This is a genomic window from Agromyces sp. NPDC057679 (assembly GCF_042799635.1).
Taxonomy (GTDB): Bacteria; Actinomycetota; Actinomycetes; order Actinomycetales; family Microbacteriaceae; genus Agromyces.
Window position 1 is genome coordinate 373,085 of record NZ_JBHVIK010000002.1, and the last position, 224,946, is coordinate 598,030.

Here is a 224,946-nt window from a genome sequence, read left to right on the forward strand (position 1 = left end):
GTCAGCTGAAGATTTCGAGACGGTCGCTGCGCTCCCTCCTCAACCGGCCCAGGCTGATGGCCCGCTCGCCGGCATCCGCGTCGTCGAACTCGGCCAGTACATCTCGGGGCCGTACGCCGCGAAGCTGCTCGCCGACCTCGGGGCCGACGTCGTCAAGGTCGAGTCACCGGGCGGCGACCCGATGCGCCGCTGGGAGGGGCACGGCACGATGAGCCCGCAGTTCGCGGCGTACAACCGCGGCAAGCGCGCCGTCGTGCTCGACCTCAAGAGCGAGCGCGGCCTCGGCGAGCTGCTGCGTCTCGCCGACGACGCCGACGTGCTCATCGAGAACTTCCGCCCGGGCGTCGCGCAGCGCCTCGGCTTCGGGCCCGAGGTGCTGCGCGAGCGCAACCCGCGTCTCGTGAGCTGCGCGATCACCGGCTTCGGCGCCGACGGGCCCTACGCCGCGCGGCCCGCTTACGACACCGTCATCTCGGCGGTCGGCGGCATGTACAGCCAGGTCGTGCCCGAGCACATTCTGCGGCCGCTCGGCCCGGCGTTCTCCGACCTGCTCTCGGGCATGCAGGCCGCGCAGGCCGTGCTCGCGGCGCTGCACGCGCGCAACGCGACGGGCCTCGGCGAGCACGTCGAGGTGTCGATGGTGGGCTCGCTCATCGACTTCCTCACCGAGGCCGCCTCCACCTACCTCGAGACCGGGCAGGTCGCCGGCCCGGACTCCCGGCCGCGCCGGGCGCAGGCCTACGCCTGCCGCGGCTCCGACGGGCGCGCCTTCGTCATTCACATGTCGGTGCCCGAGAAGTTCTGGACGGGGCTGCTCGACGTGCTCGAGCACCCCGAGCTCGCCGAAGACCCGCGCTTCGCGAGCCGCGAGGCGAGGGTCGCCAACTACGACGCGCTCGACGTCGAGCTGAAGGCGATCACGGCGCGGATGCCGCGGCAGTACTGGCTCGACCGGCTCGCCGCCCACGACATCCCCCACGGCCCTCTCAACACGGTCGCCGAGCTCTTCGACGACCCGCAGATCGCCGCCATGGAGCTCGTCGAGGAGATCACCGGTCCGGGCGGGGAGCCGCTGCGGGTGCCCGTGCCGAGCACGCGGTTCAGCCGCAGCGGGCGGCCGGCCCTGCGTGCCGCGCCCGGGCTCGGCGAGCACGACGGAGAACTGCTCGGCGAAGCATCCGACGCCCAGGAGAGGACCCTCGCATGACCCGCCCCGACGAGCTCGTCGCGATCGACGTGCACACCCACCCGCAGACCGAGGAGTTCCTCGCCGCGATGGGCAAGCGCCATCAGCAGATGGCGAAGCACTTCGGGCGTGAGCGCCCGGCCGTCTCGTTCGCCGAGCAGGCCGATCAGTACCGCGAGCGCCGGATGATGGCGGTCATCGTGAACTCCGACTCGGAGACGACCTCGGGCATCAAGGGCGCGCCGAACGACCTGCTCGGTCGTGCCCAGGTCGACCACCCCGACGTCTTCCTCTCGTTCGCCGGCATCGACCCGTGGAAGGGCGAGGCTGCGATCGCCGAGATCCGCCGCATGCACGGCGAGTACGGCATCAAGGGCGTCGGCGAGCTCAACGCCTCGCGGCAGAAGTTCCTGCCGAACGACCGCCGGTTCTTCCCGATCTGGGAGGCGTGCGCCGAGCTCGGCCTCGTCGTGATGTTCCATTCGGGCTTCCCCGGGGCGGGCGCGGGCACGCCCGGCGGCGGCGGGTACCGGCTCGAGAACGCGCGGCCGATCCCGTACCTCGACGACGTCGCGGCCGAGTTCCCCGAGCTCAAGATCATCAGCGCCCATCCCGCCTGGCCGTGGCACCTCGAGAACCTCGCGATGGTGTGGCACAAGTCGAACGTCTACCTCGACCTCTCGGGCTGGGCGCCGAAGTACCTGCCGCCCGAGGTCGTGCGCTACGCCGACTCGCTCATCACCGACCGCGTGCTGTTCGGCTCGGACTGGCCCGTGATGACCGTCGACCGGTGGATGGACGAGTTCGCCGAGCTGCCGTTCAAGCCCGAGTCGCGGCAGAAGATCCTGCTCGACAACGCCCGCAAACTGTTCGGAATCTGAGAAGGAGCGACATGGCCGAACTCGTGCTCGCGGCCGCCACGCCGCACAACCCGCTGCTCTGGCGCTCGATGCGCGACCCCATGCCCGACGACCTCGCCGGCGTCGCCGCGGGCTTCGCCCGCATCCGGCAGGCCTTCGCCGAGCACGAGCTCGACGCGGTCGTCGTGATCGGCACCGACCACCTGCGGCAGTTCTTCTACGACAACTCGCCGGCCTTCGTCGTCGGCAAGGCCGAGTCGTACCACGGCACCTGGGAGAACGAGGTGCGCACCTTCGGCATGGAGCATGTCGAGGTCACCGGGCACCGCGAGCTCGCCGACGAGATCACGGGCCGCACGGTGCTGCCCGAGACGATCGACCTCTCGGTGAGCCTCGAGTGGCGGCTCGACCACAGCTTCGTCATCCCGCTGCAGTACGTCAGGCCCGAGCTCGACCTGCCGGTCGTCCCGATCCACACGAACGCGTCGATGCCGCCCGTGCCTTCGGTGCGGCGTTTCATCGCTCTCGGCGAGCACGTCCGTTCGGCGATCGACGCGTGGAACTCGGACGCCCGCGTCGCGCTGCTGACCTCGGGGCACATGGCGAACGACGTCGGCGGGCCGCGCACCTTCGCCGGCTCGCCCGACCCTGAGTTCGACCGCGCCGCCGCGGCGTGGATGCGCGACGGCGACCTCGACGGCGCCATCAGCGTGTGCAGCGACTTCGAGCGCCTGCTCGACGCCGGCTGCATGACCTACCAGTACCTCAACGCGGTCGCCGCGCTCGCCGCGATGGGGGGCCGGCCCGCCGACTTCGTCGACGTGGCCGAGTCGCGGTTCGCGTCGAGCCCGTTCTTCCTGTGGGAGGGCAAGCGATGACGAAGTACATGGTCGACAAGTTCATGCGGTGGGTCGAGCTGAGCGACGAGCGGGTCGCCGCTTACGTCGGCGACCCCGCCGGCTACGTCGAGGGATGGCTCGGGGCCGGCGCCGGGGCGGAGGCCGCGAGTGACGACCGCGAGCTCACCGCCGAGGAGCAGGCGGCCTTCGCCGCGCGCGACTCTGCGGCGCTGTACGCGCTCGGTGCACATCCGTACCTGCTCTGGCACTTCACCGAGGCGGTGCACGCGCACGAGTTCACGCCCGAGGCGGGATGGCGGGAGCTCGTCGAGCGGTACCGCGCGGCGGTCGCTCCGCAGGGGCTCATCGACTACATCCCGTAGGCGAGGCCGGCCGGCTCATCCTCGATGCCGACCACCGCGCTCCTCGACGCCGGGGAACTCACTCCTCGACGCCGGGGTCGCCGCCCGAGAGCCCGCCGTCGGTCGAGTCGGTCATCGGCTCGTCGTTGCCGGGAGCGCCGGGGACGCTGCCTCCGCTCGACTCGCCCGCGGCCCGCTCAGGGTCGGCGTCGCGTTCGCGTTCGCGCTCCTCGACGTCGCGGGCCAGTCGCTCGGCCTCCTCGTCGCCGGCGCGACGGGCCTCGGTGCGGGCGGTCGTCTCGGGGTCGTTCATCGAGGTCATGGCGGTCTCCTGCTCGTCGTTGCGTACCGGCAACGCTCGCAGGCGCCCGGCGGCGCGGCAACGGGTTGACAGCGCCTCAGGCGACGCCGAGCAGCACCGAGGCGGTGAGCGCGAGCAGGGCGCCGAGCAGCTGCATCCGCGAGAGGCGCTCGCGCAGCACTATCCACGCGAGCACCATCGTCGCCAGCGGGTACAGGTTCGTGAGCACGGCGACGACGGCGACCGACCCGGCGTGGAGGCCCAGCATGAGCAGCACGTTCGCCACGCCGGTGAGGAGCCCTGCGGTCGCGGCGAGGAGGAACGCCGGAGTCACCATTCCCATCCCGGGGGCGGCGGCTGTCGGCGCGCCCGCAGGCGGCGTGGCGGTGGGGGAGGGCGGCGCCGTCGGCTCCGGCGCGGCCATCACCGGCGTCGGCGGGTCGAGCAGCGCAAGCAGCCGCCGCAGCGGGCCGCTGAACGGCCGCAGTGCGGCCAGAGCGAGCAGTATCACCGCGCCGAGCCCCGAGTCGAGGAGCACCGGGATCAGTCCCGCGTCGGCGGGGACCCGGTCGAGCGCGACCGTCGCGAAGCCGAACCCGAGGCCCGCGCTCACCGTGAAGAACACGGTGCGGGTGCTGAGGCCCGTGATGCTCAGCCGGTGCTCCATGCCGATGAGCACCCCGCCGACCACGGCGATCGCGATGGCGACCCAGGCGATCGGGCTCAGCTTGTCGCCGAGCACGAGCGCGGCCGCGACCGGCACCGCCGAGCTCAGCAGCCCGATGACGGGCGTCACGAGCGAGATCGGCCCGGCGGCGAGGGCCGCGAAGAAGGCGAGGAAGCCGATGAGGGCGAGCACTCCGCCGACGAGTCCGCCCGTGACCGCCTGCGCCGACCACACCCCGCCCGTCAGCGCGACGGCCACCACGAGGAGCACTGCGGCGACGACGTAGTTCACGGTCGTCGAGGCGAAGACGGTGGCGCGCCGGGCGGCGACTCCGCCGAGGAAGTCGGCGATGCCGTACGCCAGGGCCGCACCGAGTGCGAGCGCCACGATCGCGATCACGGGGTCAATGCTGCCCTGAACCGGGGACATCGGGCGGCTTCCACGCACGGAGACCACCGGGCGGGAACGGCTCCGGAAAACTACTTGGACAAATGACCCACTTCCCCTAGGCTCGCTCGCAACCCCTGGTCGCAAGGACGCGCAAAGGAGCGCCGATGCCTTCATTCCTGCCCCGTGCCGCCGCCGGTCTCGCCCTCGCGGCGGCCGCGGCGCTCGCCATTCCGACGGCCGCCGTGGCGGCCCCGCCGACGGCCCCGCCGCCCGCGGCGAAGTCGGTGAAGTCCGACCGCATCACCACACCCGACGGCCGCACCTTCATCACCGATCAGCAGGGTCGCGCGCTGCAGCTGCGCGGGTTCAACGCGGCCAAGTACGTGCACGACCGCCTGACGCCCGCCGAGGTCGCGGCGATGGCCGATCAGGGCTCCACCTTCCTCAGGCTCGTCGTGCAGTGGCAGTACTTCGAGCCCGAGCAGGGCGAGTACGACGAGGCCTACTTCGACTACGTCGAGTCGGTGCTCGACGCGGCCGACCGCGAGGGCATCCACGTCATGCTCGACATGCACCAGGACGTGTACGGGCCCGTGTTCGGCGCCTCCGGCGCACCCGAGTGGGCGACCCGCACCGACGGGCTGCCGTTCGTCGACGACCCCGACAACTGGTTCAACAACTACTTCCAGCCCGCGGTCATGCGCGCCTTCACGCACCTGTACGACGACGCCGACCTGCGCGCGGCGCAGCAGCAGCTCTGGGTCGAGATCGCCGACCGCTTCGGCGGCCACGACAGCCTCATCGGCTACGACCTCTTCAACGAGCCCTTCGGCGAGTTCGCCGAGGGTGAAGACTGGGTGACCGCCTCGGCCCGCATGGAGTCGACGAAGATCAGCGACATGTACGAACGGCTCATCGGCGCGATCCGCTCGGTCGACGACGAGTCGTGGATCTTCCTCGAGCCGACCGTGCTCGTCGGCTACGGCGTGCCCACGCAGCTGCGCAGCTTCGACGACCCGAAGCTCGGCTACGCCCCGCACTTCTACAACACGGGTGTCGAAGAGGGCGGCGACTGGCCCGGCGACGACTTCGTGGTGAACTACGAGGCCGCGATCTCGGCGTATCCGTCGGCGAACCGCATGCCGCTCATCGTCGGCGAGTGGGGCGTGCCGAACTCTCGCACGCCCGGCAACGCGGCGCTCGTCGCCGCCCAGGTCGCGTCGATGGAACGCTTCGCGAGCGGCTGGGCCATGTGGTACTGGTGCCGCGCCGACGGCGGCGGCTACTGCGCGATGGATGCCTCGGGCAAGGCCGCTCCCGGCAACGAACCCGCGTTCGGCCCCTACGCCAACGCGATCGCGGGCGTGCCCGGCGCCGAGCACTTCGACGCCACGACCCGCGCCTACTCGCTGAGCTACACCGCGGCGGGCGGACCGACCGAGGTCTGGGTGCCGTCGTCGGTGTACGCGAGCTCGCCGAAGGTGACGATCACCGGCGGCAAGGCCCACTACGACCGCAAGAAGCAGACGCTGCGCATCACGGCGAAGCCGGGGGCGGCGGTGTCGCTGACGCTCGGGCGCTGAGCGGTCGCCCGCTGAGGAAGTGCGGCGCCGGGCTCGGGTGACCACCCGGGCCCGGCGCCGTTCGGCTACGCGGTCGGTGGCGCGTCGCGGAGACCTTCGAGCTCGGCCAGCCCCGCGAGCACCCGGGCGAGGCCGAACTCCCAGGCGCGTTCGGCGTCGTACGGACCGCCCATGCTCTCGCCTGCGGCGCGGCCGACGCGCTGCGCGAGAACGAAGTCGTCGCCGAGATACCCCGCCAGCCCGGCCACGGACTGCTCCCAGAGTTCAGCGAATACGCCCGTCGCCGGCCGCACCACGATGCGCTCGGCGGTCGAGCGCGTGAAGTCGAGCACGAAGGTCAGCGCGGCGTCGCGCGCGACGTCGTCGAGCGAGGTGCCGTCGAAGGCGTGCAGCTCGCGGTCGTACTTCGCGATGGTGCCCGGCCCGAGGGCGGTGCGCGGGTCGTCGAGGTCGAGCAGCCACGGATGCTCCCGCAGGAGCGCGAGGTTGTCGTCGGCGACGCGGCGCACCCGGGTGCGCCACGCCGCGCGCCCGAGCGGCGTCGACGCCATGCGGGCGTGCGCCTGGTCGGCCATCAGCACGAGGAGGTCGTCGCGGGTGTTCACGTGCGTGTAGACCGACATGGGCGTCAGTTCGAGCTTCTGCGCCAGCGCGCGGATGGTGACTGCGCCGAGCCCGCCCTCGTCGGCGATCTCGATGGCGAGCGTGACGACGTCGGTGGTGGAGTGGCGCGCCTTGGGGCCACGGCGGCGGCCGACGGGAGCGGCGGCGCGGTCGCGCCAGAGGAGGTCGAGCAGCGGTTCGGGCATTGCGGACCTCCTCGGAATATCTGCGCTAAAACTGTACGTTGTACATTGAACTGTACAACGTACAGAGATTGATCGACGGGAGACTCCATGAACATCACCCAGACCGCCGTCTCGCTGAACGTGCCCGACGTCGAGGCCTCGGCGAGCTTCGCCAAGACGCACTTCGGCTACGAGGAGACGATGGCGGCCGACGGTTTCGTCTCGCTCACCCACCCCGCGTCGAGCACGAACCTCATCTTCCTCGCGACGGGGCTGGCGACGTTCAAGCCCGCCGAGATCGCCGGCAGCGCGGGCCAGGGGCTGCTGCTCGCGTTCGTCGTCGAGCACCTCGACGAGGAGTTCGCGCGGATCGAGGCCGCCGGCGCCCGCGTCGTGACCGCGCCCGAGACCGAGCCGTGGGGCGAGCGCTACTGCCAGTTCGCCGACCCGAACGGACTCATCTGGCAGCTCGTCGAGTGGGTCGCCTGACGCGCTCGGCTCAGCCGCCGTTCGCTGCACCGTGACGAGTCGCAGGACGAGCCGGGCGGCGCGCCGACGTGGCGGGCCGCCCGAGTCGATTCCTCCTGCGACTCGCCCGGCGAGGTTCCCTCCAGCGAGCCCGACCACATGGCCACATCGCCACACCGAGCCCGACCACATGGCCACATCGCCACACCGTGCGCGAAGGCGAACCCCGCCCGGGTGTCGACGCGCGCGGCGACTACGCGACCGAGGCGGCCAGGTCGAGCGCGGCGCCGGCGAGGTCGGCCGAGGTGTCGAGGTCGCGCATCCACAACGGGGCGGCCGCCGCGACGAGGCGCTGTTCGGCGAGCGGGGCGAGCGCCGAGGCATCCGTCTCGTCGACGAGCCAGGCGTCGAGGAGGCCGCCGGTCGCACGCGAGCCGTAGTGCCGCCCGACCCCCTCGGCGCTCGTCTCGACGCCGATGACCGGCAGGCAGGCGTCGGCCATGCCGCGCACGACCTTGCCGCCGATGATCGGCGAGACGCCGACGACGGGGGCCGCGGTCGCCGCGAGCGCCTCGCGGATGCCCGGGATCGAGAGGATCGTGCCGATCGAGACGACCGGGTTCGAGGGTGCGACGAGCACGACGTCGGCGTCGGCGATCGCCTCGACGACACCCGGCGCCGGCCGCGCCGCGTCGAGGTTGCGCTGCGTGAACGCGAGCGCCGGCAGGGCGGCGCGGTGGCGGGTCCACCACTCCTGGAAGTGCATCTCGCGCTCGCCGCCGGGCGTCTCGGGATCGGCGACCCGCACCCACGTGTCGACCTCGGTGTCGGTCGCCGGGATGAGCCGGGCCCCGAGCGGCCAGCGCCGCTGCAGCCGTTCGCCGATCTGCGACGGCGTGAGGCCGTCGCGCAACCACGACGTGCGGGCGAGATGAGTGCCGAGGTCGAGGTCGCCGAGGGTGAACCAGGGCCAGCCGACGCCCCACTCGCGGAGCTCGGCCGCGACCCGCTCGGTCTCGCCGGCGCGACCCCAGCCGCGCTCGGTGTCGTTGACGCCCGCGAGCGCGTAGAGCAGCGAATCGAAGTCGGGCATGAGCCGCACGCCCGCGAGCCAGACGTCGTCGCCCGTGTTCACGATCACGGTGATCTCGGCGCTGGATGCCTCCGTGCCGCCGTCGTCACTCGGCCACCGCCGCGCGCATTCCTCGCGGACGCCCCGCACGAACTTCGAACCGCCGACTCCGCCGGCGAGCACCGTGATCTTCACGGTTCCCACGCTAGCCGTGCGCTCAGCGGGTGAGCGACGCCCCCATCCGCACGAGCTCGGCCATCGAGGCATCCGGCAGGTAGGCGCGCGCGAGCGCGAGGCCGATGCGCGCGAGGTCGCCCTCGTCGGCGAAGAGCAGGTACAGCGGTTCGGCACGCGGCCGGAACTTCTGCTTGAAGCGGTGCAGCGAGCGGAAGCCGTAGGCGGGTTCGAGCATCGCGCCGAGCCGGTCGAGCCAGCCGTCGATCGGGCTCAGCTCCTCGGGCGATGCCGGCGTCGAGCGTGCGAGCGGCGCCCCCGAGAGCGAGAGGAACGCCGCGCCCTCGTCGCGGAACGCGAGCGCCGACGAGGCGATCAGGTACTCCATGACCGCGGGGAAGGTGCCGTTCGCACGTCGGCGCATGAGGTCGAGCGTCCATCCGGCGACCGCGCCGTCGCTGCCGTACACGGGCAGCCAGCTGAGGAAGCCCTCGAGCTGCCCGTCGTGTTCGGCGAACGCCATTCGCACCTCAGGGTCGAGGGCCTCGTCGACCGTGCCGAGCGTGAAGCGCATCTCGGGCAGCTCCTTCTCGCCGACCCACTGCGACGAGATCTCGTCGACCTGCGCCCGCACCCGCCGCGACTCGGAGGCGAGGGCGCCCATTCGGAAGGTCACGCCTTCGCGCTCGGCGCGGTTGAGCGCCTGCCGTGCGGGCGACCACGCCTTGCCGGTGAACTCGAGGCCAGGGAGGTCGACGATCGTGTCCTCGGCGATCTGCACGGCCCGCCAGCCCTCGGGGATGACGGCCCGCGTGCGCTCGGTCGCGCCGAAGACGCACGGCGTGAAGCCCGCGCGCACGACGGTGTCGAGGAACTCGACGAGCGTCTCGCCGACGCGATCGTCGGGTGCGATCGGATCGGAGAGGGCGATCGCCACCCCCTGGTGGGTCTGGTACGCCACCGCCGTCTCGGGGGAGGAACCGAGGAAGATGCGGTTGTCGGGCCACGTCGCCATCCACGACAGCGGGCCGCCGCCGGTCTCGCGGATCAGTTCGCGGGCGGTCTCGGCGAGTGCGCCCGGGCTCTGCGCGTCGCGGGCTCCCGGCAGGCGACGGCGAAGGCGGGCCCGGTACGCACGTCGGGTGAGCACGAGCCAGACGAGCATGCCGAGCCACAGCACCGAGGTCGTGATCGCGAGTGTGAGCGCATCGCGCGTCGCGGCGACCTCCGCCGCGGTGAAGTCGGGCTCGAGGGCGTCGAGCAACGTGAGCAGGAGGAAGGCGAGGATGCCACCCGCCACGTTCAGGGCGCCCAGCACGACGGCGCCGATCCAGGCGAGGCGGAGGCCCCGGCGGAGCCCGTCGGCGAGGAGCAGCACGATCACCGCGTCGATCGCGACGTCGAGGAACTGCACACCGCCCGGCTCGCTTGCGCCGAAGGGCCCGAACGTCGGAACGAGCACCAGGATGAGCTGCGCCGCCCCGATCGCGAGGAGCACGGTCCACGTGATGAAGCGCTGTTCGCGCAGTGAGGGGCGGCTGAACGCGCGTGCCTGCACGAGCATCACCGCGACGACGGCGACGGCGTGCTCGATGTCGGCGAGCGTGCCGAGGAAGAGCACCCCGATCGCGACCACCGCGAACACGATCAGCAGTGCGCGACCCGCCCACGGGGAACGCAACGAGAACGCCGCCATCGTGATGGCGGCGAACACCCCGCCCGAGGGGCCGACGTCGACCTGCTTCGCCAGCTCCTCGGCCCACGGCGACCCGAAGGTCGCGAACCCGGCGACGATGAAGGCGGTGCCGATGACCGCGACCGCCTGCCCGATCAGGAAGGTCGCCGCGGTGAGCCCCGAGCCGCGCCGCAGCTCGAGCCAGCCGAGCCCCGCGGCGGCGACCGGCAGGATCAGCAGGTATCCGAGCGGCACCGCCACGAGCACGGTGCCCGTGGCGACCGTGTACCAGCGGCCGTCGGCGAACGAGGGCACGCCGTAGGCGAAGGTCTCGTACCAGGGGGCGTGGTCGCTCGCGCTCGTGAATCCGCCGCTCACGAAGCCGACCACGACGAGCACGACGAGCACTGAGAGCGTGACGGGGAGGCGCCCGAGCAGTCGGAGCACTCGTCGTGCGTTTCCGGCCCGGTCGCGCGGGATGGCGTCGGGGGTGGTCTCGCGATCGCGTTCCGTCGTGTCGCGCGTCATGCCGCGAGTCTGGCACGCGAGGGCGCTCACCAACCGCTGCGCGTGGGCGTGTGCCCGTCGCGCGCCTCGTCGGGCATGCGCATCTCGGCGCGCAGGCCGAGCAGCCGCACCGGTCGTCCGGGTTCGATCCGGCCCGCGAGGTCGAGCATGCATGCGAGCACGACCTCGTGGTCGGCCGTCTCGGGGATCTTCTTGGTGAACGTCTTCGTGATGAACGGCGCGTACCGCACCTTGAGCCCGAGGCCGACGACCGGGCGGCCCTCGGCTGCGACATCCGCGAGCACCTGCGCCGCCAGTTCGCGGATCGCGTCCTCGATCTGCGGCGGCTCGGTGAGGTCGTGCTGATAGGTGGTCTCCCGGCTGTGGCCGCGCGCCACCCAGGGGGTGTCGTCGACGACGCGGGCGCCCTCGCCGCGGCCGAGCTGGGCGTACCAGGGCCCCATGCGCGGGCCGAACTCGGCGACGAGGCCGCCGGTCTCGGGATCGGCGGCGGCGAGCTCGCCGATCGTCGTGATGCCGAGCACGGCCAGCCGCCGCGAGATCTTCGTGCCGATGCCCCACATCTCGATCGTCGGCCGATCGCCCATCACCTCGAGCCAGTTCGCCGCCGTCAGCCGGAACACGCCCTGCGGCTTGCCGAACCCGGTCGCGACCTTCGCCCGCACGAGCGTGTCGCCGATGCCCACGCTGCAGTGCAGCCGCGTGCGTTCGAGCACCGCGCCCTGCACGGCACGCGCGTAGGCCTCGGGGTCGGCGGTCTCGACGCCGACGAACGCCTCGTCCCAGCCGAGCACCTGTACGGTGGCGCCCGGCTGCGCGCGCAGCGTCGCCATCACGGCGTCGGATGCCTCGGTGTACGCCTCGTGATCGACGGGAAGGATGATCGCCTCGGGCGCCTTGCGGGCTGCGATGCGCAACGGCATGCCCGAGCCGACGCCGAACTCGCGGGCCTCGTACGAGGCCGTCGACACCACGGCCCGCTCGTTCGGATCGCCCCGCCCGCCGACGATGACGGGCTTGCCCGCGAGCTCGGGGCGCCGCAGCACCTCGACCGCCGCGATGAACTGGTCGAGATCGACGTGCAGCACCCACCCGTGGCTGCGTTGGCTCACGGGGCCAGTCTGCCGCGCCCGGGCGGCGAATGCCGCATGGATTCGTGGAGCGGCGGACCTACGCGTCGTCGCCGAAGATCTCGCGCCGCAGGTACTTCGGCGCCTGCACCCGCCATGCCTCGGTCACGAGCTCCTCGAGGTGGTCGTCGGCGATGCCGGCCATGCGGAAGGCGATCTTCGGCTCGCCCCACCTCGTCGTCGCGCGCAGAAAGACCTCGGGCTGCATCTCGCGCAGGGCGCGCGCGTCAATGGAGTCGGCGACCTTCACCCCGACGACGAGCTCGGCCGCGATGACCTCGCGCATGTCTTCTGGGATGCTCGGCCACGGGTGGCACTCCCACGCGAAGAGCTTGCCGCGCACGAACCACGCGGCGCCGCCCGTCATGGCGCGCTCCTCGCTGCCGGGCAACCCGGCGGCGATGCGGCGAACGTCGTCGAGTTCGGGCATGGTGCGAGCCTAGGCCGCGACACCGACAGAGCCCCGTCAGTAGCCCCCGGCCACGAGGTGGGTCGCCGCGGATGCGAGCGCGTCGGCCACCTCGTCGGTGCCCTCGCGCACCATGCCGACGGTGACGCGCACGAACTCGCCCGGGCGTCGCGTGCGGCCGGCGCCCGTGGCATCCGTGCCGTTCGCGGCGGCGAGGAACGGCGACCCGGCCGAGACCCTGATGCCGGCGACGGCGAGCTGCACGAGGGCTGAGCGCTCGCCGAGCACCGGCATCCAGAGGTTGATGCCGTCGGCCTCCTGCACGGCGACGCCGCGCTCGCGGAGCGCGTCGCCGAGCATGCGCTGGCGCGTGTAGTACTGGCGGCGCGCCTCGGTGACCGCGTCGATCGAGGCGCCGTCGGTGAGCAGGTCGAGCAGGATCGTCTGCACCATGCGCGAGGTCCACCCGGGACCGAGCATCCGTCGCCCGGCGATGTGCTCGATGAGCTCGCGCGGTCCGCCGAGGGCGGCGATGCGCAGGTCGGGGCCGTGCGACTTCGAGAAGCTGCGCACGTGCACCACGCGCCCCGGCAGCCAGGTGCCGAGGGTGACGTCGCCCTCGATCGAGATGAGGCCCGAGTGGTCGTCCTCGATGACGACGAGGTCGTCGACGCGTTCGGCGGCGGCGATGACCCGGGCGAGCGCTTCGGCGCGCTCGGGCGTCATGGATGCCCCGGTCGGGTTCTGTGCGCGCGGCTGCAGCAGCACGGCCACGGGCCGCTTTCGCAGGGCGACGGCGAGCGCCTCGGGCACCATGCCGTGCTCGTCGAGCCGCACCGGCACCGCGACCGCGCCGAGCACCTCGAGCAGGTCGAGGAACGGCGGGAACCCGGGGCTCTCGACGACGACGCGGTCGCCGAAGCGCACGAGCTCCTCGAGCGTGCGCGAGATCGCGTCGAGGGCGCCGTCGACGACCATGATCGACTCGGCGTCGCTCGGCCACGAGTCGCGCAGCGCGCGTGCGAGCGCGGGGATCACGGGCTCGGCCTGGTAGCTGCCGGTCTCGGCCTTCGCCGAGACGCGCGAGAGGGCGGGGCCGAGCGCGGGCAGCAGCAACGGGTCGGGGGTGCCGCGCGAGAGGTCGAGCCGCACGGGGTCGTCGGGGGCGGCCATGCCGCGCATGCGCGGGGCGAGCCGCAGCGCCTCGGCGCCGCGCACGAAGCTGCCGGCGCGGCCGCGGCTCTCGATGACACCGGCGCGGGCGAGGGCCTGCCAGGCCTGGCTGATCGTCGCCGGGCTCACGCCCAGGGCGGCGGCGAGTTCGCGCACGGTCGGCAGGCGATCGCCGGCGGCGAGCTCTCCGCCGTTCACGAGCCGGGCCACGTCACCGGCGATCGTGCGCGGCGAGGCATCGGCGAACTCGGCGAGTTCGATCAATCGCGAGGCATCCACTCGAATACCTGACACCACCATTGCCTCCGAACCGCGCAAGGGACAAGATATGTAACCACAGCGTCACAGAGTGAAACAGAAGAGAAATGTTCAAGCCGAACAATAACAGAACGGGCCACAAGCCCCTGGTTCGGCAGTTCCACCGGCAGTTCAATCGGTACATCTCGGCGTCGCAGCAGCACCCGGCGAGCACCTGACACGAGCACCACGCCAGGCGATCCTCGAGTGAACGGCAATGGCGCCGCCCGACTCAGGAGACATTCATGACGATCGTCAGAGCGGCCATCACGCAGACCACCTGGACCGGCGACAAGGCCTCGATGCTCGACAAGCACGAGCAGTTCGCCCGCGATGCGAAGGCGCAGGGCGCCGAGGTCGTCTGCTTCCAAGAGCTGTTCTACGGGCCGTACTTCGGCATCACCCAGGACCAGAAGTACTACCGCTTCGCCGAGTCCGCCGAAGGTCCCATCGTGCAGCGCTTCGCCGAGGTGGCGAAGGAGCTCGGCACGGTCATGGTGCTGCCGATCTACGAAGAGGCCGAGACGGGCGTCTACTACAACACGTCCGTGCTCGTCGACGCCGACGGCACGATCCTCGGCAAGTACCGCAAGCACCACCTGCCGCATCTCGACCGCTTCTGGGAGAAGTTCTACTTCCGCCCCGGCAACCTCGGCTACCCCGTCTTCGAGACCGCCGTCGGCCGCGTGGGCATGTACATCTGCTACGACCGGCACTTCCCCGAGGGCTGGCGCGAACTCGGCCTGAACGACGCCCACATGGTCTTCAACCCGAACGCCACGAAGCCGGGGCTCTCGAACCGCCTGTGGGAGGTCGAGGGGCCGTGCGCCGCCGTCGCGAACGGCTACTTCGTGCTGCAGCCCAATCGCGTCGGCCGCGAGGACAACGAGTACGGCGACCTCGCCGTCGACTTCTACGGCACGAGCCAGGTCATCGACCCGCGCGGCAACTTCGTCGGCGAGCGCGGCTCGAGCGAGCACGAGGAGCTGCTCGTGCGCGACCTCGACCTCGACATGGTGCAGCAGATGCGCGACGACTGGCAGTTCTACCGCGACCGCCGGCCCGACTCGTACGCGAAGATCGCGAAGCCGTAAGGGAGACGACGCCATGACCACCACCCTCATCACCGGCGGCACCGTCGTCGGCGCCACCGGCCGCGCCGCGGCCGACGTGCTCATCGACGGCGAGCGCATCGTCGCCGTCATCGAACCAGGCAGCGAACTGCTCGGCACGGATGTCTCGGCCGCCGTCGACCGCGTCATCGACGCGACCGGCAAGTACGTGATCCCGGGGGGCATCGACGCACATACCCACATGCAGCTGCCGTTCGGCGGCACCGAGGCCTCCGACACCTTCGAGACCGGCACCCGCGCCGCCGCGCACGGCGGCACGACCTCGATCATCGACTTCGCGGTGCAGACCTACGGCCAGCGCATCGAGGACGGACTGGCCGCCTGGCACGAGAAGGCCACGGGCAACTGCGCGATCGACTACGGGTTCCACCAGATCGTGGGCGACGTCAACGCCGACTCGCTCGCCGCGATGAAGCGGCTGCCCGACGAGGGCATCACGAGCTTCAAACTCTTCATGGCCTACCCGGGCGTCTTCTACTCGGATGACGCGCAGATCCTCAAGGCCATGCAGGTGTCGCGCGAGACCGGCCTGCTCACGATGATGCACGCCGAGAACGGCCCCGCCATCGACGTGCTCGCCCAGCAGCTCGTCGACTCGGGCAACACCGACCCGTACTACCACGGCATCGCCCGCGCCTGGGAGATGGAGGAGGAGGCGACGCACCGCGCGATCATGCTCGCGAAGCTCACCGGCGCCCCGCTCTACGTCGTGCACGTCTCGGCGAAGCAGGCCGTCGAGCAGCTCGCCTGGGCGCGCGACAAGGGCCAGAACGTGTTCGGCGAGACCTGTCCGCAGTACCTCTACCTCTCGCTCGAGGACCAGCTCGGGGCATCCAGCGAGCAATGGGGCGCCTTCGAAGGCGCCAAGTGGGTGTGCTCGACGCCGCTGCGCTCGCGCGCCGAGGGTCACCAGCACTCGATGTGGCAGGCGCTGCGCACGAACGACCTCCAGATGGTCTCGACCGACCACTGCCCCTTCTGCATGAAGGACCAGAAGGAGCTCGGACTCGGCGACTTCCGCAAGATCCCGAACGGCATCGGGTCGATCGAGCACCGCATGGACCTCATGTACCAGGGCGTCGTCACCGGCGAGATCAGCCTCGAGCGCTGGGTCGAGCTCACGAGCACCACGCCCGCGCGCATGTTCGGGCTGTACGGCCGCAAGGGCGTCATCCAGCCCGGGGCCGACGCCGACATCGTCGTCTACGACCCGAACGGGCACACCTCGATCGGGTTCGGCGAGGGGCGCACCCACCATATGAACATGGACTACTCCGCGTGGGAGGGGTACGAGATCGATGGGCACGTCGACACGGTGCTCTCGCGCGGCAAGGTCATCGTCGACGGCGACGAGTACCTCGGCGCCAAGGGCGACGGGAAGTACCTCAAGCGGGGGCTCAGCCAGTACCTCATCTGAGCAGAGCCACCCCGATCGCCCGCCACTGAACGGAGCCCCCATGGATTTCGGCGTCGTCCTCCAGACCAACCCGCCCGCCTCACGCACCGTGCACCTCGCCAAGCTCGCCGAGCAGTACGGCTTCAGCACCGCGTGGACGTTCGACTCCCACCTGCTCTGGCAGGAGCCGTACGTCATCTACAGCAAGATCCTCGCCGAGACCCACCGCATCAAGGTGGGCCCCTTCGTCACGAACCCGGCCACCCGCGACTGGACGGTCACGGCCTCGATCTTCGCCACCCTCAACGAGATGTACGGCAACCGCACGATCTGCGGCATCGGCCGCGGCGACTCGGCCGTGCGCGTCACGAACGGCAAGCCCGTGAGCATGAGCGAGCTGCGCGAGTCGATCCACGTCATCCGCGAGCTCGCGAACTCGCGCAGCGTCGAGTACAAGGGCTCGCAGCTGCAGTTCCCGTGGTCGAAGGGCTCCGAGCTCGAGATCTGGGTCGCGGCCTACGGGCCGATGGCGCTGAAGCTCACGGGCGAGGTCGGCGACGGCTTCATCCTGCAGCTCGCCGACCCCGACATCGCCGCCTGGATGATCACGACCGTCCGCAATGCGGCCGAGGCCGCGGGTCGCGATCCCATGTCGATCAAGTTCTGCGTCGCCGCCCCGATGTACATCGGCGACGACTGGACCCACATGCGCGACCAGACCCGGTGGTTCGGCGGCATGGTCGGCAACCATGTGGCCGACATCGTCGCGAAGTACGGCATGCACGGCACGGTGCCCGACGCCCTCACCGACTACATCCGCGGTCGCGAGGGCTACGACTACAACACCCACGGCAAGGCCGACAACGACCATGTCGACTTCGTGCCCGACGAGATCGTCGAGCGGTTCTGCGTGCTCGGCTCGGCCGACCAGCACATCCAGAAGCTGAAGCAGCTCGCCGACCTCGGCGTCGACCAGTTCGCCGGGTACCTCCAGCACGACAACAAGGAGGAGACGCTGCGGGTCTACGGCGAGACCGTGATCCCGGCGCTCACCGAGCACATCACGGCGAAGGCATGACCAGCACCGCGGCTCGTCGAACGGCCGTCGTCGGATGGGGCGTCGCCGGCCTGCTGCTGCTCGTCGCCCTGTGGGAGGGGTACAAGCTGCTCGCGCCCGCCGACGGCGTGCTCATCGGCGAGACCCGGGTGCTGCCGCGCACCACCGACCTCGCCATGCCCCACGTCTGGGACATGTTCAGCCGACTGGCCGAGCCCGTGACGCGCTCGCCCTCGGCGCAGGCGCTGTGGGTCGTCATCCTGCTCGGCGCGCTCACGACGCTCGGCATCGCCGCCGCGGGCTGGCTCGTCGGCGTCGTGGTGGGCGTCGGTCTCGCCCTCGTGATGCAGCGCTGGCGGATCGCCGAGTGGGGCCTGCTGCCGTGGATCGTGCTCAGCCAGACGGTGCCCCTCATTGCGTTCGCGCCCATCGTCAAGAGCTGGGGCTCCCGGGTCGAGATCGGCTCGTTCGAGTGGCAGGACTGGATGTCGGTCGCGCTGATCGCGAGCTACCTCGCCTTCTTCCCGATCGCGATCGGCGCCCTGAAGGGGCTCCAGTCGCCCGACCGCATCCACGAGGAGCTCATGCAGAGCTACGCCGCCGGGTACTGGGCGACGCTCGTGAAGCTGCGGTTCCCCGCCGCGGTTCCGTACCTGCTGCCCGCGCTGCGGCTCGGCGCGGCGAACGCCGTCATCGGCGCGGTCGTCGCCGAGGTGTCGACCGGCCTCCAGGGCGGCATCGGCCGCCTCCTCATCCAGTTCGCCGGGCAGGCCTCGGGCGACCCGGCCAAGGCATGGGGGCCGATCTTCGGCGCCGTGGTGCTCGGGCTCGTCGCCGCCGGCTCGGTGGCGCTGCTCGGCGTGATCCTGAAGAACTACCGACGAACGGAGGAAGCCGCATGAGCGCTCCCGAGACCACCGCCGCACCCGGCGCGACCGCATCGCCCGCGACGGCCGTGCAGGTGACCGCCGTCGACAAGGTGTTCGAGACGCAGGGCGGCCGCGTGCACGCGCTCGAGGGCATCGACCTCACCGTCGCGGCCGGCGAGTTCGTCTCGCTCATCGGCCCGAGCGGGTGCGGCAAGTCGACGCTCATGCGGCTCATCGCCGACCTCGACGCACCGACGTCCGGCTCGATCGCCGTGTTCGGCAAGACGCCGTCGCGGGCGCGCCTCGACCAGGAGTACGGCATCGCGTTCCAGCAGGCGGGCCTGCTGCCCTGGCGCACCGTCGCCGCGAACGTCGCGCTGCCGCTCGAGCTGCACGGCGTGGCCCAGGCCGCGCGGCGGGCGAAGGTCGACGAGCTGCTCGACATGGTCGGCCTCACCGACTTCGCCGAGCGCTACCCCGACCAGCTCTCGGGCGGCATGCAGCAGCGCGTCGCGATCGCCCGCTCGCTCGCCGAGCAGCCCCGGCTGCTGCTCATGGACGAGCCGTTCGGCGCCCTCGACGAGATGACGCGCGAGAAGATGCAGGCCGACCTCGTGCGCATCGCCGGCGAGACGGGCGCGGCCGTCGTGTTCGTCACCCACTCGATCCCCGAGGCGGTGTTCCTCTCCGACCGGGTCGTCGTCATGTCGCCGCGACCGGGCCGCATCCGCGAGATCGTGCCCATGCGGCTCGCCGGGGCGGTCCCCGCGAGCGGGGCGGGCGAGGCGCGGGAGGCGGGCGAGGGGGTCGCTACCCGGGCCGCACGCACCGAGGGTCTCCGCGAGGACCGCTCGTTCTTCGAGATGGTGACCGCCGTCCGCGAGGCGCTGCACGGCGCCCCCGTCGCGACGGGCGCCCGCGGCGTGGAGACGCGATGATGAGCCCCCGCACCGAGACGACGCTGCGCATCGTCGCACCGGTGGCGGTGGGGCTGATCGTGCTCGGCATCTGGCAGTTCCTCGTCAGCGTCGTCGGCGTCTCGGACTACCTGCTGCCGAGCCCCGCCTCGATCATCGAAGCCCTCATCGCCTCATGGGACTCGATCGTGCAGGCCACGATCATCACCGGCACGAACGCGCTCATCGGCCTCGTCGTCGGCTCGGTGCTCGGCATCGGCCTCGCCGCGCTCGCGGCGAGGTGGCGTGCCGTCGACCGCATGAGCGCCCCGGTCGTCGCCGCGCTCGCCGTCGTGCCGATCGTCGCCCTCGCGCCCGTGCTGAACTCGATGTTCGGCGCCGACAGCCAGTTCGGGCGCCAGGCGATCGCCGCGATCGCCTCGTTCGTGCCCGTGTTCCTCAACACGCTGCGCGGGTTCCGGCAGACGACGCCGGTGCACCGCGAACTGATGCGCGCCTACGCGGCGACCCCCGGCCAGGTGCTGCGCTCGCTCACGCTCCCGACCGCGCGGCCGTTCATCCTCACCGGCATCCGCATCGCCTCCTCGCTCGCGGTGATCTCGGCTCTCGTCGCCGAGTACTTCGGCGGGCCGCGCGGCGGCCTCGGCAGCCTGATCTCGACCTCGGCCGCGTCGAGCGCGTACGCCCGCGCCTGGGCGTACGTCGTGGCATCCATCGCCCTCGGCCTGCTCTTCTACCTCGCGACCCTCGCGCTCGAACGGCTCGTGCTGCGGGGCCGCAGGCCCGCCGCACGCGCTCCCGGAACCCGCACCACCAGCACCAGCACCGTCAGCACGACCAGCACCACCGTTTCGCACTGAGAACAGGGAAGGACTGACATGAAGCACAGCACACGCCGCGGACTCGCGGCCGGAGCGTTCGCCGTCACGGCCGCGCTCATCCTCGCCGCCTGCTCGTCCGGAGACTCGGGCGGGGACGGCGGCTCCGGCGACGGCGAGCTCACCCCCGTGAAGCTCCAGCTCCAGTGGCTCCCGCAGGGGCAGTTCGCCGGATACTTCGCCGCCGCCGACCAGGGCTACTTCGAGGAGGAGGGCCTGGACGTCGAGATCATCCCGTCGGGCGGCGACATCGTGCCGCAGGACGCGCTCGCCAACGGCGACGTCGACTACGCCATCGCGTGGGTGCCGAAGGTGCTCGGCTCGATCGAGCGGGGTGCGAACCTCACCGACATCGCCCAGATCTTCCAGCGCTCGGGCACCCTGCAGGTCTCGTGGGCCGACTCGGGCATCGAATCGGTCGCCGACTTCGAGGGCAAGAAGATCGGCTCGTGGGGCTTCGGCAACGAGTGGGAGATCTTCGCGGCGATGGCCGCGGAGGGGCTCGACTCCACCACCGTCCAGATCATCACGCAGGACTTCAACATGAACGCGTTCCTGCAGGGCGACATCGACGCGGCCCAGGCGATGACCTACAACGAGTACGCGCAGCTGCTCGAGACCCCGAACCCCGACACCGGTGAGCTCTACCAGCCCGAGGACTTCAACGTGATCTCGTACGAGGACACCGAGGGGGCCATGCTGCAGGACGCGATCTGGGCCGACACCGAACGCCTCGAGAGCGACACCGACTACCAGGAGACGACGGTCAAGTTCCTGAAGGCCGTCATCAAGGGCTGGGCGTTCGCCGCGGCGAACCCCGAGGATGCCGCCGACATCACGATCGCCGCCGGTTCGGGTTGGGGCCCGAGCCACGAGCTCTGGATGGTGAACGAGACCAACAAGCTCATCTGGCCCTCCGACGACGGCATCGGCATGATCGACGAGGCCGCGTGGGACAAGACCGTCGCCGGCGCGCTCGCCGCGGTGAACGAGGCGGGAGACCACCTCATCACCGAGGAGCCGCCCGCGACCGCCTGGTCGAATGAGTGGATCGAGAAGGCGCTCTCGGAGCTCGAGGGCGAGGACCTCGACCTCACGGGCGCCGACTGGTCGCCCATCGACGTCACCCTCGAAGAGGGCGGCAACTAGCAATGCGGATGCTGCGCCGCCGGACGACGGCGGCGCAGCATCCCCGGAACCTCCAGCGAAAGGCAGTGAAGCCATGAGCGAGAACCTCGAAGACCTCGACGACATCGCGCGGCGGCTCGACCGCGAGCACGTCTTCCACTCCTGGTCGGCGCAGTCCCAGGCCTCCGGGCTCGTCGTCGCCAGCGGACGCGGCGCCCGCGTCTGGGATCACGCCGGCCGCGAGTACCTCGACTTCTCGAGCCAGCTCGTCAACGTCAACATCGGGCATCAGCACCCCTCCGTCGTCGCCGCGATCCGCGAGCAGGCCGAACTGCTCACGACGATCGCCCCGTCGACCGTGAACCTCGCCCGAGGCGAGGCGGCGAAGCGCATCGTCGCGCGCGCGCCGTCGGGCTTCACGAAGGTGTTCTTCACCAACGGCGGCGCGGATGCCAACGAGAACGCCGTGCGCATGGCGCGACTGCACACGGGGCGCGACAAGGTGCTCTCGACCTATCGCTCGTACCACGGCAACACGGGCGCGGCGATCGTCGCGACCGGCGACTGGCGTCGCGTGCCGAACGAGTTCGCCCGCGGGCACGTGCACTTCTTCGGCCCCTACCTCTACCGTTCGGAGTTCTGGGCGGCGACCCCCGAGGAGGAGTCGGAGCGGGCGCTGCGCCACCTCGCGCGGGTGATCGAATCCGAGGGGCCTGCCTCGATCGCCGCGGTGCTGCTCGAGACGATCCCCGGCACGGCCGGCATCCTGGTGCCGCCGCCCGGGTACCTCGCGGGCGTGCGTGCGCTCTGCGACAAGCACGGCATCCTGCTCATCCTCGACGAGGTGATGGCGGGCTTCGGCCGCACCGGGCGCTGGTTCGCCTTCGACGGCTACGACGTGCGGCCCGACCTCATCACCTTCGCGAAGGGCGTGAACTCGGGCTACGTGCCCGCGGGCGGCGTCGTCATCTCCGACGAGATCGCCGCGACCTTCGACGAGCGGGTCTTCCCCGGCGGGCTGACCTACTCGGGGCATCCGCTCGCGATGGCGTCGATCGTCGCGACGCTCGACGCCATGGCCGCCGAGGGGATCGTCGACCACGCGCGCGAGGTCGGCGCCGAGTCGATCGCGCCCGCCCTCGAGGACCTCGCCGAACGCCATGCGGTCATCGGCGAGGTGCGCGGCGAGGGCGTCTTCTGGGCGCTCGAGCTCGTCGCGGATCGCAAGACCCGTGAGCCGCTGCCGGCCGCGGCGATGGGCCGCATCAAGTCGGCGCTCGTCGAGCGCGGGCTGCTGCCGTTCATCCAGGACAACCGCATCCACGTGGTGCCGCCGTGCGTGGTGACGGCGGACGAGGTCGCCGACGCGATGGCGATCTACGACGACGTGCTGGCGACCGCCGTCTCCGGCGACTGAACGTCCGACGAGGAAAGAGGAGATCATGACCGACTTCATCGAGCACTGGATCGACGGGGCATCCGTCGCAGGCGACCCCGCTCGCAGCGGACCCGTCTACAACCCCGCACTCGGCGTCGAGCAGCGCCGCGTGCACTTCGCGTCGACCGACGACGTCGACGCCGCGGTCGACGCCGCGGCGCGCGCGTTCCCCGGGTGGCGCGACACCTCGATCGCACGACGGCAGCAGGTGATGTTCAAGTTCCGCGAACTGCTCACCGGTCGCACCGACGAGCTCGCCGCGATCCTCACCAGCGAGCACGGCAAGGTGCTCGGCGACGCGGCGGGGGAGATCGCGCGCGGCATCGAGGTCGTCGAGCTCGCGTGCGCGATGCCCGGCTACACCAAGGGCGAGTACAGCGAGAACGTGTCGACCGGCATCGACGTCTACACGCTGCGGCAGCCGGTCGGCGTCGTCGGCATCATCTCGCCGTTCAACTTCCCGGCGATGGTGCCGCTGTGGTTCTTCCCGCTCGCGATCGCGACGGGCAACACGGTCGTGCTGAAGCCGTCCGAGAAGGACCCGTCGGCCGCCGTCTGGCTTGCGAAGCTCATGCAGGAGGCGGGGCTGCCCGACGGCGTGCTCAACGTCGTGCACGGCGACAAGGTCGCCGTCGATGCGCTGCTGCACCACCCGACCGTGCGCTCGATCTCGTTCGTCGGCTCGACGCCGATCGCGCAGTACATCTACGCGACCGCGACCGCGAACGGCAAGCGCGTGCAGGCCCTCGGCGGTGCGAAGAACCACATGCTCGTGCTGCCCGACGCCGACCTCGACCTCGCGGCCGACGCCGCCGTCAACGCGGGCTTCGGCTCGGCGGGCGAGCGCTGCATGGCGATCTCGGCGGTGCTCGCGGTCGATTCGATCGCCGACGAGTTCGTCGCGAAGGTGGCCGACCGGATGTCGCGGCTGAAGATCGGCGACGGGACGCGCGGGTGCGACATGGGCCCCCTGATCACGCGCGAGCACCGCGACAAGGTCGCCGGGTACCTCGACGTGGCAGCCGTCGACGGCGCGAGCGTCGTGGTCGACGGTCGCGACACGGTCGTCGACGGCGACGCGGCCGGGTTCTGGCTCGGGCCGACCCTCGTCGACCGCGTGCCGACGTCGTCGTCGGTGTACCGCGACGAGATCTTCGGACCGGTGCTCTCGGTCGTGCGCGTCGACGGCTACGAGGACGGACTCGAGATCATCAACGGCTCGCCATACGGCAACGGCACGGCGATCTTCACGAACGACGGCGGGGCCGCGCGGCGGTTCCAGCGCGAGGTGACGGTCGGCATGGTCGGCATCAACGTGCCGATCCCGGTGCCGGTCGCCTACCACTCGTTCGGCGGTTGGAAGGACTCGCTGTTCGGCAACGCCAAGGCGTACGGCGCCCGCGGCTTCGACTTCTACACGCAGGAGAAGGCGATCACGTCGCGGTGGCTCGACCCGAGCCACGGTGGACTGAACCTGGGCTTCCCGCAGCACGACTGAGCGGTCACGTCGGTCGAGTCGGCGCGCAGCACCGTATCGAGACCACCCGGGCGTGGTCTCGATACGCTCCGCTCCTCGACCGGCGGGGCCGGCGTCAGCGCCGCGCGAAGGCGGCGATGCGTGCCTGAGCGTCGGGGGTCTTGAAAGCCGCGCCGATCGTGCGGGCCTCGTCATCGAGGGCGTCCTGGAACGGGCGCTCGAGCCCCGAACGTACGAGCCGCTTGGCCTGGCCGAAGGCGCCGGTCGCGCCGTCGAGCCACGACTGCGCGATGGCGCGCGCCCGGCCGGCGACCTCCTCGGGCGGCACGACCTCGGTCACGAGGCCCCATTCGAGCGCCTCGGCGGCGGTCAGTCGGCGCGAGGTGAGGGTGAGCTCGAGGGCGCGACGCGTGCCGATCGCCTCGGGGAGGAGCGTGCTCACCCCGCAGTCGGGCGTCAGCGCGACATCCGCGTAGCGACTGGCGAAGCTCGCCTGCTCGCTCGCGACGACGAGGTCGGCGACGAGCATGAAGCCGAGGCCGCCGCCGGCGACGGGGCCCTGGACGGCGGCGACGATCGGCTTCGCGCTCTCGCGGAGCATCCGATGCCCGTCGTGGATGCGGTCGGCGAGCCCGGTGATCACCGCGCCCGCGTCGCTCGACGCCGCGGCCAGTTCGGACATGGCGACGACGTCGCCGCCGGCGCAGAACGCCCGGCCCTCGGCGTCGAAGAGCACCGCGCCGATGTCGTCGCGGCGGGAGATCTCGTGCGCGATCGACTGCCAGAGGCCGATCGCCTCGGGATCGACCGCGTTGAGGCGGGCGGGGCGGTTGAGCGTGACGCGGGCGAGCCCGTCGGTCACGTCGAACAGGATCGCGTCATCGGCCATGGTGCCGGAGCCTACCGGGCCGGGCTCGTCGTCGCGCGTGGATTGGCGGCGGCCTCACGCGGTGCTCCCGACACGGGCATCTTCGCAGTGGGCCATCGCCAACCGGGTCGCGGACCGCTGTGGTCGCCTGGTCAGCCGATGGCCGTGTGGGCGGTGGTCGGCACGGTGCCGGCGAGGACGGACGGGGTCCATCCCGAGTACCGGCGGACCTCGCGCACCAGGTGGCTCTGGTCGGCGAAGCCGAAGCGCGCCGCCACCTCCGCGGCGGGCAGGCGTCGGAGGGCGATCGCGGCGCGCTCGAAGCGCACGAGGCCGGCGGCCGCCTTCGGCCCGATCCCGACCTGTTCCGCGAAGCGCGTGCTGGCGTACCGCGAGCTCCAGCCGGTCTCCTCGACGAGCTCGGCGATCCGCACGCGGCCTCCGGAGGAGTCGATCTGCCGCCACATCCAGCCGACGAAGGGCTCGGGAGGCCGGCCGCGATCGAGCAGGCCGAGCAGCACCCGATCGATCAGCTCGAAGCGGCGTGGCCAGGTGCCGGCCGACCACAGCTCGTCGAGCAAGCGGCCGTCGAAGACGGGGAGCGCGTCGGCGAGCTCGACCACGCGCGCGGCGAGCTCCCGTCCGGGCAGGCCGAGGAGGCGGGTGACGCCGAGCGGGGTGAGGTAGATCTGCAGGCAGTGCTGCTCGGACTCGAACGAGGTCGTCGCGTGGCCGGGCATGATGCCCGCGACGAACGAGGTGTGGCGCCCGACGCCCTCGCCGACGGAGAGGTCGACGACGTCGAGCGGCGGCCCGATCGACAGCACGACGGGGATCAGGCTGCCGGCCACCTGACGGCGGACGACCTGCCCGACCGCGTGTTCGTCGTGGCCGACGATGCCCGCGACGAGCCCGGCGAGCTCGGGGCGCACTCGATGCCGCACCAGGATCGGCCCCGGTGCGGTGCCTTCGTGCCTCGTGTCATCGGTCACGGACGATCGATTTCCTTCAAGACGGGGTCGGCCCGCAGGAGTGAGCATGAGACGAGGAAGGAGTACCTGATGCGCAGAGTGATCGCGATCGAGTTCCTCTCGGTCGATGGAGTCATGCAAGGACTGGGGTCGCCCGACGAGGACCGCGAGGGCGGCTTCGAGCACGGCGGATGGGGAGCACCCTACGCCGATGCGATCCACGCCTCCAGCGGTACCGACGGCCTGGGCGGCACCACCGCCTACCTCTTCGGAAGGAAGACCTACGAGAAGATGGCCGCCTACTGGCCGTCCGTCTCGGACGACGACCCGATCGCCGCCCATTTGAACGCCACCGAGAAGCACGTGGTGACCGGCACGCTGACCGAGTTCGGATGGCGGAACACCCACGCGCTGGTCGGCGACCTCCGCGACGGCGTCCGCGCCCTGAAGCAGGCGGGGGACGGCGATATCGCGATCCTCGGCAGCGGAGTGCTCGTGCGCGCCCTGCTGCGGGAGGACCTCGTCGACGGGCTGCGGCTCTTCGTCCACCCGCTGCTCATCGGCTCGGGCAAGCGCCTCTTCGGCGAGCTGGAGCGCCCGCGCCCGCTCAGGCTGACGGCGTTCGGCACCACCCCGCTCGGAAGCCTCGTGCTCGCCTACGACCTCGAGCGCGGAACGGGGGACTGACGGCCCCGGTGCGCGCACAGCGCGCGGCGGTGGGCGTCAGGGCGCCGTCTCGGTGTGCTGCCGCTCGAGCCGCGCCGCCTGGGACACGAGCACGTCGAGCACGGTGCGCACGGCGAGGCGCTCGGCGACGTCGGGGCGCACGAGGGCGACGATCTGGCGAGCGGATGCCACGCCGCGGAGCGGCTTCAGCACGATGGATTCGGGGACGGCGCCGCTCGTGAACCGCGGCACGAACGCGATGCCGAGCCCCGCCTCGATGAAGGCCTCGATGATGCGCATGTCGCTGAAGCGCTGGCTCACCCGCACCCGGCGGCCGGTCTGCTGCTCGATCGCGTGCAGAATGCGCTCGAAGGGGAAGCCGGGCGGCACGCCGAGCCAGGTCTCGTCGACGAGGTCGCCCGGCGTGAGGTGCGAGCGGCCCGCCAGCCGGTGGTCGGCGGGCAGGCCGATGTCGAGCGGCTCGGTGAGCAGCGGCACGGCCCTGAGTCCGCGGCCGCCCCACGGCAGCACGCCCGGCATGGTGTGGGCGAGCACGATGTCGTAGTCGCTCGTGAGGTCGGCGAACTCGGCGAGCTCGGGGTCGAGGTCGGTGGCGTGCACGACGAGGCCCGCGATCTGCGAGAGCTCGGCCAGCACCGCGGGCAGCACCGTCGCCCCGATGGTCGGAAAGGTCATGAGCGTGACCTCGCCGCTCGGGTGGTTGCGGAACTCGTCCCACAGGGAGGTCGCGCGTTCGAGGGCGATCGCGACGTCGGTCGCGCTGCGGGCCAGCGCGTGCCCCGCGCTCGTCAGCACGACGCCTCGCCCGCTGCGTTCGGTGAGCGGCATGCCGGCTTCGCGTTCGAGCACCTTGAGCTGCTGCGAGACGGCCGACGGCGTGCGCCCCGTGGCCTCGGCGACCGCGGTCACCGAGCCGCGCTCGGCGAGTTCGCGGAGGAGATCGAGGCGGCGCACATCCATGTAGCGATTCTACATCGTGCTTGTAGAACCGTGAGCTTGTGCTGAATGTTTCGACGCGGAAGAATAGTGCATGTCGAACACGTGCAACGGCGCAAAGTCGCTCGACCAGCCTGCACCGTCTTCGTCGAAAGGATCCATCGTGATCAGCATCATCGTGCTTCTCGGCACTGTTTCCGTCGCCGCTGTCGCCGGCGCGATCGTCGTCACCGCTCGTGACGGCTACCGCCGCCAGCCGCGAGAGACGTTCGCGCGCACCGTCTGAGTGCCGCGAATCCCCGGAGGTCCGTTCTCCGGGACTGCAGGGCCGCCGCGCGGGGGAGGGACACCCCGCGGGGCGGCCCTTCCTCTGTGCCGTCGCGACCGGTCGCCGTGCGCATCGAGATGAGCTGGGGGGATCGCGATGCCGCGCGACCGGCGCGCCTGCACGGCGCGACGCCGTCCGGCCGCTGCGCCCGTCGGCGCCGCCCCGCTCGATGACGCCCGCGACACGGCCGATGAGCCTCTCGACACCGTTCCTCACCGACCGATAGCGTGACGCGAGGGGTACATCGGACGAGGGGGGCGCGATGGCGCACGTGGTGGCGACCGGGGCCGGCAAGGCCATGATGGAGCGGCGTGCCGATCCGACGCACGACTACATCCTGGGCCTGACGGGCAAGGAGCGGCCGCGGGTGCTCTTCGTCGGCACGGCGACGGGCGATGAGGCCGCGTACACGCTGAGCTTCTACAAGACCTACGACTCCGACCGGTGCGCGCCGCACCACCTCACGCTCTTCCACCGCGATCTCGACGACCTCGCAGGCTACGTGAAGGGCTTCGACGTGATCCACGTCGGCGGCGGCAACACCGCCAACATGCTCGACGTCTGGAAGCGGCAGGGCCTCGACGAGATCATGCGCGAGATGTGGGAGGACCCGGCCTCGAACGTCGTCTTCACCGGCGGCTCGGCCGGTGGCATCTGCTGGTTCGAGGGCGGCACGACCGACAGCTACGGCCCGACCCTCCAGGTGCTGCCCGAGGGGCTCGGCTTCCTGCACGGCAGCTTCTGCCCCCACTACGACGCGGAGGACCAGCGGCAGCCGTTGTTCCACGAGGCCCTCCGGAGCGGCGAGCTCGCAACGGGGTACGCCGTCGGCAACCTGCAGTCGCTGCACTTCGAGAACCAGGAGTTCGTCACGGCGATCAGCCCGGTCGATCCCGCCCTCGCTCTCCGGGTCGAGGCGATCGACGGCGAGATCGTCGAGACGCCGCTGCCCGTGCAGGTGCTCGAGGCCACCGGCCCGATCGTGAAGGGGCCGAGCGCGTGAACGACAACGTCTGGATCCTCGTCGCGCAGCTGATCGTCGTCGTCCTGGCGATCTTCATGGGCACCCGTACGAGCGGGATCGGCCTGGGCGTCTGGGGCCTCGTCGGCGTCGCGGTGCTCGTGTTCGGCTTCCAGACCGCCCCCGGCAACGCGCCGGTCGATGCGGTCTTCATCGTGCTCACGGTCATCACCGCGGCCTCGGTCATGCAGGCCGCCGGCGGAATCGACTGGATGGTGTCGGTCGCGGCCAAGGCCATCAAGTCCAGGCCGAAGAGCGTCGTCTTCCTCGCGCCGGCGATGTCGTTCCTCTTCACCGTCGGCGCCGGCACGGGCAACATCTTCTACCCCTTGCTCCCCGTCATCTACGACGTCTCGTACGACCAGAAGATCCGGCCCGAGCGAGCCCTGTCGGTCTCCGCGGTCGCCTCGCAGGTCGGCATCCTCTGCAGCCCGGTCTCGGCGGCGACGGCGTCGCTCGTCGTGCTCCTCGCCCCGAGCGGCGTCGACCTCGGGCAGGTGCTGCTCATCATGTGGCCGGCCTCGATCGTCGGCCTCTTCCTCGCCGCGCTCGTCATGGTGCGGCACGGCAAGAACCTCGAGGACGACCCCGAGTACCAGCGGCGACTCGCCGAGCACCTCGTGAAGCCGCCGGCCGAGGACACGACCGAACGCAAGCTGCCGAAGACCGCGGTGCTGTCGGCGTCGATCTTCCTCGCCGGCGTCGCGTTCATCGTGATCATGGGCCTGTTCGAGGGACTGCGCCCCATCATCGGCACCGACGACAACGGCGACCCGGTGCGGGTCTCGGTGACGATCATCATCGAGGTGACGATGGGTGTCATCGCCGCGCTCATCTTCGTGTTCTGCAAGGTCAAGTCGGCCGACGTGCCCAAGCAGTCGACGTTCCCCGCCGGCATGGTCGGAGCCTTCGCGCTCTTCGGCATCGCCTGGCTGGCGAACACCTTCGTCGCGAACAACAACCAGCTCATCGTCGACGGGCTCGGGTCGCTCGTCTCGGGGTCGACCGCGTTCGTCGGAGCCCTGCTCTTCGCCCTCGCGCTGTTCCTCGTCGCCATGCTCACGACCAGCCAGTCGAGCGCGACGAACGCCATCGTGCCAATCGGTCTCGCGATCGGGCTGCCCGCGTCGCTCATCGTGGGCCTCTGGCCCTCGGCGATGGGCATGTACACGCTGCCGGCGAACGGGTCGCAGGTGGCGACGGCCGCCTTCGACCAGACGGGCACGACCAAGCTCGGCAAGTTCGTGTTCGACCACTCGTTCCAGCTGCCCAACCTCGTGTACGTCGTGTCGGCGATGATCGTCGGCGTACTGCTGTCCTTCGTGGTGGTCTGATCCGGGCGCCCTGATGGCCGAGATCGCCGATCGCGCACTGCTCCGCCAGTTCCTCCTGGGGCTCGCGGAGGGCATGAACGCGGCCGCCGAATCCGTCGACCGCATCAGGGACACGCTCGTCACGGTGTCACGGGCGTACGGCCGCGACGACACCGACTTCATCGTGCTGCCGACGGTGATCATCGTCGAGACCGGCGAGGGCGAGGAGGGGCGGGTCGAGATCCGCTCGGCGGTGAACGCCTCGTTCCGCTTCGACCAGATCGCCGCGCTCTACAACCTGATCGGCGAGGCCGAGCGCGCCGAGCTCGAACCGATCGAGGGCCTCAGGCGCCTCAACGAGATCGGCGCGATGAAGGCCGGGCACGGGTGGATCGTGCGCACCTTCGGGCACGCCGTGCTCGTCACCGGCCTCTCGCTGCTGCTCGCCCCCACCTGGCAGGGCGCGCTCATCGCGTTCGGGCTCGGCGCCTTCGTCGGTCTGGCGAAGCTCGTCCGCTCGCCCACGCTGCAGCTCATCTTCCCCGTGTTCGCGGCATTCGCCTGCGCGATCGTCGTCTTCCTGATCGCGCCCCACATCGAGATCGGCGACCCGATCCGCCTGCTGATCGCGCCGCTCGCGACCTTCCTCCCCGGTGGCGTGCTCACCACCGGCGTGGGTGAGCTCGCGGCCGGGCAGATGCTCGCAGGAGCGTCGCGCCTCGTGTTCGGCCTCGTGCAGCTCGCACTGCTCGCGTTCGGCATCCTCGCGGCGGGCACCGTCGTCGGCGTCGAGGATTCGAGCTACGAGGCGCTCGAGGCATCCACGTCACTGCCCTGGTGGATCCCGGTGCTCGGCGTGCTCCTCTTCGCCATCGGCAACTACCTGCACTTCTCGGCGCCGCGGCGCACCTTCGGGTGGGTGCTCCTGGTGCTCATCGTGGCGTACGTGGGGCAGTACGCCGGCACCGTGCTCATCGGCTCGACGGTCGGCGGGTTCATCGGCGCCGTCGCGATGACGCCGGTGGTGCTCTGGATCGCGACGCTGCGGCACGGAGCGCCCTCGCAGCTGACCTTCCTCCCGGCGTTCTGGCTCCTCGTCCCCGGCGCGGCCGGGCTGCTCGGACTCACCGAGGCGGTCGGCACCACGCGAGGCCTCGAGGACTTCGCGGAGGCGATCACCTCGATCATGTCGATCGCGCTCGGCGTGCTCATCGGCACCGCCCTCTACCGCGTCGTGCATCACGGGGCCGAGGAGCTCGCGGACTTCCACGTCGACGTGCCCGCTGCGCTCACCGAGGAGGAGGAGCCGCCCTTCTGGGCGCGCCTCGTTCCCGGAACCCCGCAGTCGTTCTGGGGCGGCCGGCGCGAGCGCCGCGCCCGGTCGGGCAAGACCCCCAAGGATGCCCCGGAGGAGTCGCCGGCCGATGAATCCTCCCCTTCTTCTCAGGCAGGCGGGTCGTAGAGTATTCGGGTGACTGATCGCCAGCCCCTCGACTCCGCCGACGCGCGCCGCCGGCTCATCGACTTCATCTCCGCCGACGCCGTGTTCCACGGCGACTTCACGCTGACGAGCGGCAAGAAGGCGACGTACTACGTCGACCTCCGCAAGGTCAGCCTCGACCACCGCGTCGCCCCGCTGATCGGCCAGGTCATGCTCGACGTGATCGGCGACATCCCCGACGTCGCCGCCGTGGGCGGTCTGACGATGGGCGCAGACCCGATCGCCTCCGCGATCCTGCACCAGGGTGCCGCGCGCGGCCTCGCCTACGACGCCTTCGTCGTGCGCAAGGAGCCGAAGGACCATGGCCGCGGCAAGCAGGTCGAAGGCCCCGATCTCGCCGGCAAGCGCGTGATCGTGCTCGAGGACACCTCGACCACCGGCGGTTCGCCGATCAAGGCCATCGAGGCGCTCCGCAAGGTCGGCGCCGAGGTCGTCGCGGTCGCGGTCGTCGTCGACCGGGCCACCGGGGCCCGCGAGATCATCGAGGCCGAGGGCGTGCCGTACCTCTACGCCATCGGACTGGAAGACCTGGGCCTGGCCTGATGAGCGGGCGGCAGGGATTCGACGACGGCGCCGACTGGCTGCTCGCGCAGCTCGCGGGCGGCGGAGCTTCCGGCTCCGCGCCGCAGGCGTCCCCGCCGCAGACCCCGCCGCAGGTTCCTTCGGCGTTCGCGGCCCCCGTCGCGCCGGCCGCTCCCGCCCCCGTCCCTCCGCACCTCGCCGCGACGCCGCAGCCGCCCGCCGCGCCCACGACCCCGCCGCGCTCGTCGCACCACGAGGAGGTGCTCGACTGGTTCTCGCTGGCCGAGCCGCCCTCGCGTGACGATTCGGCCACCCGGGCGCTGCCCGTCATCGGCGACCCCGGGCACACGCCTGCACCCGCGCACCCGTCGGCACCGCTCGAGTCGGCTCAGCCGGCGCCGTGGCGCGATGCCGGCTTCGTGGCCGGTGCGGCCGGTGCGGCCGGAATCGCCGGCGCCGAGGGCGCTGCCGGTGCCGCCGGAGTCGCGAACGGCGCGGGCGCCGGCGCCGCCGGCCTCGGTGCGGCCGCGTTGCCGCCCGTCCAGTCGGGGCTGCCGAGCTGGACCCCGCCCTTCACCGTCGCGCCGCCGGCGCCGACCGTCCGCCTCACCGAGGTCGAGCCGCCCGTCGGAACGGCTCCGGCCGCCCCCGCGGCGGCTCCTGCTCTCGCACCCGCGCCGATTCCGCAGTTCGGTGATCCGAACCCGATGTCCTCGGCCCAGCCGCCCGCGACGCCCTGGCAGTCGCCCCAGGCGAGCCCCGTGCCGCCCGACACATCGACGGCGCCGCTCGCGCCGGCGCCCTCCCCGACACCGGCGCCGCCGCCCGGGCCCGTGACGCCGCCCGCATCCTTCGCGCTCACCTGGGGCGACCAAGAGCTCGAGTCCGAGGCCGCGCTCCGGGCGGCGTTCCAGCAGCTCTCCGACAGCACGGCGTCGCTCGGCGTGCCGTCGAGCGACCCTGCCCCGACGAGCGTCCCTGCCCCGACGAGCGGCCCGGCCCAGTCGGTCGCCCCGCAGGCGCCGGTCGCCGAGCCCGTCGTGCCCGAGTCGGCCCCGGCCGAGCCGAGGGCGCCGATCGAGGACGGCCCGTTCGCCGGCTTCTCCGCGCCCGCGGTGGCGCGCAGCTCGTTCACGCCGGTGGGCGGCATCCCGGTCCAGCAGCCGCACCCGACCGCGCCGCCCGAGGCGCCGGCCGGGTGGGGCGAGGCCCCCGCGCCGCGTGCGGCGAGCTACGACGACGAGCTGTGGGCGGCGCTCAACGAGCCCGAGCCGACGAGCCCGACCGCGCCGGCCACGTCATTCGCGCCGTCGGCGCCGGTGACGCCCGCGCCCACTCCGGCGCCGACGTACGAGGCCGATCCGATCGCTCCCGGTGCCCCTCAGCCCGACGCGACGGCCGCCGCAGCGGCGCCGTCATGGACGCCGGGTCGTGCGTGGACCGATTTCGCCTCCGCGAGGCCCGAGACGCATGTCGAGCCTCGACCGGTCGCGGAGCCCGATGAGTTCTCGCAGGCGCCTGCCCTGCCGTTCGAGTACGGCGCTCCGGCGCCGGCGATGGAGCATCCCGCGCCCGCATACCCGGCGGCCGAGTTCGCCGCACCCGAGTACCCCGCACCCGCGTCGACGCCCGTCGAGACGGTGTCGGAGGACTTCGGTCGCACCGAGCCGGCAGCGCCGGAGCTCTCCGACGACGCCGAACCCGCTCCCCGCCGCGCAGGCCGTTTCGACGCGTTCGCCGAGGAGCTCGAGTGGACGCCTCGTGCCGAACGGCGCGCCGCCCTCGACCAGGTCGAGGCGCCGCAGGTGTTCGACGGCCGGGGTGCCGAGGCATCCGACCCGCGGACCGTCGCCCTGCCCGCGCTGCACGAGCAGGATCGCCCGGCCGAGGGCATGCTCTCGGCACCGCGAGCGCCGTTCCCCGCCTTCGCCGCAGCGGAATCCCGCCCCGCGCCGGCCTCCTTGGGCGCCGTCCCGCCGGTCGACGACCTGCTCGCCGCACTCGGCGGGGGAGCCGCGGCTGCCGAGACCCCCGTGGCATCCACGGCCGCAGCGGCGGGCGCCGCGTTCACGGGCGTCGAGGCCGGGGCGGCAGCGCAGTCCGCGCTCACCGGCACCGATGCCTTCGACCGACTCGGCCTCGCTTTCGGAGCCGACGATGACGACGCCGACGACGACCGGGGTCACGAAGAGGAGGTCGTCGAGGAGCCGCGGCGCCGGGGCCTGCCGTTCTCGTCCGACCCGCGACTCGACGAGGTCGTCGACCGCGCCCGGTCCGCCGACGACGAGTTCGACGACGAGTTCGACGACGCCTCCGAGGAGGCGGGATTCCTCTGGAACCTCCAGCCCGACCCGACCGCCGAGGACCCGCGTGCAGCGTCACCGGGTTCGGTGTCCGCGATCCTCGCGGGCGGTGCCCCGGCGAGCGGTGCGACCGCGGTCGTCGACGAGCCGCCGATGAGCAGCGGTCTCGGATCGCTCGTGCGGATCCCCCGGCTCGAGCCCGAGCCCGAGCCCGAGCCCGCCCCCGATCTCGTCGCAGAGTCCGCGGCGGAGTTCGCGCCCGAGGACCGGTTCTTCGACGCCTTCACTCCGCGCACCGCCGCATTCGAGACGTTCGACGAGGAGCCGCAGCAGTTCGGCACCGAGCCGTTCCCGGCCGAGAACGACCCCTGGTCGGCGAAAGACACGGCCGACGATCCCTTCGGCGCGGGGCCCGACTCGGCCGATCAGGCCGACGACGGGCTCGCGGCGCTGTTCGGCAGCGTCACGGCGACGGGTCCGCTCCGACTGGTCGACCCTTCGGCCGGCCGCCAGGTCGAGGCCTTTCCGGCCACGGCGCTCCTCCAGACGGATGCGACCGCGCAACTGTTCGCCGCAGGTGCAGGTGCAGGTGCAGGCGCCACGGGCGGCTTCGCGGCCGGTGGGAGCGGTGCGAGCGGCGGCTTCGCAGGCGGCGGCCAGGGCGCTCGCGGGTCGTCGGGTCCGGGCGCAGGATCCGGTGCAGGCGGCTTCGGAGGCGGCGCCTCCGGCAGCGGCGGCACCGGCAAGGACGGCGGCGGCAAGGGCGGCATCCGACCGCTCGTCTGGATCGCGGGCGGGCTCGTCGCCCTGCTCGTGCTCGCCGGGCTGTTCTTCCTCGGCACGATGCTCACGAAGGGCGCCGGCGCCGACACGCCGAGCAACTCCCCGTCGGCCAGCGCGAGCGAGACGCCGGCACCGGTGCCGACCGCTCCGCAGCCCGCGGGCGTCCATGCCTGGAACACCCTCTTCGGCGGCGAGTGCCTCGAGCCATTCACCGACGCCTGGCAGGAGGAGTACACGGTCGTCGACTGCGCGACGCCGCATGCCGCGCAGCTCGTCTACCGCGGCACGCTGCCGGGCGACGCCGCCGCGCCCTACCCGGGCGAGGCCGAACTCGCCACGCAGATGAACCTCCTGTGCACGGCGTCGGGCGTCATCAACGTGGCCGCGGTGTCGGGCATGGAAGACCTGCAGGTCCAGGCGTCGTACCCGGCCGAGGCCGCCCAGTGGGAGGCCGGAGCTCGCGACTACTACTGCTTCGCCAACCGTTCGGGCGGCGAGCCGCTGACGGCGAGCATCGCGGGCCCGGGGCCGGCGGCCTGAGTTGGCACGCGGCGCCCGGGTCGTCGTCGTCGGCTCCCTGAACGTCGACGCCACGAGCTACGTCGAGCGGTTCCCCGAACCCGGCGAGACGGTCACGTCTCGCACGTTCCGCACGGCGCTCGGCGGCAAGGGCGCGAACCAGGCGGTCGCCGCCCACCTGGCCGGCGCCGAGGTCGAGCTCGTCGCGCGGGTCGGCGACGACGCGAACGCCGCGCTCGCGTTCGGCGTGCTGGATCGTCTGGGTCTCGCGACCGCGGGCGTCGAGCGTGTCAGGGATGCCCCGACCGGTGTCGCGCAGATCACGGTCGCCGATTCGGGCGAGAACACGGTCATCGTCACGGGCGGCGCGAACCTCGCACTCGACCCGGCCGCGCTCGACGCCGAACGTGCACGCCTCGCCTCCGGTGCGCTCGTGCTGAGTCAGGGCGAACTCCCGATCGCGACGATCGAGCGGCTCGCCGAGCACTGCGCGGCGCTCGACGTGCGCCTCGTCGTGAACCTCGCGCCGCCCGTCGCGGTCTCCGCCACGGCGCTCGCGGTGTGCGACCCGCTCGTCGTCAACGAGCACGAGGCACGGGCGATCGGCATCGGCGAGGATGTCGCGGTCGACGCGCCGCTGGAGGAGTGGCGCTCGCACGCGGCCGCCGCGGTCGGCCGGGTCGCGCGCTCTGTGGTCGTGACGCTCGGTGCGGTGGGTGCGGTCGGGGCGTCGCCCGAGGGCGACTGGGCGGAGCCGGCGCCCGAGGTCGTCGCCGTCGACACGACGGGGGCGGGCGACTGCTTCACGGGCACCCTCGCGGCGTTCCTCGCCGAGGGGCGCAGCCTCGCCGAGTCGATGCGCATCGCCGTCGCCGCCGGCGCCCTCGCCGTGCAGGCGCGCGGCACGGTCGATTCGTACGCCCCACGCGCGGCGGTGCTCGCCGCCGCGCAGCTCGACGACGAAGGAGCCTCGCCCGCATGACCCTGCCCGTGATCGTCGACTGCGACCCCGGACACGACGACGTCTTCGCCCTCTGGCTCGCCGCGGGGCATCCGGCCCTCGACCTTCGCGCGGTGACCACCGTCGGCGGCAACGTCGCCCTCGAGCACACGAGCCGCAACGCCCGCGTCGCGCTGAGCGTCGCCGGGGTCACCGGGGTGCCGGTCGCGGCTGGCGCCGCCGCCCCGCTCGTGCGCGAGCTCGAGACGGCCGAGTGGATCCACGGGGAGAACGGGCTCGGCGGGCCCGAGCTGCCCGAGGCGACGGTGCCGCTCGAGGCGCGCGGGGCGACCGAGCTCATCGCCGACACCCTGCTGGCTGCGGAAGAGCCCGTCGCGATCATCGCGACGGGTCCGCTCACGAACGTGGCGATCCTGCTGCGCGATCGTCCCGAGCTGGCCCCGCGCATCGCCCGGATCGTCTGGATGGGCGGCTCGACGGAGCGCGGCAACGCCACCCCGTACGCCGAGTTCAACGCCTGGGTCGACCCCGACGCGCTCGACCTCGTCGTGCGCAGCGGCGTCGACTTCACGATGGTCGGGCTCAACGTCACCCACCGGGCGCTCGTGACGCAGGCCGTGCGCGACCGCCTCTCGGCGACGGGCACCCGCACGGCCGCGTTCGGCGATGAGCTGCTCGAGTTCTTCTGCCGAACGAACGACGAGGTCTTCGGCATGCCCGAGGGCCCCCTGCACGACCCGGTGGCGGTCGCGGTGCTCGTCGCCCCCGACGTCGTCACGTTGCGGCGCACGCGCCTCGACATCGAGCTCACGGGCACCGAGACGCTCGGCGCGACGAGCGTCGATTTCGACGGGATGCTCCGCCGCGAGCCCAATGCGAGCGTCGCCGTCGATCTCGACGTCGAGCGGTTCTGGGGCCTCGTCGAGACCGCCGTCGCGCGCCTCGCCTGAGCGGCCGGTGCGTCGACGGGCGACGCTTCGAGGTCGTCGACCAGTTCGCCCATCGTCTGCGGCGCGCCGCGGGGTAGCCTCTGGAGGGTGACTGCACTCGATGGCGTCGGAGCCGCCCGCGACGAGCTGGCGGCGCTCGCGCACGACGCTGGGCTCTTCGCCGACTGGCCGAGCGATGAACGGTTCGGCGACGTCGAGTTGCGCGACGCCGCCGTGCTGATCCTCTTCGGAGTGCTCGACGACCTTCCGAGCGATCACGCCGCGCAGGACCGTGCGGTGTCCCGTGACCTCGACGTGCTGCTGCTCGCGCGCGCGGAGACCCTGCGATCGCACGCCGGGCAGGTCGCCTTCCCCGGCGGGCGGGTCGACCCCGAGGACCGCGGGCCGGTCGACGCGGCGCTCCGCGAGGCACGCGAGGAGACCGGGCTCGACACCGCCGGGGTCGAGGTGCTCGGTGCGCTGCCGTCCATCCCGGTGCCGTACTCGGGACACCTCGTGACACCGGTGCTCGGCTGGTGGCGGGCGCCGTCGCCCGTCGGGGTCGTCGACGTCGCCGAGTCGTCGGCGGTGTTCCGCACGCCGGTCGCCGACCTCGTCGATCCGCGCAACCGGGTCACGACGGTCGCCCGTCGGGCCGGGCAGGAGTGGCGCGGACCCGGGTTCCTGCCGACGGTCGACGGGCAGCGGCACCTCGTGTGGGGTTTCACCGCGCTCGTGCTCGACCGCATGCTCGACCGGCTCGGCTGGGCCGAGCCGTGGGACCCGGCCCACGAGTTCGAGCTCACGCCCTGAGTTCGAGGGCACTGTCCAGGGACTTCGGCGACTGATCCGAAGCCTCGTATACATGAGCAATCCTCATTGCCGACTCGGGGCGGCCGGAGTAGCTTCGGTGCGAGGGGTGGTCGAGATGGACTGGACATTCTGGGTCGGGCTCGGCGTGATCGTCGTGGTCTGGGTGGTCGTCAAGTGGGCGTTCTCAGCGCGTCGCACCTCGGAGAAGGCGCGAGGGCGCAACCCCGAAGCGGCCGACGGCGTTCTCGATGCCGAGCGCGCGAGGGAACAGGCGAAGGATCAGTCGAAGCACGGGCCGACCGGCTTCTGAGCGGGCATGCGACAGGTGGTCCTCGCGTTCGGCCGCCGCGCGCAGTTCAGGCGAGCGATCGGATGACCCGCGCGAGACGCGCGACCGCCTCGTCGACGAGCGCGTCCGAGAGGTTGCCGTAGCCGAGGACGAGGGCCTCGGGCGACGCCTGCGCCCCGGTCGCGCGGTAGCGTGCGAGGTCCGAGACCGCGATGCCGTGCTCGGCCGCGGCAGCCGAGACCTCGGCGGCCCGCACCCCCGGCGGCAGCGCGAGCACCGCGTGCATCCCGGCGGCGATGCCGGTCACCTCGAGCTCGGGCAGCTCCCGGCCGAGTGCGGCGAGCAGTGCGGTGCGGCGGCGCTTGAACCGGCCGCGCGCAGCTCGCAGGTGCCGCTCGAGGTCGCCCGATTCGATGAACCGCGCGAGCGCCGCCTGCTCGAGCGTCGAGGGGCGCGGGCGCTCCGCGAGCCGCACCCGCTCGCGGAGCGTCGCGGGCAGGAGCGCCCAGCCGAGCCCGTACGCCTGCGCCATCGACTTCGAGAGCGAGCCGACGAGCACGACGCGCTCGGGAGCGAGGCTCTGCAGCGCGGCGATCGGGCGCCGGTCGTAGCGGAACTCGGCGTCGTAGTCGTCTTCGATGAGCACGCCGTCGACCTCGCGCACCCAGCGCACGATCGCGTCGCGTCGCGCCGGCGACAGCGCCGCGCCGAGCGGGAACTGGTGCGCGGGAGTGATGAGCGCGGCGCGGGCGCCCGTTCTGGCCGCGACTGCGACGAGCCGGCCGACGTCGATCCCGTCGCCGTCGACCGGCACCGGCACGGGGGTGAGCCCGGCCGCGGCGGCGACTTCGCGGAGGCGCGACCAGCTCGGATCCTCGACGATGATCGACCGGTGCCCGGCGGCGCGGAGCCCGGCCACCACCGCGGTCATGCCGTCGGTCGCGCTGTGCGTGATCACGACGTCGTCGGGTGCGGCGACGGCGCGGCGCGAGCGTGCGAGGTAGTCGGCGACCGCGGTGCGCGCGGTCGGATGCCCCAGCCGATCGACGACCGCGAACTCGGCGTCGGGCAGCACCTCGAGGGCGTGCCGCACGGCCGCCGCCCACCGCGCGCGCGGCGCATGCCGCAGGTCGGCGACGCCCGGCCCGAGGTCGTACGGCGGCCGCCGGTACTCGGGGCGCAGCCCGGAGGCCTTCGCTGCTTCTGCAGGAGGATGGGCTCCATGGTCTGCTGAGAGCGTGCCTCGCGTCAGATCTCCTGCAGCAGCAAAGGTGGTGGTGGGCACCCGCGTGCCCGAGCCGACCGTTGCTTCGAGGAAGCCCTCGGCGACGAGCTGCCCGTAGGCCTCGGTGACGACCCAGCGCGAGACGCCGAGGGTCTCTGCGAGGCCGCGACTCGGCGGGAGTGCCGCCCCCGCGGGGGCGCGTCCGCTCGTGACGGCGTCGCGGATGGCGCGCTCGAGGCGATCGCGCAGCGGCTCGGGCCCCGGGCCGAGGTCGATGAGGGTCTCCCAGGCGAGGGAGGGACCCGGCGCGGGGCGGGAGCGAGGCATCCGGTCGTCTCTCGATTGGTCTGGTGAACGCTGTCGTAATTGGAGTGTATGCCCGAACCGATCGATTCCTACGCTGGACGACGTCACCCACACCAACGGAGGAACATCCCATGCGATACCGCACGATCGGCAACGGCCGCACGAGCTTCGACGTCTCGACGATCTGCCTCGGCACCATGCAGATGGGCACGAAGATCGACGAGGCGACCTCGTTCGCGATCCTCGACCGCTTCGTCGAGGCCGGCGGCACCTTCATCGACACCGCCAACAACTACAGCTTCTGGGACGGCGGCTACGGCCGCGACAGCGAAGACCTCCTCGGCCGCTGGCTGACGTCGCGCGGCGTGCGCGACCGGCTGCGCATCGCCACGAAGCTCGGCGCCGCCAAGGCCGACCCGGCGCTGCCGCTCTCGAACACGCCGCCGACGAACTTCCAGGGGCTCGGGGCGACGACGATCGACTGGGAGGCCCGCGAGAGCGCGAAGCACCTCGGGGTCGACCACCTCGACGTCGTCTACGGGCACGTCGACGACCTCGAGACTCCACTCGCCGAGACCGTCGGTGCTTTCGGTGCACTGCAGGAGGAGGGGCTCGTCGGCGTCGCCGGCATCTCGAACGTCGCCCTCTGGCGCATCGTCGAGGCGCGCGAGGAGGCGATCCGCCAGGGCATCGCCCCCTACGGCCTCGTGCAGCAGCAGTACAGCTACGTCTACCCCGCGCCGAAGCTCGGCCGGCAGAACTTCGTGACGCCCGAACTGCTCTCGTATGCGGCATCCACCGGGGTCGACGGCCGCCCGCCGCTCGCCGTGACCGCTTACTCGCCGCTGCACCAGGGCGCGTTCACCCGGAGCGACAAGACGCTCTGGGGTGGCGTGAACCACCCCACCACGCACGCGCGGATCGCGCTGCTGCGCGAGGTCGCCCGCGACGTCGGCGCCACGCCGAACCAGGTCGCGCTCGCATGGCTGCTCGGCCGCGAGGTGCCCGTGATCCCCGTGGCCGGTCCGTCGAGCGTCGCGCAGCTCGAGGAGGTGCTCGGCGCCGCCGAGCTCGATCTCGACCCCGAGGTGCGGGCGCGGCTCGACGCGGAGCCCGAGGAGGCGCCGCTGGCGGCGTAGCCCGGCACGGCAGCTCGCGTCGCGAGCCGGCGAGTCGAGCGGGGCGGCGTCAGTCGCCCTGCTCGACCTCTTCCTCCGCGTCGGCCGCGTCGTCGGCGTCGTCGAGCTCGTCCTCGTCGGTCGCGGCGACGCTCAGCACCTCGATCTCGAGGTCCTCGTCGAGCTGTGCGTAGATCACGAGGCCCGTGTACTGGGTCGGCGCCTCGTAGACGAGCACGAGGGTCGCGTCGCTCGACACGATCGCGCCCTGCAGCTCGAGCTCGTCGGCGAGCTCGGTGTAGTCGTCGTCGGTCGCCTCCTGCTCGCCGCCCTCGAACTCCGAGTCGACGAGCTCGCGCACGATCTCCTGCTCGAGGCGGTCGAGCTGCTCGGCCGTCAACGGGGTGAGCGCGCGCTGCGCGGTGGCGAGCATCACCGCGGACTCGAGCTCCTCACCCTCGTCGAGGGCGAAGAGGACGGCGACCTGGCGGTCGCCGGGGAGGCTGACGACGGCGCTGAGCTCGCCGTCCTCGTCGAGGTCGATGTCGGTGAGTTCGATCATGGTGCTGCCCTTCGGGTGAAGCGGTTCGGGGTTGCTACGGTCAGAGTTCGGTCTCGGCGGGGTCGCCGACGAGCTCGGAGACGCCCGCCAGGATCTCGTCGGGCCGGAACGGGTACTTCTCGATCTCGGCCTGATCGCTGATGCCCGTCAGCACGAGCACGGTGTGCAGGCCGGCCTCGATGCCCGCGACGATGTCGGTGTCCATGCGGTCGCCGATCATGGCGGTGTTCTCGGAGTGCGCGCCGATCTTGTTCAGCGCCGAGCGGAACATCATCGGGTTCGGCTTGCCGACCACGTACGGCTCCTTGCCCGTCGCCTTCGTGATGAGCGCGGCGATCGCGCCGGTGGCCGGCAGCGGGCCGTCGGCGCTGGGCCCGGTGGCATCGGGGTTCGTGACGATGAAGCGCGCGCCGGCATCGATCAGCCTGATGGCCTTCGTGATCGCCTCGAACGAGTAGTTGCGCGTCTCGCCGACGACGACGAAGTCGGGACTCGTCTCGGTCATGATGTAGCCCGCGTCGTGCAAGGCCGTCAGGATACCGGCCTCGCCGATCACGAACGCCGAGCCGCCCGGCAGCTGCTGCTTGAGGAAGTCGGCCGTCGCGAGCGCCGAGGTCCAGATGCGGTCTTCGGGAACGTTGAGCCCGCTCGACCGCAGCCGCGCCGAGAGGTCGCGGGCGGTGAAGATGGAGTTGTTCGTGAGCACGAGGTACGGAGTGCCCGCGTCCTCCCACTGCTGCAGCAGCTCGGCGGCGCCCGGCAGGGCGTGGTTCTCGTGCACGAGCACGCCGTCCATGTCGGTCAGCCAGCACTCGACTTCGTCACGTCGTCCCATGGGTCAAGCCTAGGCCGCACACGTGACCGGGCCGCGTCGCGGCGGTTACCGGTGCGAGTCGCCCGCTCTGGCCGCGCCGGGGCCGGAGGACTATCGTGACGCCTATCGAGGAGGGAGCGTGCCATGGACGGAACGTTCTGGGTGGGTCTCGCCGGCATCGTCGGGATCGCCGTCGTCTCGGTCGTCGTACTTCTGATCGTGCGGGCGCGCGGGAAGCGACTCCCGGCGGAGCCCTGGCGCGACCAGGCGAGGGCGGAGGCGGAGCAGCTCAGGGAGCAGGGCCGCCGCGACGGCTACATCGGGTGAGACTGCGGCGAGCCCGCGCCTATCCCGCTGTGTCCGCGCCCAGCGCCGCGATCACGTCGGCGACGAGCTGCACCTCGCTCGGCTCGTCGTCGACCTCGGGCGTGAAGCCCATGCGCACGACGACGAGGTCCTCCGACGGCACGACGATGACCTTCTGGCCGTCGTGGCCCGACGCGTAGTACGTGTCCTCGGGAAGCTCGGGCCAGCGCAGGCTGCCGTCGGCGAGCACGTTGACTCGCCAGCCCATGCCGTAGCCGGGGTCGTCGGTCGCGTCGACCGGCAGCACCTCGAGGCTCTTCGCCATCCAGTCGGCGGGCAGCAGCTGCTCGCCGTTCCACTCGCCGTTCTGCAGCGCGAACTGGCCGATCGCGGCCCAGTCGCGCGGCGTCGCCCAGAGGTACGACGAGCAGACGGGCGTGCCGGCCGCGTCGGGCTCGAACGTCGCCGACGAGAGGCCGAGCGCGCCGAGCAGCGTCTGCCGCGGCAGGTCGGCGCCCAGGCCGGTGCGTTCGGCGAGGATCGAGCAGAGCAGCGTCGTCGACCCGCTCGAGTACTCCTGCACCGTGCCGGGCGTGCTCTCGAGGGGGAGGCCCGCGACGTAGCCGGCCATGTCGCCCTCGTTGTAGAGCATCTGCGTGATCGGGGTGCCGAGGTCGTACGTCTCGTCCCACTCGAGCCCGCTCGTCATGCGCAGCAGCTGCTCGACGGTGATGTCGGCGCGCTCGTCGCTCCACTCGGGGCGGAGGCCCGCGTCGTCGAGGGCGATCTCGCCCTGCTGCGCGAGCATGCCCGTGATGAGGCTCGTCGCGCTCTTCGACATCGACCAGCCGAGCTGCGGGGTCTCGGCGTCGAAGCCGTGGGCGTAGCGCTCGGCGACGAGCTCGCCCCCCTTCGCGACGACGACGCCGCGGGTGCCGAGGGCTGCGGCGTCGGCCTCGGAGAGCTCGTCGCCGAAGGCGGCGGCGAGTGCGGCGTCGAGCTCTGCGGACGGCGCCGGCGTCGAGGCATCCGTGAACGGGTTGCCTTCGCCGGTCACGGTCGACGCCTCGCCGAGCTCGGGGGCCTCGCTCGCGAGCGTGCAGCCGAAGCCGGGCGTGAACCAGGCCTTCTGGGCGGAGAGGAGGCCGAGCAGCGAACCGGTCGTGACGGCCTCGTCGCGGTCGACGTCGACCTGGAGGTAGGGCACGAGCGGGTTCGACGGCAGGTCGCTCGCGGGGTCGTCGCGACCCGCGACCTCGGTCACGGCGCAGGCGTTGTGCGCCGCGTACCCGGTGCCGGTGCGCAGCATCGGACGCTGCCACCAGTAGACGGCGACGGCACCCGCCACGAGAACGAGCACGATGACGAGGAGGACGACCAGTGTCCTGCGGAGAATGCGCACCGCGGGATGCTAACAGCGCCGCAACCGTTTCCACTCATCAACTGGGGAAATCCACGGCGGATGGGGGCGATCGATGTGCGCGTTCGACGATCGCCGACGAGGTGACCCGCGGGGGATGAGGCCTCAGTCGCGAACGGCAGCGACGGCCTCGACCTCGACGAGTTGGCCCTCGTAACCGAGCACGGTGACGCCCAGCAGCGTGCTCGGGGCGTCGTGCTCGCCGAAGGCGGTGCGCACGACCTCCCATGCGGTGCCGAGGTCCGCTCGATCGCTCGACGCGACGAGCACCCGGGTGCTGACGACGTCCTCGATGCGCGCACCGGCGTCGGCCAGTGCCGTGCGAAGGTTCTCGATGCACTTCGCCGCCTGGGCGGCGATGTCGCCGCGTCCGGCGGTCGAGCCGTCCTCGTTCAGCGGGCATGCCCCGGCGAGGAACACGAGCCGCGCATCGGCCGGTGCCGTCGCGGCGTAGGCGTACGGGGCGCCGGCATACAGGGAATGGGAGCGGATCAGGGTGACGGCGGTCATTCGGACTCCTGGTTCGAGGGCGGGCGGGTGTCGGTCTCGGCTGGTCTCGAGGTCGACACGCCGATCGGGATGCCCCTGGCTCGGCGTGCCGGCACGGAGACCAGCCCGGAGCGACGCATCGGGCGGGCTGCCCTCAGCCCGTGACCCAGATCTCGGCGGCCGCCGCGGTCGTGAGTTCGACCGGGGATGCCTCGGCCGGCACCGCCTTCGCACCGCGGGCGCCGTTCGGCGCGAGCCTGATGCGCACGCGCTCGCCGGAGGCATCCGCCGATTCGACGACGACGCCGACGCCGGGCGCGACGCCCGCGGCGGCGAGCGACCGCAGCACCTCGGGGTCGCGGTCGCTGATGCGCAGCACGCGACCGGTGTGGCCGGCGGCCGCCTCGTCGAGGCGCACGAACGGCTCGGCGGCGAGGGCGCCGTCGGCGGCGGGGATCGCGTCGCCGTGCGGGTCCCGGGTGGGGCGGCCGAGCCGCACGTCGATCGCCTCGAGGAGGCGGTCGCTGAGGGCGTGCTCGAGCACCTCGGCCTCGTCGTGCACCTCGTCCCAGGCGTAGCCCATCTCGTGCACGAGCCAGGTCTCGATCAGGCGGTGGCGCCGCACCACCGCGAGCGCGCGCACGCGACCCTCGTCGGTGAGCCGCAGCGGGCCGTAGGGCACGTGCGAGACCAGTCCGGCCGCGGCCATCTTCTTCACCATCTCGGTCACGCTCGACGGGGCGACACCGAGCTTTCCGGCGAGCGCCGAGGGCGTGATCGGCTCGGGCTGCCACTCGGTGTGCGCGTACACCGTCTTCAGGTAGTCCTCGATCGCGGGGTTCTTGCTGGCTGGCATCGGCCCAAGCCTAGCCGCGAGGGCCCGGCGCGACCGGGTGCGCGCGCGGTCAGACGCGGGCGAGCCGGTCGATGTCCTCGAGGAACGCCGTGGCGGTCTCGGGCGAGACCGTCGTGCGGGTGCCGGCGATGGCCTCGAGGTAGTCGGCGGTGCTCGGGCCCGCCGGGTCGGATGTCACGCCCGACCCGTCGCCCGAGGCATCCGAACCCGCCGCGCCGTTGCGCACGGCGACCTCGAACGCCCGCTGGGAGGCGCTGCGCGCCGCGAACTCGATGTCGGCCGGCGAGAACCCGGCGGTGCGTTCGACGAGCAGGGCGAGGTCGACGGCGTCGGCCACCTGCTCGGGCACGTAGCGCTGCCAGATCGCGTGCCTGGCCGCCTCGTCGGGCAGCCCGATCGGGATCACGTAGTCGAACCGGCCGTGCCGGAGGAAGGCGCTGTCGAGCGCGCGGATGAAGTTCGTCGCGCACACCAGCAGGCGCCCGGGCTGCTCGCGGAACGCGGGGATGATCTTCAGCAGCTCGTTCGTGACGCCCTGCAGCGGCGACGGCGGCTCGCCCGAGCGCTGCGCCGCGATCTCCTCGACCTCGTCGATGAACACGACCGCGTGCTCGAGCTCGGAGATCTTCGTGAACGTGTCGCGCAGTGCGCCCGCGAGGCCGCCCGGCTCGGCCGCGAGCCGCGACGGGAACACCTCGACGAACGACCACTCGAGCCGCGAGGCGATCGCCTTCGCGAACGTCGTCTTGCCCGTGCCGGGCGGACCGAACAGCACGACCGCCCGCGGAGGCACCACGCCGTAGCGCTCGGCGAGGTCGGGTTCGGCGAGCGGCAGCACGAGGCGCTGCTCGAGGATCTCCTTCTCGCGGCGCATGCCCGCGACCGACTCCCAGAGGGTGCGGGGCAGCAGGCGGCCGCCGAGCTCGGCGAGGGAGCTCAACTCCTGCCGCTGCACGGGGATGCGACGTTCGAAGTAGCGGAGCTGGTGCTTGAGCTCGAAGCCCTGGTTGGCGAACGCGTCGACCCGGCTCTCGTTCTCGGGGATGAGGGCCGAGAGCTTCGTGAGGCCGTGCGGCGCCATGCGCTTCTCGAGGGCGGCGAGCATCGCCGAGCCGATGCCGCGGTGCCGCCAGTCGTCGGCGATCGCGAAGAACACGACCCAGCCCTGGTCGTGCGCGGCCCGGCCGACGGCGGCGCCGACGACCTCGTCGGCGTGCACCGCGACGACGGCGTGGTCCATCTGGCAGGACGCGATGACCTCGCTGAGGTCGTAGACGGGCTCGTGCGACGACTGCCGCTGCTCCTCCCAGAGGTGCAGGATGCCGTCGAGGTCGTCGTTGTGGAACTCGCGCAGCCGCCAGCCGGTCATGATGTCCTCCATCCGTGGGTTCCAGCAGCGTAGGTGACGACCCGAGGGCGGATGCCTGTGTGACGTCCTCCGCAGCGGAAACTCTTGCGAGAGTTGTCGCGATGGAAAGTTCTGCGGCAGTTCTGCCGGAGGCGCGCGGAGCGAGCGGCTCGCGCCCCCCACCGCAGGCTCGTCGCCGGCTACGCCCCGGTGAACACCAGCCAGAGCAGCACGCCGTTCAGCGTGATGAGGAAGACCGAGGCGGCGACCCCCGCCGCGGTCGTCGCCCAGTGGTTGCGCCAGCGGCCGAGCACCCCGGCCTTGGCGGTGAGCGAGACGAGGGGGATGAGCGCGAACGGGATGCCGAACGAGAGCACCACCTGGCTGAGCACGAGCGAGAGCGTCGGGTCGAAGCCGAGCCACAGGATCGCGAGGGCCGGTACGAGCGTCACGAGCCGGCGGAGGATGAGCGGCACGCGCACGTGCAGCAGGCCGTACATGATCTCGGCGCCGGCGTACGCGCCGACCGAGGTCGAGGCGAGCCCTGAGGCGAGGAGGCCGACCGCGAAGAGCGTCGCGATGGCGGGGCCGAGTGCCGCACCGAGCGCGGCGTACGCGCCTTCGAGGCTGTCGGTGCCCTCGACCCCCGAGAGGTTCACGGCGGCGAGCAGCAGGATGCAGAGGTTCACCGTGCCGGCGATCGCCATCGCGATCGAGACGTCCCAGCGAGTGGCGCGCACCAGCACGTCGGTCGGCACGTGGGTCGCGGTGCCGGGCGCGAGCTCGGGTGCGGCGTCGGTGCCGCGGCGGATGCCGAAGCCGTGCCAGGCGGTCGCTCGGGCCGAGGCTGCAGTGCCGGGTTCCTGCTCCACGGCCTTCGCCTGCTCGCCGCGCCGCGTCGCGAAGCGGTCGCGCGAGAGCGCCGAGTGCGCGTAGATCGCGTGCGGCATGATGGTCGCGCCGAGAATGGATGCCGCGAGCAGCACCGAGTTCGCATCGGCGAAGCGCGGCACGAGCCCCCCGAGGAGCCCGGCGGGGTCGGGGGGTGCGACGAAGACGCCGACGGTGAAGCCGATCGCGATGATCGCCAGGAGGCCGATGATGACGAACTCGAAGGTGCGGGGCCCCCGCCGCGACTGCAGCACGAGCAGCCCGATCGAGACGGCGCCGGTGATGAGCCCGCCCCAGATCAGCGGCACGCCGAACAGCAGGTTGAGGGCCACGGCGCCGCCGATGACCTCGGCGAGGTCGGTCGCTATGGCGACGAGCTCGGCCTGCAGCCAGTAGGCGCGGCGGCCCCAGCGGTTGCGGATGCGCCCGCCGAGCACCTCGGGGAGGCTGCGGCCGGTGACGATGCCGAGCTTCGCCGACAGGTACTGGATGAGCCACGCCATCACGTTGCCGAGCACGACGACCCAGACGAGGAGGTAGCCGTACTGGGCGCCCGCGGTCATGTTGCTCGCGACGTTGCCGGGGTCGAGGTAGGCGACGCCCGCGACGAGGGCGGGGCCGATCAACCACGCGACGCGGGGCACGGATGCATCGCGCGATCGCCGCGCGCCGGTGACTGCCGCTTTCGGAGCGGCGGCGGTGGCGTCGGGGGTGTCGGTCTCGTCGTCGAGCGTTTTCGGCATACCGAAAACCTATCAAGATTTCGGCGCACCGAAAAGTGCTCGACGCCGTATCGTTGAACACGGGAGTGCATGATGCTGCGTCGATTGATCGGGCGAACCCGCTCGCGGTCCGAAGAGACGTCGCCCGGAGCGGACGACGACCCGTACGCGCTCTACCTGCGCTGGGTCGAGGCCGGCCGCCCGCCGCTCGAGGAGGCTGAGCCGGCCGGGCGACCCGGCTTCGCGGGCGACCCCGACGACCTCGCAATGGACGACGAGGCGGTCGACGACCCGGCCACGGCCGCGCCGCGTCGAGCCGCCACGACGCCGACCGCCACCGCGACGCCGAGTGCGGGGCACGTCAACGCCACCGGCGCCGCTGCCGCGATCACGCCGCCCCGGCGCGCCTTCTGGCCGTTCCGTCGGCGCTGACCCCGCCGCTCACTGCTGTCGCCCGGGCCCTCGCTGACGCCCGACCCCACGCCCGCGACGTGCACGGGTAGCGTTGCGGGTGTGAGTGACGAGGTCGGCCCCGAGGCATCCGAACCCGAGGCGACCCTGCCGCAGCACGGCGTCGGGCCGTGGCCCGGCGGCGAGGCCGAGTGGCCCGACGACCCGCGCTACGACCCCGAGCTGCTCAACGCGGGCGACACCCGCAACGTCATCGACCGCTACCGGTACTGGCGCATGGAGGCGATCGTCGCCGACCTCGACGAGCGCAGGCACGGCTTCCACGTCGCGATCGAGAACTGGCAGCACGACATGAACATCGGCTCGATCGTGCGCACCGCCAACGCGTTCGCCGCCGACACCGTGCACATCATCGGCCGCCGCCGCTGGAACAAGCGCGGCGCCATGGTCACCGACCGCTACCAGCACGTCGAGTACCACCCGGATGTCGCGGGGTTCGTCGAGTGGGCCAGGGCCGAGCAGCTCCCCGTGATCGCCGTCGACAACGTCGAGGGAGCGGTGCCGATCGACGCGTTCGCCTGGCCCGAGCGCTGCGTGCTGCTGTTCGGCCAGGAGGGCCCTGGGCTCTCGGCCGAGGCTCAGGCGGCCGGCGACATCGTGGTCGAGATCACCCAGTACGGGTCGACCCGCTCACTCAACGCCGCCGCCGCTGCCGCGATCACGATGCACTCGTGGGTGCTCGCCCACGCCCGGCCGGCAGCCCCAGGCGACGGAACTGCTCCGCCTGCAGCACGCTCCACGGGCTGAGCAGGAACGGCGCCTGCTCGGCCGTCTCGAGGAACGCCGCGGGCTCCACCCAGGCCCACGAGAGCACCTCGTCGGGATCGGGTCGCGGGTCGCCCGACAGCTCGGCGAAGTACACCGGGCAATGCTCGTGCTCGACCATGCCGCCCGGATCGACGGCGCGGTAGCGGAAGTCGGGCAGGACCGGGCGGATGTCACGGGCCTCGACGCCGAGCTCCGAACGGACCCGCCGGGCGACCGCCGCGACCGGATCCTCGCCGGGGCGCGGGTGCCCGCAGCACGCGTTCGTCCAGACCCCGGGCCACGTCGCCTTCGAGAGGGCGCGTCGGGTCAGGAGCATCCGGCCGTCTTCGTCGAACAGGTAGCAGGAGAACGCGAGGTGCAGCGGTGTGTCGGGGCCGTGGACGAGCGCCTTGTCGAAGGTGCCGATGGGGGTGCCGTCGTCGTCGAGGAGCACGACCTCGTCGGCCGCGGTGACGATCGGGCCGGTCACGGTGCGGCCGCCGGTTCGGGCACTCCGGCCGCTTCGAGCACGAGGTCGCGCACCCGTGCCGCCGGCACGAGCTCGGGGGCGTCGCCCCAGAACGGCAGCGCGGCATCGGAGCAGACGATGAGCGGGGTGTCGTCGGCCGAGGTCGGGAGCCGGCCGTGCGTGCCCCGCACGTGCGACGGGTCGAGCGGCACGACGTTCATCGCGTAGCGCAGCCCGAGCTTCTTGCGCACGAGCCCCATCGCCGCGCGGACCTTCGCGGAGGGATCGGCCGGGTCGAAGAACAGCTCGGCGGGGTCGTAGCCGGGCTTGCGGTGGATCTCGACCCCGCGGGCGAAGTCGGGGGCGCGCCGGTCGTCGAGCCAGTAGTAGTACGTGAACCAGGCGCCGGGCTCGGCGACGAGCACGAGCTCGCCCGACCGCGGGTGGTCGAGGCCGAACCGGGCCTGCTCGGCGCGTCCGAGCACCTCGTCGACCCCCTCGAGCCCGCTGAGCACATCGCGCACCCGCGGCACGTCGGCGGCGTCGCGGACGTAGACGTGCGCGACCTGGTGGTCGGCGACGGCGAAGGCGCGCGAGGTCATCGGGTCGAGCAGTTCGCGGCCCTGCTGCTCGTGCACCTCGAGCAGGCCGGCCCGCCGCAGTGCCCGGTTCACGTCGACCGGACGGTCGGCCGGGGCGATGCCGTACTCGGCCACGGCCACGACGGTCGCGCCGGCGGCGATCGCGTCGTCGAGGAGCGGCGCGAGCACCGCGTCGAGCTCCGCCGCGGCGCGATCGGCCTCGGGGGAGTCGGGGCCGAAGCGCTGCAGGTCGTAGTCGAGGTGCGGCAGATAGGCCATCACGAGGTCCGACGACTCCGTGCGCAGCACCGAGCGGGTGGCCTCGACGATCCACCGCGTCGAGGCGATCGACGCCGTCGGCCCCCAGTAGGTGAAGAGCGGGAACCCGCCGAGCTCCCCGGTCAGGCGGTCGTGCAGCGCGGGGGGCCGCGTGTAGCAGTCGGGCGACTTCCGTCCATCGGCGTGGTAGATCGGGCGAGGAGTGACGGTGAGGTCGGTGGTCGCGCCCATCGCGTACCACCAGCAGACGTTCGCGGTCGTGAAGCCCGGCTCGCGGAGGCGGGCCGTCTCCCACACCTTCTCGCCCTCGACGAGCGCGTTGTGCTGGCGCCACAGGTTCACCTCGCCGATGTCGCGGTGGTACCAGCCGTTGCCGACGATGCCGTGCTGCGCCGGAGCGAGGCCGGTGAGCATCGTCGACTGCACGCTGCAGGTGACGGCCGGCAGCACCGTGCCGAGCGAGGCCGACGCCCCGCCGGCGGCGAGCGCGCGCAGTCTCGGCATCTGCGCGAGCGCACGCGAGGTGAGGCCGACGACGTCGAGCAGCAGCACCCGGGTCATGACGCCACCCGCTCGGCGGCGACGCCGGAGAGCTCCGCGACCGCCCAGCGCAGCTCCGCGGCGATGCCGGCGACGAGGTCGCCCGCCCCGCCCGGCAGCACGGTCCAGGTGTACGTCTCGACGTCGAGGTGCGTTTCGTCGCCGTCGGGCAGCTCGCGGACCGCCTCGACCGCCCGGCGCAGCACCTCGGTGGTCGAGCCGAGCGGCGCGGCGGGCGCGAGGTGCAGCGGCACGTGGAAGTGCACCCGCCAGGGGCCGTCGGTGCGCAGGCGGTCGAGCGCGTCGGGCAGGTCGTCGACACGCAGCACCGCGCCGTCGGCGGCGAGGGCGCGGGTCTGGTGCAGGTAGCGCGGCTCGGCGAACGCCTCGAGCGCCGCCCGCGCGGCCGCGTCGGCCGGATCCTCGACGTGCAGGGCTGCCGAAGCCTGCACTTTCGGGATGCGCAGGCCGGCGCGCCGGATGCGGCGCACGGCCTCGACGGGGTCGGCGAAGGAGGCGGCCAGATGGCACGTGTCGAGGCAGATGCCGACGAACTCGGGGTCGATGCGCGGCGGCGCGGCGAGGTCGCCGTCGACAGGATCGAGGTCGATGGGCGCGCCGATGCGGGGCGCCAGCCAGTCGACGACGTCGTCGACGGTGTCGAGCACGCAGCCGGGCTCGGGCTCGATCGCCAGGCGCACCGTGCGGCCGGTGCGCTCCCGCAGCTCGAGGAGGCCGGCCGCGACGCGTGCGAGGGCGGCCGTCGCCAGGTCGTCGTCGTCGGCCGTCCACGGCGAGCGCCACCCGAGGGGGAGCGTCGAGATGCTGCCGACGGCGCCCTCGGGCAGGAGCTCGGCGAGCACCTCGGCGCAGTCGAGCGTGTAGTCGGCGCGCCGAGTGTCGGTCCAGTCGGGCCGGTAGACGTCGCGCTTCACGACCTCGGCGTGGAACGCCGTGTACGGGAAGGCGTTCACCGTGCGCACCTCGAGCCCCTCGGCCGCGAGGGCCGCGGCGAGCCGGGCGCGGGCCTCCGGGTCGCGTGCGAGCCGGCCCGCGAGGGGCGCCGGCAGCCACAGCCCGACGCCGAGGCGGTCGAGCCCCGCAGCGCGCCGAGCCGGCCCGGCGTAGCGGGCGAGCTGCTCGATCACCCCGTCGAGGTCCTCGGCCGGGTGGACGTTCGTGCAGTACGAGAGCTCCATCAGGCCGGCACCCCCCGGAGCACGGAGTTGCCCTCGAACAACGGCGACGCGGGTGCGGCGGGCGCCGTGGCATCCGCCTCGCCCTCGAAACCGGGCACCGGCTCGAGGTTGAGCCGGCCGCTCTGCCCGTAGAACGCGACCGGATTGCGCCAGAGCACCAGGTCGACGTCGTCGTCGTCGAACCCGGCGTCGAGCATCGCGTGCGCCGTCGCGAGCGTCTTCAACGGATCGGAGTGCCCCCAGTCGGCTGCGCTGTTGGCGAGCATGCGCTCGGTGCCGTACTCGCGCAGGATCGCGACGAAGCGATGCTCGTCCATCTTCGTGTCGGGGTAGATCGAGAAGCCCATCCAGCAGCCGCTGTCGGCGACGTCGGCCACCGTCGTCTCGTTCAGGTGGTCGACCAGCACCAGCTCGGGCGCGAGGCCCGACTCGCGCACGACGTCGAGCGTGCGCCGTGTGCCCGACGCCTTGTCGCGGTGCGGGGTGTGCACGAGCGCCGGCAGGCGGTGCTGCAGCGCGAGCTCGAGGTGCCGGGCGAAGACCTCGTCCTCCTCGGGCGTCATCGAGTCGTAGCCCGTCTCGCCGACGGCGACCACGCCGTCCTTCGCGAGGTAGCGGGGCAGCACGTCGAGCACCTCGCGGCAGCGCGGGTCGTTCGCCTCCTTCGGGTTCAGCGCGATCGTGGCGTGGTGACGGATCCCGTACTGCGCCGCGCGGAATCGCTCCCAGCCGATGAGCGAGTCGAAGTAGTCGGTGTAGCTGCCCACGTTCGTGCGCGGCTGCCCGAGCCAGAACGAGGGTTCGACGAGTGCGCGCACGCCGGCGTCGTACATCGCGCGGTAGTCGGTCGTGGTGCGCGAGCTCATGTGGATGTGCGGGTCGAAGATGCGCATGTCAGTCCTCCTGGGGGCCCGCCGCCGCAGCGAGCCGGGTCATGTCGTCGGTCACGGCCCGCCCCGCCGCGCGACGCTCGGCGACGAGGCCCGCGGCCATGCGGGCGAGTTCGGCGTCGGCGCGCCGGTCGAGGGCGGCGACGACGTCGAGCGGGATGCCCATGAACAGGGCCTTGAGCACGCCGTGACGCCACGTGTGCTGGTCGAGGTGCTCGGCTGCGAACGGGCCGAGCGCGGCGGCGACGAGCCGCGGGTCGTTCGTGCGCAGGGCCTCGGCGACGAGGCGCAGGCCGGTCTCGACCAGCGGGGCGGGCGCACCGGCGGTTGCGGGCGCCGGTCCGGCCGCGACGAGTCCGGCGAGCCCGGCGAGCTCGGCCGCACCGAGCCCGCGGAGCACGCCGCGCTGCTCGGCGTCGTCGCCGTAGCGGGACAGCTCGGCGAGCTCGGCGGCCGCGGCGGCGGCGGGCAGCGTTCGCGCGAGCGCGACCACGAAGCGCTCGCGTGCGAGGTCGTCGACCGTGCCGTGCCGGTACCCGTGCGGGTCGGCGTCGGGGTCGATCGGCCCGCGACCGGCCTCGCGGCCGGCGGCGGGGAACAGTTCGGCGATGCGCGCGGGGTCGGCAGTGATCGCCGCCTCGCCGGCTCGGACCCAGGTGTCGTTCATCGTGCCTCCCAGGCGTCGTGGAGTGCGGACATGGAGCGTGCGGCGACCCCCGGCGCGTCGTGCGAGTGCCGGGGGAGCTCGAGGGCGGCGAGCCCGCGGTACTCGAGCTCGTCGAGCGTGCGCAGGGCCGCCGCCAGGTCGAGGACGCCGTGCCCGAGTTCGAGGTGCTCGTGCGCGGCGGGGAGCATGTCGTCGACCTGCACGTTGCGCAGCAGCGGGCCGGCGGCGCGCAGGGCGCCGACGACGCCGTCGGGCTCGACGACGACGCAGTGGCCGAGGTCGACGGTGAGGCCGAGCGCCTCGGGCTCGCCGAGGTCGGCGTGCAGTGCGAGCGCGTCGGCGACGGTCTCGACGAGCATGCCGGGCTCGGGCTCGAAGGCGAGCGGAACGCCTGCGGCGGCGGCGTCGGCGACGATCGGGGCGAGGCGCTCGCGCAGCCGATCGCCGGCCCGGTCGGCGGCGACGCCGTCGGGCAGCACCCCGGACCAGAGCGAGACGCAGTCGGCATCGAGCACCGCGCCGAGCTCGATCGCGCGGCGCAGGAACGCCTCGCGCGGCGCGGCGTCGTCGTCGAGGAGGTTCGGCCGGTGCTTGCGGGACGGGTCGAGCAGGTAGCGGGTGCCCGTCTCGACGACGACCCGCCAGCCGAGGCCGTCGAGGCGCTCGCGGAGGCGCGAGGCCGCCGCGAGGGCGTCGGGGGCGAACGGGTCGAGGTGGGGGTGGCCGAGCGTGAGCGCGAGGCCGCGGTAGCCGAGCCCGTCGAGCACCGTCACGGCGTCGTCGAGCGGGTGGTCGGCGAACCCGTTGGTGCCGTACCCGACCGCGAACCGGGCACCGGGCAGCGCGCCGCTCACGTGACGTCCCCGCGGACGCGGCGGCACGCCCGCCCACGGAGGCGGATCACGGCGTGCACGGCCATCAGCCCGAGGGCGACGACGGGCGCGCCGCTACGGGCGACGAGCGCGGCCTGGAGCGGCACCACCGCGCCGATGCCGCGGCGGGTCGCGTCGCGCACCCGCTCGGGCGTCGGATCCTCGGCTGCGGCGAGCTGGCCCGGCACCGCGGCGGCGAGGTAGGCGGCCGATCCCACTGCGCCCGCGGCGCGCGCGAGCGTGCTGCGGACCTCGGGGGCCGTCGCGTCGACCGCGGCGGCGGCGGCACCGGTCGCCGCGAGCGCGAGCCCCGTGTCGGCACCGTTGCCGCCGTGCACCTCGCCCCGGGACAGGGCGGTCACCCCGGCCGTGTGGGCGGCGATCGCGAGCGCGGCGGGCAGTGCGCGAGGCGAACCGCCGGCACCCATGAGCACGTCGAGCCCGCGGCACGTCGCCATCGCGAGAGGGCCGGCGGCGGTCGGCTTCGCGACCACGTCGTAGGCGATGACGGATGCCACGAGCGGCACCGCGACCGCGAGCGAGCGCCGACCGCCGCCGGCTGCGGCGAGCGCCAGGCCCACCGCGCCGAGGCCGGCCGCGATCGCGAGGGCCCGGCGCGGGCTGACGCGCCCCGACGGGATCGGCCGCTCGGGCCGTTCGACCCCGTCGAGATCGCGGTCGGCCCAGTCGTTGAGCGCCATCCCGCCGCTGTAGATCGCCGCCGAGGCGAGCGGGAGCAGCCAGCCACGCCGGGTGAACCCCCCTGCGGCGGCGTGCGCGCCGACCGCCGAGTCGCCGAGCACGGTGAGCGCCGCCGGCGCCCGCACCAGCTCGAGGACGTCGCGGACGGTCGTCACGGCCGCGCGCCTGCCGGGACGGGCGCGGCGACCGGGCCGGCGGGCGCGGGCGCCATCGCCCCCAGCTGGGTCGTGGCGTCGTCGACCCACGACCGCAGGGCGGCCGCCTGGTCGGCGAACGCGTGCACCTCGCTGCCCCACGGATCCTTGAAGAAGCCGCCGAGGGCGGGCACCACGCCGCGGATGCCGGCGGCGCCGGCGAGCGACAGCAGCCGTGCGAGGTCGATGACGAGCGGCGCGGCGAGCATCGAGTCGTACGCCGTCCACGTGGTCTGGAGCGTGATGCGCGACGAGAGGAAGCCCTCGGCGTGCACGTGGTCCCACGCGGTCTTGACGTCGCCGAGGTCGGGGACGTTGTCGATGTGCAGCGGGGCGACGACGTGCTCGCCGACGAGGCTGCGCAGCCCCCGGGACTTCGACGCGAGCTTGCTGCGCACCGCCTCGGGGTCGGCGAGGGTCTGTCCGTCGCCGCCGCCGAGCAGGTTCGTGCCCGCCCAGGACAGCACGCGCATGCCGCGTTCGGTGAACATCGGGCCGAGCACGGTGCGGAGCAGCGTCTCGCCGGTCTTGCCGTCCTGCCCGGCGAACGGGATGCGCGGCTCGGCGATCGACCGCAGGGCGGGCAGGGCGAGCCCGGCCGAGGGGGTGAAGCAGGCGTACGCGGCACCGGCCTCGACCGCCGCGAGTGCGGCGATCGAGCTGGGCGGCAGCACCGCGAGGCCGGGGTCGGCGAGTGCGGCGGCGAGTGCCTCGGTGTCGTGGAACTCGGGCCGGTCGTCGGGCAGCGCCTCGGTGGAGGAGACATCCACGACCGTGACGTGCGCGAGGCCGTGCCGCTCGCGAAAGGCGACGATGTCGCTCGCGAGCCGGTGCACCGCGTCGCCCTGGGCGCCCGGCCGGGCGACCGGGTCGTACCCGGGGCGGATCTCGGCGTCGGTGCCGGCCAGCGCCTCCCGCACCGCGGCGACGATGGCCGGCGGCAGCATGCCCGACGCGGCGAGGGCCTCGGCGCGATCGACGAGCGGCGTCGTGCTCACATCGTGCCCGCCGAGCACGATCTCGTCGAACCCGGGCAGCGGCGCGCCGGCGAGGGCGGGGCCGGCGGTGGTGCAGCCGGTCGCCGGGGCGACGCCGGCGGCGATGGCGTGCACGCCGACCGCGACCGTGGTCGCGACCGAGCCGCGTGCTCCGATGAGCCAGAGGCCCACACGGCCTCGGTTCCACGTCGGTGTCGCGGCGTTCTGCTGCTCTGCGGGAGTCGGCTCCATGTCGGTCTCCTTCGGTCGGGGTCTCGGCGGGCGGGTGCCCGCGGTCGGCGGTCGGTCAGCGGGTGCGGTGTCGGAGTGCGAGCGCGAGCTCGTCGAGGTGATCGGCGAGCTCCGCGGGCAGCCCGGTGCGCGCGGCGTCGAGGCCGCGCTCGAGGTGGGCCTCGATGAGCTCGTGCACCGCGGCGCGCGCGCCCGTCGCGGTGACGATCTCGCGTACGCGCCGCGCATCGGCGTCGGTGGCGTCGGGGGAGCCGAGCGTCTGCGCGATGCGGGCGCGGTCGGCGCCGTCGGCCCGCTCGAGCGCGAGCCGGATGTGCTCGGTGCGCTTGCCGTCGCGCAGGTCGGACAGCGCCGACTTGCCGGTCGTCGCCGGATCGCCGAACAGGCCGAGGTCGTCGTCGCCGAGCTGGTAGGCGATGCCGAGGGCGGTGCCGACCTCGTCGATCGCTCCGGCGGTCGCCTCGTCGTATGCACCGGCGGCGATCGCGCCGAGCTGGAGCGGGAGGGTGACGCTGTACGAGGCGGTCTTGAGGGCGGCGACGCGGACGGGGGTGCTGTGCTCGGGGGGAACGGTCTCGCCGCGCACGTCGAGGAGCTCGCCGGCGATCGCGCGCTCGATCGCGGCCAGCGCGGCTGCGGCGAGGCGGACGCGGACGGCGTCGGGGGCGGGGGCCGTGACGAGCGCCGTCAGTGCCGCGCTGAGGGCGAGGTCGCCGGCGAGCAGACCGGATGCCGCGGCGAGCCGCGCGGCCTCGTCGCGGCCGAGGCCCGCGGCACGCGCCGAGGCCGTGGTGCGGCCGACCACGTTGGGCCGGCCGTGCCGCACGACGTCGCCGTCGATGAGGTCGTCGTGGATGCAGAGCGCGAGGTGCACGAGCTGCTGGGCTCCGGCCACCCGACGCAGCAGCGCGGGTTCGTCGCCGCCGTGGGCGAGGTAGGACGCCGCCACGATCCGCGGGCGCAGGTGCTTGCCGCCGTCGGCGGCGCCGGCGGCGGCGATGAGTTCGGCCGCCTCGGGGCCGGCCGCGCCGAGCCGCGCGCCCACTTCGGCCCAGACGCCCGAGGTGAGCGTCGACGGATCGCCGAGCAGGTGCTCGACCCGCGCGCCGAGCGGCACCAGGGCAGCGGCGGTCGGCGCAGTGAACATGCTGACCTCCGTCGTCGTCGACCTGGTTGCGGGCGCCGACGCACGTCGGAGCAGGTCGGATCATCGCGGATCCGAACTGCGAAAGCGGCCCGGATTCGTCGAAGGCGACCGTGGAATGCACGCTACTTCGTCGAAAGTCGCGGTGTCAATGGGCGACATTTGCGCGTATAACATACAAAAGCTGCAACGCGAGACACGGGCGCATCGAACGTCGGCCGGGTAGCGTGGCGACATGACCGATCCTGCCCGCGGCATCCCCGTCACCTCCGCAGCCGAGCTCGAGTCGATCGTCGGCGCGCCCCTGCCGACCGCCGCGAACAAGACGCGCGACCGCCTGCACGAGGTCGACGTCGCGTGGCTCGCCGCCGCGCCCCTCGCCTTCGTCGCGACGAGCGACGCGGAGGGCAACCTCGACGTCTCGCCCAAGGGCGACCCGGCCGGCTTCGCCGTCGTGCTCGACGAGCGCACGATCGCGATCCCCGAGCGGGCGGGCAACCGGCGGGTCGACGGGTTCCACAACCTGCTGGGCAACCCGCACGTCGGGCTGCTCTTCACGATCCCGGGACGCGGCGACACCCTGCGCATCAACGGACGCGCGACGATCGTGCGCGACGCGCCGTTCTTCGACGACCGGATCGTGCGCGGCAACCGGCCCCTGCTCGCGATCGTGGTCGACATCGACGAGGTCTTCTTCCACTGCTCGAAGGCGTTCCTTCGGGCGCAGGCCTGGCGGCCCGAGACGTGGGCCCCCGACGCCGCGCCGCGCCGCGCCGTCATCTCGAAGGCCGTCGAACGGCAGGGCGACTCGCTCGAGGCGCTCGATGCGCACTACGGGCCGAGCTACGCCGAGAACATCTACGGTTGAGCCCGTGACGGTCATCGACAACGCGATCTACGTCGGCGGCAGGCGGGCCGCCTCGCCCGCCGTGCTCGCCGACACCTTCGAGGCGCTCGGGCAGCATGCCGGCGGATTCGCCTGGATCGGACTGTATCGGCCCGACCCGGCCGAGCTCGGCGTCGTCGCCGAGGAGTTCGGCCTGCACGAGCTCGCCGTCGAGGACGCGCTCAGCGGGCATCAGCGTGCGAAGCTCGAGCGCTACGGCGACACCCGCTTCGTGGTGCTGCGCCCCGCCCGCTACCTCGACGCCGACGAGCGGGTCGAGTTCGGCGAGGTGCACCTGTTCGTCGGCGGCGACTTCGTGGTCGCGATCCGACATGCCGAGAAGCCCGATCTCGGGCGGGTCCGCGCCCGGCTGGAGGCGGAGCCCGAACTGCTCGCCCGCGGCCCGGTCGGCGTGCTCTACGCCGTCGTCGACCAGATCGTCGACGAGTACGCGCCCGTCGTCGCCGGCCTCGAGAACGACATCGACGAGATCGAGGAGCAGCTCTTCAGCGGCGACGCCGCGGTCGCGAAGCGCATCTACGACCTCTCGGGCGAGGTGATGGAGTTCCAGCGCGCCGTGAAGCCGCTGCGCGAGATGGTCGAGACGATCCGCGACGAGCTGCACGACGACGCGGGCGACCCCGAGCTCGAACTCCGGCGCGGATTCCGCGACGTGCTCGACCACGTCATCCGCATCACCGAGCGCGCCGAGGAGTACCGGCAGACCCTGCAGAACGCGCTCAGCGTGCACGCGACGCTCGTCGCGCAGCGTCAGAACGAGGCGAGCATCGCGCAGAGCGAGCAGACGAAGAAGATCTCGAGCTGGGCGGCGATCTTCTTCGCCCCGTCGCTCGTCGCCGGCATCTACGGCATGAACTTCCGGCACATGCCCGAGCTCGGCTGGAGCGCCGGCTACCCGTTCGCCATCCTGCTCATGTTCGTCTCCGGCTTCATCCTGTACCTCATCTTCAAGTCGAAGCACTGGCTGTGATCGCGCGGATGTCACGGGCTCGTCCCCGGGTCGGGGAAGACGGTTCGCACGCGGCCCTTCCCGAGGCATCCGATCGCGGTTAGCGTTGGGACATGACCGAGATCACCGACGATCTGCCCGCCCGTCTGCTGCACGAGGAGCACGCCGGATGGCGTGCGATCGTCGAGGGGCGCGGAGGCGAGCACTACCAGCGTGCGATGACGCGCGACGCGCTCATGGTCGTCGAGGGTGCGGTGCTCGGCCGCGACGAGATCCTCGCGGCGTTCCGCAGCGCACCCCCGTGGGACGGGTACGAGCTGCACGAGCCGGCCGTCATCCGCCTCGGCGACCGCGCGGGCGTCGTCGTCTACCGGGCGGTCGCCCGCCGCGGCGACGACACGGTGAACCTCCGCATGTCGACCACCTACCTCTACGACGACGGCGCCTGGCACGTCGCAGCCCACCAGCAGACGCCCGCCTGACTCGTCCCCCGTTCCAGGGTCGGTGTGTGAGGCACCGACCTGGCGAATCGCGGATGCCACGGGGTCGGTGTACCCCGTTCTCGGGATTGCCGCGCGGGTCGGGCCGGTGTTGGCTGGGTGCCGAATCGAGTCCGAGGGGGGAGACTCATCATGTCCACTGCATTGTCGCGCCGGCTGGTCGCCGGCGCTGCCGCACTACCGTTCCTCGCCGTGAGCGTGCTCGGGGCCGGCGTCGCGGCGAACGCGAGCGCACCGGTCGGGGGCGACCATCGCGTGCCGTACTGCCACGCCACGCACAGCGCGAAGAATCCGTACGTCTACATCGAGACCGACAAGCTCGCGGTCGTGAAGGCGCACGCCAAGCACCAGGACCGGGAGGACGTGTACCCGGGCTTCTGGTACGACGACCACGGCACGCCCACCTGGTTCGAGGGTCGGGGCGACCCGGACTTCGCCGAGAACGGCTGCGTCGAGGACGAGCGCCCGCCGCAGTGACGACGACGGCCGGCCGGGATGACCCGGCCGGCCGTCGTGCGGTCCGCGGTGCTGCTCAGTCGGTGCCGAGGTCGAACGCCGAGGCCTCGTTCGCGGCGTCGGTCGCCGCTTCGAGCTCGGTCTCGGCCGGACCCGCGAGGATCTCGGCCGCACCGCCGCCCGCCGCGAGGTCGCCGACGAGCGCCGCCGTCGCGCCTCCGACCAGGTTGAGGTGGGCGTACTGCTCGAGGCGGGCGCGCGAGTCGGCGATGTCGAGGTTGCGCATCGTGAGCTGCCCGATGCGGTCCTCGGGGCCGAACGCCTGGTCGCCGACCCGCTCCATCGAGAGCTTCTCGGGCTGGTAGCTGAGCGCCGGTCCGGTCGTGTTCATGATCGTGTAGTCGTCGCCGCGGCGCAGGCGCAGCGTGACCTCGCCCGTGACGGCCGAGGCGACCCAGCGCACGATCGACTCGCGCAGCATGAGCGACTGCGGGTCGAGCCAGCGGCCCTCGTACATGAGCCGGCCGAGGCGGCGGCCCTCGTTGTGGTAGTTCGCGATGGTGTCTTCGTTGTGGATCGCGTTGACGAGACGCTCGTACGCGATGTGCAGCAGCGCCATGCCCGGTGCCTCGTAGATGCCGCGCGACTTCGCCTCGATGATGCGGTTCTCGATCTGGTCGCTCATGCCGAGGCCGTGGCGGCCGCCGATGGCGTTCGCCTCGAGCACGAGCGCGACGGCGTCGTCGAAGCGCACGCCGTTGAGGGCGACGGGGCGGCCCTGCTCGAACGCGACGGTGACGTCTTCGGTCGGGATCTCGACCGACTCGTCCCAGAACTTGACGCCCATGATGGGTTCGACGGTGGTGATGCCGGCGTCGAGCTCCTCGAGCACCTTGGCCTCGTGCGTCGCGCCCCAGATGTTCGCGTCGGTCGAGTAGGCCTTCTCGGCGGAGGCGCGATAGGGGAGGTCGCGCTGCTGCAGCCACTCGCTCATCTCGGCGCGGCCGCCGAGCTCGGTGACGAACTCGGCGTCGAGCCACGGCTTGTAGATGCGCAGGCGCGGGTTGGCCATGAGGCCGTAGCGGTAGAACCGCTCGATGTCGTTGCCCTTGTAGGTCGAGCCGTCGCCCCAGATGTCGACGCCGTCTTCGAGCATCGCGCGCACGAGCAGCGTGCCGGTGACGGCCCGGCCGAGCGGCGTCGTGTTGAAGTAGGCCTTGCCGCCCGAGCGGATGTGGAAGGCGCCGCACTGCAGCGCGACGAGCCCCTCTTCGACGAGCGCGGCCCGGCAGTCGACGAGTCGCGAGAGCTCGGCGCCGTACTCGAGGGCGCGCCCGGGCACCGCCTCGACGTCGGGCTCGTCGGGCTGGCCGAGGTCGGCCGTGTAGGTGCAGGGCACCGCGCCCTTCTCGCGCATCCACGCGACCGCGACGGAGGTGTCGAGGCCGCCGGAGAAGGCGATGCCGACGCGTTCGCCGACGGGCAGGCTGGAGAGGACTTTCGACATGCACTCCAGCCTACCGGCGCTCACCGCGGTGCGCGTCGGCCGCCCTTCGCCCGCCGTTGCCGCTGTCCCGCCCGGCGAGAAGCCCGCTTCACCGGCCCGAAACACGCCCCGCGATAAGGTGGAGTGTGACTCCAGAAGAATCAGCCTCCGGGCCCGAGGCGTCGCTGGCCGACGAACCCGAGGTTCGCCAGGCGCTGGCCGAGGCCGATCGCGCCTCCGTCGCGGCGGTCGTCACGGAGCATCCGTCGTCGCCCCTCGCCTGGACCGAACTCGCCGACCTCGCCGACTCCGAGGGGCGCGCCATCGAGGCGTACGCCTACGCCGCCGTCGCCGCCGAGCTCGCCCGCGAGCAGCTGACCGCCTCCGGCTGGGAGCCGGGCACCGCCGTGCCCTGGGCCGACGAGCCCAACCGCGCGTACCTCCGCGCCCTCGACACGCAGCGCCGTGCCGCCGGCGGCCTCGGCCTCGACGAGCGCGCCGACCGCCTCGCCGAAGAGCTGGCGAGTGCCGACGCCGAGGCGCCCGCCCGCATCGCGAGCGAGTTCACGCCGACACAGCTGATGCCCGTCGTCCCGGCGGCCGCACTGTTCGCGCCGACGGCCGAGGCCGCCGCGCCCACCGCAGACCCGATCGAAGAACCCGTCGCGCAGGGCGCGACAGGAGAGGACTGACATGCCCGCGGCCGTACTCATCGGTGCACAGTGGGGCGACGAGGGCAAGGGCAAGGCGACCGACCTGCTCGGCTCGCGCCTCGACTACGTCGTCAAGTTCAACGGCGGCAACAACGCGGGTCACACCGTGGTCGTCGGCGACGAGAAGTACGCGCTGCACCTGCTGCCGTCCGGCATCCTGACGCCCGGGGTCACGCCGGTGATCGCGAACGGCGTCGTCGTCGACATCGAGGTGCTCTTCGAGGAGCTCGAGGGCCTCGAGGCCCGCGGCGTCGACGTCTCGAAGCTCAAGGTCTCGGCGAACGCCCACCTCATCACGCAGTACCACCGCACCCTCGACAAGGTGACCGAGCGCTTCCTCGGCAAGCGCCAGATCGGCACCACCGGGCGCGGCATCGGCCCGTCCTACGCCGACAAGATCAACCGCGTCGGCATCCGCATGCAGGACCTCTTCGACGAGAACATCCTGCGCCAGAAGGTCGAGGGCGCCCTCGACCAGAAGAACCACCTGCTCGTGAAGGTCTACAACCGTCGCGCGATCGGCGTCGACGAGGTCGTCGACGAACTGCTCGGCTACGTCGAGCGGCTGCGGCCCATGGTGACCGACACCTCGCTGCTGCTGCACCAGGCGATCGAACGCGGCGAGACCGTGCTCTTCGAGGGCGGGCAGGCCACGATGCTCGACGTCGACCACGGCACCTACCCCTTCGTGACCTCGTCGAACGCGACGAGCGGCGGGGCCGTGACCGGCTCGGGCATCGCGCCCAACAAGATCGACCGGGTCATCGCCGTCGTCAAGGCGTACACGACGCGCGTCGGCGCGGGCCCGTTCCCGACCGAGCTGTTCGACGAGTGGGGCGACTTCCTCACCGAGCAGGGCCACGAGTTCGGCACCACCACCGGCCGCAAGCGCCGCACCGGCTGGTACGACGCCCCGATCGCCCGCTACGCGGCGCGCATCAACGGCGTCACCGACTTCGTGCTCACGAAGCTCGACGTGCTCACCGGCATCGAGAAGATCCCCGTCGCGGTCGCCTACGACGTCGACGGCGAGCGCTTCGACGAGATCCCCGTGTCGCAGTCCGACTTCCACCACGCGAAGCCGATCTACGAGGAGTTCCCCGGCTGGACCGAGGACATCTCGGGCGCTCGCGAGTTCGCCGACCTGCCCGCCAACGCGCAGGCCTACGTGCGCGAGCTCGAGGCGATGAGCGGTTCGCGCATCTCGGCGATCGGCGTCGGCCCGGGCCGCGACGAGATCGTGCAGCTCCACGACCTCCTCGGCTGATCCGGGCGGCTCACCTCCTTCACCACGCGCCCTCCGCGCCGCCCCGCCTCTACCGACGCGGCGGCCTCCGCGGATAGTGTCGAAGTCGGGTGCGTGCTCCGGTACGCACCCGAGGCGACTGGGGTGGTCGTCGGGGTAGGGGGAGTTTGATGCCGTTCGTTCGCCGGATCTTCGCAGGAATCGTCGCCGCAGTGCTCGCGATCGGGGTCTCCGCGCCCCTCGCCGGGCCTGCGTTCGCCGCTCCAGACGACGCCGAGTTCATCCTCACGAAGACGGTCGACCCGAACAACTCGCCATACGCCCCGGGCGACCAGTTCAGCTACACGATCGAGCTGACCTGCAACAGCAACCTCGTCGACACCTGCGTGAACGCCGAGCTCACCGATGCCCTGCCGGCGCCGCTCGTCTTCGACCCGACGGTGAACCCGCCGGTCGTCGTGATCGGCGGCGGAACCAGCTCGGTGGCCGTCGACGGCACGGACTTCACCGTCGACTTCACGAGCACGGGTTCTGCGGGTACGGGCCAGCCGGCGGGGTCGAAGGCCACCGTCACCGTGTTCGTCACGGTTCCGCAGGACATCAGCGCCGACGTCAACGACCAGGACATCGTCAACACGGTCAACGCCACCGGCGACAACGCGCTGCCGAAGGATGCCTCGTCGACGATCACGATCGACGTGCCCGAGATCCTCGACTCCACCGTGTCGAAGTCGGTCGACGACCACCAGGACGACACCGCCCCCGGTGTTCCCGCGCTGCCGGGCCAGCCCGTCGACTACACGATCGGCGGCGGCAACGCCTCGAACCGCTCGGTCGACGAGATCGTCGTGCAGGACCCGGCCGACGGCGTCGCGAGCCCCTTCGACGGCTACTTCGACTACACCGGCATCACCTCGATCACGCCGCCCGCGGGCGCCGACCAGGTCCAGATCGAGTGGCTCGACGAGAACGGCGTCTGGCACGTCGCGTACGGACCCGGGCCGATTCCGGCGGATCCGTCGACGATCCCCGACGGTGTGCCGTTCGAGGACGTGAAGGGCATGCGGTTCACCTTCTCGTCGTCGACCGGCGACCAGCTGCCGCCGTCGGGCGACCAGCCCGCCGAGATCGGCATCGGTGCCGTGACGAACGACACCGTGAACACGATCGCGCCCGAGCAGTCGGTCGAGGTGCCGAACACCGCGTCGTCGAACGTCGTCGTGAACGACACCCCGAGCACGCCGAAGACGGCTCCCGGCGACGTCGTGATCTCGAACACCGGCCCCTTCGTCGACGTGACGAAGAGCTTCGCGAAGCCGAACCTGCTCGCCGGCGAGCAGACGACCGCGACCATCACCGCTGCCAACGGCTTCCGGCCCGTGACCGAGATGGTGATCCAGGAACCGACGCCCGGTGCACCGAACCTCGCTGAGCAGGGCCTCGAGTTCGCCGGATTCACCGACGGGGTCGTCTGGCCCCCGAACGCCACCGGTGCGAGCGTCACGTACACCTACGCCGACGGCACCACCGAGACGATCTCGACCACGACGCCGAACACGCTGCCCGACCCGACCCAGCACGACCCGAGCGAGGTCGTCGGGTTCACCGTGACCTTCACCGGGCCGATCATCTCGAACGCCCGTGCCGAGGTGCCGTTCACCGTCACCGCACTGCCGGTCGACGAGGCCGACGTCACGAGCACGAACGAGACCACCTCGACGGTCACCGACCAGACCGGCAAGTCGGGCGACGACGAGGACTCGGCCGACATCACCCGTCAGCCGGGCAGGGTCTCCACCGTGGTCTCGAAGAACATCGCTCGCGACGAGGTGTGGGCCGTGCCGGGCACGACGACCGACGTGAGCTTCGACGCGAAGGTGAACGACGAGGGGGCGAACGCCTCCACCATCGGGGCCGACGAGCTCATCGTGAGCGACCCCGCCGACCCGCAGCCGGGCGACCCGGTCGAACCCTTCTGGAACACCTTCGACCTCAGCCAGATCGTCGTCGGCGTGCCTGCCAACGCCGACCTGCAGATCGAGTACTGGGACGGCCAGACCTGGCAGACCCTGCCCGGCGGCCAGCTCGACGGCGAGGGCACCCTCGTGCTCGCGGTCGATTCGGGAACGGCGCCGGTCACCAGGGAGATGATCGAGGGCATCCGCTTCGTCTACACGCCGAAGCCCGGCGAGCAGCTGCCGCCCGGGTTCCACGTCGTGCCCACGATCACGGTCGAGACGCGCGACCAGTTCCGCGACGGCTCGGGCTCGGTGGCCGACGCCGCCGCAGCCGACGACCCGCTCAACGTCGCGAACACGGCGAGCTCGACCGTCGTGAACCCCGACGACCAGAGCCCCGAGGACAACACCGCGACCGACGGCGATGACATCGACCTGCGCCCGATCGACGGCGGCGACGGGCCCGACCTGTTCGAGAAGAACTGGATCGTCGACCCGGCCGACCCGCTCTTCGCGTTCAGCGAGGACCAGCGCACCGCGCGGCTCTCGTGGTCGACCGAGGGGCTGCCGTTCGACACGGTCGCGCTCAGCGACGACCCGACGGCCGGCGCCGGCTTCGACGACGCCGCCATCGCGCAGTCGGCGTTCGACGCCTGGGACCTCGTCGAGATCGCGCCGATCGACTCGAGCCTCGACCCGTCGATGCAGTACGACCGGGTCTCCAAGGTCGAGCTGTTCGAGTTCGACGAGGCCACAGGCACCGGCCAGTGGGTGGATGTCACGGCCGCAGCGTGCGCCGACGCCGCCGCCTGCGACGGGACGTTCCCCGGCTACACGCTCTCGGCCGACGAGCGTGAGACGACCCGCGCGGTTCGCCTGACCTATGCCGAGGGTTCGAACCGCGGCGACGGCACGGGGCCCGCAGCCGGCAGCGGCGTCGCGGCCTCCTACGACCACTCCCGCAACCTCGACCTCGTCTTCGAGCTGCGCGACTTCAAGCGCAGCGACGGCGGCCCCGTCACCGGCACGCTGCACGACGAGACGTTCAACTCCGGCCAGGCCGGCGTCGTGAACAACACCGCCGAGATCGTCGGCGACGGTCCGGAGCCGGTCGACCAGACCGACAGCGACCTCATCACGATCATCGACACGACGGTCAACACCTCGGTGTCGAAGACCTTCGACCAGGACTCGCTCCCGATCCCGCCGGCGGGCACACCCGCAAGCAGTTACCCGCTCGTGAACGCGACGATCACCGCGAAGAACGAGACGGAGGCCTCGGTCCAGACCCTCCAGATCACCGACCCGGCGCCGGGCTCGGCGACCGACGCCTACGAGTACCTGAACCTCGTCGCCATCGACTCGATCTCGGTCCCGGCCGACGCGACGGAGTCGACGGTGACGCTGACCCGCGACGGCGGCGCGGTCGATCCGCCGATCTCCATCGACGCGGCGCTCGCGCTCACCCCGGCCGACCTCGACGACGTGATCGGCATCTCGGTGCTGCACACCGATCCCGACGATGTCGCGATCCGCACCACCGCGACGAGCTCGGTCGTGCTCACGTACCAGCTGCGGGCGACCGAACGCACCTCGGGCGCCGCGGTGACGACCACCGACTTCGCCACGAACGTCGCCGGCTCCGAGGTCACACGCCCCGGCGATGATCCCGAGCTCGACCACGCCGGCGCCACGGCGAGCGACGTCGTCACGTTCGTCGAAGCGGACTACGGTGTGCAGGCGCAGAAGAGCATCGAGAGCCCGGCCGGCTCAGCGAACTCCGACTCGCGCGTCGAGGACGAGAACCCCGACGGCTACACGATCACCCTGCAGGGCCAGCCGACGGGCAACGTGCGCACGACCGTGCTCACGATGACCGACGCCTCGGCGACGTTCTGGAACGCGTTCGAGTTCGCCGGGTTCCCGGTGACCACGCTGCCGCAGAACCTGCACCAGCTGCGGGTCTCGGCGCTCACCGGCGTCGAGTTCGTCGAAGATGCCGGCACGGGCGCGCTCTCGTACACGTGCAACGGCTCGGCGACCCTCGACGGTTGCTGGACGACGGGCGACTGGCAGCAGGCCACCGGCACCGACGTGCAGCCCGAGCTGCCCGCGGGCGTCTCCGCGGCCGATGTGCGCGGCCTCCGCTTCGAGGTGCGGGTCGACGACGAGGCATCCAACTGGGAGAACCCGATCAACCCGGTCGTGATCGTGAAGTTCACGGCGAACCAGCTCGAGAACCTGCACTTCGGGCCCGACGGCGAGGTCGACGCGGTGCCGGTGCCCTCGACGCGGCCCGGCCAGCCGCTCGCCCCGGGGGAGACGGTCGCAGGCACGACCACCGACACGGTCGACGTGCACGGCGACGGCTCGTGGGAGGGTCAGGGCGGCACGCCGTGGCAGGCTGACGACGACGCCACCGACACGACGCAGCTGCTGCACCTGCAGAACAGCATCAAGGTCGTGAAGACCCCCGGCAACGGGCAGGGCGGCGCCGCCTCGCAGCAGTTCCCGCCCTCGGCGGGCATTCCGTACAAGATGACGATCACGAACACCGGGCAGTGGCCGATGACCGGCCTCGAGCTCACCGACCAGGTCGCGACCGACGCGAACGGCTCGCTGCTCATCGCCCGGCCGAACGTCGACCCGACGTTCTCGTTCGCCCTGACGGCGGCCGACGGCACCGTGCTCGACGCGAGCGGATTCTCGGGCGAACTCGACGAGCAGACGGGCGTCGTCACCATCACCGTTCCCGACGGCTTCGTCTTCAACCCGGGTGACGTGCTCGTCATCTCGGCCGCACTGCAGTTCAGGCCGGGCCTCGCACCGGGCACCCCGGTCGGCAACACGATCAGCGCGACGAGCGATCGCACCTTCGACAGCTGCGAGTCGACGTCGTTCGGCACGGTGACGAACCCGACCACGACCGTCGTCGACGATTGCGCCTCGAACACGACCGTGAACCCGACCGCGGCCGCCCCGGTCGCGATCGTCAAGGCGGTCAAGGGGGCCGGCGCCGGGGTGCCCGGTGCACAGCCCGGTGACGCGAACTACGACGACCTCGGCGTGCTGAACAACACCGGCACGGCCGACGGCTGCGCCGAGCCGAACGGCCCGGTGGCCGGCTTCTACCGCAACAACTGCGTGCCGATCACGCGCCCTGGCGGACTCGAGACCTGGCTCGTCGGGTTCGAGAACCTCGGCAACATCCCGATCGAGTCGATCGCCGGGATCGACGTGCTGCCGGCCGTCGGCGACACCGGCGTGACCGTCGGCACCGCCCGTGGGTCGGAGTGGTCGCCGATCTTCGTCGGCAACGTGGTCTTCCCGGGCGACCCCGGTGGTGCGGTCATGACCACCTCCTACATGACGACGGTGCCCGACCGCGCCTGCAACGCGAAGGACATCGAGTGGAGCGCGAAGACCACGCCGATGCCGACCACCGACCCGTGCTTCACCGATGTGAGCACGCGCGCCTGGATCGAGTTCGACGCCGGCACGCCGCTCACCGAGATCGCCCAGGCGAAGGCGATCAAGGTCGTCGTGACCTGGCCGGGCGAGGCGTCGTTCGCCCCGGGCCAGAGCGGTGCGCTCACCTTCCAGACTCGAACGCCGCTCTCGAATCCGGCCGCCGTCGACGGCGGCCTGCCGATCGCCTGGAACGCGGTCGCCGGTGGTTCCCGCGCCGACTACAACGGCTCCGAGGTCTATCAGGGCCCGGTCGAGCCGGTGCGCTCGGGCGTGGCGGTGCCGACCGGCGAGATCGCGCTGCAGAAAGAGGTCGACGTCCCGGCCGACTGGCCCGACACCTACCCGCTGCCCGACTCGTACGACTTCGACGTGCAGTGCACCTCGGGCGGCGAGTCGGTGAACCTCGTGGACGGCAGCGGCCAGCCCGCCCCGCCGGCGACCGTGCCGGCTGACGGCACCGTCGTCGACTACGGCACCGGGACGGACCTGCCGATCTACTCCGACTGCACCGTGCAGGAGGTGCCGTCGCAGGGCTCGACGGTCACGTACGACCCCGCTGACGCGGGAGACCCGACGAAGTCGGGCTCGATCCGGGCGAAGCGCGACCTCTCGGGGCTCGAGAACGTGCACCACGGCGCCCCCGCCGACGGCGAACTCGCGCAGGTCACGGCCACGAACACCTACGAGCTCGGCGGCTTCTACCTCCTGAAGGAGGTCACCGGCGGTGGAGCGGTGGACCAGGACGGCGAGCCGATCGAATTCGACCCCGTGTTCGAGTTCACGGCGAGCTGCATCTTCCTCGGCGAGGAGGTGATCCGAGACGCCGATCGGACGTTCACGCTCAAGGACGGCGACCTGAAGACCTTCAACAGGCTGCCGGTCGGCGCCGAGTGCACGGTCGTCGAGACCGACGCGGGCGGCGCCACCGACACGACGATGATCGTCGACGAGACCCCCGGCGAGCCTCAGCCCGTCGAGGGCGACACCGCCGAGTTCGAGATCAAGCCCGATGTCGACAACGAGCACGTGACGACCGTCGCCGCGGTCAACAACTACACCGTGGGCTCGATCTCGGTCACGAAGGACGTGACCGGCTCGGGCGCCGCGGGCGCTGCCGACACGTTCGAGGTGCGGCTCGTCTGCACCTGGGCGGAGGCGACCACGAACCCGGTCTACGACGCCACGCACACCATCGCCGACGGCGAGACCTGGGCGGTCGACAACCTGCCCACCGGCGCCGAGTGCACCGTGAGCGAGCCAGACGACGGCGGCGCCACCCAGGCGATCGTCTCGCCGGACCAACCGGTGACGATCGGCGTCGCCGGCGAGGAGGGCGACCCGATCGAGGTCACCGTGACGAACGACTACCGCCTCGGCGGCTTCGACATCGCGAAGACGGTGTCGGGCGCCGGTGCCGGCTTCAGCGAGGGCGTCGATTTCGAGTTCACCTACGTGTGCAGCTACGCCGACGAGATCGTCGGGCAGGGCACGCTCACGATCACGGGCGACGGCACCGCCGGCCCGCTCACGAGCGCGACGGTCACCGGGCTGCCGGTCGGCACCCAGTGCATCGTCACCGAGACCGACGGCGGCGGCGTCGACGCACTGCCCGACCCGGTCGTCGTGACGATCCCCGACGAGGCCGACGGCATCGCCCAGGTGGTGACGGCCGAGGTCGACAACCACTTCTCAGCGGGGACCGTCTCGGTCACGAAGGAGCTCGCCGGCGAGGCATCCGAGGACCCCGACTTCGTCGACGCGAGCTACACGGTGCACGTCACCTGCTCGCTCACCGACGGCGGCGCCCCGCTCTTCGACGGCGACGTCGTGGTCACCGGCGGCCAGACGGTCACGGTCACCGACCCCGCGACGGGCGACCCGCTGCTGCTGCCGCTCGGCACGCACTGCTGGGGCGACGAGACCGACGACGCGGGGGCGACCTCGTCGAGCGTCGACTTCGACTCGTTCGACAACGCGGTCGTCGTGGTCGCCGACGACGGTGACGAGCCGCAGCAGTTGGCGATCACCGCGACGAACATCTTCGACCTCGCCGACCTCGTGATCGAGAAGGCGCTCGACGGCGATGCGGCGTCGTACGCCGAGGACAAGACGTTCGAGATCCTCGTGACCTGCACGCTCGACCGCGGCCCGGGGAACGACCCTGTCGTGAGCTACGACCAGGAACCCGTCGAGCTGCAGGGCGGCGAGCAGGCGACGCTCACCGACATCCCGATCGGGTCCGACTGCTACGCGGAGGAGCCCGACGGACAGGGCGCTTGGGAGATCCGGATCAGCGCGACCGCCGACGACCCGGTGACGGTCGACGGCGGTGAGACGCCCATCACGATCACCGTCACGAACGTCTTCCCCGACGCGGGCTTCTCGGTCACGAAGGACGTCGACGACGGCGGTGCAGTGAACCAGGACGGCGAGCCGATCGAGACGCTCGTGCCCTATCGGTTCGCAGCGAGCTGCGTCTTCGAGGGCGAGACCGTGCTCGACGAGGAGTTCCAGCTCCGCGACGGCGAGGTGAAGACGTTCACGGGCCTGCCGGCCGGCGCGGTCTGCACGGTCGAGGAGACCGAGACCCGCGGGTCGGCGTCGACCTCGATCGTCGTCACGCAGAACGGCGTCGACGACGACCTCGGCGAGGTGACGAGCGCGGAGTTCACGCTGGAGCCCGACGTCGACGACCAGCAGGTCACCGTCGTCGCCGTCACGAACCACTACACCGTCGGTTCGGTCGAGATCGTGAAGTCGGTCACCGGAACCGGCGCAGATGCATGGGGCGGCACCTTCGGCGACTTCGACGTGCGGCTGCTCTGCGTTCTGCCCGGCACCACCCAGTTCGTCGTCTACGACGACACCCATACCCTCACGAAGGACGCCCCCGGCGATGTGTGGCTCGTGCCGAACCTCCCGACGAACGCCACCTGCATGGTGACCGAGGTCGACGACGGAGGGGCGACGGAGTCGACGGTGACGCCGCGGTTCCTGGTCGTCGGCGACGACGAGACGGACGAACCCGTCGAGGTCGACATCGTGAACGACTTCCGCACCGGTGCGCTCAACGTGCTGAAGCACGTCGCCGGCCCCGGCGCCCCTGCGTTCTCGGAGGGCGAGTTCACCTTCCAGGTCGTCTGCACCTACGAGGGCGAGACGGTCGTCGACCAGGAACTCGTCATCGAGAGCGACGGCAGCGATGGGCCGTTCACGAGCGAGACCATCACCGGGATCCCGGTCGACGCCGAGTGCGTCGTCACCGAGACCGACCCGGGCGACGCCGACGAGCCGGCCGCGCCCGTGACGGTCACGATCCCCGACCAGGCCGAGGAGGGCGTCGAGACCGTCGTGACGGCGGGCTTCGTGAACGAGTTCTCGCTCGGCACGGTCGAGCTCACGAAGGAGGTCGACGGCGATGCCGCCGACGCCGAGTGGGTCGTCGACGAGGTGTTCACGGTGCAGGTCACCTGCCAGCTCGAGGTCGACGGTGCGATCGTGACGCTCTACGACGCACCGGTCGAGATCACGGGCGGGGAGACGGTCGAGATCGTCGATGCGGAGGGCAACCCGGTGCAGCTGCCGCTCGGCACCCACTGCTTCGGCGTCGAGACCGACGACGGCGGCGCGACCGCCTCGAGCGTCGACTTCGGCTCGTACGACGACGCGGCGATCGTCGTCGAGTCGAGCACCGCCCAGCGGCTCACGCTGACCGCGACCAACACCTTCGACTCGGGCTCGCTCGAGCTCGAGAAGACGGTGTCGGGTGCGGTCGACCAGGCCGACGGGAAGACCTTCGAGATCGAGCTCATGTGCGTGTTCGACCGCGGCGGGAACGAGCCGTTCATCGCGCTCGACGAGACCGTCGCGATCACCGCGGGCGAGACGAAGGCCTTCGACGACCTGCCGATCGGCGCGGAGTGCTGGGCCGAGGAGACCGACACGGGCGGCGCCGTCGCGGTAACGGTGAGCGCGACCGAGGCGAACCCGGTGGTCGTCGGCGGCGACGCCGTCGTGACGATCACCGTCGACAACCGCTTCGACCCGCCGATCGCCTCGACGGGCGTCGACGGCGAGCGGGTGGCGCTGTGGATCGGCGGCGCGCTGCTGCTGGTGGGCGCCGGTGCGGCCGTGCTCCTGATCGCCCGTCGCCGACGTTGCGGCGCATGATCGAACCCGCGCGCTGAGGCGGGCGCGACGAGGGGGATGCCGTGAGGCATCCCCCTCGTCGCGTGGCGGCACCGTTGCACCGCAGCACGGAGCGAGCGCCCTGCGGGCCCGGCCTCCGTCGAGTGCCGAACGTCCCGTGAAAGGATCGGTGGATGACGCAGAACGATGCCACCGCAACGATCATCGCCCAGCAACGCGCACTGCTCGACGCGCTGCCGTTCGGGGACGCGCGCGACCTCGAGGCGGTCGAACGCGGCTTCCTCGGCACCCTCGCCGAGCCGGCGATCCGCAACGAGGCGGGCGAGGTCGTGTGGGACGCGAGCACCTACGACTTCCTGACGGGGGACGCGCCCGACACCGTGAACCCGAGCCTCTGGCGCCAGTCGAAGCTCGTCGCCAAGCACGGCCTGTTCGAGGTCGTGCCGGGCCTCTACCAGGTGCGCGGCCTGGATCTCTCGGTCATGTCGCTCGTCGAGGGCGACACGGGTGTCGTCGTCATCGACCCGCTCATCTCGAAGGAGACGGCGGCGGCCGCGGTCGCCCTCTACCGCGAGCACCGCGGCGACCGGCCGATCACGGCCGTGATCTACACGCACTCGCACATCGACCACTTCGGCGGGGTGCAGGGCATCGTCGACCAGGCTCAGGTCGACGCCGGCGAGGTGCAGGTCATCGCCCCCGAAGGGCTCGTCGACCACGCCGTCGCCGAGAACGTCTACGCCGGGACGGCGATGGGTCGCCGGGCGGGCTACATGTACGGCGCGGCTCTCCAGCGCGGTCCGAGGGGTGCCGTCGGCGCCGGTCTCGGCCAGACCACCTCGGTCGGCGAGGCGACGCTCATCGCCCCGACGCTCGAGATCACCACGACCGGTGAGACGCACACGGTCGACGGGCTCGAGATCGTGTTCCAGATGGCGCCGGGCACCGAGGCGCCGAGCGAGATGCACTTCTACTTCCCGAAGTACCGGGCGCTCAGCATGGCGGAGAACGCCACCCACACGCTGCACAACCTCCTGACCCTGCGCGGCGCCGTGGTGCGGGATCCCCATGTCTGGTCGCAGTACCTGACCGAGGCGATCGAGCGCTTCGGCGGCGACGTCGAGGTCGTGTTCACCTCGCACCACTGGCCGACCTGGGGCAACGCCGAGATCCACGACTTCCTCGGGATGCAGCGCGACCTCTACGGGTACCTGCACGACCAGACGCTGCGGATGCTCAACCAGGGCATGCAGGGTGCCGAGATCGCCGAGGCGATCCAGCTGCCGCCCGCCCTCGAGAACGCGTGGCACGCGCGCGGCTACTACGGCTCGGTCAGCCACAACGTGAAGGCGATCTACCAGCGATACATGGGCTGGTTCGACGGCAACCCCGCGCGCCTCTGGCCCCACCCGCCGGCCGAGCAGGCGACGCGCTACGTGGACGCGCTCGGCGGCATCGACCGCGTGCTCGAGCTCGCGCAGCGGGCGTACGACGACGGCGACTTCCGGTGGGCGGCGACGCTGCTCGACCACGCGGTCTTCGTCGACCAGGACGACCGGCGCGTGACCGCCCTCTACGCCGACACGCTCGAGCAGCTCGGGTACGGGTCGGAGAACGGCACCTGGCGCAACTTCTTCCTCTCGGGGGCGACCGAACTGCGCGAGGGCAACTTCGGCACCCCGACGGTGACGAACGCGCCGGCCATCCGGGCGCAGCTCTCGCCCGAGCAGCTCTTCGACGCGGTCGCCATCACGGTCGACGGGCCGCGCGCGTGGGATCTCTCGCTCGCCTTCGAGATCACGCTCACGGACCTCGACCGCAGCTTCCGCCTCACGCTCCGCAACGGCGTGCTCGTCTACGTCGAGAAGGCCCCGAGCGGCACCGCGCCGCTGCACCTCTCGCTGACGAAGCCGCGGCTGATCGCACTCGCGGCCGGCGACCTCGACTCCGACGGGCTCGACGTCGAGGGCGACCTCGGCGTGCTGCAGCAGCTGCTCGCGGTGCTCAGCCCCGGGGACTCGGCCTTCGAGATCGTGCTTCCCTGACCGGCTTCGCGACCGTGCCGCGCCCGAGCCCAGCGCTCCGGGCATGACGAAGGGGGCGGATGCCGATGCATCCGCCCCCTTCGTCTTCGCGCTACTTCTCGGTGCCGACGGCACCGTCGATGTTGCCGCGAACGTCGTCGATCTTGTCGTGGTGCTCTTCACCGACGACCTTCTTCGCCGCATCGCTGACGCCGTCGAGGATCTTGTCGCTGATGTCCTCGGCCTGCTCGCTGTTCAGCGCCTCGTCGATCTTGTCCTTGTTCTCCTCGATGAAGTCCTGTGCCTTCTTCGTGATGTCGTCCAGAGCGCCCATCGCCCCCCGCCTTTCGTGTCTGTTCGGTCGTGCTCTCGTCATCGTATGGGGCGGATGTCCCCTGCGGAAGGGGGACGGATCGAGCTCGCCACGTCCCGTCATCCGATCGTCGTTCGCGGGCCACCCGCACATGGCAGACTCGACGCGTGCCCGCGATCATTCCCGCCGAGACCGAACTCCGGGGGCGCTTCGTGCGCCTCACTTCGCTCGCCGTCGACGACTTCCCCGAGCTGCACGAGGCGCTCGCCAGGCCCGAGGTGTTCGCCGGCGGATTCGGCGGCGGCCCCGCCGGGCGGCCCGACGGGCGGTCGGCGTTCGACGACTGGGCGCAGGCGTACTACTTCGGCCGCGGCGGCGACGCCGCCCTGCCGTTCGCGGTGCGCCTCGAGGGCGGCCCCGACGCCGGGCGCATCGTCGGCGCGACGAAGCTCGCCGACTTCGACACCGCGAACGAGTCGACCCACATCGGCTGGACGGGCTACCACCCCGAGGTCTGGGGCACTGCGGTGAACCCCGAGACGAAGCTGCTGCTGCTCGACCTCGCCTTCTCGCACGGCTTCGGCCGGGTGAAGATCCAGGCGGACGCCGTGAACGCCCGTTCGCGCGCGGCCATCGAGAAGCTCGGTGCGAAGCTCGACGGCGTCATGCGCCGCGACAAGCGCCGCGCCGACGGCAGCTGGCGCGACAGCGCCGTCTACTCGGTGATCGTCGACGAGTGGCCCGAGGTGCGGGCCGGGCTCGAGGCTCGGCTCGCCCGTTTCGCGGCCGACGCGCGCGCGTAGCCCTGCGGGTTCGCGTGCGAGCCCAGTTTCGCGTCCGAGTCCCGTTTCGGTGTGCGAACCCCGTACGGGTCGGGTTCGGTCGCGGGGTCGGGTTCAGCGCGGGCGGGAGGTCACGACAGCAGGTCGATCGCGCCGTCGACGAGGGCGGCCGCGCCGCCGAGGTAGGCGATGACGATGACCGCGGCGCGTGCGGCACGATGGCCGACGCGCGGGGCGAGCCACTCGCCGGCGACGAGCCCGACGAGCAGCGCGCCGACGATGAACGGCCAGGCCCCGGCGTCGAGCGCCGGCCACGCCCAGCCCGTCGCCGCGAGCTTGCCCGTGAGCGCGGCCGCACCGATCGCCACGAAGTACGCCTGCGCCGTCGCCGCGAAGGCCGTCTGCGGCCAGCGGGTCGCGACGGCGTACACGCTGAGCGCGGGCCCGCCGACGCCGGCGGAGGCGTTCATGAAGCCCGAGGCGGTGCCCGCGATGATCGCCGGGGCGGGGCCGCTCGCCGTGTGCTCGGTCCGGGTCACGAGCAGCGTCACCGTGAGGGCGACGATCGCGAGCACGCCGACCCCGAGCTGCAGCACCGGGCCGGGCACGAGGGTCGCGACGAGGGCGCCGGCTGCGGTGCCGACGAACGCGGGGAGCACGAGCCACGTGAAACGGCGCCACTCGACGTCGCGCCACACCCGCGGCAGGATCAGCAGCGACGAGAGCACCGCGCAGAGGTTCACGACGATGACGCCGTCGAAGGGCCCCAGCAGGATCACGAGGGCGGGGGAGGCGATGAGCGCGAAGCCCATGCCGGTCACCCGCTGGGCCGCCGCGCCCACGAGCACGGAGACGGCGATGGCGAGGAGCACCGGGACAGCCTAGTTCAGCGCCGCCGTCACGCCGCCGTCGTGCCGTCCGATTCACGGCCGCTCGGGCACGTGCAGCCGACGGAGGTAGGCCTCGGTGCCGGTCGGGGCGCCGCGTCGGTCGAGCCGTGAGACGACGATCGTGACGAGCACGGCGATCGGCACCGTCCACGCGGCCGGCTGCTCGAGGAACGGGCGCAGTGCCGGCACCGCCGCACCGAGCGCCCCGCCCCCGAGGATCGCGGCGCCCGAGAGCGCCGCCCCGGTGAGCATGCCCGAGATCGCGCCGCGCGCGGTGAGTCCGCGCCACCAGATTCCGAGCACGAGCATCGGGCAGAGGGTCGACGCGGTGAAGGCGAAGACGAGGCCGACGCTGCCGGCGAGCCCGGCCGACTCCGTCGCGAGGGCGACGGCGAGGGGCACGACGGTCGAGACGACCGCGGCGATCCGGAAGCCGCGCACGCTGCCGCCCAGCAGGTCCTGGCTGATGACGCCCGCGAGCGAGACGACGAGCCCCGACGACGTCGAGAGGAACGCGGCGAACGCGCCCGCGATGACGAGCGCCGTCAGCAGCTCGCCGGCGAGGCCCGGCACGAGCCGATCGGGCAGCAGCAGGATGAGCGCGTCGGCGTCGCCCGGCGCCGCGAGGTCGGGGGCGAACGCCCGCCCGAGGAACCCGAAGGCGGTCGGGAACAGGTAGAAGACGCTGAGCAGCACGAGCACGATGACGGTCGTGCGGCGCGCGGCGACGCCGTCGGGGTTCGTGTAGAAGCGCACCAGCACGTGGGGGAGTCCGAGGGTGCCGAAGAGCAGCGCGACCATGAGCGACACGGTGCGGTACACCTCGAGGTCGCCGGGGCCCGCCTCGGGCGGGAACGCGGCGACCGGCGGCAGCTCGGCCGCGACATCCCCGCCGCCGACGACGAGGAGCAGGGCGATCACCGGCACCGCGAGCGCCGTGAGCTTCAGCCAGAACTGGAACGCCTGCACGAAGGTGATCGAGCGCATGCCGCCCGCCGCAACCACGACCGCGACGATCACCGCGACCGCGACCGACCCCGCCCACGCGGGCAGCCCCGTCGTGATGCGCACCGTGAGGGCCGCGCCCTGCAGCTGCGGCACGATGTAGAACCAGCCGACCACGATGACGAGGAGGCTCGTCACCCGCCGGGCCGCGAGCGACTCGAGGCGCGCCTCGGTGAAGTCGGGGATCGTGTACGCGCCGCTGCGCCGCAGGGGAGCGGCGACGAAGAGCAGCAGCATGAGGTATCCCGCCGTGTACCCGATGGGGAACCACAGCGCCGACGCACCCGTCAGCAGGATGAGCCCCGCGATGCCGAGGAACGACGCCGCCGACAGGTACTCGCCGCCGATCGCCGAGGCGTTCCACCACGGGCGCACCGTGCGGCTCGCGACGTAGAAGTCGCTCGTCGTGCGCGAGACCCGCAGGCCGTAGAAGCCGATGACCGCCGAGGCGAGCGCGACGGCGACGATCGCGGTGTAGCCGACGGCGGGGTTCACGAGTCCTCGTCCTCCGCCAGGGCGCGGTAGCGGGCCTCGTTGCGCGCGGCGGCCCGCACGTAGAGCACGCCGACGGTGATCGCGAGCGGGTAGACGCCGAAGCCGAGCAGCAGCCACGAGGCCGGCACCCCGAGCACGAAGGTGCGGTCGAGGTCGGGCACGAGGGCGATCGCGACGACGTACAGCACGGTGGCGACCACGAAGCCGGCCGCGACGGTGAGCGCCAACCGCAGCTGCGAGCGGATGAGCGAGCGCACGTAGACGCCCTGCACGTCGCTCGGCTCGCGCCGCCCGGGCCGGCCGGCCGGCCGGGCGGATGCCTCGCCCGCGCCCCGGCGCGGCGCGGTCACCCGCACCCGCTGCGGCCGCTCCTCGCTCATGGCCGCGCCCGCAGCGTCGCCTGCTCGAGCCGGTCGCGCAGCCCGGGCAGCAGCCGCCGGCTCACGGGCAGCTCGGCCTGGCCGACCACGACGCTCGGATGGTCGGCGCCGAGCCGCACCCGCGAGACGTGCGCGAGCGACACGAGGTACGAGCGGTGCACCCTGACGAAGCCCGCCTCGGCCCACTGCCGCTCGAGGTCGGCCATCGGCACGCGCACGAGGTAGCTCGCCTCCTCGGTGTGCAGGCGCGCGTAGTCGCCCTGCGCCTGCACGTAGCGCACGTCGTCGCGGCGGATCATGCGGGTCGTGCCGCCGAGCGTCACCGCGATCATCTCGGGCGGTGCGGATGCCTCGGGCGCGCCCCGGCCCGCGGCGCTCGCGCTCGCCGCAGCGATCGCCTCGACCACCCGCCCGATCGAGCGGTGCAGCCGCTCGGTGCGCACGGGCTTCAGGAGGTAGTCGACGGCGGCGAGGTCGAAGGCCTCGAGCGCCCCCTCTTCGTCGGCGGTGACGAAGACGAGCACCGGGCGGTGCTCGAACCGGCCGAGGGCGCGCGCGAGGTCGAAGCCCGTGAGCCCGGGCATGTGGATGTCGAGGAACGCCGCGTCGACCGGCTCGCGGGTGAGCAGGCGGATCGCCTCGGCGCCGGACGACGCCTGGTGGATGACGCCGATGCGCGGGTCCTGGCGGAGCAGGAACGCCAGCTCGTCGATGGCCGGCTGCTCGTCATCGGCGATGAGCACGGAGATCATGGGGTGATCCTCCCATCTCGGCGGGGGCCCGCCTTCGGCACGCGCATCCGCACGAGCGTGCCGGCGCCGAGGTTCGTCTCGACCACGAGCCCGTGCTCCTCGCCGTACACCTGGCGGAGTCGCGCATCGACGTTGCGGAGGCCGACGTGCTCGCCGCTCGCGGTGCCGCCCGCGAGCGCGAGGGCCAGCGTCTCGGGGTCGATGCCCACGCCGTCGTCCTCGACGCTGAGCTCGGCGAAGGCGCCCGAGTCGGACGCCTCGATCGTGATGCGCCCGCCGCCCTCCTTCGACTCGAGCCCGTGCCGCACCGCGTTCTCGACGAGCGGCTGGATCGAGAGGAACGGCACCACCGTCGAGAGCACCTCGGGGGCGATCTGCAGGGTCACCTTCAGCCGGTCGCCGAAGCGGGCGCGTTCGAGCTTCAGGTAGCTGTCGATCGAGCGCAGCTCCTCCGCGACGGTCGTGAAGTCGCCGTGGCGCCGGAACGAGTAGCGGGTGAAGTCGGCGAACTCGAGCACGAGCTCTCGGGCCTTCTGCGGGTCGGTGTTGATGAACGAGGCGATGGCGTTGAGCGAGTTGTAGATGAAGTGCGGGCTGATCTGGGCCCGGAGCGCACGCACCTCGGCCTCGGCGAGGGCGGCGCGCGAGGCATCCAGCTCGCCCAGCTCGACCTGCGCGGCCACCCAGTCGGCGACCTCCCCGGTGGCGCGCACGAGCCCGGCCCGAACCGGCGAGGCGAAGGCGACGATCGCGCCGACCGGCCCCGTGCCGCCGACGATGGGCGCGGCGACGGCGTCGGTCTCCCACGCGCCGACGGGGATGCGGCGCTGCACCTGGGCCCGGCCGCCGGCCAGCACCTCGGCGACGAGCCGCTCGGCGACCTGCCGCACGGCGTCGTCGCCGTCGATCGCGATGGTGCCCGCACGGTCGGCGATCGCGAGGCTGTCGGCGCCGAGGAGGGCGCGCAGGTGCTTGCCCGCGCGCTGCGCATCGGGGCCGTCGATGCCGCCGCGCAGGTGCTTCGCCGCCCTCGAGGCGAGGTGCAGCGTCTGGTACGTGGCCTGTTCGGCGTCGGTGCCGAGCTCCTTCGACGCGAGCACCAGCCGGCGGAGGAAGAGCACGAGCCCGACCGCGAGCGCCCCGCCGACCGCGCCGAGGACGGCGGCGAGCAGCATCGACTCGGGCATGGAGGCCAGCGTAATCGCTCGGCCGCCGGGCCACCCGTCGCTCGTCGAACCCGCTCCGCCGTTCGTCGCACGGTCGATGCCGTTCGGCGACGACGAACGGCGACCGCCCCACGCGGCGGGCGGGGCGTACGAGAGTGGGCGCACGCAACGCAGCGAAGGCGACTCCCGCCGACGCCCGGTGCAGATCACCCCCGAAGGAAGATCACCCCGATGAAGGAGACGCCATGGGCAACGACGCCCTGAGCGCGGAGAACGAGACGGCCAGGCCCGTCGACTACCGCGCGGTGCAACAATCCCCCGAGTTCCAGCAGCTGCGTTCGAGGCACCGGAGGTTCGTCTTCCCGGTGCTCGGTGCGTGCCTCGCCTGGTATCTCGCCTACGTGCTGCTCGCGAGCTACGCGCACGACTTCATGTCCACGCCCGTCTGGGGCAACGTGAACGTCGCGATGCTGCTCGGCCTGGCGCAGGTCGTCACGACCTTCGCCGTCACCACCTGGTACGTCAGCTACGCCAACCGCCGCCTCGACCCGCTCGCCGGTGAGATCCGCGACGAGATCGAGACCGCCCAGTTCGCTCCCGAGGGGGTGGCCCGATGAGCCTCGACACCATCGTGCGCGCGGCGGACGCCGCCCCGGCCGCCGCCCCCGGCGAGCCCTGGCTCAACATCGCGATCTTCGGCGCCTTCGTCGCGATCACGATGATCATCGTGTTCCGCGCGAGCCGCAACAACAAGACCGCCGCCGACTACTACGCCGCCGGCCGCTCGTTCACCGGCGGCCAGAACGGCTCGGCGATCGCGGGCGACTACCTCTCCGCGGCGTCGTTCCTCGGCATCGTCGGCGCGATCGCGATCACCGGGTACGACGGGTTCCTCTACTCGATCGGGTTCCTCGTGGCGTGGCTCGTCGCGCTGCTGCTCGTCGCCGAGCTGCTGCGCAACACCGGCAAGTTCACGATGGCCGACGTGCTCTCGTTCCGGTTGAAGCAGAAGCCGGTGCGCATCGCCGCCGCGACGACGACGCTCGTCGTCTGCTTCTTCTACCTGCTCGCCCAGATGGCCGGCGCCGGCGGGCTCGTCTCGCTGCTGCTCGGCATCGGCGACCAGGTCGGCCAGGCGGTCGTCATCACCGTCGTCGGCGCGCTCATGATCCTCTACGTGCTCATCGGCGGCATGAAGGGCACCACCTGGGTGCAGATCATCAAGGCGATCCTGCTCATCGCGGGCGCCGGCGTGATGACGGTCTGGGTGCTCGCGCTCAACGGGTTCAACTTCTCGACCCTGCTCGAGAACGCGGTCGCGACCGCAGGCAACCCCGAGATCCTGAACCCGGGCCTGAAGTACGGCGTCTCCGACATCGCGAAGGTCGACTTCCTCTCGCTGGGTCTCGCGCTGGTGCTCGGCACCGCGGCGCTGCCGCACGTGCTCATGCGGTTCTACACGGTGCCCACCGCGAAGGAGGCCCGCAAGTCGGTCGTCTGGGCGATCTGGCTCATCGGCATCTTCTACGTGTTCACGCTCGTCCTCGGCTACGGCGCCGCCGCCCTCGTGGGCGCCGACGTCATCGCCGCGGCCCCCGGCGGCCCGAACTCGGCGGCCCCGCTGCTCGCGTTCGAGCTCGGCGGCCCGCTGCTGCTCGGCCTGATCTCGGCGATCGCGTTCGCGACGATCCTCGCGGTCGTCGCCGGCCTCACGATCACGGCGGCGGCCTCCTTCGCGCACGACATCTACGCGTCGGTCGTGAAGAAGGGCAAGCCCGAGGCCGGCGCCGAGGTGAAGGTCGCGCGCCGCACGGTCGTGATCATCGGCATCGTGGCGATCATCGGCGGCATCGGGGCGAACGGACAGAACGTCGCGTTCCTCGTGGCGCTCGCCTTCGCGGTCGCGGCCTCGGCCAACCTGCCGACGATCGTGTACTCGCTCTTCTGGAAGCGCTTCACCACGAAGGGCGCCCTCTGGAGCATGTACGGCGGCCTCGCCTCGGCGATCCTGCTGATCATCTTCTCGCCGGTCGTCTCGGGCTCCGAGACGTCGATGCTGAAGACCGAGGCGATCGACTTCGCGTTCTTCCCGCTGTCGAACCCCGGCATCGTCTCGATCCCGCTCGCCTTCTTCCTCGGCTGGCTCGGCACGGTGCTCGACAAGGGCAAGGAGGACCCCCTCAAGCAGTCCGAGATGGAGGTTCGCTCGCTCACCGGCGTCGGCGCCGAGAAGGCGTCGCAGCACTAGGGTTCCGGCGGCGGGTGGGGGCCCGCCGCCGGGCAGCACTCGACACGGCGGCACCGCCTGTCCCAACCGTGTCGAAACCGATCGGGCGGATGCCCCGGGGTCAGCCCCGAGGCATCCGCCCGCTTCGGTTCACGAAGGCGAGCCGCGGCGGCGCAGGCGGGCGATCGCCCAGCCGATGAGGCCGAGCCCCACGGCGGCGACGAGCGCGCCGATGATCAACCAGAGCGTCGAGCCGGACATCACGGAGCCCGGCAGCAGTCCGAGGCCCTGAAACAGCCAGACGCCGCCGATGACGGTCAGCAGCGCGCCGACGATGACGATGAGCCAGTTCATGGGTTCCGCCTTTCACTCGTGCAGTGCGCCGGTCTCGATACGACGCTTCGCGCCGACTCGACCGACCGCACTACATGTTGATCATGTGCCCCGCGAGGCCGTGGAAGGCCTCCTGCAGCGCCTCCGACAGGGTGGGGTGGGTGTGCACGTTGCGGGCCAGCTCGAGCGCGCCGAGGTCCCACTTCTGGGCGAGCGTGAGCTCGGGCAGCAGCTCCGAGACGTCGGGTCCGATGAGGTGGCCGCCGAGGAGTTCGAGGTGCTTCGCATCGGCGACGAGCTTCACGAAGCCGACCGGGTCGCCGAGGCCGTTCGCCTTGCCGTTCGCGGTGAACGGGAACTTGGCGACGACCACGTCGTAGCCCTCGTCACGGGCCTGCTGCTCGGTGAGTCCGAAGCTCGCGACCTGCGGCGAGCAGAACGTCGCGCGCGGCATCATCCGGTAGTCGCCGAGCTCCATGGTCTCGGCGTCGCCGATGGTCTCAGCCGCGACGACGCCCTGCGCCTCGGCCACGTGCGCGAGCATGAGCTTCGCGGTCACGTCGCCGATGGCGTAGATGTGCGGCACGTTCGTGCGCATCCGCTCGTCGATGGCGATCGCGCCGCGCTCGGTGAGCTCGACGCCCGCGTTCTCGAGCCCGAAGCCCTCGACATTCGGGGCGAAGCCGACCGAGATGAGCGCCTTGTCGGCGACGAGCGAGCCCGGCTGCCCGTCGGCGCCGGTGTATGACACGGTGACCGAGGTGCCGTCGTCGACGACCTGCTCGACCTTCGTCGACGACAGGATCGGGACGCCGAGGTTGCGGTACTGCCGGGTGATCTCCTTCGAGACCTCCACGTCTTCGTTGGGCAGCGCCCGGTCGAGGAACTCGATGACGGTGACCTCGACGCCGTAGTTGCGCAGCACGTAGGCGAACTCCATGCCGATGGCGCCGGCGCCGACGATCGCGATCGAACGGGGCAGGTCGCGGGTGAGGATCTGCGTCTCATAGGTGACGACGTTCTGCGAGAGCTGCACGCCGGGCAGGAGCCGCACGCGGGAGCCGGTCGCGATGATCGCATTTCGGAACGTCACCGTCTCGACCGAGCCGTCGGCCTTCGCCACGTCGATCGTGTTCGCGTCGCGGAACGACCCGCGCCCGTCGAACTCGGTGATGCCGTTCTTCTTCATCAGGAAGTGCACGCCCTTGACGTGCTTCTCCGAGACCTGGCGGCTGCGGTCGAACGCGGCGCCGAAGTCGAAGTGCACGTCGCCCGAGATGCCGAAGGTCGCGGCCTGGTCGTGGAAGATGTGCGCGAGCTCGGCGTTGCGCAGCAGCGCCTTCGAGGGGATGCAGCCGACGTTGAGGCACACGCCGCCCCAGTACCGCTCCTCGATGACCGCGACCTTCAGGCCGAGTTGTGCGGCGCGGATCGCGGCGACGTAGCCGCCGGGGCCCGCGCCGAGGACGACGACGTCGAATTCGCTCATGGGCGTCAGCATATGCCTGTGCGCGGCCGGTTTCGAGGGCGGCGGGATGTCGCGCCCTGCCGTTCTTCGGCGGATTCCGGACACCGAGTTCCCAGACGGTTCCGGGCGGGGGAGCGCCGCCGTAGCCTCGGTGGGTGAGCAGCACCGAGCAGATCGAAGCCCCCGCCGCGGCATCCGGGGCATCCGCGTCGCCGACCCCGAAGCGGCTGTCGACGTGGCTGCAGTTCCTCGCGATGGGGCTCGTGTGGGGTGCCAGCTTCCTCTTCATGAAGGTCGCGCTCGACGGGGTGTCGTTCGGGCAGGTCGCGTGGTCGCGCACCCTGCTCGGCGCGCTCGCGCTCGGGGCCATCGTGCTCGTGACGCGGCCGCGCGTGACGGCTCCCGACGGCACGCCGGGGCCGGTGCTGCCCCGCGAACCCGCGGTGTGGGGGCACTTCCTCGTGGTGTCGCTCACGACCTGCGTGATCCCGTACCTGTGCTTCGCGTGGGCAGAGCAGTACGTGTCGTCGAGCCTCGCCTCGATCTACAACGCGACGACCCCGATCATGACGGCGCTCATGGCGACGCTCGTGTTCCGGGTCGAGCGGCTCGGGCTCAGCCGTTGGGCGGGCGTCGGCGTCGGCATCCTCGGGGTGCTCGTCGTGATCGGCCCGTGGCAGATCACGGCGCTCACCGGCAGTGTCGCGGGCCAGCTCGCCTGCCTCGTCGCGACCGCCTGCTACGGCTTCACCTTCGGGTACCAGCGGCGGTTCCTGAGCGGCCGCCCGATCGCGCCGGCGACGTTCGCCTTCCTCTCGATCGGGGTGTCGGCCGTCGTCATGCTCGCGCTGACGCCCGTGGTCGCGATCGGCCCGGTCGAGCTCGACTGGCCCATCGCGCTGTCGCTCGTCGCGCTCGGCGTGCTCGGCACCGGACTCGCCTACATCTGGAACATCAACGTGCTGCGCGCGTGGGGACCGACCGGCACCTCGACGGTGACCTACGTGACGCCGGTCGTCGGGGTCGCACTCGGGGTGGTGCTCCTCGGCGAGCGCTTCTCGTGGCACGAGCCGCTCGGCGCGGCGCTCGTGCTCGTCGGCATCCTGCTGACGCAGGGGCGGCTGCGGTTCGGTCGGCGCCGCCGGGCGGGCGCGTAGCGCGTTCAGGCCTACTCGACCGACTGGGGGTTGACATCTGCGCGCAAGGGTGGTTGGTTAGTTGGTGAAGTAACTAACCAACTTGCGAAGCACTCGCATCGTCGCACCAGAGATAGGCGGGCATGGACGACTCGCGGCCGATCTTCATCCAGATCGCGGAACAGCTCGAGAACGACATCATCGACGGGGCGCTGCCCGAGGGGTCGCAGATCCCGTCGATCAACGAGTTCGCCGCGTTCCTCAGGGTGAACCCGGCAACAGCACTGAAGGGGGTGGGTCGTCTTGTCGACGACGGATTCGTGGAGAAGCGACGGGGGATCGGCATGTTCGTGACCGTCGGCGCCCGCGATCGCCTCATCGAACGGCGGCGGGCCGAGTTCAGCGCCCAGTACCTCAGACCACTCCTCGTCGAGGCCGACAAGCTCGGCATCGACGTCGCCGACCTGGCGGGCATGCTCGCCGCACTCAGATCCGAGAGGACCGCATCATGACCACCACCGTGGCCCGGGTATCCGGACTCACGAAGCGCTACGGCGACTTCACCGCCATCGACGGCATCGACTTCGCGCTCGAGGAGAACCGCATCTACGGGCTCCTCGGCCGCAACGGCGCCGGCAAGACCACGATCATGCAGCTGCTCACCGGGCAGCTCTTCCCGAACGGCGGCGAGATCGAGGTCTTCGGGCGAACCCCGGCCGAGCACGCCGACGTGCTGCGACGCCTCTGCTTCATCGCCGAGTCGCAGCGCTACCCCGAGGACTTCGGCCCCAGGCACGTCTTCAAGGCCGCGCCGTGGTTCTTCGAGAACTGGGACCAGGAGTTCGCCGACCGGCTCGTCGCCGACTTCCGGCTCCCGCTCAAGCGCCCCATCAAGAAGCTCAGCCGAGGGCAGCTCTCGGCGGTCGGCGTCATCGTCGGTCTCGCCTCCCGGGCGCCGCTCACCTTCTTCGACGAGCCGTACCTGGGTCTCGACGCGGTCGCGCGCCACATCTTCTACGACCGGCTGCTCGAGGACTACGTCGCGCACCCCCGCACGATCGTGCTCTCGACGCACCTGATCGACGAGGTCGCGAACCTGCTCGAGCACGTCATCCTGATCGACCAGGGCCGGATCCTCCTCGACCGCGATGCCGACGAGGTGCGCGGCTCGGCGACGACGATCGCGGGCGCACGTGCGGCCGTCGAGCAGTTCGTCGCCGATCGCCCGGTGATCGGGCGCGAGGGGCTCGGCGGGCTCGCCTCCGTCACCATCGACGGGCGGCTCGACCAGGCCGAGCGCGTGCGTGCGGCCGAGCTCGGGCTTGAGCTCGCACCCGTGTCGCTCCAGCAGCTCATCGTCCATCTCACCGGCACCGACCTCGCCGGTTCGACCGAACAGGAGGCCGCAGCATGACCACCGTCACCACCACCGCCGGCACCGCCGAACGCGAGGCCGCCGTGCCGAGCCGGGTCCGAGTCGGCGAGATCTGGCGCATCGTGCGTTTGCTCGCGGTGAATCCCTCGATCTTCTTCGGCATCCCCTGGCTCATCCTCGGCGCAGCCTGGGCCGTCACGATGGTCATCGCGCTCATCATCCAGGGCGCGGGCGCTTCCGCCGCCGACATGCAGGAGGGGTTCCGCTACAGCTGGGCGGTGCTCTCGCCGCAGTGGTACCTCGTGGCCGTCGGCGTGCAGGCCGTCGCCTTCACCTTCTCGTTCGCACTCGGCTTCGGTTCGACGCGTCGCGACTACTGGCTCGGCCTGAGTGCGATGTTCGTGTTCGTCGCCGCCGAGATGGCCGTCGCGATCGCGACCCTCGTGCAGCTCGAGAAGGCGACCGGCGGCTGGTGGATCGGCGCCGGCATGTTCGACACGCTCTGGTACGGGCAGTCGGGGTGGGCGTTCGACTTCTTCACCACCTTCTCGCTGCAGCTGTTCGTGCTGTTCGTCGGCGCCGGTGCGACGACGGTGTACATGCGCTGGCGGGTGCGCGGCATGATGATCCTCTTCTTCAGCTTCGTCGCCCTGGTGCTCGCCCTCATCGCCGGGTTCACCTTCACGAACTCGTGGCCGGCGGTGATGAGCTGGTTCGCCGCCATCGGCCTGCTCGGCGTGTTCACCCTGACGCTCGTCGCCGCGCTCGTCGCCGCCGTCGCGGGGTTCCTGGTCATCCGGCGGGCCACGCCCCGGTGATGATCACGGGTCATTCGGGGGGATGACCCCGTCGGGCGGGAGATACCTCTCCCGCCCGACGCGTGCGCGGTACCTGCCCCGGCAGGCTCGAAGCATGAGTTCCTTCGTGCTCGAGGCATCCGGCCTCGTCAAGTCCTTCGGCCAGACGCACGCGCTCGCGGGCGTCGACCTCCGCGTCCGCACCGGCGAGTCGCTCGCCATCATGGGAGCCTCGGGCTCGGGTAAGACGACGCTGCTGCACTGCCTCGCCGGCATCGTTCGTCCTGACGCCGGCACCGTGTCGTTCCAGTCGGGCGCGGGTCGCGTCGAGGTCACGGGCCTCGGCGAGCGCGAGCGCTCGCGCCTCCGTCGTGAGGCCTTCGGTTTCGTGTTCCAGCAGGGGCTGCTGATCCCCGAGCTCACCGCGGTCGAGAACGTCGCGCTCGCGCTGATGCTGAACGGGATGCCTCGCGCCCGGGCCGAGGAGTACGGCCGCGGCTGGCTCGCCGCCCTGGGGCTCGCGGGCATGGAGGACCGCCGCATCGGGCAGCTCTCGGGCGGTCAGGCGCAGCGCGTCGCCATCGCGCGGGCGCAGGTCACCGGTGCAGCCGTGGTGTTCGCCGACGAGCCCACCGGCGCGCTCGACTCGACCACCTCGGCCGAGGTGATGCGGGCGCTGCTCGACTCGACCACCGGCCAGGGCCGCACGCTCGTCGTCGTCACGCACGATGCGGACGTCGCCGGGCTCTGCTCCCGCATCGTCGACATGCGCGACGGGCGCATCGTCGGCGAGCGGGTGCCCGCGGGCGCCGGCGCGGTCGCGACCGCGGCGGCGACTGCGCCCGAGCCCGCGGAGGCCGGCGCGTGATCGCCCGCGTCGCCTGGCTGCTCGCCCGACCGGGGACCGGAGGCCTCGCACCGCTCGCGCTGCCGGTGACGGCCTTCGCCATCGTCACGGCGCTGCTGCTCACCGTGCTCGGCGGCGCCCAGTCGTTCTGGAGCTGGACCGACGACATGGGTGTGACCTACCAGGCGCTCGCGGTGATCGCGCTCGTGCTGCTCGTCGTGCCCCTCGCCTCGCTCGGCGGCGCCGCAGCACGGCTCTCGGCCCGTCGCCGCGATGACCGGCTCGCGACCCTGCGACTGCTCGGTGCGACGCCCGCCGCAGTGTCCGCCCTCGCGGTGCTCGAATCGGTCGTGCTGGCGGTCGTCGGCGCCCTCGCGGGGGTCGTGCTCTACTTCCTGCTCGTGCCGCTCATCGCGCTCATCCCGTTCCGCGGCGAGCCGCTCGGCGGCGACGGCGTGCTGCTCGGGGTGCCGGCGCTCGCCGGGGTGGTCGCCGGCGTCGCACTGCTCGCCGCCGCGAGCGCGGTGCTCGGGCTCCGACAGGTCGTCATCTCGCCGCTCGGCGTACGGACGAAGCAGGATGCACCGAAGCTGCACTGGGTGCGCATCGTCGCGGGTCTCGCGGTCATCGCGGTCGCGTTCCTCATGATGAGCGCACTGCAGGTCGCCGGCTCGATGATGGCCATCTTCGCGATGCTCGGCGCGGCGTTCGGCGGCACGCTCGCCGTGCTGAACCTCATCGGGCCGTGGGTGATCCGCCTCGTCGCGCAGTCGCAGGCCCGTCGCGCGAAGACGCCCCAGCGACTGCTGGCCGCCCGCACCGTGCTCGAGTCGCCGAAGGCGGCCTGGCGGCAGGTCTCGGGCGTCGCGATGACGAGCTTCATGGCCGTCTTCGCGGGCACCGGCATCGCGCTGCTCGGCTCCTTCGGCGAGGCCGCCGACACCGAGTCGATGCTGCTGTTCGCCGACATCCGCACTGGCATCCTCATCACCGTCGTCGGCTCGTTCCTCATGGTCGCCTGCTCGGTCGGCGTGAACCAGGCGGCGGGCATCCTCGACCGGGCGGAGATCTCCCGGTCGCTCGGGATGCTCGGCATGCCGACCCCGACGATGGAGGCCGCGCGGCGCCGAGCGGTCATGTCGCCCCTGCGCATCACCGCGATCGGCTCGGCGGTGACGGCGGCCGTCGTGATGCTGCCGCTCACCGGGATCACGATCATCGTCGCCCCGCTCTCGCTCGCGGTCATCGCGGCCGTGCTCGCCGGCGGGATCGGCGTGGTCTGGCTCGGCCTCCTCGCGACGAAGCCGATGCTCGACCGGGCCGCGGCCGTGACATCCTGACCCCCGCTGCTTCTGCAGAGAACGGACGCGAGACGCGGTGTCGGCCGACCATGGCGACCGATCTCCTGCAGAAGCAGCAGGCCGGGCGCGCGGGTACGCTCGAAGCATGACCAACCCGCCCGCCTTCGACGACCGCGACGCTGCGATGAGCGAACTGCTCGGCATCCGCTCGAGCATCGACAACATCGACGCGGCGCTCATCCACCTGCTCGCCGAACGCTTCAAGTTCACGCAGCAGGTGGGCCGGCTGAAGGCGAAGCACGGACTGCCGCCGAGCGATCCGGGCCGGGAGCAGCGGCAGATCGCCCGGCTGCGGGCGCTCGCGATCGACGCCCACCTCGACCCCGCCTTCGCCGAGAAGTGGTTCAACTTCGTCGTCGCCGAGGTGATCCAGCACCACGAAGAGCTCGCCAACGGCGGCGGCACCGCCGGCGAACTGTGAGCCGGCCCGCCCGCCGGGGCTGGTACCCGCTCGAGCTGCCCTCGCAGGCGGGCAAGCGGTACCTCGTCACGGGGGCCAACGCCGGGCTCGGCTTCTTCACCGCCGCCCGGCTCGCCGGCGCCGGCGCGCACGTGGTGCTCAGCGGGCGCAGCCCCGAGCGGCTCGAGGCCGCGATGGCCGCGATCCGCGGCGCGCGCCCCGAGGCATCCATCGAACCGATCGTGATCGACCAGGCCTCGCTCGACTCGGTGCGGGCCGGGGTCGCACGGCTGCGGCATCGCCCGGCCTTCGACGGCGTCGTGACGAATGCCGGCATGGTGCACACGCCCGGCGAGCGGCTCGAGTCGCCCGACGGCAACGAGCTCGTGCTCGCGACGAACGTGCTCGGCCACTTCGCGCTGCTCGCGGGGCTCCTGCCGCATCTCGCGCCGGGCGCCCGCGTCGTCGCGCTCGGCTCGCTCTCGAGCCGGCTGTCGACGTTCCGCGTCGACGACCTCCAGCTCGAACGCGGCTACGACTTCTGGCGCGCCTACGCGCAGTCGAAGATCGCGACGCAGGTCTTCGCCTTCGAACTCGACCGGCGGCTGCGGTCGGCGGGCAGCAGCGTGTCGAGCCTCGTGGCGCACCCGGGCTACTCGATCAGCGGACGCACCCCCCGCGTGCCCGGCGTGAACGAGCCGAGCGCGGGCAGTCGCTTCGCCGATGCGCTCCAGGCGGCCTGGGCCCAGGGCAAGCACCGCGGCGCCGAGATCACGCTGCACGCGCTCACCGCGCCCGAGGCCCACGGCGGCCAGTTCTGGGGGCCACGGTGGTCGACGAAGGGCGACCCGACGCTGCAGACGCCCACGCGCACCTCGACGGACCCCGAGGTCGGGGCCCGCTTCTGGTCGTTCGCCGAAGCGGCGACGGGCACCGCGTTCCCGGTCGCGGCATGAACGAGCCGGCCGGGCGCCCGCGGCTCTTCGCCCGGCCCGGGTTCCGGCGCGTCCTCGCGCGCGTCGTCGTCGTGATCGGCATCGTGCTGGCGTTGATCGGCGTCGTCACCGCCCGCTACGGCTGGCTCTTCGCGGGCATCGTCGCCGTCGGTCTCGGCGCCGCGATGGGCCCCGGTCGCATCCGGCGCTAGGTCCGCTCGACGGCCCGGCTCGGCCCGCTCCGCCCGGCCGACGAGCCTCGCGCGCACGCGCCGCGCGGGGTTCACCTTCCGGTAACCGTGCCGCCCCCGGGTGTTGGCGGCCGCTGCCTACGTTGAGCCATCGGAACACAGCATGCGCCTGCACCGGGCGCAGCGGTCACGAAAGGTTTCCGATGAAGCTCAGCACCAAGACCTGGCCCGCGCTCGCCGCGGCCGCCATGCTCGCCGTCGGCCTCGCGGCCTGCGCGTCGCCGTCCGCGGCCGACGACGCCGCGGCGGGCGACTCGGGCGCGAAGTTCGCGGTCGACGAGAACACCCTCGTCTTCGGCGTCGTGCCCGACTCGGTCGACACCGAGACGAACTACCAGCCGCTCATGGACTACATCGCCGCCGAGACCGGCAAGACCGTCGAGTACCACGAGTCGACCGACTACGCCGCCCTCATCGAGGCCGCGGTCGCGGGCAAGATCGACGTCGCGAGCTTCTCGGGCTTCACCTACGTCACGGCGACGAACAACGGCGCCGCGATCACCCCGATCTCCTCGATCATCACCGAGGAGGGCCAGGAGCCCGGCTACTACTCGCAGGCGATCGTGCCCAAGGGCTCCGGCATCACCGACCTCGCCGGCTTCGCGGGCAAGAAGGTCTGCTTCGTCGACCCGTCGTCGACCTCGGGCTACCTGTTCCCGAGCTACAACCTGCTGAACGAGGGCATCGACCCGAAGACCGACGTCACCCCGGTGTTCGCGGGCAAGCACGACGTCTCGGTCACGAAGACCGGCGAGGGCGTCGAGTGCGAGGCGGGCTTCGCCGAGGACAGCGAGGTCGCCAAGAGCGACAAGGTCGAGGTCGTCGCCGAGACCATGGTGCCGGGTGCGCCGATCGTCGTCTCGGACACGCTCCCCGAGGAGCTCAAGGCCCAGCTGACCGAGATCCTCGGCGAGGTCACGATCGACCAGATCATCGAGTCGGGCGTGGAGTCGGCCGACAGCGACGCCTTCCGCAGCGTGTTCTACGCGACGCTGCCGGTCGACGACGAGTACTACGACACCATCCGCGACATCTGCGAGAAGACCGAAGCGGAGCAGTGCCAGGGCTGAGCCCCCGGTACTGAACGCGCACGGACCACGGAACGGACACGAGGCCTGAGATGAACGAGACCACCCCCGCCGGCACCGACGTCGTCATCGACGTCGAGCGGCTCACGAAGGAGTTCGGCTCGACCGTCGCACTGCGGGATGCCGCGCTGCGCGTCGAGCGCGGGGAGATCGTCGTGCTGCTCGGGCTCTCGGGCTCGGGCAAGTCGACGCTCCTGCGTCACCTCGACGGCCTCGAGATCCCGACCTCCGGGTCCGTGCGCGTGCTCGGCCAGGAGGTGCCGCGCCTGGCGGGCCGGCGCCTCCGGGCCCTGCGCAGCCGTATCGGCTTCGTGTTCCAGCAGTTCGAGCTGGTGCCGTCGCTGACGGTGCTCGAGAACGTGCTCACGGGAGCGCTCGCCGAACTCCGCGGGCCTCGCCTCGGCCTCTGGAGCTACCCGCGGCGGCTGAAGCTCGCCGCGCTCGGCCACCTCGACCGGGTGGGCCTCCTCGACCGCGCGTACCAGCGCGCCGACACCCTCTCGGGCGGGCAGCAGCAGCGCGTCGCGATCGCCCGCGCCCTCATGCAGGACCCCGAGATCCTCCTCGCCGACGAGCCGGTCGCCTCGCTCGACCCCGAGTCGAGCGAGCAGGTGATGGCGCTCATCCGCGAGATCGCCATGGACGCCGGGCTCACCGTCGTCTGCAGCCTGCACCAGGTCGACCTCGCCCTCTCGTGGGGCGACCGCATCGTCGGCCTCCGCCACGGCGAGGTCGTGCTCGACACCCCGGCCGAGGGCCTCTCGAAGGCCGAGGTCATGGAGATCTACGGTCGCGTCGCGACCGCCACCGCCGAGCTCGAGGCCATCGAGCGCGAACTCGTCGACGAGCTCGGCGCTGCGGATGCCACGGCGCACGAGCCCTCCGCCGCATCCGAGCCGCTCGTGGCCGCAGGCCTGAACCGGGTGCGCTGATGTCGACCCTCGTCGCACCGTCGCGGCGGCCCGCCGAGGCATCCGACGCCCGCTCGATCGCCGAGCGCGCGCCGAAGCGCCGTCGCTCGCCCGAGCGGATCGCCGCAGCACTCACGCTCGTGGCGATCGTCGTCGCCGCGATCGTCGCGCTCGTCGACTCGGGCATCTCGATCCCGAGCATGGTCGAGAGCTGGGGCAACGCCGAGCGGTTCTTCGCCCGCGTCGGCCCCATCAGCTTCCCCGAGCCCGCGCAGCTCCTCTATCTGACCGCGCTCACCGTCGGGCTCGTGCTCTGCGGCACGTTGCTCGCCGCGGCGATCTCGGTGCCGGTCGCCTACCTCGCCGCGTCGAACACGACGCCGGGGGCGGGCTGGCAGGCGTTCGGGCGCTTCGTCACGGTGCTGACCCGTGCCATCCCCGACGTCGTGCTCGCCATGGTCTTCGTGCTCATGTTCTCGCTCGGCTCGCTGCCCGGCATCCTGGCCATCGGCATCCACTCGATCGGCATGATCTCGAAGCTCTTCGCCGACGCGATCGAGCAGATCGACGAGGGGCCGAGGCTCGCGATCCGCGCCGCCGGGGGCTCGAAGTGGCAGGAGTTCACGAGCGGGATCCTGCCGCAGGTGCTGCCGTCGTGGGTCGCGACCGTGCTGCACCGCAACGACATCAACCTGCGCGGCTCGGTCGTGCTCGGCTACGTCGGGGTCGTCGGCCTCGGCATGGAGATGTCGTTCGCGTTCAAGTCGCTGAACTACTCGCTCGGGCTCGGCATCGCCCTCGTGATGTTCGCGCTCTGCATCGTGATGGAGGTCGTGTCGAGCGTGGTCAGGTCGGCCATGCTCGGCGTGACGCCGACGGGCCGCAGCCTCGGCGCGCGGCTCGCGCGTCGGATGCGCCCCTCGCCCTCGTCGCGTGACCTCGACACGACTCCGTCCTCGGCCGCTCGGCCGGCGCTGTCGCTCGAAGCCGCGCTCCGCCGCCCATGGGATGCGGTGCGGATCCGCAACACCGTCTGGGGCTGGGTGGCGCTCGCGGTCGTCGTCGGCAGCGTGCTCGTGTGCAACATCCAGTGGGGCGACCTCGTGACCTTCTGGGCGAAGGTGCCCGCCATCGCGGTGCAGTTCTGGCCGCCGGACTTCGGCAACTACGACGCCGCGACGATGTTCGGCGCGATGGGGCAGACGATCGGCATCGCGCTCGCCGCGACGCTGCTCGCGATCGTCGTCTCGGTGTTCGTCGGCTCGCTCGCCGCGCGCAACGTCGCCCCGAACGGCGCGGTGCGCACCTCGATGCGGCTGCTGCTCGTCGTCATCCGCGGCATCCCCGAGGTGATCCTCGCGATCGTGCTCATCGTCATCACCGGGCTCGGGGCGCAGGCGGGCACCCTCGCGCTCGCGTTCGGCGGCATCGGCCTCGCCGGCAAGCTCATCGCCGACTCCTTCGAGGAGGTGAAGTCGGGCCCCGAGCGCGCGCTCCGTGCGACCGGTGCGAGCCGCTCGCAGGTGTACGCCTCGGCGACCCTGCCGCAGGGCACGCGGGCGCTCATCGGCCACAGCTTCTACCTGCTCGACACGAACATCCGGGCCGCGACCGTCCTCGGCATCGTCGGCGGCGGCGGCATCGGCTACTACCTGCTGAACGCGGGTCAGGGTTCGAACTACCAGGTCGTCACCGCGATCGTGCTCATGATCCTCGCGACGGTGCTCGTGGTCGAGGGCCTCGCGATGTGGATGCGGCGGGTGTTCCGATGAGCGGCGTCGACGTCGCCGTCGTCGGCTCGGGCGTGGTCGGGCTCGGCGCCGCGCTCGCCGCGCACCGCCGGGGCCTGCGGGTCGTCGTGCTCGAGCGCGGCAGCGAGCCGAGCGGCGCCTCGATCCGCAACTTCGGGCACCTCTGCTTCACGCCGCAGCACGGCGCCGCCCGCGAACTCGCGCTCGCCTCGCGCGAGATCTGGCTGGGCCTCGCCCGTGACGCGGGGGTCTGGCTGCGCGAGTCGGGCACGCTCGTCGCCGCTCGCCACGACGACGAGCTCGAGGTGCTCGCCGAGCTCGCCGCGCTGCGCGGCGACGACGAGGTGGTGCTGCTCGACGCGAACGACGCCGCGGCACGGATCCCGCTCGCCCCCGGCACCGCGGTCGGCGGGGCCTTCCTGCCGCGCGACCTGCAGGCGAATCCGCGGCAGGCGCTCGGCGCGATCGCCGGGTACCTCGAACGCGAGGGGGTCGAGTTCCGCCGCCGCACTGCGGTCGGCCGGGTCGGCAGCGGCCGGGTCGAGACGAGCCGCGGGCCGATCGATGCGGGCGAGATCGTCGTCGCCGTGAACCACGACCTCGACCAGCTGTTCCCCGATCTGGCCGAGGAGCGCGGGATCGTGCGCTGCGCGCTCGACATGCTGCGCGTCGACGCCGGTCTCGCCGCGCCGCTCGACGCGCCCGTGCTCACCGGCTGGTCGCTCGTGCGCTACGGCGCCTTCGCGGCGACCGAGGCCGCCCGCCGCCTTCGCGAGCGGCTGCACGCCGAGCGCCCCGACCTCGCCGCCCTCGACCTCAACCAGATGTACACCCAGCTGCCCGACGGCTCGCTCATCGTCGGCGACACCCACTTCCGGGGCGCCACGGTCGCGCCGTTCCAGAGCGAGGCCGCCTTCGAGGCGCTGCTCGCGGAGGCCGGCTCGTTCTTCGGCGTGCCGCACCCGCGCGTCATCGAGCGCTGGCAGGGCGTCTACGCGAGCGGACCGGAGGAGTTCCTCATCGAGCGCCCCGAACCCGGCGTCAACCTCGCCGCCGCGACGACCGGCATCGGCATGACCTGCGGGCTCGGGCTCGCCGAGCACGTCGTCGGCCGCGCCCTCGAGCCGCCAGAGCCGGCTCCGGCTCCGGCCCTCGTACCCGCCGACCGATGACCGCCTCCCGGTCAATCACCCGACCCCGAACCACCTCACCGAAAGGCCGATCATGACCATCGACACCGACATCTCCGCAGACGAACTGGCCGAGATCGACGAGTACGCCGAGCTCGCCGACCCCGACGACGTCGACGAGGAGGGCGAGATCGAGCTCATCGTGCTCGACATGGCCGGCACGACGGTCTCCGACGACGGCGTGGTCGAGCGGGCGTTCGCGCTCGCCGCCGAGCGCAGCGGCATCGCTGCGGGCAACGGCTTCGCCGAGGCGCTCGACTACGTGCGCGAGACGATGGGCCAGTCGAAGATCGAGGTGTTCCGCGTGCTCGCGAACGGCGACGAGGACGCCGCGCAGCACGCGAACGCCGAGTTCGAGGGTGCGTACGCCGAGCTCGTGGCGAGCGAGGGCGTCGCCGAGATCCCGGGCGCCGCACGCGTCATCGAGCGCCTGCGCGAGGCCGGGGCATCCGTCGTGCTCACGACCGGATTCTCGCCCGTCACCCGCGACGCCATTCTCGACGCGCTCGACTGGCACGGCCTCGCCGACCTCGCCCTCTCGCCGGCCGACGCCGGCCGCGGACGTCCGCACCCCGACCTCCCTCTCACGGCGCTGCTCCGCACGGAGACGAGCGCGGTCGAGGCGATGGTCGTCGTCGGCGACACGGTGAGCGACATCGAGTCGGGGACCGCGGCGGGCGCCGGGCTCGTCGTCGGGGTGCTCACCGGTGCGCACGACCGCGATGCGCTCGAAGCGGCCGGCGCCGACGCCGTCATCGAGAGCATCGCCGAGCTGCCCGGGCTGCTCGGCCTGCACGGCGAGTAGGCGCGCGATGCACACCGTGGTGCGTGTCGCCGGGCCCGACCTCATCCTCCGGCCGGCCCCCGTCGCGATGGTCTGGTACGAACCGGGGCGACCGCACGAGGCGCTCGCGGCGCCGGGGGTGCACCTCTCGCCGGGGGAGGCCCTCGTCGAGGTCGAGCTCGCGACCGTCTGCGGCTCGGACGTGCACACCGTCCGCGGCGATCGCCCTGCACCGGCGCCGCTCGTGCTCGGGCACGAGCAGGTCGGCCGGGTCGTCGCCGTCGGCGACGGGGCGGTGCGGGCCGACGGCGAACTGCTCGAGCTCGGTGACCGCGTCGTCTGGTCGGTCGCGGTGAGCTGCGGCGAGTGCGACCGCTGCCGCCGGGGCCTCAGCCAGAAGTGTCGCTCGCTCGCCAAGTACGGCCACGAGCGGGTGCACCGCGGCTGGGAGCTCTCGGGCGGCTTCGCCACCCACGTGCAGCTCAGGGCGGGTACTGCGGTGGTGCGGGTCAGCGAGGAGCTGCCCGCGCTCGTCGCCGCGCCCGCGTCGTGCGCGACCGCGACGGCGGTGGCCGCGCTCGACGCGGCCGCGGCGCACGTGCCGCTCGCGGGTGCGCCGCTGCTCGTCACCGGCGGCGGAATGATCGGCCTCAGCGTCGCCGCGATCGCGAGCCAGGCCGGCGCCGAGGTCGTCGTCTCCGATCCGGATGCCTCGCGGCGGGTGCTCGCCCGACGGTTCGGCGCGCGAGCGGTCGACCCCGCCGCGACGCCGGGCGACGGCGAGCACCTCGACACGGTGCTCGCCGAGTTCGCCGCGCAGGGACGCCCCGAGCTGCTGATCGCCGTCGAGGCCTCGGGTGCGGCGCCCGCCGTGCGCACCGCGATCGCCGCGCTCGGCGTCCGCGGGGTCGCGGTGCTCGTCGGCAGCGTCTCGCCCGGCACCGAGGTGCGGCTCGACCCCGAGACGGTCGTGCGACGCCTCGTCACCGTGACGGGGGTGCACAACTACACGCCCGATCAGCTCGCCCGCGCGGTCGCGTTCCTCGAGCGCTCCTGGCGGTCGACGCCGCTCGACGAACTCGTCGGCGCGACGCACGCGCTCGATGAGCTCGACCTCGCGCTCGCCGAGGCGGCGACGGGCGAGCACGTGCGCGTCGGGGTCGCACCGGGCCGCCGGCCGCTCCACTGAGCACGGGATTTCCGCTCGGGCGACGATCGCGGGAACATGGGGGCATGACCGCCCGCGTTCCCGCGATCGCGCCCGCCCGGCAGGGCGGTGCACGATGACGGATGCCACGGGCCCGGCCCCCGACCCGCTCGTGCGGCTCCGTGCGACGCTCGCCGACGCAGCCGCCCGCCTCGCCGCCGCGCACGCCCGTGACGAGGTGCTCGCCGAGCTCGTGCAGCCGAAAGCGGTGCTCGGCATCGCCCGGGCGGTGCGCATGGCGGACCGCGGCCGCGTCTGGCGGCTCGGCGTGCTGCTGCTCGCCCCCGACGGCGGGCTGCACGCCACCGGCCACGTCGTGCGCGCCGAACGCCCCGCACGACGCAGCGTGCTCGCGGCGAGCGTCGCCGAGCACCGGGCATGGCAGGCGGCCGCGGTGAAGGGCGGCATCGCCGAGGGCGAGACCGTCAACTTCGATGCGCCCCCGGTCGATCTCGCCGAGCTCGCGCGCGACGGGGCATCCGGGCCGGTCGTGTTCGACGGCGAGGTCGTGCGCGTGCGCTGGAACCCCCGCCAGCCGGGCGCCCTCGCCGAGCTCGACCGCTATCTCGACGACCGCGTCGGGCTGCTCGTCGACCCGCCCGCGGGCAGCAGCTGATAGCGTCGACTCTCGTGTGTAGCCAATTCGCCACGATGATGATCGCGCGGCCCCGCACCGCCTAGAGGCGGAGCGACCCGATCATCCACGTCACTCCGCCTCGGCCATGACCATGGCCGCGGTGCGATCTCGCGTACCCGGCCGACCATCTTCGGCAGCGGAGCAGACTCTTGCGCACACGCGAACACCCGTCCACCCTTCGTCCCACCTCGACCCGTCACGGCGGCCGGCAGGAGCTGGGGCAGAACTTCCTCGTCGATCGCGCCACGATCGACCGACTCGTCGGCCTCGCCGCCGCGACCCGGGGCCCGATCGTCGAGTTGGGCGCCGGCGGCGGCGCCCTCACCGATCCGCTGGCGCGCCTCGGCCGGCCGCTCACGGCGGTCGAGCTCGACCCCGGTCGCGCCGAGTCGCTGCGGCGCCGCTTCGGTGCCCGCGTCACCGTCGAACAGGCGGACGTGCTGCGCTGGCGGTATCCGAGCGCGCCGCACGTGGTCGTCGGCAACGTGCCGTTCCACCTCACGACGGCGATCCTGCGCTCGCTCCTCGAACGACCCGGCTGGACCGACGCGGTGCTGCTCACGCAGTGGGAGGTCGCCCGCCGGCGCTGCGGCGTCGGCGGCTCGAGCCTGCTCACCGCGCAGTCGGCGCCGTGGTTCGAGTTCCGGCTCGACGGGCGGGTGCCGGCGCGGGCCTTCCGGCCGGTGCCGGCGGTCGACGGCGGGCTGTTCAGCGTGCAGCGCCGGGCGACCCCGCTCGTGGCGCCGGCCGAGCGGCGCGGCTATTGCGGATTCGTCGCGGCGGTGTTCCGCGGACGCGGACGCGGCATGGCGCAGATCCTCATCAGGACCCCGCGGCCCATGAGCAGGGCCCAGGCGTGCTCGTGGCTCGCGCGGCGCGGCCTCGCCCGCGACGTGCTGCCCGGCCGGCTCACCGCCGAGGACTGGGCCTCGCTCTGGCAGGAGGTGCGGCGGCGCTGAACGGGCTCAGCGGCGCCAGTCGCGCCGATCGTCGTCGTCGGCCGGCGGGCGCAGGCGGAACGCCTCGCGCATGCGCTCGCCGGGCGGCGCCTTGATCGCCCGGATCACGACGCCGATGAGGATGATGACGGCGAAGAACGCCAGCGCGCCGCCCAGGAGGATGCCGTAGAAGGCGAAGTCGTTCATCTCGTGTGCTTCCTGTCGTTCGTCGACCGCCGGCCGTGCTCCTGCTCCTGGACGGACTCGATGATCGAGTCCTGCAGGCCGCGCTGGCCGGTGTGCAGCTCCTGGTAGGTCTCGCCCGCGCCTGCCAGCGGCCCGAAAGCCTCGCGCATCCGATGGCCGCTGGGCGCGCGGACGGCGCGCACGACCATGCCGACCACGAGGGCGACCGCGAACAGCGCGATCGCGCCGCCCATGATCAAGCCGGGGACTCCGAGTGCATCGACCATGTCGTCGCCGGGGCTCAGAATCCGAAGAGCGTGACCGGCTCGAGGCGCTCGTCGCGCAGCGCCTCGAGCACACGTAGCTCGTGCGGCACGACGGGCTCGGGCAGCGCGTCGAGCGGGAACCACTCGAGCGCCGCCGCCTTCTGCGTCTCGAGGAGCCGCGGCTCGCCCGTCCACTCGCCGACCTCGAAGAACACGTCGAAGCGCTGCTCGATCGGGCGGCCGCTGCCGTCGGTGCGGTGCATGAGCGTCAGCAGCCCGAGCGCGTCGGCCGAGACCTCGACGCCGAGCTCTTCGGACGCCTCGCGCGCCGCGCCCGCGAGCAGCGACTCACCGGCCTCGACGTGGCCGGCCGCGCCGAACGCCCAGTGCTCGTCGTAGTAGCCGGTGCCGCGGCGCAGCTGCAGCAGCACCTCGTCGCCGCGGCGCAGCAGCACGTACGCCGCCGGCACGACCGTGAAACGTCCGTGGGTCGACGCGTAGGCGTCGGTGTACCGCTCGGTCTCGGTCATGTGGCCTCGATGCGCTTCGCTGCTCGACCGCCGGTCAGTACCCGACGACCGGCCCGAACGCGTCGGCGAGCGGGGCGCGGTTGACGGTGCGGAGCTCGTCGATCGAGACGGTGAACGCGTCCTGCACCTCGAGGGTGCCGGAGGCGGCGTCGGTCACGCCGATGCGGCGGACCGGGTAGCCCCGGCCCTCGCACAGCCCGCGGAACTTGACGTCGTCTTCACGGGGGACCGTGACGATGACCCGGCCGGTCGACTCGCTGAACAGCGCGGTCGCGAGGTCGATGCCGGCGTCGGCGACGACCTCGCCGAGGAACACGCGGGCGCCGACGCCGAAGCGCGACACCGCCTCGGAGAGGGCGATCGCGAGACCGCCGTCGGAGAGGTCGTGCGCCGAGTCGATGAGACCCTCGATCGCCGCCGCGTTGAGCAGCTCGGCGAGCGTCTTCTCGGCGGCGAGGTCGACGGCCGGCGGGCGACCGCCGAGGTGGCCGTGCACGACGCCGGCCCAGGCGGAGCCGTCGAGCTCGGCCGCGGTGTCGCCGAGCAGGTAGATGTTGTGGCCCTCGTCCTGCCATCCGCTCGGGATGCGGCGGGCGACGTCGTCGATCACGCCGAGCACGGCGATGACGGGCGTCGGGTGGATCGGGACGTCACCGGTCTGGTTGTAGAAGCTGACGTTGCCGCCCGTGACGGGGATGCCGAGCTCGAGGCATCCGTCGCTGAGCCCCTCGACGGTCTCGGAGAACTGCCACATGACCTCGGGGTTCTCGGGCGAGCCGAAGTTCAGGCAGTCGCTGACGCCCATCGGCACGGCGCCGGTGACGGCGACGTTGCGGTACGCCTCGGCGAGCGCGAGCTTCGCGCCCTGGCGCGGGTCGAGCTGCGAGTAGCGGCCGTTCGCGTCGGTCGCGACCGAGACGCCGAGACCCGACTCCTCGTCGACGCGCACCATGCCGGCGTCGTCGGGGTAGCTGAGGGCGGTGTTGCCGAGCACGTAGTTGTCGTACTGGTTGGTCACCCACGCGGCATCCGCCTGGTTCGCCGAGCCGACGAGCTTCAGGAACTGCTCGCGGATCTCGTCGGGCGTCGCCGGACGGTCGAGCTTCGCGGCCGTGTCGGCCTGCAGCGCGTCGATCCAGGTCGGGTAGGCGACGGGGCGCTCGTAGACCGGGCCGTCGACGGCGACGGTGCGCGGGTCGACGTTCACGATCTCCTGGCCGTGCCACATGATCGAGAGGCGGCCGGTGTCGGTGACCTCGCCGAGCACGCTCGTCTCGACGTCCCACTTCTCGACGACCTTCAGGAAGCCCTCGAGCTTTTCGGGCTTCACGATCGCCATCATGCGCTCCTGGCTCTCCGACATGAGGATCTCCTCAGGGGTGAGCGTGGGGTCGCGGAGCAGCACGTCGTCGAGCACGATCGACATGCCGCCGTCGCCGTTCGACGCGAGCTCGGAGGTGGCGCACGAGATGCCGGCGGCGCCCAGGTCTTGAATGCCCTCGACGAGGTCGTTCTGGAAGAGCTCGAGGCAGCACTCGATGAGCACCTTCTCGGCGAAGGGGTCGCCGACCTGCACCGCGGGGCGCTTCGTCGGGCCGCCCTCGGCGAAGGTGTCGGACGCGAGGATCGACGCACCGCCGATGCCGTCGCCGCCCGTGCGGGCGCCGAAGAGCACGACCTTGTTGCCGGCGCCCTTGGCATTGGCGAGGTGCAGGTCTTCGTGGCGGAGCACGCCGACCGCGAGCGCGTTGACGAGCGGGTTCGCCTGGTAGACGCCGTCGAACCAGGTCTCGCCGCCGATGTTCGGCAGGCCGAGGCAGTTGCCGTAGAAGCTGATGCCGCTCACCACGCCGTGCACGACGCGCGCGGTGTCGGGGTGGGAGATGTCGCCGAAGCGCAGCGCGTCCATGACGGCGACCGGGCGGGCGCCCATCGAGATGATGTCGCGCACGATGCCGCCGACGCCGGTCGCGGCGCCCTGGAACGGCTCGATGTACGAGGGGTGGTTGTGCGACTCGATCTTGAAGGTGACGGCCCAGCCCTCACCGATGTCGAGCACGCCGGCGTTCTCGCCCATGCCGACCATGAGGTGCTTCTTCATGTCGGGCGTGACCTTCTTGCCGAACTGCTTCAGGTAGATCTTCGACGACTTGTACGAGCAGTGCTCGCTCCACATGACGGAGTACATCGCGAGCTCGGCGCTCGTGGGGCGGCGGCCCAGGATGTTGCGGATGCGCTCGTACTCGTCGGGCTTCAGGCCCAGCGCGGCGTACGGCTGCTCCTTCTCGGGAGTCGTGGCCGCGACCTCGACGGTGTCGAGCACCGGGGTCGTCGGTGCAGCGATGTTTGCGGGGGTGTTGATGGTCACGAGTGGCGAGCTCCAGAAGACGGCGGCGAGGCGGATGCCGCGGGGCGAATGCCTGACCGTGTCAGTCTACCGGCCCTGCTCAGGTGAGCAGCTCTTGTGAGCAATGCTCAATTATGGCAGACTTCGTGCCAAGAGAGCATGAAGGTGGGCGAAATGGCCAGAACCGTGTCTCATCAGATCGCCGATCCCACGCTGCGCGATCGCCAGCGGGATCTCACCCGTCGCGTCATCACCGATGCGCTCGCGGCCGTGGTCGTGCGCGACGGCGTCGCCGAGCTCTCGATGCAGGCGGTCGCCGATGAGGCGGGATGCTCCCTCCGCACGCTCTACCGGCACTTCGGGAGCCGGGAGGACCTCCTCGCCGGGCTCGAGGCGGAGACCGGAGCGTTCCTCCAAGCGTGCTTCGACCGCGCGCTGTCGGCCGGCGGCCGGGACCTCGCGCGCGTGCTGGAGGATCTCGCGCTCCAGCTGGGCGGGCGCCGAGAGCTGGTGCTCGCGTGGGCGGCCTCCTCGCCCGACTCCGCGCTTCGCGGCACGCTGCACGGGCGCGTCGGCGAGCTGATCGACGACGCCGTCGACCGCGTCGCCCCCGAACTCGCCCCCGACGAGCATGCGCGCGTCGCCGCCGCGTTCCGACTGATCGCATCGGGGCGCGCCTGGCTGCTGCTCACCGATCAGCTCTCCGACGAGGACGCCTCGACGACGGCCGGATGGATCGTCCGGACGCTGCTCGCGGAACTCGCCCGTGGAGGCCGCCCGAACCCCGATTGATGCACACACGACGGAGGATGCCATGCACACCACAGTGTCGGCGCTCATCCCGCTCGACGAGGCCGCCCGCCTGCCGGTCGAACTCATCGGCGGCAAGGCGCTCCGGCTCGCGAAGCTGCGCGCGAACGGGCGAGTCGTCCCCGACGGGTTCGTCCTCTCGGCCGCGGTCCACGACCGGGCGACCCGTTCGCCGGGCGCTGTGCCGCGGCTTCCCGACGAGCTCCGTGAGCCCTTCGCCGCGGCCTGCGACCGCCTCGGGTACCCGATCGTCGTGAGATCGTCCGCGGTCGCGGAGGACCTCGCCGAGGCCTCCTTCGCCGGACAGTTCGAGTCCGTGCTGCACGTGGCGAGCGCCGACGACGCGATCGCCGCGGTCGAACGCTGCTGGCGTTCCGCGACGAGCGGGCATCTCGTCGCGTACCGACGCGCGCGCCGCACGGGGGACGGCCAGCTCGCCCTGCTCGTGCAGCGGCAGCTCTCGCCCGCCTCGGCGGGGGTGGCGTTCGGGCGGGACCCGGTCACCGGCGACGACCGCGTCGTGATCGAGGCCGTGGCGGGCCTCGCCGACCGCCTGCTCGACGGTGCGGCCTCGCCGGAGGGATGGGCCGTCGAGCGCGACTCCGCCGTCCGCCGGACCCGCGCCACCGGACCAGTGGTGCTCCAGGAGCCCGAGGTGCTGCGGATCGCCGAACTGGTCCGGCAGCTCGCCGAGGTCTTCGAGGCTCCGCAGGACGTCGAGTGGGCGTTCGCGGGCGGCGAGCTGCACGTGCTGCAGAGTCGACCGATCACCACGCTGCCCGCGCCCGAGGCCGCCGCCGCACCGGCGCCCGTCCCTGCGACGTGGTTGCGTGATTCGCTGCACTGGCCGGATCGGCTCTCGCCCTTCGGGGTCGGGATCTGGGCGGGCACCATGCGCGCGGGGCTCGGCCGCGCAGCCGATCTCTTCGGGCTCCTCATCGCGACGGCCGAGGTGCACGTCGTCGATCACCGCGTCTACGCGGAGGTGCTGCCGTTCGGCGGTCCCTCCAAGCTGCCCCCGCCACCCGACTGGCTGCTTCCCCTGCTCATCCGGGCAGTCCCGTCGCTCCGCACGCGCATCGCCCGCTCGGTCGAGGCGGTCCGGGGCGATGCGGCGGGCGAGGTGCTCGAGCGATGGGTCGAGCGGGACGCCCCTCGCCTCACGTCGGAGCTGCAGCGGCGGCGTGCGGTCGACCTCTCCCCGCTCGGCCTCGGGGAGCTGTTCGAACGGCTCGACGAGACGAGGGAGTTCTTCGACGAGACGCTCGCGGAGCACTTCGCGGTGGTGTTCGCGCTGTCGCAGGTGATGGGCGAGTACGTCTTCCTGGCGCGCGACCTGCTGGGCTGGGAGCCGGCCCGGGCCCTGTTCGAGCTCCAGGCAGGTTCGTCGGCCTCCACGGATGCGGCGGTCGCGCTCGACGGACTGGCGGAGTTGGCCGTCGATGCCGAGTCGCCGACGGTCGATCGGCGCCACCCGGACCTCTCTGCGATGATCGCCGAAGATACCGGGTTCGCCGAGGCGTTCGAGCGCTACCTCGAGCGCTACGGGGAGAGGATGCTCGGCCTCGACCCGATGGACCGGACCCTCGCCGAGGCGCCGGAATCGCTCGGGCCGGCGTTCGAAGCGGCAGTCGGGCGCGTTCGGGCTCGTCTCGGTGCAGATGCCGTCCGAACGCCGTCGCCGCGTCCGACCGGGGACCCCTCGCCGCTCGAGGGCCTCGCGCTCGATGAGGCGTCCGAGCAGGACCGGCACCGCTGGCGGCACGCGGTCGCCCGCGCTGCGCGGTTCTACGGGGCCCGCGACGAGAGCGAGCTGCTCGGATTCAACGAGCCGCTCGGATTGATCCGGCGCATCGCCGTCGAGCTCGGCGCGCGTCTCGCCGCGCAGGGCGGACTCGAGTGCGCCGAGGACTGCTTCATGCTGACACCCGGTGAACTCCGGGAAGCGGCAGGCGGCGGAGACCGTCTCCGGCGTGTGGCCTCCGAGCGCAGGCGCGCGTTCGACGAGGCGGCGCTCCTCCCCGACCGACCCGAGGTCGGGGCGCTCGCTCCGCCGCCGAACCTCCGAGCGCTGCCGGCCGAAGCGCGGTTCGCGAACGAAGCCCTCATCTGGTACCTCGGCTCGATCACAGGCCAGGCGCGAAGCACGGCGCCGGCCGATGCGCTCGCCGGTGGCACGCCGGCCTCCGCCGGACGAGCGCGCGGCCCCGTCCGGATCGTGCACGGGCCGGACGACTTCCACCTGATCCGCCAGGGCGACGTCCTCGTGTGCCCGACCACCGCACCCTCCTGGAGTCCGATCCTCGGACAGGTTGCGGCGGTCGTCGCCGACCATGGCGGGGTCCTCTCGCATCCGGCGATCATCGCGCGAGAGTTCGGCATCCCGGCGATCGTCGGCACCGGGGACGGCACATCGAGGCTGCAGGACGGAGAGGTCGTGCTCGTGGACGGGACCGAAGGCACGGTACGTCGCTGAGCGCTCGACGACCGCACGCCGGGTCGTCCGGCGCAGAGGTGTGCTCCCGGCCTCAGCTCCCCGTCGAGTTCGTCCCCGCCGGCTGCGTGCCGCTCTTCGACGGCGGGGTCGGCAGCGGCTTCTTCGTCTGGCCGCCCGACTGCGCCTTGGTGGGCGGGGTCGGCAGCGGTTTGGGCGCCGCCTTCGCCGTACCGCCGGCGCCGCCGGACGTGGCCGAGGCGTTCGAGGGCTGGCTGCTGTTGACCGAGGGGGTGCCGCCCGAGGTCGCGTTGGCGCCGCCGCCCGGCGAGGCGGCCGTCGTCGCGGCCGTGTCGCCGCCGAACTTCGCCCGCTTGCCGTACGGGGCGCCGAGCTTCACCGTGCCCTCCGCCGGGTCGATGTCGATGAGCGGGTTCGGCTCGCCGATCTCGGCCGTGTCCTGCCACTTCTTCGCGGCATCCCGGTCCATGCCGACGCCGAGCCGCACGAACGCCTTCGGGAGGTGGTTCGCCTTGCCGGCATCCATCGCCTGGCCCAGCGGACCGAGCCCCGCGAATCCCGACATCTTCGCCGCCGCGTCGCTCTTGTCCCACGCCGCCCGCACGATGTCGTTGGCCTTCGCGATCGTGAACAGGGCGCCGCTCGGATCGTCGTACCTGATCGCGTTCGACCCCGCGTAGGCGTACGAGGCCTGCAACTCGGGCGAACCGACGAGGCTGAACGGGTCGCTGAGGGCCGGATCGACCGTCAGGAACATCTCGCGCCTCGCGTCGTACCAGCGCTCGCCGAAGTCCATGAGGCTGCGCCGCTCGTCGGTGTAGGCGCCCGCGTACTGGTACGGCGTGCGGTACACCGTCGAGTGCTCGTCGATCCACACCTCTCCGGTCGGGAAGTACTCCTGGTGCTGGAACGTCTGCCCCGTCGCGTCGGTGACGACGTTGGTGCTGCCTTGCAGGTCCTTGTGCACGAAGTACCGCTGGCCCTCGGGCGAGTACGGGTCGTCGCCTGGGTCCCGCTGCTGGGCGATCAGCTCGTCGTCGACCCAGATCTGCTTCATGAGCTCGTTGCCGTTGCGCACCGTGACCCACGGGTTGATGAACGCCGACTCGCCGTTCGGGCCGCGCTCGATGACCCTGCGGCCCTCATCGTCGTAGGCGTACTCGGTGGTCTGGCCGTACTCATCGACGAGCACCATGCGCCCGGCCCAGTCCCAGGTGATCTCGCGGGCGATCTTCGCCTTCTTGCCGGTGCCGCTCACGATCTGGATGAGCTCGCCGTCGGCGTCGTAGTGGAACGTGTCCTGACCCTGCGTGCTCACCTGGTGCGGGCCGTCGGCCGAGTAGGTGCGGTTGAACGAGTACGAGGTGTCGGACTGCACCTTGCTGCCGAGCTTGTCGACCTGCGACTTCGTCACGACGTTGCCGTCGCCGTCGAAGCCGAGGTCGAAGGCGAAGGTGCGGGTGTTCTTCCACACCTTCGCGGTGCCGGCGGCGTGCACGAGCCGGTCGTACGGGTCGTAGTCGTACGTCATCGACACGGGGCTGCCGAACAGGTTCGACACGGTCGCCGGCACGTTGTTCGTCGCGGTCTTCGGGTTGCCGACCTTGTCGTAGGTGTAGCTCTGGTCCTGCACCTCGGTGTACTGCGCCGGGTTGCCCTTGAGCGGGCGGTTCGCCGAGACGGTGCGCACGTTCTCGAGCCATCGCGTCTCGTCGTCGTAGCTCCACGTCGTCGTCGCACCGTTGCCGTAGTCGATCGCGGCGGGCACGAGGAACTCGTCGTAGCGGCGGTCGTTCACGTAGTCGTAGTGCCACGTCGTCGGCTCGTCGGTGAACGTCGGGTTGCCGTCGGCGTCGAGCACGGGATCGCCGTTCGCGTCGAGCACGGGCACCCGCTTGAGGCCCGGCTCGTCGCCCACGACCGACTTCGTGAGACCGCCGGCGTCGTAGTCGTAGGTCAGCACCTCGCCGTCGGGGTAGGTCATCGTCGTGACTCGGCTCAGGCCGTCGTAGACCCATTCGGTCGTCCACTGGAACCGTGAGTCGCCCGGCACCCAGTTGTGCAGCTTGATCTCACTGAGCTGGCTCGTGGTGTTGCCGAGCGCGTCGTAGCCCAGCGTGACCACTCGCGCGGCGTCGTCGATCTGCACGATGCGCCCGGCGCCGTTGTCGGGCGCTCCCGCGGTGCCGTACGTGTAGGTCACGTCGGGGGTGTCCTCGGGGTAGACGATCTTCACGAGGTTCTGCAGCTCGTAGTGGTAGGTGGTCTCGACCTCCTCCTCGCGGAGCGTCCCCGAGACCTCCTTGATCACCTTGCCCTCGGTGTCGTACCACGTCTCGACGAGGCCGCCGTCGGGGGTGTCGGTGCTGAGCTTGTTGCCGACGCCGTCGTAGGTATGGGTGGTCTCGTCGCCGGCGATGTCGACGACCCGCAGCAGCTGGCCGAGCGGGTCGTACTCGTACGTCGCGGTCTTGGGGGCGAGCAGGTCGGTCGGGTTCGGGGTGACCGGGTCGAGCGGCTGGTCGTCCATCCGCACCTCGTTGCCGCTGATGTCGGTGAACGTCGTCGTCACCCGGCCCCGCGGGTCGGTGCTCGCGGCCTTCATCACGGATGCCGCGTGGCCGGCGACCTGGGCCTGGCCGAAGCCGTACGCCGTGGTCGTCGTGCGTGCGCCCGGTTCCGTCTGCCGGGTCTCCTGGTCGAGCAGGTTGAACTCGCGCACCGTCTTCGTCGACGCGGGCGACGTGGCGGTCGCGTAGGCGGTCTGGGCGACCGTGTCGAACGTCGGCCGGTACGTCTCGACCTCGTGGCCGAAGACGTCGTAGACGACGGCGCCGCTCACGACGCGGCCGTCGGCCGGCACGCCCTGGGCGTCGACGACCCTGGCGTCGCGCTTCTGCTGCGTGATGCGCCCGATGCCGTCGGCGAACTGCACCGTCTCGATCGGGTCGTCGTTGAACACGTCGGCGTGCCGTGCGATCGCGTAGCCGTAGCCCGCCGCGTCGGGGTGGTACTCGAACGTCACGGCATCCGCCTGCAGCGGGTTGCCGATCGAGGCGAGCCGCGCGAGGTCGTCGTAGGCGTACGAGGTCGTGTTGTCGTTCGCGTCGGTGCGGCTCGCGACCTTGCCCGACCGCCAGTCGAATGTCGCGGTCGAGGTGAGGCCGGTGCGCAGCGGCACCGGATCGGTGTCGGCCTCGTAGTCGAGGAAGACGTCCACCTCGTCCTGGCTGTCGAAGTCGTACTCGCTCACCTGGGCGATGTTCGCGTGGCCGACGTTCGTGTCGTACACGTACTCCACGGCGTAGCGCACGCCGCCCTCGCCCTCGGGGTAGACGATCCGGTTGTAACTGCCCCACGAGTCGTACTGCAGCTCGGTGATCGCGGTCTCGTCGTCGCTGATGCGTTCCTCGAGATGGGTGACCGACTGGTTGTCGCAGACGGCGTCGCGACCGTCGCGCTGCCGCAGGACGTCGCCGTTCGCGTCGGTCACGGTGATGACCGCCGGCACGCTCACCCAGGTCGGGCAGACGTCGGGGGAGAAGATCGGCGAGGCCTGCTCGTCGCTCGGCATCGGGTAGTACGGGGTGTCGCCGAAGCAGCCGAGTCCGGCGTCGTAGTCGCCCTGGTCGTCGAGCTCGACCTCGGAGGCCGAGATACGGCAGTCGGCGTAGTCGATGACGGTGCGCACGTCGTCGCCGTCGGTCTCGAGCTCGCCCTCGTCGAGCTGCTCGAGCACGTTGCCGAGGCCGTCGTAGCTGAAGCTCGTGCTGGTCTCGTTGCCGACCGTCGTGCCGTCGGCGGCGAAGTAGCGCTCCTCGCTGTCGACCACGAGGGGCGCGTACGACCAGGTGAGCGAGTCGGTGCCGGTCAGTGCGGGGATCGCCGTGTCGACGTCGACGAGCTCGGCCTCGGCGAGCGGGTCGAACCCGGCCGCCACGCCCTGCACGTCGCGGATGCCCCAGTCGAGCGTCGCGGCTCGCAGCCTCTTGTCGCTCACCGCGTCGCTGACGGTCATCGAGGTCTGCAGGCCGGCCACGAACACGTCGTCGTTGAGGTACTCGGTCTCGGTGGTGCGCTTCGCGACGCCCTGCTCGTCGAGTTCGTCTTCGGTGACCTTGCCGAAGCCGAGCGACTGGCGGAACAGTCGGTCGAACCGCAGCTCGTCGTACGAGAACGTCGAGGTCGAGACATCCGCGCCGTCGCCCGGCCGCCCGTCGTCGACGGCGACGCGGCTGAGCGCCCAGGCCGAGCCGGGGTGCTCGACGGTGTTGCCGTAGCGCTCGTAGTCGAGGTCGACGGTGCCGCCGAGCGGGTTCGTGAACGACGAGAGCAGGTTGGTGCGGCCCGTCGTGTTGCGCTGCACGCGCACCTCGTGGTCGTCGGTCGAGGCGAGCGAGTCGACGAAGCCGTCGCCGTCGATGTCCTCGAGCGTGACCTCCGAGAAGCTCACCGAGTTCTGGTACGAGGCGCCGGGGTTGATGACGAGGTAGCAGGCGACGAGGCACAGCGGCCCCGCGTAGACGGTGAAGTCGACGCCCCCGCCCATGCCCTGCGAGCGGTCGTACGACACCTGCGGCGCGGCGCCGAGGTCGGCGACGCCGACGCCCGCGGCCCTGGCGAAGTCGCCGAAGTCGACCGCGGGGGCGAGGCCCGAACCGGTGCCGAACTCGACGGTGGGCTGCTCGCCGGCCGACGGCTTGTGCAGGCGATCGGGGATGCCGTCGCCGTTCACGTCGACCCAGGCGAACCGCGCCATGTCGTAGTTCCAGTTGAACGAGAGGCCGCCCGAGAACTCGCCCCAGGGAGTGGCGAAGCCCGCCGAGGCGTGCCCGCCGATCGACTCCTGGGTGTTGAACCCGCCCGTGGCGAGCGGCAGCTCCGCCTCGGCGAACGAGTAGCCCAGGTTGTAGCGCACGAAGACGCCGCTGGGGTTCGTGTACACCACGTCGGGCAGGCCGTCGCCGTTGACGTCGGCGAGCTCCTGCGACATCTGCGCCCCGTCGCCGCCGCTCGTCGGGATGTCGGACATCGCGTCGGGCGGTCCGTAGTCGGCCGAGAGCGGCCCGCCGGAGGGGCCGGACTCGTTCGGGTTGGTGAACGAGGTGTCGAACCCGCCCCCGATGCTGATGCCGAAGCCGGCGCCGAGGCCGGGATCGCTGTCGGCGGCCTTGCCGCCCTTGGAGGCCGCATTGCCCTGCGTGGTGTTCGTCTTGCCCTTGTTGTTCGCGGCGATGTCGACGAGGCCGGCGTCGAGGCCGCCGGACGCGTTCACCGTGAAGTCCTGGTTGACCAGTCCCTTCCTCGGACCCGGGTCGTCGACGGTCTTGTGGAAGATCCCGCGCTGGCTCGTGTACTGCACGTTGCCGGGGGTGATGACGTCGGGGTAGCCGTCGCCGTTGAGGTCCTCGTAGTCGACGAGGCTCCAGCTCGGGCCGACGCCGACCGATCCGCCGAACGGGCCGAAGCCGAAGGCGAGCGAGAGGCTCGGGCCGGTGACCGAGATGCGGGTCACGCCGCTGCTCGACCCGCCTTCGTCGATGCCGAGCGAGACCGTGTCGCTCGACAGGCGCGACGAGCGCATCCGCTCCGCCGAGGCCGCGAGGTTGTCGCGCGTGCCCCGCCACTGCGGAGCGTCGAGCGCCTTGGACTCGGCGCCGAGCGCGTCGGGGTCGAGGAGCGGCAGGAACGCGTAGGACGGGTCGATGTCGGGCTCCGCCTCGCACTCGGTCACCGGGCCGGTGCAGAGGTCCTCGAATCCGTCGGCGGGCTCGGCAGACTGGGCGGCCGCCTCGTCGATCACGAACGCGTCCTCGTCGATGGGGGTGGTCGCCGTCTCGCCGCTCGCTGTATAGCCGGCGACGCCCCAGCCCCGATACGCGAGCGGGAAGATGCCCTGCCAGCCGGTCCAGGTGCGGACGACCGGCGGAGTCACCTCCTCGGGGACGACCTCGTCGGTGCGCAGTGTCACCGAGAACTCGTCGGCCGAGAGCGCGTCGGCGAGCGCCGGCTCGCGCACGCTGAGCTCGAACCAGTACTCCTCGCCGTCGACGAGTTCGAACGTCTGGTCGGGCGGTGTCGCGGTCGGGTCGGTGAGGTCGACCGTGGTCTGGTCGACCGAGGCGCCGAGCGTCAGCTGCTTCTTCCAGACGAGGCCGTCCCGGCTCTTGATGCTCAGCACGACGTCGCGGTTCGGCAGCTCGTCGGCGATCGGCGACAGCGTGGCGTGCTCGATCCGGAGCTCGCCGTAGTCCTCCGTGTCGTCGGCCGTCCACGGCACGAGCGCCTCGGCGGTCGAGCGGTTCGGGTACTGCTCGATCTCGGGCGCGAGCTCGACGCGCTTCGTGTCGGTGAGCACCCCGTCGATCTCCTGCTGCACCTCGATCGGGTCGCCGTTCTCGTCCGTCGCCGCGGTGTAGTGGATCGCCGGGTTCCACGAGATCGCGGTGAGGTCGATCGACGAGTCGACGCCGAGGTGCGCGTGCACAGTGTCGGTCTCCGGCTGGTCGCCGGCGACGTCGGGGTCGGCCGCGACCGGACCCGACACCACGACCTCCGCGGCGAACGCGATGGTGCCGACGAAGTCGGCGGGGATCACGCCGTCGGTGATCGTGATGTCGGCGCCGCCGCCGTCGGGCGTGCCGACCGCATCGGGGATCGCCACGGGGAGCACCGTCTCGGGGTCGGCGTCGGTGCGGTCGACGACGAGCGTCAGCTCGTCGCTCGTCACCCTCGACTTCACGACCGTCGCGGTGAAGCGCACGGTGCCGTCGTAGGGCATCACGACCCGGGTGTTCGGGCGGCCGGCGAGCGTGAAGTCGTCGGCGATCGAGTAGATCGTCTGCGAGAGGCCGTTGACGTCGAGCGGCACCTCGGTCGTGCCGTCGGGCACCGGGTCGACCGAGCCCTCGTCGACGACCGCGTCGCCGCCGATCCCGGTGTAGGTGACGGTCGGCGACCACGCCACCTCGTCGTGCGCGCCGTCGTCGATCGAGCCGACCCGGAAGTAGACGCGGTCGCCCGCCTGCACCACGAGCTCGGTCGGCGCATCGAACGCGACCGACTCGTCGTCGGGGGTGGCCGGGTCGTCCGCGACGAGGGTCTCCGGGATCTCGCTCGCCTCGTTCAGCTGGATCGCCACGCGAACGCCGTCGTCGCTCGTCGCGGCCTCGGGGGAGTCGAGCACCGCGGAGCCCTCGATCGAGACGGTGCCGTCGAACGGGGCGATCCAGCGCCGGACCGTGTCGATCGGCGGCGAAGCCGCCTGCAGCCGCTGCTGCAGGGCGTCGAGTTCGGCGCTGTCGACCTGGGGCGCCGGCCCGCCCGTCGCCAGCGGCACCGGCGTGCCCGTGCTACCGGCCTCGAAGGTCGGCACCCCGTTCGTCAGGCGATTGAAGTAGACCGATCCCTCGTGCACGAGGTCGGGCAGACCGTCGGCGTTGACGTCGGTGAAGTAGACGTCGCCCCACGCGACCGCGCCGCCGACGCCGAACGAGGCGGTCACGACGATGTGCGATTCGACGGCGACCTGCAGCTGGAACTCGTGGTCGCGCGAGAGCCCTTTGCCGGAGAGCGTCGTGAGCGCCACCGGATCGCTGAACTCCTGCTGGCCGCGGGGCCCGCCGAGGTTGAGCCGGTACGACACGGTCGACGAGGTCGCCTGCCCGTCCTCCTTGAAGACCTTGTCGGGCAGGCCGTCGCCGTTGAGGTCGATGAACTCCTCGATGCCGTCGGTCTGGCCGCCGCCGATCTGGATCGATGCGCCGAACGAGCCGACCTTCTGCGGAATGGCGGGGTTGAAGCCGATGTACGCGTGGCCCTCGGCCGAGTTCGACTCGGCGCCGCCGAGGGCACCGGCCGTCACGTTCTCGTCGAGGAACGCGCGGTCGCCCATGTCGTCGTTCGCACCGGTCTCACCCGTGCTCCAGGTCGGGTCGGTCGCGAACCCGGTGTATCCGGCGTTCGAGTACTGCACGTCGTTGAAGTACTCGAAGGTGTGGCTGACCGCGGCCGACGTGCCGGCGCCCTGCGTCACCGTCGACAGCAGCGTCTTGCCGAACGGCCCGGTCTCGTAGCCGAGGTCGTAGCGCGTCGCGAGCTGGTCGTAGACGCGCCCGCCGTCGACCTCGAGTTCGCCGTACCAGACCTCGACGCTCGCCAGCCGCTCGGCGAGCAGGTCGAGGTAGCGGCCGGTGCCGTCGAGCGTCGAATCGGCGCGCAGGCGGTAGTGCTCGCCCGTCTCCGACGCGGGGTCGACGTGCTCGGTCTGCCGGACGAAGCGGATCTCGTAGGGCGGCTGCTCGTGGTAGCCCTCGACGGGGTGGTTCTCGTCGGAGGCCTCGGCGGCCTCGGTGTAGAAGATGCTCCGCAGGTAGGTGTGGCGGGCGCACAGGGTGTCGCCGTCGTCGTCGCACGAGGCATCCGGAACCCAGCCGCCGTCGACCGAGGCGTCGTACCGGTATCGCAGCGTGTCGTAGTCGTAGCGGAACATGTTGACGCCGACGTCGCGCTGCGCCGAGAGCAGCCACTTGACGATGTTGCCGTCGTCGTCCTTCACGATCGACTCGGGGTCGAGCGCGCCGACGTTCGGCCCCGGCTCGACGAAGCCGCGGGTGACCCCGAGCGGGCCGCCCATCGGGCCGCCGGCATCGGGCTTCGCGCCGTACCAGCGGATGCCGCCCATCTTGTCGCGGACCTCCCACCAGTAGTTCTTCGGGCTGTCGCCGTGGCGGATGATCTGCTCGTACTCGGTCTCGACCTGCCGGGTGAAGTCCTGCCGGTCGGCGATGCGGTCCTGCCAGGCGTCGCCGAGCGCGTTCGGCACGAGCATCGCCCCGTCGAGCGAGTACGACTCCGACTCCTTCGCGGGGTCGAAGTACGGCACGCCGTAGCTCGTGTCGACCTCGACGGTACCGACGCCGAGGTCCCAGCCGAGGCCGGCCCAGCTCGACTCGGTCGCCGAGGTGTAGTCGAGCGAGAGCTCCGGGGTCATCCCGCGCCCCTGCGGCACGATCAGCGGGTACGACAGCTGCGCGCTGCCGTCGTTGGATGCCTCGGGCGCGTCGATGAGCGAGAGCCCCTCGGCGGGGTCGGCGTACTGCAGCCCGTCGAACGAGCCGTCGCCGAGGTCGTCCGGCGTGAGCATCGGTTCGCGGGCGAGCGGTTCACCCGGGCGGGCGCCCCCGCCGAGTCCCCCCGTGGCGGCGAACGCCCCGGTCGCCAGGAGGCCCAGGACGGCGATCGCCGCCGCCGTCTTCACCGTTGCACGCTTCGCAGACATCGCCGTCCTCCGTCGTCAACCGCCGTCGGCCCTGCGCGGGTGACGCGACGGGCCAATGACTACTCGACCCCACAACTGGAGGCGTGTCCTGAAGGAATCCTTCAACTACCCTTCAAGCAGCGTCGTCGACGCGCGGCGTAGCGGGGTTCGGTCGGAAGAACGGATGACGCATGGCTGCACGACCGGGTGGTTCGATCTCGTTCGCCGCGCCGACGAGCTACTACTTCGGCGGACACCGGTTCGAACCGTCGACGGGGCTCCTGGTGAGCGGCGGCGTCGAGCAGCGGCTCAGGCCGAAGACGGCCGCGGTGCTCGCGATGCTGCTCGCGCGGGACGGGGAGCTCGTGACGAAGGCCGACCTCGTCGACGGGGTCTGGGACGGCTCGACCGGCGATGAGTCCCTCGCGGTCTGCGTGGCCGAACTGCGCCGCGCGCTCGGCGAGCACCCGCAGGATGCGAGGTGCATCGCGACGCTGCATCGGCGCGGCTACCGCATCATCACGCCGGTCGCGACCGCGCCGCATCACCTCGACGATCCGTCGATGCAGCCCGTCGGGCGCGAGCGCGAACTCGCCGAGCTCGCGGAGTGGTGGGCGCGGGCGTGCACCGGAACCCGCGTGTTCGGATTCGTGGCGGGGGAGGCCGGCTCCGGCAAGTCCGCGCTCGTCCACGGCTTCCTGGGCCGGCTCCGTGCGGGCGCGCACTTCGCCCTCGGCGAGGGGCGCTGCGTCGACGGCGTCGGCGGCGAGCCGTACCTGCCCTTCCTCGACGCGTTCGCGGCCGTCTGCCACGGGCCGAACGGAGCGCGGTTCCGCGAGATCCTCTGGGAGACCGCGCCGAACTGGCTGCTGCTGCTGCCGGGGCTCGTGCGCTCCGACGCGGTCGCGGAGCTCCGCCTCCGCGCGGCCGAACCGTCGCCGGCGCGCATGCTGCGCGAGGCCGCGGACGCACTCGATGCGATGTCGGCCGTCGCACCGGTGCTCCTCGTCGTCGAGGACGTCCATGCGGGCGATCCTGCGAGCCTCGAACTCCTCGCACACCTCGCGCAGCGACCGACGAGTGCCAGGCTCCTGGTGCTGGCGAGCTACCGCCCCGACGGCGAGCGGGGTCGAGTCCACCGGCTCGGCGAGGTCGTCGGGGCGCTCAGCGCGCTTCGGCGCTGCGAGCTCCTCGAGCTCGCGCCGCTCGACGCTGCGGCCGTCGCGCTGCTCCTCGCGGCTCGGGTCCCCGCCGGAGTGCCGTCGACCGGGTTGGTCGACGAGGTGCTCGCACGGACCGAGGGCAACGCGCTCTTCGTCACCGCGCTCATCGACCGGCTGGTCGCCGACGGCCTGATGCCCGACGGCGCCGGCGTGCTGCACACCGCGGTGCCCGTCGACCGGGTCGAGATCCCCGTGGAGGCGCGCCGGGTCATCGCCGGGACGGTCGCCCGCCTCGACCCGGCCGACCGGGAGCTCCTCACGATCGCCGCAGCCGCCGGCATCGAGTTCGGCGTCGACGAGGTCGTCGCCGGCCTCGCGGCGTTCGCGAACGGGTCGCGGGTCGAGGTCGTGCCCGACCCCGATGCGGTCGCGCGCGAGCTCATGCGCCTCGCCGAGCAGACCGGCCTGCTGGCGGAGGTGGAGCCGACGGCACAGCGCGACGGGAGCCTCGGCATGCGGTTCCGCTTCACCCATGGCCTCGAGCGGGACGCCCTGCACGAGGGCCTCCGCGGCGCCCGTCGCGTCGCCGTCCATCGCGCGATCGGCGACCTGCTCGAGGCGGCGGCCGTGCAGCGGCTCCGAGTGCCTTCGCGCTCCTCGACCTAGGCTCCGCGGGCACGTCGAGTCGCGAGTAGAGTCCGATCCGAGCACCGACCCCGTTCGTCTGGCCGAGGGGAGCCGCGATGAGCACCATCCGCACGCCGGTTCAGCGGGTCCTGTCGACCTTCCGCACCGAGCACGCGATCCACGGCACGGTGCTCGTGAGCGCCGTCATCGCCGTCGGCTGGAACGACGACACCGACCTCGAGGTGCTGCTCTTCGTGCTCGGCTCGGTCGGCGTCTTCTGGCTCGCGCACGTGTACTCGGGCATCCTCGCACGCGAGGGCGACCGTGAACCGCGACTCCGCGCCGTCGTCGTCGCGGCCCGCCGGTCGATGAGCCACACGACCGGGCTCATCGCCTCGATGGTGCTGCCGCTGACCTTCCTCCTGCTCGCCGTCGTCGGGGTGCTCGACGAGTACGTGGCCTACTACGCGGCTCTCTGGGTCGGCGTCGCGGTGCTCGCGGTGCTCGGGTACGCGGCCTCGGCCCGCCGCGGCAGCCCGTGGTACCTGCGCCTGCTGAGCGCCGTGATCACGTCGAGCCTCGGGCTGCTCATCATCTGGTTGAGCTCGCTCGTGCGCTGATCGCGTCGACCGTGCCCCGAGCGTCGTCCCGAGCCCGCACCCTCCCGGAGCTCGCCCCTCGCGCAGGGTCCCTCCCGTAGAATGGACGACGGTCGGCGCATTCTCGTCGGCCCTGGGCGCGCACATCAGCGCGCAGTCGACCCGCCGCCGGCACTCGCGAAGCCTCGCACGCCGCCGCTCCGCGGGGTACGCCATCCGCTGCTGGATCCTTCTATGACCTCGTCGATTCCCACGGTGCATCCTGCGCCGCCGTTCCCGTGGCTCGGGCTCACCGTGCTCGCGTCCGCCGTCTTCCTCTCGGTCACGATCGAGATGCTCCCGACGGGCCTCCTCCCCGACATGAGCCGCGAGCTCGGCGTGGGCGAGCCCCTCATCGGCCTCCTCGTCACCGTGTTCGCGGCGACCGTGGTCGTCCTGACCGTGCCGCTCGCCGCGCTCACCCGCCGGGTCGGTCGTCGGCGGCTCATCGTCATCACCCTCGTGCTGCTGGCCGTGAGCTGCGTGCTCAGCGCGATCGCGCCGAACTACCCGACGGTCGTCGCCACGCGCGTGCTCGGCGGTGCGGCGCACGGGCTCTTCTGGGCGGTCGTCGGCGCCTACGCCGGCCACCTCGTGCCCAAGGAGCAGCTCGCCCGCGCCGTCTCCATCTCGGTCGCGGGCGGTTCTGCGGCGTTCGTGCTGGGCGTGCCGCTCAGCACGGCGCTCGGGCAGGCACTCGGCTGGCGGTTCGCGTTCGCCGCCATGGGCGGCCTCACGCTGCTCGGCGCCGTGCTGGTCTGGCGGTTCCTGCCCCCGGTGCGTCACCACGCGGGCGAGGCGGATGCCGCGCCGGTGCGCGTGCGCAAGGACCCGACCTTCGTGCCGGTGATCGTCGTCTGCCTCATCACGGCCGTGACCATGATCGGCATGTACACCTTCTACACGTACATCGCGCCCTACATGACCGACGTCATGGGCCTGCCGTCGAGCGCGATCAGCCCCATGCTGCTCGCCTACGGCATCGCCGGCGCGGTGGGGCTCGTGCTCGCCGGCGCCGTGCTCGGACGCCGGCCGACGGTCGGCCTCGTCGTCGCGATGGTCGCCACCGGACTCGGCGCGGCCGGGCTCGCGGCGTTCCCCGAGGTGCCCGTGGTGTCGATCGCGAGCTTCCTGCTGTTCGGCACGGCGTTCGGGGCATTGCCGACGATGCTCAACACCCGCCTGCTGCACTCGGCGTCCGCGAAGATCCGCGACGCGGCGGCGTCGTTCTACACGACGGCGTTCAACACGGGCATCGGCGGCGGCGCGCTGCTCGGCGCGGCCCTCTACGGCGTGATCGGGCTGTCGGCGCTGCCGTGGGTGTTCGTGGGCCTGCTCTCGTGCGCGACCGCGGCCCTCGTGTGGACCGCGCTCGTCAACCGCGTTCGCCGCTGACGCGGGGGACGGCCTACTCCGCCCGCGAGAACGCGGCCGCCCGGGCGATCTGCTCGGGCGTGATCGACACCCCGGTGTAGCGCTCGAACTGCCGGGCCGCCTGCAGGGCGTGCACCTCGGCGCCGGTGATGACGGTCTTGCCCGCGGCGCGCGCGGCGAGGATGAGCGGCGTCTCCGCGGGGAACGCGACCACGTCGAAGACCACGGATGCCGCGGCGATGTGCTCGTCCGAGAAGGAGAGCGCCGAGGCATCCGCCCCCTGCATGCCGAGGGGGGTCACGTTGACGATCAGGTCGGCCGAACCCGGGGCGGGGTCGTCGGCGATCCAGGCATAGCCGTACTGCTCGGCCAGCGCCGAGCCGAGTGCGGCGTTGCGGGCGAGCACGGTGAGGTGCTCGAAGCCCGCGTCGCGGAAGGCGGCGACGACGGCCTTCGCCATGCCGCCCGACCCGCGCACGAGCACCCGCAGCTCGGGGTCGAGCTCGTTGTCGGCGATGAGCTGGGCGATCGCCTCGAAGTCGGTGTTCGACCCGGTCAGCACACCGCCGTCGTTGACGATCGTGTTGACCGACTCGATCGCCGCGGCCGAGGGCTCGACGACGTCGATGAGGGGGATGACCGCCTCCTTGAACGGCATCGAGACGGAGCATCCGCGCAGCCCGAGCGCCCGGATGCCGCGCACGGCGCCCTCGATGTCGTCGGTCGTGAACGCCTTGTAGACGAAGTTCAGGCCGAGCTCGTCGTAGAGGAAGTTGTGGAACCTCGTGCCGAGGTTCGACGGGCGTCCGGCGAGCGAGATGCAGAGCTGCATGTCCTTGTTGAGGATGGGCATGCGTCCATCATCCTCTTCGCGGCGCCGGTCTCGAGACGCCTCGCTCCTCGACCGCCCGCATTCGCCGCAGGGTCAGCCGATCTTGGGCGGTCCGATCATGAGCAGCGCCGCGAAGAGCGCCGCGATGCCGACGACCGCGAGCACGGTCAGCAGCAGGGGCCGGGCGAGGAACCAGCGCAGCAGGCGGTTGACCCAGTTGCCGTCGGCCGGGTGGTCGGTGGCCTCGAACCGCCAGTCGCCCTCGAGGTGGCCCTTGCGCACGAGCCACAGGTCGAACGGCACGGTGGCGTAGGGCACGATCGCGGTCAGCACGGCGAAGGCGATGCGGCCGACGTTCCAGCGCTGGTTGACGCCGACGAGCACCGACTGGAACGCGTAGGCGAGGAACACGAATCCGTGGATCGATCCGCCGACGAGCACCGCCCACTCGATGCCGGCCGCGTACTTGAGGATCATCGCGACGATCAGGATCGTCCAGGTGACGGCCTCGGCGAAGGCGAGCGCGCGGTACAGGCCCTTCGGGGTCAGCCGGCTCGCCGGGGCGGTGACGGCGGGGGTCGCGGTCGTGGTGGGGGAGGTGGTCATCTCGGTCGGGCTCCAGTGGTCGGGATGCTTCCATCGTGTCAAACCCGGATGTGCGCGACATCCGTCGAAGGTTTGAACTCAGGCCGGGCGGCTAATCTGTCACGGTGAACGCGCAAGACACCCGTGCCCTCGTCGAGTCCCGGCTCGCCGTCATCCCCGACTTCCCCGAGCCCGGGGTGCTCTTCCGCGACCTCACGCCCGTGTTCGCCGACGGCGAGGCCTTCCATGCGCTCGCCGAGTCGCTGACGGCCCCGTTCGCGGGCCGGTTCGACGTGCTCGCCGGGGTCGAGGCGCGCGGGTTCCTGCTCGCGGCGGCCGCCTCGGTCGCGGCCGGGGTCGGCGTGCTGCCCATCCGCAAGGCGGGCAAGCTGCCGCGCGCCGTGCTCACCGAGGAGTACGCGCTCGAGTACGGCACCGCGGCGCTCGAGGTGCACGAGGGCGAACTGGCGCCCGGCACCCGCGTGCTCATCGTCGACGACGTGCTCGCGACGGGCGGCACGGTCGGCGCAGCGGCCCGACTCGTCGAGCGGGCCGGCTGGCAGGTGGCCGGCGTCTCGGTCGCGATCGAACTCGAGGGGCTCGGCGGCCGAGCCGCGCTGCCCGACTCGTTCGAAACGTACAGCCTGCTGCAGTACTGAGCCGATCGCCCCGGGCTCCGGTCGCCTCGTGCGGTCCGTCGGCACGGTCGGTACGGTGGCCTCATCGGAACGAGGAGGTCCTGATGGATGCGACGCCGAAGCGAACGCTGTGGTGGGGGATCGGCTTGGCGGGCGGGGGCGCCCTCCTGCTCGTGCTCATCCCGAGCGTGGTCTCCGCCGTGTTCCCGGCGCTCGACGGAGTCGGCCAGACCTTCTTCGATGCGCTCAACGTCGTGGTGAACCTCGTGCAGCAGTTCGCGATCCCGCTCGGCAGCGCGCTCATCGCGGCGGCGATCGTCATGCAGCACCTCGGGGGTCGTCGGGTCGGCACCGTGCTCGCCGAGGTGCCGCAGGCCGGGGCCGACCGGGCAGACTGAATCGGCGTCGCGGCGTCGCGGCGTCGCGCATTGAGGCGGCCCGGGCGGTGAGGCTCAGGCGCGTGCCGACTCCCGCGCCCGCAGGTCCTTCCGCAGGATCTTGCCCGACGCCGACTTGGGCACCTGCTCGATGAACTCGACGACGCGCACCTTCTCGTGCGGGGCGACGTGCTCGGCGACGTGCGCCATCACGGCGTCGCCGTCGAGCTCGGCGCCCGTCTGCAGCACGACGAAGGCCTTCGGCACCTCCTGGCCGTCGGCGTCGTTCACGCCGATGACGGCGGCGTCGGCGATCGACGGGTGCTCGAGCAGCACCGCCTCGAGCACGGCCGGCGCGACCTGGTAGCCCTTGTACTTGATCAGCTCCTTCAGGCGGTCGACGATGCGGAAGACCCCGTCGGCCGTCACCGTCGCGACGTCGCCCGTGTGCAGCCAGCCGTCGGCGTCGAGCATCTCGGCCGTCGCGTCGGGCCGGTTGAGGTACCCCGCCATGACCTGCGGCCCGCGGATGAGCAGCTCGCCCGGCGCGCTCGCCTCGTCGCCCGCCGGCACCGCGACGTCCTGCCCGGACTCGTCGAGCAGCCGCGCCTCCGTGTTCGCGAGCAGCAGGCCGATCGTCGACCGGTCGAGGTCGTCGCGGTCGATCGGGATGACGTGCGTGACGGGGCTCGTCTCGGTCATGCCGTAGCCCTGGCAGACGATGCAGCCGAGCCGTTTCGCGACGAGTTCGGCGAGCGCCCCGTCGAGCGGGGCGGCGCCCGAGAACACGACCTTCACGCTCGAGAGGTCGTACTGGTCGACGAGGGGATGCTTCGCGAGCGCCACCGCGATCGGCGGCGCGATGAACACCCAGCTCGCCCGGTGCTCGCTCACCACCCGCAGGAACTCGGTGAGGTCGAACCTCGGCATCGTGACGAGCGCGGCGCGCTGGCGCAGCGCGAAGTTGAGCAGCACCGTCATGCCGTAGATGTGGAAGAACGGCAGCACGGCGAGCACGCGGTCGCCGTCGGTGAGCGAGATCGTCTCACGGCACTGCGCGACGTTCGCGACGAGGTTGCGATGGGTGAGCATGACGCCCTTCGGCCGCCCCGTCGTGCCGGAGGAGTACGGCAGCACGGCGAGGTGCGTCGCCGGGTCGAAGCTCACCTCGGGCGCGAGGCGCCCCTCGCCGAGCAGCTCGGCGAGCGAGGGATGCCCCGGCGCGCCGTCGAGCACGATGATCTGCTCGCTCGGGATGCCGAGCCCCGTCGCCGCGGCGGCCGCGCCCGGCAGCAGCGGGCTCACCGTCACGATCCAGCGTGCACCCGCGTCGGCGAGCTGGTTCGAGATCTCGTCGGGGGTGTAGAGCGAGTTGATCGTGGTCGCCGTGGCACCCGCCTTGAGGATGCCGTGGAACACCGTCGCGAAGGCCGGCACGTTCGGGCAGAGCACGCCGACGACGTCGCCGACGCCGATGCCGCGCGCCGCGAGCGCGCCCGCGAAGAGGCCGATGTGGGCGATGAGCTGCCGGTAGCTCGTCGTCTGCCCGTTCGACCCGTCGATGATCGCGATCTCGTCGAGCCGCGACTCGTCGAGCGCTCCGAAGAGGTAGTCGTACACGGGGACATCCGGAATGACGACGTCGGGCCGGGCGCTCGAAACCATGCGATCTCCTTCGATCAACGGGTGGCACCCATCATGCCGCGCCGGGGGGCCTTGGCGACAGTGGCGAGCGAGGCGGTTCAGTCGATCAGCGCCGGGTCGACCTGGATGCCGGTGATGGTGTTGATCGCGAGCACGATGATGAGCGCGTTGAAGAAGAAGCTGAGGGTCGTGTGCCAGACGACGCTCCACCGCATGCGGGTGGTCGTGACGACGACGTCGGAGACCGAGAAGTTCGTGGCGTTGGTGAAGGCGAAGTACACGAAGTCGATGAGCGTGGGCTCGGGGGTGCGCGGGAACTCGAGCGGGGCCCGACCCTCCGCGGAGTGCTGGCGCGAGTAGTAGATGCGCGCCCAGCCCCAGTGGAACAGGCACCAGGCGACGAGCATGGCCCACACTGCGAACAGCTCGACGAACGGACCCCACTCGGGGTCGTTGCGCAGCACGATGAGCTCGATCGCGGCGAACACGCCGACGGTGCTCGACGAGAACATGAGCACGCTCGCGACCGTGCGCATCACGGGGTGCGCGAGGAACCGGCGGGTGCGCCGGCGCCCCGCGAGCCGTGGACGGCGCACCGCGAGGTTGAGCGCGAGCATCGTGGCGCCGAGATAGGCGGTGCCGATGAGGCACCAGGCGACGAGCGCATCGACGTTCTCGTCGTCGACGATGAACCAGATGCCGAGCGTCACGAGGCCGAGCTGGACGGCGAGCCCGATCGACTCGGCGACGATCGCGACGACGTCGTGCGCGCGCTCGTCGGTGGATGGCTTCGTCACGGTCCCTCCCGTCCGCGCGGCCTGCGATGCCCTCAGCATGCCAGAGGGCTCGGCGGGAACGTCGGCACGAGTCGTCCGACTCGCCGCAGTTGATTTGAATGATTCAAAACAACTCGCTACGGTCGAAGCATGGACACCGCGACCGAGCACGACGCCGCCGCGCGCATCCGCGCCGCCGGCCTCAAGGTGACCGCGCCGCGGCTCGCCGTGCTCGAGGCGCTCTCGGGCCACGGCCACCTCGACGCCGAGACGGTCTTCGAGCGGGTGCGCGGCGAGCTGCCGACGACCTCGCTGCAGGCCGTCTACGGCGTGCTCGCGGCGCTCTCGGGCGCGGGTCTGCTGCGCCGCATCGAACCCGCCGGGTCGCCCGCGCTCTACGAGGGCCGCACGGGCGACAACCACCATCACCTCGTGTGCACGAAGTGCCACACGGTCGCCGACGTCGACTGCGTCGTCGGCCAGCCTCCCTGCCTCGAGCCGGGCGACGCCGGCGGCTTCGCGATCCACACCGCCGAGGTCACCTTCTGGGGCCTCTGCGCCGTCTGCCTCTCGGAGCCGCCGGCCTAGCCCGCGGCATCCGACTCATCCGCTTCCGCCGGCCCTACCCGGCGGAAGGCGAGCGCGCCCTCATCGGGGCGCTCGTCGTCGCGCCCCGGCGCGGCATCGTCACCCGCCCGCCACCGAACGAAGGACGAACGCATGACGAACCACACCACCACCCAGACCGGCACCCCGGTCGCGAGCGACGCGCACTCGCTCACCGTCGGCGCCGACGGCGCCACGGTGCTGCACGACCGCTACCTCGTCGAGAAGCTCGCGCAGTTCAACCGCGAGCGCATCCCGGAGCGCATCGTGCACGCGAAGGGCGGCGGCGCGTTCGGTCGCTTCGAGGTCACGGCGGATGTCTCGCGCTACACCCGTGCGGCGCTCTTCCAGCCCGGGGCGAGCGTCGAGACCCTGCTGCGCTTCTCGTCGGTCGCCGGCGAGCAGGGCTCGCCCGACACCTGGCGCGACGTGCGCGGCTTCTCGCTGAAGTTCTACACGCCCGAGGGCAACTACGACCTCGTCGGCAACAACACCCCGGTGTTCTTCATCCGCGACGGCATCAAGTTCCCCGACTTCATCCACTCGCAGAAGCGCCTGCCGGGCTCGGGCCTCCGCGACGCCGACATGCAGTGGGACTTCTGGACCCTCTCGCCCGAGTCGGCGCACCAGGTGACCTACCTCATGGGCGACCGCGGCCTGCCGACGTCGTGGCGCGAGATGCAGGGATACGGCTCGCACACGTACCAGTGGATCAACGCCGAGGGCGAGCGGTTCTGGGTGAAGTACCACTTCCGTTCGCGCCAGGGCGACCTGCACCTCGACGCCGCCGAGGCCGAGGCGATCGCCGGCGCCGACGCCGACTACTACCGTCGCGACCTCCACGAGGCGATCGAGCGCGGCGACTTCCCGCAGTGGGACGTCTTCGTGCAGGTCATGCCGTACGAGGAGGCGAAGACCTACCGCTTCAACCCCTTCGACCTCACGAAGGTGTGGCCGCACGCCGACTACCCGCTCATCGAGGTGGGTGTGCTCACGCTCGACCGCAACCCGCAGAACTTCTTCGCCGAGATCGAGCAGGCGGCGTTCTCGCCGGCGAACACGGTGCCGGGCATCGGCATCAGCCCCGACAAGATGCTGATGGCGCGGGTGTTCAGCTACCCCGACGCGCAGCGATACCGGGTCGGCACGAACTACAACCAGCTGCCGGTGAACGCCCCGCACGCCGCGCCCGTCGCGAACTACTCGCAGGACGGCGCGCAGCGCCACCACTACAACGCGCCGTCGGTGCCGGTGTACGCGCCGAACTCCTTCGGCGGGCCGACCGCTTCGGCCGAGGCCGCGGGCGAGGGCTCGTGGGAGGGCGACGGCGAGCTCGTGCGCACCGCGTACACGCTGCGCGCCGACGACAGCGACTTCGGTCAGGCGGGCACCCTCTACCGCGAGGTCTACTCGGCCGAGGCGAAGCAGCGCCTGCAGGCGACCCTGCTCGGCCAGGCGCAGGCGATCACGGTCGACGAGATCCGCGAGCGCTTCTTCCAGTACTGGACGAACGTCGACGCCGAGCTCGGCGCCGTGCTGCGCGCGGCCTTCGCGGTCGCGGCCGAGGACGGTGCGGCGGCGTAACCCGCGTCACCGCGAACACGACGGCGGATGCCTCGGGGTCGGCCCCGGGGCATCCGCCTCGCTCGTTCGTGGCGGAGACCATATGCTGCTCGCGTGCCCGACCGCAGTCGACCGTTCCCGACCCGTGGAGGCGTCGGCGATCTGATCACCGGTGCGGCTCTTGTCGCCGGCAGCATCGCGGCGTCAGTCATCCTCGATCCGAACCCCTCATTCTTCTTGGCGTTCACGGTCGGGGTGATCAGCGGCCTGGTCGGGGTCGGCAAGCTCGTTCAGGCGCGGAACGACCGGCGGCGTGAATCCGCCGATTCCGCCGACGACGGAGCGGCCTGACGGGAGCGGCGGCTCAGTCGAGCCGGGCCAGCGACGCAGCCACGAGTTCGGCCACGGCGTCGTGCGCGCGCTCGCGGTCGGCGGTCACGAGGCCGATGCGGGTGCGGCGGTCGAGCACGTCGTCGACGTCGAGCGCGCCCTCGGCGCGCACCGCGAACTCGATCTCGGCGCGGGTCACGTCGAGGCCCTCGGCGATCTGCGAGGCCGGGCCGGCACAGCGCGCGAGACCGAGCACGGTGGATGCCTCGGCGCCGAAGCGGGCCGTGAGCGAGGCGGGCGGCTCGTGGTCGACGGGCGCAGAGCCGGCGCCGTCCGCGCCCGCACCGGCGAAGGCCGCCGCCGAGCCGGGCGCGCCGACGAGCGCGAGCCCGGCCGTGCGGCACCCGGGATCGTCGAGGCCCGCGTGCCGGCACGCGAGGTCGACGGCGTCGCGGGCCATCGCCCGGTAGGTCGTGAGCTTGCCGCCGAGCACGTTGACGACGCCCGAGCCCGAGACGGCGACGTGGTGCCGGCGCGAGATGTCGGCGGTCGAGCCGTCGCCGCCCGTGTCGATGAGGGGGCGCAGCCCCGCGAAGGCACCGAGCACGTCGCCCCGGCCGAGGGGGCGCTCGAGCGCCGAGGAGACGGTGCGCAGCAGGAAGTCGATCTCGTCGTCCACGGGCTGCGGGATGTCGGGGACCGGGCCCGGGGCATCCTCGTCGGTGAGGCCGACGACCACCCGGCCGAGCTGCTGCGGCAGGGCGAAGACGAAGCGGCTGATGGAGCCGGGGTGGGGCACGGTGAGCGCCGCTGTCGGGTTGCCGAGTGCGGCCGCGTCGAGCACGAGGTGCGTGCCACGGCTCGGGCGCATGCGGATGCCGGGGTCGATCTCGCCGGCCCAGACGCCCGCCGCGTTCACGACGACGCGCGCGCGGACCCGCAGTGAGCCGCCGCCCAGCGCGTCGGTGAGGGTCGCACCATGGCCGTCGGCACCGCTGACCCGCACCCGGGTCAGCACCGTCGCGCCGTTGGCGGCGGCCGTGCGGGCGAGGGCGACGACGAGCCGGGCGTCGTCGACGAGCTGGCCGTCGTGGGCGAGCACGCCGCCGCGCAGGCCCTCGCGGCGCAGGGCGGGTGCGAGGCGCAGCGCCTCGTCGCGGCCGATGCGCCGCGGGTGCGCGAGCACCGAGGCCGGGGTGCGGGCGAGCATGCGCAGCCCGTCGCCGAGGCCCATGCCGAGCCCGCCGACGACGCGCTGCTTCGTCGACACGGAGGGGACGAAGGGCAGCAGCTGCGGCAGGCTCCGCACGAGGTGCGGGGCGATGCGGGTCATCAGCAGGTGCCGCTCGTCGGCGCTCTCGCGGGCGACGGCGACGTCGCCGGTGGCGAGGTAGCGGAGCCCGCCGTGCACGAGCTTCGAGCTCCAGCGGCTCGTGCCGAAGGCGAGGTCGTGGGCTTCGGCGAGCACGACCGAGAGACCGCGGCTCGCGGCGTCGAGCGCGACGCCCGCGCCCGTGACGCCGCCGCCGATGACGAGCACGTCGACCGGCTCGGTGCGGGCGGCGAGGGCGTCGAGCTCGAGCGAGCGACGTGCCGAGTTCAGGGCGGAGGAGTGCGCCGGGGTCGTCGTGGGGGAGTTCAGGGGCGCAGATGCCCGTCGAGTGCGTGCCAAAGTTCGCTGCTCCAATGCGGCTCGTCGATGAGGGTGGAGACGGTGTTGTGCGAGAGGATCGCCGACTGCGCGATGAGCAGGAGCATCACCGCGAGATCGTTCGGATTGCCGGCGCGCACCGTGCCGCCGCGCTGGGCGTTCTGGATCGCCGCGGCGATCCACTGCAGGATGACCCGCTGGCTCGAGCCGATGCGCTGCAGGGTGTAGCGGGTGAACACCTCGGGCTCGCGTTCGAGCAGGCGCCCGTAGAGCGGGTCGGTGCGGAACAGTTCGGAGAAGCGCAGCACGTCGCGCACGATCTCGTCGCGCGACTGCGCGGGCTCGGGGAACTGCGCGATGAGCGAGACGGTCTGGCGGTGCAGCACGGCACGCACGATCTCGTCGGCGCTCGACCAGCGGCGGTACACGGTCGGCCGGCTCACTCCGGCGTCGCGGGCGACCTCGGCGACGGTGACGCCGCCGACGCCGCGTGCGGCGATGAGTGCGGCGGCCGCGTCGAGCATGCGCGTCTCGGCGTCGCTCCACGCGGGGCGGTCGAGCTCGAGTGCTTGACGATCTTCCATGATGTGTCACACTGTAACGCATGGTCGACGAAGACGGCACCGCCCCCACCGCCACGACGCCGGGCGACGAGACATCCGCCCCGATGCGCTGGAACGGCTGGGGAGATCCCGCCAAGGCGAAGGAGCTGCCGCTCGCCGTGCGCACCCTGCTGCCGATGATGCTCGGCCGCGTGCCCAAGCCCGCACCTGCTGCCGCGCTCGACGAGGTTGCACTCGAGGCCACTCGACTCGGCGCCGACGACCGCGCCGCGCTCGCCGCGATCGTCGGCGACGCCCACCTCGCCGTCGACGCCGAGGCTCGCCTGCGCCACGCGGGCGGCAAGTCGACCCCCGACCTGCTGCGCCGCCGTGCGCCGCAGCAGGATGCGCCCGACGCCGTCGTCTCGCCCGCAGACCACGCACAGGTGCTCGCGGTGCTGCGGCTCGCGAGCGAACGGGGCATCGCGGTCGTGCCCTTCGGCGGCGGCACGAGCGTCGTCGGCGGGCTCGACCCCGAGCGCGGCGCGCACCACGCGGTCATCGCCCTCGACCTGCGCCGCCTCACCGGGCTCGTCTCGCTCGACGAGACGAGCGGCGAGGCCGTGCTCGGCGCCGGCACCACCGGACCCGAGGCCGAGCAGCTGCTCGGCGCCCACGGCTTCGAGCTCGGGCACTTCCCGCAGAGCTTCCGCTACGCGACCCTCGGCGGCTTCGCCGCCGCCCGTTCCTCGGGGCAGAACTCGGCCGGCAACGGTCGCTTCGACGCGATGGTCACCGGACTGCGCGTCGCGACGCCGACCGGTGAACTCGACCTCGGCCGGGCGCCCGGCTCGGCCGCCGGCCCCGACCTGCTGCGCCTCTTCCTCGGCTCCGAGGGCGCCTTCGGCGTCATCACCGAGGTACGGCTGCGCGTGCACCCGGTGCCCGCCGTGCGCCTCGCCGAGGCGTGGACCTTCCCCGACTTCGCCACCGGCGCCGCGGCGCTGCGTCGCGTCGCGCAGCTCGGCACCGGGCCCACCGTCATCCGCCTCTCGGACGAGGCCGAGACCGGCGTCTCGCTCGCCCAGGTCGGCCGCATCGGCAAGGCCCTCGCGAAGGGCGCGAGCGCGATCACCGTGTTCGAGGGCGAGGCCGAGCTCGCCGCCGACCGGCACGCCCGCACCGCGCAGGTGCTGCGCGAGGCCGGCGGCACCTCGGCCGGCCCCGCCGCCGCCGAGGAATGGGTGCACGGCCGCTTCAACGCCCCGTACCTGCGCGATGCGCTGCTCGACCACGGTGTGTTCTGCGAGACCCTCGAGACGGCGACGACCTGGTCGAACCTCGAGCGGCTGAAGCGCGAGGTCACCGCCGCGATCTCCGACGGCTTCGCCGCGTGGGGCGCGAAGTCGCTCGTGCTCTGCCACGTCTCGCACGTCTACCCGACGGGCGCCGCCCTCTACTTCACGATCCTCGCCGGTGTGAAGGGCGAGCAGCTCACCGAGTGGGAACCCGTGAAGGCCGCGGTGAACGACGCGATCATCGCGGGCGGCGGCACGATCAGCCACCACCACGGCGTCGGCCGCGACCACGCCCCGTGGCTCGAGCGCGAGATCGGGCCGGTCGGGGTGCGCCTGCTGCGCGCCGTGAAGGCCGAGCTCGACCCGGCCGGCATCATGAACCCGGGAGCGCTCGTCGCGACGGGCGAACCCTCCGAAGCCGGGAGCCGCTGACATGACCGGGCACATCGTGGTGCTCGTGAACCCGAGCTCGGGCCGCGGCCGCGGTGCCGAGGCCGCGCAGCGCGCCGTCGCCCGGCTCCGCGAACTCGAGGCGCACGGCGCGCACGCCGCCGAGCTCCGCGTGCTCTCGGGCGACTCGGTCGACGACACCCGCCGGCTCGCCGGTGAGGCGGTCGCCTCGAAGCCGCGCGCGCTCGTCATCGTGGGCGGCGACGGCACCCTCTCCTCGGTGCTCGACGCCGTCGTCGGATCGGGAGTGCCGATCGCGCTCGTCCCCGCGGGCACCGGCAACGACCTCGCCCGCGCGCTCGGCCTGCCTTTCGACGCAGCCGACGCCGCGGCGGCCGCAGCCGAACTCGCCGTGCACGGCACGCCCCGCGCGATCGACGTCGGCGAGGTCGAGTCGGCGACGGGAACGAGGCGATTCCTCACCGTCGCGGCACTCGGCTTCGACGCGCACGTCAGCGAGCGCACGAACCGGCTGCGCTGGCCGAGCGGGCGTGCCCGCTACTACCTGGCCCTCGTCATCGAGCTCGCGCGCCTGCGCCCGATGCCCTTCGAGTACGGCCTCGACGGGCAGGCGCTCCGCGTGGCGCCGGGCACCCTGATCGCCGTCGGCAGCACGCGCAGCTACGGCGGCGGCATGCCGGTGTGCCCGGCCGCGGTGCCCGACGACGGGCTGCTCGACGTCACGCACGTCGGCCCGCTCGGTCGGGCGAAGCTCGCCCGGCTCTTCCCGCTGCTGCTGCGCGGCGCCCACGTCGAGCGGCCCGAGGTCGCGACCGCGCAGGCGAAGCTCGTCGAGGTGGATGCCCCGGGGCTCGTCGTCTACGCCGACGGCGAGCGCGTCGGTTCGGGGCGGGCGACGATCCGGGTGGTGCCTGGCGCGCTCACCGTGCTCGTGCCCGCCGCCAGCGGCCCCGCCACGATCGATACCGCCGTCGCCGCAGAGGCCGGACGCGAGGCATCCGCATGACCGCCTTCGACCACGACGTCGTCATCGTCGGCTCGGGCTTCGGCGGCTCGGTCGCGGCCCTCCGGCTCGCGTCGAAGGGCTACGGGGTGCACGTGTACGAGGCGGGGCGGCGCTTCGCCGACGCCGACTTCGCGAAGACCTCGTGGAATCTCCGGCGGTACCTCTGGGCGCCCGCGATCGGGTGCTACGGGGTCCAGCGCATCCACAAGCTGCCGCACGTCATGATCCTCGCCGGGGCCGGCGTCGGCGGCGGATCGCTGAACTACGCGAACACCCTCTACGAGCCGGGGCCGGCGTTCTTCGCCGACCCGCAGTGGGGCGCGCTCGCCGACTGGCAGGGCGAGCTCGCGCCGCACTACGCGACGGCGAAGCGCATGCTCGGCGTCGTGCCGCAGTACCCGCACGACGGGCCGGTCGAACGCATCATGGCCGGTGCCGCGAACGACCTCGGCGTCGGCGACACCTTCCGGCGGGCGCCCGTCGGCGTGTTCTTCGGCAAGCCGGGTGAGACCGTACCCGACCCGTTCTTCGGCGGCGAGGGCCCCGACCGCACCGGGTGCACGCTCTGCGGCAACTGCATGGTCGGCTGCCGCGTCGGCGCGAAGAACACGCTCGCGAAGAACTACCTGCCGCTCGCCGAACGCCTCGGCGCGACGATCGAGCCGCTGCGCACCGTCACCGAGGTGCGGGCGCTCGACGGCGGCGGGTACGCCGTGACGACCGAGCGCAGCGGGGCCAAGCTGCGCCGCGAGCGTCGCACCGTCACCGCCGAGCAGGTGGTGTTCGCCGCCGGCACCTGGGGCACGCAGCAGCTCCTGCACCGCATGAAGGACTCGGGCGCGCTGCCCGGCCTCTCCGACGCGCTCGGCCGGCTCACCCGCACGAACTCCGAGGCGCTCGACGGCGCCGTCGCCGTGTCGGTGCCCGAGGAGCTCGGCCTCGCGCGCGGCGTCGCCATCACGACCTCGTTCCACGTCGACGAGCGCACGCACGTCGAGAACGTCCGCTACGGCCCGGGGTCGAACCTCATGGGCGCCCTCGCGACCGGGCTCGTGCCCGGCGGCCGCCCCCTGCACGTGCGGCTCGGCGCCCTCCTCGGCGGTGCGCTGCGGCATCCGATCACGACCCTGCGACTGAGCTCGCTGCGTCGGTGGAGCGAACGCGGCATCATCGCCCTCGTCATGCAGACCGCCGACAACTCGCTCACGCTCTCGCTGAAGCGTCGGCTCGGGCGGCGGGTGCTCACGAGCGCCCAGGGGGAGGGCGAGCCGAACCCGAGCCACCTGCCCGGCGCGCACCTCGCGGCGCAGGCCATCGCCGCGCGCATGCAGTCGGCCGGCGGGGTGCCCGCCGAGGCGCGCGGTTCGTGGCCCGAGGTGTTCGGCATCCCGCTGACGGCGCACTTCCTCGGCGGGGCGGTCGTCTCGGGCTCGCCCGAGCACGGCGTCGTCGACCCGTACCACCGCGTCTGGGGCCACCCGGGGCTGCACGTCGTCGACGGGGCCGCGATGCCCGCGAACCCCGGCGTCAACCCCTCGCTCACCATCACGGCGATGGCCGAGCGGGCGCTGTCGTACTGGCCGCGGCGCAGCGCGGCCGACGCCCGGCCTGCGCAGGAGGAGCTGCTCGTCTGACGCCGCTTCCGCAGGAGATCTGGGCTCGCACGCTCGGAGGGAGCGTCTCAGCGCAGATCTCCTGCAGACGCGCGCGGGGCGATCAGCCCAGCGTGACCGTCGTCGGCACCGGGTTCTGGAAGAGGTCGAGCACGGGGCAGTGCGCGTCGACCGCGGCCTGCAGCTCGGCGTAGCGCTCGGCCGATTCGGGCCCGCGCAGCTTCACGTTCAGTCGCACCGCCGAGAATCCGGCACGACCCGACTCGTCGATGCCGAAGAGCTTCCGCACGTCGAGGTCGCCTTCCGCGTCGATCTCGACGTCGTCGAGCACGATGCCGAGCGCCTGCGCGTAGAGCCGGTAGACGACGACCTGGCACGAGATCAGGGCGCCGAGCGCGAACTCGACGGGGCTCGCAGCGAGGTCGTCGCCCGCGAGCGCGTCGGGCTCGTCGACGAGGAAGCGGTGCCTTCCCGCGGTGATCTCGGTCGCGACCGAGCCCGTGCCCCGGCCCGACACCCGGTAGCTCAGTTGCGCCGAGCTCGGGGCCGAGGCGATGCGCTCGCTCCATGCGGTGCCGGCGGCGGTGAGGCGTGCGGCCCGCTCGGCGGCGAGGTCGGCGGTCGTGGGGGAATCGTCGATGAGGGTCATGTCCGGAGCGTAGGGTCGGGTGCCGCCCCGTCGCGAACCGCCCCGGTCACACCCCGTCATCGGGTGTCGCACGACGCAACGGGGCGGGCTCGCGGCATCCGCAACCCCTGTCGGCGCGACCGCGCCGCGAGTACCATCGCGCGCATGGCCGAGCTGCCGGATTTCTCAGACCTCCGCGCCCTCTTCGTCAACTGCACGCTGAAGCGAAGTCCCGAGGTGAGCCACACGCAGGGCCTCATCGATGCGAGCGTCGCGCTGATGCGCGAGCACCGGGTGCAGGTCGACGACCTGCGGTTCGTCGACCTGGACGTCGCGACCGGCGTCTATCCCGACATGCGCGAGCACGGATGGCCCGCCGACGACTGGCCCGACGAGGTCTGGCCGCGCGTCGCGGCCGCCGACATCCTCGTGGTGGGCGGCCCGATCTGGCTCGGCGACAACTCCTCGATCACGAAGAAGTTCATCGAGCGGCTCTACGCGATGAGCGGCGAGGTGAACGACCAAGGGCAGTACGTCTACTACGGCAAGGTCGGCGGCGCGATCATCACCGGGAACGAAGACGGCATCAAGCACTGCGCGCAGAACATCCTCTACAGCCTGCAGCACATCGGCTACTCGATCCCGCCGGGCGCCGACGCCGGATGGATCGGCGAGGCGGGCCCGGGCCCGAGCTATCTCGACCCGGGTTCGGGCGGGCCCGAGAACGACTTCACCAACCGCAACACGACGTTCATGACGTACAACCTGCTGCATCTCGCGCGCCTGCTGAAGGACGCGGGCGGCTTTCCCGTCGGCGGCAACGTCCGTTCCGAGTGGGACCGCGGCGAGCATTTCGGCTTCGAGGCGAACCCCGAGTACCGCTGAGCGCCGTCCAGCGTACCGGCTGCCCGGGGCCGGCGGGAGGGCCCGCGCGAAGCAGGGACGAACGGGTGCAGATCGTTGAACAATCTGGACGCCCGTCTCTTGAGAAGCGGTGACGGCGCTCCATAGGCTGCCCATACGTCTCGGGGGAAGCGGTTGCACCGACTCCCTCGGATTCGTGTCGCAGAAGCGCCATGCCCATCTCGAAGAGGAGAAGTATGACCAACGGCTCGAAGTCCCAACCGCGCACCCGACGCACGATCACGCTCGCCGCCACGGCAGCGCTCGCGCTCGCCGCCCCGCTCACCGCGGGGTCCCCCGCCCTCGCCGACGCGAACTTCCCGTCGCCGAACGGCAACACCAACCTCTCGAGCATGCTCGACTACGCCGACCTCGTGGCCGAACTCGAGAAGCTCGAGAAGACCTCGCGCTTCGGGCTCGACGCCTTCACGCTCGCCGAGGCGGGCACGGCGGTGAACACCTCCGAGACGGGCCGCGACCTCTACGTCGCGACCGTGGGCAACGGGCCCGAGGCCGTCTGGCTTCAGGGTCGGATCCACGGCAACGAGCCCTACGGCACCGACTCGCTCCTCGCCGTGCTGAAGGAGCTCGGCACCAACGGCTCGCCCGAGTGGAAGCTGCTGCGCGAGAGCTACACCTTCCACGTCATCCCGATGTACAACCCCGACGGCTCCGAGCTGAACATCCGCCACACGGTGCTGCAGGACGGCACCGAGAAGCGGATCGACCTCAACCGCGACTGGGGCGTCGGCAAGTTCGAGGCCGCCGAGTCGGAGGGCTACTACGAGTACTGGACGATGGTCGACCCGGCGTTCGCCGTCGACGTCCACCACCAGGGACTCAAGACCGAGCGCGGCGACGGCGACGAGGTCACCCTCTCGCTCGGCGTCTCGCTGGCGCCGGGCGGTCCGACGCTGCCGGGCATCCAGGGCGGTGCCTACGACGTGCTCACCCGTCAGATGCAGGTGCACGTCTACGACGAGCTCTCGAAGTACGGCTTCATCAACATCGACCGCTACGACGTCGGACGCGGCATCGAGATCGACATCAAGGGGGGCGTCGTCTCGGCGATGATGCTCGGGCTGAACCACGACGGTCTCAACCCCGAGGGCCACAGCAACCCGGCGATCTTCTTCGAGACGAGCGGGAACACGAGCGACGGCAGCCTCGGCCAGAAGGCGCGCGGAAAGTCGATCAAGCAGAACGTGCTCGCGCTCCAGGAGCTGCTCGTCGGCATGGCGACCGGTGAGGTGCAGCAGGAGGACCCGGCCCGTTGGGACGAGATCCCGCACGCGCCGGTGACCGCGTACCAGACCGACTCCGGGGTGATCCCGGCGTCCTTCTGACGCAGCGCGTCTCCGACGCATGATCCGGCGGCGGCCGGTCCCTCGGGACCGGCCGCCGTTCGCCGGTCCCTCGGGACCGGCCGCCGTTCGCGTGCGTGCGCCCGGTGTGCGCCGGCCGCCGTCGCGATGCCGACGCGGGTCAGTGCCGGGCGTCGCGCCCGGCGAGGAACGCGGCATTGCCGCGGAGCGCCGCCTCGTAGCGCAGCAGCTCGTCGGTGCGGATCCGGTCGGCGACGAGTTCGAGCATGATCGCGAAGGCGGCGTCGTTGCGCCCGGCCTCGTGCAGGCTCGTCGCGTGCCACACCTTCAGCGAGTCGGACTCGGGGAACTCGCCGCGCGCACGTTCCAGCACGTCGAGGGAGTCGTCGAGCCTGCCGAGGTTGCGCAGCGTGCTGCCGTACTGCAGCAGGCACCGTCGCAGCGCGTCGCCCGAGAGGCCCGCCGCCATCGCCCGCTCGTAGTAGCCGGCAGCGGTCGCCTCCTCGCCGGCCGTGTCGTAGGCGCCGCCGACCTCGTAGAGCACCTCGGGCTCGTCGGGATGCTCGGCGAGCACCTCGAGGAAGGCCTCGATCGTGGGCTGCATGTTCGCGCGGTCGCGCGCGGCGAAGACGGCGGCGAGGCGGGTCTGGAGTTCGTGCGGCGTCTGGTGGGGCATCCGACCATCATGCCGAACGCGGAGGACGCAGCGCCGCGAGCTCGCGGACGCGCTCGAGCATCTGCTCGGCCGACGCCGCCGGGTCGGTGATCGGCGCCTGCACCGCCTGCACGACGCCGTCGGGGTCGACCAGCAGCGACTGCCGCTTGTACCGCTCGGCGCCGGCGACGCGGAACGTCGGCAGGCGGAGGGCGACGGCGAGGCGCCCGTCGGGGTCGGCGGCGAGCGGGTAGCCGAGTCCGGCGTGCTCGGCGAATCGGAGCTGCTGGTCTGCACGTTGCGTGCTCACCCCGACGACGACGGCGCCCGCCTCGCGCAGGGCGGGCGCGATGCGCTCGTACGCCTTCGCCTCGAGCGTGCATCCGGCCGCGCCGGGCACGGCGTCCCAGCCGGTCGGGTACCCGGGATCGCCGGGGGCGAATGCACCGGGGAAGCAGAACACGACCGTCCACGCGTCGTGCGCCGGAAGCCGGACCTCGCCCCGGGTGCCCGGCAGTGCGACGGTGGGCACCCGCTCGCCCACGAGGGCGGCGACGCGGTCGTGCTCGTGCGCGGCCACCTCGGCGGTCGGGCCCTCGCCGTCGCCCATCACCCAACGGTCGCCCCAGTCCTGGAGCGCCAGCAGGGCGGGGACGACCGCCTCGCCCTTCCGCGTCAGCAGGTAGTCGACGCGCGGGGGATGCACGGAGTACGGGTGCCGTTCGACGACGCCGTCGGCCACGAGCGAGTGCAGGAGCTCGGCGAGCGCGCGCCGGCTGAGGCCGAGCTCCGCCTGCAGGGCGTCGAACCGGCTGACGCCGCCCGCGAGCTCTCGGAGCACGAGGATCGTGCGCCAGTCGCCGAGCACGCCGAGCGCCTGCGCGATGCCGCACCCGCTGTCGCCGAGTTCATCGCGTCGCACGTCGTCTCCTTCCGGCCTCCCCGCCCGCGCGGGCCGGTGCGCGCAGGCCGGAACTCCCGGTGGCGCAGCGCACGGCTCTCAGTATAGTGAGTTCCATCATGGAACTTACTGAGGAACCCACGTCCCGAACGCCCCCCGAGCCGACGCCTCCGGCCGCCCCCGACCTGAGCGCCGGGCGCTTCTGGCGATGGTGGTCGGCGGGGACGATCAGCGCGGCGGGGTCGTCGGTCGGGGCGGTGGCTCTCGGTCTCGTGGCCGTGCTCGTGCTCGAGGCGACCCCGATGGAGGTCGCGTTCGTCACCGTGGCGTCGCAGGCGGCGTGGCTCGTGATCGGCCTGCCCGCCGGAGCGATCGTGCAGCGGCTTCCGCTGCGGCGCACGCAGATCGTCGCCGACCTCGTTCGCGCGGCGGTGCTCGCGATGGTCGTCGGTGCCTGGGCCGCGGGGATGCTCGGCATCGTCCACCTCGTCATTGCGGCGAGCATCGTGGGGGTCGCCTCGGTGCTCGGCGACGTCGCCGCGCAGTCGTACCTGCCGCGCGTCGTGGCCGGCGCCGACCTGCAGTCGCGCAACAGCGTGACCTCCGCGAGCCTCGCCGTCACCCAGGTCGGCGGCGCTCCCGTCGCCGGCGTGCTCGTCGCGCTGATCGGCGCGGTGCCGACGCTCGTGGTCGACGCGATCAGCTACCTCGCCTCGGCCGTGCTGCTCCGTGGGCTCCCCGAGGTCGATGCGCCGGCCGAGCGGCGAGCGCCGATGCGCCGCATGATCCTCGACGGGCTCGGCTACACGGTGCGGCATCCCACGATCGGCCCCGGCATGTGGCTCGCCACCGTCGTCAACTTCGTCTGCGGGGCGCAGGCGGCGCTCCTCACCCTCCACCTCGCGCGCACCCTCGAGCTGCCGCCGATCGCGGTGGGGGCGATGCTCGCGCTCGACGGCGCCGGCGCGCTCGTCGGCGCCCTCGCCTCGACCCGCCTCGCCGCTCGTGTGGGCACGTCGCGGGTGATCCTCGCGGCAGCCGTGGCGTCGGTCGCGGGCGCCGCCGCGCTGCCGTTCGGCGTCGCCGGGTTCGCGATCGGCCTGCCGGTCTTCGCCGCGGCGGTCGCGCTGATCTCGGTCGTGCTGCGCACGAACCGGCAGCAGGCCGCGCCCGCCGACATGCTGCCACGGGTCATCGCGACCGTGCGCTTCGTCTCCTGGGGCGCGCTGCCCCTCGGCGGACTGCTCGGCGGTGTCCTGGCGACCGTCTGGGGCACCGACGCGGCGCTGCTGGCGCTCGCCGGAATCGGGCTCGCCGCGCCGGTCGTGTTCGCGAGCAGCCGGTGCGGTCGCGTTCGCGACCTCACCGACGTGTTCGGGCGGGCCGGGGAGTGAACGCGATCCGCCGGCCCCGGCCCGCCCGCCGTCAGACGCGAGCGGGCACCAGGCGCTGGCGCTGCGCGCCGAGGCCCTCGATGCCGACCTCCATGACGTCGCCGGCCGAGAGGTAGGGGAAGCGGCCCGACAGGGCCACCCCCTGCGGCGTGCCCGTGTTGATGAGGTCGCCCGGCTCGAGCACGAGGTACTGCGAGAGATGGTGGACGATCTCGGCCACGCTGAAGATCATGTCGGCCGTGTTCGAGTCCTGGCGGGGCTCGCCGTTCACCGTCGACCAGAGACGGAGGCGCTGCGGGTCGACCTCGTCGGCGGGCACGAGCGCCGGGCCGAGCGGGTTGAACGTCTCGCTGCTCTTGCCCTTCGACCACTGGCCGCCCGAACGGGCGACCTGGAACTCGCGCTCCGAGACGTCGTTGCTCGTCACGAAGCCGGCGACGTGGTCGAGCGCCTCGTCGGGCGAGGCGAGGTACCTCGCCCGCCGGCCGATCACGACGCCGAGCTCGATCTCCCAGTCGACCTTCTCCGCACCCGGGGGGACCGCGACCTCGTCGAACGGGCCGACGACCGTGTTCGGGTGCTTGTAGAAGAGGATCGGCACCGTCGGCGGGGCGTCGCCCGACTCGGCGGCGTGGGCCGCGTAGTTCTGCCCGATGCAGAGCACCGCGGTCGGCCTGGCGATCGGGGCGCCGATGCGCAGCGATTCGGCGCCCTCGAACTCGGGCAGCTCGCCGGCCGCGAGTGCGGCACGGGTGCGGGCGATGCCGTCGGCGGCGAGGAACGCCCCGTCGATGTCGCGGGTCAGGGTGTCGAGCCGGTGGAAGCGGCCGTCGTGCCGGACGACGGGCGCCTCCGAACCGGGCTCGCCGAGGCGCATGAGTTCCATGGGTGCTCCTGGAGGGGTGTGGTGCGGGCGTGTGGGGTCGGGTGGGGCGCGCTCAGTGCGTGTACGGGCGGAACTTCTCGAGCTCGGGATTGAGCTCGACGCCGAAGCCGGGGGTCTCGGGCACCCGGAGGCGGCCGTTGACCGGCACGGGCTCGCCGAGCAGCATCGGCGAGAACATCGGCACGACCTCCTCGGCGGTCTCGTGCATCATGAGGAACTCCGAGAACGGGCTGTTCGTGCGCGTCACCACGAAGTGGTACGAGTACACCGACGATCCGTGGGGGATCATCATGGCCCCGTGTGCGTCGGCGAGCGCCGAGATCTTGATGAGTTCGGTGATGCCGCCGCACCATCCCACATCGGGCTGGATGATGTCGGCTGCGCCCATCTCGAGCAGCTGGCGGAAGCCCCAGCGGGTCGCCTCGTGCTCGCCGGTCGTGACGAGCATGTTCGCGGGCACGCGCCTGCGGAGCTCGGCGTACCCCCAGTAGTCGTCGGGCAGCAGTGCCTCCTCGATCCACTTCAGGCCGTATTCGGATGCCCCGTGGGCGAGCCTCGTGGCGTAGTCGAGGTCGAGCGACATCCAGCAGTCGAGCATGAGCCAGAAGTCGTCGCCGACCTTCTCGCGCATGTCCCGCAGCATCTCGAGGTTCTTGCGAAGGCCCTCCTCGCCCTCGGCGGGGCCGTGGTGCAGCGGCATCTTGCCGCCGATGAATCCGAGCTCCTTCGCACGGTCGGGGCGGGCGCCCGTCGCGTAGAACACGAGCTCGTCGCGCACGGGGCCCCCGAGCAGCGCGAAGACCGGCTCCTGCCGGATCCGGCCCAGCAGGTCGTAGAGCGCCAGGTCGACGCCGCTGATCGCATTGAGCACGACGCCTCGACGGCCGTAGAAGACGGTCGACTTGTACATCTGGTCCCAGATGCGCTCGATGTCGGTGACCTTCGACCCCTCGAGGAAGCGCGCGAGGTGCTTCTCGACGATGAACGCGCCGAGCTCGCCCGCCGTCGTCACCGAGAAGCCGACGGTGCCGTCATCGGCCTCGATCTCGACCACGAGCGTGCCGAGGACGTTGATGCCGAAGCTCTGCCGCGATTCGCGGTACTCGGGGTAGACCGACATCGGGGTCGCGATGTGGTCGTCGATCCAGTGCCCGCGGGCCTGGTCGTGGTAGTCGGCGCCGCCGCCCCGGAGGGTGTACGCGCGCACCTGGGTGATGATTCGCTCTCGGGTCATCTCTCTGCCTTTCGAACCGTGTCGTCGTGTCTCGCGCGCCGCCGCCTCAGCGGTCGAAGCGCACGAGCACCTTTCCCGGGGTGCCGTCGCCCTCGGCGAGGGCGGCGAACGCGGCGTCCGCCTCCTCGGGGGTGACCTCCCGGCTGATGAGCTCGCCGATCTCGGCGTCGCCGCGGGCGACGTATGCCGCCGCGTCGACGAAGTCCTGCGCGGCGTAGGTGAAGCTGCCGATGATGCTGCGCTCCTCGGTGCTCACGCGGAACGCCGGGAACCCGATCTCGGGCGAGCCCATGCCGACGAGGCAGACCCTGCCGCCGAAGGCCGTCGCGTTGAGCGCGTCGGTGAGGGTGGGGGTGATGCCGACCGCGTCGAGCGCCACGTCGACAAGCCCTCCATCGGCCATGACGCGGTCGGTGACCGACTCGGCCGTGGGGTCGACGACCGCGGCGCCGAGTCGCTCGCAGAGTGCGCGCCGGGCCGGGTCGACCTCGCTGACGTACACCTGCTCGATGCCCTCGAGCTTGAGCGCCAGCACCACCGACTGCCCGATCGGACCACCGCCGACGACGAGTGCACGTCGATCGCCGTCCGACCGCACCCGCCGTACGGCGTGGAGGGCGACGGCGATCGGCTCGATGAGCGCGCCGTACTCGATCGGCATGGCGTCGTCGAGCGCGACGACGTTGCGCGCCGGCACGATCACGTACTCCGCGAACGAGGCGTCGTGCTCGGGTGCGACCCCGATGACGTACTTGCGCGGGTTGTGCTGCTCGCGGCCCGCGTACGTCGCGGCGTCCTCGACCGGGACGACGACCGGGTTGAAGGTCACCGGCCGGCCGACGGCCAGGCCGAACGACTCGGTGCCGCGGCCCAGCTCGGCGATCCGCCCGACCGACTCGTGCCCCATGATCTGCCCGGGGAAGCGCCGGCCGTTCTCGCCCGTGTAGCCGTGCACGTCGGAACCGCAGATGCCCGTCGCCACGATCCGGATGAGGACCTCGCCCTCCCCGGGCGCCGGGGCCGGCCGGTCTTCGACGCGCAGTTCGCCGATGTCGTGGAGGACCAGTGCTCGCATGTGGGTGGTGCTTTCTCGTGTGGGTGTGTTCGTCTGGGGCATCCGGTGCGCCGTTCCGCTCAGGCGCTGTGCTCGGCGAGCAGGCGCTCGCTGACGCGCTTGTCGCCGTCGGTCGCCTTGATCGCGGGCACGAACCACTTGCTGAGGAAGATCAGCAGGGCGCCGACGGCGGCGATGACGGCGAGGAGCGTCAGCCCGGCGGCGGGCCCGAAGGCGCCTTCCGCCCAGGTCTTCGCGATCGGCGCGACGAAGCCGCCGAGGCTGCCGAGCGAGTTGATGAGGGCGATGCCGGATGCGGCGGCGGCGCCGACCACGAACGAGGTCGGCAGCGTCCAGAAGACGGGCTGCACGGCGATGAAGCCCGCCGCGCCGAGCGAGAGCGATGCGAGGCCGAGGATCGGGTTCTCGATGACGCCCGAGAGGACGATGCCGATGGCGGCGGCGAACAGCGCGGACGCGGCGATGAGGCGACGCTGGCCCGTGCGGTCGGCGAGGCGCGAGAGCACGAAGGTCACGAGGAGCGCGAAGCCCCACGGCACGGCCGTCAGGAGCCCGACGCCGAGGCCGACGTCGCTGCCGACGAGCTCGGCGATCTGCGTGGGCAGGTAGAAGGTGATGCCGTAGACGCTCATCTGGATCGCGAAGTAGATCGCCGCGAAATAGAGGATCTTCGGGTCGGCGAGGGCCCGGAGGGCGCCGCGGGGGGAGTGGTCGGCCTTCGCCTCGTCCTCCGAGTCGATCGCGGCGACGAGGAGCGCCCGCTCGGGCTCGGTGAGCCATTTGGCGTCGCGCGGGCCGTTGTCGAGGTAGAAGAACGCGATGATGCCGACGACGACGGTGAGGGCGCCCGTCACGAGGAACATGATCTGCCAACCGGCGAGGCCGCCGAGGCCGTCGAGGTCGAGGAGCATGCCGGAGAGGGGACCGCCGAAGATGAACGCGAGCGGGGCGCCGAAGTAGAAGAGCCCGTTCACCCGGCCGCGGAACTCGAGCGGGATCCAGTACGTGAGGAACAGGATGACGCCGGGGAAGAAGCCCGCCTCCGTGATGCCGAGCAGCACGCGGAGCAGGTAGAAGATCCACTCCTCGGTCGCGAACATCATGAGTGCCGAGACGATGCCCCAGCTGACCATGATTCGGGCCAGCCAGATCTTCGCCCCGACCCGTCGCATGATGAGGTTGCTCGGAATCTCGAACGCGGCGTAGCCGAGGAAGAAGATCCCCGCCCCGAGCGCGTACGCGGCATCCGAGATCCCGGTGTCGGCCTGGAAGGCGACCTTGGCGAAGCCGAGGTTCGCGCGGTCGAGGAACGCGAGGATGTACATCAGCAGCAGGATCGGGATGAGCCGGAGTGTGGCCTTGCGAACGACCGCGGCGAGGTTCGGGGCGGTCTCGGCCGTACTGGCGAGGGACATGTGCATCTCCATTGATCAGTCCGGGGAAAAGCAGGTTCACATATGTGAACTGGCGTTCATGGGGCTGAACGCAGGGCATTGTGGCACAGACCGGGCCGTCTGCCAAGTCGCTGAGGACGGATCAGCCCGCGGCAAGGCCCATCGCCTCGCGGATCGCCCGCGCGGCACGGTCGAGCGGGGCGTACAGCGAGTACGGCCAGCCCTCGTCGGTGCGGCTCTTCGGCATGGTGATGCTGAGCGCCGACACGATGCCGGTGTCGTGCTCGGAGGTGATCGGCACCGCCACGCAGCGGCAGTCGGCGATGAACTCCTCGTCGTCGACCGCGAAGCCCGTGTAGCGCGCGTGCTCGATGAGCTTCATGAGCTCGGGCACATCGGTGACGGTGCGCTCGGTCAGCCGCGGCAGGGCGACCGAGTGGAGTCGCTGCTCGGCGTCGGCCGGATCGATCGAGGCCAGCAGCACCTTGCCGATGCCGGTCGCGTGGGCGTGCAGGCGCATGCCGACGGTCGAGGCGAGTCGCATCGGGTGCGGCGACGGGCTGATCGCGATGTAGACGTTCTCGACGCCGTCGAGGCGGGCCAACTGCACTGTCTCGCCCGTCTCGATCGCGAGCGCGTCCATGATCGGCTTCGCGCACTCCGTCAGCAGGTGGTGACCGTCGTATCGCTGGCCGACCTGCCAGGCGTGCAGCCCGAGCGTGTATCGCTTGCTGTCGTGGCGCTGTGCGAGCCATCCCGAGCCGACGAGCGTCTGCAGCAGGCCGTGGGCGCTCGAACGGGGCAGGCCGAGGTCGTCGACGATCTCGACGAATGAGGCCGAGCCGCGCTCGGCGATGAAGTCGATGAGCTCGAACGCGCGGCTCGCCGACTTCACGGGCGGCGCCGGTCGCGACGCACGCGGCGGACCGGTGTCCGCCGCGGGTGCCGTGACCGAGTCGGTCATGTCAGCTCACGCCTCGACGAGTGCCCGCTTCACGACGCTCGTGAAGAAGCCGAGTCCGTCGACGCCCGACCGCATCGCGGCCGCGGTGTCGGGGCCGAAGCCGGGCTCGACCGCGTGCTCGGGGTGCGGCATGAGGCCGACGACGTTGCCGCGGGCGTTCGAGATGCCGGCGATGTCGCGAAGCGACCCGTTCGGGTTCACGTCGACGTAGCGGAACACCACGCGACCCTCGCCCTCGAGGCGGTCGAGCGTCTCGTCGGAGGCGATGAACCCGCCCTCGCCGTTCTTCAGCGGGATCGTGATCTGCTGGCCGGCCTCGAACTCGGCGGTCCACGCGGTCGAGGTGTTCTCGACGGTGAGCACCTGGTCGCGGCAGATGAACGAGCCGTGGTCGTTGCGGATGAGCCCGCCTTCGAGCAGGCCCGCCTCGGTCAGCATCTGGAAGCCGTTGCAGATGCCGAGCACCGGCATGCCGGCGTTCGCGGCCGCGACGACCTCGGTCATGATCGGCGAGAGCGAGGCGATGGCGCCGCAGCGCAGGTAGTCGCCGTAGCTGAACCCGCCGGGCAGGATGAGCGCGTCGACGCCCTCGAGGTCGTGCGAGCCGTGCCAGAGGGCGACGGGCTCGCCGCCCGCGAGTCGCACCGCGCGCTGCGCGTCGCGGTCGTCGAGCGAGCCGGGGAAGGTGATGACGCCGATGCGCATGCGATCGCTCCCGGGGCTCAGTGGGTCTCGCCGGCGGGGGCGCCGAAGCCGTCGCCCGCGACCGACGCGGCCGAGGAGGCCTCTTCGGCGAGTTCGGCGTTGGTCACCTCGTAGTGGATGCCCACGACGTCCTCGATGACCTGGTTCGAGAGGATCTCCTCCGCGATCTGCTGCACGTTCGCGCGGAGCGCGTCGTCGACGGGCCCGTCGACGGTGAGTTCGAATCGCTTGCCGATGCGCACGCCGCTGAACGCGGTGTGGCCGGTGCGGCTGAGGGCGCCGGCGACGGCCTTCCCCTGGGGGTCGAGCAGTTCGGCCTTGGGCATCACGTCGACGACGATGGTGGGCACCGCGGTTCTCCGTCCGGTGTCGAGGGTGTGGATGCCTCGATTCTAGCCTGCGGTCGACTGCCTTCCGGTTGCGGGCTGTCCGCACCCCCGGGGGCGGGGAAGGCCTCGATGCGGCCGGCGCCGGGGGCGACGAGGATCCGCACATGAAACCCGTCGCGCAAGTACTCGCCGCCCTCGAGGCGCTGACGCTCATCACCGTCGGCGTGCTCGAATCGTTCTTCTTCCGCAGCCCCGAGCTGTATCCCATCTTCCTCATCGAGGCCGACGAGTACGAGGCCGTCGCGCTGTGGACGCGCAACGTCGGCGTCTACAACATGCTCATGGGCCTCGCCATCGTCGTGGCACTCGTCCTCGTGCATCGCTCCCAGGAGGTCGCGGGTCGCGCGATCATCCTGACGATCTCCGCGATGCACCTCGTGCTCGGCGTCTCGCTCGTGATCACGGCGCCCGAGCTGTGGCTCTCCGCCGTGTTCGAGTTCGGGCTCGCGCTCGCGGTCATCCTCGCGATCGTGCTCGGTGGACGGCGGCACGCATCCGACTCGCACGCCGCCGCGATGTAGGGGCGACTCGCACGACGCGGTGTGCCGCATGCGCCCCGCCGCGAGCGGTGCGGCGGGGCATCCGTGGGGCTCAGCGCCGCGTGAGCGCCCTGATGACGAGGCAGACGCCGACGACGGCGGCCGCGGCGATCGCGATGACGACGGCGGGGTGCTCGCGGTACCGCGCGCTGACGTACGCGACCCCGTCGTCGAGCGCTTCGCGTGCTTCGCCGGCTGCGGCGCCCGCCTGGGCGGTGATGGACTCGACGGCGTCGGCCGCGGTCTCGCGCGCGTCGCGGAGGACCCCGCCGACCGCGTCGGCGGCATCCTCGACCCGGTCGCTCAGGTCGTCGAGGTGCTCACCCGCCTCGTCGGCGAGGTCGTCGGCCAGGTCTTCGGCGCGATCGGCGGCGCGTTCCGCTGCGCGTCGGGCGGCGACGACCGCCTCGTCGAGGTTGCTCTCGGTGCCCGACATGGGGGCTCCTTTCGCGAGATGTTGCGCCATCGTACGCTCGCGGGCGGCGAGCGCCCTGAATCGGGCGAGGGGTTGCCCCAGGCCGAATCGCTTGCTATCGCCGATGAGCGGTGTCGGCGGCGAGCGGGTTGCGGCCCGGATATTCCGGACGTATTATTCCGGGCGGAATAGTTCGGGATGCCTCGGAGGGATCGACATGGCCACGCTCTCGCCCCTCGGCGTCTCGGTGCTCGCGCTGCTCGCCGAACGCGACATGCACGCCTACGAGATGTACCAGCTCATGCTCGAGCGCTCGGAGGACAAGGTCGTCAAGGTCTCGCCCGGCTCGCTCTACCGGGCCGTCGAGCGCTTCGCCGCCGACGGCCTCATCGCCGAGGTGGCCGTCGAGCGTCACGGCAACCGCCCCGAGCGCACCGTGTACGCGATCACCGACGACGGGCGCGAGCAGTTGCGTTCCACGATCGCGGGGATGCTCCGGCGCTACGTCAACGAGTACCCCGAGTTCCCCGTCGCCATCGGCGAGGCGCACCACCTGCCCGCCGCCGAGGTCGCCGAGCTGCTCGGCGAGCGGCTCGCCTCGATCCGCGAGCTGCTCGGCTTCATCGACGGGGCGCTCGAGAAGATCGCCGCCCGTGGCCTCCCGACCGCGTTCATCCTCAACGTCCACTACACCCGCACGCTGCTCGTCGCCGAGGCGACGTGGCTCGAACAGACCATCGGCGACCTCCGGTCGGGCGAACTCGCCTGGCCCGAGGCATCCGCCCATTGACCGGGGCGACCGCCCCCACCGACCGGAAGGTTCCACCCATGGAACGCACCCTGAAGCCCTGGCCCGCCCTGTGGGCGCTCGTCATCGGATTCTTCATGATCCTCGTCGACTCGACGATCGTGTCGATCGCCAACCCCGCCATCCTCGACGATCTCGACACCGACCTCACGGCGGTGATCTGGGTCACGAGCGCCTACCTGCTCGCGTACGCCGTGCCGCTGCTCATCACCGGGCGCCTCGGCGACCGCTTCGGCCCGAAGCGCGTCTACATGATCGGCCTCGTGGTCTTCACGCTGGCCTCGCTCTGGTGCGGCCTGTCCGACGACATCACCATGCTCATCGCGGCGCGCGCCCTGCAGGGGCTCGGCGCTGCGCTCATGACGCCGCAGACGATGGCCGTGATCACCCGCATCTTCCCGCCGAACCAGCGCGGCAAGGCGATGGGGCTCTGGGGCGCCGTCGCGGGCGTCGCGACCCTCGTCGGCCCGATCCTCGGCGGCGTGCTCGTCGACTCGCTCGGCTGGGAGTGGATCTTCTTCGTCAACCTGCCCGTCGGCGTCGTCGCCTTCATCGCCGCGTGGCGCCTCGTGCCGAACCTCGAGACCCACTCGCACCGCTTCGACTGGCTCGGCGTCGTGCTCAGCGCCGTCGGCATGTTCCTCGTGGTGTTCGGCATCCAGGAGGGCGAGACGTACGACTGGGGCACGATCACCGGCCCGATCACGGTCTGGGGCGTCATCGGCACGGGCCTCGTCGTGCTCGCCGGGTTCGTGGTCTGGCAGGCGTTCAACACGGCCGAGCCGCTGCTGCCGCTCGGACTCTTCCGCGACCGCAACTTCTCGCTGTCGAACGTCGCGATCACCTTCGTGGGCCTCGCGATCGTGTCGATGCCCCTGCCTCTCGCGTTCTACTACCAGGTCGCCCGCGGACTGACGCCGACGCAGGCGGCGCTCATGCTCATCCCGATGGCGGTCGTCACGGGAGCGATGGCGCCGATCGTCGGCCGGCTGGTCGACCGGGTCGACCCCAAGTGGATCGCCGTCACCGGGTTCGCGATCACGGCCGCCGCCCTCGCCTGGACGGCGACGCTGCTCCGGCCCGACACCGAGCTCTGGGTGCTGCTCATCCCCTCGGGGCTGCTCGGCCTCGGCCTCTCGGGCGTCTGGGCGCCGCTCGCCTCCTCGGCGACGCGCAACCTGCCGCAGTCGCAGGCCGGCGCGGGCTCAGGCGTCTACAACATGACCCGCCAGGTGGGCTCGGTGCTCGGCTCGGCGGCGATCGCCGCGCTCATGAACGCCCGCCTGACCGCCGAGCTGCCCGGCATCGACACGAGCGCCGCCGAACAGGCCGGCGGCGGGTCCGGCGGCATGCCGCCGCAGATCCTCGACGGCTTCACCGCGGCCATGTCGCAGTCGATGCTGCTGCCCGTCATCGGCTTCGCGGCCGGCGCGATCGTCGTGCTCTTCTTCGCCAAGCCGAAGGTCACGGTCGCATGGGGCGCGGGCGGCTCGGCACCGGCGGCCGCCGCCGATTCGACGAGCGGGGATGCCGCGGCCGACGCCGCTCGACAGCCGACCGAGTAGCCCGGCAGCGGGTCGGCGTCGGCTCGCGAGAACCTACGCCAGCCCCGCCCGCTCGGTGAGCACCTCGCGGAGCACCTCGCGCGTGAGATCGAGCCCGCGGTGCACCTCTTCGAAGCTCGTCGACAGCGGTGAGAGGCCGATGCGGAGGCCCCCCGGGTCGCGGTAGTCGGGGATGACGTCGCGCTGCCAGAGCCGGGCGGTGACCTCGCGCATCGCGTCGTGGTGCAGGGTGACGTGGCCGCCTCGCTCCTCGGCGTCGGCGGGCGAGGCGAGCGTCACGCCGAGCGGGGCGAGCCACTCGTCGGCGAGGGCGATCGCGAACTCGGTCAGGGCGACCGACTTCGTTCGCAGCGCCGGCATCCCGGCCTCTTCGATCATCGCGAGGGTCTCCTCCATCGCGAGCATCCCGACGATGGGCGCCGTGCCGCTGATGAACCGGCGGATGTCGGGCACCGGCTGGTACTCGGGCCCCATCGTGAACATGTCCTTCGTGCCCCACCAGCCCTGGATCGGCTGCTCGAGCACGCCCTGCAGGTCGTCGCGCACGTAGGCGAACGCGGGCGAGCCGGGGCCGCCGTTGAGGTACTTGTACGTGCAGCCGACGGCGAGGTCGAAGCCCCAGGCGTCGGCCTTCACCTCGACCGAGCCGGCCGAGTGGCAGAGATCCCAGAGGATGAGCGCGCCGGCGTCGTGCGCGATGCGGGTGAGCTCGGGGGCGTCGGCGAGGTACGCCGAACGGTAGGCCACGTGCGAGACCACGACGAGCGCCGTCTCGGGGCCGACGGCCTCGGCGAGCTGCTCGGGCGTGACGCCGGACGAGGTGTCGACGTCGATCCAGCGCAGGCGCATGCCCTTCTCGCGGGCGATGCCGTCGACGATGTAGCGGTCGGTCGGGAAGTTGTCGGTGTCGATCACGATCTCGCGGCGCGCGGGGTCGCGCGCGAGCTGCGCGTCGACGGCGGCGCGGGCGAGCTTGTAGAGCAGCACCGTCGTCGAGTCGCCGATGATCGTCTGGCCGGCCTTCGCCTCGATGACCGCGCGCCCGATGCGGTCGCCGATCTCGGTGGGCAGCTGCAGCCACGATTCGTCCCAGCCGCGGATGAGGCGCCCGCCCCAGTCCTCCCGGAGGAACCGTTCGACCCGCTCGATCGCCGACACGGGCGGCCGGCCGAGCGAGTTGCCGTCGAAGTAGACGAGGTCGGTGTCGGCACCGGCGAAGCGCTTGCGGTAGTGGGCGAGCCCGTCGGCGCGGTCCATGCGGCGGGCGAAGGCGAGGTTCGGGTCGAGGGTCACAACAGCTCCAGGTCGTCGTCGGGCACGACCCGCGCGTGCGCGAGCCAGTCGGGCAGGGATTCGTCGGCGGTCGGAGGTTCGCCGGGCACGAAGCTCGCGACGCCGTCGAGAGCCCAGTCGTCGCGCGCGGCGAGCGGCCACGGGTCGGTCAGGGCCGCGATGAGGTCGGATGCCCCGAGGCCGGCCTCGACGAGTGCGGCGAGCTCGGCGGCGTGCACGCCGAGTCCGGTGCCCGGCTCGCGCTCGCCGTTGCCGAGGTCGGTGCCGTAGACCACTCGCCCGCCTGCGGCGCGGAAGCGTCGCAGGTTGTCGACGGCGCAGTCGAACTCCGCGCCGCCGGCGCCGTAGCCGTTGATCCAGAGCGTCGAGATCCAGACCTGCCCCGCCGCGACGGCCCGCGCGATGAGCGCGTCGTCGATCCGCTCGGTGAACGGGGTGTGCGCGAGCGCATCGACGCCGGCGTCGATCGCGAGCGCGGCCATGCCGGCGCCCTCGACGTGCGCGACGACCGGCAGGCTTGCGGCGTGCGCCTCGGCGACGAGTTCGTCGAGCGCGTCGCGGTCGAGCACCGGCCCGTGATCGGCGTGCAGGGTGGTCTTGATGAGGGATGCCCCGAACGCGAGCTGCTCCTGCACCGCTGCGGCGACGGGGCCGGGCAGCGCGCGGTGCGTGTCGGCGGCTGGGCCGGCGGCCGGGGCGGGCTCCCGCTCGACCTCGCGCACACTTCCGGCTGCCGCCCACGGTCGCCCGCTCGGGTAACCGCCTCGGGCGGTGACGAATGCGCCGGCGTGGGCGATGCGGGGGAGGCCCTCGCGCTCGGCGGCATGCGCGACGAACTCGGGCGGCGCGCCGAGGTCGACGACCCCCGCGAGGTCGCCGCCCGCGAGCGACTCGGCGCCGACGAGCATCAGGTGCACGTGGTGGTCGATGAAGGGCGGCAGCACCACGCCGACCTCGCCGGCGTGGTCGCCGTTCAGCGATCGCCGTGCTCGGCGCGCGAGCGGGCCGAGGTCGAGGTCGTGCGGGGCGGCGCTCATCTCAGCCCGGGATCTCGGTGCGCACCGCGTACAGCTCGGGGAAGAAGGTCAGCTCGAGCGCCCGCTTGAGGAACGGCGCCCCGCTCGACCCGCCGGTGCCCGTCTTCGAGCCGATGATGCGCTCGACCGTCTTCAGGTGGCGGAAGCGCCAGAGCTGGAAGTTGTCCTCGAGGTCGACGAGCTCCTCGCACGTCTCGTACGCCGACCAGTTCTCGGCGGTGTCGCCGTAGATCTGCGCGAACACGGGCACGAGCTCGGGAGTGAAGGTCCACGCGAGGGTCACGTCGCGCTCGAGCACGGAGGCCGGGATCGGGTAGCCGGCTCGAGCGAGCAGCCGCAGGAACTCGTCGTAGAGGCTCGGCGACTCGAGGGCGTGGCGCAGCAGGGCCGTGGCCGTGGCATCCGCCTCGAAGATCTGCAGCATCTTCGCGTTCTTGTTGCCGAGCACGAACTCGACCGCGCGGTACTGGTACGACTGGAACCCGCTCGCATTGCCGAGCACCCCGCGGAACTGCGCGTACTCGGCGGGCGTCAGCGTCGCGAGCACCGACCACTGCTCGGTGAGCGTCTTCTGGATGTGCTTGACCCGGGCGATGCACTTCAGCGCCTGGCCGAGCTCGTCGGCGCGCAGCAGGTCGCGGGCCGTCTCGAGCTCGTGCAGCACGAGCTTCAGCCAGAGCTCGGTCGTCTGGTGCTGGATGATGAACAGCAGCTCGTCGTGGTGCTCGGGTCGCGAGATCGGGCGCTGCGCGCTGAGCAGGGTCGGCAGGTCGAGATAGCCGCCGTAGCTCATGCGATCGCTGAAGTCGGTGACGACGGATGCCTCGATGGTGCGGGTGTTGGCTTCGATGCCGGCGTCGCCGCCCTCGTGTTCAGTCACGGCTCAAGCCTAACCACGCGCGGTCGTTCCGCCGGCGTCGCACGGGGGGACCGACGCGACGGGCGCCCCCGCCCCGGTCGAACCGGCTCGTGCCCGTCGCGCCGCGATCCTTCTTCCCCCGAAGGAACGTCGATCCGCTTCGGGTAAACGGAGGCGACTCTCCGAATCATACGCGATGATTCCGCGTACAGTGAAGCGATGACGTCGTCGGTGTCGTCGCGCCGTGATGCGCGGCGCAATCACGAGAAACTGCTCCGCGAAGCGCGGAAGCTCTTCGGCGAGCGCGGCATCGACGCGCCGCTCGACGAGCTCGCCGCGCGCGCGGGGGTCGGCGCCGGCACGGTGTACCGGCATTTCCCGAACCGTGATGCGCTCGTGCGCGAGATCTACGACTCCGCGGTCGCCGAGCTGCACGACCTCGCCCCCGAGATCCTCGGCGCCGAGACGGGGTGGCGGTCGGTCGAGCTCTACATCGAGCGGCTCGGCGGCTGGGTCGCCGACTCGCCGTACCTGCCCGCCGTCATGCGGAGAGTCGCCGAGCTCGATCCGTCGCACCGGCCGGGCATCGAGTTCGAGCCGCTGGTCAACGGCATGATCGAGCGCGCCCAGGCCGAGGGCGCCCTGCGCGACGACGTCACGGCGGTCGACCTCAGCATCCTCGTCGACATGCTCGGCTCGCTCGGCCAGTACGGCGGCGAGTACCTGCCGTTCTGGCGCCGCCAGCTGACCATCGTGCTCGACGGGCTCCGAGCCGGGCCCGGCACGACGCCGATGCCCGGACCGGGTCAGGGTTTCGCGGCCTTCCACGACATGTCGCACGCGAAGGGGCCGAAGCCCGGCCCTCGGTGAGGCGCAGTTCGCCGGGCCGCTACACGACCACCCCGCTGGCGCGGGCCCGGTTCACCGCCTCGAGCCTCGAGCTGGCCCCGAGCCGGGCGAAGATGTCGCGCACGTGCTGCTTGACGGTCGGCAGGCTGATGACGAGCTCGCGCCGGATCTCGTCGTTCGAGTACCCCCGCGCCACGAGCCCGAGCACCTCGATCTGCCGCGGGGTGAGGCACGGCAGTCGATGCGCGCCCCGGCCGGTGCAGAGGGCCTGCACGGCGTTCGCGAGCTCAGCCGGCGCGGCGTCGGGGTCGAGCAGCAGGACGCCGCGGTCACGACCGGTCTCGCCGGGAGCGGCCCCGCGATGCAGGGCGAGCACCCGCGGGTTGCCGCCCGTCGCCCGGAGTTCGCGCAGGAAGCCCGCGCCGTGTTCGGTCGAGAGTTCGAGGTCGACGACGACGAGCTGCGCCCGGTCGGCGTCGGCGGCGATGATCGCCTCGGTGTACCCGGCGGCCTCGCCGACCGAGCTGATGCCCTGCGCCCGCAGCAGGTTCGAGAGCGCGATGCGCATCAGGCGGCGCGGCGACACGACCACCGCTCGTACGTCGCTCCGGTCATGGTGCATGTCGGGCTCCCTCGCAGGGGCCGTCGGGTACGGCCTCTGTAAGGAATATGTCCGGAATGCCCGTCTTGGTTCCAGATTTCCCAGATCGATCGGCGAATCAGCCCCGCGAGACCCGGTCGCCGACACGGATGACGCCGGGCTCGACGACGTCGGCGTAGACGGCGAGCGACATGTCGCGCGCCTTGGTGAGCGGCTTCAGCAGGCGGCCCTCGGCCGCCGTACCGTCCTGGGCGACGTCGACGGTGCGGCACCGTTCGATGCGTTCGACGAGTTCGAGCCGGGTGTCGCCGACGGTGATGGTGCCGCCGAGCCACGTCTCCTCGATGAACGGCTCGTCGGTCTCGACGACGAGATTGACACGCAGCCGTCGGGGGTCGGCGTCGATGCCGAAGTGCTCGGCGCACCACGCGAGCGACGCCGTGCCGATGATGGAGACCTGCCCGCCGTCCTGCAGCGAGACGTCGCCCTCGGGGATGATGCGGACGCTCGCGCCCATGCGCTCGGTGAGGTCGGCGTCGAGTTCGTCGTCGCCGACGAGCCAGAGCCCGTGGTCGCCGCGCTGCACCTGCACCGAGCCGTCCGCCGTCGTCGAGGCCGAGTACTCGAAGACCGCGTCGCGCCGACGGAACCGCCGGGTGTTCTTGCCCGAGGCGAACCTGCCGTCCTCGTCGGCCACGGCGAAGCCGCGGTCGCCCGTGAGCCCGCGCGCATCGAGCTGCACCTCGGTCAGCGCCTCGCCGCCCATCGCCTTGACGGGGTAGCGGCGGATCGAAGTCAGGGTGAAGCTCATCGCGGCAGCCTATCGGCCGGCAGCGCTCATTCGGCTGTGCGCACCTCGACGAGGTTCGCCCACGGGTCGTCGAACGCGAGGGTGCGGCCGTCGTCGCGGGCACCGACCCCGTAGTGCGCCATGCGCTCGCCGAGGTCGCCGAGGTCGTCGGCGGTCGGAACGACGATCTCGACCTTGCCGAGGCCGAGCGCGAGCCCGCGGCGGCCGGCGCCGCGGCTGTTCCACGTGTTCATCGCCATGTGGTGGTGGTAGCCGCCGGCCGAGACGAAGAGCGCCTGGTCGCCCATCTCGGCGGTCGTCTCGAAGCCGAGTCGCTCGACGTAGAACTCGCGGGCGCTCGCGACGTCGCCGACCGAGAGGTGCACGTGCCCGACCACCGCGTCGCCGAGCTTCGCGCCGCTGGCGACGGCGGCCGTGCCGGCGTCGCCGAGGTGGTCGCGCAGGTAGCCGTTGGGGTCGAGGTAGATGGTCGCCATCTCGACGGTGCCGTGCACCCAGCTCCACGTCGAGCGGTCGCGGTCGAAGTACAGCTCGACGCCGTTGCCTTCGGGGTCGGTGAAGTAGAAGGCCTCGCTCACGAGGTGGTCGGCGCTGCCGGTGAAGGTGCCGGGGTAGCGGGTCGCGACCGAGGCGATCGCGGTCGCGAGCGCCTCGCGGGTGTCGAAGAGGATCGCGGTGTGGAAGAGCCCCGCATCACGCGGCGACGCGTGCTTCAGCTCGGGTGCGTGCTGCAGGATCACGATCGGCGTCGTGCCGCGCCCGAGCACGGCGACGGGGCCGTCGTGGCTCAGCAGCTCGAGCGTCACGCCGTCGCGGTAGTAGCGGATCATGCCGTCGAGATCGGCGACGCGCAGCGTCACCTCACCCATGCCGGTGTCGGCCGCGAGGAGTCCGGCGCCCTCGGGCGCCCCATTGGTTGTAAGCACAACTAATCATAACGGATGCCTCGGCGAACGTATTCCGACCAGTTCGCCGCAGTGCACTATCATGCACTCATGGATGACGAGACGGAATCGCTCGCGCTCGCGATCGGTCGCCGCGTGCGCGAGCAGCGGCAGGCGCGCGAGTGGACCCTCGATCGGCTCGCGGCCGAGGCCGGGGTGAGCCGTCGCATGATCGTCAACGTCGAGCAGGGCGCCGTGAACCCGAGCGTCGGCACGCTGCTGCGGCTCAGCGATGCGCTCGGCGTCCGCCTCCCCGCCCTCGTGCACACGCGAGCCGCGGCATCCGACCTCGTCGAGGTCACCCGGCGGGGCGAGGGCGCCGTCCTCTGGACGGGCGAGCACGGCGGCCGCGGCGTGCTCGTCGCGGGCATCGAGTCGCCCGACGTGGTCGAGCTCTGGGACTGGACCCTCGAGGGCGGCGAGCGCCACGCGAGCGAGGCGCACTCCACTGGCACCCGCGAACTGCTGCAGGTGATCGACGGCGAGGTCGTCATCGAGGTCGCGGGCGTCGCCCACGGGCTCGCCGCCGGCGATGCGCTCACGTTCGCGGCCGACGTCGACCACTCCTACGCGAACCGGTCTTCGACCGCCGCCCGCTTCTCGCTCGCGGTGTTCGAGCTCGGTGTCGGCTCGTCGCATCGGACGGCGGGCTCGTGAGCCGCGCGATCGACCGGGTGCCGCCGTGGACGCTGGCGGTCGCCTCGATGCTCCTGATCCAGGCCGGCGCCGCGCTGTCGGTGCCGCTCGTCGAGCAGCTCGGCGCCGGCGGCACGGCCTGGCTGCGGCTGGCGTTCGGCGCGATCTTCTTCATCGCGATCGCGCGGCCCCCGCTGCGCCGCATCCGGCGCGTCGACGCGCTGCCGCTCATCGGGCTCGGCGTCGCGACCGGCGTGATGATGGTGGCGTTCCTCTCGGCCGTCGAGCGCATCCCGCTCGGCACCGCCGTCGCCATCGAGTTCCTCGGGCCGCTCACCGTGGCGGCGATCCGCAGCCACAGCCGCCGCATGCTCGTCTGGCCGGTGCTCGCGCTCGCCGGCGTGGTCCTGCTCACCGAGCCGTGGCACGGCGAGGTCGACCTCCTCGGCGTCGGCTTCGCCGCGCTCGCCGGGGTCGGCTGGGGCGTCTACATCCTGCTCACGCAGCGGGTGGGCGACCGGTTCTCGGGCATCAGCGGACTGTCGATCACGATCCCGATCGCTGCGATCGTGACGGCGTTCGTCGGCGTGCCGCAGGTGATCGGCCAGCTCGATTGGCGGGTGCTGCTCACCGCGGCGGCGCTCGCCCTGCTCGCCCCCGTGATCCCCTTCGGCCTCGAGATGCTGGCGCTGCGTCGCATGACCCACACGGCCTTCGGCACGCTCATGGCGCTCGAGCCCGCCTTCGGCGTGCTGCTCGGCCTCATCGTGCTCACGCAGGTGCCGTCGGCGGCGCAGGTCGCGGGCATCGTGCTCGTCGTCCTCGCGGGGGCCGGTGCGCAGCGCGGAGGGATCCGCGGGCGCCCGACCGGAGACCCCGACCTCGCGCCCCTGGAGGAACGGGTCTGAGTCCGGCGCGCGGGAGCGGGGTGCCCGGGGTGGCCACGTGCCGCCGTTCGACGGTGCCCGCGTTCGACAGCGCACCCTCGTGGCTGCGTCGCCCGGGAGCGGGTGCTGCTCCGCAAGGGGCGACCACATGACCACATGGCCACACTTCGGTGGGCGACATGGCCACGTGACCACACCCTCCGCAGAGGGATGTCGCCCGCCGGTCGAATCGCGCCGGCCGACGTCGGACGCGATTCGGCACAGGATCTCTCGGCGGCGTGTTCGACGTGCATCGGCGCAGCCCGGCGCGAGCCGGGACTACGCGCGCGGCTGGCTGAACCGCAGCATGTTGCCCGCGGGGTCGCGGAAGGCGCAGTCGCGGACCCCGTAGAACTGGTCCATCGGCTCTTGCAGCACGTCGGCGCCGGCGGCGCGGATCGTCTCGAACGTCGCGTCGATGTCGGAGGTCATGAAGTTCACGCCGCGCAGCAGGCCCTTGGCCAGCAGCTGCGCCGCGGCATCCTTGTCGGCCTGGGTGGCGTTGGGGTCGGCGATCGGCGGTTCGAGCACGATGTTCACGTCGGGCTGCGAGGGCGAGCCGACGGTGACCCACCGCATGCCCTCGTAGGCGATGTCGTTGCGCACCTCGAGGCCGAGCACGTCGCGGTAGAACGGGATCGCGGTCTCGTGGTCGTCGACGGCGATGAAGCACTGGGAGAGTGAGATGTCCATGACCCCGACGCTACCGAGGCGCGATCTTGCCCGCTTCTCCATTTCTGACGGGTCGCGTCTGGATCTTCACGATGCACGCCGGGATGGGCGCCGCGACGTCGTGCGAGCGGGCCCGGTAGGCGCTCGGGCTCTCGCCGACGAGCTCGGTGAAGCGCGAGCTGAACGAGCCGAGCGACGTACAGCCGACCGCGAAGCAGACCTCGGTCACGCTGAGGTCGCCCCGGCGCAGCAGCGCCTTCGCCCGCTCGATGCGCCGGGTCATCAGGTAGCCGTACGGCGTCTCGCCGTACGCCTCGCGGAAGCTGCGCGAGAAGTGCCCCGACGACATCAGCGCGACGCGCGCGAGCGCCTCGACGTCGAGCGGCTGCTCGTAGTCGCGGTCCATCGTGTCGCGGGCCCGGCGCAGGCGCACCAGATCGTCGAGGTTCACGTCACCACTCTGGCACAGGGCGGTGCGAACCGGTCAGGATGACCCGTCAGACGGCGGCCGGGCGCTCGAGCCGCTCGAGCAGCTCGCGGTAGCGCGCCGCCGTCTGCTCGACGATCTCGTGGGGGAGCGTCGGCGGCGTCTCCGAGACGTCCTGGTCCCAGTTGGCGCTCAGCCAGTCGCGCACGATCTGCTTGTCGAAGCTCGCCATGCGCAGCTCGGGCGTCGCCGCCGAGGCGAACACCGCGGCATCCCAGTAGCGACTCGAATCGCTCGTGAGCACCTCGTCGGCGAGCGTCACGATGCCCGTCGCGCGGTCGGCGCCGAACTCGAACTTCGTGTCGGCCAGGATCACCCCTCGGGCCTCGGCGATCGCGGAGGCGCGGGCGAAGATCTCGAGCGAGAGGGCCCGCAGCTGCTCGGCGACGACCTCGCCGACGAGCTCGACCGTGCGCTCGTAGGTGATGTTCTCGTCGTGCTCGCCGAGCGGGGCCTTCCACGCGGGGGTGTAGATCGGCTCGGGCAGGCGGTCGCCGTTCTCGAGGCCCTCGGGCAGCGGGATGCCGCCGATCGCTCCCGTCTCGACGTACTCCTTGTAGCCGCCGCCGGTGAGGTAGCCGCGCACGACGCACTCGATCGGGAACATGTCGAGCGTGCGGCAGAGCGTCGCCCGATCGGCGACCTCGGCCGGGACCTCGGGCAGCTCGAGCGCCTCGAGCCGGTCGTCGAGCGGGTGCGCCAGGTGGTTCGGCACCTCGGGCAGCTGGTCGAACCACCAGTGGGTGAGCGAGGTGAGGAGCGCCCCCTTGCCGGGGATCGCGGGCTCGAGCAGGTGGTCGTACGCGCTGACCCGGTCGCTCGCGACGACGAGCACGACGGGCGAGACGGCGAGCGGGTCGCCCGTCCAGCTGTCATCGTCGGTCATCAGCTTCGTCGGCACGTAGAGGTCGCGCACCTTGCCCGAATAGACGTGGGTCCAGCCGGTCAGTTCACCGGTCTCGCTCATGCTCGCTCCTCGTGCTGGATCACTCGGCGACGCGCGCCGCGATGTCGGTGCGGTACTGGCCGCCGTCGAGGCGGATCCGACCCAGCGCCTCATAGGCGCGGCGCCGGGCGTCGGCGAAGCCGTCGCCCACGGCCACGACGTTGAGCACGCGGCCGCCCGTCGAGAGCAGCGGGGCCTCGTCACCGGCCTGGGCGTCGTCGGCCAGTGCGCCGACGGCGGTCGCGGCGTGCGCGAGGTGCACCCCGGGCACGGATGCCGCGGCATCGAGCCCGTCGATGGCCCGGCCCGTCTCGGGGGACTCGGGGTAGCCCTCGCTCGCGAGCACCACGGTCACGGCGGCCTCGTCGCTGAACACCGGGCGGTCGAGCTCGCCGAGCCCGCCCGTCGCCGCTGCGAGCAGCAGACCCGAGAGCGGGGTCTCGAGGCGGGGCAGCACGACCTGCGTCTCGGGGTCGCCGAAGCGCGCGTTGAACTCGATCACGCGGATGCCGCGCGAAGTGAGGATGAGCCCCGCGTAGAGGAGCCCGATGAACGGCGTCTGCTCGTCGGCGAGCTGCCGCACCGTCGGCAGGGCGATGGTCTCGATGACCTCGTCGACGAAGGCCTGCTCGCTGCCGAAACGGCCGCCGCGGCCGTCGACCGCGTCACCGAGCCAGGGCAGCGGCGAGTACGCGCCCATGCCGCCGGTGTTGGGGCCGGCGTCGCCGTCGAGGAGGCGCTTGAAGTCCTGCGCGGGCGAGAGCGGCAGCACGTTCGTGCCGTCGGAGAGAAGGAACAGCGAGACCTCCTGGCCGTCGAGGAACTCCTCGACGAGCACGGGGCCCTGCTGCAGGTAGTGGACGGCGTGCGCGAGCGCGGCGTCGCGGTCGTCGGTGACGAGCACGCCCTTGCCGGCGGCGAGGCCGTCGGCCTTCACGACGTACGGGGCGCCGAACTCGTCGAGCGTCGTCGCGACCTCGTCGAGGGTCGTCGCGAGGGTCGCGCGCCCGGTGGGCACGTTCGCGGCCTCCATGATGCGCTTGGCGAAGGTCTTCGAGCCCTCGAGCGCGGCCGCCTGCCGGCCCGGGCCGAACACCGGGATGCCGCGGGCGCGCAGCGCATCGGCGACGCCGGCGACGAGCGGCGCCTCGGGGCCGACGACGACGAGCTCGATGCCGTTGTCGGCGGCGTAGCCGGTGACGAGCGCGGCGTCGGTCGCGTCGAGGCCGACGGTCGTCACGCTGCCGCGGGCCGACGAGGTCGGCGAGGCCGCGATGCCGGCGTTGCCGGGGGCCGCGACGATCTCGTGCCCGGCCTCCTCATCGAGGAGCGCGAGGATGATGGCGTGCTCGCGCGCGCCCGAGCCGAGGACGAGGATTCTCACCGCATCAGGCTACCCCGTCCGGCCGGTCGGGCTCGTCGGTGCCCCCTGAGAGGATGGAGGCATGGCACGAGCGAGGATCGGCGACGACATCGGACAGGCGGCGCTCGCCACGGTGCGCGCGGTGACGGCCGACGGCGGCGACGCCGCGGCATCCGTCGACCGCTCGACCCTCGCACTCGCGGTGCGCTACTCGCTGCAGCTGCTCGCCGAGCGCGCCCCCGGCGGCACCCTCGAGGTGCGCGTGCCGCCGTACGCGGCCGTGCAGTGCGTCGAGGGCCCGAAGCACACGCGCGGCACTCCGCCCAACGTGATCGAGACGGATGCCTCGACCTGGCTCGCGCTCGCGACCGGCCGCCTGTCGTGGGCCGACGCACGGGCGAGCGGGCGGGTGCACGCCTCGGGCCAGCGCGCCGAGCTCGACGGGCTGCTGCCCGTCGCCTGATCCGTCGGCGGCTCGCCGTAGCATCCGAGGATGGAACCCTTCACGATCTCCGTCCGACCCGACGAGCTCGACGAGCTGCGTGCGCGCCTCGAGCGCTCGCGATTCACGGCACCGAACGCACCCGGGTGGGAGGCGGGCGCAGATCCCGAGTTCCTCCGAACGCTCGTCGACCACTGGGCGCACGACTTCGACTGGCGCGCCGCCGAGGCGCGGTTGAACGCCTACCCGCAGTTCATCGACCGGGGGCAGCACTTCGTGCACCTGCGCCGCGATGCGAACCGCCCGCCCGTGCTGCTCGCGCACGGCTGGCCGAGCAGCTTCCTCGAGATGCTGCCGCTCGCCGAGCTGCTCGACGTCGACGTCGTCATCCCGTCGCTGCCCGGGTTCCTCTGGTCCGAGCTCCCCGAGGGGCCGTTGACGCGCGCCGCGATGGCCGAGCGGTACCACTCGCTCATGACCGAGACCCTCGGATACTCGCGCTACTTCGTGTTCGGCGGCGACATCGGCGGCGTCGTCGCCGGGTGGCTCGGCGCGGTGCATCCCGACGAGGTCGCGGGCGTGCACATGATCCACGGGCCGTTCCCCGCCGACTTCGACGCGTCGCCGATCACGCCCGAGGAGCAGGCGTTCCTCGATGCCGACGACGAGCGCGACGAGACCGACTCGGGCTACAGCGACATCATGGGCACGCGCCCCGACACGATCGCGGCCGCACTGGTCGACTCGCCGGTCGGGCTCGCCGCCTGGATCATCGACAAGCTGCGCGCCTGGAGCGACTGCGGCGGCGACCTCGAGTCGCGCTTCGATCGCGACGCGCTGTGCGAGCTGCTCACCCTGTACTGGGTGACGGGGTCGATCGGCACGTCGTTCCGCCAGTACTTCGACTACTCCGAGAACACTCCGCGCCCGACGATCACGGCGCCGGTCGCGGTCACGCTGAGCAGCGAACCGCCGTTCGAGCTCTTCCCGCGGTCGATCGCCGAGCGGGCCGCGAGCGACCTCCGGCAGTACTCGACGCCGGGGCGCGGCGGTCACTTCCTCGCCTTCGAGGAGCCGCAGCTCGTCGCCGACGAACTCCGTGCGTTCATGCGGTCGGTCGGGTAGTCCGGGTCCGACGCTCGACGCTCGGCCCGGTCGCACGAGTCCCCGCGCGCCGCGCTCGCGTCAGCGCACGGGCAGCACGAGCGGCACGCCCGTGCGAGGGTGCGGCACGACCTCGACGGGCTGCCCGTAGACGGCCTCGATGCGCTCGGCCGTGAGCACCTCGGCCGGAGACCCGCTCGTGACGACCCGCCCCCGGTCGAGCAGCGTGACGTCGTCGGCGTAGGCGGCCGCGAGGTTCAGGTCGTGCAGGACCACGACCACGGTGTCGCCCGCCTCGGCGTGCGCGCGGGCGAGGCGCAGCACGTCCTCCTGATGCCGCAGGTCGAGCGCCGCGGTCGGCTCGTCGAGCAGCATCACGTGCGCCTGCTGGGCGATCACGCGGGCGAGGGCGACGCGCGCCCGCTCTCCGCCCGAGAGCGACGGCACGGTGCGCAGGCCGAGGTGCGTGACATCCGTCGCCGCCATCGCCCGATCGACCGCGTCGTCGTCGTCGGCCTCGGCCGTGCGCGCCCAGGGGTGCCGGCCCATCTCGACGACCTCGCGCACCGGGAACGGGAACGAGACCTGATGCTCCTGCGTGAGCACCGCACGGGCCCGCGCGAGCTCACGGAGCGGCCAGCCGCCGAGCTCGCGCCCGCCGAGCGAGACCGAGCCCGAACTCGGTCGCCGATCGCCGGCGAGCACGCCGAGGAGCGTCGACTTGCCGGCGCCGTTCGGGCCGATGAGCGCGTGCAGGCGCCCGGCGGTCGCCCGGAAGTCGACCTCGTCGAGCAGGAGGGCTTCGTCGATGCGGACGGTCAGGGCGCGGGTCTCGAGGGCGGTCGCGGCAGTCGAGGCGGCTGCAGCAGTGGCGCCGGCGGTGTCGGTCGCGTCGATCCCGTCGGTCGCGGAGCGGGTCATCCCCATCCTCCCGAGCGCTTGCGGGTGCGTCGCAGCAGCCAGAAGAAGAACGGCCCGCCGACGAGCGAGGTGAGCATGCCGATCGGCAGGTCGGCCATCGGCACCGCCGTGCGGGCGAAGAGGTCGGCGAGCACGAGCAGCAGTGCGCCGCCGAGGGCGCCGGCGACGAGCAGGGGGCGGTGGGCCGGGCCGATCACCATGCGCATGAGGTGCGGCACGATGAGCCCGACGAACGCGATGATGCCCGCGAACGCCACAGCGGCGCAGGTGAGCACCGCCACGACGACGATCGACACGATGCGCACCCGTTCGACGTGCACGCCGAGGTGGCGGGCGCCGCGCTCGCCGAGGCTGAACAGGTCGAGCCGGCGCGCGAGCACGAGCGAGATCGCGACGCCGACGGCGACGAGCGGCAGCATCACGGCGACCTCGTTCCAGCGGGCGCCGTTCAGCGAGCCGAGCTGCCAGAACACGATCTCCTCGCGGCTCTGCGTGTCGCCGAGGAAGGTGAACAGGGCGAGCGCGCCCTGCGCGAAGGCGTTGATCGCGATGCCGGTGAGCACGAGCGTCACGACCTCGGTGCGCCCGCCGGCGCGGCTCGCGAAGTAGACGATGAGCGTCGTCGCGAGACCGGCTGCGAACGCCGCGCCCGCCGTCGCCCACTCGCCGAGCGCCGTCCAGCCGAGCACGATCGAGGCGGCTGCACCCAGGGCAGCGCCCGAGGAGACGCCGACGACTCCGGGCTCGGCGAGGGGGTTCGCGAACACGGCCTGCATGACCGTGCCGGCGACCGCGAGCGCGGCGCCGATGAGGAGGCCCATCGCGATGCGCGGGAACCTGATCGTCCAGAGCGCCGAGTCGGCGTTCGGCACGGCCTCGGGGGCGTCGTGGAGTCCGAGCGCGCGGAGGATCGACGCCCACACCTCGCCCGGTGGGATCTGCAGCTGGCCGCTGCCCGCCGACCAGACGATCGCGACCACGAGGGCGATCGAGAGCCCGCCGATGAGGATGCCGCGCCGCAGGGCCGCGCCTGGAATGCTCGGTCGCGTGGTCGGGTCGGCGCGCTGCGGTCCGGCCTTCGCGCCGGGTGCTCGATCGGGGGGAGCCGTCGGCGCGTCCCGCACCGTGCGCGCCGCCGCGGCCTCGGCCGTCTCGGTCATGTCGTCACTCGCCGTCGCTCGCGGGGCCCGATTGCGCAGGCGCGTAGACGGCCCGGGCGAGCGCCTCGACGACGGCCGGGGTGCGGGGGCCGAAGCCGAGGATCTCGGTGTCGGCCATGTCGACGAAGCGCCGGTGCGCGCCGGCCGGCGTCGAGGCGAGCGCCGGCAGCCGCTCCAGCAGCCCGTCGACCCCGCCCACCGACTCGAGCCCGCCCGACATCAGCAGCACGAGCTCGGGCTTCGCCTCGACGAGGGCCTCGGCCGTGATGGGCCGCATGCCGACCCAGCCGATCTCCTCGGCGACGTCGACACCGCCGACGGCGTCGATCAGCGAGTCGGCGCCCGACTCGGCGCCGAAGAGGTAGTAGACGTTCGCGTCGCCGCGCACGTAGAGGAAGAGCGTGCGGGGGCGATCGGCCGCATCGGCGGGGATCGCTGCGGCGATCGCGGCGTTCACGCGCTCGAGTTCGTCGCCGACGAGCTTCGCGAGGGCGTCACCCCTGGCCGGCACGCCGAGCGCGGCCGCGACCTCCGCGATGATCTCGTCGACGTTGTCGACGCTGCGCTCACGGGTGGTCGTGACGACCGGGATGCCGGCGTCGCGAAGCTGATCGAGCACGGAGCGCGGGCCGAGCGTCGTGTCGGTGATGACGAGGTCTGGGTCGAGCGCGAGGATCGCCTCGGCGCTGATCGAGTGCCCGTCGTGGGTGACCACGGGAAGGTCGGCCGCCTCCGCGAAGCCGGTGGAGCCGTCGCGGCCGACGAGCAGCTCGCCGAGGCCGAGGCCGTGCACGGTCGCGGCGAGCGTACCGGCGATGTCGAGGGCGAGCACGCGGTCGGCTCGCTCGACGGTGACCTCGGTGCCGCTCGCGTCGGTGAGGGTGACGGGCAGTGCCGGCTGCTCGTCGGAGTCGATCACGGGCAGGGCGGTGTCGGCGAGGCAGGCGGTGGAGGGGCCCTCGACGTCGCGCGGGGCGTCGGCGAGGTCGAGTTCGGCGAACGGCAGCTCGGTGCCGACGCACTCGGGCTCGACCCCGCCGCCGGCGTCGGCGGCGGACGGGGCGGCGCAGCCGCTGAGCATGAGCGGTGCCGCGGCGAGCAGCGCGGTCGCGGCGAGGCGCGCGCGCAACGCCCGCCGGGGGAGCGGCGGGCGGCGTCGCGTCGCGGACGACGGAGGAGTGTGGGGAGCCATCGACTTAAGGTTAGCCTTACCTATGTTCCGGCTTGACATCGGGAGAATCGGGCATCTAGCTTCTTAGCTAAGCCTAAGCTAACTTCTCCGGTTTCTCCGCAGATGATGCTCGGCGCCCCCATCCCCGTGATCGTCGCGTGCGCGCGCCTGATCGCCATGCCCAGAAGGACCGCGTCGTGACGACACCGTCAGCCATGCCCGTATCCGCACCTCCGAGACGCCGATGGCTCGCGGGCCTCGTCGCCCTCGCGCTCGCCCTCGGCGGATCGCTCGCCGCGACCGCGCCCGCGCTCGCCGACGGCGGCCCCACGGTCTCCGTCACCGAGGCACCCCGCGACGGCGGCACCGTGACCGTGACCGGCTCGGGCTTCACGGCCGACCGCACCGGCGTCTACATCGGCGTCGGCCCGGCCTCGGCTTCGGGGTTCTATTCCGCCGGCATCACCGAGAGCGGCACGGTCTGGGTCGCGACCGGCCTCGCGGCGACCGCGACGCGGGCGCAGATGACGGCCGACGGATCGTTCGAGCTGCAGCTCGAGGTACCGGCCGTCGGCGACACCGAGCTCGCCGTGTTCACCTCGCGGGCCCACGGCGGCGGCATGATGGGCGATCTCACCCAGGACACCGCCACCTCGGTCGTCTACGCGGCCGCGCCGGTCGATCCCGTGGACCCGGTGGACCCGGTGGACCCGGTCGATCCGGTGGACCCGGTGGACCCGGTCGACCCCGTCGATCCGGTGGACCCCGTCGATCCCGCGGCGCCGAAGCCGGTGCTGTCGTTGTCGAAGTCGGCAGGACTTGCTGCTGATGGTGAGACGGTGACGGTGACGGGCAAGAACTACAACCCGTCGCAGGCGATGTATCTCACGTTGTGCTCGGATGTGCCGTTGGAGGACGTGTCGTTCGCGTTCATCTCGGCGGGGTGCACGGCGGGTGCGAAGTTGGTGACGCCGTCGCCGCGTTCGCCGTCGATGGTGAAGCTCGAGGCGGATGGCTCGTTCACGACGCAGTTCACGGTGACGTCGAAGGGGGCGTCGACCGCGGTGTACACGATCGCCGATCACACGGCGATGCAGGATCGCTCGCAGGACGCGAAGGTCACGGTCACGTTCGCGGCGCCGAAGCCGGTGCTGTCGTTGTCGAAGTCGGCAGGGCTTGCTGCTGATGGTGAGACGGTGACGGTGACGGGGAAGAACTACAACCCGTCGCAGGCGATGTATCTCACGTTGTGCTCGGATGTGTCGTTGGAGGACGTGTCGTTCGCGTTCATCTCGGCGGGGTGCACGGCGGGTGCGAAGTTGGTGACGCCGTCGCCGCGTTCGCCGTCGATGGTGAAGCTCGAGGCGGATGGCTCGTTCACGACGCAGTTCACGGTGACGTCGAAGGGGGCGTCGACCGCGGTGTACACGATCGCCGATCACACGGCGATGCAGGATCGTTCGCAGGATGCGAAGGTGACCGTCACGTTCGCCGCACCGAAGCCGGTGCTGTCGTTGTCGAAGTCGGCAGGGCTTGCTGCTGATGGTGAGACGGTGACGGTGACGGGGAAGAACTACAACCCGTCGCAGGCGATGTATCTCACGTTGTGCTCGGATGTGCCGTTGGAGGACGTGTCGTTCGCGTTCATCTCGGCGGGGTGCACGGCGGGTGCGAAGTTGGTGACGCCGTCGCCGCGTTCGCCGTCGATGGTGAAGCTCGAGGCGGATGGCTCGTTCACGACGCAGTTCACGGTGACGTCGAAGGGGGCGTCGACCGCGGTGTACACGATCGCCGATCACACGGCGATGCAGGATCGCTCGCAGGACGCGAAGGTGACCGTCACGTTCGCCGCACCCGAGCCGACCGGCCCGGTCGTCACCGTGACGCCGTCGACCGACGTCGACCCAGCGAAGGACAACACCTTCACGATCACGGGCTCCGGCTACACCGGCGCGAGCGCGGCCTTCGGCGCCTACGTGCTGCTCGGCGACGCCGCCATCTGGTCGGGCGACGGCCCGCTCGTCGCCGACGGCTGGCTCGCGCAGGCCTGGGTGCGGCCCGCGCAGATCGTCGACGGTGCGTTCACCACGACCATCACGATTCCGAAGGGGAGCTTCGACGCGTCGAAGCGGTACGTCGTCGCGACCTCGGCTGCGCACGGCCTCTCGGCCACCGATCGCACGCTCGACGCGTTCGCGCCGATCGGCGTGAAGTCGGGCGCGACCCCGCCGACCACTCCGCCCACCACTCCGCCGACGAAGCCGACGATCCCGGGCGGCTCGCTCAGCTGGGGCGTGTACTCGGCGTTCACCGACTACGTCACCGGCCCGATCGCGAAGGGCAGCATCTCGGTCACGGGCGGTGCGACGCAGTCGGGCGGTGTGTTCCAGTTCGGTCAGACGGGCGGCAGCTTCACCGCGACGGCGAACCGCGGCACGGCCGAGTACGGCGGCACGATCGGATTCAGCGGCCACGGCGGGCAGCTCGCGGTGACCTTCGCCGACCCGACGCTGCGCGTCATGTCGCCGACCGCCGGCATCCTCAGCGTCGTCGTCGACGGCACCCGGGTCGACCTCGCGAGCGTCGACCTCGGCGCCGCCGCCCGCAGTGCCTCGAACGGGGCCGTGCGATTCGCCGGCGCCCCCGTCAGCCTGCTGCCCACGGGCGTCGCCGCGTTCAACGGCTTCTACGGTGCCGGGCACGCGCTCGCGCCGCTGACGGCGGTGCTCGGCGCGCCCGCTGCGGCCCCGGCGGGCGGGACGGGTGTGGTCGCGACCGTCGCCGCGGCGAAGCCGACTCGGGAGATCCCGGGCACGCCGCCCGCGACCACGGGCATCGACCTCGACCAGGCCACGCTGGCCGCCCTCGTGGCCGGTGAGCGCGTGACCGTCTCGGCCGGCGGCTTCGAGCCGAACGAGACCGACATCCACGTCGTCGTCTACTCCGAGCCGACCGTGCTCGCACGCGACCTGGAAGCCGATGCCGAGGGCGTCGTGACGTGGACGGGCGCGCTGCCGGCCGGCCTCGAGGCGGGCGAGCACACGCTCACCTTCCAGGGCTCGGTCGCGAAGGGCGTGCGCTTCACGCTCGCCGCACCGAGCGGGCAGTGCGCCGTCGCCGGCGCCACGCTCGACTGGGGCGTCAAGGAGTCGTTCCGCTCGTACCTCTCGAGCGGCATCGCGAACGGCGCCTGGGAGGTGCAGGGTGTGACCGAGACCGACGGCGTGTTCGGCTTCACGGCCGGCACGGGGGCATTCGACGCCTCGGCCGAGCGCGGCACCGTCGCCTTCGGCGGAAGCATCCGCTTCACCGGTCACGAGGGCGTGCTCGACACGACCGTCTCGAACCCGGGCCTCGAGTTCGACGGCACCGAGCTCGCGTACCTGACGCTCGACGTCAGCGGCACGACCCAGGACGGCACGCCGGTCGAGGCGAAGCGGGTGCGGTTCGCCGACCTCGACCTCGCCTCGGGGTTCGCGACCGGTGACGGCTCGCTCACGGGCACGGCCGTGCCCGCGACGCTCACCGCCGACGGCGCCGCCGCGTTCGGCACCTACGGCGCCGGCGAGGAGCTCGACCCCGTCACGTTCCTCATTCCGCTCGCAGCCGAGTGCGGCGTCGTCGCCGCGGTCGACGACGAGGGCGTCGAGAAGGTCGCGATCGACGACGAGCCCACGGCGGATGCCTCGGCCACGGCCGCCGGCATCCCGGCCTGGCTGCTCTGGACCGGCCTCGGGCTGATCGTCGCGGCGCTCATCGCGCTCGTCGCCGTGCTGCTGATGCGGGCGCGCCGCTCCGCGGCCTGACGCGAGGAGCCCGAGGGGCGGCCGGCGGAGACGCCGGCCGCCCCTTCGTCGTCCCGGGGCGATCGCACAGCCCGATGCGGGACAATGGAAGGGTGAGCGACACCCACGATCAGCCCGAGACCCCCGAGCCCGCCGGGCAGGTGCCGGCCGAGGCATCCGCGACGCCGACCGAGTCGGCGCCCGAGCCGCAGTACCGCACCGAGGCGAGCCGCGACGAGGTCGTCGTTCGCCGTTCCCCCCGTTACGCCGCGTTCATGCTCGCGGGCGCCGTCGTCGGCGCGATCGTCGCCCTCGTGCTCTCGTTCTCGTTCGCCCCCAGCGACGCCGAGCTCGCGAGGCGCGTGGCCGACGACTTCACCTACAGCCAGGGCCAGGTGTTCGGCTTCCTGCTCGTCTGCGGCGTGGTGGTCGGCGGCGGCCTCGGCGCGCTCGTCGCGCTCGTCGTCGACCGGTCGATGTCGCGACGGACCACCCGGGCGCTCGCCGAGCACGACGAGACGCACCGCGTCGACGGCTAGGACAAAGGCCAGCCGGGGTGCCTCTCGGCTCGGGCATGACGTCACTGATACCTGAGACGGATCAGTGACGTAGCAGCGCGACGGGCACACCCCCGGGGGCGTGCCCGTGCGCCGATCAGCTCAGCTGCGTGCGCTCCACCCAGCCGAGGTACTCCTCGGTGACCGTGCCGGTGACGTACTCGCCGGTGAAGCACGAGAGATCGAGCTGCTCGATCGAAGTGCCCTCGGTGATCGCGGCCTGGAGGTCGGCGACCTCCTGGTAGATCATGTGGTCGGCGCCGAGCTCGGCCGCGATCTCGGGGATCTTGCGGCCGTGCGCGATGAGTTCCTGCCGGCTCGGCATGTTGATGCCGTAGACGTGCGGGTAGCGCACGGGCGGGGCAGCCGAGGCGAACGTCACCTTGTTGGCGCCGGCGTCGCGGGCCATCTGCACGATCTGCTGCGACGTCGTGCCGCGCACGATCGAGTCGTCGACGATGAGGATGTTCTTGCCGCGGAACTCGGTGCCCATCGCGTTCAGCTTCTGGCGCACCGAACGCTTGCGCTCGGCCTGGCCCGGCATGATGAAGGTGCGGCCGACGTAGCGGTTCTTGTAGAAGCCCTCGCGGTACTCGATGCCGAGCTTCTGCGCGACCTGCATCGCCGAGGGGCGGGACGAGTCGGGGATCGGCATGACCACGTCGATGTCGCCGAGCGGCATGTGCGTCGCGACCGTGTCGGCCAACCGGTCGCCCATGCGCAGGCGCGACTCGTAGACCGAGATGCCGTTCATGACCGAGTCGGGGCGGGCCAGGTAGACGTACTCGAACGAGCACGGCACGAGGGTCGGGTTCTTCGCGCACTGGCGCGAGATCATCTCGCCGTCGAGGGTGATGAAGATCGCCTCGCCGGGCTCGACGTCGCGCACGATCTCGTAGTCGCCGTTCTCGAGCACGAGCGACTCGGAGGCGACGATCCACTCGTCGCGGCCGGCGTCGGTCACGCGCTTGCCGAGGATGAGCGGACGGATGCCGAAGGGGTCGCGGAACGCGAGCAGGCCGTAGCCGGCGATCAGCGAGATGACGGCGTACGAGCCCTCGACGCGCTCGTGCACGTTCGCGACGGCCTGGAAGATCTGGTCGGGGTCGAGCTCGAGGCCCTTGATCTGCCCCTGCAGCTCGGTCGCGAGCACGTTGAGCAGCATCTCGGTGTCGCTCGTCGAGTTCACGTGGCGGCGGTCGATCGAGAACAGCTCGCTCGAGAGCTCCCGCGTGTTCGTGAGGTTGCCGTTGTGCACGAGGATGATGCCGTACGGCGCGTTCACGTAGAACGGCTGCGCCTCCTCCTCGCGTTCGGCGGCGCCCTTCGTCGTGTAGCGCACGTGGCCGAGGCCCATGTTGCCGATGAGCGAGCGCATGTCGCGGGTGCGGAACGCCTCGCGCACCTGCCCCCGCGCCTTCGCCATGTGGAAGACGGGGCCGTCGGCGGTGGCGATGCCCGTCGAGTCCTGCCCGCGGTGCTGCAGGAGGAGCAGGCTGTCGTAGATCTGCTGGTTGACGGGCTCGGTGGAGACGATGCCGACGATGCCGCACATGCGAGCGATGGCTCCTCGTGGGGGTGTGGTGAGCGACCGGATCCGGCCTCGTCGATTCTCCCACACTGCGCGGGTGAGCCCGCCGTGCGCGGGCGGTCGCTCAGATGCGCAGCTTCGGCCGCCAGCCGCGGGTCGAGACCGCGAGCTCGTTCCACGCGTTGACCGACACGATGAGCGCGAGCAGCGCCGCCAGTTCGTCGTCGGAGAATGCGCCGGATGCCTCGTGCCAGACGTCGTCGGGAACGTGCGTCTCGGACAGCCGGGTGACGGCGTCGACGAGGGTGAACGCCGCCCGCTCGCGCGCCGTGAAGAAGTTCGACTCGGGCCAGACCGCGACGGCGTAGAGCCGCTGCACGGGCTCGCCGGCCGTCACCGCGTCGCGCGAGTGCAGGTCGACGCAGTAGGAGCAGCCGTTGAGCTGGGAGGCGCGCAGCCGCACGAGCTCGCGGAGGCCCTTCTCGATGCCCGCGCGGTCGGCCTCGGCCTCGGCCGCCTCGTCGAGTGCGGTCACGGCACGGACGAACGCGGGGGCGACGCCGTCGAGGTCGAGGCGGCGAACGGGCGCGACGGGGGCGGCGGGAGGGGCGGATTCGGTGATCGTCGTGGTCATGGGAATCACGCTACGGCGGGCTCGTCGCGCTGGTAACGTCCAATCCCATGGCACAGGATTGGGCCGATTCCGGATTGGATCTGCACGTCGAACTCGACCCTCGACGCAAGGCCGCCTCGCTCGAGGAGGCGCTGCGCGGCGCGGTCGTCGACGGACGGCTCGAACCGGGCACCCGACTGCCGCCGACCCGCACGCTCGCGGTCGACCTCGGCATCGCCCGCAACAGCGTCGCCGAGGTGTACGCGCGGCTGGTCGGCGAGGGCCGCCTCGAGGCCCGCGTCGGATCGGGCACCTGGGTGCGCGAGGTCTCCGCGCCGGCACCCGGCGCTCGCGTCGACCGTTCGACCCGGTTCGACCTCGACCTGCGGGGCGGGCTCCCCGACTCGTCGGGCTTCGCCCGCTCGGCGTGGGCGCGCGCGGTCGCGCGGTCGATCGCCGATGCGCCGGCGGCCGCCTTCGCCTATGGGGCGCCCGAGGGGGCCGTCGAACTGCGCCGGCCGCTCGCCGAGTACCTCGCCCGCACCCGCGGTGTGGTCGCCGGCGCCGACGACGTCGTGGTCGCCCACGGCTTCGGCGAGCTGCTCTCGCTCGTCGCCCGGGCGATCGCCGCCCGTGGAGGCCGGCGCATCGCGGTCGAGGCGTACGGGCACGCCTCGCACCGCTCGGTGCTCGCCGCCGCCGGGCTCGAACCCGTGCCGGTCCCGCTCGACGCGGACGGCCTCGTGGTCGAGCGACTCGACGGCCTCGGCCTCGACGCCGTGCTCGTGACTCCCGCCCACCAGTTCCCCACTGGGGTGCCGCTCTCGGCCTCGCGCCGTGCGTCGCTCGCCGAGTGGGCGCGCGCGGCCGGGGCGATCGTGATCGAGGACGACTACGACGGCGAGTTCCGGTTCGACGGGCGCGCGATCGGGGCGTTCCAGGCGATCGCGCCCGAGCAGACCGTCTACGGCGGCACCGCGAGCAAGTCGCTCTCGCCGGCGCTCGGCATCGGCTGGGGCGTCGTCCCGAAGAGGATGCGCGACGAGGTGCTCGAGCAGCGACGGCTGAGCGGCGCGGCGACCGACGCGATCTCGCAGCTCGCGCTCGCCGCGCTCATCGCCGCGGGCGACCTCGACCGGGCGGTGCGCGGTGCGCGCCTGCGGTACCGGGCCCGGCGCGAGCGGTTCGAGCGCCTCGTCGCCGAACGGCTGCCGGGCACCCGCGTGGCCGGCCTCGAGGCGGGCCTCCACTGCCTGCTCGAGCTGCCCGACGGAGTCGGCGAGCTCGACGTCGAGCGGGGCGGCGCCGCGCTCGGCCTGCGCTTCGGAGGCCTCGCCGGGTACGCCGCGGATGCCGCGACGGCCGCCTCTCGGCCGCCGACGATGGTCATCGGCTACGGTGCGCCGCCCGAGCACCGCTTCGACCGTGCGGTCGCCGCGGTGGTCGCGTCGGTCGAGGGCGCCCGCGAGCCGAAGAGGCCGCGGTAGGCGGAGACGGGTCAGTACTCCGAGGGCTTGGGCAGCACCGCCATCGTGCAGCGCGAGATGCAGACGAGCTTGCCGTCCTCCTGCGTGATCCTGATCTCCCACACCTGGGTCGTCCGCCCGCGCGTCAACGGCGTCGCCTCGCCGTAGACCCAGCCGTCGGCGATGGGGCGCACGTGGTTCGCATTGATCTCCATGCCGACGCAGTAGAACTGCGCGGGGTCGACGGTGAAGGTCGCGCCCCAGCTCGCCAGCGTCTCGGCGAGGGCGACGGATGCCCCGCCGTGCAGCACCCCGCCGGGCTGGCGCGTGCGCCCGTCGACCGGCATGCGGCCCTTCAGGGAGGTCTCGGTGATCTCGGTCATCTCGATGCCGAGCGCGCGGAGGGCCGTGCCCTCGCTCCGGGAGTTCGCCCACTCGACCTGCGGTTCGCCGTGCCAGATGCTCATGCCCCCGAGTCTGTCACCGGCACCCGATCTCAGGCGAGTTCGGCGATGATCGGGTGGATGGCGTCATCGAACGCCGAGGCATCCGATCGCAGCGTGTCGGTGACGGCGACGGTCATCGCCCCGATCCACCAGACCCCGACCCCCGCGAGGGGTAGCACCTCGACGTTGAGTTCGAAGGAGTGCGCCCGCCGGCCCACCTCGCGCTCGTGCTCGGCGATCGTGCCGGCATACGCGCGGTACGAGTTGCCCAGTCGCGCGGCCGAGACGCTGCGGTAGTTCTCGTGCGCCCACTCGGCCCAGGCCCGGGCGGCCTCGGCGTGCGGCACCACCGCGGAGGCGAGCACCTCGGCGCCCGACGTGGGCAACGCCATCTCGGTATCGAACGCCGGCACCAGCTCGAGCGGCACGGGCGAGGGATGCCCCTCGGGCTCGACCGTCATCGCCCACCAGGCGCGCCACTGACGCTCGAGCAGGTCGTGCTGGTCGATCTCGAGCCGCTGGCCGACGGCACCCACATCGCGCAGCCGCGGCAGCTCGACGGGCGAGGCGATCGCGAGCACCTCGCGCAGGTAGAGGGCGAGGAGTACCGGGCGACTCGCGTTCTCACGGATCACCCACGATGGTGTGGCCCCCGGTGCCATGGTCGAATTCTACGCTCGCGTGCTGCGCCGCGGCCCGGTGCGACGGGGCGACACGCCGTCGTCCCAGCACGGGTACCCTTGACGGGTGAGCGCGAACTCGTCATATGCCGCTGCCGGAGTCGACACCCGGGCGGGGGATCTCGCCGTCGAACTCATGAAGGAGGCGGTCGCCGCCACCCACGGGCCCAATGTGCTCGGCGGGGTCGGCGGCTTCGCCGGTCTCTTCGACCTCTCGTTCGTCAAGGACTACGAGAAGCCGCTGCTCGCGACCTCGACCGACGGCGTCGGCACGAAGATCGCGATCGCGCAGGCGCTCGACAAGCACGACACCATCGGCCAGGACCTGGTCGGCATGGTCGTCGACGACATCGTCGTGGTCGGCGCGAAGCCGCTGTTCATGACCGACTACATCGCGTGCGGCAAGGTCGTGCCCGAGCGCATCGCCGCGATCGTGACCGGCATCGCCCGTGCGTGCGCCGACACCGGCACCGCGCTCGTCGGCGGCGAGACCGCCGAGCACCCGGGCCTCATGGGCCGTGACGACTACGACGTCGCGGGCGCCGCGGTCGGCGTGGTCGAGGCCGACCGCCTGCTCGGCGCCGAGCGCGTCGGCGACGGCGACGTCGTCATCGCGATCGAGTCGAGCGGCCTGCACTCCAACGGCTTCTCGCTCGTGCGCCACATCCTCGCGAACGCGGGCCTGCACTACGGCGACACCGCGGCCGAGCTCGGCACGACCTGGGGCGAGGCCCTGCTCGAACCGACCCGCCTCTACACCGGTCCGCTCGTGCAGTTGCTCGCCGGCGCGCACGGCACTGCCGTGCACTCGCTCTCGCACGTCACGGGCGGCGGCATCGCCGCGAACCTCGCCCGCGTGCTCCCGATCGGCTCGCGCGTCGAGCTCGATCGTGCCACCTGGTCGCCCGCGCCCGTGTTCCGCGTGCTCAACGAGCTCGCCGGCACGACGCTCGAGTCGACCGAGGGCACCTGGAACCTCGGCATCGGCTTCTTCGCCGTCGTCGACGCCGGGTCCGCAGCCGCGATCATCGCCGAGCTCGAGACCCTCGGGCTTCCCGCATGGCAGGCCGGCACGGTCGCCTTCGGCGACGCGGCCACCGCCGCGGCCGACGGCTGGGAGCAGGGCGCCAAGGGCGTCGACGGCGGCGCGGTGCGCCTGGTCGGTTCGTACGCGAGCTGAGCCGTCGCATGCGCGCGCGGGTCTCGTTCGGCATCATCGGCACGACCGAGGTCGGCGCCGTCGCCACGCTCGCGCCGCGCCTCGAACGGCTCGGCTTCGAGACCCTGTGGGTGAACGACGTGCCCGGCGGCGACTCGCTCGCGCGCCTGAGAGCTGCCGCCGAGGCCACCGGACGGCTGCGCCTCGCCACGGGCATCATCCCGATCGACCGGCGCCCGGTGGCCACGCTCGACCTCTCGGGCATCCCCGCCGAGCGCACGGCGCTCGGCATCGGGTCGGGACGCGCCGAGCGGCCCCTCGGCCTGATGCGAGCGGGGATCGAGGAGCTCCGGGGGCGGAGCGAGGCATCCATCGTGCTGGGCGCCCTCGGACCGCGGATGCGCCGCCTCGGCGCCGAGCTCGCCGACGGCGTGCTGCTCAACTGGCTGACCCCCGCCGCAGCGGTGGCCGCGACGGCCGAGCAGCGCGCGGCCGCCGCCCTGGCCGGCCGCTCGCCCGAGGACGGGCGTGTGGTGACCTACGTGCGCACCATCGCCGACGAGGCGGCCCGCCCGGCGCTCGAGGTCGAGGCGCACAAGTACGAGCAGGTGCCCGCATATGCCGCGAACTTCGCGCGGCTCGGCACGGGCGCGCTCGACGCCACCATCTCGTCGGCCGCGAGGCTCGCCGACTACCTCGCCGACGGCGTCGCCGACGAGGTCGTCGTGCGAGCGATCACACCGACGAACTCACTCGACGAACTCGAACGGTTCGCCGAGACGACGGCCGGATGGGTCGACGACGCGGTCGCGGGCGCACGCTTCAGCGAGGAGTGACGAGAGTCGATGAGGTGCGTCGGTGACCGTGACGGTGGCGACTACGCGCGCTGCTCGCGCTGTTCGTCGCCCGCGAGATAGGTGTCGTCGTCATCGGCGTACTCCGCCCACTTCGACGCCTCATCGCTGTAATCGTCATGCTGCGAGCTGGTGAGCTCGCGCTCAAGCGCGTTGTAGTCGGTGTTCGGGCTGAAGTACTTCAGCTCCCGAGCGACCTTGGTGTGCTTGGCTTTCTGACGGCCGCGCCCCATGCGTGACCCCCTTACGACATCTGGCCGGGTGGGATTTGGTCTTCACCCGGCGCTCATCTGATAAATGAATTCGTCCAGCCGCCAGTTTAGCACCGGCCGATCGCACCCGACGGCGGTCTCCACAGCGTGGCCGTATGCCCTCAGCGGACATGCTGCGAGCACACAGCCAGACATGCTGAGATTGGGGTGTGAACACGAGCCCCGAACGCGTCAAGGTGGTCGTGATCGGGGCCGGTCAAGCAGGGCTCTCGGTCGCGTACTACCTCCGTCGTTTCGAACTCGTCGCCGGGCAGGACTTCGTCATGCTCGACCGTGCGCCCGGCCCCGGCGGCGCCTGGCAGCACCGATGGTCGTCGCTCCGGCTCGGCACCGCCCACCGGGTGAACGACCTCCCCGGGCTCGCCGAGCTCGGCCTCAGCTTCGACACCGCCGATCGCGCGCTCCCGGCGAAAGACGTCGTCGCCGACTACTACGGACGCTTCGAGGAGCACTTCGACCTGCAGGTGCGCCGACCGATGAACGTGCGTTCCGTCTCGAACGAGGGCGTCGACCTCCTCGTCCGCTACGAGGACCTGAGTCCCCAGCCCGTCGAGGAGCTGAAGACCCGGGGGCTCTTCGGCCGCCGGCGCAAGACCTTCGAGGCGCCGCAGACCGTCGGGGCGCCGCAGCTCGAGCTCTCGACCCAGTTCCTCGTCAACGCCACGGGCACCTGGGGCTCCCCGTTCGTGCCGTTCTACCCGGGCATGGGCGAGTTCGCCGGGCGCCACCTCCACACCTCCGACTTCAGCTCGGCCGAGGACTTCCGCGACCAGCACGTCGTCGTCGTCGGCGGCGGAACGAGCGCGATCGGGTTCATGCTCGAGCTCGAAGACGTCGCCGCGGGCCTCACCTGGGTGTCGCGTCGGCCCATCGACTGGATCGATCGCCAGGAGCTCGACCTCGAGGGCGCCTCGGCGGCCGTCGCCATGCAGGACGAGGCGGCGCGCTCCGGGCGGGCGCTGCCGTCGATCGTGAGCGGCACCGGCGTGCCCAAGAGCCGTCGCATCGCCGCCGGCATCGAGCGGGGTCTGCTCGTCGCCCGGCCCATGTTCGACCGCATCGAGGGCGACCGGATCGTCTGGGACGGCGAGCAGCAGGGCACCGCCCGCGCCGACGCGATCATCTGGGCGACGGGGTTCCGGCCCGAACTGCGCCACCTCGCGCCGCTGAAGCTCCGTGAGAAGGCCGGCGGCGTGATGGTCGGGCAGGGCGCGGCGTGGAGCGACCCGCGCGTCTTCCTCGCCGGCTACGGGCCGCAGGCCTCGACGATCGGCGCGAGCCGGGCCGGCCGCATGATCGCCCGCCAGATCATGGCGATGCTCTAGGCGCGTCCCGAGACGCGCGCGCCGCTCACTGCTCGGCCGAGTCGTCAGGCGGAGTGACGGCCTCGTACGACTCGCGCACGAGGGCCTCGAGCACCTCGAGGTCGACGTCCTCGAGGTTCTTCATGTAGAGGCATCCGACACCCGTCGTGTGCGGCCCCAGCCGCTCGAGCAGTTCGGGATGCTCGGTGAGCCCGGGCACGAGGTACACCGTCATGGCCGTCTTGCGCGGCGAGAACGCCGCCGCCGGGGTCACGCCCTCACGGCCGCTGTCGTACCTGTAGTGGTACTCGCCGAACCCGACGATCGAGGGGCCCCACATGTAGGCGGTCTCCCCGGTCACGCGTTCCATGAGGGCGAGGAGCGTCGCAGCGTCGCGCCGCCGCACCCGATGCGTCACCCCGTCGAGGAACACCTCCACCGGGACATCCGTGCGCCCTGTCGCCATGCGGGCAGCCTACCGCCCGCGCTTCGACTCGCTCTCGGCGAGCGGGCGGCGCGGCACGGGACGACGGGGCTCGCCGCGGCGGTCCTGGCCGGGCAGCGGGCGCGACCGCCGACCGTACAGCAGGTCGGAGGAGTCGAGCAGCCAGGGCACGAGCGCGACCGTGACGCCGTGCACGAGCATGAGCTTCTGCCGGATGCGTCGGGCCTTGTGGTTGTGCAGGATGTTCTCCCACCAGTGCCCGACGATGTACTGCGGCATGTAGACCGTGATCACCTCGGAGCCGTGCTCCTCGCGGTGCTGCTTGATGTACTGGATGAGCGGGTGGCTGAGGTCGCGGTACGGCGACGACAGGATGCGCAGCTTCACGTGGATGTTCATCTTCACCCACTCCTTCTTGAGCTGCTTCGTCTGCGCCTCGTCGATCGAGACGTGCACGGCCTCGAGCGAGTCGTGGCGTGCGGCGATCGCGTAGTCGATGGCCTTCAGGGTGGGCTTCTGCATGCGGCCCACCAGCACGATGGCGTGGTCGCCCGCCGACCCGAACGTCGTCGTCGGGTCGACCTCGATCTCCTTCTCGACGTCGCGGTAGTAGCGGTGCACGCCCATCATGAGGAAGAACAGGATCGGCATGAGCACGAACACGATCCAGGCGCCGTGCGTGAACTTCGTGACCGTGACCACGATGAGCACGACTGCGGTCATCGCCGCACCGATGGCGTTGATCACGAGCGCGCGCCAGATCGCGCCGCGGGTGAGCGGCTTCGAGCCCTCGGCCTGCGCCTGGGCCTGCGCCTGGGTGGCGGCGTGCGGCTTCCCGGCGCGCGAGGGGTGCGAACGGTCGGGGGCGCGAAGCGCGCGCAGCCAGTGGCGGACCATGCCGGTCTGCCCGAGGGTGAACGACACGAACACGCCGATGATGTAGAGCTGGATGAGCACCGTCAGGTTCGCCTGGAACACGATCAGGATGACCGAGGCCGCCAGCGCGAGGATGAGCACGCCGTTCGAGTAGATCAGGCGGTCGCCGCGAGTCGAGAGCGACTTCGGCGCGTAGCCGTCGCGGGCGAGCACCGAGCCGAGCAGCGGGAAGCCGTTGAAGGCCGTGTTCGCCGCGAGCAGCAGCACGAGCGCCGTGGCCGCCTGGATCACGTAGAAGAACAGGGTCGAATCGCCGAAGGTCGCCGCCGCCACCTGGGCGATGAGGCTGCGCTGCGGTTCGGTGGCGCACTCGGTCCAGCCGATGAGATGGCACGGATCCTCGGCGTAGTGGACCTGCGAGATGATCGCCAGCGCGGTGAGGCCCGCGAACAGCACGATCGCGATGCCGCCCATGAGGACGAGCGTGCGCTGCGCGTTGCGCACCTTCGGCACCCGGAACGCGGGGACGCCGTTGGAGATCGCCTCGACGCCGGTGAGGGCGGAGCATCCGCTCGCGAAGGAGCGCAGCAGCAGGAGGATCATCGCCGCCTGCGTCATCTGCTCGGCCTGCACTTCGAAGGCGGCCGACTCGGCGACCGGCGGATCGCCGAGCAGCGTTCGGCCGAGCCCCACGACGACCATGACGAACACGCTGCCGATGAAGAGGTACGTCGGGATCGCGAAGGCCTTCGACGACTCGGAGACGCCGCGCAGGTTGATCGCCGCGAGGATCACGACGAAGAGGACCGCGAGCTCGACGCGGAACGGGTTCAGCTCGGGGATCGCGGAGATGATGTTGTCGACGCCGGAGGCCACCGACACGACCACCGTCATGACGTAGTCGACGAGGAGCGCGGAGGCGACCACGAGGCCCGCCTTCTCGCCGAGATTGCGGTGGGCGACCTCGTAGTCGCCGCCGCCCGAGGGGTAGGCGCGGATCAGCTGCCGGTAGCTCGCCACGACGGTCACGAGCAGCACGATGACCGCGAGCGCCACCCACGGCGCGAAGCTGAGGAAGGCGAGGCCGCCGACCATCAGGATCATCAGCAGCTCCTGCGGGGCGTACGCCACGGACGAGAGCGGGTCGCTCGCGAAGATCGGCAGTGCGAGGTGCTTCGGCAGCAGCTGGCCCTCGAGCTTCTCGGTGGGCAGCGGGTCGCCGATGATCCAGTGCTTCGGCGACTTCAGTTCTGCAGGCGGTTCGCCCGCTTCGTTCGTCACGGCGGATGACACTACTCCTGCGCGGGCTCATGTCAAGGCGGACTTGCTACAGTTGAGGCGCTCTGCCCCGAACACCGACCACTGGGAGCCCGACGTGAACCGTGCGACGCAGCTCGCGCGCGGCGCCGCGACGGCCTCGGTCGCGTTGTTCCTCGCGGCGTTCTCGCACGGCGTCGCCGGTGGCGAGGCGCCCGGCGGGGTGGGGCTCGCGCTCGCCGGAATCGTGGCGCTCGGCGCCTCGGTCGCGTTCGTCGGCCGGCGCAGCTCGCCCGTCCGCACGGCGCTCGCGGTGCTCGTGAGCCAGGGTGCGTTCCACCTCCTGTTCGGGGTGGGCGCGGGGACAGGCACCGGGCAGTTCGTCGTGAGCGGCCACGGGCACCACGAGACGGTCTCGTTCGTCGACGCCGGCGCTGCGGCCGCCTCCTCGGCGGTGCATGCCGGGCACGGCGACACGGCGATGCTCGCCGGCCACGTGCTCGCCGCGGCGCTCACGATCGTGTACCTGCTCGTCATCGAGCGCGCCGCCTGGTCGGCGCTCGCCGCCGCGACCCGCCGCTTCGTGCTCGTGCTGAGCGGTCGGGCGGCGGAGCCGGTTCCGGTCGCCGCGCCTTCCCGCCTTCTCGGCCTCGGCGCCTCGGCGCAGCCGCGGCTGCGCTCGCGACTCCGCTTCGCCGCCCTCCGCTACCGCGGCCCGCCCTCCCTCCTCGCCTTCGCCTGACCCTCCGCCGTTCGGCGGAACATCACGAAGCCTCCGGATGCCTCGCGCCCCACTCGGCGCAGTACGGCACGTCGTCCGTCCGGAGCACGAGGAGAGAGACTCCCGAATGAACCAGCGCACCACCGCCGCGACCGCCGCGGCCCCCTCGAACCGCCTCCGCACCGCCCTCGTCGCGGCCGCCGCCGTCACCTTCGCCGCCGCCCTCGCACTCACCGGCGGCACCGCCGCGCAGGCGCACGACGAGCTGATCGGCTCGAGCCCCGAGCCCGGCCAGGTGTTCGACACCGCACCGACCGAGGTCTCGCTCGAGTTCTCGAACGACATCATCGAGGTCGGCACCGCGGTCGTCGTGGTCGACCACCACGGCGAGGAGATCGAGGTCGGCGACCCCGTCATCGCCGGGGCGAACGTCACCGCGAGCCTGCCGGCCGACCTCTCGGGCGACTACCAGGCGCGGTGGCGCGCCGTGTCGAGCGACGGCCACCCCATCGAGGGCACGATCGACTTCGGCGTGGGGGCCGACGCGACCGGCACCTGGACCGAGGAGGCTCCGCACGACGACGCTGCGAGCAGCGACGCCGACGGCGAGCACGCCGACGGCGACCACGCCGAGGACACCGCGGCGAGCGGCCCCGACGGCTGGGCCGTCGCCGGGTTCGTGGTCGGCGGCCTCGGGGTCATCGCCCTCATCGTCGCGGTCATCGTGAACGCGCGCCGCAAGAGCGCCGGTCCCGGCGCGGGCAACGGCTCCGACGCCGGCAACGGCCCGACCGCCTGAGCGCGAGAACACGATCATGCAGCGACACACCGCGATCACCCCTGCCTTCGGGGCGGCCCTCGCCGCCCTCCTGCTCCTCTCGGGATGCGCCGGCACCGCCGGCGCCGCCACGGGCGAGACCGCCGCACCGACGGCCGCGGCCGAGGCTGCGGCATCCGTCACCGTCGAGGAGGCCTGGGTCAAGGCCGCCGATGACGGCATGACCGCCCTCTTCGGCGACGTCGTGAACGACGGCGCCGACGCCACGCTCGTCGGCGCCTCGACCGACGCCGCCGAGATGGCCGAACTGCACGAGACCGTCGAATCCGACGGCACCATGCAGATGCGCCAGAAGGAGGGCGGCTTCGAGCTGCCCGCGGGCGAGACCTTCGCGCTCGAGCCGGGCGCCAACCACGTCATGCTCATGGGCCTCGCCGGCCCCCTGCTGCCGGGCGACGAGGTCACCGTCACCCTCGAGTTCGACGACGGCTCGACCCTCGAGGTCACGGCGCCGGTGAAGGACTACGCGGGCGCCAACGAGCAGTACGACGACGGGCACGAGGCGCACTGATGGCCGGCGAACCCGGCGACTCCGGGTTCTCGCGGCGGCAGCTCCTGTTCGGAGGCGCCGCCGCGGCCGGAGCCGGCGCGGTGAGCGTGCTCGGGGCGCAGGCGATCGGCGGCGCGCTCACGGCTGCCGCGAACGCCGACGCCGCGGCAAGCGCCGCGGCGGAGGCGGCCGCGGCGCTCGAGACCGCCGTCGGCGAGGCGGTCGTGCCGTTCCACGGCGCCCGCCAGGCCGGCATCGAGACCCCGCCGCAGGCGCACGCGCGCTTCATCGCCCTCGACCTCGCGCCCGAGGTCGACGCCGCGGCCATCCGCCGCCTGCTGCGGGTGCTGAGCGACGATGCCGCGCGCATCACGCAGGGGCGCGCGCCGCTCGCCGACACCGAACCCGAGCTCGCGCTCATGCCCGCCCGGCTCACCGTCACCTTCGGGTTCGGCCCGGGGCTCGTCGAGCGCGCAGGCGGCACGGCGCCCGAGTGGCTGCGCCCGCTGCCCGCCTTCGGCATCGACCGGCTGCGGCCCGAGTGGAACGGCGGCGACCTGCTGCTCCACCTCGGCGCCGACGACCCCGTCACCGTCGCTCACGCCGCCCGCATGCTGCTGAAGGACGCCCGCTCGTTCGCGAGCGTGCGCTGGTCGCAGCAGGGGTTCCGCCGTGCGGCGGGTGCCGAGGCATCCGGGTCGACGATGCGGAACCTGTTCGGGCAGCTCGACGGCACCGTCAACCCGGCACCGGGCACGGCCGACTTCGACGAGCTCGTGTGGCACTCGGGCGACCCCGCCTGGCTCGCCGGCGGCACCTCGATGGTGCTGCGGCGCATCGCGATGGACCTCGACGGCTGGGACCGCGTCGACCGGCCCGGCCGCGAGGCCTCGGTCGGGCGCAAGCTGGGCAGCGGCGCGCCGCTCACCGGCGAACGCGAGCACGACGAGCCCGACTTCGAGGCGCTGACCCCGGTCGGCTTCCCCGTGATCGGCGACTTCTCGCACCTGCGCCGCTCGCGCACCGACGTGCCCGGTGAGCGCATCTTCCGGCGCGGCTACAACTACGACGAGTCGCCCGCCGACGGGTCGATCTCGGACGCGGGGCTGCTGTTCGCCTCGTACCAGGCCGACGTCGACCGGCAGTTCGTGCCGATCCAGCGCCGGCTCGACGAGCTCGACCTGCTCAACGAGTGGACGACGCCGATCGGCTCGGCGGTCTTCGCGATCCCGCCTGGCTGCGGCGAGGGCGGGTACGTCGGCGAGACGCTCGTCTGACGCACGAGGGGGGCGGATGCCACGGGGCGCGCGCCGCTGGTCGTGCAGGAGAATTGCACTGAACTGCGCTGTCGGGCGCCGATGGGGCCCATTCTCCTGCACGAGCAGCAGCATGGGCTCGAGGGTCAGCGGAAGGCGAGGTACGCGGCCGCGGCCGCACCGAGCCCGAGCACGAGCGTCACGGCGACGTTGAGCACCGCCGCGCGCCACCGGCCGCCCGTGGCGAGCTCGATCGTCTCGACGCTCCAGGTGCTGAACGTCGTGAGGCCGCCGCAGAACCCGGTGACGAGCACGAGTCGCAGGTCGCCGTCGAGCGCCGCCCGATCGGCGAGGCCGATGAGCGCACCCGCGACGCCCGAGCCGACGACGTTCACGATGAGGATGCCGCCCGGCAGATGCCCCGGTCGCACCGGGAAGGCCTTCGAGAGCAGGTAGCGCAGCACCGCGCCGACGGCCCCCGCGCCCAGCACCGCCGCGACCACGAGCGGACTCAGCGAGCCGCTCACAGGGTGGACCCCGCATCGCTGACCTCGTGCGGCATCGGGCGATGGGCGAGGCGCGAACCGAGCTTCAGACCGAGGGCCGCGAGCAGCAGCCCGCCCGCCACCGACACGAGCAGGTAGAGGGCGCCGAGCCAGGCCTCGCCCTCGCGGGTGAGCACGAGGAGCGACGCCATCACCGCCGAGAGCGTGGTGAACGAGCCGATGAGACCCGAACCGAGCCCGGCCTTGAGCCAGGTGGGGGTCGTCGGTCTCGTCCAGAGCCCGCCGACGAGCCAGCCGAGCGCGAGCGTGCCGAGCAGGTTCACGATGAGGGTCTCGACCGGGAACTCGGCGTCGCCGTGCGGGAACGCGAGATCGAAGGCGAGCCGCAGGCCCGTGCCGACCACGCCGCCGACCGCGACGGCGAGGAGCGTCAGGGCGGGGGAGGAGCGCACGAGTCGAGGTTACGCCCCGCGGTCGTCGCCGGGCTGCTGCCCGGGGGCGTGTGCGAGCTCGGCGACCCAGTCGTTCGTGCGGAGCACCCCGCCGCCGACTTCGAAGTCCTCCTCGCCGAGGAGGGTGAAGCCGGCCTTGCGGCAGACCGCGTTCGAGGCGGGATTGTCGATGCTCGGGTACGCGTGCACCGGCAGCGTCTCGCCGGCGCTGCGGGCCGCCTCGAGCATCAGCCGCACGGCCGCCGGGGCGATGCCCCGGCCGCGATAGGCGGACTCGACCGACCACCCGCTCTCGAGTGCGGGAGCGCCCCGCCACTCGTGCTGCCAGTAGCCGACGATGCCGACGCCCTCGGGGTGCCCGGCGATCGTGATGCGGAACTGCTGCCCCCGCCCCTCGCGGGCGAGGCGCAGGTAGCGCTCGTGCCGGGCCTGCACCTGCTCATCGGTCTCGACCCCGCCGACCCAGTCCATGAGCTCGGGCGTGTTCGCCCGGCGCAGCAGGTCGAGGTCGCCCTCGGACCACGGGTGCAATTCGACGTGGTCCTCGCTCATGCCGTCATCGAATCACGGCCCACCGACAGCGGCAACGGGAGGAGATCGCACGATCGGGAGGACTCCGCGCGGGATTCGCTCCTCCCGATCGTGCGATCTCCTCCCGATCTGCAGCGACGTAGCGACGCAGCGCGTCAGCGCTGGAGCGTGGCGACCACGTCGGCGTGCACCTGGGCGAGCCGGGCCTTCAGCAGGGTGACCGTCTCCTGCGGCACGAGCCCGCGATGCGCCTGGGTGCGCAGTTCGGTGCGCAGCTTCTGGCGGAACTCGTTGAGCACGAGATCGGCCTCGTGCACCGCGCGCGTCGACTCGACCCGGGCATCGACGCCCGCGGCCCGGGAGCCGTCGTCGTCGCCCACGGTGGTCGTCGAGCCGGAACCGGAGCCGGACGTCGGCCCCGCTCCGGAGGCCGTCGTGGTGTTCGCGGCGCGCTTGGCCTCGCGCGCGGCGCTCGCGAGCTCGGCTCGCAGCGAGCGCATCGCGTCGTTGACCTCGGCGCGCACGCCTTCGGCGAGGCGCCTCACCGAGTCGGTGACCTCGTCCTCGATGGCGTCGAGCTCGTGCCGGCGGGCGTCGAGCTCGGTGCGCCCGGCGTCGGTGATCTCGTACACGGTCTTGCGACCGTCGCTCGTCTTGGTGACGAGCCCCTCCTCCTCGAGCTTCGAGAGACGGGGGTAGATCGTGCCGGCGCTCGGCGAGTACGTACCGCCGAAGCGGTCGGAGAGCGCCTGGATCAGCTCGTAGCCGTGCCGCGGCCGCTCCTCGAGCAGGGCGAGCAGGTAGAGGCGCAGGCTGCCGTGGGCGAAGACGGGCGGGGTCATGCGGATGCCTCGTCGCCCGTCTCGCTCGACGACCCGGCGCCGGCCGCCGCCGCGTCGGCGGTGGCCGAGGCGGGCTGCGTCGCCGGCTCGCGCCGGATCACCGAGATCGAACCCGAGACGCTGTTCGCGCCGAGGTCGAGCCAGCGGCCCGCGAGCTCGCCGGTGACCCGCTCGAAGCCCTTGCCGAGCACCCCCTTGATGGTGGTGTCGTCGATGAGCACGGTTCCGCCGACGGTGTTGACCCGGTAGCGCGCGCCGCTGCCGCCCTCGAAGCGCACGGTGAGGTCGCCCGCGACGGTGTTGGTGTCGATGCGGTCGGGGGTGCCGAACGCGTCGAGCATCATGTTGCCCGAGACGGTGTCGACGTTGAACGATCGCACGTCGCCCGTCGCGACGATGTCGCCCGAGACCGTGTGGCCGGTGATGCGGCCGGTGTGGTTGCCCGCCGAGATCTCGCCCGAGACGCTCGACAGCTCGACATCGCCCTCGTGGTTGTCGAGCACGAGCTCGCCCGAGACGGTGCTGAGCTTCGCATCGGTCGTGAACCCCGAGACGAGCGCGTCGCCCGAGACGACGCCGAGCTTCAGGGCGACGTCGCGCGGCGCGAGGATCGAGACCTGTGCCTTGGCGTTGCCCGCCCAGCCCTTGAAGGCCTCGATGAAGTTGTCCCAGCGGAGCTGCGGGTGGTCGATCTCGAGGGCGTCGCCGTCGATGCGCACCATCAGGTCCTTGCCGGTGACGCCGGTGATCTCGACGCGGGCGCCGGGCTCGTCGTGGGCGATGACGTCGACCTTGCCGCCGATGAGGCCGACCTTGAGCTTGCGCACCAGCTCGAGGTCGATGACCCGTGATTGGCCGGGGGTGATGACCCACTTCTCGATCGTCATGTCGTGTGCTCCTTCGTGTTCGAGGCGATGCCCACGGCATCCGGCCCTCTGAAGTCCTTGTATCGCGATATATCGCGTTCGCGATGATCTCACGATATATCGCGTTTGCTCGAGATGCAAGCGCAATCGGATGCTTCGTGCTTGACATTGACGCAACGTCAAGTTCTACCGTGGAGAACACGAGAGAGAGGAGGCCGCACATGGACTGGTCGATCCAGGAGATCGCGAAGCTCGCCGGCACGACGAGCCGGACGCTGCGTCACTACGACGACCTCGGCCTGCTCGCGCCGAGCCGCATCGCGGCGAACGGGTACCGCCACTACGACGAGCGCGCGCTCGTGCGACTGCAGCGCATCCTGCTGCTGCGCGAGCTCGGGCTCGGGCTGCCCGCCATCGGCGAGGTGCTCGAGGGCGACGCCGTCGAGGCGCACGCCCTGACGGCCCATCTCGGCTGGCTCCGGCAGGAGCAGCAGCGGCTGGCGCGGCAGATCGCGTCGGTCGAGACGACCATCGAACGACTGGAAGGAGGTGAACGACTCATGGCAGAGGAGATGTTCGACGGCTTCGACCACACCGAGTACAAGCAAGAGGTGGAGGAGCGTTGGGGCACGGAGGCCTACGCATCCGGCGACCGCTGGTGGCGCGGCCTCGGCGAGGCCGGGCAGCGCGAGTGGAAGGCCCGGCTGGCGGACCTCAACCGCGACTGGATCGCGGCCGCGGAGTCGGGCGTCGCGCCCGACGGGCCCGAGGGGCAGGCGCTCGCGAAGCGCCACGTCGAGTGGCTGACCGCGGTGCCCGGCACGCCCACGGCCGTGCCCGGCGGCGACGTCAAGGCGTACGTCGTCGGTCTCGGCGAGATGTACGTGGCCGACCCGCGCTTCGGCGCGAACTACGGCGGTGCAGAGGGCGCGGCGTTCGTGCGCGACGCGCTGCGCGCGTACGCCGAGCGCGAGCTCTAGGCGAGAGTGCTGCGGCTCCCGAGGTGTCCCTCCCTCGGGAGCCGCAGCCGTCGGTGCGACCCGGTCAGGCGGTGGATGCCACGGGGTCGGGCTCGGCCGCGACCTCGTCGCGCGGCATCCGCTTCGCCTTCTCGGGCACCGCGAAGAACGGCAGCGTGAAGCCGCAGAGCGGGCCGATGAGCAGCGCGAATGCGAGGGTGCCGAAGCCGACGTCGCCGCCGAGCACCCAGCCGATCGCGAGCACGGTGACCTCGACGATCGTGCGGCCGACCCAGATCGGCCAGCCGGTGCGCGCGTGGATGCCCGTCATGAGGCCGTCGCGCGGGCCGGGGCCGAAGCGGCTGCCGATGTAGAGGCCGCTCGCGACGGCGAGCAGCAGCAGGCCGCCGGTGAAGAGCAGGATCTGCTGCCAGAGCTCGGGCGGCGTCTGGATGAACCAGAGCCCGAGCTCGATGCTCGGACCGATGAGCAGGATGTTGAGCACCGTGCCGACGCCGGGCTTCTGCTTCAGGGGGATCCAGAGCAGGAGGACCGCGAGGCCGATGATGTTGGTGAGCCACCCGATGCCGATGCCCGTGAGGTTCGAGAATCCCTGGGCGAAGACCGTCCACGGGTCGACGCCGAGGGCGGCGCGGATCAGCATCGCGTCGGCGATGCCGTAGAGCACGAGCCCGATGAGCAGTTGGGGGATACGGCGGAGCATAGAGACATCCAATTTCACGATTGGACTGTTGGCAAGTAGCCAATTCATCTAAAGTGGCTCGCATGTCGGATGCCACGCTCAGCGCCCGTGCGCTCGAGAACCTCCTCGGCGACTGGCGCGGGGCCGCGCGCGGAGCCGCCTACCTCGCGCTCGCCGAGCGGGTGCGCCTGCTCATCCTCGACGGGCGGGTGAGCGTCGAGACGCGCCTGCCCGCCGAGCGCGAGCTCGCCGACCGGCTGGGCCTCAGCCGCACCACCGTCACCGCCGCCTATCGCCACCTGCGCGAGCAGGGCCTGCTCAGGAGCCTCCGCGGCTCGGGCAGCGTCGCCCGCCTGCCCGGGGCGCCCGCCGCGATGCCGGCGCCGCCCGCCGCGCTCCAGCTCGACCTCTCGAAGGCGGCCCCGGCCGCGCTGCCCTGGCTCGCCGAGGTCGCCCGCGAGGCCGCAGACGAACTCCCCGCCCACCTCGGCGACTCGGGCTTCGACCCCATCGGCACCCCGGCGCTTCGGCAGGCGATCGCCGACCGCTACGCCCTTCGCGGCCTGCCGACCTCGCCCGACCAGATCATGGTCACGATCGGCGCCCAGCATGCGATCGCCCTGCTCTCCCGGGTGCTCGTCGGCCGCGGCGATCGCGCGGTCATCGAGGCGCCGACCTACCCGCACGCCTACGAGGCGCTGCGGGTCGCGGGCGCCCGGCTCGTTCCGGTGCCCGTGAGTCCGCACGACGCGATCGACGCGCTGACGTCCGCCGACGACGAGGTCGAGGCGCTCGAGCGGGCCTTCGTCCGGGCGAACCCCTCGACCGCGTACCTGATGCCCGACTTCCAGAACCCCACCGGCCGCAGCTTCGACGAGGCGGGTCGCGAGCGCGTGCTCGACGCCGCCGCACGGCAGGGCACGGTGGTCATCGCCGACGAGACGACCGCCGAGCTCGATATCGACCGGCCGTTCGCGCCGCTCCCGCTGGCGGCCTACGGTCCGCCCGGAACGGCCGTGCTCATCGGCTCGGTCGGCAAGACCGTGTGGGGCGGCGTCAGGATCGGATGGATCCGCGCCGAGCCGACGCTCATCCGCAAGCTCGTGGCGGCGCGCGCGCCGGGCGACCTCGGCACGCCCATTCTCGAGCAGCTCCTCGTCACCCGGCTGATGCCGCGCATGGACGAGATCCTCGCGTTGCGTCGCGCCGAGCTGCGCGCCGGTCGCGACCGCCTCGAGGAGCTCGTCGCGGAGGCGTTCCCCGAGTGGCACGTACCCCACGTCGACGGCGGCATCGCGACCTGGATCGGCATCGGGGCGCCCGTGAGCTCGCAGCTCGCCCTCGCCGCACGCTCGCAGGGGCTGCTCATCGCCGCCGGCCCCAGGTTCGGCATCGACGGTGCCTTCGAGCGATTCCTGCGCCTGCCCATCTGCCAGCCGGTCGCCGAGACCGAGGCGGCCGTGCAGGCGCTGCGGGTCGCCTGGGAGTCGATGGCGGGGATGCCGGCGGTCGACGCCGGCCTGCTGCCTGCCGTGGTGTAGCCGGGGGGCCGGGGTTCGGCTCGGGCTCGGGTTCGGCTCAGGCCACGGGGCTCCGGGCGCGCGAGTGCGGGGCAGCGGACGACTGCGCTCGTCCGCCGCCCCGACCGGCCGCGCCTGGGACGCGCGGCCTCACCGTGCCGCACGGGTCCGCGGCACGGGGTCCGGTTCGACCAGCTCGACCCGCTGAGCAGGTCGGGGCCCGGCGCCGGTAGGGCGGCGCCGGGATTCCCGGCTATCGGCGCATCGCGAACCGCCGGAACCCGACGAGCACGAGACCGCCGACGAGGGCGAGCGCGGCCAGGCCGAGGCCTGAGACGTCGGCACCCGTCGAGGCGAGCGACGTGTCCGCCGCCACGATCGTCGTGCCGCCGGACGAGGCGACGGTCGAACCGTCCCCGTCACCCTCGTCGCCACCGGGGTTCGTGGGGTCGACCGGGTCGACGGGGTCCACCGGGTCGACCGGGTCGACGGGATCCACCGGGTCGACCGGATCCACGGGGTCCACGGGGTCCACCGGATCCACCGGGTCCACAGGGTCGACGACCGTCGACGAACCGTCGGTCTCGCTGTCTCCGATCACGGAGATCGCGTTGCCGCCGATCGTGATGGGCAGGGACAGGTCAGGCAGCAGCTGTGTTCCCCCGAGCAGCCCGCCATCGCCATCCGTCGTCGCCGAACCGCCCCCGGTTCCCTGCTGAACGACCGTCTCGGCGTCGGTCGACGAGGAGTCGCCGACCACCGAGATCGCATTGCCGCCGACCGTCACCGGCAGCCCGAGTTCGGGCAACAGTTGCGTCCCGCCGAGGAGCGAGTCGTCGCCCGACGTGCTCGCGTCGCCGGTGCTCGCGTCGCCGGTGCCGACCTCGGTGGCCGCCCCATCGCTCGACGAGTCGCCGATCACCGAGATGGCGTTGCCGCCGAGGGTGATCGGGACGTCGAGGTCACCGAGGATCTGCGTGCCGCCGAGCAGGCTGTCCTCGCCCGACGTCGTCGCTTCGCCGCTGCCCGAATCGGCGCTGCCCGAGTCGCCGGTGCCGGCCGTGGTGGCGGCTCCGTCGCTCGACGAGTCGCCGATCACCGAGATGGCGTTGCCGCCGAGGGTGATCGGGAGGTCGAGGTCGATCAGCGCCTGCGTGCCGCCGACCAGCGAGTCCGTCCCGCTGGTCTCCGCGTCCGACGCGTCGTCCGCATCGGTGCTCGTCGCGGGCGCCGGAGCGGGCGCCGGTGCACTCGACGTGCCGGCGTCCTCGCTCGACGAGTCGCCGATCACCGAGATCGCGTTGCCGCCGACCGTGATCGGCACCTCGACGTCGATGAGCGCCTGGGTGCCCGAGCCGATGCCGTCGTCACCGGAGGTGACTGCGGCGGGCTCGGCGGTGTCATCCGGCGCGACCTCCGTCGCGGCATCCGACGACGACGAGTCCCCGATGAGGGAGATCGCGTTGCCGCCGAGCGTGATGGGCAGGTCGATCGAGATCCCGGCCTGGGTTCCCGACACGATGCCGTCGTCGCCGCCCGTTTCGGACGCGTGGGCGACACCGGCTCCGAGGAGCGTGAGCCCCCCGGCGAAGAGGGTCGCGTACAGCGCCCTCAAGGCCATTCTCTTCATGATCCAGTCCTCCTGACTGATACGGGATGTCGCTCCCGGGCAGGGAGCGATGACCATGTCCGCGTGGGCACGCAGGCGCGTGCGAGCGGACCGATCCCCGGTCAGTCAGGGGTGGAGTCGGTGTCGTACACCGGCGACGACGGCAGCTCGTCGTCGACGGAGTTGAGCGCGAGCGACGCGAGCGCGTCGAGTTCGAGGGCGGCGAAGGCCGCGTCCGAGGTGCTGGATACCGCGCCCGCACCGGCGCCCGTGGCACCCGTGCCCGGGGTGCCCGAGCCGCCGCCGGGGGCGGCCGGGGTGCTCGGCGCGGGTGCGCCGTCGTGCGGGGCTCCCCGCTCGGAGGGCGACACGGAGACGGCGCCGATCGACGCGGCCCCGTCGAGGGCCCAGGGCGGGCCGGAGCCGGGAGGCCCGGCCTCGCCGCTCGTCGACGGCGCGACAGGCCCGCCCGGGGGTGCCCCGGGTTCTCCGGGCGTCGCGGGATCGACCGGGTTCTCGCCCGGATCGCCCGGGACGCCGGGATCGACCGGATCACCCGGAAGCAGCGGGATCGACGGGAGCTGGGGCAGGACGCCCGAGCCGTCGGTCGGCAGCTCGCCGAACTCGCCGACGACCGTGCCGAGGGTGGTGACGACCGCGTCGACCACGGGGTCGAGCACCCCGCCGAGCGTGTCGTCGCCGAGCAGCGAGCCGACGATCGGAAGCGAACCGACGAGGTCGTCGACGCCCCCGGTGATCGGGGTGGTGATCGCGCCGACTGTGCCGCCGCCCGCAAGGTCGGAGACGGTGCCGGTGACCTCGTTCGCGATCTCGCCGACCGTGGAGTTCGCGTCGCCGATCACGGTGTTCGTCGTCTCGGTGACGGTGTCGACCACCTCGGGCACGACGGTCTCGATCGTGTCGCCCACGGGTTCGGGTGCGACCTCGACCACGGGGTCGAGCAGCTCGTTCACGGGGTCGACGACCGTGTCGACGACCCCGTCGAGGGTGTCGCCGACGGCGCCGGTGATCTGCGTCACTCCGCCGACCAGCGAGCCCACGCCGCCGAGCAGTCCGCTCGGCTCCTGTTCGTCGGCCGAGGCGCTCGCGCCGCTCGAGAAGAGCGAGACCGCCAGCCACACGGCCGAGAAGGCGGTGCCGAGCACGGCGTAGCGGAGCCACGGCACCTGCCGTGCGCCGTCGTCGCCGATCCGCGCGCCCCCCACGAGGGTCACCATATCGTGCAGAACACCGCCCGGTCGAGGGAATCTCCGTATGGATTCCGACACTCGGTGACATCCCGCGCCACCCGCCTGCGAGAATCGAGCAATGCACCTGCTCGCTGCGCTCAGCATGAAGAACCGCGCGCTCATCGCGCTCGTCACGATCGTCGTCGCGATCTTCGGCGGCATCTCGCTCACGAGCCTGAAGCAGGAGCTCGCGCCGTCGATCGAGTTCCCGCAGCTCTCGATCGTGTCGAGCTACCCCGGCGCGTCGCCCGACATCGTCAACACCGACGTGTCGACGCCCATCGAGACGGCGATCCAGGGCATCACCGGGCTCGAGTCGACGTCGACGACGAGCTCGACCGGGCTGTCGCGGGTGACGGCGAGCTTCACCTACGGCACCGACCTCGCCTTCGCCGAGCAGAAGCTCCTGTCGGCCGTCAACCGCATCCAGAGCCAACTCCCCGACGACGTCGACCCGCAGGTGATCGCCCTCAGCCTCGACGACTTCCCGGTGCTGCAGATCGCGGTCACCGGTGCCGACGACATGAGCGCCCTCTCCGACGAGATCGAGCGCACCACTCTCGGCGAGATCACCGACGTCGACGGCGTGCGCGACGCGACCCTCGTCGGCGAGATCGGCCAGCGGGTCACGATCACGCCCGACCCCGCGAAGCTCGCCGAGTTCGGCATCACGCAGCAGGCCATCCGCGACGCGCTGCAGCAGAACGGGCTCCTCGTGCCCGCCGGCACCATCACCGAGGGCGACTCGACCTTCGCGGTGCAGACCGGCACGCGCATCGGCAGCGTCGACGAGATCGCCGCGCTGCCCGTGCTCGGCGCCACCGAGGCGCCCGCGATCCCGGATGCCTCGGAGGAGGGACCGGGCGACGGCGCCGGGCTGCCGACCGACGGCACGGAGCTGCCGACCGACGGCACCGCGACCGGCACCGGCGCCGACGGGCTCGCCGCCGCGGTGCGGGTGCCCGCCGAGGCGACCATCTCCGACGTGGCCGCCGTCGAGCTCACCGACAACCCGGTCACGAGCATCTCGCGCGTCGACGGCGAGCCGGCGCTCACGATCTCGGTCACGAAGCTGCCCGCGGCCAACACCGTCGAGGTGTCGAACGCCGTGACGGCGCTGCTGCCCGACCTCGAGGCCTCGCTCGACACGACGAACCCGGGTGCCACGTTCACCGTCGTCTTCGACCAGGCGCCGTACATCGAGCAGTCGATCGAGTCGCTCGCGACCGAGGGCCTGCTGGGCCTCGCGTTCGCGGTGATCGTGATCCTGATCTTCCTGCTCTCGGTGCGGGCGACCCTCGTCACCGCCATCTCGATCCCGACGTCGGTGCTGATCACCTTCATCGGGCTGCAGGTGGCCGACTACACGCTCAACATCCTCACGCTCGGTGCCCTCACGATCGCGATCGGCCGCGTGGTCGACGACTCGATCGTCGTCATCGAGAACATCAAGCGGCACCTCGTCGAGGGCGTCGACAAGGCGGCCACGATCGTGCGCGCGGTGCGCGAGGTCGCCGGCGCGATCACCGCGTCGACGATCACGACCGTCGCGGTGTTCCTGCCGATCGCGCTCGTCGAGGGGGTGACGGGCGAGCTGTTCCGCCCGTTCTCGCTGACCGTGACGATCGCGCTCCTCGCCTCGCTCCTCGTCTCGCTCACGATCGTGCCCGTGCTCGCCTACTGGTTCCTGAAGCCGGCGAAGCTCCACGTCGAGCAGGGCGCCGAGGAGGTCGAGGCCGAGGTGGCCGCGGCCGCGTTCGTCGACGACGTCTGGCTCGCGCCCGAGCTGCGCGACGAGAGCGGCGCAACGGGGCTTCCGGTCGCCGGTGCCGGGCGCGAGGCATCCACCCGGACCGCCGTGAAGCCGGTCGCTCCCGACGAGCTCGAGCACCCCTCGCGCCTCCAGCGCGGCTACTTGCCGATCATCGGATGGACGCTGAAGCACGGCGTGATCACGCTCATGATCGCCGTGCTGGTGCTCGTCGGCACCGGCGCGATGATCCCGCTGATGAAGACCAACTTCCTCGGATCCTCTGGGCAGAACACCTTCCGCGTCACGCAGGAACTGCCGATCGGCACGAGCCTCGAGGCGCTCGACGAGGCGTCCGAACCGGTCGAGCAGGTGATCCGCGACACCGAGGGCGTCGAGACGGTGCAGACGTCGATCGGCTCGGGCTCGAACCCGCTCGCGGCGGCGTTCGGCGGCGGCGGCGCGACCGTCACCTACTCGGTCACGACCGACGAGGACGCCGACCAGGACGCCCTCCAGGCCGAGGTGCGCGAGGAGCTCGACGGCCTCGACGACGTCGGCGAGGTCTCGATCGCCGCCTCGAGCGGCTTCGGCGCCTCGAACGACATCGAGGTCGACATCACCGCCTCGAACGCCGAAGACCTCCAGGCCGCGACCGACGCGGTCGTCGACGAACTCGACGGCGTGGACTCGGTGTCGCAGGTCACCTCGAACCTGTCGGAGTCGCGCCCGTACGTCGCGGTCGAGGTGAACCGCGCGGATGCCGCGGCGGCGGGCTACTCGGAGGTCGCCCTCGGCGGCTTCGTCTCGGCGGCCATGCAGCCGCAGAGCGCCGGCTCCGTCGTGATCGACGAGAAGACGCTCACGATCTACCTCGCGACCGAGAACCCGCCGGTCTCCGTCGAGGAGCTCTCGGCGCTCGAGGTGCCGACGCCGACCGGCGTCGTGCGACTCGACACGCTCGCGACGGTCGAACAGGTCGACGGGCCCGCGTCGGTCACGACCGTGCAGGGCCTGCGCAGCTCGACGGTCGCGGCGACGCCCGCGGGCGACGACCTCGGCACGGCGAGCGGCGAGGTGCAGGCCGCGGTGAGCGCGGTCGACCTGCCCGAGGGCACGACGGCCTCGCTCGGCGGCGTCACCGCCGACCAGCAGGAGTCGTTCTCGCAGCTCGGCCTCGCCCTGCTCGCCGCGATCCTGATCGTCTACATCGTGATGGTGGCGACGTTCCGCTCGCTGTTGCAGCCGCTGCTGCTGCTCGTCTCGGTGCCGTTCGCGGCGACCGGTGCGATCGCGCTCCAGGTGATCACCGGCATCCCGCTCGGCGTCGCGTCGCTCGTCGGCGTGCTGATGCTCGTGGGCATCGTCGTGACGAACGCGATCGTGCTCGTCGATCTCGTGAACCAGTACCGCGACCGGGGCATGAACGTGCGCGATGCGCTCGTGCACGGCGCCTCGCGACGACTCCGGCCCATTCTCATGACGGCGCTCGCGACCATCTTCGCGCTGCTGCCGATGGCGCTCGGCATCACCGGTCACGGCGGGTTCATCTCGCAGCCGCTCGCGATCGTGGTGATCGGCGGCCTGCTCTCGTCGACGCTGCTCACGCTCGTCGTGCTGCCCGTGCTCTACGACCTCGTCGAGGGTGGACGCGAACGGCGCCGGGCCAAGCGTGCGGCGAAGGCCGCGGGCGCGGATGCCCCGGCGCTGGTGCCTGCGGCGGTCGCCCCCGCGGCGGCGACGCCAGCGGCCCCGGCGGCGGCTGCGCCCGAGCCCCCCGCCGCACCCGAGGCTCCCGCTGAGCCCACGGCTGCGACGGCGACCGAGCCCGGGCCGGTGGCGCCGTGGCCGGATGCCGCGCCGAGCGAGCCGGCCGAGCCGAGCGAGCCGGCCGAGTCGGAGGCATCCGAGGAGTCCGAGGCTCCGGCCGAGCCGGAGGGCCCGACCGAGGACCGGGGCGACGACGAGCCCAAGCCCTGATCGCACGTGCTGCTTCTGCAGGAGAAGTGCACTGGCGCGGGCTGTGAGCCTCTGCGAATGCAAATCTCCTTCAGAAGCAGCGGTCAGCCGGCCAGCTTGGCGGCCTTCGCCAGGAGTGCGTCGCGCTCGCGCTCGTTGCCCGTGAGGCGGGCGGCGGTCTCGAGTTCGGCGCGCGCCTCGTCGGTGCGCCCGAGCCGCGCGAGCAGCTCTCCGCGCACGGCGGGCAGCGCCGGGTAGCCCGCGAGCCGACCCGTTGCGACGAGTTCGTCGACGACCCGGAGCGCCGAGGCGGGCCCGGTCGCCATCGCTATCGCCGCGGCGCGGTTGAGGTCGACGACGGGGGAGGGAGCGATGCGTCCGAGCGCCTCGTACAGCACGACGATCTGCGCCCAGTCGGTGTCGTCGGCGGTCGGGGCGACCGCGTGGCATCCGGCGATGGCGGCCTGCAGCCCGTAGGCGGCCCGACCGCGGCCGATGCGGTCGGCCCGGGCGAGCGCCTCCTGCCCGCGCGCGATCTGCGCGCGGTCCCAGCGGGAGCGGTCCTGCTGGTCGAGCGGGATCGCGCTGCCGTCGCGGGCGGTGCGCGCCGGGAAGCGGGCGGCGGTGAACTCCATCAGCGCCCCGAGCGACTGCGCCTCGGGCTCCCGAGGCATGAGCCCGGCCACCATGCGGGCGAGCCGCAGGGCCTCGGCCGAGACCTCCGCCCGCACCCATTCGCCGCCCGAGGCGGGCAGGTAGCCCTCGTTGAAGATCAGGTAGAGCACGTGCAGCACGGAGGCGAGCCGCTCGGGGTACTCGTTCGGCTCGGGCACCGCGAACGGCACGTTGGCGGCCGCGAGCGTCTTCTTGGCGCGAACGATGCGCTGCTGGATCGTGGCGGTCGGCACGAGGAACGCGCGGGCGATCTCCTCGCTCGAGAGGCCGCCGACGATGCGCAGGGTGAGGGCGATCTGCGCCTCGCGCGAGAGCACGGGGTGGCACGAGACGAAGATGAGGCGCAGCACGTCGTCGTCGATCGTGTCGGGGTCCCAGAAGGTGTCGGATGCCTCGCCGTCGTGCTGCTCCAGGTCGCGCGCCATGGCCGCGTACCGTTCGTCGAGCCGCTCGCGGCGGCGCCAGCCGTCGATCGCGCGGCGCTTCGCGACGGCCGTGAGCCACGCGCCGGGATTGTTCGGCACGCCCTCCTCGGGCCACTGCTTGAGTGCCTCGAGCAGCGCCTCCTGTGCGAGGTCCTCGGCCTGACCGACGTCGCCGGTGAAGCGGGCGAGCGTCGCGACGATGCGGGCCGACTCGATGCGCCACACCGCCGCGACGGCGCGCCGGGCACGGTCGGCGTCGGCGTTCGCCGGCCCGGCCGTGCCCGAGGCATCCGTTGCGGTCATCTCAGCCGACCTTGCCCTCGAGCTCGTCGCGCCAGCCGGCCTCCTTCTGGATCCACTCGTTGTCCTGCGGGAAGTCCTCGAGCTCGTTGACGCGGCGCACCTCGAGCTTCGCGCCCGGCCCGAGCGGGCAGCGCTTCGCCCACTCCGCCGCCTCCTCGGGGCTCTGCGCCTGGATGATCCAGAAGCCGTTGAACAGCTCCTTCGTCTCGCCGTAGGGGCCGTCGGTCACGACCGGGGGCGTCGTGTCGAAGTCGACGACGAAGCCCTCCTTCGCGTCGGCCAGGCCCTCGCCGGCGAGCAGCACGCCGGCCTTGATGAGCGACTCGTTGTAGGCGCCCATCGCAGCGATGACCTCGTTGAAGTCGAGCTGCTCGTAGGCCTCGACGGCGGCGTCGTTCGATCGCATGATCAGCATGTACTTCACGGTGTTCTCCTCGTTCGGGATTCGTGTTCGGGTCGGGCCGAAGTGCCCGCCTCACTCATGCGTCGAACGGGCGACGGCGAGATCGACACCACGGCGGAACTTTCTTCGCCCATGTTGTCAGGCGGGGGCGATCGCGTCATCCGCTGGGCGGGCGCCTTGCGACCGATACCCCACGGGGGTATAGTTCCAACAGAACCGACGGAAGGATGCCGCATGACCACCGAGAACCTCGCCACCGCAATGCCCGCGGGCGCCACCGAACTCGCCCTCGCCGACTCCAGTGGTGCGGATGCCTCGTGCTCGTGCTGCACGATCCCCGACTCCTCGGCGTCGAAGACCGAGGGGCTGGCCGTGGCACCCGGCGTCGGTGAGCTCGTGAGCGCCGACTACGCCGTCGCGGGCATGACCTGCGGCAGCTGCGTGCGTCACGTGAGCGCGGAGCTCGGCGCGCTCGAGGGCGTCGACTCGGTCGACGTCGCGCTCGTCGCGGGCGGCGTCTCGACCGTCACGGTGCGCAGCAGCGCCCCGCTCGCCGATGCGGCCGTCGCCGCCGCCGTCGAGGAGGCCGGGTACGAGGTCGTCGCGGGCTGAGTCGTCGTCGCGCCCCGGCGGGCGCGGAATCGATCCCGTTCGAGCACTGCTCGAACGGTGATCGAAGGGCTACGGTCGAGGTGGGGGTGCGGCGAAGCGCCGTCCGTTCGCCCGGCCCCCGCTGAGACCGACCGTGTTCGGAGGGCCCATGGAACGCACCGAGACCGACGTCGACCGCTTCCTCGCCGTCATCCGCGAGCTCCCGACGGAGGCCTCGTGAGCACCGATCGGGCGGATCGCCCGGCCGGGTCGGGCCGGGCGCCGCAGATGCAGGGCGCCGTCGCCAGGTCGCCGTTCCCGCCGATCGCCTCGTTCGCGTTCCTCTCCGACTGCCATACCGGGGCGCTCGTCGCGCCCGACGGGTCGGTCGCCTGGCTCTGCCCGCCCCGGTTCGACGCCCCGAGCGTCTTCGCCACGATCCTCGATCGGCAGGCCGGGTACTTCCGGTTCGGGCCGTTCGACGTCAACGCCCCGTCGGCGCGGAGCTACGAACCCGGCACGAACGTGCTCGTCACGACCTGGAAGACGCCGACGGGGTGGGCCGAGGTGCGCGACGCCCTCACGATCCTGCCCCGGTCCGAGCCCGACACGACCACGCCGCACACCCGTGCGCCGGCCGACGACGACGCCGGACACTGCCTGGTGCGCACCGTGATGTGCCTCGACGGGCACGTCGAGCTCGAGCTCATCTGCGAGCCGGTGTTCGACTACGGCAGGACCGAGGCCGACTGGGTGTCGGCCGACGTGCACAGCGCGACGGCGAGCGGCGCCGGCACCGCGCTGCGGCTGCGCTCCGATCTCCCGCTGGGCGTCCAGGGCGGTCACGTGCGCGCACGACACACCCTGCGCGCCGGCGAGCGAGCCTTCTGCTCCCTCTCCTGGGCCGACGACCTCGCCGGGCCGTCGACCGTCGAGGAGGCGGCGGCCGAGCTCGACACGACCGTCGCGTACTGGCGCGACTGGCTCGCCGACGCGACGATCCCCGATCACCCGTGGCGTGAGGCGCTCGAGCGCTCGGCGCTCACGATCAAGGGGCTCACGTACATGCCGACCGGCGCGACCGTCGCCGCCCTCACGACCTCGCTGCCCGAGACGCCGGGCGGGGAGCGCAACTGGGACTACCGCTACAACTGGATCCGCGACTCGTCGTTCACCGTGCAGGCCCTGCACTACCTCGACCTCGACTGGGAGGCCGACGAGTTCGTCGAGTTCCTCGCCGGGCTCGAGCCGAACGGCGACGGCTCGCTGCAGATCATGTACGGCATCGACGGGCGCCGCGACCTCACCGAGACGACGCTCGATCACCTGACGGGCCACCGCGGCGCCCGCCCCGTGCGCATCGGCAACGGTGCGTTCGCCCAACGCCAGAACGACCTGTACGGCGCGGTGCTCGACGCAATCCTCATGCACGCCCGCCGAAGCCAACGGGTGCCGCGCACGCTCTGGCCGGTCATCCGATCGCAGGCCGAGTGCGCGACGGACGTCTGGCGCGAGCCCGACCAGGGCATCTGGGAGGCCCGGGGCGAGCCGCAGCAGTACGTGTCGTCGAAGATCATGTGCTGGGTCGCGCTCGACCGGGCGTCGAAGCTCGCCGAGCTCGTCGGCGCCGACGAGGACGTGGCGCGGTGGCGCGCCGTCGCCGACGAGATCGCCGCCGACCTCCTCGCCGAGGGCGTGAGCGAGCGCGGCGTGCTGCGCCAGCACTACGGCACCGACGCCCTGGACGCCTCGGCGCTCCTCGCGGCGATCTACGGGTTCCTCCCGCCCGACGACGAGCGGCTGCGCGCGACGGTGCTCGCGATCGCCGACGAGCTCTCCGCGGACGGGTTCGTGCTCAGGTATCGCACGGAGGAGACCGACGACGGCCTGTCGGGGCGCGAGGGCACGTTCCTCATCTGCTCGTTCTGGCTCGTCTCGGCGCTGACCATCATCGGCGAGGGCGCACGCGCGAAGGCGCTCATGGAGAAGCTGCTGCGCATCGTCTCGCCGCTGGGCCTCCTCGCCGAGGAGCTCGACACCGAGACGGGGCAGCACCTCGGCAACTTCCCGCAGGCGTTCTCGCACCTCGCGCTCATCGAGGCGGCCCGGCGCATCATCATGATCGAGCGGCTGCTCGAGTTCGTCTGACGCGCCCGCGGCACGCTTCATCCGAGCGTCGACGCGTCCTCGATCTCGGTCATCCGCCGTTCGGGCGAGAAGGCGTAGACCCAGCCGTCGGATTCGGCGACCCACCAGGTCTCACCGCAGACCAGCGACGCAGAGCGTTCGATGCCGTCGGACCACCACGAGGCCCGCATCGTCGGTGCGTCGCGGTACGTGATCTCCTCACCGAAGGCGTTCTGCTCGGCCGAGCGCTGCGGCGGTGTGCCGACGGGCCACGCCTCGCACTGCTCGGCGAGCGCCGACGCATCGGCCTTCAGTCGGAGGAGGCGTTCGCTGCCGGTGGTGCGCACCTTCTCGGTGATCTCGGATGCCTCGGCCGGCACCCAGCCCGGAAGCTGCACGCGCTCGTCGGCGAGGCCCCCGGCGCCGGTCTCGTAGGCCACCTCGACGGTGTGCCCGGCGCCGCGCTCGTCGAGCGAGCGGTCGACGTCGCCGAGCTCGCTGCATCCGGTGAGCCCGACGACGGCGGTGACGAGCACGGCCGCGCTGAGCAGGGTCGTGGTGGTCGTGTTCATGGTCCTGGTGGTCATCCGCATCCGTTCTCTCGTGCCGCCCAGCGGAGGGCGGCGCACCGAGGCTACGGGGGAGCCGGCTGCCGGAACCTGAGAACGAGTTCGGCTGAAAACAGGGCTGACCAGCAGTTCTATTCCACGCGTCGGCCGCAAGCCGGGCTGAAGATCCATCCCCCGGCGTACGCTCGATCAGCCCGAGTCATCCCGCGGGCGGACCTGAGCGGGGGCGCCCCTCAGGGGACGCCCCCGCCTCGCGGAGGTCCGCCGTGGCTCAGCCCACCGGCTCGCGCACCGGTTCGGGAGCCCGGCCCGCCGACCGTCCGAGGACCGCACGCGCCGACGCCTCGGGACGCAGGTCGAGGCGGCGCAGCAGCTGCGCGTTCGCCGCGACGATGACCGTCGAGAGGCTCATCAGGATCGCCCCGACCGACATCGGCATCACGAAACCGATCGGGGCCAGGATGCCCGCGGCGAGCGGAACCGAGACGAGGTTGTACCCGGCGGCCCACCAGAGGTTCTGGCTCATCTTGCGGTAGCTCGCGCGCGACAGCTCGATCACCGAGATCACCGAGCGCGGGTCGCTCGAGGCGAGGATCACGCCCGCCGAGGCGATCGCCACGTCGGTTCCGGCGCCGATCGCGATGCCGACGTCGGCCTGCGCGAGCGCCGGGGCGTCGTTGACGCCGTCGCCGACCATCGCGACCGAGAGGCCCTCGTGCTGCAGCTCCTGCACCTTCGCGGCCTTGTCCTCGGGGCGCACGCCCGCATAGACCCGGTCGATGCCGAGTTCGGCGGCGACCGTGCGGGCCACCGGCTCCGCGTCACCCGTGATCATCACGACCTGCACGCCGAGCGCGTGCAGCGCGTCGACCGCTTCGCGCGACTCGGGCCGGATCTCGTCGGCCAGCGCGATCGCACCGGCGACCTGCCCGTCGACGACGACGTGCAGCACCGTCGATCCGGCTTCGGCCCAGGCGGTGGATGCCTCGAGCACGTCGAGTCCCTCGCGGGCGAGCAGCCCGGGGCCGCCCACCTGCACGATGCGGTCGCCGACCTTCGCGCGCACGCCGATCGCGGCGGACGCCTCGAACTCGGTCGCGCCGTACACGGCCAGGCCGCGGTGGAACGCGTCGGCGACGATCGCCTTCGCGAGCGGGTGCTCCGAATCCATCTCTGCGGAGGCGGCATCGACGAGGACGGCGTCGAGGTCGAAGCCGGGTGCGGCCGCGGCATCCGTCACCGCCGGCTCGCCCTTCGTGAGGGTGCCCGTCTTGTCGAAGAGCACCGCGCCGACCGTGCGCATCGTCTCGAGCGCGAGGCGGTCGGTCACGAGCACGCCGCCGCGGGCGGCCCGCTCGGTCGCGATCGAGACGACGAGCGGAATGGCGAGGCCCAGGGCGTGGGGGCAGGCGATCACGAGCACGGTGATGGTGCGGACGACGGCGTCGTCGGGGTTGCCGAGCAGCGTCCAGGCGATGGCCGTGAGCACGGCGGCGCCGAGGGCGAACCAGAAGAGCCAGCCGGCGGCGCGATCGGCGAGGCGCTGGGCGCGCGAGCTCGAGGCCTGCGCCTGGGCGACGAGCCGCTGGATGCCGGCGAGCGCCGTGTCGTCGCCGACGGCGCCGACCCGCACACGGATCGCGGTGTCGGTCGCGACGGTGCCCGCGACGACCTGGTCGCCGGGGCCGCGGCCGACGGCGACCGACTCGCCCGTGATCATCGACTCGTCCATGGCGGCGGTGCCCTCGACGACCTCGCCGTCGGCCGGCACGCGCCCGCCCGGGCGGACGACCACCAGGTCGCCGACCGCGAGCTCGGAGGGGGAGACCGTCTCGGTGACCGGTGCGCCGTCGGGGCCGTCGATCACGCGCTCGGCCTCGTCGGGCAGGAGCGCGGCGAGCGCGTCGAGCGCGCTCGAGGCCTGCATGATCGAGCGCATCTCGATCCAGTGGCCGAGCAGCATGATCACGATGAGGAGCGCGAGCTCCCACCAGAAGTCGAGGTGGTGGCTGAGCAGCATCAGGCTCGCGCCGAGGCTCGCGAAGTACGCGACCGTGATCGCCAGGCCGATGAGCAGCATCATGCCGGGCTTGCGCGCCTTGAGCTCCGACCAGGCGCCGGTGAGGAACGGCTTGCCGCCCCAGAAGTACATGACCGTGCCGAGCACCGGCGAGATCCACGGGATGATCGGGTTGTCGGGCAGCGTGTAGCCGAGGATCGACGCGAACATCGGGCTGAACGCGATCGTCGGGATCGCGATGACGAGCATGATCCAGAACAGGCGCCGGAACTGGCCGACGTGGTCGCCGTGACCCGCATGCCCGCCGTGGCCGCTCATGTCGTGCCCGGCGTGGGGATCGTGCCCGGCGTGGCCGCTCATGTCGTGCCCGGCGTGCGGGTCGTGGCCGGCGACCTCGTGGGCGGATGCCTCGTGGTGGGCGTGGGCGGCCGGCGTCGTGGCGGCGTGGGCGTGGGCCTGCGGCCCATGCTCGGGCTGCGTGCCGTGCCCGGCGTGGCCCGCGTGGTCGTGGCCCGCGTGGTCGTGCCCGGCGTGCCCGGTGTGGTCGTGCCCGGTGTGCGTCTCGTTCCTGCCGGTGCTCATTGCGCCGCCCTCCTGCGTCTCTGGCCTCAGGTTAATACCCCACTGGGGTATTCGCAAGGGAGAACTCCGATGTCCTCGACGCTATTCCGGGGTGCCGGTCCGACGCCAGCGATCCGCGCTCCGCGAACACCTCTGCCATGCGACGGCCGCATCTGCTGGGATGTCCGGATGGACATCCTGATTCTCGGCGGCACGCAATGGCTCGGACGCGAAATCGCCCGGGAGGCGCTGCGGCGCGGGCACGACGTGACGTGCCTCGCCCGGGGCGAGGCGGGCGAGGTGGCGCCCGGTTCACGGCTCGTGGTCGGCGACCGCTCGCAGCCGGGGGCCTACGACGCCGTGCTCGACCGCGAATGGGATGCGGTGATCGACGTGACGCGGCAGCCCGGCTTCGCCCGGCGCGCCGCCGAGGCGCTCGCCCCTCGCGCCCGCCACTGGACCTTCGTCTCCTCGGGCAACGTCTACGCGCGCCACGACGAGCCCGGAGCCGACGAGTCGGCTGAGCTCCTCCCGCCGCTCGAGGCCGACGACTCCACGCCTGAGAGCTACGGTGAGGCGAAGTCCGCGATCGAGCAGGCGTACCGAGCGGCGCTCGGCGATCGGCTGCTCGTCATCAGGCCCGGACTCATCGGCGGCCCCGGCGACGCCTCGGGCCGGAGCGGGTACTGGGTCGCGCGTGCCGCCCGCGACGGCGATCCGATGCTCGTTCCCGAGATCCACGACGCCGCGGCCCAGCTCATCGACGTGCGCGACCTCGTGACGTGGACCCTCGCCTCCGTCGAGCGCGGACTCACCGGGGCGTTCAACGCCGTCGGCGACCGGTCGACCTTCGGTGCCTTCCTCGCCCTCGCGCGAGCGGTCGGCGGGCACGACCGCGACGTGCGGCTCGCGTCGCCCGAGTGGCTGGTCGACCAGGGCGTCGCCGAATGGTCGGGGCCCGACTCGTTGCCGCTCTGGATCGTCGATCCGACGTGGGCGGCCTTCCAGGACCGCTCGAACGCGGCGGCCCGTGCAGAGGGGTTCACTCCCCGCCCCCTCGTCGAGACACTCGCCGATCTCCTCGAGTGGGAGCGCGAGCAGGGTCTCGAACGCCCGCGGGGTGCCGGACTCGGCGCGGAACGGGAGCGTGAACTCGTCGCGCGGCTCGACGAGTCCGCCGCGCTCGCGGGCTAGTCCTCGGCCCGGTCGTCTGGGATCGCAGACGACGGCGTGCGACGAGGGCTGGGCCCGCGTGGCGGCGCCTCGTAGCGTGGGGGCATGGCCGACGTCGCACTCTCGAATGACCCCCTCTGGCCCCGCGCTGGCGGCTGGCCCGCGCCCGAGACGCTCGACCCCGAGGCATCCGCCGCGCTCGCGCTCCTCGGCGTGCCCGCCTGGCGCACCTCGCTCTCACCCACGAACGCGCACACGACGCCCGCGGCGATCCGTGCGGCGCTGCGCCGCTACAGCCCGGCGCTGGTCCCGAGCCGGCAGGAGGGTCGCGACACCGTCGACCTCGGCGAGCTCGCCGTCGTCGACGCGGGCGACATCGTCGAGCCCGACGGCCCCGAGGGCGAGGCGCGCACGCGCGCCCGGGTCGCCGAGCTGCTGGAGCGCGCCGAGACCGTGATGGCGCTCGGCGGCGACAACTCGCTCACCGTCGCGACGGCCCTCGGCGCCTACGGCGACCGGCTGGCCACCGCAGGCCTCGTGACGATCGACGCCCACTACGACCTGCGCGACGGCGTCTCGAACGGCTCGCCCGTTCGCCGTCTCGTCGAGGCCGGCCTCGACCCCCGCCGCATCGTGCAGATCGGCATCGCCGACTTCGCCAACTCGGCCGAGTACGCCCGGCGCGCCGCCGACCTCGGCATCACCGTGATCCACCGCGACGAGCTGCACGGCCGCCGCCCCGCCGAGGTCATGGCCGAGGCGCTCGAGATCGCCGGCGCGGCCGGGGGCCCCGTGCACCTCGACATCGACGTCGACGCCTGCGACCGCGCCGTCGTGCCCGGATGCCCCGCCTCGATGCCGGGCGGTCTCGCCGCCTGGGAGCTCCGCGCCCTCGTGCGGGCCGCGGCGGGCGACGCCCGGGTCGTGAGCGCCGACCTCGCCGAGGTCGACGCGAGCGCCGACGCCCCCGACGGGCGCACGGTGCGGCTCGCCGCGCTCTGCGTGCTCGATTTCCTGGCGGGGGTCGCGGCGCGCTGAGCCGTGTCGCACGCCGAGTCCTGCCGTTCGGGCGCGGCGTTGTGGCCCGCCGCGAACGGTGCCACGCTGGAGGGGTGAAGACGCTCTACCTCGTGCGGCACGCGAAGTCGGACTGGGGCGATCCGATGCTCGACGACCACGATCGCCCGTTGAACGACCGCGGCCTGCGGGACGCCCCGGCGATGGGACACCGGCTCGCCGAACGCGGCGTCCGACCCGATCGCATCGTGACGAGCACTGCGGTGCGGGCGCGCAGCACGGCGCGGCTGCTGGCACGCACGCTCGGCATCGGCGACGATCACGTCGTCGAGGAGCGCAAGCTCTACGCGGCCTCGGAGCGGAGCATCCTCGCGGTCGCCGCGGGCCTCGACGACGCGCTCGAGGTCGCCATGCTCGTCGGTCACAACCCCGGCATGAGCGACGCCGTCGGCGAGCTCACCGGTGAATGGGTCGAACTGCCGACGTGCGCCGTCGTCGAGTGCCGGGTCGGCGTCGACTCGTGGGCCGAGCTCGTCGAGGGCACCGGCGAACTCCTCGGGGTCGACACGCCCAAGCACTGACGCGACGCGGGGTCAGCGATCGACCGGATGCCAGGGCCTCGGGTCGGTGCGGACCAGCCCGAACAGGTCGACGTCGTGGTTCGTCCCGCCGTTGAAGAAGGCGCCGCGCAGCCGACCCTCGTACGTGAACCCGCACTTCTCGGCGACGCGCCGGCTCGCCGCGTTCTCAGGCACGATCACGAGCTGGATGCGGTGCTGCTTCTTGGACCCGAACAGGTAGTCGACGAGCAGCTGCACCGCCTCGGTCGTGTAGCCGTGACCCGCGTGGGCGTCGCCGTGGAGCTGGTACGAGAGTTCGAAGGCGTCCCAGTAGTTCACGGGCGTGAAGAACTCGATGTGGCCGACGATCCGCCCGCCTCGATCGTGGATGAGCAGCGTGCCCTCCTCGCGCTCCCAGAACCCGTGCTCCGCGAACCGCGCTCGCAGCACCGACTCGGAGACCACGCCGAGCGGGAAGTACGCACCCCGCGTGCGGATGTCGACGTGCGCAGCGCAGAACGCGTCGAGCTCGTCGGCACGCACCGGGGCGAGGGTGACCAGTTCGCCGCTCAGCATGTCGTCGTCTCCGGATGCCGCCATCCGTTCATGCCCGCAGCGTACACCTCGTCGCGACCGAGACGCAGGGTGCGTCGAGCCGCCCGGTGATCGCGGTCGGTGTCGGCGCTACGCCCTCGTCACGCCGCCCGCGATGACGCGCCGCACGAGCGGCACGCCCGGCCGGTAGGCCAGGTGCAGGTGGCTCGGTGCGTCGAGCTCGACGAGGTCGGCACGCAGTCCGGGGCGGATCGCGCCGACGTCGTCACGACGGAGGGCCAGCGCCCCGCCCGCTGTCGACGCCCAGAGCGCCTCGGCCGGGGTCATGCCCATGTCGCGCACGGCCACCGCGATGCAGAACGGCATCGAGCTCGTGAAGCTCGAGCCGGGGTTGCAGTCGCTCGCGAGGGCGACGGTGACGCCGGCGTCGATCAGCCGGCGCGCGTCGGGGTAGGGCTGGCGGGTCGAGAACTCGACGCCGGGCAGGAGCGTCGCGACCGTGTCGGACGAGGCGAGGGCCGAGACATCCGCGTCGCTGAGGAACGTGCAGTGGTCGACCGAGGCGGCGCCGAGCTCGACCGCGAGGCGGACACCCTCGCCCTCGCCGAGCTGGTTGCCGTGCACGCGCACGCCGAGGCCCGCGGCCGCGCCGGCCTCGAGCACCCGGCGCGACTGCTCGGCGGTGAACGCGCCCCGCTCGCAGAACGCGTCGACCCAGCGCGAGTGCGGCGCGCACGCGGCGAGCATCTCGCCGATCACCACCTCGACGTACGCGTCGCCCGCCGCAGCCTGGTCGCCGTCGAAGCGGGGGTCCTCGCGGAACTCGAACGGCACGACGTGCGCGCCGAGGAAGGTGACCTCGTCGGTCACCTCGCGGGCGAGGCGCACGAGCCGCTCCTCGTCGGCGACGCTCAGGCCGTAGCCCGACTTGATCTCGAAGGTGGTCGTGCCCTGCGCGTGCAGCTCGGCGACGAAGCCCGCGAGGCGCGCCCGCAGTTCGTCGTCGGTGGCGGCGCGCGTCGCGGCGACGGTCGAACGGATGCCGCCCGCCTCGTAGCGGTTGCCCGCCATGCGTGCGGCGAACTCCTCGGCGCGGTCGCCGCCGAACACCAGGTGGGTGTGGCTGTCGACGAACCCGGGGATGACCGCGCGGCCGCCGGCGTCGAGGAGCTCGACGCCGGCGTCGGCGGTCTGCGCGGGAGCATCGGTCGCGGGGCCGACCCACGTCACGAGGCCGCCGTCGATCAGCACCGCGGCGTCGCGCACGATGCCGAGCGGGCCGCCCTCGCGGCCGGGCTGCGCGTCGTTCGTGACGAGTTCGCCGATGTTCGTGATGAGGGTGGCGCGAGGCATCCGGTTCGCCTTTCGATCGTCGGGGTGGGTCGCTCAGGCGTCGAGCATCGGCACGTCGACGCCGCGCTCGCGCGCCACCTCGACCGCCCGCTCGTAGCCCGCATCGACGTGGCGGAGCACGCCCATGCCCGGGTCGTTCGTGAGCAGCGCCGTGAGCTTCGCCGCGGCGAGCTCGGTGCCGTCGGCGACCGAGACCTGGCCCGCGTGGATCGAACGGCCGATGCCGACGCCGCCGCCGTGGTGGATCGACACCCAGGTCGCGCCCGACGATGCGGCGGTGAGGGCATTGAGCAGCGGCCAGTCGGCGATCGCGTCGGAGCCGTCCTTCATGCCCTCCGTCTCGCGGTACGGGCTCGCGACGCTACCGGAGTCGAGGTGGTCGCGTCCGATCACGATCGGCGCCTTCACCTTGCCCTCGGCGACCAGCCTGTTGAACAGCAGGCCGGCCTGGTGGCGCTCGCCGTAGCCGAGCCAGCAGATGCGGGCGGGCAGGCCCTCGAACTCCACGCGCTCGGCGGCGGCGTCGAGCCACTTGTGCAGGTGCGTGTTCTCGGGGAAGAGCTCCTTGATGGCCTCGTCGGTGACGCGGATGTCCTCGGGGTCGCCGGAGAGCGCGACCCAGCGGAACGGGCCGAGGCCCTCGCAGAAGAGCGGGCGGATGTACGCCGGCACGAAGCCGGGGAACTCGAACGCGCGGTCGTAGCCGCCCTTGCGCGCCTCGTCGCGGATCGAGTTGCCGTAGTCGAACACCTCGGAGCCCTCGTCCTGGAACTCGACCATGGCCTGCACGTGGTGGGCCATCGACAGCTGGGCCTGCTTCGTGAACCCCTCGGGGTCGGCCTGCGCGGCCTGCTTCCAGTCGGCGACCGAGATGCCCTCGGGCAGGTACGCCAGCGGGTCGTGCGCGCTCGTCTGGTCGGTGACGACGTCGACGGTGAACTCACCGGCGCGGTGCCGGCGCAGGATCTCGGGGAACACCTCGGCGGCGTTGCCGACGACGCCGACCGACCAGCCGCGGCGCTCGGCCTTGGCCTGCAGCACCTTGGCGATCGCGGTGTCGAGATCGGTCTCGACCTCGTCGAGGTAGCGCTTGCCGACGCGGCGGCGCAGGCGCGTCTCGTCGACGTCGACGATGAGGCATGCGCCGTCGTTGAGGGTGACGGCGAGCGGCTGCGCGCCGCCCATGCCGCCGCAGCCGCCGGTGAGGGTGAGCGTGCCGGCGAGCGGGCCCTCGCCCTCGCGCCGGGTGCCGAGCGCGCTGCCGCGCCCCTCGGCGATGAGCTTCTCGCCGACGGCGGCGAAGGTCTCGTAGGTGCCCTGCAGGATGCCCTGCGAGCCGATGTAGATCCACGAGCCGGCCGTCATCTGGCCGTACATCGTGAGGCCCTCGGCCTCGAGGCGGCGGAACTCGGGCCACGTCGCCCAGTCGCCCACGAGGTTCGAGTTCGCGATGAGCACGCGCGGCGCCCACACGTTCGTGCGGAGCACGCCGACGGGCTTGCCCGACTGCACGAGCAGGGTCTCATCGGCCTCGAGGCGCTTGAGGGTCTCGGTGATCGCGTCGAAGGCCTCCCAGTTGCGGGCGGCCTTGCCGGTGCCGCCGTAGACGACGAGGTCTTCGGGGTGCTCGGCGACCTCGGGGTCGAGGTTGTTCATGAGCATGCGCAGCGGCGCCTCGGTCTGCCAGCTCTTCGCGGAGAGCTCGGTGCCGCGGGCGGCGCGGACGGTGCGCGGGCCGGCGGGGGCTTCGGTGGGTGCGTCGGTCATGGTTCGATGCTCGCTCACGCGATGCGGTGCGGCAACGGATGCCACCAGGTGGCCGTCCGGGATCCCAGATTTCAGCGTCGGGCGGGCGCACTCGCGGTCCGGCGTGCGGAGCGAGAACAGCCCCCGCGCCTGGTCGGCTCGGGGGCTGTTCGGGTGTTCAGGATGCCGCCGACCCGCAGTGGCGGCATCCCCTGCCTCTATCGCCCGGGGACCGCGGTGCCCGGCTCGACCAGGCCTGCGCCGGCCGCGTTCTCGCCGGCCTTGCCGCGGATGAAGATCAGCAGCACGAGGCCCGTGACGATGACCACGGGGTTGCCCAGTGCCGCGAACGCGGTGAGCGGGCCCTCGGCCGGGTGCAGGGTCTGCAGGAAGATCGACGGGTCGGTCGTCGCGTGCAGCAGGATCGGCCAGATCAGGTGGCCGGTGACGCGCAGGGCGAGGTACATGCAGATGCCGAACGCGAAGGTGTAGACGAGCTGCAGCAGGGTCGGGACGAGTGCCTGCCCCGTGAGCAGGTTGCCCGAGTGCAGCAGCGCGAAGAGCGCTGCGGAGACGAGGGCGACCGTGATCTCGCGGTACCCGCCCTTGCGCATGAGGTTCACCACGAAGCCGCGGGTGAGGGTCTCCTCGGCGAATCCGACGAGCAGTCCGGCCATCAGCCAGGCGACCACGATGCCGGCACCGGCCTCGCCGTAGTCGATCGTCGCGAACCGCAGCACGTTGAAGAGCAGCACGGCGACGACGGCGATCCACATCCACCCGCGCCCGCGGATCGGCTGCGGGCCGAAGAGTTCACGCAGCCAGCCCAGCGACCAGGCGAGCACGACGAGGACGAGGCCGCCGAACGCGACCGGGATCGCTGTGAAGATCCAGACGATCGCGGCCTCGTCGGTCTCGCCGGCCGGGAACAGCGGCGCGAACAGCAGCGGGACGCCCTGGTACACCGCGTAGTACGCGACGACGACCAGGAGCGAGCGCCACCATCCTCCGTGTTCCCAGAACCGTCGCCAGGGCGACCCGGCCGTCTCGGCGGCGGTCATGCGAGGCTCGCGGCGTTCGCAGCCGGAAGCGGTGCGTCGGTGCGCTCGTCGGCGCCGCGGATGACGAAGGCGACGACGATGAGGCCGAGCGCGCCGGCGAGCATGAAGACGGGGGAGGCGAGCGCGGCGAGCGGGCCGGGGGTGCCGTGGCCGACGGCGAAGGTCGAGAAGTCCCACAGCCCGTGCAGCACCATGGCCCAGATGAGGGTGCCGGTCGTGCGACGCAGGATGTAGAAGATCGTGCCGCCGAGGAACGCCATGCCGACCTGTGTCATCGTGAGGCCGATGTCCTGCCCGGAGAGGGCGTTCGTGAGGTGCATGAGGGCGAACGCGGCCGACGTGAGGAACCACACCCAGCCCTCGTGGAGACGGCTGCGCAGTCCCACGAGCAGCAGGCCGCGGGTCGCCATCTCCTCCGTGAAGCCGACGAGCAGGAGCACGATCGACGCGGCGAAGAAGCCGAGGTCGTACGAGCCCCAGTCGGTGCTGGCGAGGTTGATCACGAGCGCGACCGCCATGATCGCGGGCACGAAGATCGGCCAGCGGGCGCCGTGCTTGCGATCGAACAGGGCCGGTCGCCACCAGCCGAGCAGGCTCGCGGTGATCGCGAGCAGGATCGCGCCCACGATGAGCATGAGCCCCGCGCCGAGGAAGAGCGTGCCGCCGTCGCGGCCCATCTCGGTGTACGGCACGCCCGAGAGCTTGCCGACGATGAACACGACGATGACGTAGCCGAGCCAGATCGCGAGACCGATCCAGACTCGAGGACGAACGCGGAGGACCGGTGCCGGTTGCGGGGAAGTCATGATCCGAACGTATTGGATCGAGGAGGCCCAGCACTCGTCGACGCGAGGCGGCGGCGCGAATTCACCCGGGCGCCCGGCCGCGCCGCCGAGGCGCCGTGTTGCTCGACTGGGCGGAGGAACTCTGCAGCGGACTCGCCGACCTCATCGCCTGAGGCGGTCGGCGGCCCGGAGGCCTCGCACGTCAGCCGAGCTTGATGCCGCGTGCCGCCATGAACGGGATCGCGTCGATCGCCGAGCCGTCGAGGCGCACCTCGTAGTGCAGGTGGCAGCCGGTCGAGGCGCCCGTCGAGCCGACCGCGCCGATGAGCTCGCCGGCGGAGACCTTCTGGCCCGGGGCGACGAGGATGCCGCCGTCGATGAGGTGGGCGTACCCGGTCGAGACGCCCGAGCCGTGGTCGATGAGGACCCAGTTGCCGTACGAGCCGTTCGCGCTGGCCTCGACGACGGTGCCGGCGGTCGCGGCGAACACCGGGTTGCGGCAGCCCGCGGCGAGGTCGGTGCCGCGGTGGAAGTCGTTGACGTCCGGCAGCGGCTTGTTGGGCCGGGGGCCGAAGCCGTCGGTGAGGCTGCCGTTCTCGACGGGATTCGACCAGCCCTGGTCGCTGAGCTGCCCGGAGTCCTGCGGAAGCGTCTCGAGGAAGGCGACGCTCGTCGACGCCACGCGCGTCTTCAGCCCGGACAGGGCCGAGCGGGCCTTGTTCACCGCGCGCTCGGCGTCGGCGACCTTCTCCTCCGCGGCGTCGACGTCGATTTCGTCGACCGCCGCCCACGCCTCCTCGGCACGGGCCTCGGCCGCTTCGGCCTCGGCGGCGCGCTTCGCGGTGATCTCGAGCAGTTGGTCGGCGTCTCCGGCGATGTCGGAGATGCGCGCCACTCCACCGAGCCCCGCGAGGAGGTCGCGCCCGGAGCCGAACGCGGCGCCCATCGAGTTGAGGGACGCGTTGCCGCCCTTCGACGCGGCGAGGTAGCCCGCCGCGGCCACTTCGGCGTCATGGCGCGCGTCGTCGGCGAGCGACTGCATGCGCTCCGCGATGTCGCGGGCGACCTCGCGCGTCGACCGCAGTGCCTCGAGCTCGGCCTCGGCGTCGCGCAGCGCAGCGACCGCGCGGTCGAGCCGGGCCCGTGCCTTCAGCAGGGGCCCGACGTTCGAGTCGGTCGTGGTCGAGATCCGGGCGAACGGACCGTCTCCGACGAGCACCACCGGTGCCCGGGGAGCCGTGGTCGGCTCCGGTGCGGGCTGCGGGGTTCCCGGCGTCGGAGTGGGCTTGGGCGTCGGCGTCGGAGTCGGCGTGGGCGTCGGGGTCGGCTCGGGAGTCGGCGTCGGCTCGGGAGTCGGCGTCGGAGTGGGCTCGGGCGTCGGCGTGGGCGTCGGCTCCTCCGTCGGCGTCGGCTCCTCCGTCGGCGTCGGCTCCTCGCTCGGCGCCGGCTCTTCAACGGGCGTCTCGACGTTCGACGGATCGGTCGGCGCAGGTTCGGTGGCCGAGGTGTCGCTCGTCGTCGTGTCGGTCGCCTCGACCGGTGCCGTCTCCTCGGCCACCGCCGGCGGGACCACGCTCATGCCGATCAGCACCGCGATCGCGGCGGCCGCCACCGCAGTCCCGCTCGGCCGGGCGCGACGCGCTCGGAAGGGATCTCTCGCGGTGACTCTGAAGCGGTGCGGCATTGGTTTCCGTTCGGGTTGCCGGGCTTTCGGGCCGACGTACCTCAGTCTTGCATCCGTCCGTACGGGGCACAACAGCCCGACGCGGCGTGCCCGTGCCCTCTTCGGGGGAGCCGGTGGGAACGCGGGAGCGCCGTGACGACGGACGAGGGGCGGCCCGCTGCGCGAGTCCGCCCCTCGAATCCTCGGAGATCGGTGCCGGAACCCGGCGGGAGGAACCTCAGTCGAGGGAGCCGAGATGCGCCGCCGCGCGTGCGGCGACCTCGCCCGACAGCACCGCGGCGGTGATCGCCTCGATCTCGGGCGAGAGGAAGCGGTCGGGGCCCGGGCCCGCCCCGAGCGACTCGGTGAGGGCGACGACGGCACCGGTGGGGGCGCCGGGCTCGAGGGGAGAGCGAAGCGCGAGGCCGCGGGCGGCCGTCATGAGCTCGATCGCGAGCACGCGTGCGAGCCCGTCGACGGAGCGGCGGAGCTTCCGGGCGGCTGCCCAGCCCATCGAGACGTGGTCCTCCTGCATGGCCGACGAGGGGATCGAGTCGACCGAGGCCGGCACGGCGAGGCGCTTGAGCTCCGAGACGATGCCCGCCGCGGTGTACTGGGCGATCATGAGGCCCGAGTCGACGCCGACCTCGTGCGCGAGGAACGGCGGCAGGCCCTGGTTGCGAGCCCGGTCGAGGAAGCGGTCGGTGCGGCGCTCCGACATCGACGCGACATCCGCCGCGGCGATGGCGAGGAAGTCGAGCACGTAGGCGACCGGGGCGCCGTGGAAGTTGCCGTTCGACTCGACCCGGCCGTCCTTCGTGAGCACGGGGTTGTCCACCGCGCTCGCGAGCTCCGCCTCGGCGACGCCGATCGCGTGCGCGACCGTGTCGCGGGCGGCGCCGTGCACGATCGGGGCGCAGCGCAGCGAGTACGCGTCCTGTACGCGGCCGTCCTCGGGGCCCTTGTGCGAGTGGATGATCGGCGATTCGGCGAGCAGCCTGCGGAAGTTCGAGGCCGAGATCGCCTGGCCGCGCTGCGGGCGGAGCGCCTGCAGGTCGGCGGCGAAGACGGCATCGGTGCCCATGAGGCCCTCGACGCTCATCGAGGCCGAGATGTCGGCCGTCGTGAGCAGCAGCTGGAGGTCGGTGATGGCGAGGGCGAGCATGCCGAGCATGCCGTCGGTGCCGTTGATGAGGGCGAGGCCCTCCTTCTCGCCGAGGTGGAGCGGCGCGATGCCGGCGGACGAGAGCGCGGCCGCGGCATCCGTGAGCTCGCCGGACGCGTCGCGCACCTCGCCCTCGCCCATCGCGACGAGCGCGCAGTGGGCGAGCGGGGCGAGGTCGCCCGAGCAGCCGAGCGAGCCGTACTCGCGCACGACGGGGGTGATGCCCGCGTTGAGGATCGCCGCGTAGGTCTCGGCGGTCTCGCGGCGCACGCCCGTGCGGCCGGTCATGAGGGTCGAGAGGCGCAGCAGCATGAGCGCGCGCACGACCTCTCGCTCGACCTCGGCGCCCGAGCCGGCGGCGTGCGAGCGCACCAGGCTCGCCTGCAGCTGCGCGCGGCGGTCCTCCGCGATGAAGGTCGTCGCGAGCGCGCCGAAGCCCGTCGAGATGCCGTAGTGCGGGTTCGGGTCGGCGGCGAGGCCGTCGATGATCTCGCGGCTCGCGGCGACCTCGGCGAGGGCGGCGTCGTCGAGCACGACGGGGGCCCCGTGGCGGGCCACCGCGACGACGTCGTCGATGCTCAGGCCGGCGATGCCGACGGTGACGGCAGTGGGGGTGGAGGTCGCGTTGCTGCTCATGACTGATATTCCACCGTGTGGATGCCTCGCGCGGGAGCCTCGATCGGCCGTGGCCGTCTGGCATCCCGGACGATAGTCTCGCGGGTATGGCGACATCGAAGGTGCCGGCGGCCGACCAGACGCTCGCGATCCTCGCGCACCTCGCCGCGCAGCGCGGGCCGGTGGCGGCCGCGACCATCGCGCAGGCGCTCGAGCTGCCGCGCTCGACCGTCTACCACCTGCTCGCCGTCATGCAGGAGCGCGGATTCGTCGTGCACCTGCCCGAGGAGCGGCGCTACGGCCTCGGCATCGCCGCCTTCGAGCTCTCGAGCGGGTTCAGCCGCCAGCAGCCGCTCGCGCGGCTCGGCGGCCCGCTCGTCGCGGGCCTCGTCGACCGCATCGGCGAGAGCGGCCACCTCGCCGTGCTGCACGGTCGCGACGTGCTCTACCTCGTCGAGGAGCGCGCCCCGCGACGCCCCTCGCTCGTCACCGACGTCGGGGTGCGCCTGCCCGCGCACCTCACCGCGACCGGTCGCGCGATGCTCGCCGCGCTGCCGCCCGCCCAGTTGCGCGCGCTCTACCCCGACCGGGCCGCGTTCGCCTGGCGCGGGGCGCCGAGCGACGCCGGCGAGTGGCGGTACGGCCGGCTCAAGCAGGTGCTGCAGCGCGTGCGCGAGACCGGCTGGGCCGGCGAGGACGGCGAGGTCACCGAGGGCCTGGCCTCGGTGGGCGCGGCCGTGCTCGACCACGTGGGGTGGCCGGCCGCGGCGATCGCGGTCACGTATCGGGGCGACTCGGATGCCGCGGCGCACCCCGAGGAGATCGCCGCGGCCGTGCGTTCGGCGGCCGCCGAGCTCTCACGCCGCATCGGCGCCGCGCGCTGACGGCCGACGCTGTCGGGATCTCGACGGAGATCGTCGGTTTCCGACGAGTCGAGCGTCGGGCCCCGCCGGTAGCTTGGCCGTATGACGGCATACGAGGTACTCGAGATCGGCGCGCAGGGCGACTGGCGCGCACACCACGGCGGATTCCGCCCCGACAGCTCGCGCGACGGCCGACGCGTCGTCGACCACGATCTCGCGATGCAGTACATCGGCCTCACCGCGAACGCGCTCGAACCGGGTGAGGAGGCCGGCTACTGGCACACCCACTCGCGCATCGAGGAGCTCTACGTGTTCCTCTCGGGGCGCGGTCAGATGGGGCTCGATGACGAGGTGGTCGACGTCGGCCCCGGCACCGTGGTGCGTGTCGGCCAGGACGTCGCGCGCACCTGGCGCTGCGCGCCCGACGGCACCGAGCAGCTGCGCTGGCTCTGCATCAGGGCCGGCGGCGGCGAACTGCCGCACCTGCCCGACGACTCGGCGCGCCTGCCCGAGAAGCCGATGCCCTGGTAGCTACGCGCGGGGCGTGAGCCAACGGTGCAGCCTGCGGGTGACCCACGGCAGCACCCAGTAGGTCATGATCGGCGTGAGGATGAGCGTCGTCACGAGCGCCCGCAGCCAGATCGGCAGTTCGCCGAAGCCCGGCACCGGCGACACGAGGTACGAGAACGCGAGGTTCACCGGGAAGAAGCCGAGCCAGATGGTGACGGCCTGCTTCCACCGCGGCGGTGCGGGCGGCGGGGATGCCTCGGAGAGGGGCGTGCCCGTGGCATCCGCCGCAGGAATCGACCCGGTGGCCGGGTCGTCGAACCAGCCCTCGATGCCGGTGCGCCGCTTGCTTCGCTCGGAGCGCACGAACCCCTCGCCCATCGACAGCCACCAGGTGCGCTCGCCCGAGCGCTCCCAGGCCTCGAGGGCCTCTTCGCTCGCGAAGCGGTAGAGCATGTGCCAGACCTGCGACGACTCGCCCGCGCGCACCCAGCCCGAGCCGAGGAAGCCCGGGTACTTGTTCGCGAGGTTGACGCCCGTCTGCACCCAGGCGGTCGCCTCGGCGATGTGCGCGGGGTCGACCTCGCGGCGGATCGAGACGGTGATGGGTTCGGACATGCGTGTTTCCTCGGGTTCCGGGCGCTTGTGGCGGGGGAAGCGGGTGGGGGAGACGCCGCAGGGTGGTGCGCGCCGACTGTCGAGTGTAGTTCGAGGATGTTTCGCGTTCGTGACGGCGGGCTCGGCGGATTACCGCGCGGATGACGGCGCGGGCTGATCGGCGGGATCGGGCATGAGCACGGTCGAGAGCATGACCGTGCGGCGAGCGCTCGCCGGATCACCCGTGTCGTCGCCCGGGGGAGTCAGGTAGGGCGCGAGCAGTTCGCCGAGGCCCGCCTGGATGCGCGCGAGGTCGTCGGTGCCGACGTGCAGGCGAACCTGGCCGAAGCCGAGGAACTCGCGGAAGCCCGCGTCGGCTGAGGCGCGATCGAAGTCCTCGCCGAGGTGGGCGAGGAAGGTGAGGAACGACTGCTGCAGCTCGCGGTCGCCCATGTCGCGCAACTCCTCGTGGTCGACGTGGGCCATGCGCTCGCCGAGGGCGAAGGTGCGTTCGACGGCGCCCCGGATGCGCCGCTCGTCGACCACGGCGATGAGCCCGGCGTCGACGAGGGCGGCCACGTGGCGGTAGAGCGTCGCCTGGGCGATGTCGGGCAGGGCGTTGCGCAGGTCCGACGTCGTGACCCGGCGGCCGTCGCCGAGCTGCTGGATGATCCGTAGCCGGACCGGGTGCATGAGGACATCGGCGATCGGCGAAGCCTTGCGCACGGGGTGCTCCCTCCATTATTCTCATGATGAGAACATTCTCAACAACTGATCGAAGTATCCCACCGAAGGGTGATCCCATGAACTCCACCGCGATCGAGGTCGCCGGGCTGTCGAAGCGCTTCGGCGACGTCGACGCCGTGCGCGAGGCGAGCTTCCGAGCCGAGCCGGGGCGCGTCACCGGGTTCCTCGGCCCGAACGGTGCGGGCAAGTCGACGACGCTCGCCATGCTGCTCGGGCTGACCCGGCCCGATGCGGGCACGGCACGCATCGGCGGCGCCGCGTACCGCGAGCTCGCCGACCCGAGCGGCACGGTGGGCGCGGTGCTCGACGCTGCAGGCGTCCACCCGGCGATGACCGGTCGCGGCCACCTGCGGGCGTACGCCGAGCTCGGCGGCCACGCGCAAGCGCGGGTCGCCGAAGTCGCGGCGACGACGGGAATCGGCGAGTACCTCGATCGCCGAGTCCGCGGCTACTCGACCGGCATGCGCCGCCGCCTCGCGCTCGCGACGGCGCTCATCGGCGACCCGTCGGTGCTCGTGCTCGACGAGCCCTCGAACGGGCTCGACCCCGCGGGCATCGTCTGGCTGCGCGCGTTCCTCCGTGACTTCGCGGCGCGCGGCGGCACCGTGCTGCTCTCGAGCCACGTGCTCACCGAACTCCAGCACGGCATCGACGACCTCGTGCTCATCGACCGGGGTCGCGTCGCCTGGTCGGGCCCCCTCGAGGACTTCACCGACTCCGCCCCGAGCCTCGAGGCGGCGTTCCTCGCCCACACCACGGAGGTGCACCCGTGATCGCACTCGTTCGCGGCGAACTCGCCAAACTGTTCGCGACCCGCCTGCCGTACGCCGCCCTGCTCACGGCGCTCGGCTGCGGCTTCGGGTTCACCGCGCTGCTCGCGCTCCTCGGACCCGGCGACTCGACCCCGCCGTTGCCCGGCATCGAGACGGCCGACGGCGTCGGCCTCGTCGTCGGCATGGGCGGCCTGCTGCTCTTCGTGCCCGCGCTCATCGGCACCGTCGCCGTGACCGGGGAGTATCGTCACCGCACGATCGGCACCACGTTCCTGACCGTCCCGCGGCGGGGTCGAGTGCTCGCGGCGAAGCTGCTCGTCTTCGGCGGGCTCGGGCTGGCATACGGCGCCGCCGCAGCCGCCGGAACCGCAGTGGCGCTGCTCGTCGCGGCCGCCCTGCGCGGGGTCGAGCTCGGCGTGCCCGCCTCGGCGCTCGTCCTGATGCTGGTCCAGCTCGCGCTGGCCGCCGCGGTCTACGCGGTGCTCGGCGTCGCGATCGGCGCGCTCGCCCGCAACCAGCTGCTCGCGGTCGGCATCGTGCTCGGCTACTTCTACTTCCTCGAGCATGTGCTGCTCCTCATCCCCGGCGTCAACGTCATCCACCCGTTCCTCCCGGGCGGTGCGACGGCCGCGCTCACCGACTTCACCTTCCTCAGCGAGGCGATCGGCGAGCAGATCCCGATCTCGATGCCCGCGGCGACCTCGCCCGGGGTCGGTGCCCTGATCCTCCTCGGCTACGCCGCGGTCGCCGCGGTAGTCGCCGTCGCCGTGCCGCTCCGCCGCGACGTGCGGTAGCGGGCGGCGGTCAGCCGCCGAGCTGGCCGAGCATGGCGGCCGCGGGAGCCGAGAGCGGCTCGCCGGCGCGCCACACGGCCCTGAGCCGCCGGCGGAGGTCGAGCCCGTCGACCGGCACCTCGACGAGCTCGCCGCGCGCGATCCACGGGCGCGCGGCGAGCTCGCTGAGCACCGCGGGGCCCGCGCCCGACGCGGCCGAGATGAGCACGGCCGCGTTGCTCGAGAGCACCATCGCCGGAGCGGCGAGCTCGTTCCCCGCGGTGCCGCTCGTCGCCGGGCCGAGCGCCTCCGCGAGCGTCGAGCGGGTGCCCGATCCGGCCTCGCGGGTGACGAGCGGCGTTGCGGCGAGCTCGGCGGCGGTGACGTGGGTGCGTCTCGTCCAGGGGTGGGTGGGGGCGACGACCACGACGAGGCGATCGCGCGCGACGATGCGGCTGTGCGGCCCGCGCGGCACCGAGGGCGACTCGACGAAGCCGAGCTCGATCTTGCGGGCGACGAGCAGCTCGAACACGTGGGTCGAGTTCTCGACGCGCACCCTGACGTCCAGCTCGGGGTGCACGTGCCGGAGCCCGGCGATCCAGGCGGGCAGCAGGTACTCGGCGACGGTGAGGCTCGCCGCGAGGTCGAGGCGCGCCTCGTGCCGTTCGCGCAGCGCCGCGGCGGTCGCGAGCAGTTCGGCGGCGCCGTCGACGAGGCGCCCGGCGAGTTCGGCGACGACGAGTCCGTCGGCCGTGAGCCGCGAACCGCGCGGGTGGCGCTCGACGAGCGTGAGCCCGAGGTTGCGTTCGAGGTTCGCGATCGAGCGGCTGGCGTTGGGCTGCGCCATGCCGACGGCCCGGGCCGCGGCGCCGAGGCTGCCGTGCACGCCGACGGCGGCGAGCAGTTCGAGCACGGGGAGCTCCGGCCAGCGGGTGGGCATATCTGAATGATATGCCTCGATGCCGGAACGACGGCTACTGCGCTCCGCACGGTGCTGCGAGGGTGAATGGGTGCTCCGCCGTGCCCCCGCCCCCGTCCCCGTCCCGAAGCGCCCGCTCGCCGGACGGGTCGTCGCCCGATTCCGCGTGCTCGCCCCGGGGCTCGCGGTCGCGGCGGGCGCCGCGGGGCTCGCGCTCGCCGCGACCCTGATCGTGCCGACGCTCAGCGCACTGCTCACCGCGATCGTGCTCGGCGTGCTCGTGCGCAACCTCGTGCCCCTCTCGCCGCGGCTCGAGCCCGGGCTCGCGTTCGCGGCGAAGCCGCTGCTCCGCCTCGGGATCGTGCTGCTGGGCCTCCAACTCGTGCTCGGCGACATCCTCGCCCTCGGGCCCGGCATGATCGCCGTCGTGATCGCGATCGTCGCCGGCGGCATCGGCGCGACCCTCCTCATCGGCCGCTGGCTCGGCATCGGCGCGACGCAGCGGCTCCTCATCGCCTGCGGGTTCTCGATCTGCGGCGCCGCCGCGGTCGCCGCCGTCGACGGGGTCGTCGACGCCGAGGAGGAGGAGGTCGTCACCGCCGTGGCCCTCGTCGTCATCTTCGGCACGCTGATGATTCCGCTCGTGCCCTTCGTCGCGGGCCTCCTCGGCCTCGACGACCGGCAGGCCGGCATGTGGGCGGGCGGGTCGATCCACGAGGTCGCGCAGGTCGTCGCCGTCGGCGGTGCGCTCGGCGGCACCGCGCTCGGCGTCGCGGTCGTCGTGAAGCTCGCCCGCGTGCTCATGCTCGCCCCCGTGATGGCCGTCATCGGCCTGCAGCGGCGCCGGGCGCTCGCGAAGGCCGAGCTCGAGAGCGGTGCGGATGCCCCTGGCGGCCGCCGGGCCGCGAAGCAGCCCCCGCTCGTGCCGCTCTTCGTCGTCGGGTTCATCGTGATGGTCGCGATCCGCTCGCTCGGCATCGTGCCGCCCGCCGTCGTCGCCGGTGCGGGCGTCGTGCAGACCGTCCTGCTCGCCGCCGCGATGTTCGCACTCGGCACGGGGGTGCGGTTCAGCATGTTCAAGCGGGTCGGGGTGCGCCCCTTCGCGCTCGCCGGCGC

206 protein-coding genes and 1 pseudogene (3 of these 207 cut by a window edge) are annotated in these 224,946 nt (G+C 72.2%); 106 read left to right on the forward strand and 101 right to left on the reverse strand.

Annotated elements, in window-relative coordinates; all coding sequences use genetic code 11:
• Positions 1–9: the end of an alcohol dehydrogenase catalytic domain-containing protein gene (locus tag ACFVAJ_RS08665; RefSeq protein WP_376943132.1), read on the forward strand. Its footprint begins 1,011 nt before the window's first position; the window shows 9 of its 1,020 coding nt (coding positions 1,012–1,020); the start codon falls outside the window, past its left edge; the stop codon is at positions 7–9.
• Positions 1–1,207, forward strand: the 3' portion of a protein-coding gene (locus ACFVAJ_RS08670) for a CaiB/BaiF CoA transferase family protein (RefSeq protein ID WP_376943134.1). The gene continues 2 nt to the left of window position 1, outside the view; only the last 1,207 of its 1,209 coding nucleotides appear in the window; its start codon straddles the left edge of the window (only 1 of its three bases is visible, at position 1); its stop codon occupies positions 1,205–1,207. The genes ACFVAJ_RS08665 and ACFVAJ_RS08670 overlap by 11 nt, the downstream gene beginning before the upstream one ends.
• Positions 1,204–2,067 carry an amidohydrolase family protein gene (locus ACFVAJ_RS08675; RefSeq protein ID WP_376943136.1) on the forward strand — a complete coding sequence of 288 codons (864 nt, stop codon included), beginning with the start codon at positions 1,204–1,206 and terminating at the stop codon, positions 2,065–2,067. The genes ACFVAJ_RS08670 and ACFVAJ_RS08675 overlap by 4 nt, the downstream gene beginning before the upstream one ends.
• An 11-nt stretch (positions 2,068–2,078) precedes the next feature.
• Positions 2,079–2,924, forward strand: a complete 846-nt coding sequence (locus ACFVAJ_RS08680; RefSeq protein WP_376943138.1) for a hypothetical protein — start codon at positions 2,079–2,081, stop codon at positions 2,922–2,924.
• On the forward strand, positions 2,921–3,268 hold the full coding sequence (locus tag ACFVAJ_RS08685) for a hypothetical protein (RefSeq protein WP_376943140.1): 348 nt from the start codon (positions 2,921–2,923) through the stop codon (positions 3,266–3,268). The genes ACFVAJ_RS08680 and ACFVAJ_RS08685 overlap by 4 nt, the downstream gene beginning before the upstream one ends.
• 58 nt (positions 3,269–3,326) lie before the next feature.
• On the opposite strand, the gene ACFVAJ_RS08690 is transcribed toward ACFVAJ_RS08685, so the two are convergent.
• Both ACFVAJ_RS08690 and ACFVAJ_RS08695 read right to left on the reverse strand, forming a co-directional pair.
• On the reverse strand, positions 3,327–3,569 hold the full coding sequence (locus ACFVAJ_RS08690) for a hypothetical protein (protein WP_376943142.1): 243 nt from the start codon (positions 3,567–3,569) through the stop codon (positions 3,327–3,329).
• A 76-nt stretch (positions 3,570–3,645) separates the two neighbouring features.
• Positions 3,646–4,614, reverse strand: a complete 969-nt coding sequence (locus ACFVAJ_RS08695; protein ID WP_376943144.1) for an EamA family transporter — start codon at positions 4,612–4,614, stop codon at positions 3,646–3,648.
• 155 nt (positions 4,615–4,769) lie between these two features.
• Between ACFVAJ_RS08695 and ACFVAJ_RS08700 the strand changes: the two genes are divergently transcribed.
• Complete coding sequence (locus tag ACFVAJ_RS08700; protein WP_376943146.1) at positions 4,770–6,188, forward strand: cellulase family glycosylhydrolase; 1,419 nt, start codon at positions 4,770–4,772, stop codon at positions 6,186–6,188.
• A 65-nt stretch (positions 6,189–6,253) separates the two neighbouring features.
• Here the strand turns inward: ACFVAJ_RS08700 and ACFVAJ_RS08705 are convergent, their stop codons facing one another.
• Entirely contained in the window at positions 6,254–6,997 is a 744-nt protein-coding gene (locus tag ACFVAJ_RS08705) for a TetR/AcrR family transcriptional regulator (RefSeq protein ID WP_376943148.1), read from the reverse strand.
• An 87-nt stretch (positions 6,998–7,084) separates the two neighbouring features.
• On the opposite strand from ACFVAJ_RS08705, the gene ACFVAJ_RS08710 reads away from it, so the two are divergent.
• Positions 7,085–7,465 carry a VOC family protein gene (locus tag ACFVAJ_RS08710; RefSeq protein WP_376943150.1) on the forward strand — a complete coding sequence of 127 codons (381 nt, stop codon included), beginning with the start codon at positions 7,085–7,087 and terminating at the stop codon, positions 7,463–7,465.
• 232 nt (positions 7,466–7,697) lie between these two features.
• Here the strand turns inward: ACFVAJ_RS08710 and cofD are convergent, their stop codons facing one another.
• The 5 genes from cofD to ACFVAJ_RS08735 all read right to left on the reverse strand — a co-directional run bounded on the left by cofD (position 7,698) and on the right by ACFVAJ_RS08735 (position 13,869).
• Positions 7,698–8,711: a 2-phospho-L-lactate transferase gene (gene cofD, locus ACFVAJ_RS08715; RefSeq protein WP_376943152.1), complete on the reverse strand. Its 1,014-nt coding sequence runs from the start codon at positions 8,709–8,711 to the stop codon at positions 7,698–7,700.
• A 22-nt stretch (positions 8,712–8,733) separates the two neighbouring features.
• Entirely contained in the window at positions 8,734–10,893 is a 2,160-nt protein-coding gene (locus ACFVAJ_RS08720; protein ID WP_376943154.1) for a bifunctional lysylphosphatidylglycerol flippase/synthetase MprF, read from the reverse strand.
• A 26-nt stretch (positions 10,894–10,919) separates the two neighbouring features.
• On the reverse strand, positions 10,920–11,981 hold the full coding sequence (locus tag ACFVAJ_RS08725; RefSeq protein ID WP_376944615.1) for a DNA polymerase IV: 1,062 nt from the start codon (positions 11,979–11,981) through the stop codon (positions 10,920–10,922).
• Between the two features lie 82 nt (positions 11,982–12,063).
• Entirely contained in the window at positions 12,064–12,453 is a 390-nt protein-coding gene (locus ACFVAJ_RS08730; protein WP_376943156.1) for an MmcQ/YjbR family DNA-binding protein, read from the reverse strand.
• A gap of 36 nt (positions 12,454–12,489) precedes the next feature.
• On the reverse strand, positions 12,490–13,869 hold the full coding sequence (locus tag ACFVAJ_RS08735) for a PLP-dependent aminotransferase family protein (protein ID WP_376943158.1): 1,380 nt from the start codon (positions 13,867–13,869) through the stop codon (positions 12,490–12,492).
• Between the two features lie 278 nt (positions 13,870–14,147).
• On the opposite strand from ACFVAJ_RS08735, the gene ACFVAJ_RS08740 reads away from it, so the two are divergent.
• The 9 genes from ACFVAJ_RS08740 to ACFVAJ_RS08780 all read left to right on the forward strand — a co-directional run bounded on the left by ACFVAJ_RS08740 (position 14,148) and on the right by ACFVAJ_RS08780 (position 24,216).
• On the forward strand, positions 14,148–14,996 hold the full coding sequence (locus ACFVAJ_RS08740) for a nitrilase-related carbon-nitrogen hydrolase (RefSeq protein WP_376943160.1): 849 nt from the start codon (positions 14,148–14,150) through the stop codon (positions 14,994–14,996).
• Positions 14,997–15,009: 13 nt separating this feature from the next.
• Positions 15,010–16,452 carry a dihydropyrimidinase gene (gene hydA / locus ACFVAJ_RS08745; protein WP_376943162.1) on the forward strand — a complete coding sequence of 481 codons (1,443 nt, stop codon included), beginning with the start codon at positions 15,010–15,012 and terminating at the stop codon, positions 16,450–16,452.
• A 40-nt stretch (positions 16,453–16,492) separates the two neighbouring features.
• On the forward strand, positions 16,493–17,509 hold the full coding sequence (locus ACFVAJ_RS08750) for a TIGR03842 family LLM class F420-dependent oxidoreductase (RefSeq protein ID WP_376943164.1): 1,017 nt from the start codon (positions 16,493–16,495) through the stop codon (positions 17,507–17,509).
• A complete protein-coding gene (locus tag ACFVAJ_RS08755) occupies positions 17,506–18,390 on the forward strand; it encodes an ABC transporter permease (protein WP_376943166.1) in 885 nt (294 codons plus the stop codon). The genes ACFVAJ_RS08750 and ACFVAJ_RS08755 overlap by 4 nt, the downstream gene beginning before the upstream one ends.
• The gene (locus tag ACFVAJ_RS08760) at positions 18,387–19,295 is read left to right on the forward strand and encodes an ABC transporter ATP-binding protein (protein ID WP_376943168.1); all 909 of its coding nucleotides are present in this window, start codon (positions 18,387–18,389) and stop codon (positions 19,293–19,295) included. Before ACFVAJ_RS08755 ends, ACFVAJ_RS08760 begins: the two co-directional genes overlap by 4 nt.
• Positions 19,295–20,134: an ABC transporter permease gene (locus tag ACFVAJ_RS08765; protein WP_376943170.1), complete on the forward strand. Its 840-nt coding sequence runs from the start codon at positions 19,295–19,297 to the stop codon at positions 20,132–20,134. The genes ACFVAJ_RS08760 and ACFVAJ_RS08765 overlap by 1 nt, the downstream gene beginning before the upstream one ends.
• An 18-nt stretch (positions 20,135–20,152) precedes the next feature.
• Positions 20,153–21,301, forward strand: coding sequence for an ABC transporter substrate-binding protein (locus tag ACFVAJ_RS08770; RefSeq protein ID WP_376943172.1), 1,149 nt, complete (start codon positions 20,153–20,155; stop codon positions 21,299–21,301).
• A 73-nt stretch (positions 21,302–21,374) separates the two neighbouring features.
• Complete coding sequence (locus tag ACFVAJ_RS08775) at positions 21,375–22,697, forward strand: aspartate aminotransferase family protein (RefSeq protein WP_376943174.1); 1,323 nt, start codon at positions 21,375–21,377, stop codon at positions 22,695–22,697.
• A gap of 25 nt (positions 22,698–22,722) precedes the next feature.
• A complete protein-coding gene (locus ACFVAJ_RS08780; RefSeq protein ID WP_376943176.1) occupies positions 22,723–24,216 on the forward strand; it encodes a CoA-acylating methylmalonate-semialdehyde dehydrogenase in 1,494 nt (497 codons plus the stop codon).
• Between the two features lie 94 nt (positions 24,217–24,310).
• Here ACFVAJ_RS08780 and ACFVAJ_RS08785 read toward each other — a convergent pair whose 3' ends face one another.
• Both ACFVAJ_RS08785 and ACFVAJ_RS08790 read right to left on the reverse strand, forming a co-directional pair.
• The gene (locus ACFVAJ_RS08785) at positions 24,311–25,084 is read right to left on the reverse strand and encodes an enoyl-CoA hydratase/isomerase family protein (protein WP_376943178.1); all 774 of its coding nucleotides are present in this window, start codon (positions 25,082–25,084) and stop codon (positions 24,311–24,313) included.
• A 131-nt stretch (positions 25,085–25,215) separates the two neighbouring features.
• Complete coding sequence (locus ACFVAJ_RS08790) at positions 25,216–26,055, reverse strand: helix-turn-helix domain-containing protein (protein WP_376943180.1); 840 nt, start codon at positions 26,053–26,055, stop codon at positions 25,216–25,218.
• 69 nt (positions 26,056–26,124) lie between these two features.
• Between ACFVAJ_RS08790 and ACFVAJ_RS08795 the strand changes: the two genes are divergently transcribed.
• Positions 26,125–26,721: a dihydrofolate reductase family protein gene (locus ACFVAJ_RS08795; protein ID WP_376943182.1), complete on the forward strand. Its 597-nt coding sequence runs from the start codon at positions 26,125–26,127 to the stop codon at positions 26,719–26,721.
• A 36-nt stretch (positions 26,722–26,757) separates the two neighbouring features.
• On the opposite strand, the gene ACFVAJ_RS08800 is transcribed toward ACFVAJ_RS08795, so the two are convergent.
• Positions 26,758–27,681, reverse strand: coding sequence for a LysR family transcriptional regulator (locus tag ACFVAJ_RS08800; protein WP_376943184.1), 924 nt, complete (start codon positions 27,679–27,681; stop codon positions 26,758–26,760).
• A 139-nt stretch (positions 27,682–27,820) separates the two neighbouring features.
• Between ACFVAJ_RS08800 and ACFVAJ_RS08805 the strand changes: the two genes are divergently transcribed.
• From ACFVAJ_RS08805 to ACFVAJ_RS08850, 10 genes are all read left to right on the forward strand, one after another.
• On the forward strand, positions 27,821–27,943 hold the full coding sequence (locus tag ACFVAJ_RS08805) for a hypothetical protein (RefSeq protein WP_281349888.1): 123 nt from the start codon (positions 27,821–27,823) through the stop codon (positions 27,941–27,943).
• 304 nt (positions 27,944–28,247) lie between these two features.
• Positions 28,248–28,988, forward strand: coding sequence for a Type 1 glutamine amidotransferase-like domain-containing protein (locus ACFVAJ_RS08810; RefSeq protein WP_376943186.1), 741 nt, complete (start codon positions 28,248–28,250; stop codon positions 28,986–28,988).
• Complete coding sequence (locus ACFVAJ_RS08815) at positions 28,985–30,340, forward strand: anaerobic C4-dicarboxylate transporter family protein (protein WP_376943188.1); 1,356 nt, start codon at positions 28,985–28,987, stop codon at positions 30,338–30,340. The genes ACFVAJ_RS08810 and ACFVAJ_RS08815 overlap by 4 nt, the downstream gene beginning before the upstream one ends.
• A gap of 13 nt (positions 30,341–30,353) precedes the next feature.
• Positions 30,354–31,781: a threonine/serine exporter ThrE family protein gene (locus ACFVAJ_RS08820; RefSeq protein WP_376943190.1), complete on the forward strand. Its 1,428-nt coding sequence runs from the start codon at positions 30,354–30,356 to the stop codon at positions 31,779–31,781.
• Between the two features lie 9 nt (positions 31,782–31,790).
• Positions 31,791–32,363: an orotate phosphoribosyltransferase gene (pyrE, locus tag ACFVAJ_RS08825; protein ID WP_376943192.1), complete on the forward strand. Its 573-nt coding sequence runs from the start codon at positions 31,791–31,793 to the stop codon at positions 32,361–32,363.
• Positions 32,363–35,968 (forward strand): septum formation family protein, encoded by a 3,606-nt coding sequence (locus ACFVAJ_RS08830; RefSeq protein WP_376943194.1) that lies wholly within the window; start codon positions 32,363–32,365, stop codon positions 35,966–35,968. Before pyrE ends, ACFVAJ_RS08830 begins: the two co-directional genes overlap by 1 nt.
• Position 35,969: 1 nt before the next feature.
• Entirely contained in the window at positions 35,970–36,929 is a 960-nt protein-coding gene (locus ACFVAJ_RS08835) for a ribokinase (RefSeq protein WP_376943196.1), read from the forward strand.
• Positions 36,926–37,858, forward strand: a complete 933-nt coding sequence (locus ACFVAJ_RS08840; RefSeq protein ID WP_376943198.1) for a nucleoside hydrolase — start codon at positions 36,926–36,928, stop codon at positions 37,856–37,858. Before ACFVAJ_RS08835 ends, ACFVAJ_RS08840 begins: the two co-directional genes overlap by 4 nt.
• An 87-nt stretch (positions 37,859–37,945) precedes the next feature.
• Positions 37,946–38,650: an NUDIX hydrolase gene (locus ACFVAJ_RS08845; RefSeq protein ID WP_376943200.1), complete on the forward strand. Its 705-nt coding sequence runs from the start codon at positions 37,946–37,948 to the stop codon at positions 38,648–38,650.
• Positions 38,651–38,765: 115 nt separating this feature from the next.
• Positions 38,766–38,960: a hypothetical protein gene (locus ACFVAJ_RS08850; protein WP_376943202.1), complete on the forward strand. Its 195-nt coding sequence runs from the start codon at positions 38,766–38,768 to the stop codon at positions 38,958–38,960.
• 46 nt (positions 38,961–39,006) lie between these two features.
• On the opposite strand, the gene ACFVAJ_RS08855 is transcribed toward ACFVAJ_RS08850, so the two are convergent.
• On the reverse strand, positions 39,007–40,491 hold the full coding sequence (locus ACFVAJ_RS08855) for a PLP-dependent aminotransferase family protein (protein WP_376943204.1): 1,485 nt from the start codon (positions 40,489–40,491) through the stop codon (positions 39,007–39,009).
• A 110-nt stretch (positions 40,492–40,601) separates the two neighbouring features.
• On the opposite strand from ACFVAJ_RS08855, the gene ACFVAJ_RS08860 reads away from it, so the two are divergent.
• Positions 40,602–41,609: an aldo/keto reductase gene (locus ACFVAJ_RS08860; RefSeq protein ID WP_376943206.1), complete on the forward strand. Its 1,008-nt coding sequence runs from the start codon at positions 40,602–40,604 to the stop codon at positions 41,607–41,609.
• Positions 41,610–41,658: 49 nt separating this feature from the next.
• Here ACFVAJ_RS08860 and ACFVAJ_RS08865 read toward each other — a convergent pair whose 3' ends face one another.
• Positions 41,659–42,150 (reverse strand): hypothetical protein, encoded by a 492-nt coding sequence (locus ACFVAJ_RS08865; RefSeq protein WP_376943208.1) that lies wholly within the window; start codon positions 42,148–42,150, stop codon positions 41,659–41,661.
• Between the two features lie 40 nt (positions 42,151–42,190).
• Positions 42,191–42,985: an HAD-IIA family hydrolase gene (locus ACFVAJ_RS08870; RefSeq protein ID WP_376943210.1), complete on the reverse strand. Its 795-nt coding sequence runs from the start codon at positions 42,983–42,985 to the stop codon at positions 42,191–42,193.
• A gap of 123 nt (positions 42,986–43,108) precedes the next feature.
• Between ACFVAJ_RS08870 and ACFVAJ_RS08875 the strand changes: the two genes are divergently transcribed.
• Complete coding sequence (locus ACFVAJ_RS08875; RefSeq protein ID WP_376943212.1) at positions 43,109–43,291, forward strand: hypothetical protein; 183 nt, start codon at positions 43,109–43,111, stop codon at positions 43,289–43,291.
• Positions 43,292–43,310: 19 nt separating this feature from the next.
• On the opposite strand, the gene ACFVAJ_RS08880 is transcribed toward ACFVAJ_RS08875, so the two are convergent.
• The 5 genes from ACFVAJ_RS08880 to ACFVAJ_RS08900 all read right to left on the reverse strand — a co-directional run bounded on the left by ACFVAJ_RS08880 (position 43,311) and on the right by ACFVAJ_RS08900 (position 49,017).
• On the reverse strand, positions 43,311–44,672 hold the full coding sequence (locus ACFVAJ_RS08880; RefSeq protein ID WP_376943215.1) for a serine hydrolase domain-containing protein: 1,362 nt from the start codon (positions 44,670–44,672) through the stop codon (positions 43,311–43,313).
• A gap of 123 nt (positions 44,673–44,795) precedes the next feature.
• Complete coding sequence (locus ACFVAJ_RS08885) at positions 44,796–45,200, reverse strand: RidA family protein (RefSeq protein WP_376943217.1); 405 nt, start codon at positions 45,198–45,200, stop codon at positions 44,796–44,798.
• 133 nt (positions 45,201–45,333) lie between these two features.
• The gene (locus tag ACFVAJ_RS08890; protein WP_376943219.1) at positions 45,334–46,035 is read right to left on the reverse strand and encodes a metal-dependent transcriptional regulator; all 702 of its coding nucleotides are present in this window, start codon (positions 46,033–46,035) and stop codon (positions 45,334–45,336) included.
• Positions 46,036–46,084: 49 nt separating this feature from the next.
• Positions 46,085–47,404, reverse strand: coding sequence for an ATP-binding protein (locus ACFVAJ_RS08895; protein ID WP_376943221.1), 1,320 nt, complete (start codon positions 47,402–47,404; stop codon positions 46,085–46,087).
• Between the two features lie 179 nt (positions 47,405–47,583).
• Complete coding sequence (locus ACFVAJ_RS08900; RefSeq protein ID WP_376943223.1) at positions 47,584–49,017, reverse strand: Nramp family divalent metal transporter; 1,434 nt, start codon at positions 49,015–49,017, stop codon at positions 47,584–47,586.
• 84 nt (positions 49,018–49,101) lie between these two features.
• Here ACFVAJ_RS08900 and ACFVAJ_RS08905 point away from each other — a divergent pair, with 84 nt between their 5' ends.
• Both ACFVAJ_RS08905 and ACFVAJ_RS08910 read left to right on the forward strand, forming a co-directional pair.
• Entirely contained in the window at positions 49,102–49,428 is a 327-nt protein-coding gene (locus ACFVAJ_RS08905; protein ID WP_376943225.1) for a hypothetical protein, read from the forward strand.
• Positions 49,429–49,509: 81 nt separating this feature from the next.
• Positions 49,510–50,214, forward strand: a complete 705-nt coding sequence (locus tag ACFVAJ_RS08910) for a TrmH family RNA methyltransferase (RefSeq protein ID WP_376943227.1) — start codon at positions 49,510–49,512, stop codon at positions 50,212–50,214.
• Here the strand turns inward: ACFVAJ_RS08910 and idi are convergent.
• Genes idi through ACFVAJ_RS08955 form a run of 9 tightly spaced genes read right to left on the reverse strand, consistent with a single transcriptional unit; the run spans position 50,126 to position 58,983 of the window.
• Positions 50,126–50,704, reverse strand: coding sequence for an isopentenyl-diphosphate Delta-isomerase (gene idi, locus ACFVAJ_RS08915; protein ID WP_376943229.1), 579 nt, complete (start codon positions 50,702–50,704; stop codon positions 50,126–50,128). The genes ACFVAJ_RS08910 and idi overlap by 89 nt on opposite strands.
• On the reverse strand, positions 50,701–52,104 hold the full coding sequence (locus ACFVAJ_RS08920; protein ID WP_376943231.1) for an alkaline phosphatase family protein: 1,404 nt from the start codon (positions 52,102–52,104) through the stop codon (positions 50,701–50,703). The genes idi and ACFVAJ_RS08920 overlap by 4 nt, the downstream gene beginning before the upstream one ends.
• The gene (eboE, locus tag ACFVAJ_RS08925) at positions 52,101–53,282 is read right to left on the reverse strand and encodes a metabolite traffic protein EboE (protein WP_376943233.1); all 1,182 of its coding nucleotides are present in this window, start codon (positions 53,280–53,282) and stop codon (positions 52,101–52,103) included. Before eboE ends, ACFVAJ_RS08920 begins: the two co-directional genes overlap by 4 nt.
• Positions 53,282–54,175, reverse strand: a complete 894-nt coding sequence (locus ACFVAJ_RS08930; RefSeq protein WP_376943235.1) for a TatD family hydrolase — start codon at positions 54,173–54,175, stop codon at positions 53,282–53,284. Before ACFVAJ_RS08930 ends, eboE begins: the two co-directional genes overlap by 1 nt.
• Before the next feature lies 1 nt (position 54,176).
• Positions 54,177–54,839 (reverse strand): EboA domain-containing protein, encoded by a 663-nt coding sequence (locus ACFVAJ_RS08935; protein WP_376943237.1) that lies wholly within the window; start codon positions 54,837–54,839, stop codon positions 54,177–54,179.
• Positions 54,836–55,693 (reverse strand): sugar phosphate isomerase/epimerase family protein, encoded by an 858-nt coding sequence (locus ACFVAJ_RS08940; RefSeq protein WP_376943239.1) that lies wholly within the window; start codon positions 55,691–55,693, stop codon positions 54,836–54,838. The genes ACFVAJ_RS08935 and ACFVAJ_RS08940 overlap by 4 nt, the downstream gene beginning before the upstream one ends.
• Positions 55,690–56,568 (reverse strand): SCO3242 family prenyltransferase, encoded by an 879-nt coding sequence (locus ACFVAJ_RS08945; RefSeq protein ID WP_376943241.1) that lies wholly within the window; start codon positions 56,566–56,568, stop codon positions 55,690–55,692. Before ACFVAJ_RS08945 ends, ACFVAJ_RS08940 begins: the two co-directional genes overlap by 4 nt.
• Complete coding sequence (locus ACFVAJ_RS08950) at positions 56,565–57,836, reverse strand: inositol-3-phosphate synthase (RefSeq protein ID WP_376943243.1); 1,272 nt, start codon at positions 57,834–57,836, stop codon at positions 56,565–56,567. Before ACFVAJ_RS08950 ends, ACFVAJ_RS08945 begins: the two co-directional genes overlap by 4 nt.
• 55 nt (positions 57,837–57,891) lie before the next feature.
• Positions 57,892–58,983 (reverse strand): polyprenyl synthetase family protein, encoded by a 1,092-nt coding sequence (locus ACFVAJ_RS08955; RefSeq protein WP_376943245.1) that lies wholly within the window; start codon positions 58,981–58,983, stop codon positions 57,892–57,894.
• Positions 58,984–59,215: 232 nt separating this feature from the next.
• On the opposite strand from ACFVAJ_RS08955, the gene ACFVAJ_RS08960 reads away from it, so the two are divergent.
• From ACFVAJ_RS08960 to ACFVAJ_RS08975, 4 genes are all read left to right on the forward strand, one after another.
• Positions 59,216–59,848 carry an MSMEG_1061 family FMN-dependent PPOX-type flavoprotein gene (locus tag ACFVAJ_RS08960; RefSeq protein ID WP_376943247.1) on the forward strand — a complete coding sequence of 211 codons (633 nt, stop codon included), beginning with the start codon at positions 59,216–59,218 and terminating at the stop codon, positions 59,846–59,848.
• 4 nt (positions 59,849–59,852) lie between these two features.
• Positions 59,853–60,857 (forward strand): magnesium and cobalt transport protein CorA, encoded by a 1,005-nt coding sequence (locus tag ACFVAJ_RS08965; RefSeq protein ID WP_376943249.1) that lies wholly within the window; start codon positions 59,853–59,855, stop codon positions 60,855–60,857.
• A 92-nt stretch (positions 60,858–60,949) separates the two neighbouring features.
• The gene (locus ACFVAJ_RS08970) at positions 60,950–61,318 is read left to right on the forward strand and encodes a nuclear transport factor 2 family protein (RefSeq protein WP_376943251.1); all 369 of its coding nucleotides are present in this window, start codon (positions 60,950–60,952) and stop codon (positions 61,316–61,318) included.
• A 150-nt stretch (positions 61,319–61,468) separates the two neighbouring features.
• Positions 61,469–61,813, forward strand: coding sequence for a hypothetical protein (locus ACFVAJ_RS08975; RefSeq protein ID WP_376943253.1), 345 nt, complete (start codon positions 61,469–61,471; stop codon positions 61,811–61,813).
• Positions 61,814–61,868: 55 nt separating this feature from the next.
• Here the strand turns inward: ACFVAJ_RS08975 and argG are convergent, their stop codons facing one another.
• Complete coding sequence (argG, locus tag ACFVAJ_RS08980) at positions 61,869–63,299, reverse strand: argininosuccinate synthase (protein WP_376943255.1); 1,431 nt, start codon at positions 63,297–63,299, stop codon at positions 61,869–61,871.
• A 125-nt stretch (positions 63,300–63,424) separates the two neighbouring features.
• Here argG and ACFVAJ_RS08985 point away from each other — a divergent pair, with 125 nt between their 5' ends.
• From ACFVAJ_RS08985 to ACFVAJ_RS09000, 4 genes are all read left to right on the forward strand, one after another.
• On the forward strand, positions 63,425–63,970 hold the full coding sequence (locus tag ACFVAJ_RS08985; RefSeq protein WP_376943257.1) for a DUF3151 family protein: 546 nt from the start codon (positions 63,425–63,427) through the stop codon (positions 63,968–63,970).
• Position 63,971: 1 nt separating this feature from the next.
• On the forward strand, positions 63,972–65,258 hold the full coding sequence (locus ACFVAJ_RS08990; protein WP_376943259.1) for an adenylosuccinate synthase: 1,287 nt from the start codon (positions 63,972–63,974) through the stop codon (positions 65,256–65,258).
• Positions 65,259–65,407: 149 nt separating this feature from the next.
• The gene (locus tag ACFVAJ_RS08995; protein ID WP_376943261.1) at positions 65,408–74,836 is read left to right on the forward strand and encodes a DUF5979 domain-containing protein; all 9,429 of its coding nucleotides are present in this window, start codon (positions 65,408–65,410) and stop codon (positions 74,834–74,836) included.
• A gap of 152 nt (positions 74,837–74,988) precedes the next feature.
• A complete protein-coding gene (locus ACFVAJ_RS09000; protein ID WP_376943263.1) occupies positions 74,989–76,860 on the forward strand; it encodes an alkyl/aryl-sulfatase in 1,872 nt (623 codons plus the stop codon).
• A 91-nt stretch (positions 76,861–76,951) separates the two neighbouring features.
• Here the strand turns inward: ACFVAJ_RS09000 and ACFVAJ_RS09005 are convergent, their stop codons facing one another.
• Entirely contained in the window at positions 76,952–77,173 is a 222-nt protein-coding gene (locus tag ACFVAJ_RS09005; RefSeq protein ID WP_376943265.1) for an antitoxin, read from the reverse strand.
• A gap of 146 nt (positions 77,174–77,319) precedes the next feature.
• Here ACFVAJ_RS09005 and ACFVAJ_RS09010 point away from each other — a divergent pair, with 146 nt between their 5' ends.
• Positions 77,320–77,955, forward strand: coding sequence for a GNAT family N-acetyltransferase (locus ACFVAJ_RS09010; RefSeq protein ID WP_376943268.1), 636 nt, complete (start codon positions 77,320–77,322; stop codon positions 77,953–77,955).
• Positions 77,956–78,065: 110 nt separating this feature from the next.
• Here the strand turns inward: ACFVAJ_RS09010 and ACFVAJ_RS09015 are convergent, their stop codons facing one another.
• Genes ACFVAJ_RS09015 through ACFVAJ_RS09035 form a run of 5 tightly spaced genes read right to left on the reverse strand, consistent with a single transcriptional unit; the run spans position 78,066 to position 82,643 of the window.
• Entirely contained in the window at positions 78,066–78,806 is a 741-nt protein-coding gene (locus ACFVAJ_RS09015) for a TSUP family transporter (protein WP_376943270.1), read from the reverse strand.
• Between the two features lie 51 nt (positions 78,807–78,857).
• The gene (locus tag ACFVAJ_RS09020) at positions 78,858–80,324 is read right to left on the reverse strand and encodes a cation acetate symporter (protein WP_376943272.1); all 1,467 of its coding nucleotides are present in this window, start codon (positions 80,322–80,324) and stop codon (positions 78,858–78,860) included.
• The gene (locus tag ACFVAJ_RS09025; RefSeq protein WP_376943275.1) at positions 80,321–80,704 is read right to left on the reverse strand and encodes a hypothetical protein; all 384 of its coding nucleotides are present in this window, start codon (positions 80,702–80,704) and stop codon (positions 80,321–80,323) included. The genes ACFVAJ_RS09020 and ACFVAJ_RS09025 overlap by 4 nt, the downstream gene beginning before the upstream one ends.
• On the reverse strand, positions 80,701–81,456 hold the full coding sequence (locus ACFVAJ_RS09030; RefSeq protein WP_376943277.1) for a LytR/AlgR family response regulator transcription factor: 756 nt from the start codon (positions 81,454–81,456) through the stop codon (positions 80,701–80,703). The genes ACFVAJ_RS09025 and ACFVAJ_RS09030 overlap by 4 nt, the downstream gene beginning before the upstream one ends.
• Positions 81,453–82,643: a sensor histidine kinase gene (locus tag ACFVAJ_RS09035; protein ID WP_376943280.1), complete on the reverse strand. Its 1,191-nt coding sequence runs from the start codon at positions 82,641–82,643 to the stop codon at positions 81,453–81,455. The genes ACFVAJ_RS09030 and ACFVAJ_RS09035 overlap by 4 nt, the downstream gene beginning before the upstream one ends.
• Positions 82,644–82,867: 224 nt before the next feature.
• On the opposite strand from ACFVAJ_RS09035, the gene ACFVAJ_RS09040 reads away from it, so the two are divergent.
• A complete protein-coding gene (locus tag ACFVAJ_RS09040) occupies positions 82,868–83,239 on the forward strand; it encodes a DUF485 domain-containing protein (protein ID WP_376943283.1) in 372 nt (123 codons plus the stop codon).
• Positions 83,236–84,870, forward strand: a complete 1,635-nt coding sequence (locus ACFVAJ_RS09045) for a cation acetate symporter (protein ID WP_376943285.1) — start codon at positions 83,236–83,238, stop codon at positions 84,868–84,870. The genes ACFVAJ_RS09040 and ACFVAJ_RS09045 overlap by 4 nt, the downstream gene beginning before the upstream one ends.
• A gap of 129 nt (positions 84,871–84,999) precedes the next feature.
• Here ACFVAJ_RS09045 and ACFVAJ_RS09050 read toward each other — a convergent pair whose 3' ends face one another.
• Together ACFVAJ_RS09050 and lpdA are read right to left on the reverse strand one after the other, a co-directional pair.
• A complete protein-coding gene (locus ACFVAJ_RS09050; protein ID WP_376943288.1) occupies positions 85,000–85,203 on the reverse strand; it encodes a hypothetical protein in 204 nt (67 codons plus the stop codon).
• 70 nt (positions 85,204–85,273) lie between these two features.
• On the reverse strand, positions 85,274–86,671 hold the full coding sequence (gene lpdA / locus ACFVAJ_RS09055; RefSeq protein WP_376943290.1) for a dihydrolipoyl dehydrogenase: 1,398 nt from the start codon (positions 86,669–86,671) through the stop codon (positions 85,274–85,276).
• A gap of 206 nt (positions 86,672–86,877) precedes the next feature.
• Between lpdA and ACFVAJ_RS09060 the strand changes: the two genes are divergently transcribed.
• The 17 genes from ACFVAJ_RS09060 to erm all read left to right on the forward strand — a co-directional run bounded on the left by ACFVAJ_RS09060 (position 86,878) and on the right by erm (position 102,279).
• Entirely contained in the window at positions 86,878–87,807 is a 930-nt protein-coding gene (locus tag ACFVAJ_RS09060) for a DMT family transporter (protein WP_376944617.1), read from the forward strand.
• Positions 87,808–87,929: 122 nt separating this feature from the next.
• Positions 87,930–88,298, forward strand: coding sequence for a GntR family transcriptional regulator (locus tag ACFVAJ_RS09065; protein WP_376943292.1), 369 nt, complete (start codon positions 87,930–87,932; stop codon positions 88,296–88,298).
• Positions 88,295–89,200 (forward strand): ABC transporter ATP-binding protein, encoded by a 906-nt coding sequence (locus tag ACFVAJ_RS09070; RefSeq protein ID WP_376943294.1) that lies wholly within the window; start codon positions 88,295–88,297, stop codon positions 89,198–89,200. The genes ACFVAJ_RS09065 and ACFVAJ_RS09070 overlap by 4 nt, the downstream gene beginning before the upstream one ends.
• Positions 89,197–89,979, forward strand: a complete 783-nt coding sequence (locus ACFVAJ_RS09075; protein WP_376943296.1) for a hypothetical protein — start codon at positions 89,197–89,199, stop codon at positions 89,977–89,979. Before ACFVAJ_RS09070 ends, ACFVAJ_RS09075 begins: the two co-directional genes overlap by 4 nt.
• A 94-nt stretch (positions 89,980–90,073) precedes the next feature.
• The gene (locus ACFVAJ_RS09080) at positions 90,074–90,826 is read left to right on the forward strand and encodes an ABC transporter ATP-binding protein (RefSeq protein ID WP_376943298.1); all 753 of its coding nucleotides are present in this window, start codon (positions 90,074–90,076) and stop codon (positions 90,824–90,826) included.
• Positions 90,823–92,145, forward strand: coding sequence for an FtsX-like permease family protein (locus ACFVAJ_RS09085; protein WP_376943300.1), 1,323 nt, complete (start codon positions 90,823–90,825; stop codon positions 92,143–92,145). Before ACFVAJ_RS09080 ends, ACFVAJ_RS09085 begins: the two co-directional genes overlap by 4 nt.
• A gap of 106 nt (positions 92,146–92,251) precedes the next feature.
• Complete coding sequence (locus tag ACFVAJ_RS09090) at positions 92,252–92,587, forward strand: chorismate mutase (RefSeq protein WP_376943302.1); 336 nt, start codon at positions 92,252–92,254, stop codon at positions 92,585–92,587.
• Positions 92,584–93,522, forward strand: a complete 939-nt coding sequence (locus ACFVAJ_RS09095) for an SDR family NAD(P)-dependent oxidoreductase (RefSeq protein WP_376943304.1) — start codon at positions 92,584–92,586, stop codon at positions 93,520–93,522. The genes ACFVAJ_RS09090 and ACFVAJ_RS09095 overlap by 4 nt, the downstream gene beginning before the upstream one ends.
• Positions 93,519–93,713 carry a hypothetical protein gene (locus ACFVAJ_RS09100; protein ID WP_376943306.1) on the forward strand — a complete coding sequence of 65 codons (195 nt, stop codon included), beginning with the start codon at positions 93,519–93,521 and terminating at the stop codon, positions 93,711–93,713. Before ACFVAJ_RS09095 ends, ACFVAJ_RS09100 begins: the two co-directional genes overlap by 4 nt.
• Positions 93,714–93,895: 182 nt before the next feature.
• Complete coding sequence (locus ACFVAJ_RS09105) at positions 93,896–94,822, forward strand: phosphate/phosphite/phosphonate ABC transporter substrate-binding protein (RefSeq protein ID WP_376943308.1); 927 nt, start codon at positions 93,896–93,898, stop codon at positions 94,820–94,822.
• A gap of 50 nt (positions 94,823–94,872) precedes the next feature.
• On the forward strand, positions 94,873–95,772 hold the full coding sequence (phnC, locus tag ACFVAJ_RS09110) for a phosphonate ABC transporter ATP-binding protein (RefSeq protein ID WP_376943310.1): 900 nt from the start codon (positions 94,873–94,875) through the stop codon (positions 95,770–95,772).
• A complete protein-coding gene (phnE, locus tag ACFVAJ_RS09115) occupies positions 95,772–97,523 on the forward strand; it encodes a phosphonate ABC transporter, permease protein PhnE (protein ID WP_376943312.1) in 1,752 nt (583 codons plus the stop codon). The genes phnC and phnE overlap by 1 nt, the downstream gene beginning before the upstream one ends.
• The gene (locus ACFVAJ_RS09120; RefSeq protein ID WP_376943314.1) at positions 97,520–98,674 is read left to right on the forward strand and encodes a TIGR03364 family FAD-dependent oxidoreductase; all 1,155 of its coding nucleotides are present in this window, start codon (positions 97,520–97,522) and stop codon (positions 98,672–98,674) included. The genes phnE and ACFVAJ_RS09120 overlap by 4 nt, the downstream gene beginning before the upstream one ends.
• Positions 98,675–98,726: 52 nt before the next feature.
• A complete protein-coding gene (locus ACFVAJ_RS09125) occupies positions 98,727–99,497 on the forward strand; it encodes a phosphonatase-like hydrolase (protein WP_376943316.1) in 771 nt (256 codons plus the stop codon).
• A gap of 7 nt (positions 99,498–99,504) precedes the next feature.
• Positions 99,505–100,665 carry a zinc-binding dehydrogenase gene (locus tag ACFVAJ_RS09130; RefSeq protein ID WP_376943318.1) on the forward strand — a complete coding sequence of 387 codons (1,161 nt, stop codon included), beginning with the start codon at positions 99,505–99,507 and terminating at the stop codon, positions 100,663–100,665.
• 94 nt (positions 100,666–100,759) lie between these two features.
• Complete coding sequence (locus tag ACFVAJ_RS09135; protein WP_376943320.1) at positions 100,760–101,299, forward strand: hypothetical protein; 540 nt, start codon at positions 100,760–100,762, stop codon at positions 101,297–101,299.
• A 170-nt stretch (positions 101,300–101,469) separates the two neighbouring features.
• Positions 101,470–102,279, forward strand: coding sequence for a 23S ribosomal RNA methyltransferase Erm (gene erm / locus ACFVAJ_RS09140; protein ID WP_376943322.1), 810 nt, complete (start codon positions 101,470–101,472; stop codon positions 102,277–102,279).
• A 6-nt stretch (positions 102,280–102,285) separates the two neighbouring features.
• Here erm and ACFVAJ_RS09145 read toward each other — a convergent pair whose 3' ends face one another.
• The 4 genes from ACFVAJ_RS09145 to purL are packed head-to-tail and all read right to left on the reverse strand — an operon-like array spanning position 102,286 to position 105,608.
• On the reverse strand, positions 102,286–102,465 hold the full coding sequence (locus ACFVAJ_RS09145) for a hypothetical protein (protein WP_376943324.1): 180 nt from the start codon (positions 102,463–102,465) through the stop codon (positions 102,286–102,288).
• Complete coding sequence (locus ACFVAJ_RS09150; protein WP_376943326.1) at positions 102,462–102,731, reverse strand: hypothetical protein; 270 nt, start codon at positions 102,729–102,731, stop codon at positions 102,462–102,464. Before ACFVAJ_RS09150 ends, ACFVAJ_RS09145 begins: the two co-directional genes overlap by 4 nt.
• Before the next feature lie 14 nt (positions 102,732–102,745).
• Positions 102,746–103,240, reverse strand: a complete 495-nt coding sequence (locus ACFVAJ_RS09155; protein WP_376943328.1) for an NUDIX domain-containing protein — start codon at positions 103,238–103,240, stop codon at positions 102,746–102,748.
• 34 nt (positions 103,241–103,274) lie between these two features.
• Entirely contained in the window at positions 103,275–105,608 is a 2,334-nt protein-coding gene (gene purL, locus ACFVAJ_RS09160; RefSeq protein ID WP_376943330.1) for a phosphoribosylformylglycinamidine synthase subunit PurL, read from the reverse strand.
• A gap of 153 nt (positions 105,609–105,761) precedes the next feature.
• Between purL and ACFVAJ_RS09165 the strand changes: the two genes are divergently transcribed.
• On the forward strand, positions 105,762–106,379 hold the full coding sequence (locus ACFVAJ_RS09165; RefSeq protein WP_376943332.1) for a TetR/AcrR family transcriptional regulator: 618 nt from the start codon (positions 105,762–105,764) through the stop codon (positions 106,377–106,379).
• 22 nt (positions 106,380–106,401) lie between these two features.
• The gene (locus ACFVAJ_RS09170) at positions 106,402–108,873 is read left to right on the forward strand and encodes a PEP/pyruvate-binding domain-containing protein (RefSeq protein WP_376943334.1); all 2,472 of its coding nucleotides are present in this window, start codon (positions 106,402–106,404) and stop codon (positions 108,871–108,873) included.
• 52 nt (positions 108,874–108,925) lie between these two features.
• On the opposite strand, the gene ACFVAJ_RS09175 is transcribed toward ACFVAJ_RS09170, so the two are convergent.
• A complete protein-coding gene (locus tag ACFVAJ_RS09175; protein WP_376943336.1) occupies positions 108,926–118,132 on the reverse strand; it encodes a SpvB/TcaC N-terminal domain-containing protein in 9,207 nt (3,068 codons plus the stop codon).
• Positions 118,133–118,302: 170 nt separating this feature from the next.
• Here ACFVAJ_RS09175 and ACFVAJ_RS09180 point away from each other — a divergent pair, with 170 nt between their 5' ends.
• The 3 genes from ACFVAJ_RS09180 to ACFVAJ_RS09190 all read left to right on the forward strand — a co-directional run bounded on the left by ACFVAJ_RS09180 (position 118,303) and on the right by ACFVAJ_RS09190 (position 121,934).
• Positions 118,303–119,940 carry an AAA family ATPase gene (locus ACFVAJ_RS09180; RefSeq protein WP_376943338.1) on the forward strand — a complete coding sequence of 546 codons (1,638 nt, stop codon included), beginning with the start codon at positions 118,303–118,305 and terminating at the stop codon, positions 119,938–119,940.
• 77 nt (positions 119,941–120,017) lie between these two features.
• Positions 120,018–120,521 (forward strand): hypothetical protein, encoded by a 504-nt coding sequence (locus ACFVAJ_RS09185; RefSeq protein ID WP_376943340.1) that lies wholly within the window; start codon positions 120,018–120,020, stop codon positions 120,519–120,521.
• A 213-nt stretch (positions 120,522–120,734) separates the two neighbouring features.
• A complete protein-coding gene (locus ACFVAJ_RS09190; RefSeq protein WP_376943342.1) occupies positions 120,735–121,934 on the forward strand; it encodes an MFS transporter in 1,200 nt (399 codons plus the stop codon).
• Between the two features lie 13 nt (positions 121,935–121,947).
• Here the strand turns inward: ACFVAJ_RS09190 and ACFVAJ_RS09195 are convergent, their stop codons facing one another.
• Both ACFVAJ_RS09195 and ACFVAJ_RS09200 read right to left on the reverse strand, forming a co-directional pair.
• Positions 121,948–122,766, reverse strand: coding sequence for a shikimate 5-dehydrogenase (locus ACFVAJ_RS09195; protein ID WP_376943344.1), 819 nt, complete (start codon positions 122,764–122,766; stop codon positions 121,948–121,950).
• Positions 122,767–122,838: 72 nt separating this feature from the next.
• Complete coding sequence (locus ACFVAJ_RS09200; protein WP_376943347.1) at positions 122,839–123,351, reverse strand: DUF3817 domain-containing protein; 513 nt, start codon at positions 123,349–123,351, stop codon at positions 122,839–122,841.
• 104 nt (positions 123,352–123,455) lie between these two features.
• Between ACFVAJ_RS09200 and ACFVAJ_RS09205 the strand changes: the two genes are divergently transcribed.
• A complete protein-coding gene (locus ACFVAJ_RS09205) occupies positions 123,456–123,989 on the forward strand; it encodes an adenine phosphoribosyltransferase (protein ID WP_376943349.1) in 534 nt (177 codons plus the stop codon).
• Positions 123,990–124,072: 83 nt separating this feature from the next.
• Positions 124,073–124,366, forward strand: coding sequence for a hypothetical protein (locus ACFVAJ_RS09210; protein ID WP_376943351.1), 294 nt, complete (start codon positions 124,073–124,075; stop codon positions 124,364–124,366).
• A gap of 54 nt (positions 124,367–124,420) precedes the next feature.
• Here ACFVAJ_RS09210 and ACFVAJ_RS09215 read toward each other — a convergent pair whose 3' ends face one another.
• Both ACFVAJ_RS09215 and ACFVAJ_RS09220 read right to left on the reverse strand, forming a co-directional pair.
• Positions 124,421–126,010, reverse strand: a complete 1,590-nt coding sequence (locus tag ACFVAJ_RS09215; protein ID WP_376943353.1) for an AMP-binding protein — start codon at positions 126,008–126,010, stop codon at positions 124,421–124,423.
• Between the two features lie 77 nt (positions 126,011–126,087).
• Positions 126,088–126,786, reverse strand: a complete 699-nt coding sequence (locus ACFVAJ_RS09220) for a DUF1345 domain-containing protein (protein ID WP_376943355.1) — start codon at positions 126,784–126,786, stop codon at positions 126,088–126,090.
• Between the two features lie 129 nt (positions 126,787–126,915).
• On the opposite strand from ACFVAJ_RS09220, the gene ACFVAJ_RS09225 reads away from it, so the two are divergent.
• The 3 genes from ACFVAJ_RS09225 (at position 126,916) to ACFVAJ_RS09235 (ending at position 129,285) form a co-directional block, all read left to right on the forward strand.
• Entirely contained in the window at positions 126,916–127,353 is a 438-nt protein-coding gene (locus tag ACFVAJ_RS09225) for a Fur family transcriptional regulator (RefSeq protein WP_376943357.1), read from the forward strand.
• Between the two features lie 132 nt (positions 127,354–127,485).
• Positions 127,486–128,955 (forward strand): catalase, encoded by a 1,470-nt coding sequence (locus tag ACFVAJ_RS09230; protein WP_376943359.1) that lies wholly within the window; start codon positions 127,486–127,488, stop codon positions 128,953–128,955.
• A gap of 93 nt (positions 128,956–129,048) precedes the next feature.
• On the forward strand, positions 129,049–129,285 hold the full coding sequence (locus tag ACFVAJ_RS09235; RefSeq protein WP_376943361.1) for a hypothetical protein: 237 nt from the start codon (positions 129,049–129,051) through the stop codon (positions 129,283–129,285).
• A 13-nt stretch (positions 129,286–129,298) separates the two neighbouring features.
• Here ACFVAJ_RS09235 and ACFVAJ_RS09240 read toward each other — a convergent pair whose 3' ends face one another.
• Positions 129,299–130,936 carry a glycerol-3-phosphate dehydrogenase/oxidase gene (locus ACFVAJ_RS09240; RefSeq protein WP_376943362.1) on the reverse strand — a complete coding sequence of 546 codons (1,638 nt, stop codon included), beginning with the start codon at positions 130,934–130,936 and terminating at the stop codon, positions 129,299–129,301.
• Positions 130,903–131,499: a TetR/AcrR family transcriptional regulator gene (locus ACFVAJ_RS09245; RefSeq protein WP_376943364.1), complete on the reverse strand. Its 597-nt coding sequence runs from the start codon at positions 131,497–131,499 to the stop codon at positions 130,903–130,905. Before ACFVAJ_RS09245 ends, ACFVAJ_RS09240 begins: the two co-directional genes overlap by 34 nt.
• 20 nt (positions 131,500–131,519) lie before the next feature.
• On the opposite strand from ACFVAJ_RS09245, the gene ACFVAJ_RS09250 reads away from it, so the two are divergent.
• From ACFVAJ_RS09250 to ACFVAJ_RS09260, 3 genes are read left to right on the forward strand one after another with little or no spacing between them, the layout of a single operon-like run.
• Entirely contained in the window at positions 131,520–133,187 is a 1,668-nt protein-coding gene (locus ACFVAJ_RS09250; RefSeq protein WP_376943366.1) for an FAD-binding oxidoreductase, read from the forward strand.
• 1 nt (position 133,188) lies between these two features.
• Positions 133,189–134,172, forward strand: a complete 984-nt coding sequence (locus ACFVAJ_RS09255; protein ID WP_376943368.1) for a diacylglycerol kinase family protein — start codon at positions 133,189–133,191, stop codon at positions 134,170–134,172.
• Positions 134,169–135,806 carry a GMC oxidoreductase gene (locus ACFVAJ_RS09260; protein ID WP_376943370.1) on the forward strand — a complete coding sequence of 546 codons (1,638 nt, stop codon included), beginning with the start codon at positions 134,169–134,171 and terminating at the stop codon, positions 135,804–135,806. Before ACFVAJ_RS09255 ends, ACFVAJ_RS09260 begins: the two co-directional genes overlap by 4 nt.
• 82 nt (positions 135,807–135,888) lie before the next feature.
• On the opposite strand, the gene ACFVAJ_RS09265 is transcribed toward ACFVAJ_RS09260, so the two are convergent.
• The gene (locus ACFVAJ_RS09265) at positions 135,889–136,434 is read right to left on the reverse strand and encodes an OsmC family protein (RefSeq protein ID WP_376943372.1); all 546 of its coding nucleotides are present in this window, start codon (positions 136,432–136,434) and stop codon (positions 135,889–135,891) included.
• A gap of 144 nt (positions 136,435–136,578) precedes the next feature.
• Between ACFVAJ_RS09265 and ACFVAJ_RS09270 the strand changes: the two genes are divergently transcribed.
• Together ACFVAJ_RS09270 and ACFVAJ_RS09275 are read left to right on the forward strand one after the other, a co-directional pair.
• A complete protein-coding gene (locus ACFVAJ_RS09270; protein WP_376943374.1) occupies positions 136,579–137,298 on the forward strand; it encodes a flavodoxin family protein in 720 nt (239 codons plus the stop codon).
• Between the two features lie 215 nt (positions 137,299–137,513).
• Entirely contained in the window at positions 137,514–138,662 is a 1,149-nt protein-coding gene (locus ACFVAJ_RS09275; protein WP_376943376.1) for a M14 family zinc carboxypeptidase, read from the forward strand.
• Positions 138,663–138,801: 139 nt separating this feature from the next.
• Here ACFVAJ_RS09275 and ACFVAJ_RS09280 read toward each other — a convergent pair whose 3' ends face one another.
• Positions 138,802–139,317 carry a tetratricopeptide repeat protein gene (locus tag ACFVAJ_RS09280; RefSeq protein WP_376943378.1) on the reverse strand — a complete coding sequence of 172 codons (516 nt, stop codon included), beginning with the start codon at positions 139,315–139,317 and terminating at the stop codon, positions 138,802–138,804.
• A 7-nt stretch (positions 139,318–139,324) separates the two neighbouring features.
• Entirely contained in the window at positions 139,325–140,218 is an 894-nt protein-coding gene (locus ACFVAJ_RS09285; RefSeq protein ID WP_376943380.1) for a winged helix-turn-helix transcriptional regulator, read from the reverse strand.
• Between the two features lie 98 nt (positions 140,219–140,316).
• On the opposite strand from ACFVAJ_RS09285, the gene ACFVAJ_RS09290 reads away from it, so the two are divergent.
• Positions 140,317–141,591, forward strand: a complete 1,275-nt coding sequence (locus ACFVAJ_RS09290) for an MFS transporter (RefSeq protein ID WP_376943382.1) — start codon at positions 140,317–140,319, stop codon at positions 141,589–141,591.
• Positions 141,592–141,622: 31 nt separating this feature from the next.
• Here the strand turns inward: ACFVAJ_RS09290 and ACFVAJ_RS09295 are convergent, their stop codons facing one another.
• The 7 genes and pseudogenes from ACFVAJ_RS09295 to purS all read right to left on the reverse strand — a co-directional run.
• Entirely contained in the window at positions 141,623–142,477 is an 855-nt protein-coding gene (locus ACFVAJ_RS09295; protein WP_376943384.1) for a fumarylacetoacetate hydrolase family protein, read from the reverse strand.
• A 52-nt stretch (positions 142,478–142,529) separates the two neighbouring features.
• Positions 142,530–143,711: an L-rhamnonate dehydratase gene (gene rhmD, locus ACFVAJ_RS09300; RefSeq protein ID WP_376943386.1), complete on the reverse strand. Its 1,182-nt coding sequence runs from the start codon at positions 143,709–143,711 to the stop codon at positions 142,530–142,532.
• A gap of 46 nt (positions 143,712–143,757) precedes the next feature.
• Entirely contained in the window at positions 143,758–144,786 is a 1,029-nt protein-coding gene (locus ACFVAJ_RS09305; RefSeq protein WP_376943388.1) for a zinc-binding dehydrogenase, read from the reverse strand.
• A gap of 59 nt (positions 144,787–144,845) precedes the next feature.
• Positions 144,846–146,201, reverse strand: a complete 1,356-nt coding sequence (locus ACFVAJ_RS09310) for an MFS transporter (RefSeq protein ID WP_376943390.1) — start codon at positions 146,199–146,201, stop codon at positions 144,846–144,848.
• Positions 146,202–146,322: 121 nt separating this feature from the next.
• Entirely contained in the window at positions 146,323–147,144 is an 822-nt protein-coding gene (locus tag ACFVAJ_RS09315) for an IclR family transcriptional regulator (protein WP_376943393.1), read from the reverse strand.
• Between the two features lie 6 nt (positions 147,145–147,150).
• Entirely contained in the window at positions 147,151–147,849 is a 699-nt protein-coding gene (gene purQ, locus ACFVAJ_RS09320) for a phosphoribosylformylglycinamidine synthase subunit PurQ (protein WP_376943395.1), read from the reverse strand.
• Positions 147,850–147,965: 116 nt separating this feature from the next.
• Positions 147,966–148,199 (reverse strand): annotated as a pseudogene (purS, locus tag ACFVAJ_RS09325) (phosphoribosylformylglycinamidine synthase subunit PurS); the annotation flags it as partial.
• A 143-nt stretch (positions 148,200–148,342) separates the two neighbouring features.
• Here purS and ACFVAJ_RS09330 point away from each other — a divergent pair.
• Entirely contained in the window at positions 148,343–148,759 is a 417-nt protein-coding gene (locus tag ACFVAJ_RS09330) for a DUF1304 family protein (protein WP_376943397.1), read from the forward strand.
• A 70-nt stretch (positions 148,760–148,829) separates the two neighbouring features.
• Here ACFVAJ_RS09330 and ACFVAJ_RS09335 read toward each other — a convergent pair whose 3' ends face one another.
• A complete protein-coding gene (locus tag ACFVAJ_RS09335; protein WP_376943399.1) occupies positions 148,830–149,213 on the reverse strand; it encodes a hypothetical protein in 384 nt (127 codons plus the stop codon).
• Between the two features lie 196 nt (positions 149,214–149,409).
• On the opposite strand from ACFVAJ_RS09335, the gene ACFVAJ_RS09340 reads away from it, so the two are divergent.
• Positions 149,410–149,982 carry a PadR family transcriptional regulator gene (locus tag ACFVAJ_RS09340; protein WP_376943401.1) on the forward strand — a complete coding sequence of 191 codons (573 nt, stop codon included), beginning with the start codon at positions 149,410–149,412 and terminating at the stop codon, positions 149,980–149,982.
• Between the two features lie 38 nt (positions 149,983–150,020).
• Complete coding sequence (locus tag ACFVAJ_RS09345; RefSeq protein ID WP_376943403.1) at positions 150,021–151,565, forward strand: DHA2 family efflux MFS transporter permease subunit; 1,545 nt, start codon at positions 150,021–150,023, stop codon at positions 151,563–151,565.
• A gap of 33 nt (positions 151,566–151,598) precedes the next feature.
• Here the strand turns inward: ACFVAJ_RS09345 and ACFVAJ_RS09350 are convergent, their stop codons facing one another.
• The 3 genes from ACFVAJ_RS09350 to kynA are packed head-to-tail and all read right to left on the reverse strand — an operon-like array spanning position 151,599 to position 154,775.
• On the reverse strand, positions 151,599–152,822 hold the full coding sequence (locus ACFVAJ_RS09350) for a kynureninase (protein WP_376944619.1): 1,224 nt from the start codon (positions 152,820–152,822) through the stop codon (positions 151,599–151,601).
• Positions 152,823–152,854: 32 nt separating this feature from the next.
• Positions 152,855–153,895 (reverse strand): hypothetical protein, encoded by a 1,041-nt coding sequence (locus ACFVAJ_RS09355; protein ID WP_376943405.1) that lies wholly within the window; start codon positions 153,893–153,895, stop codon positions 152,855–152,857.
• Position 153,896: 1 nt separating this feature from the next.
• The gene (gene kynA / locus ACFVAJ_RS09360; RefSeq protein ID WP_376943407.1) at positions 153,897–154,775 is read right to left on the reverse strand and encodes a tryptophan 2,3-dioxygenase; all 879 of its coding nucleotides are present in this window, start codon (positions 154,773–154,775) and stop codon (positions 153,897–153,899) included.
• 198 nt (positions 154,776–154,973) lie between these two features.
• On the opposite strand from kynA, the gene ACFVAJ_RS09365 reads away from it, so the two are divergent.
• Positions 154,974–155,624 (forward strand): TetR/AcrR family transcriptional regulator, encoded by a 651-nt coding sequence (locus ACFVAJ_RS09365; RefSeq protein WP_376943409.1) that lies wholly within the window; start codon positions 154,974–154,976, stop codon positions 155,622–155,624.
• A 19-nt stretch (positions 155,625–155,643) separates the two neighbouring features.
• Here the strand turns inward: ACFVAJ_RS09365 and ACFVAJ_RS09370 are convergent, their stop codons facing one another.
• The 3 genes from ACFVAJ_RS09370 to ACFVAJ_RS09380 form a co-directional block, all read right to left on the reverse strand.
• Positions 155,644–156,225 carry a response regulator transcription factor gene (locus ACFVAJ_RS09370; protein WP_376943411.1) on the reverse strand — a complete coding sequence of 194 codons (582 nt, stop codon included), beginning with the start codon at positions 156,223–156,225 and terminating at the stop codon, positions 155,644–155,646.
• A gap of 97 nt (positions 156,226–156,322) precedes the next feature.
• Positions 156,323–157,015, reverse strand: a complete 693-nt coding sequence (locus tag ACFVAJ_RS09375) for an MOSC domain-containing protein (protein WP_376943413.1) — start codon at positions 157,013–157,015, stop codon at positions 156,323–156,325.
• Positions 157,016–157,041: 26 nt separating this feature from the next.
• Positions 157,042–157,884 (reverse strand): VOC family protein, encoded by an 843-nt coding sequence (locus ACFVAJ_RS09380; RefSeq protein ID WP_376944621.1) that lies wholly within the window; start codon positions 157,882–157,884, stop codon positions 157,042–157,044.
• 126 nt (positions 157,885–158,010) lie between these two features.
• Here ACFVAJ_RS09380 and ACFVAJ_RS09385 point away from each other — a divergent pair, with 126 nt between their 5' ends.
• Together ACFVAJ_RS09385 and ACFVAJ_RS09390 are read left to right on the forward strand one after the other, a co-directional pair.
• Complete coding sequence (locus ACFVAJ_RS09385) at positions 158,011–158,616, forward strand: helix-turn-helix domain-containing protein (RefSeq protein WP_376943415.1); 606 nt, start codon at positions 158,011–158,013, stop codon at positions 158,614–158,616.
• Positions 158,617–158,663: 47 nt separating this feature from the next.
• Positions 158,664–159,503: a DMT family transporter gene (locus ACFVAJ_RS09390; protein WP_376944623.1), complete on the forward strand. Its 840-nt coding sequence runs from the start codon at positions 158,664–158,666 to the stop codon at positions 159,501–159,503.
• A 297-nt stretch (positions 159,504–159,800) separates the two neighbouring features.
• Here the strand turns inward: ACFVAJ_RS09390 and ACFVAJ_RS09395 are convergent, their stop codons facing one another.
• The 4 genes from ACFVAJ_RS09395 to purD form a co-directional block, all read right to left on the reverse strand.
• Positions 159,801–160,214, reverse strand: coding sequence for a VOC family protein (locus ACFVAJ_RS09395; RefSeq protein WP_376943417.1), 414 nt, complete (start codon positions 160,212–160,214; stop codon positions 159,801–159,803).
• A gap of 10 nt (positions 160,215–160,224) precedes the next feature.
• Positions 160,225–160,599, reverse strand: coding sequence for a helix-turn-helix transcriptional regulator (locus ACFVAJ_RS09400; protein ID WP_376944625.1), 375 nt, complete (start codon positions 160,597–160,599; stop codon positions 160,225–160,227).
• A 91-nt stretch (positions 160,600–160,690) separates the two neighbouring features.
• On the reverse strand, positions 160,691–161,647 hold the full coding sequence (locus tag ACFVAJ_RS09405; protein ID WP_376943419.1) for a phosphoribosylaminoimidazolesuccinocarboxamide synthase: 957 nt from the start codon (positions 161,645–161,647) through the stop codon (positions 160,691–160,693).
• Between the two features lie 19 nt (positions 161,648–161,666).
• Positions 161,667–163,010, reverse strand: a complete 1,344-nt coding sequence (gene purD / locus ACFVAJ_RS09410; RefSeq protein WP_376943421.1) for a phosphoribosylamine--glycine ligase — start codon at positions 163,008–163,010, stop codon at positions 161,667–161,669.
• A gap of 61 nt (positions 163,011–163,071) precedes the next feature.
• Here purD and ACFVAJ_RS09415 point away from each other — a divergent pair, with 61 nt between their 5' ends.
• Together ACFVAJ_RS09415 and ACFVAJ_RS09420 are read left to right on the forward strand one after the other, a co-directional pair.
• Positions 163,072–163,452 carry a sterol carrier family protein gene (locus ACFVAJ_RS09415; RefSeq protein ID WP_376943423.1) on the forward strand — a complete coding sequence of 127 codons (381 nt, stop codon included), beginning with the start codon at positions 163,072–163,074 and terminating at the stop codon, positions 163,450–163,452.
• A gap of 30 nt (positions 163,453–163,482) precedes the next feature.
• Complete coding sequence (locus tag ACFVAJ_RS09420; RefSeq protein ID WP_376943425.1) at positions 163,483–164,556, forward strand: epoxide hydrolase family protein; 1,074 nt, start codon at positions 163,483–163,485, stop codon at positions 164,554–164,556.
• Between the two features lie 60 nt (positions 164,557–164,616).
• Here ACFVAJ_RS09420 and ACFVAJ_RS09425 read toward each other — a convergent pair whose 3' ends face one another.
• From ACFVAJ_RS09425 to ACFVAJ_RS09435, 3 genes are read right to left on the reverse strand one after another with little or no spacing between them, the layout of a single operon-like run.
• A complete protein-coding gene (locus ACFVAJ_RS09425) occupies positions 164,617–165,456 on the reverse strand; it encodes a heme ABC transporter ATP-binding protein (protein WP_376943427.1) in 840 nt (279 codons plus the stop codon).
• Positions 165,453–166,616 carry a FecCD family ABC transporter permease gene (locus ACFVAJ_RS09430; protein ID WP_376943429.1) on the reverse strand — a complete coding sequence of 388 codons (1,164 nt, stop codon included), beginning with the start codon at positions 166,614–166,616 and terminating at the stop codon, positions 165,453–165,455. The genes ACFVAJ_RS09425 and ACFVAJ_RS09430 overlap by 4 nt, the downstream gene beginning before the upstream one ends.
• Positions 166,617–166,620: 4 nt before the next feature.
• The gene (locus tag ACFVAJ_RS09435) at positions 166,621–167,808 is read right to left on the reverse strand and encodes a hemin ABC transporter substrate-binding protein (protein ID WP_376943431.1); all 1,188 of its coding nucleotides are present in this window, start codon (positions 167,806–167,808) and stop codon (positions 166,621–166,623) included.
• A gap of 176 nt (positions 167,809–167,984) precedes the next feature.
• On the opposite strand from ACFVAJ_RS09435, the gene ACFVAJ_RS09440 reads away from it, so the two are divergent.
• Together ACFVAJ_RS09440 and ACFVAJ_RS09445 are read left to right on the forward strand one after the other, a co-directional pair.
• Complete coding sequence (locus ACFVAJ_RS09440; RefSeq protein ID WP_376943433.1) at positions 167,985–171,593, forward strand: HtaA domain-containing protein; 3,609 nt, start codon at positions 167,985–167,987, stop codon at positions 171,591–171,593.
• Positions 171,594–171,685: 92 nt separating this feature from the next.
• Complete coding sequence (locus ACFVAJ_RS09445) at positions 171,686–172,111, forward strand: hypothetical protein (RefSeq protein WP_376943435.1); 426 nt, start codon at positions 171,686–171,688, stop codon at positions 172,109–172,111.
• Positions 172,112–172,226: 115 nt separating this feature from the next.
• Here ACFVAJ_RS09445 and purF read toward each other — a convergent pair whose 3' ends face one another.
• Together purF and ACFVAJ_RS09455 are read right to left on the reverse strand one after the other, a co-directional pair.
• Positions 172,227–173,684 (reverse strand): amidophosphoribosyltransferase, encoded by a 1,458-nt coding sequence (purF, locus tag ACFVAJ_RS09450; RefSeq protein WP_376943437.1) that lies wholly within the window; start codon positions 173,682–173,684, stop codon positions 172,227–172,229.
• Between the two features lie 100 nt (positions 173,685–173,784).
• Positions 173,785–174,294, reverse strand: a complete 510-nt coding sequence (locus ACFVAJ_RS09455; RefSeq protein ID WP_376943439.1) for a carboxymuconolactone decarboxylase family protein — start codon at positions 174,292–174,294, stop codon at positions 173,785–173,787.
• A gap of 74 nt (positions 174,295–174,368) precedes the next feature.
• Between ACFVAJ_RS09455 and ACFVAJ_RS09460 the strand changes: the two genes are divergently transcribed.
• Positions 174,369–175,760 (forward strand): PLP-dependent aminotransferase family protein, encoded by a 1,392-nt coding sequence (locus ACFVAJ_RS09460; RefSeq protein ID WP_376943441.1) that lies wholly within the window; start codon positions 174,369–174,371, stop codon positions 175,758–175,760.
• Between the two features lie 11 nt (positions 175,761–175,771).
• On the opposite strand, the gene ACFVAJ_RS09465 is transcribed toward ACFVAJ_RS09460, so the two are convergent.
• Together ACFVAJ_RS09465 and ACFVAJ_RS09470 are read right to left on the reverse strand one after the other, a co-directional pair.
• Complete coding sequence (locus ACFVAJ_RS09465) at positions 175,772–176,206, reverse strand: PaaI family thioesterase (protein ID WP_376943443.1); 435 nt, start codon at positions 176,204–176,206, stop codon at positions 175,772–175,774.
• 29 nt (positions 176,207–176,235) lie between these two features.
• Complete coding sequence (locus ACFVAJ_RS09470) at positions 176,236–176,847, reverse strand: zinc-binding alcohol dehydrogenase (protein ID WP_376943445.1); 612 nt, start codon at positions 176,845–176,847, stop codon at positions 176,236–176,238.
• Positions 176,848–176,932: 85 nt separating this feature from the next.
• On the opposite strand from ACFVAJ_RS09470, the gene purM reads away from it, so the two are divergent.
• Together purM and ACFVAJ_RS09480 are read left to right on the forward strand one after the other, a co-directional pair.
• Positions 176,933–178,045: a phosphoribosylformylglycinamidine cyclo-ligase gene (gene purM / locus ACFVAJ_RS09475; RefSeq protein ID WP_376943447.1), complete on the forward strand. Its 1,113-nt coding sequence runs from the start codon at positions 176,933–176,935 to the stop codon at positions 178,043–178,045.
• An 8-nt stretch (positions 178,046–178,053) separates the two neighbouring features.
• Positions 178,054–178,860 carry an LLM class flavin-dependent oxidoreductase gene (locus ACFVAJ_RS09480; RefSeq protein WP_376943449.1) on the forward strand — a complete coding sequence of 269 codons (807 nt, stop codon included), beginning with the start codon at positions 178,054–178,056 and terminating at the stop codon, positions 178,858–178,860.
• A gap of 41 nt (positions 178,861–178,901) precedes the next feature.
• Here the strand turns inward: ACFVAJ_RS09480 and ACFVAJ_RS09485 are convergent, their stop codons facing one another.
• Positions 178,902–179,111, reverse strand: a complete 210-nt coding sequence (locus ACFVAJ_RS09485; RefSeq protein WP_157423457.1) for a DUF3073 domain-containing protein — start codon at positions 179,109–179,111, stop codon at positions 178,902–178,904.
• Positions 179,112–179,299: 188 nt separating this feature from the next.
• Between ACFVAJ_RS09485 and ACFVAJ_RS09490 the strand changes: the two genes are divergently transcribed.
• On the forward strand, positions 179,300–180,475 hold the full coding sequence (locus ACFVAJ_RS09490) for an FAD-dependent oxidoreductase (RefSeq protein WP_376943451.1): 1,176 nt from the start codon (positions 179,300–179,302) through the stop codon (positions 180,473–180,475).
• Positions 180,476–180,500: 25 nt separating this feature from the next.
• Here the strand turns inward: ACFVAJ_RS09490 and ACFVAJ_RS09495 are convergent, their stop codons facing one another.
• A complete protein-coding gene (locus ACFVAJ_RS09495; protein WP_376943453.1) occupies positions 180,501–180,920 on the reverse strand; it encodes a DUF1801 domain-containing protein in 420 nt (139 codons plus the stop codon).
• 9 nt (positions 180,921–180,929) lie between these two features.
• Entirely contained in the window at positions 180,930–183,056 is a 2,127-nt protein-coding gene (locus ACFVAJ_RS09500) for an APC family permease (RefSeq protein ID WP_376943455.1), read from the reverse strand.
• A 94-nt stretch (positions 183,057–183,150) separates the two neighbouring features.
• Here ACFVAJ_RS09500 and ACFVAJ_RS09505 point away from each other — a divergent pair, with 94 nt between their 5' ends.
• The 4 genes from ACFVAJ_RS09505 to ACFVAJ_RS09520 all read left to right on the forward strand — a co-directional run bounded on the left by ACFVAJ_RS09505 (position 183,151) and on the right by ACFVAJ_RS09520 (position 186,358).
• On the forward strand, positions 183,151–183,774 hold the full coding sequence (locus ACFVAJ_RS09505) for a hypothetical protein (RefSeq protein ID WP_376943457.1): 624 nt from the start codon (positions 183,151–183,153) through the stop codon (positions 183,772–183,774).
• 106 nt (positions 183,775–183,880) lie between these two features.
• Positions 183,881–184,552, forward strand: coding sequence for a copper resistance protein CopC (locus ACFVAJ_RS09510; protein WP_376943459.1), 672 nt, complete (start codon positions 183,881–183,883; stop codon positions 184,550–184,552).
• 16 nt (positions 184,553–184,568) lie between these two features.
• Positions 184,569–185,102, forward strand: a complete 534-nt coding sequence (locus tag ACFVAJ_RS09515; RefSeq protein ID WP_376943461.1) for a copper chaperone PCu(A)C — start codon at positions 184,569–184,571, stop codon at positions 185,100–185,102.
• Positions 185,102–186,358, forward strand: coding sequence for a Dyp-type peroxidase (locus ACFVAJ_RS09520; protein ID WP_376943463.1), 1,257 nt, complete (start codon positions 185,102–185,104; stop codon positions 186,356–186,358). The genes ACFVAJ_RS09515 and ACFVAJ_RS09520 overlap by 1 nt, the downstream gene beginning before the upstream one ends.
• 125 nt (positions 186,359–186,483) lie before the next feature.
• Here the strand turns inward: ACFVAJ_RS09520 and crcB are convergent, their stop codons facing one another.
• The 5 genes from crcB to ACFVAJ_RS09545 all read right to left on the reverse strand — a co-directional run bounded on the left by crcB (position 186,484) and on the right by ACFVAJ_RS09545 (position 189,555).
• Complete coding sequence (gene crcB / locus ACFVAJ_RS09525) at positions 186,484–186,864, reverse strand: fluoride efflux transporter CrcB (protein WP_376943465.1); 381 nt, start codon at positions 186,862–186,864, stop codon at positions 186,484–186,486.
• Positions 186,861–187,295: a CrcB family protein gene (locus tag ACFVAJ_RS09530; protein WP_376943467.1), complete on the reverse strand. Its 435-nt coding sequence runs from the start codon at positions 187,293–187,295 to the stop codon at positions 186,861–186,863. Before ACFVAJ_RS09530 ends, crcB begins: the two co-directional genes overlap by 4 nt.
• Before the next feature lie 9 nt (positions 187,296–187,304).
• Positions 187,305–187,847: a GNAT family N-acetyltransferase gene (locus ACFVAJ_RS09535; RefSeq protein WP_376943469.1), complete on the reverse strand. Its 543-nt coding sequence runs from the start codon at positions 187,845–187,847 to the stop codon at positions 187,305–187,307.
• A 134-nt stretch (positions 187,848–187,981) separates the two neighbouring features.
• Positions 187,982–188,668, reverse strand: coding sequence for a PadR family transcriptional regulator (locus ACFVAJ_RS09540; protein WP_376943471.1), 687 nt, complete (start codon positions 188,666–188,668; stop codon positions 187,982–187,984).
• On the reverse strand, positions 188,665–189,555 hold the full coding sequence (locus ACFVAJ_RS09545; RefSeq protein ID WP_376943473.1) for a DUF4097 domain-containing protein: 891 nt from the start codon (positions 189,553–189,555) through the stop codon (positions 188,665–188,667). Before ACFVAJ_RS09545 ends, ACFVAJ_RS09540 begins: the two co-directional genes overlap by 4 nt.
• A gap of 200 nt (positions 189,556–189,755) precedes the next feature.
• Here ACFVAJ_RS09545 and ACFVAJ_RS09550 point away from each other — a divergent pair, with 200 nt between their 5' ends.
• The gene (locus ACFVAJ_RS09550) at positions 189,756–190,514 is read left to right on the forward strand and encodes a MerR family transcriptional regulator (protein ID WP_376943475.1); all 759 of its coding nucleotides are present in this window, start codon (positions 189,756–189,758) and stop codon (positions 190,512–190,514) included.
• 64 nt (positions 190,515–190,578) lie between these two features.
• On the opposite strand, the gene ACFVAJ_RS09555 is transcribed toward ACFVAJ_RS09550, so the two are convergent.
• Positions 190,579–191,217 (reverse strand): YitT family protein, encoded by a 639-nt coding sequence (locus tag ACFVAJ_RS09555; RefSeq protein ID WP_376943477.1) that lies wholly within the window; start codon positions 191,215–191,217, stop codon positions 190,579–190,581.
• Between the two features lie 62 nt (positions 191,218–191,279).
• On the opposite strand from ACFVAJ_RS09555, the gene ACFVAJ_RS09560 reads away from it, so the two are divergent.
• Entirely contained in the window at positions 191,280–192,737 is a 1,458-nt protein-coding gene (locus ACFVAJ_RS09560) for a PLP-dependent aminotransferase family protein (RefSeq protein WP_376943479.1), read from the forward strand.
• Positions 192,738–192,969: 232 nt separating this feature from the next.
• Here the strand turns inward: ACFVAJ_RS09560 and ACFVAJ_RS09565 are convergent, their stop codons facing one another.
• Positions 192,970–194,346: a hypothetical protein gene (locus tag ACFVAJ_RS09565; protein WP_376943481.1), complete on the reverse strand. Its 1,377-nt coding sequence runs from the start codon at positions 194,344–194,346 to the stop codon at positions 192,970–192,972.
• 101 nt (positions 194,347–194,447) lie between these two features.
• The gene (locus tag ACFVAJ_RS09570; protein ID WP_376943483.1) at positions 194,448–195,551 is read right to left on the reverse strand and encodes a hypothetical protein; all 1,104 of its coding nucleotides are present in this window, start codon (positions 195,549–195,551) and stop codon (positions 194,448–194,450) included.
• Positions 195,552–195,654: 103 nt separating this feature from the next.
• Between ACFVAJ_RS09570 and ACFVAJ_RS09575 the strand changes: the two genes are divergently transcribed.
• Positions 195,655–199,305 carry an efflux RND transporter permease subunit gene (locus ACFVAJ_RS09575; RefSeq protein ID WP_376943485.1) on the forward strand — a complete coding sequence of 1,217 codons (3,651 nt, stop codon included), beginning with the start codon at positions 195,655–195,657 and terminating at the stop codon, positions 199,303–199,305.
• A gap of 83 nt (positions 199,306–199,388) precedes the next feature.
• Here ACFVAJ_RS09575 and ACFVAJ_RS09580 read toward each other — a convergent pair whose 3' ends face one another.
• Entirely contained in the window at positions 199,389–200,687 is a 1,299-nt protein-coding gene (locus ACFVAJ_RS09580; RefSeq protein WP_376943487.1) for an RNA polymerase sigma factor, read from the reverse strand.
• A gap of 1 nt (position 200,688) precedes the next feature.
• On the reverse strand, positions 200,689–201,111 hold the full coding sequence (locus tag ACFVAJ_RS09585; protein WP_376943489.1) for a YciI family protein: 423 nt from the start codon (positions 201,109–201,111) through the stop codon (positions 200,689–200,691).
• Positions 201,112–201,324: 213 nt separating this feature from the next.
• Between ACFVAJ_RS09585 and ACFVAJ_RS09590 the strand changes: the two genes are divergently transcribed.
• On the forward strand, positions 201,325–201,702 hold the full coding sequence (locus ACFVAJ_RS09590; RefSeq protein ID WP_376943491.1) for a heavy metal-associated domain-containing protein: 378 nt from the start codon (positions 201,325–201,327) through the stop codon (positions 201,700–201,702).
• Positions 201,703–201,918: 216 nt separating this feature from the next.
• Positions 201,919–203,829 (forward strand): glycoside hydrolase family 15 protein, encoded by a 1,911-nt coding sequence (locus ACFVAJ_RS09595; protein ID WP_376943493.1) that lies wholly within the window; start codon positions 201,919–201,921, stop codon positions 203,827–203,829.
• Positions 203,830–203,846: 17 nt separating this feature from the next.
• Here the strand turns inward: ACFVAJ_RS09595 and ACFVAJ_RS09600 are convergent, their stop codons facing one another.
• Both ACFVAJ_RS09600 and ACFVAJ_RS09605 read right to left on the reverse strand, forming a co-directional pair.
• Positions 203,847–204,395, reverse strand: a complete 549-nt coding sequence (locus ACFVAJ_RS09600; RefSeq protein WP_376943495.1) for a hypothetical protein — start codon at positions 204,393–204,395, stop codon at positions 203,847–203,849.
• A gap of 253 nt (positions 204,396–204,648) precedes the next feature.
• Positions 204,649–206,979, reverse strand: a complete 2,331-nt coding sequence (locus ACFVAJ_RS09605) for a copper-translocating P-type ATPase (protein ID WP_376943497.1) — start codon at positions 206,977–206,979, stop codon at positions 204,649–204,651.
• A 168-nt stretch (positions 206,980–207,147) separates the two neighbouring features.
• Here ACFVAJ_RS09605 and ACFVAJ_RS09610 point away from each other — a divergent pair, with 168 nt between their 5' ends.
• The 3 genes from ACFVAJ_RS09610 (at position 207,148) to ACFVAJ_RS09620 (ending at position 209,729) form a co-directional block, all read left to right on the forward strand.
• A complete protein-coding gene (locus tag ACFVAJ_RS09610) occupies positions 207,148–208,152 on the forward strand; it encodes an NAD-dependent epimerase/dehydratase family protein (protein ID WP_376943499.1) in 1,005 nt (334 codons plus the stop codon).
• Between the two features lie 84 nt (positions 208,153–208,236).
• Positions 208,237–209,169, forward strand: a complete 933-nt coding sequence (locus ACFVAJ_RS09615; protein WP_376943501.1) for an arginase family protein — start codon at positions 208,237–208,239, stop codon at positions 209,167–209,169.
• Positions 209,170–209,243: 74 nt separating this feature from the next.
• Positions 209,244–209,729, forward strand: coding sequence for a SixA phosphatase family protein (locus ACFVAJ_RS09620; RefSeq protein WP_376943503.1), 486 nt, complete (start codon positions 209,244–209,246; stop codon positions 209,727–209,729).
• Positions 209,730–209,741: 12 nt separating this feature from the next.
• Here ACFVAJ_RS09620 and ACFVAJ_RS09625 read toward each other — a convergent pair whose 3' ends face one another.
• The 7 genes from ACFVAJ_RS09625 to hutH all read right to left on the reverse strand — a co-directional run bounded on the left by ACFVAJ_RS09625 (position 209,742) and on the right by hutH (position 218,672).
• Positions 209,742–210,308 (reverse strand): GNAT family N-acetyltransferase, encoded by a 567-nt coding sequence (locus tag ACFVAJ_RS09625; protein WP_376943505.1) that lies wholly within the window; start codon positions 210,306–210,308, stop codon positions 209,742–209,744.
• An 84-nt stretch (positions 210,309–210,392) separates the two neighbouring features.
• A complete protein-coding gene (hutI, locus tag ACFVAJ_RS09630; RefSeq protein WP_376943507.1) occupies positions 210,393–211,616 on the reverse strand; it encodes an imidazolonepropionase in 1,224 nt (407 codons plus the stop codon).
• 33 nt (positions 211,617–211,649) lie between these two features.
• On the reverse strand, positions 211,650–213,383 hold the full coding sequence (locus tag ACFVAJ_RS09635; protein ID WP_376943509.1) for a urocanate hydratase: 1,734 nt from the start codon (positions 213,381–213,383) through the stop codon (positions 211,650–211,652).
• A 197-nt stretch (positions 213,384–213,580) separates the two neighbouring features.
• Complete coding sequence (locus ACFVAJ_RS09640) at positions 213,581–214,423, reverse strand: CPBP family intramembrane glutamic endopeptidase (RefSeq protein ID WP_376943511.1); 843 nt, start codon at positions 214,421–214,423, stop codon at positions 213,581–213,583.
• On the reverse strand, positions 214,420–215,229 hold the full coding sequence (locus ACFVAJ_RS09645; protein WP_376943513.1) for a CPBP family intramembrane glutamic endopeptidase: 810 nt from the start codon (positions 215,227–215,229) through the stop codon (positions 214,420–214,422). The genes ACFVAJ_RS09640 and ACFVAJ_RS09645 overlap by 4 nt, the downstream gene beginning before the upstream one ends.
• A 181-nt stretch (positions 215,230–215,410) precedes the next feature.
• The gene (locus tag ACFVAJ_RS09650) at positions 215,411–216,820 is read right to left on the reverse strand and encodes a M23 family metallopeptidase (protein ID WP_376943515.1); all 1,410 of its coding nucleotides are present in this window, start codon (positions 216,818–216,820) and stop codon (positions 215,411–215,413) included.
• Between the two features lie 289 nt (positions 216,821–217,109).
• The gene (gene hutH, locus ACFVAJ_RS09655; RefSeq protein ID WP_376943517.1) at positions 217,110–218,672 is read right to left on the reverse strand and encodes a histidine ammonia-lyase; all 1,563 of its coding nucleotides are present in this window, start codon (positions 218,670–218,672) and stop codon (positions 217,110–217,112) included.
• Positions 218,673–218,758: 86 nt separating this feature from the next.
• On the opposite strand from hutH, the gene ACFVAJ_RS09660 reads away from it, so the two are divergent.
• Both ACFVAJ_RS09660 and ACFVAJ_RS09665 read left to right on the forward strand, forming a co-directional pair.
• Positions 218,759–219,535, forward strand: coding sequence for an IclR family transcriptional regulator (locus ACFVAJ_RS09660; protein WP_376943519.1), 777 nt, complete (start codon positions 218,759–218,761; stop codon positions 219,533–219,535).
• A gap of 81 nt (positions 219,536–219,616) precedes the next feature.
• On the forward strand, positions 219,617–220,045 hold the full coding sequence (locus ACFVAJ_RS09665; RefSeq protein WP_376943521.1) for a cupin domain-containing protein: 429 nt from the start codon (positions 219,617–219,619) through the stop codon (positions 220,043–220,045).
• On the opposite strand, the gene ACFVAJ_RS09670 is transcribed toward ACFVAJ_RS09665, so the two are convergent.
• A complete protein-coding gene (locus tag ACFVAJ_RS09670) occupies positions 220,046–220,639 on the reverse strand; it encodes an antibiotic biosynthesis monooxygenase (protein ID WP_376943523.1) in 594 nt (197 codons plus the stop codon). It abuts the gene before it with no gap.
• Positions 220,640–220,768: 129 nt separating this feature from the next.
• Positions 220,769–221,344 (reverse strand): helix-turn-helix domain-containing protein, encoded by a 576-nt coding sequence (locus tag ACFVAJ_RS09675; protein ID WP_376943525.1) that lies wholly within the window; start codon positions 221,342–221,344, stop codon positions 220,769–220,771.
• 77 nt (positions 221,345–221,421) lie between these two features.
• On the opposite strand from ACFVAJ_RS09675, the gene ACFVAJ_RS09680 reads away from it, so the two are divergent.
• Together ACFVAJ_RS09680 and ACFVAJ_RS09685 are read left to right on the forward strand one after the other, a co-directional pair.
• Complete coding sequence (locus ACFVAJ_RS09680; protein WP_376943527.1) at positions 221,422–222,138, forward strand: ABC transporter ATP-binding protein; 717 nt, start codon at positions 221,422–221,424, stop codon at positions 222,136–222,138.
• The gene (locus ACFVAJ_RS09685; protein ID WP_376943529.1) at positions 222,135–222,932 is read left to right on the forward strand and encodes an ABC transporter permease; all 798 of its coding nucleotides are present in this window, start codon (positions 222,135–222,137) and stop codon (positions 222,930–222,932) included. Before ACFVAJ_RS09680 ends, ACFVAJ_RS09685 begins: the two co-directional genes overlap by 4 nt.
• Positions 222,933–222,942: 10 nt before the next feature.
• Here ACFVAJ_RS09685 and ACFVAJ_RS09690 read toward each other — a convergent pair whose 3' ends face one another.
• Complete coding sequence (locus tag ACFVAJ_RS09690) at positions 222,943–223,851, reverse strand: LysR family transcriptional regulator (protein WP_376943531.1); 909 nt, start codon at positions 223,849–223,851, stop codon at positions 222,943–222,945.
• A 70-nt stretch (positions 223,852–223,921) separates the two neighbouring features.
• On the opposite strand from ACFVAJ_RS09690, the gene ACFVAJ_RS09695 reads away from it, so the two are divergent.
• On the forward strand, positions 223,922–224,946 hold the 5' portion of the coding sequence (locus ACFVAJ_RS09695) for a YeiH family protein (protein WP_376943533.1). 55 nt of this gene lie beyond the right edge of the window; the window shows 1,025 of its 1,080 coding nt (coding positions 1–1,025); the start codon lies at positions 223,922–223,924; its stop codon lies off the right edge, out of view.

Excerpts from the sequence above, each read along its gene's own strand:
- ACFVAJ_RS08675 (WP_376943136.1), top strand. The coding sequence starts at position 1,204 with ATGACCCGCCCCGACGAGCTCGTCGCGATCGACGTGCACACCCACCCG.
- ACFVAJ_RS08680 (WP_376943138.1), top strand. The coding sequence starts at position 2,079 with ATGGCCGAACTCGTGCTCGCGGCCGCCACGCCGCACAACCCGCTGCTC.
- ACFVAJ_RS08685 (WP_376943140.1), top strand. The coding sequence starts at position 2,921 with ATGACGAAGTACATGGTCGACAAGTTCATGCGGTGGGTCGAGCTGAGC.
- ACFVAJ_RS08690 (WP_376943142.1), bottom strand. The coding sequence starts at position 3,569 with ATGACCTCGATGAACGACCCCGAGACGACCGCCCGCACCGAGGCCCGT.
- ACFVAJ_RS08700 (WP_376943146.1), top strand. The coding sequence starts at position 4,770 with ATGCCTTCATTCCTGCCCCGTGCCGCCGCCGGTCTCGCCCTCGCGGCG.
- ACFVAJ_RS08705 (WP_376943148.1), bottom strand. The coding sequence starts at position 6,997 with ATGCCCGAACCGCTGCTCGACCTCCTCTGGCGCGACCGCGCCGCCGCT.
- ACFVAJ_RS08710 (WP_376943150.1), top strand. The coding sequence starts at position 7,085 with ATGAACATCACCCAGACCGCCGTCTCGCTGAACGTGCCCGACGTCGAG.
- ACFVAJ_RS08720 (WP_376943154.1), bottom strand. The coding sequence starts at position 10,893 with ATGACGCGCGACACGACGGAACGCGATCGCGAGACCACCCCCGACGCC.
- ACFVAJ_RS08730 (WP_376943156.1), bottom strand. The coding sequence starts at position 12,453 with ATGCCCGAACTCGACGACGTTCGCCGCATCGCCGCCGGGTTGCCCGGC.
- ACFVAJ_RS08740 (WP_376943160.1), top strand. The coding sequence starts at position 14,148 with ATGACGATCGTCAGAGCGGCCATCACGCAGACCACCTGGACCGGCGAC.
- hydA (WP_376943162.1), top strand. The coding sequence starts at position 15,010 with ATGACCACCACCCTCATCACCGGCGGCACCGTCGTCGGCGCCACCGGC.
- ACFVAJ_RS08750 (WP_376943164.1), top strand. The coding sequence starts at position 16,493 with ATGGATTTCGGCGTCGTCCTCCAGACCAACCCGCCCGCCTCACGCACC.
- ACFVAJ_RS08755 (WP_376943166.1), top strand. The coding sequence starts at position 17,506 with ATGACCAGCACCGCGGCTCGTCGAACGGCCGTCGTCGGATGGGGCGTC.
- ACFVAJ_RS08760 (WP_376943168.1), top strand. The coding sequence starts at position 18,387 with ATGAGCGCTCCCGAGACCACCGCCGCACCCGGCGCGACCGCATCGCCC.
- ACFVAJ_RS08765 (WP_376943170.1), top strand. The coding sequence starts at position 19,295 with ATGAGCCCCCGCACCGAGACGACGCTGCGCATCGTCGCACCGGTGGCG.
- ACFVAJ_RS08770 (WP_376943172.1), top strand. The coding sequence starts at position 20,153 with ATGAAGCACAGCACACGCCGCGGACTCGCGGCCGGAGCGTTCGCCGTC.
- ACFVAJ_RS08775 (WP_376943174.1), top strand. The coding sequence starts at position 21,375 with ATGAGCGAGAACCTCGAAGACCTCGACGACATCGCGCGGCGGCTCGAC.
- ACFVAJ_RS08780 (WP_376943176.1), top strand. The coding sequence starts at position 22,723 with ATGACCGACTTCATCGAGCACTGGATCGACGGGGCATCCGTCGCAGGC.
- ACFVAJ_RS08785 (WP_376943178.1), bottom strand. The coding sequence starts at position 25,084 with ATGGCCGATGACGCGATCCTGTTCGACGTGACCGACGGGCTCGCCCGC.
- ACFVAJ_RS08795 (WP_376943182.1), top strand. The coding sequence starts at position 26,125 with ATGCGCAGAGTGATCGCGATCGAGTTCCTCTCGGTCGATGGAGTCATG.
- ACFVAJ_RS08800 (WP_376943184.1), bottom strand. The coding sequence starts at position 27,681 with ATGGATGTGCGCCGCCTCGATCTCCTCCGCGAACTCGCCGAGCGCGGC.
- ACFVAJ_RS08810 (WP_376943186.1), top strand. The coding sequence starts at position 28,248 with ATGGCGCACGTGGTGGCGACCGGGGCCGGCAAGGCCATGATGGAGCGG.
- ACFVAJ_RS08820 (WP_376943190.1), top strand. The coding sequence starts at position 30,354 with ATGGCCGAGATCGCCGATCGCGCACTGCTCCGCCAGTTCCTCCTGGGG.
- ACFVAJ_RS08830 (WP_376943194.1), top strand. The coding sequence starts at position 32,363 with ATGAGCGGGCGGCAGGGATTCGACGACGGCGCCGACTGGCTGCTCGCG.
- ACFVAJ_RS08840 (WP_376943198.1), top strand. The coding sequence starts at position 36,926 with ATGACCCTGCCCGTGATCGTCGACTGCGACCCCGGACACGACGACGTC.
- ACFVAJ_RS08850 (WP_376943202.1), top strand. The coding sequence starts at position 38,766 with ATGGACTGGACATTCTGGGTCGGGCTCGGCGTGATCGTCGTGGTCTGG.
- ACFVAJ_RS08855 (WP_376943204.1), bottom strand. The coding sequence starts at position 40,491 with ATGCCTCGCTCCCGCCCCGCGCCGGGTCCCTCCCTCGCCTGGGAGACC.
- ACFVAJ_RS08860 (WP_376943206.1), top strand. The coding sequence starts at position 40,602 with ATGCGATACCGCACGATCGGCAACGGCCGCACGAGCTTCGACGTCTCG.
- ACFVAJ_RS08865 (WP_376943208.1), bottom strand. The coding sequence starts at position 42,150 with ATGATCGAACTCACCGACATCGACCTCGACGAGGACGGCGAGCTCAGC.
- ACFVAJ_RS08870 (WP_376943210.1), bottom strand. The coding sequence starts at position 42,985 with ATGGGACGACGTGACGAAGTCGAGTGCTGGCTGACCGACATGGACGGC.
- ACFVAJ_RS08875 (WP_376943212.1), top strand. The coding sequence starts at position 43,109 with ATGGACGGAACGTTCTGGGTGGGTCTCGCCGGCATCGTCGGGATCGCC.
- ACFVAJ_RS08885 (WP_376943217.1), bottom strand. The coding sequence starts at position 45,200 with ATGACCGCCGTCACCCTGATCCGCTCCCATTCCCTGTATGCCGGCGCC.
- ACFVAJ_RS08890 (WP_376943219.1), bottom strand. The coding sequence starts at position 46,035 with ATGCCAGCCAGCAAGAACCCCGCGATCGAGGACTACCTGAAGACGGTG.
- ACFVAJ_RS08895 (WP_376943221.1), bottom strand. The coding sequence starts at position 47,404 with ATGACCGGCTGGCGGCTGCGCGAGTTCCACAACGACGACCTCGACGGC.
- ACFVAJ_RS08900 (WP_376943223.1), bottom strand. The coding sequence starts at position 49,017 with ATGCCGAAAACGCTCGACGACGAGACCGACACCCCCGACGCCACCGCC.
- ACFVAJ_RS08920 (WP_376943231.1), bottom strand. The coding sequence starts at position 52,104 with ATGACCCGGGTGCTGCTGCTCGACGTCGTCGGCCTCACCTCGCGTGCG.
- eboE (WP_376943233.1), bottom strand. The coding sequence starts at position 53,282 with ATGGAGCTCTCGTACTGCACGAACGTCCACCCGGCCGAGGACCTCGAC.
- ACFVAJ_RS08930 (WP_376943235.1), bottom strand. The coding sequence starts at position 54,175 with ATGCGCATCTTCGACCCGCACATCCACATGAGCTCGCGCACCACGACC.
- ACFVAJ_RS08935 (WP_376943237.1), bottom strand. The coding sequence starts at position 54,839 with ATGAACGACACCTGGGTCCGAGCCGGCGAGGCGGCGATCACTGCCGAC.
- ACFVAJ_RS08950 (WP_376943243.1), bottom strand. The coding sequence starts at position 57,836 with ATGGAGCCGACTCCCGCAGAGCAGCAGAACGCCGCGACACCGACGTGG.
- ACFVAJ_RS08955 (WP_376943245.1), bottom strand. The coding sequence starts at position 58,983 with ATGTTCACTGCGCCGACCGCCGCTGCCCTGGTGCCGCTCGGCGCGCGG.
- ACFVAJ_RS08960 (WP_376943247.1), top strand. The coding sequence starts at position 59,216 with ATGACCGATCCTGCCCGCGGCATCCCCGTCACCTCCGCAGCCGAGCTC.
- ACFVAJ_RS08970 (WP_376943251.1), top strand. The coding sequence starts at position 60,950 with ATGACCGAGATCACCGACGATCTGCCCGCCCGTCTGCTGCACGAGGAG.
- ACFVAJ_RS08975 (WP_376943253.1), top strand. The coding sequence starts at position 61,469 with ATGTCCACTGCATTGTCGCGCCGGCTGGTCGCCGGCGCTGCCGCACTA.
- argG (WP_376943255.1), bottom strand. The coding sequence starts at position 63,299 with ATGTCGAAAGTCCTCTCCAGCCTGCCCGTCGGCGAACGCGTCGGCATC.
- ACFVAJ_RS08990 (WP_376943259.1), top strand. The coding sequence starts at position 63,972 with ATGCCCGCGGCCGTACTCATCGGTGCACAGTGGGGCGACGAGGGCAAG.
- ACFVAJ_RS08995 (WP_376943261.1), top strand. The coding sequence starts at position 65,408 with ATGCCGTTCGTTCGCCGGATCTTCGCAGGAATCGTCGCCGCAGTGCTC.
- ACFVAJ_RS09000 (WP_376943263.1), top strand. The coding sequence starts at position 74,989 with ATGACGCAGAACGATGCCACCGCAACGATCATCGCCCAGCAACGCGCA.
- ACFVAJ_RS09005 (WP_376943265.1), bottom strand. The coding sequence starts at position 77,173 with ATGGGCGCTCTGGACGACATCACGAAGAAGGCACAGGACTTCATCGAG.
- ACFVAJ_RS09025 (WP_376943275.1), bottom strand. The coding sequence starts at position 80,704 with ATGAGCGAGGAGCGGCCGCAGCGGGTGCGGGTGACCGCGCCGCGCCGG.
- ACFVAJ_RS09030 (WP_376943277.1), bottom strand. The coding sequence starts at position 81,456 with ATGATCTCCGTGCTCATCGCCGATGACGAGCAGCCGGCCATCGACGAG.
- ACFVAJ_RS09035 (WP_376943280.1), bottom strand. The coding sequence starts at position 82,643 with ATGCCCGAGTCGATGCTGCTCGCCGCCGTCCTCGGCGCGGTCGGCGGG.
- ACFVAJ_RS09040 (WP_376943283.1), top strand. The coding sequence starts at position 82,868 with ATGGGCAACGACGCCCTGAGCGCGGAGAACGAGACGGCCAGGCCCGTC.
- ACFVAJ_RS09045 (WP_376943285.1), top strand. The coding sequence starts at position 83,236 with ATGAGCCTCGACACCATCGTGCGCGCGGCGGACGCCGCCCCGGCCGCC.
- ACFVAJ_RS09050 (WP_376943288.1), bottom strand. The coding sequence starts at position 85,203 with ATGAACTGGCTCATCGTCATCGTCGGCGCGCTGCTGACCGTCATCGGC.
- lpdA (WP_376943290.1), bottom strand. The coding sequence starts at position 86,671 with ATGAGCGAATTCGACGTCGTCGTCCTCGGCGCGGGCCCCGGCGGCTAC.
- ACFVAJ_RS09065 (WP_376943292.1), top strand. The coding sequence starts at position 87,930 with ATGGACGACTCGCGGCCGATCTTCATCCAGATCGCGGAACAGCTCGAG.
- ACFVAJ_RS09070 (WP_376943294.1), top strand. The coding sequence starts at position 88,295 with ATGACCACCACCGTGGCCCGGGTATCCGGACTCACGAAGCGCTACGGC.
- ACFVAJ_RS09075 (WP_376943296.1), top strand. The coding sequence starts at position 89,197 with ATGACCACCGTCACCACCACCGCCGGCACCGCCGAACGCGAGGCCGCC.
- ACFVAJ_RS09080 (WP_376943298.1), top strand. The coding sequence starts at position 90,074 with ATGAGTTCCTTCGTGCTCGAGGCATCCGGCCTCGTCAAGTCCTTCGGC.
- ACFVAJ_RS09090 (WP_376943302.1), top strand. The coding sequence starts at position 92,252 with ATGACCAACCCGCCCGCCTTCGACGACCGCGACGCTGCGATGAGCGAA.
- ACFVAJ_RS09100 (WP_376943306.1), top strand. The coding sequence starts at position 93,519 with ATGAACGAGCCGGCCGGGCGCCCGCGGCTCTTCGCCCGGCCCGGGTTC.
- ACFVAJ_RS09105 (WP_376943308.1), top strand. The coding sequence starts at position 93,896 with ATGAAGCTCAGCACCAAGACCTGGCCCGCGCTCGCCGCGGCCGCCATG.
- phnC (WP_376943310.1), top strand. The coding sequence starts at position 94,873 with ATGAACGAGACCACCCCCGCCGGCACCGACGTCGTCATCGACGTCGAG.
- phnE (WP_376943312.1), top strand. The coding sequence starts at position 95,772 with ATGTCGACCCTCGTCGCACCGTCGCGGCGGCCCGCCGAGGCATCCGAC.
- ACFVAJ_RS09120 (WP_376943314.1), top strand. The coding sequence starts at position 97,520 with ATGAGCGGCGTCGACGTCGCCGTCGTCGGCTCGGGCGTGGTCGGGCTC.
- ACFVAJ_RS09125 (WP_376943316.1), top strand. The coding sequence starts at position 98,727 with ATGACCATCGACACCGACATCTCCGCAGACGAACTGGCCGAGATCGAC.
- ACFVAJ_RS09130 (WP_376943318.1), top strand. The coding sequence starts at position 99,505 with ATGCACACCGTGGTGCGTGTCGCCGGGCCCGACCTCATCCTCCGGCCG.
- ACFVAJ_RS09135 (WP_376943320.1), top strand. The coding sequence starts at position 100,760 with ATGACGGATGCCACGGGCCCGGCCCCCGACCCGCTCGTGCGGCTCCGT.
- ACFVAJ_RS09145 (WP_376943324.1), bottom strand. The coding sequence starts at position 102,465 with ATGAACGACTTCGCCTTCTACGGCATCCTCCTGGGCGGCGCGCTGGCG.
- ACFVAJ_RS09150 (WP_376943326.1), bottom strand. The coding sequence starts at position 102,731 with ATGGTCGATGCACTCGGAGTCCCCGGCTTGATCATGGGCGGCGCGATC.
- ACFVAJ_RS09155 (WP_376943328.1), bottom strand. The coding sequence starts at position 103,240 with ATGACCGAGACCGAGCGGTACACCGACGCCTACGCGTCGACCCACGGA.
- ACFVAJ_RS09165 (WP_376943332.1), top strand. The coding sequence starts at position 105,762 with ATGGCCAGAACCGTGTCTCATCAGATCGCCGATCCCACGCTGCGCGAT.
- ACFVAJ_RS09170 (WP_376943334.1), top strand. The coding sequence starts at position 106,402 with ATGCACACCACAGTGTCGGCGCTCATCCCGCTCGACGAGGCCGCCCGC.
- ACFVAJ_RS09175 (WP_376943336.1), bottom strand. The coding sequence starts at position 118,132 with ATGTCTGCGAAGCGTGCAACGGTGAAGACGGCGGCGGCGATCGCCGTC.
- ACFVAJ_RS09180 (WP_376943338.1), top strand. The coding sequence starts at position 118,303 with ATGGCTGCACGACCGGGTGGTTCGATCTCGTTCGCCGCGCCGACGAGC.
- ACFVAJ_RS09185 (WP_376943340.1), top strand. The coding sequence starts at position 120,018 with ATGAGCACCATCCGCACGCCGGTTCAGCGGGTCCTGTCGACCTTCCGC.
- ACFVAJ_RS09190 (WP_376943342.1), top strand. The coding sequence starts at position 120,735 with ATGACCTCGTCGATTCCCACGGTGCATCCTGCGCCGCCGTTCCCGTGG.
- ACFVAJ_RS09195 (WP_376943344.1), bottom strand. The coding sequence starts at position 122,766 with ATGCCCATCCTCAACAAGGACATGCAGCTCTGCATCTCGCTCGCCGGA.
- ACFVAJ_RS09200 (WP_376943347.1), bottom strand. The coding sequence starts at position 123,351 with ATGACCACCTCCCCCACCACGACCGCGACCCCCGCCGTCACCGCCCCG.
- ACFVAJ_RS09210 (WP_376943351.1), top strand. The coding sequence starts at position 124,073 with ATGGATGCGACGCCGAAGCGAACGCTGTGGTGGGGGATCGGCTTGGCG.
- ACFVAJ_RS09215 (WP_376943353.1), bottom strand. The coding sequence starts at position 126,010 with ATGGTTTCGAGCGCCCGGCCCGACGTCGTCATTCCGGATGTCCCCGTG.
- ACFVAJ_RS09225 (WP_376943357.1), top strand. The coding sequence starts at position 126,916 with ATGGACACCGCGACCGAGCACGACGCCGCCGCGCGCATCCGCGCCGCC.
- ACFVAJ_RS09230 (WP_376943359.1), top strand. The coding sequence starts at position 127,486 with ATGACGAACCACACCACCACCCAGACCGGCACCCCGGTCGCGAGCGAC.
- ACFVAJ_RS09245 (WP_376943364.1), bottom strand. The coding sequence starts at position 131,499 with ATGGAAGATCGTCAAGCACTCGAGCTCGACCGCCCCGCGTGGAGCGAC.
- ACFVAJ_RS09250 (WP_376943366.1), top strand. The coding sequence starts at position 131,520 with ATGGTCGACGAAGACGGCACCGCCCCCACCGCCACGACGCCGGGCGAC.
- ACFVAJ_RS09255 (WP_376943368.1), top strand. The coding sequence starts at position 133,189 with ATGACCGGGCACATCGTGGTGCTCGTGAACCCGAGCTCGGGCCGCGGC.
- ACFVAJ_RS09260 (WP_376943370.1), top strand. The coding sequence starts at position 134,169 with ATGACCGCCTTCGACCACGACGTCGTCATCGTCGGCTCGGGCTTCGGC.
- ACFVAJ_RS09265 (WP_376943372.1), bottom strand. The coding sequence starts at position 136,434 with ATGACCCTCATCGACGATTCCCCCACGACCGCCGACCTCGCCGCCGAG.
- ACFVAJ_RS09270 (WP_376943374.1), top strand. The coding sequence starts at position 136,579 with ATGGCCGAGCTGCCGGATTTCTCAGACCTCCGCGCCCTCTTCGTCAAC.
- ACFVAJ_RS09275 (WP_376943376.1), top strand. The coding sequence starts at position 137,514 with ATGACCAACGGCTCGAAGTCCCAACCGCGCACCCGACGCACGATCACG.
- ACFVAJ_RS09280 (WP_376943378.1), bottom strand. The coding sequence starts at position 139,317 with ATGCCCCACCAGACGCCGCACGAACTCCAGACCCGCCTCGCCGCCGTC.
- ACFVAJ_RS09290 (WP_376943382.1), top strand. The coding sequence starts at position 140,317 with ATGGAACTTACTGAGGAACCCACGTCCCGAACGCCCCCCGAGCCGACG.
- ACFVAJ_RS09295 (WP_376943384.1), bottom strand. The coding sequence starts at position 142,477 with ATGGAACTCATGCGCCTCGGCGAGCCCGGTTCGGAGGCGCCCGTCGTC.
- rhmD (WP_376943386.1), bottom strand. The coding sequence starts at position 143,711 with ATGACCCGAGAGCGAATCATCACCCAGGTGCGCGCGTACACCCTCCGG.
- ACFVAJ_RS09305 (WP_376943388.1), bottom strand. The coding sequence starts at position 144,786 with ATGCGAGCACTGGTCCTCCACGACATCGGCGAACTGCGCGTCGAAGAC.
- ACFVAJ_RS09310 (WP_376943390.1), bottom strand. The coding sequence starts at position 146,201 with ATGTCCCTCGCCAGTACGGCCGAGACCGCCCCGAACCTCGCCGCGGTC.
- ACFVAJ_RS09315 (WP_376943393.1), bottom strand. The coding sequence starts at position 147,144 with ATGACCGACTCGGTCACGGCACCCGCGGCGGACACCGGTCCGCCGCGT.
- purQ (WP_376943395.1), bottom strand. The coding sequence starts at position 147,849 with ATGCGCATCGGCGTCATCACCTTCCCCGGCTCGCTCGACGACCGCGAC.
- ACFVAJ_RS09330 (WP_376943397.1), top strand. The coding sequence starts at position 148,343 with ATGAAACCCGTCGCGCAAGTACTCGCCGCCCTCGAGGCGCTGACGCTC.
- ACFVAJ_RS09335 (WP_376943399.1), bottom strand. The coding sequence starts at position 149,213 with ATGTCGGGCACCGAGAGCAACCTCGACGAGGCGGTCGTCGCCGCCCGA.
- ACFVAJ_RS09340 (WP_376943401.1), top strand. The coding sequence starts at position 149,410 with ATGGCCACGCTCTCGCCCCTCGGCGTCTCGGTGCTCGCGCTGCTCGCC.
- ACFVAJ_RS09345 (WP_376943403.1), top strand. The coding sequence starts at position 150,021 with ATGGAACGCACCCTGAAGCCCTGGCCCGCCCTGTGGGCGCTCGTCATC.
- ACFVAJ_RS09350 (WP_376944619.1), bottom strand. The coding sequence starts at position 152,822 with ATGGACCGCGCCGACGGGCTCGCCCACTACCGCAAGCGCTTCGCCGGT.
- ACFVAJ_RS09355 (WP_376943405.1), bottom strand. The coding sequence starts at position 153,895 with ATGAGCGCCGCCCCGCACGACCTCGACCTCGGCCCGCTCGCGCGCCGA.
- ACFVAJ_RS09365 (WP_376943409.1), top strand. The coding sequence starts at position 154,974 with ATGACGTCGTCGGTGTCGTCGCGCCGTGATGCGCGGCGCAATCACGAG.
- ACFVAJ_RS09370 (WP_376943411.1), bottom strand. The coding sequence starts at position 156,225 with ATGCACCATGACCGGAGCGACGTACGAGCGGTGGTCGTGTCGCCGCGC.
- ACFVAJ_RS09375 (WP_376943413.1), bottom strand. The coding sequence starts at position 157,015 with ATGAGCTTCACCCTGACTTCGATCCGCCGCTACCCCGTCAAGGCGATG.
- ACFVAJ_RS09380 (WP_376944621.1), bottom strand. The coding sequence starts at position 157,884 with ATGGGTGAGGTGACGCTGCGCGTCGCCGATCTCGACGGCATGATCCGC.
- ACFVAJ_RS09385 (WP_376943415.1), top strand. The coding sequence starts at position 158,011 with ATGGATGACGAGACGGAATCGCTCGCGCTCGCGATCGGTCGCCGCGTG.
- ACFVAJ_RS09390 (WP_376944623.1), top strand. The coding sequence starts at position 158,664 with ATGCTCCTGATCCAGGCCGGCGCCGCGCTGTCGGTGCCGCTCGTCGAG.
- ACFVAJ_RS09395 (WP_376943417.1), bottom strand. The coding sequence starts at position 160,214 with ATGGACATCTCACTCTCCCAGTGCTTCATCGCCGTCGACGACCACGAG.
- ACFVAJ_RS09400 (WP_376944625.1), bottom strand. The coding sequence starts at position 160,599 with ATGGACCGCGACTACGAGCAGCCGCTCGACGTCGAGGCGCTCGCGCGC.
- ACFVAJ_RS09405 (WP_376943419.1), bottom strand. The coding sequence starts at position 161,647 with ATGAGCGAGACCGGTGAACTGACCGGCTGGACCCACGTCTATTCGGGC.
- ACFVAJ_RS09415 (WP_376943423.1), top strand. The coding sequence starts at position 163,072 with ATGGCACGAGCGAGGATCGGCGACGACATCGGACAGGCGGCGCTCGCC.
- ACFVAJ_RS09420 (WP_376943425.1), top strand. The coding sequence starts at position 163,483 with ATGGAACCCTTCACGATCTCCGTCCGACCCGACGAGCTCGACGAGCTG.
- ACFVAJ_RS09425 (WP_376943427.1), bottom strand. The coding sequence starts at position 165,456 with ATGACCCGCTCCGCGACCGACGGGATCGACGCGACCGACACCGCCGGC.
- ACFVAJ_RS09430 (WP_376943429.1), bottom strand. The coding sequence starts at position 166,616 with ATGACCGAGACGGCCGAGGCCGCGGCGGCGCGCACGGTGCGGGACGCG.
- ACFVAJ_RS09435 (WP_376943431.1), bottom strand. The coding sequence starts at position 167,808 with ATGGCTCCCCACACTCCTCCGTCGTCCGCGACGCGACGCCGCCCGCCG.
- purF (WP_376943437.1), bottom strand. The coding sequence starts at position 173,684 with ATGTGCGGCATCGTCGGCATCGTCTCCACCGAGCCCGTCAACCAGCAG.
- ACFVAJ_RS09455 (WP_376943439.1), bottom strand. The coding sequence starts at position 174,294 with ATGACCACGACGATCACCGAATCCGCCCCTCCCGCCGCCCCCGTCGCG.
- ACFVAJ_RS09465 (WP_376943443.1), bottom strand. The coding sequence starts at position 176,206 with ATGAGCATCTGGCACGGCGAACCGCAGGTCGAGTGGGCGAACTCCCGG.
- ACFVAJ_RS09470 (WP_376943445.1), bottom strand. The coding sequence starts at position 176,847 with ATGGCACCGGGGGCCACACCATCGTGGGTGATCCGTGAGAACGCGAGT.
- ACFVAJ_RS09480 (WP_376943449.1), top strand. The coding sequence starts at position 178,054 with ATGCGCGCGCGGGTCTCGTTCGGCATCATCGGCACGACCGAGGTCGGC.
- ACFVAJ_RS09485 (WP_157423457.1), bottom strand. The coding sequence starts at position 179,111 with ATGGGGCGCGGCCGTCAGAAAGCCAAGCACACCAAGGTCGCTCGGGAG.
- ACFVAJ_RS09495 (WP_376943453.1), bottom strand. The coding sequence starts at position 180,920 with ATGGCGACAGGGCGCACGGATGTCCCGGTGGAGGTGTTCCTCGACGGG.
- ACFVAJ_RS09510 (WP_376943459.1), top strand. The coding sequence starts at position 183,881 with ATGAACCAGCGCACCACCGCCGCGACCGCCGCGGCCCCCTCGAACCGC.
- ACFVAJ_RS09515 (WP_376943461.1), top strand. The coding sequence starts at position 184,569 with ATGCAGCGACACACCGCGATCACCCCTGCCTTCGGGGCGGCCCTCGCC.
- ACFVAJ_RS09520 (WP_376943463.1), top strand. The coding sequence starts at position 185,102 with ATGGCCGGCGAACCCGGCGACTCCGGGTTCTCGCGGCGGCAGCTCCTG.
- ACFVAJ_RS09535 (WP_376943469.1), bottom strand. The coding sequence starts at position 187,847 with ATGAGCGAGGACCACGTCGAATTGCACCCGTGGTCCGAGGGCGACCTC.
- ACFVAJ_RS09540 (WP_376943471.1), bottom strand. The coding sequence starts at position 188,668 with ATGACCCCGCCCGTCTTCGCCCACGGCAGCCTGCGCCTCTACCTGCTC.
- ACFVAJ_RS09545 (WP_376943473.1), bottom strand. The coding sequence starts at position 189,555 with ATGACGATCGAGAAGTGGGTCATCACCCCCGGCCAATCACGGGTCATC.
- ACFVAJ_RS09550 (WP_376943475.1), top strand. The coding sequence starts at position 189,756 with ATGGACTGGTCGATCCAGGAGATCGCGAAGCTCGCCGGCACGACGAGC.
- ACFVAJ_RS09555 (WP_376943477.1), bottom strand. The coding sequence starts at position 191,217 with ATGCTCCGCCGTATCCCCCAACTGCTCATCGGGCTCGTGCTCTACGGC.
- ACFVAJ_RS09560 (WP_376943479.1), top strand. The coding sequence starts at position 191,280 with ATGTCGGATGCCACGCTCAGCGCCCGTGCGCTCGAGAACCTCCTCGGC.
- ACFVAJ_RS09565 (WP_376943481.1), bottom strand. The coding sequence starts at position 194,346 with ATGAAGAGAATGGCCTTGAGGGCGCTGTACGCGACCCTCTTCGCCGGG.
- ACFVAJ_RS09575 (WP_376943485.1), top strand. The coding sequence starts at position 195,655 with ATGCACCTGCTCGCTGCGCTCAGCATGAAGAACCGCGCGCTCATCGCG.
- ACFVAJ_RS09580 (WP_376943487.1), bottom strand. The coding sequence starts at position 200,687 with ATGACCGCAACGGATGCCTCGGGCACGGCCGGGCCGGCGAACGCCGAC.
- ACFVAJ_RS09590 (WP_376943491.1), top strand. The coding sequence starts at position 201,325 with ATGACCACCGAGAACCTCGCCACCGCAATGCCCGCGGGCGCCACCGAA.
- ACFVAJ_RS09600 (WP_376943495.1), bottom strand. The coding sequence starts at position 204,395 with ATGACCACCAGGACCATGAACACGACCACCACGACCCTGCTCAGCGCG.
- ACFVAJ_RS09605 (WP_376943497.1), bottom strand. The coding sequence starts at position 206,979 with ATGAGCACCGGCAGGAACGAGACGCACACCGGGCACGACCACACCGGG.
- ACFVAJ_RS09610 (WP_376943499.1), top strand. The coding sequence starts at position 207,148 with ATGGACATCCTGATTCTCGGCGGCACGCAATGGCTCGGACGCGAAATC.
- ACFVAJ_RS09615 (WP_376943501.1), top strand. The coding sequence starts at position 208,237 with ATGGCCGACGTCGCACTCTCGAATGACCCCCTCTGGCCCCGCGCTGGC.
- ACFVAJ_RS09625 (WP_376943505.1), bottom strand. The coding sequence starts at position 210,308 with ATGGCGGCATCCGGAGACGACGACATGCTGAGCGGCGAACTGGTCACC.
- hutI (WP_376943507.1), bottom strand. The coding sequence starts at position 211,616 with ATGCCTCGCGCCACCCTCATCACGAACATCGGCGAACTCGTCACGAAC.
- ACFVAJ_RS09635 (WP_376943509.1), bottom strand. The coding sequence starts at position 213,383 with ATGACCGACGCACCCACCGAAGCCCCCGCCGGCCCGCGCACCGTCCGC.
- ACFVAJ_RS09640 (WP_376943511.1), bottom strand. The coding sequence starts at position 214,423 with ATGACCGCCGCCGAGACGGCCGGGTCGCCCTGGCGACGGTTCTGGGAA.
- ACFVAJ_RS09645 (WP_376943513.1), bottom strand. The coding sequence starts at position 215,229 with ATGACTTCCCCGCAACCGGCACCGGTCCTCCGCGTTCGTCCTCGAGTC.
- hutH (WP_376943517.1), bottom strand. The coding sequence starts at position 218,672 with ATGAGCAGCAACGCGACCTCCACCCCCACTGCCGTCACCGTCGGCATC.
- ACFVAJ_RS09660 (WP_376943519.1), top strand. The coding sequence starts at position 218,759 with ATGGCGACATCGAAGGTGCCGGCGGCCGACCAGACGCTCGCGATCCTC.
- ACFVAJ_RS09665 (WP_376943521.1), top strand. The coding sequence starts at position 219,617 with ATGACGGCATACGAGGTACTCGAGATCGGCGCGCAGGGCGACTGGCGC.
- ACFVAJ_RS09670 (WP_376943523.1), bottom strand. The coding sequence starts at position 220,639 with ATGTCCGAACCCATCACCGTCTCGATCCGCCGCGAGGTCGACCCCGCG.
- ACFVAJ_RS09680 (WP_376943527.1), top strand. The coding sequence starts at position 221,422 with ATGAACTCCACCGCGATCGAGGTCGCCGGGCTGTCGAAGCGCTTCGGC.
- ACFVAJ_RS09690 (WP_376943531.1), bottom strand. The coding sequence starts at position 223,851 with ATGCCCACCCGCTGGCCGGAGCTCCCCGTGCTCGAACTGCTCGCCGCC.